Consider the following 230,686-nt stretch of genomic DNA (forward strand, 5'->3'; position numbering starts at 1 on the left):
ATGAATCGGGTGCGTAATTCGGGAAGTCCACAGGCTTACGTTTCTCCCAAGTTTCAAGGATCGGCATGATCACTTTCCAGGCTGCTTCAACCTGATCGCCACGCATGAAAAGTGTGGCATCACCTTCCATCACATCTAAAAGCAGCGTTTCGTAAGCTTCCGGTGCATGTTCGCCATTGGCGGCGTCATAGCTGAAAGTCATATCCACAGGATCCAGCGTCATGGTCTGACCTGGGCGTTTTACCTGGAAACGGATGCTGATATCCATTTCCGGCTGAATGCTGATGGTAAGCTTGTTGGACCTCCATGTATCCGCAGACTCCGTTGGAAACGCATTATGCGGCGCAGATTTAAACTGCAAAGTAATATGGGTTGCTTTCTGGTTCAGGTATTTTCCGGTACGTACATAGATCGGAACGCCTTGCCAGCGCCAGTTATCAATATAGAATTTCGCAGCGGCAAAAGTATCAATCGCCGATTCAGGATTAACTCCTTTTTCTTCACGATATCCAACAACCTCTGTACCTTTTTTCCAGCCTTTCGAATACTGACCACGCACGGCGTATTCATGTACTTTATCCGGCGTAATGCGACGGATCGCGTTCAGTACATCAACCTTTTTATTTCTGATCTCGTTGGCGTCAAAAGAAACCGGAGCTTCCATGGCCACCATACAAAGTATTTGTAAAATATGGTTTTGAACCATATCACGCAAAGCACCAGAATTTTCAAAGTAGCCTCCGCGACCCTCCAAACCAACGCTTTCCGCAGCGGTGATCTGAATATGTTCAATGTAGTTACGGTTCCAGATCGGTTCAAACAATGCATTTGCAAAACGCAAAGCAAGGATATTCTGTACCGTTTCTTTACCCAGGTAGTGGTCAATACGGAAAATCTGCTCTTCGGTAAACATGCTTGAAAGCAACGCATTTAGCTCATGTGCACTTTTCAGGTCATGACCAAAGGGCTTTTCAACCACAATCCTCGTGCAGCGCGTATCGGTGCAGATGTTAAGCGCACCAAGTTTGCTCGCAATCGAAGGCACCAGCTGAGGCGCAACGGCCAGGTAAAAAATAACGTTCGGGTGCTGTCCCCACTCCTCTTCTTTTTGCTTTACAAGATCCGTGATCTTGTGATAAGCTGCCGGATCGTCCCCGTCCATCTGAAGATACGAAACATGCTGGCTAAAATCTTTCCAGTGACCATTCTGCTCCCCTTTTCTTCTCGAAAACTTGGTAATACCGTCCAGCAAATGGCCGTGATATTCTTCATTAGTATAAGCACTGCGACCGATACCTGCGATGGCAAACTGGTCGGGCATCCATTCGTCAAGGAAAAGATTATATAGCGCTGGTGTTAATTTTCTATAATTTAAATCACCACTTCCTCCAAAAATAAAGAGTATGGAAGCAGGTGGTCTTTTATTTGTTTTCATAAAAAGTTACTCTCTGTTAGTGATTCCATTCAGTATGGAAAGTCCCGGAAATGTCTGTACGCTGGTAAGTGTGAGCACCAAAGTAGTCACGCTGTGCCTGAATAAGGTTAGTAGCCATGCGCTCGCTGCGGTATGCATCGAAGTAAGCAAGTGACGACATCAGCGATGCCGCAGGAATACCGCTAAGCGCAGCCTGTGCCACAACCGCACGCGTATTGCCCTCAGCCGCTTTTACGATCGCCGCAACACCAGCATCCAAAAGGATATTTGGCAATTCAGGTGATTGTTTGTACGCAGTCGTGAAAGTTTCCAACAAGGTCGAACGAATGATACATCCACCACGCCATACACTTACCGCATCCGGTAAAGGAATATCCATGGCAAGTTCTTTGGATGCCTGAAACAACATCGCAAGTCCCTGCGCATAACTTAATATCGTACCAAAATACAAGGCATCATGAACCTGCTTAATCCATTCGTCCGTAGAAACCGTGATGGCAGCACCAGCCTCAGCATAAATGGCAGAAGCTTTTACTCTTTCATCTTTGTAACCGGAAACGGTACGCATTGCCACGGCACTGTCTATCACAGGCACGGCAACCGGCAATTCCATGGAATCCTGAGAAGTCCACTTACCTGTTCCTTTTGAACCCGCTTTATCAGAGATTACGTCCAACAAACGCGCACTGGTTTTGTCATCATTCTGCAAGAAAATATCCGCTGTGATTTCAACCAGAAAAGACTGCAATGCACCTTCATTCCATGTTTTGAAAGTTTCATGAAGCTGATCATTGTTCAACCCCGCGTGTTTCAGCAAAGTGTAAGCCTCGCTGATAAGCTGCATAATGGCATACTCAATACCATTGTGAACCATTTTAACATAATGTCCTGCACCTTCTTTTCCAAGATAGGCCACGCAAGGTTCTCCGTTTACTTTGGCAGAAATGGCTTCAAGCAAAGGTTTCACGTGTGCATATGCTTCCAGATCCCCACCTGGCATAATGCTTGGACCCGTGCGTGCGCCTTGCTCACCGCCAGAAACACCAACACCCATGAAATGGATTTCTTTGTCGCGCAGATATTTTACGCGGCGCAAAGTGTCGGTGTAATGTGAATTTCCCCCGTCGATGATCACGTCACCTTTTTCTACCAAAGGCAACAATGATTCGATCACGTCGTCAACCGGCTTTCCGGCTGGAACCAACATCATCAGTTTACGCGGGCGTTGTAATTGCTGCACCATGTGTGCAAGATCCGGAACTCCTTTCACGGTTGTTCCTGCCGTTGCCGCAGCTTCAAGCGCAGCAGTTTTGGTTTCGTCTTTATCAAAACCAATAACAGAAAACCCGTGATCGGCGGTGTTAAGCAATAGGTTTCTCCCCATTACTCCCAACCCAATCATTCCAAAATCGAAGAGGTTACTTGACATAAATTAACGGTCTATTGAAACATGAAGCCGTAAAAATAGGCTTTTTTCACACTGGTTTTACGATTTGCAAGCCGCTTTGGTTCACAATGTGAAAAAATCGTTTATTTTAAAAAGACCTTCGTCATAAAAACAGCGGAGATATTCATTAAAATTAAATCAGCAATGTATTGATTTAGATCATTTTGACAAATATGTTAATTTGAGTTACAGGAATGTGAACCGTTTTTAGAGTCAGCTAAAAATGATTAGCAAATTTGTTGACTGGTCAGGGTCGAGGTGGCGGGTATGTCACCCTTTCAGGGTTGGGCACTTACTAGTTTTAGCCATTTTCTACAATAATTTCATCCCTCCGGGATTGTTATCGCGTAGAAGAAAGATCGATGATTACGAAACCAAATCCCAAGAGAAGAAAGATATTGCAGAAAAGTTTCGAACGTTCCGAAAACCAAAGCCCCGTAGGCATGGCAGATATTATAGAAAAAAGAGCGAAAGTCCAGAAAAACAAAATCGCGTAAGGATGACCGATATTGTAGAAAAAAGTATCGAACGTCCAGAGAAACAAATTCCGCAGGAATGACCGATATTATAGAAAAAAAGCAAACATTCAGAAAAACAAATCCCGTAGGGACGACTGATATTGTAGAAAAAAATATCGAAAGTCCAGAAAAACAAATCCCGCAGGGATGACCGATGTTGTAGAAAAAAGAACGAACGTCCAGAAAAACAAATCCCGCAGGGATGACCGATATTGTAGAAAAAAGAGCGGAAGCTAGGTCTCCCCTGACTTCCGCTCTTCTAATAGCTAAACAAAGAGACTATTTCTCTTTCAAAAATTCTTTCTGTTTCAAAATTCTTTCAAACACTTTCACATCGTGGTCCGAGGTAAAAATTGAAAATGGAAGATGCACAAATTGCCCTCTTGAAATAATCAAAATATACGAATCCTCTTCTTTATATACATCCTGAATTTGTTCCCACTTCATGATGCTGCCTTCTTTGGCATTCATTTTCATCAAAATCTGACGGCTGTCAATCTCATATGAAAACTTCTCAAACATCGGCTTATACTGTTCCAGCTGCGTAATTCCTGTAAACTGGATTACCCAGAAAAGAAGGTAGAGAATAACCCCCACCAAAATAACAACGTAAATCCAGATATTAGGATAAACGCCCGTAAGGCTTATTGCTGCATTAATGATAATCAATAGCAAAGGAATCGCTGCCCATTTAATCTGCGACTTAAAAAAATGCCGCATGGCAATGGAAATGTATTTTTTTGTTGGCAACGCATACCTCTTCGTACGAACCGCTGCCGGATTCGTAGGCATTTGATAAACAGGCTGGTGTTTGTTCACCGATACTTTGGCCATAATTCTGTTAAAAATTAATCAATTTCTTTATTTACGATAGCCTGCTGAACGGATCAGTAATTCAGCAGATATTAAATGAACCACAAAGTTAGAAAAAAGGAGTCGACTTACGAGAAAGCGGCTAAAATAAAAGTGCTTGCAGCGGTTAGCTTCCGCTGAGCAGCTTTCAGATCGGCTCTGTAATGAATAAAAAGCGAAAGTTTATCCACTGATAATTGAAAAATTTGCGTTCTTTAAGATATTAAAGTCCTTGGAGCCTAAAACCGACTGCCGATTGCCAAAAGCCAACGGCGTAAATAAACGTTCAACCTAAATGAGTTTTCTTTTTCCGTCATTCTTGTGGGGTTTGCTGGCCATATCGGTTCCGATAGCCATACATATATTCAATTTCCGTCGTACCAAACGTGTTTTCTTTACCAACGTCGCTTTTCTGAAAGCGGTAGAGACGCAAACCCGCTCGATTCGCAAAATCAAACACTGGCTGGTTATGGCTGCGCGTATCCTGGCTATCGCCTGCCTGGTTTTCGCTTTTTCTCAACCCTTTTTACCCGGAAAAAGCGATGCATCGGTTAACAGGAAGGGCATTACGAGCCTTTATCTGGACAATTCGTTTAGCATGCAAAACGAATCGAATAATAAAAGATATCTGGATATTGCCACCAATCGCCTGAACGAATTGCTGGGACTTTTCAAGAATGCGACTTCCTTGCAACTGGTTACCAATGATTTTTCAGCGCAGGAACAAGGACTTTATCCCGCAGAAAAAATTCGTGACCGTTTTACCACAATCGGACTCTCGCATACACCACGTACGTTGGAACAGGTTTATAAACGTCAGGAAAATCTGGTTTCTAAATACCAGAACGGCGGTAAAAATCAATTCTTCTGGTTTTCTGATTTTCAAAAGAGTACGACGGGAGATCTTTCCAAATTAAAGACAGATTCCCTTAACCAGCTTTTTCTGGTGCCCGTGCAGGCGGTTGCCGAAAAGAATGTATTTGTAGATTCCGTCTGGCTGAACACGCCTTTTATCCGCGAATTACAGAACAATATTCTTTTTGTGAAGGTCAGCAATTCGGGGAGCGAAGATGCTAAAAAAGTGGTGCTGAAATTGAGCCTGGATAATACACAGTCGTCCACTGCTTCTGTGAATGTGCCGGCAAACGGAAGTGCTATCGCCAAATTTAATTTTAACCTCAAAGGCAAGGGTTATAAACAGGGCAAAATCACTTTCGACGATTTCCCCGTCACCTTCGACAACGACTACTATTTCGTATTAAACGCGTCTCCGCTGATCCGTATTCTTCATATTTACGGACAAAAATATGCTGATAATTACATTGACAATGTTTATGCCAATGATAGCTTGTTTGCCCTGCAAAGTTACGCCGCACAGAATGTAGATCCCGGCCTGATAAAAAATTCAGACATGGTTTTGCTCGAAGGCGTCGAGCAGCCGTCGGGTACACTGGCTGCCGAAATTCAGGATTTTGTAAAAAAAGGAGGAACTCTTACCATTGTCCCCCCCGCAGTACCCAATGCCGGCAGTTATACCTCGCTGGTACAAAATCTGGGAGTTAATGGCCTGAATACAGAAAAATCCACCAACCGGGAGATGATCGCGATTGCCGCACCGGACAGAAACAATCCGTTTTTCAGTGATGTTTTTGAAGAATCCATCCGTCAGGAAATAAACCTGAATTTACCGGAAGCCTCCCCAGCCTGGAATTGGAGCAGCGCCGGCCAGATTCTGCTTTCGCTTCGTAGCGGACAACCTTATCTGAGCCAGATTTCCTCCGGAAAGGGCAAGATCTATTTGTTTGCAGCACCCTTTATTCCCGAATTCGGGTCCATGGCGCAGCACGCGATCTTTGTTCCGATTATGTATAAAATGGCTGCTTTGAGTGTCAGAGCGCAACGGACCGCTTTTACATTTGACGAAAACCCCATTGCTTTAACTGTCAATAACGAGAGCCAGAACAGTGTTTACAAACTTCGCCGGAACAAGGCTGAGGTGATTCCGGTTCAAAAAATCGTGGGTAACCAGCTATTGCTTGAAATTCCTCAGGGCGACCAAACCGGCAATGGCCTGGATGCAGGTTATTTTGAACTGATTAAAGACAATAAGGTTGAACAGCTGCTGGCGCTTAACCACAACAACGGAGAATCGAAACTTGATTATTACACGCCGGCTGAGCTCAGGAATATTTTTTCCGGACAAAAAAATGTCCAGATTTTTGACAAGATCGAAGATGACGCCTTTGCGCGAGAATTTCAGCAGCAGAACCTCGGAACCAGTCTTTGGAAGTATTTTCTTTACGCAGCACTTTTCTTTTTACTGGTAGAAATCGCATTAATCCGATTCATGAAATAGCACAAAATAAGGTAAGTGCCTTATCTTATCGTGATTATTGGCGGAAACAGTTTTAAGTTCGCAGTTTTTCCACCAATTTTGCAGAAATACAATCAAACGAATAAATGCTTTCATCCCGAATAGGTATTCTTGGCGGTGGTCAGTTAGGACTTATGCTTCTGCAAGCCGCCATAGACTGGAACCTTGATATTCACATTTTAGACCCCGACGCAGAAGCGCCCTGCCGTAAAATTGCCCCAAAATTCACCCAAGGTTCCTTACAGGATTACGATACTGTTTACCAGTTTGGAAAGGACCTGGATGTGATTACCATTGAAATTGAGAAGGTAAATGTAGAGGCACTCGAAGCGCTGGAAAAAGAAGGAAAGAAAATTTATCCTCAGCCTTCTGTGATCCGGAAAATACAGGACAAAAGAATCCAGAAACAGTTTTACGTAGAAAAAGGACTTCCTACGGCCGCATTCGTCCTGACAGAAAACCGTGAAGACGTACGCAATTTTGTTGATTTCCTGCCCGCTTTTCATAAACTTGGTCGCGACGGATACGATGGTCGCGGTGTACAACGCGTGACCTCCGAGGCTGATATCGAAAAAGCTTTTGACCAGCCGGGCTTGCTTGAAAAAGCAGTTCCTTTTGAAAAAGAACTTGCCGTTATCGTTGCCCGTAATCCATCGGGACAAATCATGTGTTTCCCAACCGTGGAAATGGTTTTCCATCCTGAACTTAATCTGGTTGAATATCTTTTTGCACCGGCTGAAATTACCTCTGAAATCGATCAGAAAGCCCAGGAAATCGCTAGAAAAACGGCTGAATCTTTCGGGATCGTAGGTTTACTGGCCGTCGAATTGTTTTTGACTGCCGACGGCGAAGTGCTGATCAATGAAGTAGCGCCCCGTCCACACAACAGCGGCCATCACACGATCCGCGCCAATGCCACCTCACAATACGAACAACACTGGAGAGCTATTCTGGATTTGCCTTTGGGCAGCACAGAAATCTATGCGCCTTCGGCCATGGTAAATTTGTTAGGCGAAGATGGTTATGAGGGCCCGGCGGTGTATGAGGGAATGGAAAAATTACTTGCTACGGAGCAGGTATTCCCGTTTTTATACTGGAAAGCAATCACGAAACCTTTCCGTAAAATGGGGCACATCACGATCATGGATCACAGCATCGCGTCTCTGAAACAGAAGGTGGATTTCGTCAAGAAAAATATAAGAGTAATAAGCGGAGAGCCGCAGAAAAAATAATCCCGGCTGACGTCGGATTTAAATAAAAAAGAATAAAAAATGGTAGGAATAATCATGGGAAGCCTGTCGGACCGGAAGGTAATGCAGGAAGCAGCGGACGCACTAAATGAGCTTGGAATAACGTTTGAAATGGAGATTGTGTCAGCGCACCGCACACCTGAGCGTATGCTCGAATATGCAGCGACGGCGAGAAAAAGAGGGTTGCAGGTTATCATTGCAGGAGCAGGCGGAGCGGCGCACTTGCCGGGTATGGTGGCATCACTTACGTCACTACCGGTGATTGGTGTTCCGGTACTTTCAAGCAATTCCATTGACGGCTGGGATTCGGTACTTTCCATTCTGCAAATGCCATCAGGCGTACCCGTTGCGACGGTAGCGTTGAACGGCGCGAGAAACGCGGGTATCCTTGCCGCTCAGATTATCGGAGCCAGCGATGCAGCAGTTGCCAACCGACTGGATATCTTTAAGGAAGGATTGAAAGACAAGGTGGCGACGATGAATAAGGAATTAAAAAATGAAGTTGTAAAATAGTACCGGTTTATTATTTTCGTATTAAAGTGTAATCACTCATTTAATTGAATCATCATCAGCTATGGAAGACGAGAGCCCGAAGAAAAGAAATATACGTCCGACAGAAAAATCAAACTTGCCGGTAATTACCTTATTCGTGTTAGTTCTTTTGGTCTTGGCAATGCTTTATGTGGGATATGAATATATTTCAGATGGTTCATCAAATGCTGAGGAACTGACTTCCTCCGTAGTGGATACTACCGAAGATAAGTCTGTTACGGAAACCACGACAGAAGATAACGCAGCCGCAGAGGAAGATATCGTAAAGGAAACTCCGAAACCGGCCGAAAAGAAAGAAGAGAAGAAGGAGAAAAAAGAGGAACCGAAAAAGGAAGAGTCTAAAAAAGAGGAACCGAAAAAGACAGAAGATCCGAAAGTCGTTGCGTCCAGAGTTGGCGGCAGAGAGATTACGCGGACCGTAAAAAGCGGTGAAACTTTTTCTTCACTTGCCAGTCGCTATAACCTTACTACGGAAACTTTGAAAGGTTTAAATCCATCTATTACGGAATTAAAATCCGGTGATAAACTTAAAATTCGCGTAAAGGCTGTTCATACCGTAGGACCCGGTGATATTTTAAAAGTAGTTTCCGGAAAATATGATGTGAGCAAAGAAGCCATCATGAAGGCGAACGGGAAAACAAAAGATATGGCAAGCCGTGGCGAAGAACTGGTTATCCCTTTTCCTACCAGGCGTTGATTTTATCTTTTGCTATGCGCATTGGAAATACAAAAATGTAATTTCACAGATCGCAAATCACTGCAATTAGAAACTACTAAACCGAAAAGCCGGCAGGATTGTGATCCCGCCGGCTTTTTTCATGGTGAATAAACATCTCAATTTAAAAACTTCCAGGACCACCCGGACCTCTGTCTCCGCCTCTGCCACCTCCGCCAGGGAAACCTCCGCCCATTCCGTCAAAGCCTTCACGACGTCTGTCTGAATTCTCGCGGGATGGCATTTTACCGAAATTTCTGAGTGTATAAGTAAAGGTCAGCATTGCATACTGGGTCAAAACACGGCTGGTTACGTCCTGCACATACGTTTCCGTTACGTTACGGGCGATGCTGTTGTTTTGTTTCAGGATATCAAAAACAGTCAGTTTAAGCTCTCCGGCATTGTTTTTCAGGAATTTCTTGCCAACACTCGCATTCCAGAGGGTAAAGTTCTGGTTATAACCCGCTCCCAAACCTCGGTACGACTGGTTGTTGATATCAGATGAAATCACAAATCCTTTTCCAAAAATCCAGTTTACACGTGCCGTGATTGAACTGGTGTAATAATTGTTGTTCAATGTTGGCTGAATCGAGTTACGAACCACATTATAATTACCCGAATACGAAGCAGTAAAATCAAGATTTTCGCTTACGTTGCTGCTCAAAACCAAACCCTGGCTGTATGCATAGGTATTGGAGAAGTTCGAAACATTGTTGATCATCCCCGGAGAACGGACATAGTTGAAACCGGAGGTTAAGTTTACGTTCAGTTTTATTTTTGAAACCGGCTTGCCATAAGTAATCAGCGTACGGGCGTTCCAGCTTCCATCCACGTTGATCGGCGCGGTCAGCTTTGCTCCTTTTTCAAGCACGATGCCATTAGGCAAGGTAGTTGGTTCCTGTGCTATGAAAGTCGAGTTAACGATTGCGTTGTTCGTCTGCGTCAGGAAAACCATCGCATTAAAGCTGAACGGTCTGTTGGCTCCCGCAAGCGAGTAACGCATGTTCAGCGCGTTTCTGTATTCCTGTTTCAGATCGGGATTTCCGGCTGTTAAGGAAAGTGGGTTACTGTTATCCACTACATTTTGTAACTGGGAAATGGATGGCTGATTAGTCGAGCTACGGAAAAAAGTACGGAACTGGGTTCCCGATTTTGAGCGATAAGTCAGCATCAGGTTTGGTAAAAAATTAGTAAATGTCTGATCGACCTTAGCTTTTACCGGCGACAATTGTTCGCTGTACAAGTTCGTGTTCTGAAAATCAACACCCAGGTTTGCTGACCAGTTATTCTTGCGGTAGCGATAACCCAGCCCGGCGCGATTGGTGGTATAACGGTTATCAAAACTGTTTGACAACAAAGTATCAATCTGTGTGTACTCACTGGCATCCGGACGAATGTTATTAAACGTCTCTTTATCGGAATTACTGTTGCTTACCGTCAGGCCGTAGTTAAACTGCAACTGGCCGGTGCTGCTCAAAGGCTCGGTATAAACCAGGTTTCCGCCTAAAACAACGGCATTGGAAGCGGTGTAACTACGCTGATCTATCGTGTCGCCAGGCAATTCCAGGTTCGTGAAATATCGGTTCTTCGAATATAAATTTCCACTCCCGGTTTTGTCGTTGATCTGCGTGTTGAAATTTAAAGAAACCGTACGCCCTTTTTTATCAAATGAATGACGGAACAAAATGTCGTTGTTCAGATTATAACCATTGCTCTTGCTGGATTTGTCGATATCCGTGCTGTTAAGTGCGGTACCGTCGCCCAAATTCGTTAAACCGTTTTTCAGCGTTCCCGACTGATTATTCTGGAAGCTTAACCGCGGTGTAAAAATCAACATGTTCTTTTTGTCGATCGTATATTCCACTCTGAAATTCAGGCGGTGATTCAGGTTTGTACTTCCGGAGCTGTTTGTCTCCTTATACAGCTGCTTTCCATAATAGTCCTCATTGGTTGTCTGGTAGTTGTTATTGCTCGTTCTGTTGAAGAAATAACTTCCCGTAACATCCACCTTTTCTCCAAATTTGTTGGCATAATTCAGACCGAAGGAGTTTGTGCCTGTTAAGCCGCTTTGTTGCCCGACCAGAAAATTACCTGCCGAACCTCCGCCCCCGCCTCTTCCGCTATTGCCGCCACCGGATACTCCTAAAAGATCCTGGCTTGAAAAATTTTGCTGGTTGATATTATTGGAAAGGCCGATAATGGAAATACGTTGATTTTTGTTAAAAAAGCTGACATTACCGCCCGACTGATAACGATCGTCCAGGCCATAACCTGCGAATACTTTCCCAAACTGTCCAACGCGTCGGTTTGTTTTGGTAACGATATTGATCGTTTTTTGTCCACTGCCATCATCAAAACCTGTGAATTGTGCCTGGTCGCTTAATTTGTCAAAAACTTCAATTTTATCAACAATTTCAGCTGGCAGCGATTTTAGGGTAAGTGCTGCATCATCTCCGAAAAATGGTTTTCCATCGACCAAAACTTTATTAACCGTTTCACCGTGTGCAGTTACCGTTCCGTTGGTCACAGTAATACCCGGCATTTTTTGAATCAGATCCTCGGTTGTTGCATCTGGATTTGTTTTAAACGCGGCAGCATTAAATTGTGTGGTATCACCTTTTTGCTCCGTCGGCGTCACAGCTCCCACCACCTTTACTTCCTTTAAATTGGAGACGGCTTCCGATAGAAGAAACGTTCCGGCATTTTGGACATCGTCCGTTACACGGAGTGTTCTTTCGGAATCTTTATAACTCAAATAGGAAATTTTCACCCGATAGGTGTCTTTACTGATTCCCGAAATGGCAAATTTTCCGTTTCCGTCTGTGGTGACATATTCCGGTTTTGCATCGGGCGTATTTTTGCTGACGGCCACATAGGCGCCGACAACGGGTGAACGGCTGATACTGTCCAAAACGGTTCCGGTGATCTGCGATTGCGCCTGAGCAAAGCCTGGCAAAGCCATGCAAATCAGCAGCAAAACGAAGGGTGTAATTTTCTTCATGGTTTCTAGTAAAGGTTTATGCAGGGTTAGAGCACCTTTAAGCATGAAGGTTTAACCAGCAGAAGAATAAATCACAATCAATCTGCAAAATGGCAATTTAGACCGATGGCCGGGAGGAATTTGCCGACGGAATTATAATGACCTTCTTATAAAAAAGTGGGAGCCTAACATCGTTCCAATGTAAGCTCCCAACAGTATAGGAAATTGCTATGACAATCAGTACCGCATTACTTCAACCAATCCGCCAACAACTCCTCATACCCATCCAGAAACTTACGATAAGCCCTTTCCAGTTGTGGCAGGGCTTCGGAAAGCGTACTGGTGTCGTCTGACTTCAAACGCCACTCAGCATCTTTGGCAATTTCGGCGACCTGCGAGACACCAACTGTCCCGGCGCTTCCTTTTAAAGTATGCAGGTTACTTTTTACTGTCGGGATATCGCCCTGCGCATAAGCAGCAACGGCACCGTCGACCAATTCATTGGATTCCATGACAAAATCCTCAAAAACAGAAAAGACCAGATCAGCACCGCCGATTGCCTTTAACTGATCTATAATTTCCCGGTCCAGAACAGGCAGAGAAACCTCCTGCGCAATTTCCTTTTGTTTCAGTCCCAGTTTACGGCCCTCAACATTTCCGATAAGCTCTTTCACTTTCCAGATCAAATGCTGTGCACGAATCGGTTTGGCGATGTAATCATCCATACCCTGGCTCAAAAAACGATCGCGATCCTCTTTCATCGAATAAGCCGTCATGGCAACGATCGGAGAAGTCAATCCCGGGTATCGTTTTTTAAGTTCCTGGGTCGTTTCAACACCGTCCATATCCGGCATCTGGATATCCATAAAAATGATATCATAGTTTTCGCCCAGCGCATTTATTTTATTATCGACCTTTTCAAGTGCGACAAAACCGCTGTCCGCCAGATCCACAAAACAACCCGATTTTTTCAGAATTTCATTGGCAACCTTTCTGTTTACCGCGTTATCATCAACCAAAAGGATCACCGGATGAAAATCCGAGAAAACATTTTCAATTGGAATCTCCTCCATCTGACTTCCCGAACTGGCCTGCGCAATGGAAGTGCTCTTGGTTTCAAAAGTAAACCAGAATGTACTCCCCTCACCTATCGTTGATTCAACGCCAATTTCTCCGTTCATCAGCTCGCACAGCTGCTTGGATATCGCTAATCCCAGACCGGTTCCGCCAAAGGATTTCCGCGACGAATTATCAAGCTGCGTGAATGACGTAAACAAAATCTGTTTGTCAATCGCGCTGATACCGATACCCGAATCCTGGACTTCTACCTTAATTTTGTAGGTCTTCCCATCTTTTTTAACCAAAGAAAGGAAAATCTTCACGGCACCTCGTTCCGTGAATTTCAGCGCGTTGGAAGTAAGATTGGATAAAATCTGCAATAACCGTGTCTGATCCGCAATGATAAACTGCGGAAGATCTGCCGCGATATGATAAGTTAGTTCATTCCCCTTATTTTTAGCCGTTTGCCCGAATAATGAAACGAGCTTCACCAGCAATTCATCAAGTGCAATCGGTGACTCATGCAGCACCATTTTCCCAGCCTCAATTTTGGAAAGATCCAGAATGTCGTTGAGGATATCCAGCAAAGTTTCAGAAGAGCGTTTGATCGTCAAAACGTAATCTCGCTGCTCGGGATTTAACTGCGTTTCACCCAGCAGGTCAATCATCCCGATCACTCCGTTCATCGGCGTCCTGATTTCATGGCTCATGTTAGCCAGGAAGCCTTCTTTCACTTTCAGCGAATGCTCGGCATGCTCCTTGGCTTTCAGCAGCTCCTGCTCATTACGTTTCAGCTCTGTGATGTCCCTGGCCAGTACTGCCACTTCCATCGCCTTGCCTTTGTCATTGGTAAACATCAGCATGTTCACCATAAACTGACGCTCGGTGCCATCTTTCCGGCTCAGGCTAATTTCAAAGTTTCGCAGACTCTTCGTTTTCCGAAGACGTATCAGCGCCGAATGTATCTTCTTTTTATCCTTAAAATAATCCGTAATTTGTTTTCCGATCACCTCGTCAGGCATATACCCCATGCGTTTGAACACCGACTGGCTGATCATGGAAATACGTCCCTGGCGATCAATACGGCAATAAATATCCTGCAAGTTTTCAAAAATCCCACGGAATAATTCTTCGCTGTGCCGCAGCGACAGTTCAGCTTCCTTACGTCTGGTAATATCCCTGGCAATACCCGAAACTTCCTCAATCACCCCGTTGGAATATTGAATCGGGTTCAGATAAAATTCCAGCCACATTTCGCCACCATCCCGCTTATCGATTTTAAATTCAAAATATTGCGCCTCGCCGCGTAATGCCTGGCGGTATTTGGTATCCAGCGTTCTTCTGTTTTTCTGGCCAACCAGCCGCCAGCCGAATTTTTCAGCACTTACCTGCAACGTCGGGCGGACACCCACCTGACTTTCGATCAGATCAGCATAGTTGAGATTGAATGAGGTAAGCTGCAAGCTTTTGTTAACCGACCATATCAAATGAGAACTGCTATCGAAAATCGCATTCAGACGTGCAGCATACTTACTTAATTCTTCCTCACTTTGTTTCCGGGCAATCGCAAGCGCCACCTGACCGGAAATAAATTCCAGTAATTCCAGATCACGGGCGTCAAACATATTGGCATCATCGTACGATTTTACCCCGATAATACCCGTAACCCTGTCGCCGATCCGCAACGGCACGCACAACAGCAATTTTGGCGTCACACCATAGAGGTGTAAACTGTTGGTTTTTGCCAGCCTCTCAATATCCGCGTCGTAAAGAAACAGTGGTTTATTGGATGCAATCGCGTATTCCGTAACCCCGTTACCCAGCCGCCGTTTCGTAAAACGTACGTTTCCTTTGAAATACTGATCTACATAATAGGGGAAATACAAATAACTTTTACTCTGATCGTAGAGCGCGATAAAGAAGTTTTTAACGTCAATTATTTTTCCTAATTCCTCGTGGATCGTATGGTAAAAATCATCAAGGTTCTGGGTATTTACCGTCCAGTTGGCAATGCTGTAATAAAGATTCTGCGCTTTTTCAGCCCGTATTTTTTCGGTATAATCATTTAAAATGCAACGGAACGCCGTCGGTTTCCCGTTATCAAAACGGCAGTTCACACTACCACCTACAAAGACTTTTTTGCCTTCCTTGCTCAAAAAAACCGCTTCAAAAGTAGGGTTCCCTTTTCCTTCACGAATCAGTTCAAGCTGATTAATTGCCTCTTCACGATGCTGTGGATGCAAAATATCCTGCATGGTCATCGAAGCAATTTCATCCAGACGGTACCCTAATACCTCACGCCACGCCTTGTTAACGAAAATGAACTTTCCGTCTACCGCGACTAACTGGATAAGGTCACTCGTATTATCAACCAGATCCTGAAGCTGTGCATTGGATTTGGTAATAGACGACTCCATCCTGCGTTTCCGGGTGATGTCATCCCCAACCAGCGTGATGTAAACAATCTTGTCATCATCATTTTGAATCAATACCGAATTGATAGAAAAAGTACGCAACGTTCCTTTCTGGGCAAGAAACGGCACTTCACGTTGTTCCAGTTTTCGCTTTCCTTCAATCCCCTCTTCCAGCATCTGGCTTATTTCATCTTCCTCATCTTTCGGAACCAGCCTGTTAAAAATACTTTCTCCAATTAAATCAGATTCAAGCCACCCTGTTTTCTTTAACGCATATGGACTTATCGCACGAATGATGAAATCAGGTGTGAAAGTTATCCCTATCAAATTTAAGTGCTGTAATGTGGCATGTATTGACTGCCAGTCAGTCAGCGACGATATCATTTCCATAATTTGCCGGAAACCGTATTTTTAAGATTACTTCATATTCTTTATTCGATAAATCTACGAATTAAGACGTAATTTTGATCCGTGAAAATAAATTATAAAAATCAGAACGATTCGAAAGTTCGTGCCAAAAAACATTTGGGACAACATTTCCTGAAAGACATGAATATCGCCAACAAGATCGTGGACGGTCTTACCGGTCATGGCGGATATAATAAAGTATTGGAAATTGGTCCGGGAATGGGTGTGCTCACGCAGTTTTTGCTGCAAAAATCCTCATACAGTACCTATGTTATCGAAATAGACACCGAATCGGTTGTTTATTTAAAGAAACATTATGAAGAGCTGACGCCCCGGATTATTGAAGGTGATTTTCTGAAATACAATACGGCCGAGGTATTCCCTGAGCCTTTTGCAATCATCGGAAATTTCCCTTACAATATATCTTCGCAGATTTTTTTCAAGGTTCTGGAAATGCCCGACCGGATCCCTGAGGTAGTTTGCATGCTACAAAAGGAAGTTGCGCAGCGTATTGCCTCTCCTCCGGGAAACAAGGATTACGGAATTTTGAGTGTGTTACTTCAGGCTTATTACGATATCAGCTATCTGGTTTCGGTACCTCCGGGTGCCTTTGATCCACCCCCGAAAGTACAATCCGGTGTGATCCGTTTGTCAAGAAATGATACCAAGTCGCTGCCCTGTGACGAAAAATTATTTTTCCGGGTGGTGAAAACGGCTTTTAACCAAAGGCGAAAGACACTCAGAAACGCGCTAAAACCTATTGGTGAGTTTCCGGAGCTTCCTTTACTGACCAAACGTGCGGAACAACTAAGCGTTGCCCAGTTTGTTGAACTGACAATCCTTGCGGAAGAAATAATTAAAGCAAACAGCGGGAAAATATCCTGAAAATCAGATCGTTTTTAACAGGTTCCAGCCGAATAAATACTATTGAAACTACTTTATCTCATTGTAATACCCCTTTGCCAGTAAAGATTTATGAATTTTGAGTTAACCAAAGAATACGTTGAACTTGTTCAGGAACTGATCGTCACTGAAAAGCCCCAGGCCATTCGCACTGAAATGGCTGAGCTTTTCCCTGCGGATATTACCGGCTTGTTATACGAATTGGAAACCTCAGAAGCCAGATATCTGATCAGTCAGCTGGATACGGCCCTTGGCGCGGAGATACTCGCGGCCATGGATCCGGGTGAGCGGCGGGAGTTTTTAAAGGCATTTACATCCGAAGAGATTTCAAGTTATGTTAACCTTTTTGATTCGGATGACGCCGTGGATTTGCTCAATGAGCAGCCAATACGCGTTCGAGAGGAAGTTATTGCTTTGCTCGAAGACAGGGAACAGGCGCGTTTCATCCTGGATCTGCTGCATTATGATGAAGATGTTGCAGGTGGTTTGATGCAGAAAGAATTGGTAAAAGCCAGTGTCAGCTGGACGGTAAATCAATGTATTGAAGAGCTCAGAAAACAGGCCGAAGACGTAGAAAAAGTATATTCCGTTTATGTAATCGACGATAACGGAATTTTGCTTGGGCTGCTGTCTTTGAAAAAAATCGTACTGGCCAATAAGGATACAAAAATCGAAAGGCTGTATGATAAGGACGTCATTTTTGTAGAAACCTACCGCCCCGCCGAGGAAGTCGCTGAACTCATGCAGCGTTATGACCTTGATGCACTGCCGGTTGTCAATGTACAGGGAAAACTTTTGGGCCGGATCACCATCGATGACGTTATTGACGTAATCACCGAACAAGCCAACTCCGATACCCTGGCCATGGCCGGTATTACGGGCGACGTGGAAGAAGATGATACGATCTGGCAGCAGACAAAGGCCCGTTTGCCATGGTTGCTGGTGGGTATGATGGGAGGAATTCTGGCTGCGAAATTTATCAGTTTCTTCGAAGGCGATTTGAAAATAATCCCCGCCATGGCCGCTTTTATTCCGATCATCGGGTCAACGGGCGGAAATGTCGGGATACAGACGTCTTCAATTATTCTTCAAAGTATTGCCGATAAAACCGGGCTCGATATCAATGTCTGGCAGCGGCTTATCCGCATGTTTTCAATTGCACTGATCAACGGGCTGATCATCAGCGGTATCGTTTTTGGTTTTAATCTTTTGATAGGGAATGAAGTACAGCTGGCAATGGTGGTGTCAGCGGCCCTGTTATCGGTTGTCTTCCTTGCTTCCTTTATGGGAACCGTCACACCGATTTTATTGGATAAAATAGGCATTAACCCTGCCGTTGCTTCGGGTCCGTTTATTACAACGGCCAATGACCTGATCGGTTACGGCGTATATTTTGGTCTGGCTCACCTGCTTTTAAACCTGTAAAAACGAAAGACTTTACCGGTTTAACATTCGCTTAAACTGATTGGGATATTAACCGCCAGGCCGCCTTCGGAAGTTTCCTTGTACCGGAAATTCATATCCAGGGCTGTTTCCCACATCGTTTTGACTACATTATCCAAAGAGACTTTTGCGTTTTCAGGATTACTTTGCATGGCAAGCTGGGAGGCAGTAATGGCTTTGATAGCACCCATCGTATTTCTTTCGATGCATGGGATCTGCACCAGCCCACCGACAGGATCGCATGTCATACCCAGATGATGCTCCATGGCAATTTCCGCTGCCATCATACACTGCTCCACGGTGCCGCCCGAAACCTCAGTAAGGCCAGCCGCCGCCATAGCTGACGACACCCCGATTTCTGCCTGACAACCACCCATGGCCGCAGAAATCGTCGCACCCTTTTTAAAGATGCATCCGACCTCACTGGCCGTCAGCAGAAACTTTATAATATCGTTTTCGGTGCCGTTGCAAAACAAAAGGTAGTATTGAAGAACGGCCGGAATCACACCCGCAGCGCCATTTGTCGGAGCCGTTACAACTCTGCTGAATGAAGCATTTTCTTCATTAACCGCCAATGCAAAACAGCTGAGCCAATCCAGCGTGTACTTAAAACCATTGCCACTGGACCGAATGGCTATTATCCATTCTTCATAACCATCGTAGGCTCTTCCGTTCAAAAGCTTTTGGTTTAAGGCTGCTGCGCGTCTTTTCACCTGTAATCCTCCCGCAAGAATACCTTCATTGTGACAGCCCTGAAAAATGCTTTCTTTCATAACCTCCCAAATATTGAGCAAGTCATGTCTTATCTGCGCCTCATTTCTCCATATTTTTTCATTTTCAAAAATAATATCAGAAATGACCATACCCGTTTTCCGGTGCCATTCCAGTAAATCAGATGCACGGTCAACAGGAAACGGGAGTTTTACACAGGGAATGCTGATCTCTTCCTTACTTTCCTCTCTGATCACAAAACCGCCGCCGACAGAATAATATGTTTCACTCACCGGTGCATTTCCGACAAGCTCTGCTACAAAAGTTAAGGCGTTGGGATGAAAAGGAAGGGACTCCTGCATTTGAAAGAGGATGCAGGAACGTGGATTGAAATCGATCTCCTTTTGATTATTGAGCAGCAACTTATTGGATTCTAAAATCCCGGATTTTATATTATCAATCTGCTTCGTGTCCATTGTCACGGGATCGTAACCACACAGTCCCAGCTGAACAGCCAGATCCGTCCCATGTCCCTTACCAGTTTTGGCAAGAGAACCAAACAGATACACTTTTACGGAAATAACCTGCTCGTAGCTACTTACACTTTCCAGCAGTTTCAAAAACATCTGGGCGGCCCGCCATGGACCGAGCGTATGCGAGCTGGATGGTCCCACGCCAATTTTGAAGATGTCGAAAACCGAAATCCTTTCTTCCTTCACCACTGGCTTCCCGGTATTTTGTTTATCTGACACTAGCATGGACTGAAATATTAAAAGGTTTGGTTATCGCGCTTTCACAATAATACAACCCAATGTATAACGTTTCAATACGCTCAGGATTATTTCCTGTTAATTTCGATTTTGAAATAAAATTTACTGAAATGCATTCCTGTTTAATTTATTGTTATTTTGCCGGCCGCATATTTTAATCTTTAACAGGAAAAAATTCCTGAATACTATTTCATTTCATAATTCATGATTGCAGTAATCCAGCGCGTAAGTGAAGCATCCGTTACAATAGAAGGAAAAGTTGAAGGCAAAATTGACACCGGGTTTATGGTACTGCTCGGCATAACGCACACCGATACACAGGAAGACGTTGAATGGCTGGGCCGGAAAATAATCGGGATGCGTATTTTCGGAGATGATGAAGGGAAAATGAATCTCGATATAAAATCGGTTCACGGAAATATTCTTCTGATCAGCCAGTTTACGCTGCACGCCAACACAAAAAAGGGAAACCGCCCCTCTTTTATCGAAGCAGCCAGACCGGAAATAGCCATACCTTTATATGAACAAATGATTGCGTTCCTTGGAAAGGAATTGGGCGCACCAATCCAGTGCGGCATTTTTGGCGCAGACATGAAGGTTGCGTTATTAAACGACGGCCCTGTTACGATCATCATTGACTCTAAAAACAGAATTTAACATACCTTATCATGACTATTGAAGAAGCACAGCAACAAGTTGATAGCTGGATAAAAACATACGGCGTACGCTATTTTTCAGAGCTTACCAACATGGCAATCCTGACCGAAGAAGTGGGTGAAGTGGCCAGAATCATGTCAAGAACTTATGGTGATCAGTCCTTCAAAAAAACGGATCTGGACAAAGATCTTGGCGATGAGATGGCAGACGTGCTCTGGGTACTGATCTGCCTCGCAAACCAGACAGGAATTAATCTTACCGAAGCGTTTGAAAAAAACCTGGCAAAGAAAACCGAGCGGGACAAGGACCGGCATAAAGCCAATGAAAAATTAAAATCTTAAACCCATTGAAAACCCGGTTAAGCCGGGTTTCATATAAAACCCTACATGTTTCCGTTTTTGATTCATAATCTGGTTGTAAGTCACTATCGCTTTTCTTTTTTCTTCCGAACCAAGAACTGATTTGACTATCCCAGCAACGATCAATGCACCACCACCGATAACTAAAACAAAAGTCGCGGGATTCTCCTTTTCTTCCGTTCTTGTCCCAAAAGAGTTGTTGAGAGACTCAGCTAATCCAACAATTCCTCCGACAAACAAAAATGCGCCCCCACCAGCCACCAATCCTGCACCTATTTTCTGACTTCGTCTGCCATTTTTGTACTGGCAATAGGCGCTGGAATCTGCGCGACCAAGACGATCGAGAATTTCGATTGTTTTCAAATTCCTGCCGTGAATACTGTATTTGCCAAATTGCCGTTCAATATTGGGATACAATGGCGCAATTTCATGCTCCATTTTCGGCTCATCAACCGACTGCGCTTGCACGGTACTGTATACGAGTGAAAAGGCTGTGGAACATTTGAGGAGTGTGTAGAAAATCCTGTTCATTTTTCACAAAGGAGGTTAAATTACGAGGACATAAAAAAAGGCCCATCGAAAGATGGGCCTAATATATTACATATCAAGTAATAACCTCATTGGATCTTCAAGTAATTGTTTTACCCGAACCAGGAAGCTCACTGAATCTTTTCCATCAATTGTACGGTGGTCATAAGAAAGAGCCAGGTACATAATCGGACGAACTACGATTTCACCGTTTACTACCACAGCGCGTTCAACGATATTATGCATGCCCAAAATCGCAGACTGAGGTGCATTGATAATCGGGGTTGAAAGCATAGAACCAAAAGTTCCGCCGTTGGTGATGGTGAAAGTTCCGCCAGACATTTCGTCAAGGCCTAACTTCCCGTCACGGGCACGTACCGCCAAACGAACGATTTCCTTTTCAATGGCTGAGAAAGAAAGATCTTCCGCATTTCTGATCACAGGAACTACCAAACCGCGAGGCGTAGAAACTGCGATAGAAATATCAGCGTAGTCGTTATAAACCAATTCCTCGCCGTCAATGTATGCATTCACAACCGGGAAATCTTTCAAAGCAACCGTAACGGCTTTTACAAAGAATGACATAAAGCCCAAACCAACCTCATGTTTCTCCTTGAACTTGTCTTTGAATTTATTACGAAGATCCATTACCGGCTTCATATCAACTTCATTGAAAGTTGTAAGCATAGCCGTTTCACTTTTCACAGCTACAAGACGTCTTGCGATTGTTCTGCGAAGTGAAGACATTTTTTCGCGACGCTGACCACGCTCACCAGGAGCTGCCGCTTTCGCAGGCGCTGACGGAGCCGCTGGTTTCGCTGCCGGAGCAGGAGCCGCAGCTGGTTTAGCACCGGCTTTCAATGCGTCGTCCTTCATAATTCTTCCACCTGAGCCAGAACCGTTGACATCCTTAGGATCAATTCCTTTTTCTGCCAGAATTTTAGCTGCAACCGGAGAAGTATGCTTTTCTGTATATCCTTTATCCGCCTCGGCCGCTGCCGTTGGAGCAGGAGCCGCCGCTGGTGCCGAAGCGCCAGTTGATGCACCTACCTCAATCGTACAAATTACAGCACCGATTGCCAGTGTATCACCTTCTTTACCTACAATTTTCAGCGTACCAACTGCCTCAGAAGGAAGTTCGAAAGTCGCTTTATCAGATTCAAGCTCACAAAGAATTTCATCCAGTTCAACGTGATCTCCATCTTTTTTGCTCCATGAAGCAATTGTTACCTCTGTGATTGACTCACCAACCGCAGGCACTTTCATTTCATAAATTTTGCCGGCAGCCGGAGCAGATGCAACGGGTGCAGCCGCAGGCGCTTTTTCTTCAACTTTTTCAGGAGCTGGTGCTGGTGCTGCCGCAGCAGCCGGAGCCTTAGCAGCCGAACCGTTTCCGGAAGGATCGATCGTCGCGATCAGATCTCCGATATTCAGCGTATCACCTTCCTGTGCTTTAATATGCAAAACACCTTCTGATTCCGCAGTCAGTTCAAATGTTGCTTTATCTGAATCCAATCCGCAAATTACCTCATCCAATTTCACAAAATCCCCATCATTCTTGAACCAGTTTCCTATCGTAACCTCAGTAATTGACTCGCCTACCGGCGGTACTTTTATCTCAATTTCAGCCATTTTATCAGCAATATGATGAACGAATTATGTCTTTTATAACTAGTTGAATACCTATTCAAATGCCCTGCGAATAATTTCCGCCTGCTCCTGTGCATGGATTTTGGCAAATCCTGTCGATGGCGACGCACTTGAACGACGGGCAATTACTTCCAATGGTTTGCTTCCATTGTACATACGAAGCATGAAAGTCCAGCCACCCATGTTAAAAGGCTCTTCCTGCACCCAAAATACTTTCGCATTTTCATAAAGTGCAAGATGTTCGTCTATTTGTTTTTGCGGGAAAGGATGCATTTGTTCCAAACGAATGATAGCAACATCATCTCGTTTATCCTTTTGCTGTCTTTCATACAATTCATAATACAGTTTACCTGTACACAACAACACTTTTGTCACCTTTTTAGGATCAACAAAACTGTCTCCGATCGTCTCCTTAAATGTTCCTGTCGTAAGGTCTTCAAGCGGCGATACGCAAAGCGGATGTCTTAACATCGACTTCGGTGACATCACGATCAAAGGCTTACGGAACGGGAATTTCAACTGACGACGCATCAAGTGGAAGAAGTTAGCCGGCGTGGTCACGTTTGCAACAATGATGTTGTAATCCGCTGCCAATTGCAGGTAACGTTCCGGACGCGCATTGGAGTGTTCCGGGCCCTGGCCTTCGTATCCGTGCGGAAGAAGCATCACAAGTCCGGTCCAGCGATCCCATTTCGTTTCACTTGAAGAAACAAACTGGTCAATAATTACCTGCGCACCATTGGCAAAATCACCAAACTGAGCTTCCCAGATAACCAATGCATTCGGGTTTGCCATCGAATATCCGAACTCGAAACCAAGCACGGCGTATTCCGACAATAGTGAGTTATAGATCATGAAAGGCCCTTGTCCTTCCTGAATGTGCTCTAAATTACTGTAAGAATAATTCGTTTCAACATCATGCAAAACCGCATGACGGTGAGAGAAAGTACCACGCTGAACATCCTGTCCGCTTAAACGAACAATATTTCCTTCTGTTAAAATTGAACCGTAAGCAAGCAACTCAGCAGTTGCCCAGTTTACTTCCTTCTTCTCAAAAATCATTTGCTCACGATCTTTCAGAAGTTTGTCAATTTGTTTCAGTCTCTGGAAACCTTCCGGCGTATTGATGATGGCCTTTCCAACTTTTTCAAGTACTTCAAGCGCAACACCTGTCTCAGGAGATTTTTCAAAATCTACCGGGGTAGACTTCCTGAGCGTATGCCATTCCTGTTCAAGTTTTGGCAAAACATAAGGCAATGCTTTTTGTTTTACCATGTCAAGACGCTCCTGAAGCAGGGTCTTGAACTCTTTATCCATATTGGCTGCCAGCTGGGCATCCACATCACCACGATCCGCCAGCGTTTTCTGATAGATCTCACGCGGGTTCTGGTGATTTTCAATTGATTTGTAAAGAACCGGCTGTGTAAACTTAGGTTCATCTGCTTCGTTATGGCCATGACGACGATAGCAAACCATGTCGATGAAGATATCCTTGTTGAATTTCTGACGATATTCAACTGCCAGTCGCATACAGAATACAACCGCCTCAGGATCATCACCGTTTACGTGAAGAACCGGTGCATCAACGATTTTAGCAACATCCGTACAGTAGATACTTGAACGTGCATCAACAAAATCAGTTGTAAATCCAACCTGGTTATTGATCACGAAATGGATCGTACCACCTGTGTAATATCCGTTCAGACCAGACATCTGAGTCACTTCATACACAATCCCCTGACCTGCTACCGCTGCATCTCCGTGAATAACCACAGGAAGCACACGGTCATAATCAGACTCGTACATACCGTCAGCTCGCGCGCGGATATACCCTTCAACAACCGGATTTACCGCCTCAAGGTGAGACGGGTTCGGTGCCAGTTTCAAATGAACCTGGTTCCCATTTTCAGCAGTGATCTGGCTCGCATAACCCATGTGGTATTTCACATCGCCATCCCCCCAAACCTGATCAGGCAGGTTACCTTCAAATTCATTGAAGATCTGTCCGTAGGTTTTCTGCATCACATTGGCCAACACGTTCAGACGACCGCGGTGAGCCATTCCGATCATAACCTCAACCACACCCATTTCCGCAGCTTTGTTGATCATTGCGTCAAGGGCTGGTATCGTCGTTTCTCCACCTTCCAGCGAGAAACGTTTCTGACCAAGATATTTGGTATGAAGGAAGTTTTCGAAAACAACCGCCTCATTCAACTTCGAAAGAATATGTTTTTTCTCATCGATAGAGAAAGACATGTTCAGCGCTTCTTTCTCTATTTTTTTCCGCAACCAGTTTTTTTGCTCGCGGTCACGGATATAGAGATATTCAAATCCGATATTTCCTGAATATATCGTTTTTAATGAATCTACAATTTCACGCAGCGTTGCAGGGCGTCCAAAAACTTCGGCGCCTGCTTCAAATACAGAATCCAGATCCTCAACTCCAAGATTAAAATCGCTCAGTTCCAATTGTGGCTTGCGGTCTTTTCTCTTCTGGATCGGATTGGTGGTAGCCAGTAAGTGTCCTCTTGAACGGTATCCACGAATTAAGTGAACCACCTCCATTTCCTTTCGGATCTGAGCTGCGTCCACCTTACCGGCAGATGCTACCTCCTTTCCATTACTGGTACCATTGGCATGTCCATTGCCGTTGGCAGGGTACTTTTGATAAAAATCAAACCCTTCAAAAAACTTTTGCCAACCTTCGTCTACGGAGGTTGAATCTTGCTTATAGGAATTGTATAATTCCTCTATGTAAGCGGCGTCGGAATTTGCTATATATGTGTATTTATCCATCACAAATGTGATTATTTCATTTACCCCGCAAAGTTACGAGACTTATGTAAACAAAACGCAAAAAATCTCCTTTTTACTAAACATCAAAGTAGATATTCCTGTATTGTTTGTCTCAATACTTTTGGAACCCATTCGGGTTTGGAACAAACTTCAACATTAGTTCGTGAATTCCTTTGGGTCCGGTGCCCACTGCATTAAATTGCTCGATTTGCTTCGTACTATAAAAATACCCAAGCCTGACATTCCGCCCAACCATCGCTTCGGCCGATAATTGTAAATAATTAATATTCGAACCTCCGTAAGAATACCCGCCGCCGGCATGGTAAGTTGCTCCAACTCCTACCTTTTCATTAAACCAGACACGGCCACCCACATCGAACCTTAGTTTGTAATCTTTTTCCTGTGCAAAGAGCAGATTGGGTAAAAGCTTCACATCGTCAGCAAGATCATAACTGCCGCCCACCATCAGATATAAAGGGCGGCGATAATAAAAAGAGATCTGCTGCATGCCGAAACTTTGCGACAGCAGCTCAGGCTTGGAAAGTCCGACATAAAAATTTTCAGAACGAAGCCAGGCACCGATACCTACACTTCCCAAAGCCCTGTTGTTGCTGTTCAAAGAAGAGCCTACATCAAAAACCGGAAGCAGGTTAATACCTCCCTGGCCGCCTAACCCCAGTTTCCATTTATCAGAAATGGACAGATGGTAAGCAAAAGAAGCAGAGAAACCAGTGGTCGTAAAATAACTTGTCTGGTCATTCAAGGCCTGAAAACCAACCCCGAATTTGCCGTTTCCAAAGGTACCGTCAGCTGCAAAAGTCTGGCTGGTTGGAGAATTTTGAATCGTAAACCATTTGCGGCGAAAAATAGCCGTCATGTTAAATACTTCTCTGACACCGGTGAAGGCCGGGTTGATAGCCATCGGATTTTGCAAATACTGTTCATACAAAACCTCTCTTTGCGCAAAAGTCTTACCGGTGCTGACCCCAAATAATGCAATCACGGCAATTAAGGATAAAATGCGGCTTTGGAAACTTGTCATCATTATCAATCGTAGGGAATAAGTTTGGCACTATGACAAAAAAATGGCACGAGAATAACTCTCCTGCCATTTGTAATCTATTAAATTCGTTATTTTTCAACCATTACTTAAAAATCATAACCCAAAGTTACATAAGGAATAGGTTTGTTTGTATATCCATTATCAACACCCCAGGCGTAGTCGAATTTCACATAAATACCGAAAACCGTGGTGCGCGCGCCAATTCCGTAACCCATCAGATATGGATTTTTGTAATTGGTTACCGTTGCCTTCCATGGTTCTTCTACGCTACCGATGATTTCTGTATTCAAACTACTGTTTTCGCTGAACGGTCCTTTGCCCGTCCATGCTGTACCAATGTCACCAAAGCCTACGATCTGGAAGTTGCGCAATGTACTTGATGTAATAGCGCCGCGGTACAGATATTTGATCAGCGGAATACGAAGCTCGGCATTCAACAACATATAACTCGTACCGGACATACGGTTCAGGTTAAATCCACGCAGATTGGTTGCGAAGTCGGTGAAGAAAATATCTCTGTTGTCCTTGCTGAAATCCAACGCATTTACACCCGTAGTGCGGGAATCCTTTTTGTTACCAATCCAGTTTTCCATCCCGCCCATTACACTTTGTTTGGCAGCTTTACCTCCCGAATGGCTCATAGCAACGCGTGTTGCGAAGATCAGGTCACGGTGGATTTTTTGATAATGTCTCAAATCCAGACTGATGCGATTAAAGCTTTCGTTGCTGTTGGATAAGCCCAGATAGCTGTCATAACGTATTTTGAAACGGGTTCCCTGCATCATGTTCATGCCGGTTTTGCTCGTATTGTCAAAAACAAATTCCGTTCTCAATCCGCCATAATTCGATTTCAGGTCAGGGTTTGACAGAATCAGGTCAATCATCCGGGTTGAAGTAAACATCGGCGAAACGGTAAATCTGCTCGTCGTTGAGAACGGATAAGACGCTGAAATCATCACCTGATTAAAACGGTATTTCTGAGGTGCAACTTCCGAATCGATATACAATGCCTTTCTGTCAACCCGCACACCGAAATCAATGCGGTGGACATTATTATTGTATTCGGCAAAAAGATCGCTGTTTCTGAAATTCGATGAAATAAACAATCCCGCTTTGATCACGTGATTTTCCAGCAGATCATTCATCGAAATCGACTGCGCATAGCCAAACCCCCTGATCGGGTCGATGCGCCAGTCAGAACTTGCATCGTTGGTAATAAATAACCCTTTGTAGTTATAAGGACCTTTGATGGCAATGTTTTCGCGGGTTGCCCGGGTTCTGCTCAAAGTACCAGGTGAAGAAGGGAAAGTCCCTCTTCTCTGACGCGATTCAAATGTTTTTAAAACATCTTCATCAAACTGATAATTATCTGTATCAACCTCACCCTCTTTTAAAGCCAGTTTGGGTGCTTCCGTTTTCACGGGCGCTTTCACCGAATCAGGTTTTGCAGCAGCGGCTGCAGGCTTCGCACCGTCACCACCAACAATATCACCCTTCAGCAAAGATGGCGTATCCAAAGACGCACTTCCGTCAAAACCATTTTTAAAGGCGGCCGTGTTGTAGCCATCATTAAGATAGGTGTAGGCAATAGCCCCTCCTGATTTCAGCGTGATATCTGCATTTCTGATACTCTGAATATAATTGGTTACCTGCGTGCTCGTATTGGAAGCCCTGTTGTATTTGAAAACATTGCTTACACCTTTTGCATTGGACAGGTAATAAACATCATTGTCATCTGCATAAACCGGTGCTACTTTCACCTTGGGATCCGCGGGAGTTAATCTTGCCAACGTTTCAGCACGCGGAGAACCATCATGTTCAAACACCGATAAGCCAGCAGAAAGTGTTTTGAAATTGCCTTTGTCAACGCCTAATGAATCAGTCGGGCGGTTGGAGGCAAAAACAACTTTTCTGGAAGAACCCTGAACAAACCTTGGAGACACATCATCGTACAAGTCATTGGTTAAGGCAATCAGGGAAGTACGTGATACACTGACCAGGAATAAATCATTTTGCCCGTTCTTGTCGGCACTTACCACCAGCATCGTTCCATCTGTTGAAATATCCATATCGCTGATCTGATCCAGTCCGCGGATATTCCTTTTCAATTTTATCTTGATTTTCTTGGAATCCAGATTTTCGTACAGATAAAAATTCTGACGGCCATTTTCAGAGGCCAGAATCGCGAGCGTATTATTTCTTGACCAGCCTAAAAGCGGTGGCTGCGTTTTCATTCGTCCGCCGATGATATCAAGTTTACCCTGGCGGATTATTTTTTTAGACCCTGATTCACTGTTGAAAAGATAAACCCGATAACGTCCGTTTTTGATCTCACTCACAGCAGTCCATTTTTTATCCGGAGAGATTTTAATGGCTGCGTTGGCATCATTTGCCGTCAGCTCGTTTAATTTATATTTCCAGGCTGGTTTTGGATCCGTGTAAAACTGCTCTGCTTTTTTGTTAATGTTCAGATAATAAGCGCGCCAGTCTCTCAAAAAGCGGTTATAAGAAGGAACACCCAGTGTACTGGTAATACTGGTCTGCTCGGTGCGGATGATCCGGGTCAGGTTAAGAATATCGGAAATTTTATCTTTTCCGTAGCGTTCAGCAATATAATTCCAGATCGAATGGCCAATCAGCGCTGCGTCATTTCCAGTCAGTAAAGTCGGTTTTCTTACATTTCGGTTTTTCAGAAAATCGCGCATGTAATCGTTAAGCTCGGGTGACCAGCCTTCCGAAATATAAGCTGCCGCACCTGACATAAACCATTCCGGAACTGTAAGTAAAAGCGAGCTTTGAAGCGCTTCCTTCATATTTCCACCATAGAGCATATCGTATACAAACAGTAAACTGATGTCCTTCACAAGTTTCTTTTTGAAACCGATCTGATCGCCAGTGTAAGCAACCTCTACACGAGACTGGCCCAGATCAAGTTTTTTATCTTCAAGATTCTCGAAAGTCGACAAGCCCATATTACTTTGTTCAAGTTCCTGAGGGGAATTGTACAGGAAAATTTTCACGCGGCTGTAAGGCGTCCAACCCAAAACATCTGTAATTTTATCAAACTCACTTTCAGCATATTGCGCCGTAAGCTTGGCCAATGCTGTACCTCCCTGGTAGTGATAGATCTCAAAATTGGTCGTTCTGAAAATCTTCCAGTTAAAGGTTTTGTATTGCACACGGTTTTTTCCGAATACCTCCTGAGAAGGATAACGTTGTGCAGTTGTTTCCACGCTCGCAAAAAGAAGCGCAAAAAAAGTACCTGATAGGGTTAGCTTGTGTATAATTTTTATTCTCATTTTTCTGCTGCTTACTTCAACGGAAATATAACGAAAAATACCTCTTAATATTCACTGTTTCATTCAATTCTTTATCCATTTCAAGATATTCTGTAAACTGGTTCGCAAAAAAAGGTGCAAGTGTGACGCCCTTTGTACCAAGACCATTAAAAATACCTACCCTTGGATGCTCGGGATGGATCCCCACCATTGGCCTGCGGTCGTGCGAGGAAGGCCGGATGCCAGCCAGCTGACCGGTAATGGTATACGGCACTTTCAATAAAGGTTTCAGTTTACCTTCCAGCTCCTGCGCCGCCGCTTCCGTGGTTTCCCAATCCAGGGGGTCCCATGAATAAGTTGCCCCTACCCTGCAACGCGAACCGGAAATGGGTAAAATAAAAATCCCCTGATTTACGATCTGATCCCCAGCCGCTGGAATATCCACTTCCAGAATCTGCCCTTTCACCGGCGTAAACGGAAGCCAGCTAAACCAGTCATTATCCCTTGCATTGAACCCCTGACAAAGAATAACCTTATCAAAGCCAAAATCTTTCCAGCCGACACGCTCCTCAGAAACGACCAGATCAGCGACATCGAAGGAGGATTCTATATATTGACTGATACTTTCGAAATAGTCACGGCTTTTGTCCAGTAATAAAGGAAGATCAACCCAACCCGAGCGGATTACTTCCATTCCGCCAAAGGGCGCATGGACATGTTCGGGAATATTTTGCTGCTCCGAAGTCGGCCTGATATATTTTGAGATTCCCGCATCTGCGGTTTGGGCCAAATATGAATTTTGCTCTTCAATCGAGCGGAATGGCCTGAAAATAGATGCCTGGTGCAAAACTTTTACACCGAGTTTTTCCTGCACTCTTCCATAAAATTGCTGGGCATAAGGAAACAGATCGTCTGCCAGCCAGGTTTTAACAAGCTTTTTACCCGTTAACGGATTAAAAATTCCTGCGGCAACTTTTGAAGAAGAGGGCAGGGACGAATCATTGACCAGTAACACCTTTTTACCCGCCTCATGTAAATGCCAGGCCAGCGAGGTGCCAGCGATACCTTGTCCTACAATGAGATAATCATAAAACTTATCAGAGCTTGCTGTCATGAAATGTTATTTATTTTCACGACCACGAAGTACCAAACCTATTTGTTCATCGGCCAGCCGCACAACCATTTCCACCTGCTCATCAAGCGTCATCATGGAGTTATCGATATAAACCGCATCCTCTGCTTGTCTTAACGGACTTTCGGCGCGGGTTGTATCGATATGATCACGCATTTTTAAATTTTCAGCAATTTCCGCCAGACCGATCAGCTCACCTTTTGCCAGCAGTTCTAGCTGACGGCGTTGCGCACGGATCATCGGATCGGCGGTCATAAATATTTTCAGTTCAGCCTGCGGAAAAACCACGGTACCAATATCACGGCCGTCCATGACAAGCCCCTTGCTTTTTCCCATGCGCTGCTGCTGGGCAACCAGTGCATGGCGTACGTCTCCAATGGCACTGACCGTGCTGACCTGCTCGGAAACATACATTTTACGGATTTCATCTTCCACATTAAGGCCATTCAGATAGGTATCATTGGTACCTTTCTCCTTATGGCGGCGAAATGTAATATGGATATCGCTTAACGCTTTCTGAATTTCTTTCGGATTGGAAATCGAGATATGATTTTGAAGGAAAAATAATGTCACTGCGCGATACATAGCTCCTGTATCTATGTAGGCGTAATTCAGCTGCTGGGCAACCTGCTTGGCAGTTGTGCTTTTCCCACAGCTTGAATATCCATCAATCGCAACAATTATTTTCGGCATACTTTCAAGGTTTAATATCTGGCCGGATTACCCGGCCAGGATCTAAAATGCAAAATACTAATATCTGCAAAAGTATAAGAAAGTAAGCGGGAGACGAACTTTTTTATATACTTACTTGAAAACAGCCTCGGTCACATTTTATAACTAATTCTCCACTAAAAAGATAACCATGCTCCGGGCTCCATGCGCACCAATCACCAGCGACTGCTCGATGTCGGCTGTTTTGGAAGGACCGGCGATAAAGCAGCCCCAGCCTGTTGTATCCAAAAGCCTTTTGTAGGCATCGTGCATGTTGTTGACCAATGCATTTCTCGGAATAACAAAAGCAAGATTCTGCGTAATGAAAGGCAAAACCCGATGTTGCAAGTGACGATCAGAAATCCATACCGCACCATTTTCTGCCACGCCGAACTCAGCCTGCAAAATCGCAATTTCAATCATTTCAAGCTCATGAGGATCCTGAACCTGCAAACTGAAATCAGCCCAGGAAGATAAAGCCTCAACGGTTGTCGCTTTGTTGACAACACCTGCGTACATCTCCTCTACTTTTTCTTTGAGTTCATCCAGCGAACCCACCACAATCACCTCAGTATAAATAGCCTGTAAAATCTCTTTAAATTTCACTTCCGTATTTTCATAACCGCTTTCAAAAGTATAATGCAGCGGTAACGCAGTTTCGGAAGGTTTGTTCAGCTTAACCTGCTGAAGAATTTTCTCACGTGAGCTCATGATTTTCTTATCCTAAATTATTTGCGGTTTCTGACGTACCAATCCCTGAAACTTTCTTTTGGCGGCTCGGGCATTTCGCGTTGTTTGTACCAGGGGTTCAACGAATTGTTTACCATAAATGGCAGCGTTCGCATCACAGAGCGCCCAAGCCTGCCCGACCACTGATAGAACCGTGGCTGGGAAAGCACCATCGACATGGCTTTAATCCCGATTTCCTTGGCCTGCGGAACATGCCCACCCTGCACCAAAACCTGTCTCCATTTGTAGAGCTGGTCATGAATGTCAATTTTCACAGGACAAACATTCGAGCAGCTTCCGCAAAGTGTACTGGCAAAAGGAAGATCCGCGTTTTTGGTCATATCCAGGTTTGGCGCCAGAATCGACCCGATTGGACCAGCCACTGCATTATGATAACTATGCCCTCCGCTTCTGCGGTAAACCGGACAGGTATTCATGCAGGCGCCGCAGCGGATACATTTCAGTGAATTGCGGAAATCAGCACGCCCCAGCTGGGTACTTCTGCCGTTATCGACAATAACCAAATGCATTTCCTGCCCCTGGCGCGGTGTCTTGAAATGGCTGCTATAAGTAGTGATCGGCTGCCCTGTTGCACTTCTGGCAAGCAATCTTAAAAAAACGCCCAGATGTGCCTGCAACGGAATAATTTTCTCAAAACCCATGCAGGCGATGTGTACGTCGGCCAGGTGCGCGCCCATATCGGCATTTCCTTCGTTGGTACACACAACAAATGCACCTGTTTCGGCAACCGCGAAATTCACGCCGGTAAGGGCTGCTCTTCGGGTAAGAAACTTATCCCGTAAATGCTGACGTGCGGCTTCGGTCAGATATTGCGGATCTGTCGCTCCGGCATCTGTTCCCAAATGTTCATGGAAAAGATCGCCAATATCTTTCTTCTTTAAATGTATAGCAGGCAACACGATATGACTCGGAGGCTCCTGACGGAGCTGAACAATCCTTTCTCCAAGATCGGTATCAATAACCTCGATACCATTTTGAGAAAGAAATTCATTCATATGACATTCCTCAGTAAGCATCGACTTGCTTTTAACCATCTTGTCAACCTTGCGTTGCTTCAGAATAGCCAGGACAATTTCGTTATGCTCCTTTGCATCAGCCGCCCAATGTACATGCACACCATTAGCTTTTGCGTTTTTTTCAAAAGTTTCAAGCAGATCGTCCATATGAGAAAGCACATAGTGCTTTATCTGTGAAGCAGTTTCCCGAAGCTCTTCCCATTCAGGCAGCAGTTTCGAAGAAATATCCCGCTTTTTGCGCACGAACCACAGGGTTTCGTCATGCCAGTCTACATAGGATTCGTCTTTATTGAAGGTCTCTGAGGCCTCGGCATGTTCAATTACAGCTTTCGACATGGTTTGTTAACAAATAGATAATAGTATTTTTTAAAGAATCTCAATTGCACTTTTCACATTCATTGTATTATTCCAAGTTTGATAATTGTTAAATAAACAACTTTTTACAAATCGAGAAAAAGCTATTTTACTGTATTGCAATATGTTGTAATTTTGATTCAACAAAGTTTTTTGATCGGGGCATCAGAGTCTGATCAAAGTTTTATTTAACTTTTTTTAGACGCAATTAAATTTTCACTCCTATGAAAACCAAAAACACTCTCTTTTCAGCTGCCTTGATTGGTATGCTTATATCAGGTTCAGCATTTACTTCTAATGCACAAACCGCCATCGCAACTGCGGACAAAACTGAGTCAACAAATAACAAGTTGAACGTTCTGCAAGTTAAACCTATGCAATTCCGAGTTTCCTATAATAATGCACAAGCAAACACTGTAATCGTACGTATTCTGGACACAGACAAAAATGTTCTTTTTTCAGAAAACAAACGTGCTGAGGCAAGCTATGTGAAATATTTCGATCTTTCGACGCTTTTGGACGGTACTTATACCTTCGAAATTACGGACGGAAAAGAGAAGTCTTCACAAACGTTTGATATCTTGACAAAAACGAGCCGTGTCGTTTCTTCAATCAACTAACGACTGAGGCTTCTCAGATTCTGGATTCCGTAAACTTTGTAAAATGCCGGTGCTCAATGATTGGGTACCGGTATTTGTTTTATAGCACTGTTCAGGATTTCGGCAATGTGTTTAACCTGAACCGCAGAATTTTTTCGTTTCAAAATACCTTCCAAATGAAGCAGACAGCTCATGTCTGATCCCGTAATGTATTCGGCGTTGTGACGGATATGGTCAGCAACCCTGTCTTTTCCCATTTTCACAGAAACGGCTTCTTCACTCACACAAAACGTCCCGCCAAAACCGCAGCATTCATCTTTTCTGTCAAGGTCAACCAGTTCCAGCCCGTGCACTTTCTTTAACAAATTCTCAGGTTTGTTATAAGGAGCCGCGTTCAGTTCCGACATTTGCGAAAGATGAAGTCCGCGCTGCCCATGACAGCCCTGGTGCAAACCAACACGATGCGGAAAGTCTGCCGCGATTTCTTCAATTTTCAATACATCGGTAATAAACTCAATAAGCTCATAGACTTTCCTGCGAACCTTTTGGGACTCTTCCGGGCGGTTTTCCAACTTTAAATGATCTTTGATATGCAGCACGCAACTTCCCGAAGGAGACACCACGTAGTCAAATTCTGCAAATGAATCGTAAAACAAGTTGTTGCAATCCTTGGTCAGATGCTCAAATCCGGAGTTTGCCATTGGCTGTCCGCAGCAGGTCTGATTTAATGGAAAACCGACTTTACAACCCAGTTTTTCCAATAATTCCAGCGTTGCAATGCCAACCTGCGGATAAAACTGATCTACGTAACAAGGAATAAATAATCCGATTTTCAAATGTGAATAATCCATATTTTACCAAAATTCAATCGTTGCCATAATGGGATAATGATCAGAAACTTCCGGGTGATTTTTAATAACCTTATATCTCTTCACTCTCACCTTGTTGTTCATCAATACAAAAATATAATCGAGCCTGTCGCCGGGCAGGCCTTCACTCCAGGTTTCCATCTGAGAGCCGCGGGCAGCGTCCTGCCACTTCTTCCGGAATGAAAAATAGGGTTGTTCGTTGGGGCGCGCTCCCATATCCATCCCTAAAACCACCGGCTGAATACTCGATTCCAGTAAGCGGTTTACAAAAGCAGCCTGCAAGGCCCTGTCGACCACCGACGCATATTCCAGACGTGCATTACAAAAACGAAAGGTCAGGTTCTTTGCCACGCGGATCAGTCCGCATTGCAAAACCCGGGCATCAGATCCCTTTGTCATCGGCAAATTGAACTTTTGCGTTTTTTCAAAAGGCCATTTCGACAATAGACCCACCCCTTGCGACCCATGCTCCGTGCTGTCTGCTACACCATAGGCATAATACATGCCCGTCTGAATAGCAAGCTGCCTCATCTGAAACTGTACTTTCCCGTTATTTTTTAAACTATCTACTGCCTGCAAGGCAATCAGCTGAGGTGAGTTTTCTTTTATTATTTTCAAAATCCCCATCAGATTCGACTCGTCGTTCAAATCCAGGCCATGACGGACATTGAAACTCATTACCTTGATCTCAACCGGCCGACGAGGCTGTGAGGAAAACAAGGTGATGGTTAAACATATTAAGCTGATAATCAGTACTAACTTTTTCAATCTATCAAATAGCTAAGTAAAACGCCTCCTGTCAAACCGTAATTTAAAACCATTGGATTAAAAACTACAATCTGTATTGGGTTAATTCCTAAGAAGTTTCTACCTAACTTTTGTTGAGTAACGCTGGTCTTTGCTAGTTTTAAAAGCTATTTTTCAATTGCGGCTAAAATTATTACGCTCATTTTTTGCTAAACCAAAGCAAAAATCTTGTCCATTAAAACCCATTTCTCACCTTCTTTGGCAGATGGCAGGGCTTGCTGGTATTTCCACATAAGCTGCTCCCAAACCTGAACATCCGGATTGGCCGCATCCATTGCGCTTTTTGTTTCAAAACTAAAATCATCGACTGTCTCCATGATCATAAACAGCCGGTTTTCAATCCGGTAAAGCTCCATCTGCGTAATTCCCGCATCCAGAATACTTTTCTTGATCTCCGGACGTGGCACGCGGTGATGCTCTTCATACTCAGCAATCATTTTCGCGTCGTCGACCAAATCCAGAGCAAGGCAATATCTTTTCATCTTTATATTTCTTTAATCGAGCGAATAAAACTTAGCAGCATTTTCTCCCCAGATCTTATTCTGTTCGTTTTTTGAAAGCTTTGACACATAGTTAACCAGAACATCTTTCATGGCGCCATATTCAGCCGCGACCAGACACACGGGCCAGTCCGAACCAAACATGAGCCGATTTACTCCAAAGGCTTCAAAAACAACATCCAGATAAGGCACAAAATCAGCGTTCTGCCACGAATACCAGTCTGCCTCCGTAACCATCCCGGAAATTTTGCAACTTACATTCGGAAGTTCGGCCAATTTTTTGATGTCCTTAGCCCAAGGTTCAATTTCGCCCTTTTTAATATAGGGTTTGGCAATATGATCGAGCACAAAACGTACATTGGGAAGCTGTTTTGCAAAAGTGTAACTGGCTTCAAGCTGCGTCGGATAAACAAGGATATCATAGGTAAAGTCAAATGCAACCAACTGCCCTACCCCTTTTACAAAATCGGATTGAAGCAAAAAGTCGTCTGGCTCGCCCTGTACAATATGCCTGAAACCTTTCAGCTTCTCAAACTGCGAACAAACCTCCAGGCGCTCATACAAATTCTCTGCACGAAGATCTATCCAGCCCACTACCCCCTTGATGAAATCATCCGCCTCGGCGAGCTGTAACAAAAACTCCGTTTCCGTATTGGACTGATCGGCCTGAACCGCCACGCACCCATCTACGCCATTTTGCTCCAAAACAGGTTTCAAATCAGCCGGCAGGAAATTCTGGCGGATTTTTTGCATCTCCGGCGAAATCCAGGAATCTCTTACCGGATCATAAATCCAGAAATGCTGATGGGAATCAATTACCATTTTTTACATTTTATGTTGCTCCGCTATGGACAATAAATGCCCATAGCGAAAAATATCTGTTTAAACTGCTTTGTAAGGAACTGCCTCCTGCTTCTGCTCACCCAATCCTTCGATGCCAAGCTCAACGATATCGCCTGGTTTCAGATAAAGCTGTGGTTTCATGCCCAATCCAACTCCGGCTGGCGTTCCTGTCGAAATCACATCACCCGGCAGCAGCGTCATAAACTGGCTTAGATAACTTACCAGAAAACCAACCTGGAAGATCATATCAGAAGTGTTGCTATCCTGAATTTTGTTGCCGTTCAGCGACAACCACAGATCAAGGTTATTGGCATTTGGAATATCAGAAGTAGTAACCAAATACGGCCCGATAGGCGCGAAAGTGTCATTACTTTTTCCTTTTACCCATTGGCCACCACGCTCCAGCTGATAAGCGCGTTCTGAATAATCGTTATGAACCGCATAACCAGCCACATAACTCAAAGCATCAGCTTGTTCTACATAACTTGCTTTTTTGCCGATCACAACCGCCAGCTCAACTTCCCAGTCTGTCTTTTCAGAACCACGTGGAATAACAACTTGGTCATTAGGTCCTACCAACGCCGAAGTCGATTTAAAAAATACGATTGGCTCTTTTGGCAATTCTGTTGCACCGGATTCATAAGCGTGTTTCGCATAATTCATTCCGATACACACGATTTTAGATGGACGGGCAATACAGGAACCGAAACGGAATCCCGGTTCAATGCGCGGTGCTGATGCCGAATTTGAAGTCAGCCAGTCAGCCAGACGGTTTAATCCGTCGGTCGCAAAAAATTTCTCGTTATAATCTTCACCAAAAGCAGACACATCCAGCAACTCGCCAGATGATAATACTACACCAGGTTTTTCTTGTTCGTAAGCTCCAAAGCGGAAAAGTTTCATAGGTTCTAGGTTTTGGCTGTTAGCTTCTGGCAAGTAGCCGTTTTATGGGTATTAAAATAATTTTATTATAACTTTCGAGAATGACCTGATTTCATTATCTATTGGGTGTCAACTGGCATCTAATAGCTAAACACCAATCGCTAAAAGCTAATTATTCAATTTCTCAAATCCCCCGTCAATCAAATAATCACAACCTGTGATGAACGATGCTTCGTCTGAGCATAGGTATAATGCCAATGCACCGATTTCGTCGGGTTTGGCCATTCGGCCGATTGGTTGCGTTTTCGAGAGTTTTTCAAACATCTCAGCTTCCTGTCCCGGGTAATTTTTTGAAATAAACCCGTCCACAAAAGGTGTATGCACACGCGCCGGAGAAACGCTGTTGCAGCGGATTCCGTCGGCCAGATAATCTTTGGCAACAGACAAAGTCATGGAATAAACCGCCCCCTTGGCCGTCGAATAGGCAAAACGATCTGGTATACCGACTGTCGCCGCAATGGATGCCATATTCAGGATCACGCCACCGCCCGCTTTTTTCAAATGCGGGATCGTTGCAAACAAGCAGTTATACACGCCTTTGACATTAACGTTGATCACTCTGTCAAAATCCGTTTCAGCTGTATTGTCAGCCCGGCCAACATGCGCGATTCCGGCATTGTTGACAAGAATATTAATCGTTTGCTGTGCAGCAATTCCATCAATAACATTAACAACATCAGCTTGCTTTGAAATATCAATGGCGTGTGCCTCAGCGCTTCCACCCTGTTTTTTTATATCTTCTGCAACCTGATTGGCAAGATCAATATTAAGTTCCAGAATATGAACATGCGCTCCTTGTTTCGCGAAAGTCTGCGAAATGGCCAGGCCAATTCCGCTTGCACCTCCCGTTACCAAAGCCACTTTGCCGGTTAAATCAAACATGTATTTTACAATTAAATAATAAGATCAAGAGTCTGAATAAAAAGACCGATGATTAAAAACTTTACTCCCCGGGATAAATCCCGGGGCTACAAAATGCGCTATAACCGATTAAAGCGAAACACCTCTTTTCCATGGAATAAAGTCATCCTGGCCAAGCTGCTGTGCTTTTGTCAGTTCACCACTGGCAACCCGGATTACATATTCCAATAAATGGTCGGCATTTTGCTCCAAAGACTGAGAACCATCCACTACCGGACCGCAGTCAAAATCGATCACATCCGGCATACGATTTGCCAGAATAGTATTGGTGGCCACTTTTGCGACCGGACAAATCGGGTTCCCGGTCGGAGTGCCCAACCCGGTTGTGAAAAGAATGATATTGGCACCAGCTGCTGTTTGTCCTGTTGTTGCTTCCACGTCATTGCCTGGCGTGCAAACCAACGCCAAACCCGGCTCTGTTGCTCTTTCTGTATAATTTAAAACGTCGGAAATATAAGCGTTACCACCTTTTTTAGCAGCTCCGGCCGATTTAATCGCGTCGGTGATCAGACCGTCTTTGATATTACCCGGCGATGGGTTGAAGGCAAATGCTGAACCCACGGCTTCTGCTTTCCCTGCATAGTCACGCATAAGTTTCTCAAACTTGGCAGCCTTTTCTTCGGTAACACAGCGGTTAAGCAATTCCTGTTCCACACCGTTAAGTTCTGGAAACTCCGCCAAAAGCGTTTGTCCACCCAGCCCTACCACGATATCAGACAAATGTCCAAGAACCGGATTCGCTGAAATTCCTGAAAAACCATCAGAACCTCCGCACTTCAATCCAACCGAAAGTTTTGACAACGGAGCTGGCTCGCGTTCCTGCTTGTTCATTTCCGTCAAACCAAGGAAAGTTGACTTGATCGCACCGGAAACCAGTGAATATTCAGTTCCTTTCTGATGCTCAAAAGCATAAAATGGCTTGTTAAAATTCGGATCACGCTTTTTGATTTCGTCCTCCAAAGTTTGAAGCTCCGAATTCTGACAACCCAGGCTCAAAACTGTAATCCCCGCAACGTTAGGATGCACGGCATAGGCGGCAAAAAGCGCACATAACGTGTTCGCATCTGTACGTGTACCGCCGCAGCCGCCTTCATGTGTCAGGAATTTAATTCCGTCAACATTGGGGAACGGACGATTTTTTGTCTGCTGCTCTCGGGTTGGCTCTGTAAAACCACCCAGATTTTGCATGCGTGACATATCACCTGACTGATAAGCTTTCAAAAATTCGGCTACCTGGCCGCGGTACATATCCGTTTGTGCATAACCAAGCTCACGCTCAAAAGCGTCTTTCATGATCAGCACATTGCGGTTTTCACAAAATACCAAAGGAAGAACCAGCCAGTAGTTGTAAGTCCCCACACGTCCGTCGGCACGGTGATATCCGTTAAAAGTCCGGCCCTGCCAGCGGCTTACATCGGGTTGGGTATATAAATATGGTTTACGGTTCGCCGTGCTGTAATCCTGCGAATCGTGTTTTAAATTGAAAGTCGTAATCGGCTCACCGCGTTTGATCGGCTGTTTTGCTCTTCCCACCAAAACACCGTACATAATGATCGCACCGCCCGTTTCTATATCTTCCGTTACAAACTTATGCTTGGAAGAAACGCCATAAGGCAAAAGATAACGCACACCATCCCACTCTGCCTCGGCACCTGTCGGGATATCCCTTAATGCAACGATAACATTATCAGCAGGATGAATTTTTAAAAGATTGGACGCCATAGTCTCAATAGAAATAAGTATTAATAAATGTTCATGATGTGAATCTGAAATAACTTCACGCAAAAGGAACACACTTCCCTGTTTAACAGAGACGAGTTATTCAGCTTTTACCCGGCATAGCTAAAGCATACATCTTAATTATATACTGCAAATATGCCGAAATAGTACATGTTGTTATCCAAAATAAAAATACCAATATTTCTTATTGAATTTTAACACAAATGAATAGAAATATAAAGAGGCGTTGTTTCATAATTATAGCAAATTTTTCAATAATTTTGGCATAAATATTAACCTAACTGATAAAATATTGTCATTTTAACTGTGAAACCGCAATTACTCAAGGTTCCTAAGGGATTACAGCAATCGTTTAGCATCAGAAGGGATGTAGTTTTGTATTTCTACAACCGCTGGCATTATCACCCCGAAATTGAACTGGTGCACATCGAACAGGGCTCCGGAACGCAGTTTGTCGGCGATAATATCCAGAACTTTCAAAGCGGCGATCTGCTTTTAATCGGACCAAATTTGCCACACTACTGGCGCTGTGACGAAAAATATTTCAAGGGAGATTCTAAGCTCTATGCCCAGGCGACGGTGCTGCACTTTTCGGCTGACATCTTTGGCGACACGTTCCGGAACCTCCCGGAAAACAAAGCGATCAACGAACTGCTCGACAAAGCCAAGTGGGGCATGAAGTTACTGGGAAAAGAAAATCAGCAAATCAAGATTTTGCTGCAAAACCTGCTGGACCAGACCGACGGCAATCCTGTCATTTCATTACTGCAAATTCTGGAAACACTCGCGCATAGTAAGGATATCAAGCTGCTTTCCAATAGCCATTATCAGGAAGAGTACGATCAGCACGACGAAGACCGTATCAACCAGATTTATAAATATTCACTCAGCAATTTTCAGCAAAAAATCACGATTGAAGAAATTGCAGAAATTGCCAACATCAGCCCCAACTCGTTCTGTCGTTATTTTAAAAGCCGCAGTCGGAAAACCTATTCACAGTTTTTGCTTGAACTTCGGATTGGTCATGCCTGTAAACTGCTAATCGACGGCAAACTGAGCGTGGCGCAAATCTGTTACGAAAGCGGCTTTAATAATTTTGCCAATTTCAACAGGTATTTCAAACTGCATACCGGAAAGAGTCCGCTGCAATACCAAAAAGGATATCGCGCGAGTTCTGTGATTTCCTGATCATTTTTCAGTTCCCATATCTTTTAACTTTCAGGCTATTTCTTTCTGTATTCATTACCGGTCCGACGGCTTTTTCGCCGTCGGACCGGGCGAGCCCGTCGGATGGCTTTTTCCGCCATCCGACGGGTAAAAAACACAGCCAGTAAGGTTAAAAAATGCCCTCAGACAATAAAGATTTCCTTTCCGGTTGCATTAAAATAGATTATACCAGACCTTGCGGGTCCAATACAACAGGCATTTGCCAAAATCAAATCTTCAAATGAAAGCCAACCTTATTAACATCTTTGATAAAACCATTCAGGAAGCTGAAATCATTGTTAAAGACTCGATCATTGAAAACATATATATAATAGGACAAGAAAACGTCGACCTGCCTTATATTTTACCAGGCTTCGTGGATGCGCATGTGCATATAGAAAGTTCCATGCTCACACCCGCACAGTTCGCCCGGCTGGCCGTCGTGCATGGATCGGTGGCTACTGTTTCTGACCCGCATGAAATTGCCAATGTCGTGGGCGTGGCGGGCGTGGAATACATGATCGAAGACGGAAAACGTGTCCCGTTTAAATTCTGTTTTGGCGCGCCCTCCTGTGTTCCTGCGACCGTTTTTGAAACGGCAGGCGCCGTTGTTGATCCGGAAGATGTAAAAAAAATGCTGGCAAGTGATGATATTGGTTATCTTGCCGAGGTTATGAATTTTCCGGGCGTTTTAAATGGTGATCCTGATATGGTCGCCAAAATCAACTGGGCAAAACATTTTAACAAGCCCATCGACGGCCACGCACCTGGGCTTCGCGGCGAGGCTGCCCGACAATATGCATCCAATGGGATCTCAACGGATCACGAATGTTTCACGTATGAAGAGGCCAGGGAAAAGATCGGTTACGGCGTAAAAATCCTGATTCGTGAGGGAAGTGCAGCCAGAAACTTCGATGCTTTAATTCCGCTGCTGGCCGAATTCCCGGACCATATCATGTTCTGCTCGGACGACAAGCACCCCGACAATCTGGTGGAAGGGCATATCAACGTACTCATCAAAAGAGCGATTGCCCTTGGTCATAACATCTGGCATATTTTACAGGCTGCATGCGTCAACCCGGTTGTGCATTATAACCTTCCGGTAGGGCTTTTGCGCGAAAAGGAGCCGGCTGATTTCGTCGTTATCGATAACATCACCGACTTTAACATCCTCCAAACCTATCTGGACGGCGTGCTGGTAGCCGAAAACGGAGTTTCACTTTTGCCTGATCTCCGCAGCAAACATATCAATCAGTTTAATTGCAACCCGAAAACGCCGGAAGACTTCGCCTGCCCGGTTTCGACACAAACCAGCGGAAAGCTCCGTGTGATTGAAGCCCTGGAAGGTCAGCTCATTACCAATGCACTGGTTGAAAATTATAAAACCGAAGGCGACTTAATCGTCTCTGATACGGATCAGGATATTTTAAAGATAGCCGTTGTCAATCGTTATCAAAACGCAGCGCCTGCCATTGCTTTCATCAAAAATTTTGGTTTAAAGCAGGGCGCCATCGCCTCGACAGTCGCTCATGACTCTCATAACATTATCGTCGTTGGCTGTGACGACAACAGTATTTGTGAGGCTGTCAATTTATTGATTGAAGCTAAAGGTGGCGTATCGGCTGTGGGAGTCGGTGAAAAACATATGCTGGCACTGCCCATTGCCGGGCTCATGACCGATGTTGACGGATATACAGCCGCAGAATCGTACACAAAAATTGACCAGTTTGTAAAAACGCAGCTAAAGTCCACATTAAAGTCGCCATACATGACTTTATCTTTTATGGCTTTATTGGTAATTCCTTCTATTAAACTAAGTAACAAAGGCCTTTTTGACGGTGACAAGTTCGAATTTGTACCTTTGGTGATACAATGAGTTACTTAATTGACTATAATTGCATGATTAATCTATTGGATGTAATTTTTTCTTGAAAATATTTTTTTAATACGTTTTTTTATAAATATATTTACAAGTGTAAAAATGACCCTTAATAATTATCATTCCTAACCTTAGTTAATTCCTAACCTTACAATGGCTCACTTACGCTACAAACAAGAAGAAGAACTTTGTTTTTGGGATCAGTTCAGAAAAGGAGACGAAAACGCTTATGCATGCCTTTACCGCTCATACGTTCACATCCTTTATCAATACTGCTCACAGTTTACGATTGATAAGCCGCTTATTAAGGATTGTATTCACGATTTATTTGTGGAACTCTGGAGAAACCGAACAACGCTGGGTGACACCACATCTGTTCGGTTTTATCTTATGGCCTCGATTAAGAGGAAATTAGTTCGTCATTTGAACGCTCAGCAAAAGCATACAAGCAATGAGGATATTCCGGTGGAATACTGGCACATTCACACGCCATCTCATGAAAACCATATGATTTCCGAGGAAGAATTTGACTCGACAAATCAACACTTAAACGTTGCGATCAACGGCCTGCCGCGTCGCCAGCGTGAGGCAATTTTCCTGAAATTCTATATGAACCTCAACAACCATGAAATTGCCGACCTGATGAAAATCAATATACAATCGGTTTATAACCTTGTATTTGGTGCATTGGGAAATCTAAAAAAACAAATGACCTTAGACCGACTTACATTCTGATCTGAAAATATTTTTACATTTGAGAGAAAGCGTAGCAATCCTGTTACGCTTTTTTTATTTCCGTTTGATCGAAAACACGGTCAGTTAACGCCTAAGACCTCTTTTTTAAAGAGATTGAATGCATCCGTAAGAACTGTTGTTATTTAAATACAACAAACAAAACCACATTTCTTAATTATGATATCCCCGATTGCCACACCTCTTGCCGAAAGATTACGCCCGCATGTGCTGGACGACTACATTGGACAGGAAAAATTACTTGGTAAAAACGGACCTCTAAGAAGAGCTATTTTACAAAACACCATCCCTTCCATGATTTTCTGGGGACCTCCCGGTGTTGGTAAAACCACACTGGCTCTTTTACTATCCAACGCTACGAAAAGACAATTTTATAACCTGAGTGCGATAAGCTCAGGTGTAAAAGAATTACGTGAAGTACTGGCTCGTCCGTCGGGCCTGTTTCCGCCGATTCTGTTTATTGATGAGATCCATCGTTACAACAAAAACCAGCAGGATGCTTTGCTGGGCGCGGTGGAAAAAGGCCAGGTCACGCTTATCGGCGCAACCACCGAAAATCCGTCTTTTGAAATAAATTCCGCTCTTTTATCGCGGTGTCAGGTCTACATTCTGGAAGCTTTTGGCGAAGACGAATTAAAGGCAATCATCAACCGGGCGCTGGAAAAAGACGAATGGCTCAAACAGAAAAAGATCACATTCACGTCCTACGATGCCTTGCTTCGGCTTTCGGGCGGCGATGGCAGAAAACTGCTTAACCTGCTCGAACTGGTTGTACTTGGAAAAGGTGATGTGGAAGAAATCGAGATCACCGATGAATGGGTGACCGAAGTAGCGCAGCAAAACATTGCCCGTTATGACAAATCGGGCGAGCAGCATTACGATATTATTTCAGCTTTCATTAAATCACTGCGCGGAAGCGATCCCAACGGAGCCGTTTACTGGATGGCCCGTATGATCGTGGCAGGCGAAGATCCATCTTTTATCGCCCGCAGAATGCTTATTATGGCATCCGAAGATATTGGAAACGCCAATCCGACGGCGATGATCATGGCCAATGCCTGCATGCAGGCCGTCAACGTGATCGGGTATCCCGAGTGCAGAATCATCTTATCCCAGGTCGCCATTTACCTCGCTACCTCACCCAAAAGTAATGCAAGTTACCTGGCCATAGGTGATGCGATCGAGGCAGCAAAAAATACGGCGCATTTACCCGTTCCACTCCATCTACGCAATGCGCCTACCAAACTGATGAAGCAGATTGGATACGGAAAAGAGTATAAATATTCCCACGATTACGAAGGAAATTTCGCAAAACAGAATTTCTTACCTGACGAATTGAAAGGAACAAAATTATTTGAGCCCGGAAATAACGCACGTGAAGAGGAAATACGCAGAAAGCTTCAAAATTGGTGGAGCGACTGGTATGGGTATTGATTTATTGTGGAGTACTTGCCTGATTCGCAGCCCCAGCTCAGGGTTTTGAGTCAGGCACCTTTTTAGAATCCCTGTTTTTCAGAAGCCTTTCAGCCAGCTTTGTCAGATACTGGTGATTGTTTTTTTCTTCTCCTGCTACTGACGTTAGAATCTCTGTCACTTCTTCAATGTTCAGATCGTCAACCAGCTCTACCAGATGGTCGTAGGAAACAACTTCCAGATTTTTCAAATCACTGATATCGATTCGCCGCTTTTCCATCTTCGTAGCATCAGTTTTAATTGATTGAGACTCGGTATTCACTTTTATCTTGATTTCCGCCGTGGGCTGACTTTCCGGCTGAGCTTCTTTTATTTCAACTTTCGGAAAAACTGATTCCAGATTTTTAACATTCTCGTCTGTTTGCTTCCAAATGCTTTTCAGAGCCTTTGTTAATTTTTCCATATTCGATCTGGTTTCCATCTCTCGTAATGCTTCCTCGATTTTTTTTTCACCAAAATAGCTATTTCTGAGCTCAGACAGAAACAGTTCCTGGTATTTAATTTTTTTTTGGTTCTTGTCCATAGCGTGTCATGTCAAATAAGCCACAAAATTTATTCTACAATTTTACAAACTTTATTCTATACATCCTCAAATCGTGTAACTTAATTAATTCATTTATAGTACGTAAAAAGAGTAAAAAAGTAATCCTGCCTATATCAAAATATTCCAAAAACGATTAAATATTTTTATTTCCAAATTATCTCTACAAACTGTACCGACACTGCTATCTGTTCGAATCTCGTCGTTAAGAAAAGTAAAAACAAGTGGGTAAGTATTTGACTCCGTCATACGTTTTCTTAAAACCTGATTCCTTCTTTGTCACCAATATTAATACAATGAAACCTTATTTACCGGCTATTCACCTATTAAAAAACGGCCAAAAGAAAACGAATATGTAAACGCTGAGACTTTTAAACTGTAATAAGAACGAAGCGCTGATTCTGAAACCTGATATCGCAAATCAATAACACCTAATTTGGCCAACTAAGAAATTTCCTAAATCCTTTATAAAATGCAGGAATAAACGAAGCTCATAAGTGTTTACATGTTAACACATTAATGATAGAAAAAATTTTATTTTCACAAAAAAAGTCAACCGCGTATCGATTGACTTTCTGGCTGCTATTGATTTAAGATAAACCTTGCAAGAGCGGTTCATCGGGTTCTTTTCCTGGCAGTGGCTCCGGGCTTATTTCCGGCTCATCAGGCCGTGCAGGCGGCAGTTCGGGCTCAGGGACCAGTGGTGGCGTTTCAGGTTCTTTTTCCCATGGCGGGTTCTCCTGCGGAACCTCCGGGTTTGGATATTCAGGTCGCGGCTCAAGCGGTGGTGTTTCGGGTGGGCCTAACGGGTCGGGATACTGATGCCCCTGGCTTACCACCGATTCTTCTGACGCGTCTCCCGGGCTAATTATCTTTTTCATGATCTATCTATTAAAAAAATAAGAATGCGATAATCTCTACCGCATTCTTAAAATAACCATGCCTCATTTTTAGGATTTAAGCCAGCTAATTTGCTCGGTTTTTCCTTAGTCAATTTGCCGTTTTACCACCCAGTATTCTGCTTTAGGTTGGCATTAACATCCAGCTGCGCCTGCGGAATGGGATAAATCTCAAATTTGGGATCATAAGGGGTAAGCTTCGCCCCAACAATCTGGTCGGGCGTGATCGCGGCTATTTCTTCCTTTAATGTTCCCCAGCGGCGAATATCAAAAACGGTCGTAAACTCGCCTGAAAGTTCCAGCCGGCGTTCCATACGGATGGCCGCGCGTAGCTCCGCGACCGTGCTGGCTTTGGATAATGTGGCTTTGGCTCTTGTTCGCACGCGGTTGAGTAAAGGCAATGCCTCAGCAGATTTCCCGGACTCAGTCAGCGCTTCGGCCAGACACAGGATTACATCCGAAAATCGTAACTCGATCAAATCCGCGTTATATCCCTGCGCCGGCGAACCTGGAATACGCGGCACCCTGGCAATTTTGCCATAAGCTATGCCATAACCAGTCGTGGTATCCCCCATAAAAACGCCTGTTTTTTTATTGACATAAACCCTGACTTTGGGGTCATAAACAATACTATCCCCGGCTTCTGCGGCAAAATTCGGGTTGCCTTTGTAGCGGTATCTGTCAATCAGAGTGAAGTCTCTTCTTGTATCGCCTTTGCCAAAAAGTTTGTAAAAGTCATAAGTCAGCCCATAAGTGGTCTGCTCATCCCCATTTTGAAACCCCTGAGGAAACATAAAAAAGGGGAAGAAATTACCCTGCGGATTCGACTCATTGGCATAATAACCAAAGGACAAAACGACCTCCCGGTTACGCTCATTGGTTGCCGAAAATACATCCGCAAAGTTTTCCAAAAGCTCAAAGTTGTATTTTGATTCATTGGCTCCGACGACCTCCTTTAATTTATCAGCCGCTTTTTGAAAATATTCCGTTTTACCCAATGGCTTTCCGGCCATATGCAGATACACTTTTCCCAGCATCGCCTTGGCTGTGCCGGCAGAAACCCTGCCGATATCCGCGCCCTCGTAATTTTCGGGCAGATTTGCCTCTGCAAAAAGGATATCTTCGACGATAAAAGCATACGTTTCATCAATGCTTGAAGCCGGTGCGTAAATCAGATCGGATTGTTCCAGAGAATTGATTTCCTGTTTGATCAGCGGAACCCCGCCGAAATACCGGACCAGATTAAAATAGGCATAAGCTCTCAAAAACCTGGCTTCGGCAATGTAGACGTTAGCAATCTTGGTATCCTGCACCGCCTTATTGGCATTGCCGATAACAGAATTGGCACGGAAGATAGTTTTATAAAACCTGCCCCAAACCGAGTTGAAAGCGCCGTCTTTGGGTAAATGTCCAAACCGGTAATAAGGGTCAGATCCCGGGCCAAAAATACCCGCTGTTGCATACCGGTGCCCCGACTCGCTCAGCACAAACCGGTTGACCACATCGCTGTAATCGGGCGCAGTGTAACTCTGATAAACACCGAGTGTTGCTTTTTTCAAGCCATCTTCATCGGCAAAAACCTGGTCTTTGTTAAGAGATGAATACGGGACTTCATCGAGGTTATCCTCACACGACTGCATACCGATCGCCGTCAATAGCAAGGCTGCAAAATATATTTTAAGTTTCATGTTTTCGATCAAAAAAATGGAGACTGAGATATCTTGAATGTTCGTTTAATTACCCGTACTAAAAGTTGCACGAGAATCCAATCGTGTAAGATCGTTGCGCCGGATATGCACCATAATCAATACCCTGCTGAAGAAGCGACTGATTAAACGAGCTCACTTCGGGATCAAAGCCCTTGTATTTGGTAAAAGTGGCGATGTTGGTTCCCGTCACAAACAAACGTGGATTTTGGATTACCCCGAGTTTGGGAAATGTGTACGAAAGCGTCAGCGTTTTCAGACGGATAAAACTGCCATCTTCGATCATCGTGGAATTGATATCAGGCGAGCTGAGTCCACGCTGCGTGCTCGGATACAGCGGATCATTGTGCTGATTGGATTCTGTCCAGCGTTTTTTATACCAGTCTTCTGATTGATTGAAAGCGATGCCCGAATAATTGACAATCCCGTTGTTTAGGTAAAACCGGGTAAGATTCAACACATCGTTGCCAACTGAACCCGTAAAAAATGCGTTCAGGGCAAACCCTTTCCAGGTAAAATCGTTCGTCCAGCCAAAAGTAAAATCAGGTGAAGATTTCCCCAGTACCTGACGGTCTTCGGCATCAATCCAGCCATTCCCGTTTTTATCGTCATATTTCCAGGTTCCGGGAATTTCCGTCGACAAACTTGAAATCGGATATTGCGGGACTCCTTCGGCATCAAAATCAGATTTTTGTGCCAGACCAACCACTTTATAACCAAAGAACCGACCGACTTCCTCTCCCGGCGTAAGGATTCCGGAAACACCGCCAAGCAAGTTCCCGTTGATCTGAACATAGTCAGGTGTTTTCTTATCTCCTAAATCAACCAGGGTATTGATGTTTCTGGAAATATTAAAACGTGTCGAAAACGATATATTTTTCTTTTTGATCAGATTGGCTTGCAATGTGAGCTCTACACCCCTATTTCGCATTGTCCCGTAGTTGTCAATAATGCTCGTTACACCCGACTGCGATGGCACCACACGGTATTGAAGCAGATCCATGGTGGTTTTGTTGTAATAATCAAAGCTGACGACAAGCCGGTCGTTTGCCGTATTAAAATCAAAACCGGCGTTAAACTGTCTTGTTCGCTCCCAGGAAAGGTTCGGGTTACCAATACTTGTCGGATAAAGACTGGTGGCAATGGTTCCTTCATTGCCCATTTCATAAAAGCCTGGCCAAAACTGGGCAAGTGAAGAATAAGGCCCGATCGCCTGACTTCCCGTTTCACCAAAAGAAGCCCTTAACTTGGTATTGGATATCGCCTTCACATTTTTCATGAAAGGCTCCTGATCCAGATTCCAGGCAAGGGCCACAGCTGGGAATAATCCATATTTTTTGTTTGCTGCAAAAGGCGACGCACCGTCCAGCCGGAGCGAGGTATTCAAAACATATCTTCCTTTGAAAGAGTAGTTGGCCCGGAAGAATCCGGACTGCAACCTGCGTCCTTCTTTGTAGGAACTGATGCTCTGATTATGGGCGCTTCCGATGTTATCGATACCAAAAAACGGGACATCATACCCCGAAGAAACAGTGTTCAAAAACTCAACAGTTTGGTCGTTATATTCTACACCCAGTGTGGTGTTCAGATAATGGTCTTTGTTAAGTGTTTGCTCGTAAAGGAAGTAGGCGTTTACGTTATAGCTGTACGTATTGGAAAGCGAATTACTCCCGCTTCCATTCACCACCCTGCCTTCGGCCGTGGTTGGCGGCATGAAAACATTCCGACGCGTGAGATTCTGATTGGTCCCCAGACTGACTACCAGTTGCAGCCCGTTGACGATTTCAAACCAGTTTTCGACATTGGCGATGATGTAATCGTTCTTGGAAATATCCGTTTTGGACTTTAACTCATTATATGGATTGGCAAAATACGTCCCGACAAAACCCGGAACCCCCAATGCGTTATTGCCCAGATAATTCAGATCCAGCAAAGGTGAGGCACGTAATCCATCCATCAAACCGCCCGAATTTGGCCAGGCGTGGCCGGTTGTGATCGCCCGGTTTGATTTCTGGCGCACCAGCGAAAGCTGTCCCTTCAGCGTATACCAGTTGGTAACTTCATTGTTGAGGTTAACACGCAAACTCGCCCTGTTGTTATCCGAGTTGATAATCGTTCCTTTTTCAGTTAAATAATTTCCCGAAACATAATAGGAAGATTTGGGACTGCCTCCCGATACGCTCAAAGTCACATCCTGCCGGAAACTTGGCTGGGTGATCGCATCAATCCAGTTGGTATTGGTAAAGGAGCTGTCCAGGTTTTTAAATGGCTCCGGGCGATCGGTAATCCGATAGGATTCATTGATCACTTCCGCGTACTGGCGCCCGTTCATCATTTTAATCGGTTTAGAGATCGAACCAAAGGATGTTTTATTGACCAGCTCCACCCTTCCGGCACCTCGTTTTCCTGCCTTTGTTGTGATCAAAACCACACCATTTGCACCTCTTGATCCATAGATGGCCGTCGCAGATGCATCCTTCAACACCTCCATACTTTCGATATCGTTGGGATTAATCCCGTACAACCCGTTTTGTGCATAAGCACCTGTAAAATTTGCACTCGCCTCCCGGTAAGGTGGCATCGGAAAGCCGTCAATGACGTACAAAGGCTCATTATTTCCGCTTAGCGAATTATTCCCCCGGATACGCACGACCGTCGAAGCTCCGGGCTCGCCGGAGGATTGCGTGACCTGCACACCGGTTGCACGGCCCTGTAAGGCCTGATCCAGCGTATTGACCACAGCACTTTTGATCTCCTGCGCCGCAACACGGGAGGTTGAGCTGGCAAGATCACGTTTACTTTGTGTACCGTAGCCCACCACGACAACTTCTTTCAGCGCTTTGGCCTCTGGATTAAGGGAAATATTAAAACTTGTCTGTCTTTTTACAAGGCGCTCCTGCGTTGTAAAACCCACATAACTAAACACAAGAATTGATTTTTCACCGGGGACTTTGATATCAAAAAGGCCATCCGGGCTCGTGACAGCCTGTATTTTGGTATTCTTCACCAACACACTCACGCCGGGCAGGCCCTCTCCTGCTTCATCCGTCACACGTCCTTTGACCGGACGAGCACCCGGCCCTGCCAATGAGTCGGAAGCCGTATTGACACCGGCTCTTTCAAAACCAGGATCCTTGATTTCTCCCGGAATAGAAAGGCTGTCAGACTGCTTTACCGGATTTTTCAGGGTATCTGCTTTACCGACAGACCTTGGCAGACTATCCGCCCCAGCCCCTGATTTGCCCGCGGTGTCTATTTTAGCAGCAGGCTTAACCAACGGGTCGAAATTTTGTCTTGAAGATGATACCGAGTCGGTTTTCTGAACAGGTTTGGAGAGCGTGTCCTGAACAGATTTTTTAGGGATTGAATCACTTTTAGGAGGGAGAGTCTTTGTCGAATCCTGTTTGGGGGCAGGTAAAGAATCAGGCTTGGCCGGTATTGCCTGGGCCGCCAGATATTGTGTACTGAAAACCAGAAAACAAAGGACCGGCAATACCTTTTTTAAGAATATGACCATGGGCGTAAGACCGCATGCATCATCACATCGTTGAGTTTTTTCCATAAGTAGCGGTGAGTAAATTTCTAACTGTTTGATTTATTTTTACATGCTGTCGACATTATTGAAAGTGAAAATTGATTCAGCTCATATTTCAGCTGGCTTATTAAAACTCTTTCGCTCAAATGAATTATGAAACCTGACGACTACTAAAACAAAAACCATACCGTTACCCAAACTCACGAATCGGGCACAAAAAAATGACTGTCGGGTCAACAGTCATTTTCAATAAATTTTTTAAACGAAACTAGTTAGCGCAACCCGTCATTTAATGCTGACACTATACAAGGCCGACCTTCCGGTTATGAATAGCATCTTATGGTCTCTGCCTCCAAAAGTAATGGTTGACGGCCGTTCCGTAACTTCAATTTCTCCAATTTGTTTTCCGTTTTGGTTGTAGATGTAAATCTTATGTTACAATTTTTTAATCGTATCAATTTTTATGACAATAGATATGACAAGGAAAACCTAAGGTCATAATTATGTCCAGAGCTTCCCTAGGAAATTTATTGAAAATCGCCCAGCTCTTTTGATCAAAAATAAATTTTTAATTCATTCTGCAAGCTTTATAAATGTTGTATGTTTATCAAAGTTACATATAGCTGAATTTATGCGCGCTTGGCACTGGGCCACGAGTTACAACAGATCAGTAAGGGATTAGGATTGTATACAAGTGCAATAAAAAATGGATGGCCAATAAGATAAATATGAAACTTAGCCAAAAATTTAGTAATCATTTCAAGCCATTGATTTTTCATCTCGTCGGGACTACAATAATGGTACTTTGTCTTGCATGTTTACATTTTCAAAAGGAGATGATTTTTGTTTTTGAAATTATTTGGATAATATACACTTTGCCTGTTTTGTATCTGCATTTGGAATACTACCTATGGAACTGGAATTTGCTCGTAGATATAAATGATGATTCAATCAAAATCACAAAAAATGGAAAGCAGAAAACTTATCCACTTGATAATCTGTCTAGGATATTGGTTTATAAGTCAGCTAGCTTGGATAACGGAGGAATTCAAATTTTACCACTGGAAAGCTACTTTTATGCCAAGATCCTAACCAAACATAATGAAGTAATTATCATTACGTGTTTGATCTGTCCCAATTTGGAAGATGTAATTATGAAATTAAATGGTATTCCCTACGAAAGAAAGAAAAAAATCTTTTGCTCCATTAACTCAATTTGATATTCAGGACGGCCCGGACTTTATGATGCAACTCTTATCTTTCTACACGCTTAGCTCTGGGACACGAGTGCAAATAAGGTCTATCAAACCTTTGGAGTGAAAGGGCAACTTCCACCTATAGTTCGGCATATTCTAAAGCATATGGATTTTCATCCCAGGTGAATAATAGCCGTCTTAATCTCTTTAAAGCAGGGGGATTGATACCTTATCCTTAAGGCTTGTCCATGGCGTAACTTTTCAAAACTCATACCAACATGGCTAAAATGATATTTTTCATTCTGTCTAGTATTTTTATTTATTCTTGTCGTAGTGACCCAAATAATAAAACTTATAGCGACTTTATTGCGGATGATTTCAATTTAGTCTTTGGGGAGCTCTATCTAAATGCTGAATATAATTTACGCAGTGACAGCTTAAAGGCCCGCCACACGGCGGACGTCTTTTATAAGGATACGATGTCTTTAAGTCAAATGGAAAAAGAGACAATTGCAGCCTTCTTTTACAAAAATAAAATTTACAATAACCCGATTTATGAAAATACAGAATGGATTAATATTATGGGAAGAAATTTTACTAGTCCAAATTTTGACGACGTAATCAGAATTTATCGCCAGAATAAGCTTATCGTTACTATCAATGTTAACAAGGACTATGAAAGCGAAGGTTTATTCCCAAATAAGGAAGAAATGGAAGTGGTCGAATTTCGGGATGTCGTCTGGAATATTCTAAGAAAACAAAACAAGTATAGAACTGTAATGGATTCACTTAAAGCAAAAAATAGGCAAAATCCTGTATTATTTATGTAGGGCTTCATTTCTAAGCCTAGTATTTCCTGATTCCGTAGTAGACTATTTGAGACCCTTCTGAGGCCAGGAGGTCAATTAACGAAGTTAATAATCACCCTTCCCAAGCGTTTTATCAAACAAAAACGAATTGCAAGAAGGGTGATGTATTGAAAACCGGGGCAGTCTACTTTTTCGCAGCCCAGAAAATAGCGTTTTTGAAAACCGTCTTGTACGCTTCGTTTTCAAAAAGATCCGGAGAATGTCCCATAAAAATATAGACGTTTTTGGCAGCAACCTTCGGGTTTGACCAAATTACCGGATGATCGCCCATCTTTATTTTAGAGTCAGGCTGATAGGTGGATTCGTCCACGCTGGCAATCACTTTTACATTGGGCCGCGGGTTTTTATCATAGATATACCACTCTTCGGTTTTGATGGTAAAAGCGGCTGGAACACCTTTCATAACCGGGTGTATTTTATCCTCCACGGTCACCTTTCCGGATGCAAAAGTCGGGATGTAGTTTTTATATCTGATGCCGCCCATAAACTCCGAAAACCAGTTCCACAGGGGATAACCGTCGAATTCTCCCAGTAAAGTTGCGTGGTGAAAACCGATCCAGCCACCTTTTCCCTCCTTAATGTACTTTTCAAAGGCTGCGCCCGCTGTCGGTGTCCAGGCATACGGCGGAAAGTCAAGCTGAATGAAAAGCTGGTACTGGCTTAAAAATGCGTCATTGATTTTGTCAGTGTTTTCAATGTAATCAATGGCAAAATTGTTTTCTGCCGCCAGCTTATCAAGCCATACCCTCGCAGCTTTTGAATACTGGATATGATGCCCTCCGTTTTCAGCGATGGCAATGACCTTAAAAGCTGGTTTTGTCTGCGCGAAAGCCGCCTGATTTAAAAGGATAGTCAATGCGACGACAACCGTAAAAGCCGCGGTTTTCACTAATACTTTCATGAAAAAGTCCGGTTAACTTATTTCAGCGATTTATTAATTTCATCCAGCAAATATCCTTTCGGATCCGAATTGTATTCCCAGAACATCACACCCGCCAGTTTATTAGCCAGCACATATTTACACTTTTCGTTCACCGATTTCTCGTCATCATAACCGATAAAAACTTTCGTCTTTTCATTATACAGATAAGGTGCTTTGGCTGCTTCGTCGCGGTATTCCTTGTAACCTTGCTTGTTTACCAGACTATCCTTGATATAGCCATAACCATCGATATACGCTTTGGCTACGGACACCTCCCCCAGAATGGTTTTAGAATCTTTACCCAAAGTAAACGAGCGGCCATAAAACGGAATGCCAAGCACAATCTTACTTGCCGGAACACCAGCGCCCAGATAAGCTTTCACCCCATTGTCAGCCGATTTTCTGGTTTTGAACTTATCGGTTGCATAAAGTCCGGCATGGTGCACAGTGGTGTCACCCGAGAAAAGATCGTAGGTCATCAGGTTCACAAAGTCGAGGTATTGCTGAGCCTTGCCCATTTCAGAATGCGGAATAAATTCTTCCCAACCTGCAACCGCTGTTGTCAGGAGTTTTTTCTGGCCATCTTCTTTTTCAAGAATATCCAGTTCTTTTCTGATCGCCTCAAACATCAGTGTGAAGTTTTCTTTATCCTCGGGACGGTAAACATTGCCTTCCTCACCCGGCATTGCAGGATATTCCCAGTCGATATCCACACCATCCAGTTTGTATTTTCTGATGATATCAACCGAGCTCTTCGCAAATTTAACCCGGGAACTGTCGGTCAGGACGGCGTCAGAAAAATTTTCGCTCCACGCCCATCCGCCAATCGAAATCAGAATTTTAAGATCTGGGTTAATCTTTTTAAGCAGGTTCAGTTTCCTGAAATTTGTCGAATCCGTTTTTTCATTGGTAAGAAAAGCTTTTCCGTCCTGCACATTTACAAAAGCGTAGTTGATGTGGGTAAGCTTATTGGCAGCAATTTCGTCGGTATTAACCAGACCGTGAAAACCGCCAACATAACCGATAATCACCGGCTTGGTCTCAGTCACCTCTGATTTTTCTTTCTCTTTACCGGCGCAGGAAACAAGCGATGAGCCAAGAGCGACACTCGCCAAAAGAGAAAATGCTGCCTTTTTGATTTTTGATCTTTGAAACAATGAAGTCATTTGATAAGGGTTGGTTTAGAAATTTAAACAACCGGATTTGTCAATTGCCGGTACACGCCAAATTTCTAACAAAATTCCCTTGAAATCTAATTTATCACCTGCACATGACTACTACATTGAGAGAATATCCGGGATGTAGGGAAATATTTTTTACTTCGGCGGTCAGCGGTCAATCGTCAGAATTAGCAAAAAAACAACGATCCACCCCAAACGTGTTTTTTCGAAATTAGCTCCAAGTATCCTCCACTTCGGCGATCAGCGGTCAATCGTCAGTATGGCAAAAAAACATGTTCCAGTCGCGAAATACTTTCCCGCAAGATCGATTACCGCAAAAAAAAGCCGGCTGCCGATTTCCGACAGCCGACCGCTGAAATTAATGATGTCCATAATTCTTCTCTCCGGCCGTGACTGCCAGAGCCAGCACGTTTTGTTTTGGAGGAAGCGGGCAAGTGGCGTAAGGTGTAAAAGCGCAGGGCGGGTTGATCGCTCTATTGAAATCCAGATCGGTGTAACCGTCCGCGTCGAGCTTTTTTGTATACAGGAAACGGCCTGAGCCATAGGTTTCTTTTTTGTTGGTATTATCTCCGAAAAGAATAAAAAAACCTTCGCCGGATTTAAGCGCATCCAGACGGTACTCTTTCCCTTTGATGTTGAAAACCAAAACGCCGGGTGAATCCTGATGGTCCAGTCTGCCCGTGATGTCAGTGATTGGAATTTTCCTTCCTTCTGTCGGTTCAAACTTGGCCTTCACCTTCCAGTCCTCAGAAACGGGATAGGTATCAATCCCCTTAAATTCTTTCAGATAAGGACTTTCAAGATCCTTTAAACGTACGGCAAATTTATCTCCGCGTTTGATGATAAACCATCTTAACGATTTATGTTTTAAAACGACCGGCTTCTCATTGGGAAAAATGGTCAGCTTGGTAATCAGCTGGTCATTATTGTAGATTTCAGCTTCCGGTTTTGCTTCCAGGGTGATCTGTCCGTTTTCCACAATAAAGGTTCCCAAATTCGCAGGACTTCTATCCGATGGAAATACTATTTTGTTTTTGCCGTCAGCGCCGAAAGAATTTCTGCCCTCTTCCAGCCAGAACAAACCAGCCAGGTTTAGCCAGCCATTTTCGGTCTTCAGGGATTCAACCCGTTGCTTGTGCCATTCTTTGATCTCACTTTCATAAGTACTGTCATTAACAAAACCAAGCGAGGCGACGCCAAGCAGCAACGTTCCAAAAAACCTTGCGGTACGGATTTTAAAATTAGTGTTCATAGTAAGGAGCGAAAATATTTTTTGACAATAAAACCAACAGCTACCGGCAACCGGGACTACCGAAACACCTAACGTTGCGGAATCTGCTTATAAAATTACTATATAAATTACATAGAGTATATATAGAATTTAAGCAAATCGCATACTTTACCACAAGTGATAAAGTAGATAAACTGCGAAAAAGTGGGTTACAAGCTATTGGTGTTACTTTCTGCGACCACTTCGCGTGGCGTGATCCGCAATTGGTGCGTATTGAAAACCTGTGAATAAGGCTCAATACTTTTGGTCAAAAATACGCTTCCGCCGATGATACTGTTTCTGCCGATGACCGTATCTCCACCCAAAATTGTTGTACGGGCGTAGATAATCACGTTATCTTCCACAGTCGGATGTCTTTTAATATCAGCAAGATCTTTGGCAACCTGTAAGGCGCCCAGGGTCACGCCCTGATAAATACTTACGTTTTTACCAATAACAGTTGTTTCACCGATCACGATTCCGGTGCCATGATCGATCATAAACGGAACACCGATCAAAGCATTCGGGTGAATGTCCACGCCTGTTTTTCCGTGGGCATACTCGCTGACAATTCTTGGTAAAACCGGTATTTTCAGTTGGGTAAGTTTATTGGCAATGCGGTAAACTGTGATTGCATAAAACCCAGGGTAAGAAACAATTACCTCATTCACACTGGTGGCAGCCGGATCGTATTCGTAGATTTTGCTGGCATCAAGCCGTAAATCCTGATAAATGCCTTCCAATGCATTGTAAAACTCACTGACCACGCCTACAATATCCAACCCGGATGGTTCCAGGTAACTCAGCAAAATATTTTCAAGATCAATCTGATTTTTCTTCAAAATCCCCTCATAGGATGATTTCTTGGGCAAATGATTACTTGGGAACAAAAACTGAACAAGGTCATTGAGCCATGAAATTGCGTCATGAGACGATGGCGTTGCCTCCCACTCTGCATGGTGGGTTTTGCGCAGCAGGTTAATTAACGACTGAGTGTTTGTTATTTTGTTCATCGATCATGGTGAAAAGACAACCGGCTGTCTGTTAAAATTAAGAAAAACAATGAACAGCCAGCCGGTTATCTTCGGTAATTTATCCTGAATTTTTCGATCTTTTATCTGCGTGCGCCACGAAGACGGTAAAGTGTTTCCACCAGTACGTCTACGTCCGAGCAGGTATTGTAAAACGCCAGAGAAGGACGAACCGTGGTTTCAACACCAAATCGTCTCAAAATCGGCTGTGCACAATGATGCCCGGAGCGTACGGCAATGCCCTGCTGATTTAACGCTGCACCTACCTCTTCTGTTTTATAACCTTCAAAAACAAATGAAAGAACCGATGCTTTATCGGGCGCTGTACCGATCAGGCGCAGGCCGGGAATGTCCTTCATCAGATTGGTTGCATAAACCAGAAGATAATGCTCATACTGATGGATCACATCGATGCCGATCTTGTTAACGTAATCGATCGCTGCACCCAGACCTACCGCATCTGCAATATTACCTGTTCCTGCTTCAAACCGATTAGGCGCGTCATGAAATTTGGTATGCTCAAAAGTCACATCCTGGATCATGTTTCCTCCGCCCTGCCATGGCTGGGTTTCATTTAACAGATCCTCTTTTCCATAAAGTACGCCTATACCCGTTGGCCCGAAAACCTTATGACCTGAAAAAACAAACCAGTCACAGTTCAGGGCACGAACGTCCGAACGCAAATGTGAAACAGATTGCGCACCGTCTACAAGTACCTTAGCTCCGGCTGAATGCGCCATCTCGACAATCCGTTTTGCAGGCGTTACCGTACCGAGCGCATTGGATACCTGCGTAAACGAAACGAGTTTTGTTCTTGGATTTAACAGTTTGGCGTATTCATCCAGCAAAACCTGCCCGTCGTCATCCACAGGGATAACGCGGAGTTTTAATCCTTTTTTTGCAGCAAGTTGTTGCCAGGGAACAATGTTGGCATGGTGTTCCAGATTGCTGACAATGATCTCATCTCCCGCGGTCAGGTTTTGTTCTCCCCAGGTTTTTGCCACAAGATTAATCGCCTCGGTAGCCCCGCGCACGAAAATGATCTCATTTACAGAACCCGCATTTAGAAAAACCTGAACCTTCTGGCGCGCACTTTCGTAAGCATCCGTTGCGCGGGCGGCAAGTTCATGCGCTGCACGGTGGATATTGGAATTTTCGTGCTCGTAAAAATAAGTAATCCTATCAATCACTTGTTTTGGCTTTTGCGTAGTCGCCGCATTATCCAGCCAAATCAGCGGTTTGCCATTTACTCTTTCCTGCAAAATCGGAAAATCCCTTTTAATCAGGTTCACATCAAACGGAGCGGCACCCGCACCGTTTTGGATATGTGGAAAAGATTTTCCGGCAAGCTGTGAGCCATGATTGTTATTTGAAGCAAACGGATCATTTCCCTGGAAACCTGCCCCGGATAAAAAGTAATACTGAGAACCACCCAGCCCCGGATTTGCCGGAAGCTGTGGTGTACTTTGAAAAGTATTCAGTGATGTCCAGAGATTGTGTACATCCGGCTCAAAGGCAGTTTCGGCAGAAAAAGGATAAGCATTCGTCGATCCGTTTTGAATAACAGACGGAGAAATACCGCTTCCAGCCACCGAGTGAGGCACGTGCCCCAGTCCGTTTGAGGCAGGAGCCTTGGGAACGCCTACATGCGGATCGTGAAAACTTGTCTGCGGATCGCTCAGATTTACAGCATTACCATGCTGCACAGCCGAGGGGGAAACACCGCTTCCGGCAACCGAGGGTGACGCATGTGTCAGTCCCGGCTGATCCGTTTGTGTTGTAATCTGATCGGGCCTGCCGGTTTGCAGGCTACTCAGATTTACCTCACTTACCTTTTCAGCACCCGACGGCGATACCCCAAACCCCGAAACCGGTGTGCTTTGGACAGGGAAATGCGGGTCCGGCAGACTCGTCTGCGGATCACTCACATTAAACCCGTCACCTTTGCTAAACAATGAAGGAAGTCTGTCATGAACCAGGTTCAATGATTTTTCCAACCTTGGATGGTCAGCCAGATCGGGAGAAAAATTGGCTTTCGGAACCTCATTGGGCATCAACGAGAAAAGCTCATTAGCGAGTTTTTCAAGTTCTGCCACATCAGGCAATCCCGAAATATTTCCGTCAGCGGGAAATTGATTAATATTTATACTCATGATAGTTTCCTATTTCTACGTCTTCAAGTACCGCAATCGCATCATCCACCAATACCGCCAGTGAGCAATACAGCGATACAAGATAAGATGCAATGGCTTTGTCATTAATACCCATGAAACGTACTGATAAGCCCGGAGACTGCTCTCCCGGCAAGCCTGGCTGATACAGACCTACCACGCCCTGACGGCTTTCGCCGGTACGCAGAAGTAAGATCTTGGTCTTGCCATTTTCAATCGGCAATTTATCAGAAGGGAAAAGCGGAATACCTCTCCATGTGATGAACTGCGATCCGAAAAGTGAAACTGTTGGAGGTGGTACACCTTTGCGCGTACACTCACGGCCGAAAGCAGCAATGGCCTTAGGATGCAATAAAAAGAAACCAGGTTCTTTCCACACTTTGGCGATCAACTCATCAAGATCGTCAGGAGTCGGTGCTCCGTTGCGTGTAGAAATACGCTGTGACGGAGCTATGCTCGCCAAAAGACCGTATTCTTCGTTATTGATAAGCTCACTTTCCTGGCGCTCTTTAATACTTTCGATCGTCAGACGAAGCTGCTCACTAATCTGGTTGTAAGGTTTGCTGTAAAGATCAGAAACGCGGGTATGCACATCTAAAACCGTATTGACCGCATTCAGATTGTACTCACGCGGGTTTTCAACGTAATCGATAAAAGTATGCGGAAGCTCACGCTCATCACGGCCCGAACAGTCAACTTCGGCCACGCTGCCTTCTTTTACTTTATTGAGACGGTAAACGCCGGACTCAACAGGAATCCAGTTTAATAAATGAGTCAGCCAACGCGGGGTAATGGACACCATCTGAGGGACGGTACGCGTTGCGATGGCTAACTGCCTGGCCGCTACGTCACCAAGTGCAGTCTGCTTTTCGTTTAATTTTGGCATTTGCTTATTTGTTAATTTAACAGATTATAAACTCCATAATTCGAAACGGCTGTAATCTAAGTTGTTAGAAACCGTAATGCAAACATACAGGAATCCATTTTTAGCTATCGGCTAAAACAGGGAGTCTACCACAGCGTGTCTTCAGGCACTTGGCCCGAAAAGGCTGCAATCCAAATAATTCTGACACTCAGCGACAGAGGTTTACTAAAACAGAAATTTTATTTTGTAATTTAACATAAATAAGAGAGAAAATTCTTCGCAAAGTCCTATGGTTTTAATAGATTTTATGGATTTGTCAATCGGATACTGTACCACAAAAATTATTTATATACTAATTCGATAGACTTTATATTTTTATTAAAATAAGTATGTAAATTTGGCACATAGTGGAATTCAGAACTTATAAATTATGCTTTCAAAAGACCTTATCGATGCTTATAAGAATGAAGATTTAGCCGCCGAAGCGTTTAAAGAATATCGCCTTAGAAAGGGTATCGCCTGCAAAAAGTGTGGCTGTAATGACCATTACTGGTTATCGTCCAAGCAGCAGTTTCAGTGTAAGAAATGCAGGTTTCGCACCACGCTGCAAAGCGGCACGCTATTGGAAGGAAGCAAATTACCGGTTTCCTATTTTTTTATTGCCCTGCATTTATTGATAAAAAAGGGAAACGATCTTAAAATCGAAGAATTCCAGGAGCAAACCGGGCATAAATACAGCGAACCGCTTTATGACTTTCTGAGAAAAATAAAATTTTACCTGAAAAACAATGATCAAAACTCTATACTAATTGACTTCCTGGAAGTAGTGAACGGAAATTTTATTGTGAAGGAACATTAACATGGCGGTCGGTTATCGGTGGTCGGCTTTCAGACTTTTTTCGCAATCAATCGTTTTGAAAATATAAAGAGCCGTCATCCTGATTTGGTTGACGGCTCTTTGGGATACCTTAAATTCCTGTATGATTGTCAATCCTTTTTAGCAGGTTCTTCCAATACCTTTCGCTCTTTCAGATCATATTTTTGTCCCTGCTTCAAAAAGAAAAATGGTCCCTGATAATTTGTTTCCGGGCCGTTGCCATCAGAAAAACGTCTTTCTCTTTTCGAGACGATTGTATTGTGATCATAAACGGCGACATAAGATCTGCCAATAACCTCAAATACATCTTTTTGTACGACAATTGCTGTGGCTTCATCCAGCCCGATACCGATAAGCTCGGGCGACTGACGGATAAACTCAATCAGATCAAACTGACGGTTTCGGCGGAGCAGGTGCTGATCAATGGCCGAGTTTTTAAGAAATCCCAGTCCCTGGGTATGATCGCCCACCAGGATATGCGCGCCTTTCGTGTCGCCTCTCCATAAAAACGAGCCCTGAATACTGGCTCCTGCAGAGGTTCCCGATATCACGCCTCCCCTTTCCAGCACCTGCTGAAAAGCCTTGTGCGTTAAGGTGTTCAGATATGAGTCGGCAATTCTCCACTGCCTTCCTCCTACAAAATAAATCCCGGTAGCCTCCTTGATCGGTGCTGCAAATTTCTCGCTATTGGCTTCGGTCAGACTATTGGTATGCAGCATGGTAACGTTTTTGATGCCTGTTTCCCGCTTAACAAGCTCTACACCATCGGTTTTGTAAGCAGCAGAATCACCCGCAGCAGCCGTGATGACCACAATCCTTGCTTTTTCTTTTCCGCCAGCCAGTTCAACAAACTTATTCCAGATTTCCGGCGTGGCACCACCGCCTCCAATAATAATCAACGATCCTTTATCAGGTCCATGCCTGGTCGGGGTTTCACTGATGGTGATCGGTGTCTGGGAAAAAGCCCTGACCCCAAACAAAAACAACGATGCGGCAAAAATTGCAGTGAGTTTAAGACATGACCCGTCAACACACGCGAAAACAAGAATCCTGATACTTTTCATTTGAAGCAAATTGAGTATAAAACATGTATTGCATGGTGGTCTCACAGTGAAAATACATCATGAATACTTGTTTACTCAATATCCGCAGCGATTCTTTTTTATTTTATATTATTTCCTATTTAACTGAAATAAAACTAATTATCGACGATAAGTTCCTGATAATAACCCACCCCTTTACCTATATACGCACTCTTAATCTGATGTAGATAGCGGCATAAAAAATCCAACCGACTTACTGCCTGTTTCCAATTGAAACACCAAACGTTAACCTTGAATCATCTCTTTTTCTGGATGCTTCCACAACGCTCTCGTAGGAATTTTCATAACTCGTTCTTAAAACAACCCATTTGTTGACCGGAAATTCCAGCGATATGACTGTATTCCAGCGGAAGTTTGAAAAATCAGTAATGGCAGGCTGCACAAAAGTAATGTGATTGATCCGGAACCGGTCTTTTGCGAAGGAGTGTTTTCCCTTTACCCGGAATGAATTTCGCTGAACGCTTTTTGTGGGCAGCTCTCTGAAATTGGTCGATTCATGAACAATGGCATTGGTAAGCAGCAAACGGTTTTTACTGGTACTGACAACCCGGTAACCGATCCCGGCACCCGCCATGGCCCGAAGGGTAATACCTCTCAAATTGCTTGTCTCCAAAGTCCCCAGACCAAAAACATAGGTTTTTCTTTTCTTGAAAACATCGATAAATAAATCCACATAAGAATCCCGCTCTGCCAGAATCCCGTTTTGCTTTCCATAGGTAAATCTCGGATTGGTCGCAATGGAGATCACCGGGCCTGTCAGGATGACTTCCGCGCGCAGAACCATCAGACTGCGGTTCACATTACCGCGGGTAAAATTTCCATCCCCGATAAATCGGTAACTCAGCGTATCAAGTTTGAAAACCGAAGGCGTTACCAGCGTATCAGGCGGAAAAGTGGTGATCGAATCTGCCGCAGGAACCGAAGAACTATCAATTTGCTGAGCATAAGTATGCTGACAAAGAGCAAAAAATATAAATGTTAACGACTTAAAAAAGAGCTTAAAAAATGATTTCTTCATAACAAGTTTTACTGTAATACCACGCCAAAAACTCAGCTTCATCCCCTATTTAACAATTTTAGAAGTTGTTTATTGTCGTGACTCCAACTGAAAATTTCGCAGGACTGCAAGCGGCAACCATGCTGATAATTCCTTCAAATAAACTTAATTTCACATATTGGAACCAAGCTTCCAGACATATTTAATCCCAGGAATATCTATAAGAATGCTGAAAAAACCAGGTATTAGCGAGCGGATCAGCGAGTTAAAATTTCACCGAAACGATTATATTTTTGAAAACTTTAACGTTTCAGCGTTAAATCACGCCTTCATTTTAAATTACACTTCCTCGCTGACTGAAACCAGCAGACGGGGATTTTTTGATATTCAACCCAAGGTTATCGAGGTCAATTTCGGCACCTTCACAATCCCATCCGTAGCGATGGACCTGGTGGTGTCCGTCAAACAAAGTGAACACTCCCTGACGCTGTCGTGTCCGTGCAGCGCCGAAAAAAAAACACCGTGTGAACATCAGGTTCAGGTTTTGTATAATGTCATGGACAGAAAAGACCTGCGGGTTTTCTTCGATGACAAACTCCGTTTTTCGCAGATAAAACTCGTTGCCATTGATTATGGTCTTGACAATGAAAGTGATCTGGACGATTACTTCTATCTTGAACATACCAACAACAAGGCCTTTGAAATCAAACCGAAGTTAAAGCACCTTTTTGCCGTCAATGACGCGACCAAGACTTATTTAAAGGAAAATCTGGTTCCGAAGCAAAATCCGCTTTTACCAAAAACTGCTGCTTCAAAGGATGTTTCGAAAATGATCATCGTTTTCGGGCAGCATAAATATTATGATCATTTTTACGTCGAGCTTTTTGATGCACAAACCACCCGCGATGGAAAAATAAAAAACCCGCTGAGCTCCGTTAATCCACTGGATTTTATCTGGAAACTCGACAACGCGGAAGAGCTTAAATTTTATACGGGTATCTCAAAATTCCAGAATCAGTACCGGTCAGGAAAGTCGGATTCCGATATTGATGGCTTGAAATCACTCGTAAAAAATCCGCTCAAACTCGATGTGTTTTACCACGACACCAAGGTTGCCGAAAGCATTTCAGCCGCCTCGCTGGTGCCCGTCATTATCCGGACCTTGCCCATTGATCTGACTTTACTTGTTGATGTAAAAGACAAATTCCATGAAGTTTCCGGTCAGCTTATTGTCGATGGAAAGCCATTTGCACTTGAAATCCTGAACATCAGATACAATTATTTTGTGATGATCAATGATACCATGCACCTGATCGAAAATCCGGACGTGCTGCGTGTGATTGATTTTTTCAAACAAAACAATAACAAAATTCTGGTTCATGGCAGCAAGTTTGAAGAATTTCAACGGACAATTCTTTCAAAGGTTGAAGACAAGATTCGTGTTACTTATGCATATCTGAGGCCTGCAACACAGGTTCAACTGAAAGAAAATGGCTTTGAAAGAGAAAATGCGCAGATCATTTACCTTTCGGATCTGGACAATTATATTTTGATAACGCCGGTGATGCGTTACGGAAACATCGAAATTCCGGTGCTATCCAAAAAGCAGATTTATTCCACGGACAGCAAGGGAAGGCCTTTCACTGTCAAGCGTGACGATGATCTGGAAGTACAGTTCACGGCAACTTTGCTCAGGCAGCATCCCGATTTTTATGACCAGCTCGGTACGGATCATTTTTATCTGAGCAAGGAAAGATTTCTGGACGAAGGCTGGTTTCTGGATGCCTTTGAAGAGTGGCGCAATCAGAACATTACCGTACTTGGCTTCAATGAATTAACAAACAATAAGTTAAACCCCAATAAAGCAACGGTTTCGGTCACAATCAATAGCGGAACCGACTGGTTTAATACCAGTATCCAGGTCAAGTTTGGTAAGGAAACTGTTACGCTAAAGCATCTTCATAAATCGATCCGAAATAAAAGCAAGTTTGTACAGCTGGGCGATGGCACTGAGGGAATTTTACCGGAAGAATGGATTGTAAAATTTGCCAAATATTTTGAGTCCGGAGAAATAGCCGGAGAGCAGATCAGAATACCCAAGGTTAATTTCTCGGGCGTTCTGGAATTATATGAGGATGAGCTGCTTAGTCAGCCCGTCAAAAATGAGTTATTACTTTACAAATCAAAATTCGAAGATTTCGAGTCCATTAAACCAGTTGAAGTTCCCCAGGCACTGAACGCTTCGCTTCGCGGCTATCAGAAGGAAGGTCTGAACTGGCTTAATTTTCTGGACGAATTTGGTTTCGGAGGCTGCCTGGCCGACGATATGGGTCTTGGAAAAACGATCCAGGTGATTGCCTTTATTCTCTCGCAAAGAGACAAGGGCCATCAAAACACCAACCTGATTATCGTACCTACATCACTGATTTTCAACTGGCAGGCCGAGGTGGAAAAATTTGCGCCATCCATTAAAATCCATACGGTTTACGGGTCAAACCGGGTTAAGGATCATAACGAATTTGATCAGTATGAGGTCATCCTTACTTCTTATGGCACGCTGCTATCGGATGTGAAATTTTTGAAGGAATACCGTTTCAACTACATTTTCCTGGACGAATCCCAGGCTATAAAAAATCCGGAATCACAGCGGTACAAAGCCGCCCGTTTGCTTCATTCCAGAAACAAAATTGTACTGACGGGTACGCCGATTGAAAACAATACCTTCGATCTGTACGGTCAACTCTCGTTTGCCTGTCCGGGTCTGCTGGGAAGTAAAATCCAGTTTAAAAACCATTACGCGATCCCTATTGACCGCTTTGAAGACAGCAAACGGGCAAGGGAATTACAGAAAAAGGTGAATCCGTTTATCCTTAGAAGAACCAAACAGCAGGTCGCTACCGAGCTGCCGGATAAAACGGAAATGGTCCTGTATTGTGAAATGGGTGCCGAGCAGCGCAAAGTATACGATTCCTATTCAAACGAATTCAGGAATTTCCTGCTTACCAAAAAAGAAGGAGATCTGGCGCGCGACAGCATGAATATTCTGGCTGGCCTTACCAAGCTGCGGCAGATCTGCAACTCGCCCTCGCTAATCAACGATCAGGAATATTATGGAGATTCTTCGGCTAAAATCGAAGTATTGATCGAACAGATTGAAACCAAGGCACCGCAGCACAAAATCCTTGTTTTCTCACAGTTTGTAACGATGCTCGATCTGGTCAAGAAAGAATTACTTGCAAGAAATATCCCCTTCGAATACCTGACCGGACAAACAAGAAACCGCGCAGAAAAAGTAGAATCGTTTCAAAACAATGCCGATATCCGTGTCTTTTTGATCAGTTTGAAAGCAGGAGGTGTAGGGCTTAACCTGACCGAAGCAGACTACGTTTACTTAATTGATCCGTGGTGGAATCCGGCCGTTGAAAACCAGGCTATTGACAGAAGTTACCGGATCGGGCAGAAGAAAAATGTGGTTGCGGTGCGTTTGATCTGTCCGGATACGATTGAGGAAAAGATCATGAAAATGCAGGATTTGAAAAGAGATTTGGCGGCAGATCTGGTAAAAACAGATACTTCGATTTTAAAATCACTTTCAAAAGGTGATTTGATTGGATTACTCTAAGAATGTAGCTCTCACATAACTTTCAATAGAAAATAAACCGGCATTCAGGCCGGCCTAACCAAAAATTTATTGGTTCATAGATATTCTGGCTTAACCCACACTCCCGATAATTTCCTTTCGGTGTTGAATCCCCCAATCAGTCAGGTTGTTGATGATGGTCTGCAGCGTTTTGCCATGTTTGGTCAGCTCATACTGAACAGTCACAGGATGCGTATCTAAAACTGTCCGTTTGACCAGTTTATTTATTTCCAGTTCCTTTAATTCCTTGCTCAGCATTTTATTGGAAATACCGACTACATCATTCAAAATGTCAGAAAATCTTCTCTTGTTATAATGACAGATCGATGAGATGATATAGATTTTCCATTTTCCGCTCAGCACATCCATCGCATCATGGATAGCCATCATTTCCTTTTTGCGGTCTACCTGAAAGTCTTTTTTGCACTCCATAAGTTACTTTGTTACCCCGATGTTACTGTTACTTTTAGATACAAAGTTACTAAAACATACAAACATAATCTAACTTTGCAGCTCAATATTAATTAGTCGAAAGATGAGCAAATTAGAGAATAAAGTAGCCATAGTTACAGGTGCATCAAAGGGAATAGGCGCAGCTATTGCTAAATATTTTGCGGCGGAAGGTGCAAAAGTCGTTGTGAATTATGCGTCAAGTAAACAAGACGCGGACAAAGTGGTACAGGCCATAACCGATAAAGGTGGCACAGCAATTTCAGTGCAGGGTGATGTATCCAAAGAAGCCGACGTAAACAGACTGTTTGAAGAGACAAAAAATGCGTTTGGCACTCTGGATATTATGGTAAACAATGCAGGCATTTATCAGTACGAACCAATTGAACAGGTCTCGGCGGAGTCTTTTCACCGGCAATTCAACATCAACGTTTTGGGGTCTTTGCTCACCATCCGGGCATCTGTAAAGCTGTTTGGCGATAGGGGTGGCAATATCATCAACATTAGTTCAGGCGCAAGTAATACACCGTTGCCGACCGGCTCTGTATACTCTGCAACCAAGGCAGCCTTAGATGCCATCACGATTTCTTTATCCAAGGAATTTAGTGGAAGAAATATCCGTATCAATTCTATTTTGCCAGGCGTAGTCGAAACGGAAGGCTCGCATAGTGCGGGTTTTATCGGCAGTGATTTTGAAGCAAAATTAGTTGCTAATACACCGCTTGGCCGTACCGGACAACCCGAAGATATTGCAAAAGTAGCCGTATTTCTGGCCTCCCAAGAGGCGGCCTGGATTACGGGAGAAAAAATTTCCGTGTCGGGAGGCATTTACGGTATTTAAATTTTCATGAATTTAAGATTAACAAAATGAGTAAGCTAAAAAATAAGGTGGCCGTCATTACAGGAGGTAATAGCGGTATTGGATTCGGCATTGCCGAAGCATTCAGAAACGAAGGGGCAGTCGGCACGATTACCGGAAGAAATAAGGCAACCCTGGACCGTTCTGTAAACGCGCTGGGTAATGCTTTCATCGGCATTGAAGGTGATGTTACAAATATTGATGATCTGGAAAATGTGTTCAGAAAAACCGCCGATCAATTTGGAAAAATTGACATATTGGTCGTAAATGCCGGCGGTATTGTGGACGGAGTTCCAATGGCTGACATAGACAATGTTACAGAGGAAAATTATGACCGCTATATGAATCTGAATTTGAAAAGTGCGTATTTCACTGTACAAAAATCACTTCCACATTTAAATGATGGCGCTTCCATCATACTTATCGGATCGAGCGCGGCACACCGTGCTGCACCGGGAATGGCCATTTATGCAGCAGCCAAAGCGGCTATCATATCCCTGGCCAAGGGCTTGTCGCTGGATTTGTTGCCAAGAAAAATTAGGGTTAATGCACTTTCCCCAGGTTCTATTGACACCCCTGTTTTTGAAAAAATTGTACCACAGCAGCAATTGGAACAGGTCAAACAACTCTGGATCGATATTACACCCGTGGGTAGACAAGGACTCCCGTCTGACATCGGAAATGCTGCTGTATTTTTAGCGTCGGATGATTCAGCTTTTATCGTTGGCACCGAAATTCTTTCCGACGGCGGTATGACCAATATCAGCCTGATGAAATAAATTTCATCAATAAATACATTTTCAATCAAGCAGGTACGGACGTTTGAAGAAATCAGCGAAGGTTTGTATCCTGCTTGACTACCCAGATAAAATAAGACATTTGATTTGAATTCGAAGTCGCTATTGTATCTGACGACTCTTACAATTTTAACAAAGATGTCGTAGAATCAATATCTGAAAGACTGAATTAGTGTTAAGATCTTACAGTAATATATCAGTAATAAGTCGTGAATTTCTGCCATTTCCATTAGAAAAAAATGAATTAGCACAAGATGGTGATGAAGTCTAGCAATTTCATCAGATGTATAAGTATTATTAACAATCCAAAAATTTACATCATCAAGGATGATTTCGTAGTTCAATACCTATATACATCCATCAGTCTGCAAGGCAACAAAAAAAACACCACAAATCATTCACTTACAGCATTTTACCGATAGCTTCGTAACCTTGAAATGATATACTTATTGGCAAAAACGACCGTTTAAAGTATGCTTTAAACGAAAAAAGCGCACCTGAGTGCGCTTCCAGTGATTCCAGCGGATAATGATCGCTTTTTGTTAATCGTACTCGACAAAAGATTCATCCTCGTAACACCACAACCAATTTTCACCGCGTTCAGCCGAGCTTACAACCGGATGCCCTGTGGCGTTATAATGTTTGGTCATGTGGGTTGACGGGGAAGAGTCACAGCAAAGTGTTACGCCGCAAGTCTGGCAGGTACGAAGATGTACCCATCTGCCTCCTGTTTTCACACATTCTTCGCACTCGTGTTTTTCAGCCGTCTTTACGTCAGTAATTGCACTGATGTGACTGCAAATCTGCTCTGCCATTATATTTCGCTTAAATATTGATGAACCAAACTGATTGACATAGAACCCTCTCCAACGGCAGAAGTAACCCTGTTCATCGCCCCGGCACGCACGTCACCTGCCGCAAAAATCCCCGGTGAACTTGTCTCCAAAAGATACGGGTCACGATCCACTTTCCAAACCTGTTTGAACTGGCTGTAACTGTTCATGTCACGCCCTGTTTCAATAAAGCCCTTACTGTTTTTAATGATTTCCAACCCAACCCAATCGGTATAAGGTTTGGCTCCGATAAAAATAAACAATGCGTCGGCCGGAACAGCACGCTGCTCGCTGGTATTTAAATCAACCAGTTTCAGCCCTTGCAAATGTTTGTCGCCACAGGCTTCCACAATTTCAGTACATCCCAGAATCTGCACATTTTCAGTCGCCGCAAGCTGGTCTATCAGATAGGACGACATCGAAGAAGTCAAATCATTTTTACGTATCACAATGTAGACATGCTTAGCAAATTTGGAAAGATACATAGCCGCCTGCCCGGCAGAATTTCCTCCTCCCAAAACATAAACCTCCTTATTACCACAAGAGGTCGCTTCCGTATTGGCAGCGCCATAATAAACGCCCTTGCCGGTAAATTCCTCGATGCCGTTCGTTTCCAGTTTACGATAATCCACGCCCGTGGTAATCACCACAGCCTTGGCATTTATTTCTGTATTGTCTTCCAGAACGATCGTTTTATACTTATCCTTAATTTTTATTTCCTTAACAGACTGAGGAGACAGAATTTCCGTCCCAAAACGGGTTGCCTGCGTCACCGCCCTTCGGGCCAGGTCTGCACCGCTCAAACCGGAAGGAAAGCCAAGATAATTCTCAATACGCGAGCTCGTACCGGCCTGTCCGCCCGGCGCTCTTCTTTCGATCAGCAGTGTGCTTAACCCTTCCGAAGCACCATACACCGAAGCCGCAAGTCCTGCCGGCCCTGCTCCGATGATGATCACATCATAAACCTGCTGTTTTACCGCAGCATTTAAGCCGATTTTAGTGGCAATATCAAGCACAGACGGGTTTTTAGCCAGCGATCCGTCTTCGAAAATAACAACAGGAAAATCGGCTGTTTCAAAATTATTGGTCGAGCAAATCTGTTTTCCCTGTTCACTGGACTCGATATCCATCCAGTTATAAGGGATCAGGTTTCCATATAAAAAGTCCTTGATCTGATGCGATTTCGGTGAAAACTGATAACCCAGGACTTTAATCCCTTTAAAATCCGGACGGTAGCCAGCCTGCCAGTCATTAAGCAAATCATCGATTGCCGGGTAGAGTTTTTCTTCCGGCGGATCCCATGGTTTCATCAGATAATAATCCAGACGAACGTCATTAATTGCCTTGATGGCCGCATCCGTATCCGAGTATGCTGTCAGTAAAACGCGCTTCGCGTCCGGAAAAAGTTCTCTGGCCTTTTGCAGAAAGTCCACGCCCTGCATTTCGGGCATCCGCTGGTCAGATATAAAAATGGCTACTTCTTCTCCTTTATTTTGAAGATCCAGCAAACTTTCCAGCGCTTCCTTCACAGAAGAAGTACTGAGAACGCGGTAATGATCCCTATACTTCGATTTAAGGTCGCGGGTGATGGCCCTCAATACCTGCGCATCATCATCAATTGAAAAAATAATTGGCAACCCCATGATTGTTTTTTTAGTTAACTATTCAAATACAACTTACCCCTTGATTGGAAAGCAAACCACGAACTCGGTCCTGCCCGGCTCCGAATTAACGCTTATTGTTCCCTTATGCTGTTTTACGATGCGGGAAACCACATCCAGCCCCAAACCGGTCCCCTCCCCGATTTTTTTTGTGGTGAAAAAAGGATCAAATATTTTTTTACGGATCTCATCGGGAATACCCACGCCGTTATCAATCACGGAAACACAAACGAATTCTCTGTCGCGCCTTGTTTTTAGCGTCAGCTCCGGGTTTTCGCGGCCTTCCAAAGCATCCGTAGCATTATCGATCAGATTGGTCCATACCTGATTGAGCTCGCCGATCATCGCTTTCACAGGCGGCAGCGTTTCATCATAATCTTCAACGACGGTAATATTTCCTTTTTTGATCTTGTGATTGAGCATGATCATCGTATTCCTGATCCCGATGCGGATGTCAGCAAAGATCTTGTCGCCGCCGCCATCCATGTGGGTAAAGGTTTTTACCGAATTGACCAGCTCGGAGATTCTTTTAGAGGCCAGTCCGATTTCAGAAACCATCCGCTCCGTTGTAAAACTGTTGTTGATCCAGATCAGCAGCGGAGACAATTTCCCTGCCGGTATATAGCTTTTTATTTCTTCCAGATCCTCAATCGAAAGACCGAATTCCACAAAATTTTCGGCCATATCATATACATTTTTGATTCCTTCCTGAGCGTCCAGCCAGTCGGTGATTTCATCTTCCTTGTCAGCACGCTCCATCATGGTCAGCGCCGGGCGCTCCTTATTTTCAAGGGCCTTATGGATTTTTGCATTTACACTCTCGACGTCAGCGGTATCAAGTCTGATTGATATAAGCTGTTTGAAGGCATCCGGCAGACACTGCAAATGCTTTTCCAGCGAAACAGAACCTCTGACAATAGCTGCCGCGGGATTATTAAGCTCATGGGCAAGTCCGGCTGAAAGCTTTCCCAGTGCCATCATTTTTTCGCTCTGCTGCTCTCTTTCCGTAAATTCCCTGATCCGCGAAGCCATGACGTGAACAAAAACCTGCGTCAGTTCATAGTTAAGCTGAATCAGATTTCTCAACTTTTCTCTGGGCAAAGAAATCACCTCGGTTTCTTCCCGGCACATCGCATTGGCCAAAATGGTTTTAGCCCTCGAAAAGGGTAAAAGTCCCGTAATGCCGCCTGCCTCCAAATCGGCTATCAACAGTTTTTCATTATTCTGAAGCCGGTAAAACTCCACCCTGCCGCGAATGATGATGTGCGTGTGGACGATCGGATCGTTGGCTTTTGCAAAAAAATCGCCCTCGGCAAAAATCCTGTGCTCGCTTTCATCAATAAACCATTGCAGCTGTTCTTCCGGTACTTCCTTTAAAACTTCAATGTTTTTCAAATCTTCAACCGTAACCGGTTTTATGGCGACTTCCCTCATGACAATCGTTTTTTAGGATCTGGTTTATCGGATGTTCTCAATAAAACGCCGGACGGCAATTCCTCAGACGTAGTTATTATAAGCTAAATTAGTGAAAATTCGCGGGCTATTGTTGCAGACGTGCTGGCCAAATCAATAAGTCAGTCCTTGACCCACAAACTGTCCGTGAAATAATGCTTGCAATCCATGAAATTCTCGATCAGCCTGAATCCGCTTACTTTGGCAAGCATTTCAATTTCCGAAAACGTGTATTTTTTGGATAATTCAGTCCAGATCAATTCATTCTGCCGAAACGAGTAACATTTATCAGTGGCATTCAAATGCACGTCCTGCTGTTTCAAACTGACCAGATAACTGCGCACTTCCCCGTTGACCGGGTTGTAATGCGAGTAAAAATCAAAAAACTCTTTCTTAAAATTGCCGCCAAGTTCGCGGTTGATCCTTTGGAGCAAATTCATGTTGAAAGCTTTGGTAATGCCCTGGCTGTCGTCATAGGCGTTACGGATCGTGGCGGGGTTCTTCTGCAAATCAAAACCGATCAGCAACTTATCTCCCTTGCGCATGTGGCTGTTAAACTGCCCCAGCAACTCATTGGCTTCGGGATCGGTGTAATTGCCGATATTACTTCCCAGAAATAAAAACAAACCCGGCTTTTTAAACATCGCCAGTTCCTCGACCATTGAAAAATAATTTCCCACCAGCGATTTTATTTTCAGGCCTGGCAGGTGGCTGATCATGTTCGCTTCGAGCTCATCAATGGCTTTTTGCGAAATATCAATCGGCACATAGGTAAAATCAACCTTTTTCTCGATCAGCTTTTTTAATAACTGACGCGTTTTCATGCCGTCTCCCGCGCCAAATTCGATGATATTAAACGGCTCATGAAAATCAAGTTTTTGAATAATATCCTCCCTGTGAACCGATAAAATTTCAAACTCGCAGGGCGTCGGGTAATATTCAGGCATTTTCATAATATCCTGAAAGATCACGCTGCCGATGTCATCGTAAAAATATTTGGACGAAATATGTTTAAAGGGAGCCCGAAGCCCCTGATCTATATCCTTTGCAAAAGTCTCGTTAGTCATTGGGTAGTAAGTTTAAAGGACTGCCGATAGCCGGCTTTCAGCTGTCGGCAATCAGACATCAGGTTTCACAGTTGATAGCCGATAGCTATTTCACCAACCTGATTCCGGTGTATTGCCAGCGTTCGTTGGTGTGGAAAAAATTACGGTAAGTATGTCTGCTGTGCTCGGGTGATGTAGCTACGGAAGCACCTCTGAGCACCATGGTGTTAATCATAAACTTGCCATTGTACTCCCCTACCGCGCCTTTCGCTTTTGTAAAATTGGGGTACGGCAGATAGGCGCTATTGGTCCATTCCCAGCGTTTTCCCCAGGAAAAATGATAAGAGGCAATCTCCCATTCAAATTCCGTTGGCAGGCGCATTTCCTTCCATTGTGCATAAGCGGCCGCTTCAAAAAAGCTGATATGGCTCAAAATTGCCTTCGGATTCACTTTTTGCAAACCTGCCAGGGTAAAATAGTGCCATTGACCGTCAATCTTGTGCCAGTACATCGGCCCCTTCAGGTTGTTTTCATTCACCCAGGACCAGCCTTCATCCAGCCAAAGATTAAAATCCTGATAACCGCCCGCCTCCATGAACGCCATATATTCCTCATTGGTAACAAGCGCCTTGCTGATTTCAAAATCCTGTGCATAAACCTTGTGACGCCCCAATTCATTATCAAAGCAGAAGCCCTCACCCTGATGCCCTATTTCGTAAACTCCCTCGGAAATCTGTACAAAACCGGTTTCATCGTTGAGGTCATCAACCAGATTATGGTCTGGCTCGTAAACCGGAAACGCAGGGTTATGCCCCAGAATATACTTGATATCTGTGATCAGCAATTCCTGATGCTGCTGCTCGTGATGCAGTCCCAGCTCAATCATCAACAGCGCCTTTTCATCTGATAAGGTCGCCAGCAAAATGTTCATATGCTCATCCACATATTGGCGGTAAGCATACACATAACTAACCTTGGGGCGCGTAATATTTCCCCTGTCGGTGCGCAAAACGCGGTCGCCGACATTGTTGTAATAACTGTTGAACAAGTAGTTGAAACTCTGGTCAAAAACCTGGTAATCCGTCAGGTAATTTTTTAAAATAAAGGTTTCAAAAAACCATGTAGAATGGGCCAGATGCCATTTGGGCGGACTTACAAACGGGACCGGCTGCGGCACATAATCTTCCGTTTCGAGAGGTTGACAAATCTGTTCAGTATACTTTCTGACAAGGTTATATCTTTCTCTAATGTTGGTGGTTTTCATTAGACAAATAACTTTTTAAATCTGAAATAGTCTTAATACTCAATGACTGTGCCTGAGCCCGGCGCATCATCAAGGCATATGCGTTATTAAAGCCAATGGGTTTTAGCCAGCTTAATTGATACTGATCAGAAAACCGCTTTTGAACAAAATCAAACACTTTATTGCGGTCCGAAATAATCGGATCAAGCGTTTTTTTGTCCGGTTTTAAGATCACCAGAAGGCCGGTACCAGTGTATTCGGGGTACATGTCAATCTCGTTATTGGTTAATGCATCAAAACAGATTTTTGTTCCGCCGAGCCCTGTCCTTGTCACAACTTTTAAATTCGTATTGCCTTCGATCAGCATTTTATAGATATTGATCAGGATATACTGTTCTGCAAAAATCTTCGATCCCAATCGGATTATGCCTTCTGACGCCCCACTTTGCGGCTTTTTGTAAAGCCCTTTTGCCATCATAAAATCCAGCGCAACTTTTTCGGGAAGCTGTTTTTCATAATCGACGCGGTAATTAAGCTCAGTCATTACAGAGTCGTTGATCAGGTCCGAAAGCAGTTCAAGTGTTGGCTTTAACTGCGGATATTTAGCCAGCACATCTTGCCTGACCAGCGGCGCGGCGTAATAGGGGGGAAAAATCGTCTTGTCATCTTCAAGCGTCACCAGATCATAAGCTTTCAGGCGCCCGTCGGTACTATAACCGCTGATGACATCCAGCTTTTGTTCAAATGCAGCCTTATACATGACCGCATCGCTGATCACAACCGTGGGGATATTGAGCCTGTATTTTGACTTCAATCCCAGATAACCGTCCTGACGTCCCATAAACTCGGGGGTAAAACCGGCCAGTATTTTCTCCTGCGTGTAGGGAATAATATAGAATGAAGATAACAATAACAGCAAAACAGGCAGAATAACCGCCACTTTCCGCATACGTTTTAACCTGGCTTTCTGAAATAGGGAAAGCAAAAAATCCAGCAGAATCGCCAATAACGCAGCCGGAATGGCTCCTGCCAGAATCATGTTCGTGTTGTTCAGCGCGATACCGCCGAAGATAAATTCACCCAGCCCGCCCGCCGCAATGTAGGCAGCCAGCGTTGCCACACCAACGTTAATGACCGTCGCCGTTCTGATACCCGCCAGAATGACAGGCATGGCCAGCGGCAGCTGAACGCTCAGCAAAATCTGCCATTTATTCATCCCCATCGCTACGGCAGACTCTGTCACGGCAGGATCCACCCCGGTAATTCCGGTGTAAGTATTTCGGATCACGGGCAGCAGTGCATAAAGAAAAAGCGCTGCAATTGCCGGCAAAGCACCTATCCCCAGAAGCGGGATCATGAAACCCAGCAAAGCAATGCTCGGAATCGTCTGCAAAACGCCCGCAATACCCAATACCACCCAGGCAGCCCGTTTTCTTTCCGCAATCCAGATGCCAAGCGGAAGACCTATGGCTACGGCAATCACCAGCGATATACAGGTCAGACCAATATGCGCGATGGTTTGGTCCAGCAGTTTATCCGACTGCTGGACCATAAACTGCCATAAACTCTGCTGCTCGCTCATGGATTTCTTTTCATTTCAAGATAAACAGACTGAATGGTCTGTATGGTAATTTCCTTAACAGCACTATTATCTGCATGGCCAACCAGCAGCTTTTCCTGCTTTTTCTCCGAGAGCAGCTCCATCCCTTCCCACAGACTCTGAATACTGTTTAAGTCAGCTTCCAGTCCGGATGGTGCGTCTGGCAACCGGTGCCAGATATCTTCAAATTTAAGCGAACTCAATTCCAGTTGCAGACGCTGATGACTAAGAAAATTTCTTACAAAATCGCTTGCCGGACGAAAGATCAGATCCTTTGGCGTGCCTGTCTGAATAATTTTTCCCTGATCCATCAGACAAATCTGGTCGCCGAGCTCAAATGCTTCCTGCACATCATGCGTCACAAGCACAATCGTTTTACTTTTTAACTCAGGCAGTTCCAAAAATTCTTTTCGCACGCCCGCTCTGGTGATTGGATCCAGCGCCCCGAAAGGTTCATCCATCAGCAGAACCGGCGGATCTGCGGCCAAAGCGCGCGCCAGTGCAACGCGCTGCTTTTGTCCTCCGCTTAATTCGTCAGGATATTTACCGGCGTACTCCCCCGCAGGAAGTTTAAGCTGCTTTAACAAGTCATGAGATCTTTGCGAGATTTTGTTTTTGTCCCAGCCTGTTAATTTGGGAACAATGGCAATATTTTCAGCCACCGTGTAATGCGGAAAAAGTCCGTTATTTTGAGATACGTACCCGATACTGCGCCTGAGTATTTCCGGTTTTAAGGAAAAAATATCTTCTCCATTGATGTGCACAGAACCCGATGAAGGCTGAATTAACCGGTTTAACATTTTCAGGGTAGTGGTTTTGCCACATCCGCTCGTGCCAAGTAATACCAGCGTCTGCCCTTCGTTCACCTGAAAGCAAACGTCTTTTACTGCCTGAATTCCATTAAAATCTTTACTGATATTGTTGGCAATGATCATCGGGGTCCGTCTGGGTTATTATCATGTTAAGCAAAACAAATCATCGCCTCAACCCCTTCGCACCTTGTAAATTTACTTGTCGAGTGTCATAAACAAATTATTGAGCGATTCTGCATAGGTCGGGTGCGCAAATACACCTTCCTTGATTTGCTGATAAGTAATACCACCCATCATCGCCATTTGCAAAATCGTCACGATTTCTCCTCCCTGCTCGGCCAGTACCGTAGCGCCGAGAATCTTCCCTGTCTTTTTATCAATAACCGCCTTCATCATCCCGCGCGTATCTGCGGTTTCGATGGATCTGGCCACACTGGTATTGGATATTTTGGCAACGATAACATCCAGGCCCTCTTCCTTTGCCTGTTGCTCGGTCATTCCAACACGGCCCAGTTGCGGGTCAATAAACATGCAATAGGGAACAATCCGGTTGGTGATCGAGGCTTTACCTTTTTCCAAAAGGTTGGTTCGGATCACACGGTAGTCATCGTATGCAATATGCGTGAAAGCCGGTCCGCCTTTTACATCACCAAGTGCATAAATGCCTTCAACAGAAGTTTCCAGCCTTCCGTTCACCCGGATATACCCCTTTTCGTCCATCTTCACGCCTGCCACACCCAGTCGCAGGTCGTCCGTCTGAGGTATTCTGCCAGCCGCAACGAGCACATGAGAGCCGGAAATCGTTTTTGATTTGCCTTTAACTTGCAGCGAAACGGTTATTCCCTTATCTGTTTTCTTAAAGGCCTGCACCTCACAACCGGTGATAATCTCGATGTTTTCTTCCGAAAAAATATCCATAACCTGCTCTGCAATATCCTCATCTTCCTTATGCAGAATACGCTCCGAGCGTTCCAGAATCGTGACTTTACTACCGAACCTGCGAAACATCTGCCCGAATTCCAGGGCAATGTAACCACTACCCAACACCAGCAAGTGTTCGGGAATTTCTTCCAGTTCCATGATGGTGGTTGATGTCAGATAACCTGTTTCGCGGATCCCGTCAATATCGGGAATCGCCGTTTTTCTCCTGTGTTCAGAAAAAACTTGTCGGCCTGAAGAACCTGTTCTCCGCCATCATTAAGCTTCACAGTGATCTGCTTTTCCGCTGAAAAATAGGCCGATCCGTAAATAAGATCCAGGTTGTCTGTTTCCAAAATTCCCTTCTCGGAATTTCCGCGCATTCTTTGAACAATGGCTTCCTTCCGCGCAAGGATCTCGTCCAGATCAACGGTATAACTCCCGACATGAATACCAAGTTTATCGCTGTTGGCTACCGACCAGGCAAGTTTTGCAGAAGCCACCATCGCTTTTGTTGGTGAGCAGCCATCATTAACACAGGTACCACCCACCCATCTTTTTTCGATAAGCGCTGTTTTGTAGCCTGCTTTGGCAAGTCTTTTTGACAGCGGTGTGCCTGCCTGGCCGGAGCCAATTACAATAGCGTCGTACTTTTTCATATCGGGATCGTTAATCAGGACTGTATCTGAACGCCTTTCCAGAAGGCAACATAATTTTTAATATTTTCGGCAGCTTCCTTGGGTTGAGGATAATACCATGCCGCATCCGCATTCGAGCTACCGTCTACTTCCAATGTGTAATAGGAAGCCTCGCCTTTCCAGGGACATGTTGTAGACTTGCTCGAAGGAATAAGATAGGCCTCGTTTACAGATTCGAGGGGAAAATAATGGTTGTTTTCTACCACAACGGTGTTACTGCTTTCGGCGATCACCTGATCGTTCCAGATTGCTTTCATAAAATTGGTTTAGATAAGTATTAAAATCAGGTAACAACAATTCTTTCGATAACATTAAAATTGTGCCCGATAAAATAAAAGCCGGCGAGTTCATAAAACTCACCGGCGGTAGTAATAATTTATCAGAAGACTTCGGCAGTCGGCTTTCGGCGATCGGTTTAGCGCGGAATTTCTGCTTTGTGCTTACTATTTCTGGTAGCTGCCAAAGAGGCGGATCATGCGGTCGGGCTGGTTGGTGATGATCCCGTCCACGCCATAAGCGGCCAGCTGTTTCATATCCTTTTCTTCATCTACCGTCCAGGGTAAAACCTGCACGCCGTTGTCATGTGCCTGCTTAACCAACTCCTCATTGACAAGCGTATAATATGGACTGTATATATCAGGCTTGAAGCCCAGTTTTTTAAGGTTGTCATCAAAACTGTCCTTATTCATGATCAGTAACGCCAACTTCACCTTTGCTTTTTCCTTATGTAAAACCTGCAACGTGCGGATGTCAAACGACTGGATTGTAGTCCTGTCGGTCACTTTTTTCTTTTTGATTACCTCCGTCACCAGAGAAACAAAAACATCAGGCGCGGGGTTGAAAATGCCGTCTCCCTGTGGAGATATTTTCGTTTCCATGTTGTAAAACACCGGTTTCAGCTTATTTTTTCTGACATAAGTTTCCACACTGTCAATCAGATCTGCCAGCAATGGTTTGTAGGTTTTCATTTTTTTCTGCTCGGCAAAACGCGGATGCGGCTTGCTTCCCCCATCAAATTTCCGAATGCTGTCGTAGGGCATTTTATATAAGGCAAAACTTTTCTCCTGATCTTTGGCAATCACCGACCCGTCCGGTCTGAGCATAAATTCCGATGACATGTAAGCGTCATGAGAAACGACCACTTTCCCGTCTGCCGAGATCACGCAGTCAAGTTCCAAAGTCCTCGCGCCAAGTTTTACAGCATTGATCATCGCGGCCACGGTATTTTCAGGATAAAGCGCCATGCCTCCCCGGTGCGCCTGAACTTCGGGTTTCTGCTGGGCAAAACCCTTAGCGGCCAAAATTAAACTGCCGGCCAAAACGGCCAGAAAAATAGATTTCATAAGCTTGTAATTGAAATTAGCCGGCAATTTTTGATTTTAAATTGACAATCGTGATTTTTGAACCGTTATCAAATTGTTAGCAAATAATGGCTTTTGGCATTTCTGACATAAAAGCGGTTATTTGTCCTGAACCCCGTATAAAACCATCGAAATATATGTATTTACCGAAAATTCTTACGTTCGTACTGATCTTGTCAACGGCTTTAATGGCATGTAATAAAACGGCGAAAGATCCCGTGGAAGCGTCAGAGAAACTAACAGGCAATCCCAAATGGTTTATTGATGAGATTTACGCCAACGATGCACCGGTTTTCAAGGATGGAAAACTGATCGAACAGTTTGGCGGCATCAGCTTTGAGCGCTATATGGAAACCGTGAGTTTTACCAAAGACGGATCATTCTCTGGTTATTTCATTGGCGATTCCAAACCAATGCTCCTGAAATGGCGGGTAAATCCGAAGAATATCACCGTATTCTCGGCTGATACTGCCGCGGCAAAAGGCGGAGAATGGAACATTGATCCAAAAGATGTTTCAGACGAATCTTTCAGCATGAAAACGCAGAGCACCGCCTACAACTATCCGCAGATGACAAAAGTGGAGCTAAAATTCAAAAAGCAGAAATAGCGTAAAATTACAATTCCTGTAAAACAATATCTTTGTAGGCAACCTGCGCCTTTCCACCGCCATGGATCTGCAACCCGATCAACCCTTTTTGAGGAATCGACTGATCGGATTCAGTATAATCTACGGTCTGCCGGCCATTAAGCGAAATACGAATGCGGCGGTTTTCGCATCTGACCTCGTAATCATTCCAGTCTCCGGTTTTCAGTATTTTTTTGATCAGCATAGAATCCGGACTCACCAAGGTTTTGTTTCTTCTGGATTCGTCATAAAGGCTCGCCCAGTAACCATCTCCCAGGTCTGCCTGGTAGCCAATCATCTCGTAATCAGGTTTTGCAGCCCTCACGCTTCTGAACTGCACACCGGTGTTAATAAAACCTTCCGTACCCGAAAGTTTGAATTTTAATCGGATTACAAAATTGTCGTAGGTTTTTGTAGTGCACAAAAAATAGTTATGATCTACCTTTTCCCGTAGCGATCCGCCTGTAATGGCTCCGTCTTCAATGCGCCAGGTTTTGACGGTGTCCCCTTCCCAACCGTGAAAGTTTTTACCATTAAAAAGAACTTCCTCCCTTTTTACGGACAAAGAAATACAGGCAGACAGGATTGAAAAGCAGAGAACAGAAAGGACAGGCAGTTTTTTGCGCATGGCTTTGAAGTGTTAGGTACTTCATTTTAAAAGCCATGAGAACTTTAATTTTACCGCACAAAAAGTAAAAATGTACGTGCGCTTCGCTATTGGGCATAAAACAAAAAAAGGAAGATACGATCCCCCTTTTTTCACCCCGCCAATAAAAGCCTCCTTCTCCGGAGGCCCCCGCTTAATTCAAATTATTTCTTAGAATCACTTTTCAATTTTAGCTCTACAATGCTTGCTTTTTGAGGAGCAGTGTAATTCTGAGTTTTTGTAACGGTTGCTTTTTGAGGAGCAGGTGTTTCCAAAACTGTTACTGAAACAGGAAGAGATTTGTTGATTGAAGAAACGATTGCTTTATCTTCTGTATTAGCAGTTGCGTAAGTAGAAATGGTCATTGCAATCATAGCACCGGCCAAAATGTTCATTGTATTTTTCATTGTTGTGTTTGTTTTTGTTTTTGTATTGTTTCAACTCTTATTTCGAGTACAAATATAATACAATATTCCGAATACAAACGTTCAGCGCACATTAAAACAAAATTATATTCCGGGAAAACCGTCAATTTAAGCCTCAAAACCAAAGCATTAGAATTATACATAATTGTATTATACCAATAAATTGACTTATTTTTAGTTAATAAATCTTGATTTTTTCATATCATCATATTTCGTCTTTAATTCGTTTGCATATCAGTTACATTTCGTCACCGGTAATAACCAATGAACATTTTAGTTTTGAACTGATTTTCAGAATTTTCTATGGCGTGTGGATTTTCAGAATTTCAAATCCAAAATTATTTTTAAAAAATTTTAAAAATAATTGAAAATAAATGGCGCGGACTTATTTAACGGCTATAAAAAAGCATGTTAACACCTGATTTCTCATAATACATAGGCAAATATCTTTGGTTGAAAAGCGGTGAATGAGGAGAAAATCCAGACTTATCTACCCTGTTAACCGGCTGTTTTCTTTTCAACGTATTAATTTTTTCTTATCCCGCCACGGAACTTTTCAGAATATTAGCCATGTTCATTGGAATATCGAGAAGTCTCGATATTCCAATATTCAGCAATATGGACCAGATTGAAATTTTCAAGGCCCTTTCCAATAAGTCCAGGTTGCAGATCCTGAACTGGCTTAAAAATCCTGAACTGCATTTCGCGGCAGAGCACCGTAACGAGGCGGGTGTTTGCGTGGGCATGATCCAGGAAAAAGCAGGACTGACTCAGTCGACAGTTTCCGAGTATTTAACCATACTGAAAAAAGCCGGACTGATCGAAGCCACCCGCATTGGACAGTGGACCTATTACAAAAGGAACGACGAGGCATTTGCTGCACTCAGCAAAATGATCGAAACCGAAATCTAGTATTATTATTAACCTTACATATATGAGTTCTGAACAATTATTCAAGCCGTTTAGCTTGAAATCACTTAATATTAAAAACAGGATCGTTATGGCCCCCATGACGCGGTCATTTTCACCAGATGGCGTTCCGACAGAAGAAGTAGCGTCGTATTATAGTCGCAGGGCAGCCGGGCAGGTTGGTTTGATCTTATCCGAAGGAACTGTCATTGACAGGCCTTCATCCTCCAATGATGCCAATGTTCCGCATTTTCATGGTGAAAAAGCGCTGGAAGGCTGGAAAAAAGTAATTGACGATGTTCACGCAGAAGGCGGTAGCATGGGCCCGCAGATCTGGCATATGGGTGTGATGTACAACCACCACAGCGGATGGACACCAGCGGTTCCTTTCGAGGGACCTTCTGAATACAACAATCCTAACCTGGCTAATGGGCGGGCTATGACCGAAACGGATATACAGGATACAATTCTTGCTTTTGGACGCGCCGCAGCAGATGCGAAACGTCTGGGTTTTGATTGCGTTGAAATTCACGGGGCGCATGGTTATCTGATCGACCAGTTCTTCTGGGAAGCGACTAACAATCGTACCGATCAGTATGGTGGCAAAACGATAGCTGAGCGCAGCCGTTTTGCGATTGAAGTGATCAAAGAAGTAAGAAAACAAGTGGGTGAAGACTTCACCATCATCATGCGTTTGTCTCAATGGAAACCGGCCGACTATGATTTCAAACTAACCAAAACGCCCGAAGAAATGGCCTCATGGCTGGTTCCTATGGCAGAAGCGGGCGTGGATATTTTCCACTGTTCACAGCGCCGTTTCTGGGAGCCGGAATTCGAAGGCTCAGACCTTAACTTTGCCGGCTGGGCTAAAAAACTAACGGGTAAAGCAACAATCACCGTTGGCTCGGTGGGTTTGAACGGAGAATTCCTGGCCGCTTTTGCAGGAGAAAGCTCTCAGCCAAGCTCGCTAGACGAACTAATACGCCGCTTCGACCGTGGTGACTTCGACCTTGTAGCTGTGGGTCGCCCAATCCTGGCCGATCCTAACTGGGTTAAAAAAATCCATGACAATAAAACCGAAGAACTTGTTGGTTTCTCCAAAGAAGCACTCGGCGCATTGCTCTAATATAAATCCCTCAACGGTTTTGGTGGCTCAGCGAGCTGCCAAAACCGTTTTTATTTAAAGTCTGGGATACCCCATGTACTGATTGGTAAAAGAGCCGTCAGAAAACAAATCAATAACAGCATAACCGGGTTTGGTCTGCTGATTTTTACCAAACCAGTAATCTCCGCAAACCGCTCCGTTGCAACAATAAGTAATGCCGTTGTACACCACCTGATCAAGCAAATGAATATGCCCGCTGATAGCCAGCTTTATATTTTTGTGCTTATGAAACAGCCTGACCAGATCGCCGCAGTCGGTGTGCATCCAGCCGCCAGGCACATGCCAGTCGCCTGATTTAACATTTTGCCCGTCTAAAAACACGCAGGCGGAAAGGATCGGAATGTGTGAGACGATCATAACGGGTGTTGCCGATGCGGTTTTCTCCAAATCCTTTTGCAGCCAATCCATTTGCTGCTCGTCGAGTTTGGCGATATAACCTGCCCCCTCATCTTTGACATGCACACTGTCAAGCACGATAAAATGCCAGCCGCTCTGATCAAAACTGTAATAGGCCTGTGCTAATCCCAGATGATCTTTCGCGCGGCTTTTACCATCTGAAAATGAGGTTACGGAATGATCTTTACACAAGATATCGTGATTTCCGACACAGGTAAAAACAGGGAGTGAATTCTCATTTTTAAATACCTTGTGGTATAGTGCCCACTCTTTTTCAGATTTTTCCTGGGTCACATTCCGCGAACCCATCACTACATCCCCACCGTTGAAAATAAGATCAGGCTTTATATCCAGCGATTGCAAATGATGGAGACATTTACCCAAACCATGTGCGGCCATCAAATGAGGCTGAATATGAATATCGGTCAAATGTGCTATGCGCAGGGCACGCGTGGGAGCCACAAGCGGTTGCCGCGCCTCCGAGATTACAGGAAGCGACAAGCCACCTGCTATCAAACCAATGTTTTTCAATAAGCTTCTTCGCTGCATTTGATTTTTGAATTGGTTGTTCAAAAATCAAAATTTCGTTTCACCTCAAAGTTTTGCCTGGGTTATGATATTGTTATCATCACCATACTGCCTCGGGAATATAAATCTGAAAAAACCGCATGTAGTCCCCTCACCTGGACAGCCTATTAAAAATCAGCGTTAACGATTATCTGTTTTTATGCTTTTAAATATTTTATACTGTGTATCCAATACATATTTATTGAAACCGTGTGCGGTCTTTGGCAGCAGATAATATTTCTTTTGAGGAGCCTTAATATGACTGAAATACTTTTCCGATGCCTCTTTGGGCGTTAAAATATCCTCGTTTCCCTGAATCAAGTACACCGGAACTTTAAACTCCGCATTGTCCCGCATCAGATCAATGCCAGCACTCATCGAAGCTACTCCCAACTTACTGTCCCCTGTATAATTCACGAACGAATAATCATCGCCGTCAGCCCGGTTTTGGCTGTCTTTTTCGTTGTTGTAAGCAGGAGACTCCACAAACCAATCCTCAGGAGCCGGTTCAGAAGCAGCCTTTTCATACTTTTTCACGATCCTTAGCAGCTGACCTGTCTTTTTCGCTCTATCGTATGGCGGTTTTCCGATCGCATTCAGAACATCCAGCGCATCCTTGTCACTTTTACTTTCCGCTATTTTATAAAGCTTATCATACAAAACCGGATCGATACCCGGCGTGACGATTTGTGAATGTCCAACATAGGCGTAAAAAAGATCCGGTTGTTTACAGACTATCTTCACCCCGAGCGCAGATCCCCAGGATGTGCCAAAAAGAATAAGTTTGCGCTTGCCAAGATGTTTCAGAAGATATTGAGTTAAAACGACCCCGTCATTTGCCATCTGATCCAGCGTCAGTGGATTGGCCTGTAAGTATTCCGGTGTCAGTTCTGGTGGCGCACTCCTTCCGAAAGTTCTTCCACTACCGCGCTGATCCCATTGTACGATGATAAAATCCTTTTCAAATTCTTTGTAAAGGTTATCCGAGTAAGGGCTTATGGGACTACCAGGACCACCGTGAATAAACAGTATCGCAGGCTTTGACCGGTCTCCTTTGATTGTAACCCACTGCTCAATTCCATTGATTTCGATGAATTTTTCTTCCTGAATGATCTGATTTGGGTCTTTACTCTTTTCAGCGGTTTTACTTTGAGCACTAGCGGATAATGGAGATAATAATAAAATCAGGGCCAGTGTTTTGAATGAAAATATGGCGATTCGGTTGTTAAAGTTACCTTTCATGAGATGGAGTTAGCGTTCTTTCCGCAAGTAATAAATTAGTTTGTTACTTCGTACATCTACATTCGTTTTTACGTCAAACGGGTGAAGAATTTTCCGGATAACTATGCTAATTTTCCGGATTCTGCTCTGTCACCTCTTCGAGGTTTTGACTCGTGAATCTTACAACGTTTGCTATAATACTTTCAACCCTTCGGGTTTGTGAATTTGCACAATTGGTGAAATGCGATCAAACCTATGTACAACGAGACGATTGCGAATAAATAATAACCAACCCATTGCTCTGGTAAATTTTATCAAATCTATACGTAAGATACTATTTGTAAATTTGGGAAATAGCCTTAATCAAAGCTATCTACCACAGCGTATTTGGAATAAACAAAACTCATAGATAGCTCTGTCAAAAAAACACGCAAACCAAATCTCCCAATCCCGAAGGGATGACAGTATTATAGAAAAGATACGCACGCCACGACGTGGAAACCCCGTAGGGGTGACCGATTTTGTAAAGCCAAATTGTCAAAATCAATCCGAAATCCGCGTTGCAAACGCTGAACCGAAAAAACCTGATTACAAATCAGGTTTAGCGAAATTTGACTTAACAAAAAAACTCACTCCGGATCTTCACTTTTAAATGCGATGTCGGGATCACGGAACCAAACAGACCCAAAGGCGGAGCCAAACTTTTGGATTCGCGGACCCGACTGTCCATCCGCTAACCATTTAAAAAACAGCTTTTCTTTGTATAATAATATGAACGCTTCGCCATCTAAAACGTCATCTTTTTCCGAACGCTTATACCATTCAAATTCCTTGGTGACATCACCCTCCGATTCATTACGGGTCAAAATTCCTACTTTTTTATTCTTGTAATAATATGCATCAATCAAATTCCCGAATATATCCTCAGTAATCTCCACCCGGTTAAAAGAATAATCAAGATTTTCATCCGCTGATTCTTCATCAATAAACTGGCTGAATACTTCAAAGTGATACTCTTCGTCAATTCTGGAAACAATCAGTGCGGTGCAGACATGATACTCGCAAAAAGTACCTTCAATTTTAAGATAGAGCTCCTCTTCCAAACTAAACGGAATGCTGGTTTGGAAAAGATCAATACCTGTCTGCATCGTGCGAATTTCACTCCATCTCAATTTTCTACTGTTTGTTTTTTCGCTTTTTGCCGCCGCCCCAGGTTTTGTGTTACCTTTTGCAAGTAATTTTCCATAAGCTACTTTGGCCGCTTCTACGGAAAAATTCTGATCCATTTTCTCGGGTTTAAACGAAACATTTATTCAAAATACAAAATCAGTTACAAATTTCAGATGCCGAGTGGCTACTATTTTAGGTCTTATGAATTGAAATGCGTCATAAACGCTGAGCCAGAAAATCCCATGCGAGCCGAACAGATGGCAAATAGGGTTAGACGCTGAAAAACTTTACCTTGAAACATGTAATTTTTTTCCTCTTCCTGCGACTAACCTTACAAACACGACCGAATTGATAATGGAAAAAGAATTTATCAACCTGCTGAATCTGAATCGAGGGATTCTCTACAAAATATGCAGGGTGTATTGCAAGGAAGCCGCCGACCGGCAGGATCTGTTTCAGGAAATTGTGCTTCAATTATGGAAGGCTTACCCCTCTTTCAAACACCAGTCCAATATGAGCACCTGGATGTATAGGATCGGGATGAATACGGCCATTTCCAACTACCGAAAAGAGAAAAAAAGACAACCTTCTGTCGCCTTTTCCCATCTTGAAGCTGCCCTACCCGACTTATCGGACACTGATGACATGCCCCCTGAAACGACCGTGCTTTACAAAGCCATCGACCAGTTAACGCAGATCGAAAAAGCAGTTGTGCTGCTGTATCTGGAAGAAAAAAGCTATGAAGAAATGGCGATCATCCTGGGTATCGGCAAGTCGAACGTTGGCGTAAAGCTCAACCGGATCAAAGCAAAACTTGAAAAAATAATGAAATCTACCACCTTTTAAATACTACAACAATGAACCTTGACGAACTTAAAGCGGGCTGGAAATCACTGGATGAAAAAGTGGCCGCAACGCATCAATTGAGTGAACAAATGGCGCTTTCCATGATGAAAGAGCATTCCAAAAGCACTGTATCCAAAATCCAGGACAAGCTAAAAAAATTGGCTTTTTACTTTGCCGGATTACTCACACTTTTTATCGCTATTGTAGCCGGCAATCCTTTTGATTATCATAACTGGTACGAATATGTCCCGGCAATAGCTTACGCGATGCTGGTAGTAGCGGGACTTGAAATTATAGTCCGTGAAATTATTTCCATCAGCAAAGTGCGCCTTACAAAAAGTAATCTTCGCGAAAGTTTGCAAAGGATTATTCAGCTGCATGAAACCTATCAGTCTGTCATGGATACGGTTTGGAAAATCAGCATGGTGATCGGTTTTCTTTTAGGTGTTTCTCTGATGGTCCGTAATTTCGAAACTTATGGCTGGACAAAATCAGTATTGATCGTTATCGCAAACGCCATCTTTGTGGGCGCTATTTATCTGATTGCGAGAATAATCTTCAAAGAACTACCCGATTCAAATCTGGCCGAACTGAAAACAAATCTGGCTGAATTGGAACAATAACAATCCATCGTATGGGCGGTGTAGGGGCGGGTCTTGTACCCGCCCCATCCCACGCGCAGCCATCACCCGATAAAATGAAAACCATATTTTCCCGAAATTTTCCTGACCTTTGCATTCCCAAAATGATTGAAGCATAAACTGAATTTTTCAGACTGCCAAGGTTGTTTGACCAAAGTAATCTGACACAACGAATATGAAAGTTTGCATAGCTGAAAAGCCAAGTGTAGCGAAAGATATAGCCGAAGTGCTCGGAGCAAAACAGCGTAAGGATGGTTATTATGAAGGAAACGGTTACCAGGTAACGTGGACATTCGGGCACTTTTGTACCCTGAAAGAGCCGCACGATTATCACGAGCGTTGGAAATCATGGCGACTGGAAGATCTGCCGATGATCCCTGCAAACTTTGGCATTAAACTTATTGACAATCCCGGCGCGCTCAAACAGTTTGGGGTGATCGAAAACCTTGTTAAAAACTCAGAAGAGGTTATCAACTGCGGTGATGCGGGCCAGGAAGGAGAGCTGATTCAGCGCTGGGTTTTACTGAAAGCCAAATGTGCTGTGCCCGTCAAACGTTTGTGGATTTCGTCACTGACCGAACAGGCGATCCGCGAGGGTTTTGAGAAACTTAAAGAAAGCGAACAATACAATAATCTTTATGCCGCCGGCAGCGCCAGGGCCATTGGCGACTGGCTGTTGGGCATGAACGCGACCAGGCTTTTCACCAAAAAATTTGGTCAGGGAAAAGTGGTGTTATCGATCGGACGGGTGCAAACTCCGACGCTGGCCGTGATCGTACAGCGGCAGAAAGAAATCAACGCTTTTGTATCTGAAGAGTATTGGGAGTTAAAAACAATATACCGGGAAACGGAATTTACTGCAACCATTGACAGGATCAAAAAAGCAGAAAAGGCTGAAAAAGGGTTGATATATTTAAAAGAACATCCTTTTGAAATTACCTCCTTCGAAAGAAAAGAAGGAAAAGAAGGTAATCCGAGGATATTTGATTTGACTTCCCTGCAAGTTGAATCAAATAAAAAATACGGATATTCTGCCGAGGATACGCTCAAACATATTCAGAATTTATACGAGAAAAAGTTTGTCACCTATCCAAGGGTTGATACCACTTATCTTTCCGAAGATTTGCATCCGAAAATTGCCGGTATTTTACAGGACCTGAAACCATACAGCAACCTGACAGCACCGCTTCTGGAAAAGCCGATTCCGATGTCAAAGACGGTATTTGATGATAAAAAGGTAACAGATCACCACGCCATCATACCTACGGGCGTTTTCCCAAATCATATCAGTATTGATGAAAAACGGATTTATGATCTGATCGTAAGGCGTTTTATCGCTGCATTTTATCCTGAATGTAAAGTATCCAATACAACGGTTCTGGGAAAAGTGGGACAGGTCGAATTTAAAGCAACCGGAAAGCAGATTCTTGAACCGGGGTGGCGTGAGGTTTATGCCAATGATGCCAGCGCAAAAAAAGAAGCGGCGGAAGAAGAAAAGTTAATGCCTGAGTTTGTCGTGGGCGAGAGCGGCCCGCACGAACCACGTATACACCAGGGAAAAACCTCGCCGCCTAAGGCTTTCACAGAAGCAACATTACTTCGCGCAATGGAAACGGCCGGAAAAATGGTTGAGGATGAGGAAATGCGGGAGCTTTTGAAAGATAACGGAATTGGCCGTCCGTCCACCCGCGCCAATATCATCGAAACGCTTTTCAAACGAAAATATATTGAAAAGAAAAAGAAGAACCTTTTTGCCACTCAAACAGGAATTGACCTGATCGACACCATTCAGAACGAACTGCTAAAAAGCGCAGAGCTGACCGGAAACTGGGAAAGAAAACTGCGGTTGATCGAAAAAGGCGAATACTCGATGGAAACCTTCAAACAGGAGCTTATCCAGATGGTGGTGGACCTGACCAAAGAAGTTTTATCGAACCGTGGCGGCATGATCAGCATTTCACAGGAAGTTCCGGCAGTGATCGAAAAAGAAGAAAAGGTCAAAAAGGAACCCAAACCCAAAGAACCTAAGGAGGAAATATCGATTGAAACCCTGAAATGCCCCAAGTGTAAGGAACATTTATTAAAAAAGGGTAAAACGGCCTATGGATGTGGAAATTTTCAGGTTTGCGGCTTTAAAATCCCTTTCGAGTTGATGGGTAAAAAACTGACTGACAAACATGTTTACGATTTATTAAGCAAAGGGAAAACTGGCAAAATCAAAGGATTACTCATCCCCGGAAGCGAAGCACCGATCGATGCCAGGCTGGTGATGGGCGGAGATTTTAATATTGGGGTTGAATAGTTCTTTTCTATGAAGAAATTACCGTGTCAAAAATCAGTTTACACAAAATAACAAGGTGTCAGCTTTTTCATCGCGGCCAAATTAATACGATTCAACCCAAAAGTAATTTAAAGGCTTCGATAAAATTTCTTTTGTTTAATATAGTATTAATCCTATTTAACCTAAGTACTTACTACCATTCACTAAGTTTTCTTCATTTTTCTTCGTCGCAGTTCCAACCTTTTGCGGTCGTTAGCAGTCTTTGTATTAGATTTGCACATGTTTACTATTGTAAATTAAAATTTAGCTATGAAATCCTTTTCTACGTTTGCGATTGCTGTTACGCTTTTTGTGCTTTGTCTGATTGAGAAAGAGGCCAAACAACGTGATCTTGAAGCACAGAAGAGCAACAAATATCTGGCCGACAGCCTTAACATCAATACACCTGCAATAGATGCTCCGGCCTATGCAGATCTTCAAAACGAAGAGACTAATCTTTCTTTGGAAAAGCTTCCATTCAACGAAATTGCCCTCTCTGATTCATCTGCGAAGTCATTGGAGCCTACTCCTTTTCTTGGTAAATTACCATTACTAAGCAGCTTCTAAGTTCAGATAAAACAGGATAATGGGAATGGTACGGTGTTAGCCAGGGTTTAGGTTATAACAACCGGTACGCGGATCACGAGAAAAGTAAGCAGTTTTAGACTTTTCCAAGGCTAATGATATCCTTTCCATCAATGATCGATTTCCCGGATCCCGACACGGCCAAATGAATCATGGCCTGACCCAGTTCTTTCAAGGTACAGAATCCAGCGGGATAAAGCGCGCGCCCAACGGGAAACAACCAGCCGATGTAACTGTAAAATCTCAACGTATTTTTCAGTCCTTTTGTTGGCTTGATAAAACCCGGGCGGAAAGCGTAAACCTTTTTAAAAGGCAGTTTCATCAGGTCATTTTCGGTTTTCCCTTTTACTCTCGCCCAGGCGGAACTACCCTTCTCCGAGCTATCGGTCCCGGCGCCGGAAACATAACAAAAAGTCATAACATGGTTCAAACGACTTAATGTTTCCGCCATATGCATGGTGAGCGTGTAAGTCATTTTGAAATAATCATCTTTGCTTACTCCAACAGAAGAAATGCCCAGACAGAAAAAGCAGGCATTAAAGCCGTCTAACTCGTCTTCAATAGCCGATAAATCAAAAAAATCAGCGTGAATAATCTCTTTCAGTTTGGGATGCGAAACGCCGCAAGGTTTTCTGTTGATCACCAAAACGTGTTCTACCTGATCAGAAAGAAGACATTCATGCAGCACACCTTCTCCAACCATCCCGGTTGCACCCGTGATGACTGCACGTACTTTTACCCCGCTATTGATGCTCATATTTTATTTGGTTAACATATCCCAGAGCAGCTCAAATGTCTGCCCGATAATCTCATCCTGTTTTTGCTGCGTCAGCTCCGTGTTTAGCAAATATTGATACACGCCATACACATGACCTCCCAGAGTTGAGCTGATCAGCTGCTCGGGAAACGGTTTGAAAATTTCACCTGTAACCCCTTCCCGCAAAAGCTGTAAATGGAGCCGTGTTTGTCTTTCGATATCCTCAGGCGAAACCTTGGCCAAATGCGGCGAGAAATGAAATTGCTGTATAAAATAAAACTCAGGTTTATGCACCAATCCCCATTGGAGGGATGCTGTATAAAGATTTTTCATCTTGTCTTTCAGCGAGTCCTTTTCCTTTTGTGTCTCGGAAAGATGCCGGTTGAGGTCGTCTTTGATGTGGTTATACAGGCCGACAATTAAATCTTCTTTGGTTTTGAAATAGTGAAACAAAGTTCCGTTGGCCACACCCGCTTCCTTGGCGATTTTACTCGTTGGCGTGCCGTGAAAACCAAATTCCACAAAAAGTTTTAAAGCCGCAGCTAGTATTTCCTGTTCCTTATTCATTTATAGATTGACTGATCACTCCATAAAATTAACCTAATATTTCTAAGCGGCAAAATTTTTGATATGCTAAATGCACTGAAAAATTTAAAGACCTGAACCAGTCTTTGTCAAACCGGTTCGGGTGCTATTGTCAATTGAATATCAAGAAGCCGCGCCCAGCCAGGCTATCGTTTTCCGATACAGCAATGCCCTTTCTGCCGGATCATAAACCTTTTTTGTAAACTGACTTTTGTCTTTCATATGAAAAAACTGTCCTGTCTCCCTGGTTAAAGCTTCATCCGTCGCCAGCTGGTAAGGCGCTTCTCCCGCGATGGCGAGCGACATTTCACGCAACATGATTATTTTCATGATCAGCCGCATAAAAATACTGTTAAGCTTTTGGGTGCTATTTTTGGTCTTATACAACCCCGGATACAATGCGTTAACCGTAATTCCGGAATCCAGCAATTGCTCAGCCAAAGTGACCGTCATCATCGCGTTAGCGAGTTTCGTATTGTTATAGGTCCATCCGGGTTTGAAATCACTCCCGAAAGGTGTGGTTTCGATGTTTAATTTACCCATCCCCTGCATTCTGGCGGAGGTGTTTACATTGATTATTCTGCCGTTATTATTTTGTTTTAAAAGCGGCGTCAGGCCCGTAGAAAGTATGTAAGGAGCCAGATAGTTAACCATAAAAGTCAGCTCAAAACCATCTTCATTGATTACTTTTTCCATCATGGTAACACCCGCGTTGTTAATCAGCACTTGCAATGAACTTATCTCCGATTTCACTTTTTCAACCAGCGCATAACATCCTTTAATACTGGAAAGATCACCCTGAATACAGCTTACATTTTTATTTTTCGTGGCGTCAATAATCTCCCTAGCTGCATCCTCCCCGTTGCTGGCATCTCTTGATGTAATGATAACGTGAAAGTTATTTTTGGCAAAGGTCAGTGCGATTTGTTTGCCAATACCTGTGTTTCCGCCGGTAATAAGCACTGTTTTCTGATTTGTCATAATCTGTGAATTTTAATACTTCACCTGACAGACGTAACCTTCTCAGAAAAGACGCAGCTTTTTCAATTTATTTCTCTCGGCCTGATAAAATCGACCACATTTCCATAAGAATCGGTAGTCAGAAAACAATTTCCGGTGATCTGTTCTTTCAGTTTTTGTCTCGCCCGCTGCACGCGGGATTTCACTGTGCTGATATGTAGTTTCTTCTCATTTGCATACACGGTCTGGCTCATGCCATGCAACTCAACCGCTTCCAGCAATTCCCTCTGCTCGTCGGGCAACAACTTCAATAACATGGCAATACATTCCATCATGGACTCATTCCCTTCATTCACAGGCTCGGCCGTATGCGGCTGTACTAAGAACTGCTTCTGGCTTTTTCTGTGATGATCTACCAGCGTGGTATAGGCAATGCGTTTGAGCCAGGAGGTTAACTTTTCGCTGTCTTTAAGTGTACTCAGTGATTCATGTACCTTGATAACAACCTCTTGCGTGACTTCTTCGATCAGGTAAGGATCGGATGTTAACCTTCTCACATAATCACTGACAGACTTGTAAATTTCCCGATACAAAACCAGTGTGTGCTCCTCTCTCATCTTCAAATAGTCATTTTTTTAGCACTAATTTTTTATAAAAATTTTGATCTTACTATAAATTGCCTGTAAACGGTGCTGAATAAAAAACAGCAGCGCATTTCGACTTTCGGTTACTTATTAAATCTATAAAAAAATTATAAACCAAAAGTTAACAGGATTGGAAATAATGTTGCTTATTGCCTGATGAAGTTCATGAAGAGCAGCCCTGTCATTAACAAGTATTTTACGCTGGCGTTTTTTGGTACTGTCGCGATCCGTAAGCACATTTCTGTGAGCGGGTACACTCAAAATTTGTCACTAAATAATAAATAACGGTTAATTAATTTTACATTTTAAATAAATAATTCAGTATTTTTGTTAATTAACACCCCCACTCAATCAGCTTTATGAAAATACTTATTGTTGAAGATCATCCACTTATACGGTCTGGTCTTAAACATTTGCTGCTCGAAGCAACTCCTGACGCCACCGTAACACAAGCAACAACTTTTCCACTGGGATTAACGATGCTTGACAAAGAAAAATTCGACCTCCTGATTCTGGATATCGATATCCCCGGCGGAGAAAATATCAGGATGATGGAAATTGTGCGGCAAAAGCAACCTGACATTATGATCCTGATAAACTCCGGATACGACGAGCAGGTTTATGCGCTCCCATACATGCAGGCAGGCGCAGACGGATTCCTTTCCAAACAGGCAACAGAAGACGAATTTTATGCCGCTTACCGCTCCCTGTTAAGCAAAGGGAAGTATGTCAGTCACCGTGTGCAGCAGACGTTATTGACCAGTCTGGGCAGCAATGGCATCAAAAAAACAAAAAATCCACTGACAACATTATCTCAAAGAGAAATGGCTGTGATGCAGCTGCTCACCGAGGGAAAATGGACAAAAGAAATTGCCTCGATTCTGAACGTAAAAGAGAATACGATAAGCACCTATAAAAGAAGGATATATGATAAACTCGAAGTATCCGACGAGATTGAATTATCTAAAAAAGTATCACTTCTTAGAAATTACTAACCTCAATCGAAAAGCAGATGAAAATGGGTTCTGTCGGTTTGGCTCACTTTTAAAGTGATGCCAATCAACGCACCCACTTCCTTAACGATCAATAACCCCATTCCGGTTTTTCTGTGGATTTTCTCAGAAGATCCGGATATGTTTTCGTCACTTTCTTTATTATTAATAATTTCAAACAAATCATCGGGGACGCCCGTTCCGGTATTGGAAATGATCAGTTCTACATTACCATTCTGGTGTATTTCAGTTTGAATACAGATATCCCCGTCATGCGTAAATTTAGCCGCGTTATCAATCAGGTTATGGATCATAATTGATAACATCTGATAATCGGAAAATACCAGCAAACCGCCAGGCACCTGATTAGAAAACGCTGACCCATTGTGGATAATCACATTTTTAAGAATTCCCAGTTTGTTATCAATCAGTGTTTTGAGTTCAATTTCCTCAAATTTCATCCGGTTGCCATATACCTGAATTTTGATATAATCCAGCAAATCCCCAAGCATACCACTCATCCGTTTCGAGGAATCCGAGATCAGCGAGCCTAACACAGAAACATCATTAAATTTGCCCTGATTGATCAATTTAGGAATTCCGCCGGATGTAAGCGTTATGAAATTGAGAGGTGACTGCACATCATGGGTCATAGAGGTAAGCAGCCTGGACAACAAATGTACCTGCCTGCTCATATCATTTTTGGAGTCTTCCAAATCAACCAACGCCTTGTTGAGACTTTCGGTACGTTTTTCAACAACCTTTTCCAGTATGGCTTTTTCCCGTTTTATCTGCCTTACTTTAAACTTATTGTAAAAGTAAACCGCGGCCAGCAGCACAAGACCCAGCAAAAGTTTTGCCCACCAGGTCTCATACCAAAAGAGTGGGACAATAAAACAGACCTTTTTGATTGTATAGTTATCCAGACCGAAACCATTCAGTTTCCGGATCATTAACGTGTAATTTCCGGAGTTAAGGCTGGAAAACCGGATGTCAGACTCTTTGCTGTTGATTGGAATCCATTTGTTTTCCAAAGATTCTTTGCCTTTTTCTACCAACGCGTAAGAAAGGTTCAGGTTGTAATCGTTACCAAAATACGGTGTCGAAAAACTTAACCTGACCTGCTCGGGATTTAAAGGAAAACGAATCGTGTCACCCGAGAATGATAAAGATTTCTGGTTCATTTCCACCTTATCAATGATGATCTTTCCGTCCGGGCCGTTGTTATTAATGTCCTGCGGTTTAAACCATACCAACCCGTTTAATGACGGCAACGAGAAATAACCATTATCAAGTTTTACCGCGCAAGGCTCGCATCCACCGTTAAATTCATTGGTATTAAACCCTTCATCCTTGGCATGATACATGTAAAACAACTTGCCCGGACCATTTCCGCCAGTTCGCTTATCTTTCAAATCAGCATATTTCAACAGGTCTTTGATTGCCATTTGGAAAAGACCTCGATTAGTCGGAATCCATAAAAAGCCATGACCATCATTGACCACACAATGCGGACTGGCCAGATACCGATCCTTATCCAGCGGATAAGTTATAACGTCCCCATTTTCCGTCAATAACATAATTCCCTTATCAACCGCTGTAATCCAGGCTGCCTGATTCCCGAAAACATGAATACTTTTGATGTGAAGTCCCTCGGTCCCCTTAATTAATTGTACCTTTTTCGAAACAATGTCAAGGGTGTACATACCCTTATACGTACCAATCAGCAGTCTCGTTGGGCTAAGCGAACGAATGCTGGAAAAATTCAAAAGCGGTCCCTTAATGACAAATCTGGGAGCGGCTGTTACATCATTTTCACCTATTTGGAATAACCCTTTGTTGGCTACACCAATCCATATCATGCCTGCTTGGTCGCTATGAATAAAGTTTATTATATCGGGTAGACGCCACTGTCCTGTTATCCGTTCATTTTTTTGATCCAAATGATAAAGGATTGGATCCTGCTTCGTCCAAATCGTATTGTTTCTATCTTTTATCAGCCCCCAGCGATCGAAAGGATTTGCTTTTGCAATCGCTGGAATAACTGTATTAAAGGTCTTACCTGACACAGAGTCTCTACCAAAAATCTGACCTCTCGATGTCAAAACTGCATTTCGGCGATACGGAATTTGTGAATAAAAAACATTATCCATATGACTCCCTTTAACCGTCACACTCGAAAACCGATGTTTTTTCAGTATAAAGAGTCCTTCCGTAAAAGTTCCCAAATACACATGTTGATTAACACTGTCGTAATGTATTTTCTCTATGCCCTTTCCAATCAAATCAAAATCTTCGACCAATAGTTTTGTAACCAGGCTCCCATCAGCTTTTTGATCTAAAACGTATAAATTCTTACCTAAATACAAAAAGGTTTGGTCCGAAACATTATTCCAGAAAATTTTAATATCCTGTTTAAAGCTCGCAAAATCACGGTGTTTTATGATGTCTCCGATTAGTGGAAATTTTATGATTTCTTTGTCAAAAATAGCAGTGAATGATTTATCATCATTGAAGTTATAAAGCCATTTACCAACTATAAAGAAGTTCCAAGGAGACACGGCAGGAAAACTTATTTCATATTCTTTCTTCCAGTCTCGATAAAAACTAACTCTCCTATTCTTCCAGAAATAGAAATCACTATTTTTATCAGCAGTATTTAGCAGATAACCGGAAGGGATGAACACAGTGGAATAATAAGTTGGAAGGCCTACCGACTCAACTACATCCCCGTCCAGGGTTAATAGCTTCTTTTTTCTTGTTTCATAGTACAGAGTATCCCACGTCGCAAAACCGTTCTTAATTCTAACACAATCGCGATCAAAATAAGCATAATTAACCTCGCTCCGTTCGACACCTTGTTCTATTTTGTCAAAAAAACGTGCCCTTTTTCTAACGCCACGTAAATAGGATACCCGATTGCCCGATGTACCAAGACTGCCCTTATTAAAAACAAAAAACTTGTTCCCGTCAAACCGAACGAGTCCCTCCTCGGTTCCAAACCAAATGAACCCCTCGGAATCTCCAGTTATATCTTTGATGCTGTTTTGCGGTAATCCATTTTCGGCCGTGTAGTGCGTAATGGTATAACCCTTCTGAGCCAGGACCTGCCCGGACGAAAGAATTTTCAGACCAATAAGCAAGACGAGTAAACTTCTCTTCATATAAGCCGGTGATGTTTGTTGCAGCGCTATATCAGCAGAATTGATTGAGCTGTCGAGGCAGCAATTTTCACTCAAAAAATAAATGAAAACGCGTCATTTCAGTTTGCGTCACCTTTAAATTCACACCGATCAGGGCGGCCACTTCTTTGACAATGAGTAAACCCATTCCTGCCTTTTTCCGTGGTTTTCCGGAAAACTCAGAGACGTGTTCTTCTTCGGTGCTGTTGATCATTTCCATCAATTCCTCCGGAACACCTGTTGCCGTGTTCGAGATAGTCAGTTCTATTTTGTTATCAGAATGTATAACGGCCTGAATACAAATCTTTCCGTCATGTGTAAATTTGGCTGCATTGTCGATCAGGTTGTGAATCATGATTGATAACATCTGATAATCTGAAAACACCATCAAACCAGCCGGAACGTCATTTGAAAATACAGACCTGTTGAGCGTGATCACATTTTTCAGGATTTCCAGTTTATTTTCTACCAGGGGTCTGAGCTCAATCTCTTCAAACTTCATCCGGTTGCCATAAACCTGAATTTTAATGTAATCCAACAGATCCCGAAGCATGATGCTCATACGTTTGGAGGAATCGGAAATCAGGTCTCCGACATCGGACACATCATCCAGTTTCCCCAGATCAACCATTTTCCTTATTCCTCCCGAAGTCAGTGAAATATAATTGAGAGGCGACTGCACATCATGCGTCATGGAAGTAAGCAACCGCGACAGCATATGAATTTGCCGGCTCATTTCAGTTTTTGACTCTTCCAGATCCACCAGCGCTACATTAAGCCGCTCGGTACGCTTCTCAACAACTTCTTCCAGTCTGGCATTTTCCCGTTTGATCTTTCTTATTTTAAACTTATTGTAAAAATAAACCGCAGCCAACAGAACCAGACCAAGTAAAACCTTCGTCCACCAGGTTTCATACCAAAAGAGCGGTACAATGAAATAGACCTTTTTTATGGTGTAATTTTTAATACCAAAACCATTAAGTTTTCTGATCAACAAGGTATAATTCCCGGAATTAAGGCTGGAAAAGCGGATATCGGATTCTTTACGGTTCATTGGAATCCAGTCAGACGGCAAAACCTCAGCATTTTGCGCTATCAATGCATATGAAACATTCAGGTTATAATCGTTCCCAAAATAAGCTGTCGAGAAATAAAGCCTGACTTGCTGAGGATTTAAGGGAAAACGAACCGTATCACCCGAAATCGGCAACGATTTTCTACCTACCTCCACCTTATCCAGAATGATACCTCCATCAGGTCCCTGGTTGCTTAGATTTTCCGGCTTAAACCACACAAAACCACTTAGAGACGGTAGGGAAATGTAACCATTGCCAAGTTTGGCACTGCATGGCTCACAACTGCCATTAAATTCGTTGGTATTAAGCCCTTCATCTTTGGCAAAATACATATAAAAAAGTTCGGCAGATGGAGCTGTTGAGCTCTCAGACGATACTGCATCAGATTTTTTTAACGCGGCATATTGAACGAGATCTTTTGCGGACATTTTAAACAATCCGTTGTTGGTAGGAATCCACAAATACCCCCGTCCGTCATTTACTACACAATGAGCACTCGATAGATATTTTTGTTTGTCCAATGGAAAAGTAGTCAACTTATCCTTTATCAACAGCATTAACCCTTTTTCGTGTGCGGTAATCCACGCATGGTCCTTATCAAAAACATGCACGCTTTTGATATTCACCTCGTTGGTACCCTTTACCAGATATACTTTTTTAGCCTTTAAGTCAATCGTGAATAATCCATTACTTGTTGCTGCCAATAACCGGTCCGACGACAGAGATTCTATATCCTGTACTGTCAAAACGGGGGCTTTAACATATCTATAAGCAATATTATCCTTCTTGCTCCGATCAATATAGTACAAACCTCCACCATTTAAACCCACCCAGATATCCCCCTTTTTATCCTGATGTATGGATTCTATAAGAAATTTAAAGGTCCATTTTTTTACGACTTTCTGCGTCTCATTATCTATATGAAAAAGATCCTCGCCCAATTTCGTCCATATCGTATTATCCCGATCTCTGATGATGGTAAGTTTGTCGGTCGGGTTAACTTTCTCTATATGCTTAAGTACTTTGGTAAAGACCCGTCCTGTCACGGAATCTCGACCAATAATTCTACCCATTGAGGTTAAAACTGAATTGTCTGAATAAGGTATCTGGCCGTAAAAAACATTATCCCTACTATTACCGTCGATTGTAAGTGCCTGGAACCGTTGTTTGCTTAAAATAAAAAGCCCCTCAGTTGCACTACCCAGATATACTTTTTGATTAATTCGATCATAGTGCACCTTTTCTATCCCGCGTGCTATCAGATCAAAATCCTCGACCAGAAGTTTAGTCGTAAGCTCTCCACCCTTATTCTGATTCAGGATATACAGATTCTTTTCCAGATAAATATAAGCCTGATTAGAAATATGATTCCAAAAAAGCCTAATGTCCTTTTTGTGATTCCTGAAATTAGGGTCATTGAGAATATCACCGGCAGGAGCCATTTCCATTATTCTTTTATCCAGAAATCCAGTAAGACTCAGATCTGGATTCAGATAATAAAGCCAGTCTCCAATTGTAAAAAAACTCCATAAATCTGCATTTGATCTGTTGATTTCATGCCTGTTCTTCCACTTCGAATAATAACTGATCCTATTTTTTGAACAAATGTAAAAGTTGCTATCATCCTCTCCGGCAATCAACATGTAATATGGAAAAAATGGCTTGCCACTGTACGTGCTCGGAACCCCTTCTGCGTGAAAAAGCAGATTATAATCAACAATTTTGCTAATTTTTTTAGCCCTAGAATAATAGTATCCAGTGTCAGGTGTCGCACGCCCCTTTTCAATCCTAATACCGCAGACATTAAAAAAAGCATAATTTACAGCATTACGCTCCATTCCTGGTTTATCGGCCGACCAGTTTCCGGTCCGCTTCACACGTCGTAGGGAAGTTATCCTTGTAAATATACTTGGAAGATGCAGGTTAAAACGGTTGAAGAGGTAGAACTTGGTACCATCGTACCGGACCAGCCCGTCTTCAGTGCCAATCCAGATAAAACCTTCGGTATCTGCGGCGATACCTTTAACACTATTCTGCGGTAAACCGTTATCACCCGTATAGTGGGCAACGGTGTAATGTTTTTGTGCCGGCAAAATACCAGGCCACAGAAATCCCAGGAAAATTAACAGGGTTAATAATCTACGTCGCATACTGACAATTTTCTTTTTCTGGAGGGTGTAAATTGAGCGCCGCATGTTTACGGAAGTCGGCTGTAAATGTAGTAAAGTCCCAAGATATTCTACATATCAAATAGTAATGTCTATACACATATAGAACAATTTCAAATAATGACTCACCTGTCACAAACACCTCCGTTTCTGCGTTTTTATTCGAAAAACAAATGAAAACGGATCATATCGGTCTGAGTTACTTTCAGCGTAACACCTACCAGAGCGGCAACTTCCTTTACAATCAATAAACCCATCCCAACTTTTTTACGGTATTTCACCGAGACGTCCGTAGAACTAATTTCCTCATTGTTGTTGATCATTTCCAAAAATTCATCCGGAAGACCAATCGTACTGTTCGCGATAACAAGTTCAATCCTTTGCGTTTTGTTTCTTTTTGCACTGATCTGAATACTACCGTTCTGGGTAAATTTGGCGGCGTTATCAATCAGGTTGTGGACCAGGATTGACAACATCTGATAATCCGAATAAACAGAAAGATCTTCGGGCACCTCATTCACATAACCCGATTCGTGGTGAAGAATTACGTTTTTAAATATAGCCAGCTTATTATCTATCAGCGCTTTAAGATTTATCTCTTCAAACTTCATCCGGTTTCCATACACCTGGATTTTCACATAGTCCAGCAAATCCCTCAGCATCATACTCATACGCTTGGAAGAATCCGATATCAGTGTACCCAGATGTGACACGTCTTTAAGATTTCCCTCATCGATCATTTTGGGAATCCCCCCGGATGTCAGCGCTATAAAATTCAGTGGGGACTGCACGTCATGCGTCATCGAGGTCAGCAGCATGGACAACATCTGGATCTGCCTGCTCATGTCTTTTTTTGAAGTTTCAAGATCCAGCAACGCATTGTTAAGCCGCTCGGTACGTCCGCCTACGAGTGCTTCGAGACGTGCATTTTCCCTTTTCATATTTTTGACTTTGATTACATAAAACAGATAGACGCCGGCAATCATCACCAGCACAAATAACACAGTAGCCCACCAGGTCTGATACCAGAGCAGCGGCACAACGAAGTATATTTTTTTTATCGTATAATTACTGATTCCAAAACCATTGAGTTTCCGTACCAGCAGCGTATATTCTCCCGAATTCAGGCTTGAAAAACTAATATCCGGATTGTCATTGTCGACAGCGATCCAGTCGCCGGGACGCACGGCAACATTTTTTTTGACCAGCGCATAAGACAAATTCAGATTGTACTTGTGGCCGAAATATGCAGATGAAAAACGCAGCTTAATATACTGCGGGTCCAGCGGGAAATGCAGCGTATCTCCCGAGAAGGTCAAAACTTTATTGTTAACCTCCACCCTGTCCAGAATAATACTGGCTTCCGGCCCGGAACCCCGGACTTCATCGGGTTTAAACCAAACCAGACCGCTCAAAGAAGGCAGTGATATAAACCCGTTTTGCAATTTCAGTCCGCAAGGCTGACAGGAACCATTAAACTCGTTGGTATTAAAACCCTCTTCACGGCTGTGATACAGATAAAACAGCTCCGTCGGTAAGGATTTATTTGCAGTACCCTTACTTTCACCGGCCGATTTCAATTGTGCATAATGCAGCAAATCCCGTTTGGCAATCTGAAAAAGTCCCTTATTGGTTGGCACCCATAAATACCCCTTTCCGTCATCCACGATGCAATGCGGACTGGCCAGAAACCGGTTTTTATCCAATGGGAAGTTCACTACTTTATGATCACTTCCGATGAACATAACCCCCTTCTCCTGCGCCGTAAACCACAGCTCTTTCGGTCCGGCAGCGTAAATACTTTTAATGAACAAACCTTCTGTCCCAGGCAATAATGAACATTTCCCCGAGCTTACCTGCAGGTTATACAAGCCGCTTTCCGTACCAATCAACAGATTTCCGGGGCTCGCTGAGGCCAGGTAATTTACTTTAAGATTCCTTAGAAACCGTTTTAGCCGCGCATCAAAGTCCGACGGATCGATACCATATAAACCCGACTTGGTCATTCCGATCCAGATATAACCCGTATCGTCCTTATAAATCACTTTAATTTCACTCCCTAGTTTCCATACCCGATTCACCGACAGATCCTTTCTGTTTAAACGAAGCAGACTTTGCCCTTCCTTGATCCAGATAAAACCCTGGTCATCACTGAGCATACTTCGTTTATCTTCTGCGTTGGTCAGGTGCATCGCAGTAATTTTGGCAGATATTACTGAATCAGAGGCCGCCTCTTTACGGATCATAATACCGTTTGGCGTCAAAACAGTATTGTTTTCGTAGTCCAACTGGCCGTAGAAGACATTTTCCATATCGTCTCCTTTTGTTAACAGCGTTTGAAATCTCTGGCGCGTCAGCACATAAAGCCCCTGCGTGATACTCCCCAAAAACAACCGCTGATTTTTCTCATCAAAAAAGACCGACTGAATATTGGCAGATTTCAGGTCAAAACCCTGCATGATTAACTGCGTGACAAGCTTTCCATTCTGCTGACTGAGTTGATAAATATTTTTGTCCAGATAAATAAAAGCCTGAGCCGAAGAGATATTCCAGTATATTTTACAATTGCTTTTTTGCGTTTTGTCAGCCGGGTTCTCTGTGATATCACCGGCAAGCGGCTGCGCGACATCTCCCCATTTAGAGATCAACGTGATGGTACCATCCCCGTTAAAATGATAGAGCCTCCGGTCCAGTGTAAACAAATTCCAGACTGAGCGCCCCGCAGTATTCACCTCTGAACTGATCTTCCCTTTTTCAAAATACCTGATACGGCTGCTGTCGCACAGATAATAGTTATTGTCACCACAACCAGTCGGGATCAGATAGTTTTCCGGGACAAATTGTGTACTCAAATAGTGCGGTATCCCGGCAGCAAGCACGGTTTTATCAAGACCACTGTTGGCGGGGAACTTTGGTTTTAATTGCGATTTATAATAAAGTGTGTCTAAAACGGCTTTCCCTTTTTCGATCCGGATAAATTCGTCGTCAGGTACGGCTGTATAAATAACCTTCGTTTTTCCAGCGTCCGCCGCCTTCGGGTTAACAAGGGACGGCATCATGACAAAAAACCTGTTATTGGATATCTTTAAATTTGATTTATTGAAAACAGAAAAACGCTGACCATCGAAACGAATCAAACCATCTTCGCTGATCATCCAGACAAAACCTTCCGAATCCGCTGCTATACTTTTGATACTGTTTTGTGGCAGGCCATTGTCTCCCGTATAGTGAGAGACCGTATAATGTTTCTGAGCCGTGAGGTATCCATGTGACAAAAAACACAGAAAAAACACGATATGAAACAGCAAAGTCCTGTTGTTAAAAATATTCATATCACAAAAGAAAGATTAACCGGGTTTAGCTCTTATCCAGGCAGATGAACCGCAGGAAAACAAATTATTGCTTTTCTGTTTTACGGTAGATTTTAAAAAAGTCACGATTATTCGTCGAATTTTTTCGAATATTTATTTCTTCCGGGCATATATCATGGCTGCTGTCGGCTTTTGGCAGTCAGCAACCGGCTTTGATACTCCGGATTAGCATGTTTCTCGAATAAATTCTATCGCGGAAGGCTCCGTCAAAATTTGATATCATGCACTCCATTTTGGGGTCATCTTTTTCACTCCTGATCACCGAGCAAGGGCTTCCCATTTAACTTATTTAATAAGACGTAGAACTACTACGAATATCCTACGTGAGGTTAAAAGGTTACAACAAGAGATGATTCTATGGATAAAAACCTGACGGTCTACAAATTTTCAAATTACGCTTTCTGAACTTTGTATTGCCCGAAACTACAATACAAACAAGTGATCAGGCAAACACAACCCTAAATAATAACACACACGTTTTATGAATCATTTATATTTCAGAAATCAATGGCTGGCTATCAGCAGCCCGATTTACCCCATTCAGCCGACAGATCCTTTGGTACTCAACACACTTAGAAGGAAACTGCTCTCCCTGCACGTGTCTATCATATACGTTTGAATTTGCGTTCTCCGCTAAAAACGTATAAGATATAGCGTTTTACTCTGCTTTTGAAAAAAAAGTTATCTACCGGTTTGTGCACGTCTGCCGTCGGGACGGATATTATGTGACCGAAATTACGAAATAATATACAAATAAATCATCTCAAATTAACCTCTACAAATCAAAGGAACTATTTCTACAAAACGGAATTCCGACATCTACAAGTAAAACTTCTGGTAATTGCCAGATTTGAACCGTAATCAGATTTGGAATAAAACTTAGTTTTTCTTAACCATTTTACACCACAACACACATGAAAAAACTCTACGCTCCTATTTCAGGTAAGAACGTCTGGCCTAAGTTACTGGCATTGTTCGTATTACTGGTACTCACAGCCATGGCCCGAAGGTAAAGGGCAGCCGTTTACCTCATCTCGTTATCCTTATTGAACCTTAACCATCACGCATTACCGGACTTTCCCGTAAAGCGGGGAAGTCTGTTTTTAACCTGTTATAACCTATCGAACTTATTACTGTAACCCAACTTAAACGATCACACACATGAAAATCACTAAAACACGCATACAAAACATTCTACATCGGGGCTGTTTTACAACCGTAGAAATCGTTCCGAATTATTAACAACTATTTCATTTTTCCATTTTATACACACAGAAACAAAGTAAAATCAAATGAAAACAAATCCACTCTCTTCAAAAACAATTCGCGTCGTGATGTTTGCCGCAGCGCTGACGATGAGTATTTCTTCCGCTTTCGCACAGGTAAAAATCGGAACAGCGCCAACCGTGATCGGAGCGAATTCAAATCTGGAAGTCGAAGCTAACAACAATAAAAAAATTATTGCCGACAAGGTGTCCGGTACATTGAAGGTTGAAAATAAACCATCTTCACCCGTGACCGACAGTCTCGTAACAAGAGATGCTAACGGAGAGCTGCATCAGATGTCGCCAAGCCGGCTGATAACCCAGCAAAAAGTCCCAACGATGGTTTTCTCAGGAATCATGACAGCCAGTTATGTCATACCGGTGCTGACAACCAACAACGCACCGGGTCAGCAGATCCCGCTAGTGCCCAGACCCGGGTTTACAACCGGATGGGACGCCACTGCAAGAGTATTCACCATTCAAAAAGACGGCTACTATCAGATAGAAGCGGGACTAAGTTGCGCAGGAACCGGAGCAGGCGGTGGAACGAATCAGGTAACCCGAATATGGATCAGCAATTTTTATAGCGGCCTGCCAGGAGGACCTTTTGTATACGGAACGGCCCCTATTTCCACTTCTTACGGAGATACACAATCACTGGTCTGGTCGGGAGCATTTTCGGCCGGAACAACTGTAAATCTGAATGGGTACACTGTACCCCTTGGAAACGGCCCCGCAACAACAGGCAATTGTGTGATCGGGTATCTGAACATTACCAAGCTGGATTAGAAGTTCCCTGTTATCGATGAATAATCATAAACATACTTTTAGAATTTCAAAAAAACAATTCGAACACAAACACACTAATCAAATGAAAGCAAACCCACTCTCTTCAAAAACAATTCGCGTCGTGATGTTTGCCACAGCGATGACGATGAGTATTTCTTCCGCTTTCGCACAAGTGAAAATTGGCACAGCACCAACCGTGATCGGAGCGAATTCAAATCTGGAAGTACAAGGGACCAACAATAAAAAGGTTATCGTCGATAAGGCAACCAGTACATTGAAAGTTGAGAATAAACCGCTTGCCGCCGCAGAAGATAGTGTTGTGACGCGTGGGACGGATGGAGAATTGCATCAGATTTCAAGCAAACGACTACTGGAACAACAAAACATTCCCATTACCATTTTCGAAGGAACACTGAACAACAATCAGGCTATACCAGTCATCGTAACCAATAATTCACTTGACCAACGCATTGACCTTACACCGCGTCCAGGATATGCAGGTGTATGGAATGCCTCAACCAAACAGGTTACACTTCCATCTGACGGATATTATCACTTCGAGGCCGGAATCAGTTGCCTTGGAACAGGGCCTGGCGGATCGTCAGTATTGGTTACCAGGATATTTATCGAAGGATATGTGGCACCATACGACTATAACTATGCACCGATCGCCAGTGATTTCGGAGTTTCAGGCTCGCAAGTCTGGTCTGGAATGTACACGGCCGGAACAACTGTTAGCATGAATGGCTATATCAGCAAGAGAACCATAGACCCCGCTTACCCTGCCAACTGTACATCGGGTTATTTTAATGTTACAAAAGTTAAATAATTGATTTAGTGCAGACTGTGTATGCTTGGTCTTTAAAGCGTTTGCAATGCGATTTTGAAAGGTTAATGACAATTCCGCAGACTATAAAAAACATACTTAAAAGTAAAATCAAATGAAAACAACCCAAGTCTACACAAAAGCAATTGGTGCCGCGATGATCGCCGCCACCACGCTTTTTGGTTCGTCAGCCTCATTTGCACAAATCAAAGCCGGAGATAACCCGACAACCATTAACCCAGGATCTGTTTTAGAACTGGAAAGTACAAACAAAGGTCTTTTGATGCCTCGCATATCATTGACCAATACAACTACCTGGGGATTGGCCGGGACAGCCGTGGCAGGAATGCACGTATATAACACCAATTTAAGCATAACATCAACCAATCCCGCTTATCCGACGATTGCTGCTAAAAAAGGTGAATACTACTGGGATGGTACAGGATGGGTAGCTATTTCAAGACCAGAAAAGTCTACTGGTATAACAACGTTTACCCAAACATCCCCTGCTACCATAGACATGCCTACTTCTGCTATGCCTACGGGTGGCACGTATTGCCCGCTTCAAACACTGGGTTCTGCTCCGCCAGCGTGTGCAACGGATTTAAACCGTAATGGTTCATTTACCATATTCAATACGGTCAACGACGTGATTCTTGATATGTCAGGTTTATACTCCGTTGGTTTCACGGCAGCACCCGTTGGACAAATTCAATTTTGGGTGCTGATGTATGTTGACAAAACGACGCCGGGAGTATATGAACTTGTAGATTCATTTTTCATTGACACAGGAAATGCTTCATGCAGTGCTGGCAGTATGAATTTCAAAAGTGTTTTAAAGAATCTCCCTGCCAGGTCTTATGATGTTAAGGTATACGAAATGCACTGGTACAATGCCGGCGCGCCCGCCAAAATTGGTATCGGAGGCCTCGCCCTAGGTGCTTGCGGTCAGGCAGATTTTGCACAACAAAGATTGATCGTTTCTGTAAGTCAATAACCGAATCACCGGGCGCGGTTACCGGCTGCGCCCGGCACTCAGTACACCACTTTTTATCTTCAACAAAAAAACTTAAGACCAATGAAAACCAAACCAGGCTTATCAAAAACGCATATTTTAACGATGGCGGCCTCTGCAATGTTTACCGGGCTATCGCTTTTAGGTTCAACTGCCGCTTTCGCGCAAGTGAAAATAGGAACAAACCCGACGACGATTAATCCAGCCAATAATCTGGAAGTGGAAAGCTCTACCACAGGTAGAAAGGTTACAATCGATAAAACCACCAGCAAAGTAACTATTGCAGACGGAACACAGGGAGACGGCTATATTTTAACCTCTGATCCCTCCGGAGAAGCTTCATGGAAAAAACAAAAGATCACATCAACTTATACTTTTCAGCAGCCAGCCGGAATTTTATTAAATCTGCCCAATGGAGCGGGCTGCAATATGCTCTCCTGCGCCACGGACCTGAACAGGAACGGCAGCTTTACAATTACCAATGCCGTCAACGATATTGTCTTTGATATAGCAGGCTTCTATTCGGTTGGCAATAACAGCGTTGCACTTCTATTCAACTTTTATCTGGCCGTTGACCTCGTGACACCAGGTGTTTTTGTAGCAGTAGATGGTTTTGGCGTGTCGCATTCCGGCATTAGTTGTAGCGCAGGTACGGCCAATTTCAAATCAATTTTAAAGAATCTCCCCCCGAGAACATACAATGTAAAAGTGTATGCATCGGCATTTACCAATACAGGTACGGCTGCAAAACTAGGGATTGGAAGCGAAGCCTATGCGGGCTGCGGAATTAACGACTATAACAAACAGAATCTGATCATATCTGTTAGCCAATAATTGTAAAAGACGGCCATTTCAAAGTCACTTTTCCAAATCCTGTAAATCTTAAACTATGTACTTGAACGACATATCTCTGACAACAAAAGTAAAACAATCGATAAGCGTATTTACTTTAATCATTACTGCGACTTTTGTTTTTACTTCATCCGCTTTCGCGCAAGTGAAGATTGGCACGAACCCGACCACTATTAACGCGGCCAATAACCTGGAAGTGGAGGCGTCAACAGCCGGACGTAAAACGAGCATAGACAAAACAACCGGCAAGGTAACCATCGCTGACGGCTCGGAAGGAACAGCCAAGATATTAACCTCCAACGCGACCGGTTTGGCTACATGGACAACACCGGCAGCGCAGGATGCGGAAGTCATGTTTAGCGGGAGATTAAACGTTAACCAGATCCTCCCGGTAGCTACAATTACCAAGATCAATTTCAACCTGGAATTTTTCGACAAAGGCAACAATTTCGATCTGACAACCGATCAATTGACCGCCCCTACCTCCGGTTATTACACGATCAATTGTGGTTTTACCAGAAGCGGAACACAGCAAAACTCCATTGCAGCATTTCTCTATGTGAACAATGTCGAGGGCGGAGAGGGCAACTTATGGGATGATTTTATCGGTGCGGGAAATGGCTATACCATTAGCACGACACGATTGATCCACTTAAATGTGGGTGACGTCCTGGATCTTCGACTAAGGCCGAATTTCGTGGCTGATGGTGTGGGATCAGCCTTTTTCCAGATCGCGAAGGTTTCAAATTAAAAGAAAACATATACAAAACATTTTACCCTCCTCTTTCAACTTAACCGACAAGCACATGGGCATTTACCTTTTACCAAAAACAGTTCTCCGGGCGATGTTCGCTGTGGCAATGCTTTGCGGTCCTTCTTCGCTTTTCGCGCAAGTGAAAGTTGGGGACAATCCTACCATAATCAATGCGGGATCAGTGCTGGAAATTGAAAGTACCAACAAAGGATTGCAATTACCTCGTATTGCATTAACCAACACGACCACTTGGGGGTTGTTGGGAACACCTTCAGCTGGTATGCATGTATACAATACCAATTTGAGTATAACCTCGACCAATGTCAATTATCCAACGCTGGCGGCAAAAAAAGGACAGTATTATTGGGATGGTAGCGGGTGGGTGGCTCTGGCCCCACTTATCAAATCCACGTCGGTAACGTCGTCAACACAAACTCTCGGCCATGTCATAAATTTTCCGACTACTGCGTCGCCACTATGTGACGTCTACACCGAGGGTTCACCACCTCCTGCTTGCGCTACTTTCCTGGACATGCAGGGAACATTCAATATTACTCAAAGTTCCAATGATGTTATTTTTGACCTTGCTGTCGGCTATGTAACTTCCAATAATTCGATTCCGGTTAATTTCTCATATGTTCTTTACCTGGACAAAACAACTCCGGGCGTATTTGAGCAGGTAGGCGTTTTTTACACAACAAGTGGCGGAGACTGTTATGGTCAAAGTGTGCTGGCAAAGTTTGCGGCAAAGGATCTGCCCATTCGTTCATATACGGCCAAAGTCTACCTTGCCCCATGGGTTAATTTTGGCACTCCCTGTACCATAGGCGTCGGAGCAGAATCTTCACCTGGCTGTGGTAGAAATGTGACAACGGGTAATAAGTTAATTCTCTCGGTCAGTCAGTAACGTCATCCAAGTTAGCCTCTGTGACATTCAGCAACAGATTTACCCTCCTCAACACATTAACCAATACACAAATGAGCCATTTCCCTTTAATCAAAATAATTTCCCCGATCGTCTTAACTGTGACGATGCTTTGCGGTGCCGCACCGCTTTTCGCCCAGGTGAAAATCGGAACAAACCCAACTACGATTAATGCCGCTAACAATCTGGAAATTGAAGCTTCCACCGCAGGAAGAAAAACAAGTGTAGACAAAACAACCGGACAGGTAACGATTGCAGACGGCACACAGGGACTGAATAAAATACTGACTTCTGATGCAAATGGTGCCGCCAGCTGGCAAAGTCCGGCTGCACAGGATGCACCCGCCATATTTTCAGTAACCAGTACCGCCAATCAAACATCGTTTTACGGCGCGAACGACAAGGTTGACTTTGGAGTCAAAAATCTGGACAAGAACAACAATTTCGACCTGGCCACAGACACGTTTACAGTGCCTGCAAACGGGACAGGGATTTATCAATTTGGAACTATTTTCTCTACGCTGAACCAGGCTTATCTGCAAGGCGTGTATGTATACATCTATGTAAACGGTGTCGTGAGCAGGTCCATTGGTATCGCCAATTGCGCGCCTGGCGCAGGTATTGGCGGAAGTGGTTTCATAGTAACCTCACTCAATGCCGGAGATCTGGTCACGATAAGGGTTACACCGTCTTTAAGCACCCCTGGTACCAGTATCACCTTTTATCATTTCAGCCTGAGTGTGGCGATGATATCTAAATAAAGACATAACAAACGAAAAACTCTCTTCAACGATAAACTTTTATTTAAGCATGACCAATCAGCTAACCTCCAAAACACTTTTCCCGGCATTGTTTGCTGCGGTCATGCTGTTCAACTCTTCTTCGCTTTTTGCCCAGGTAAAAATCGGAACAAACCCGACGACTATTAACGCGGCCAGCAACCTGGAAGTAGAAGCTTCGACAACCGGGCGCAAGACGAGCATAGACAAAACAACCGGACAGGTAACCATTAAAGACGGGACGGAAGGCAACAAAAAAATTCTGACTTCGGATGCCAATGGCGCATCAAGCTGGCAATACAGAAAAATAACCAGTTCGAGTATTTTTTCTCAGGGCACAGGTGTAGGTATTTTCCTGCCGGTTTCTACGACCGGTTATTGCAACTCCATCAACTGTGCTACCGCACTGAATTTGACAGGGTCGTTTGTCATTACCGAAACCACGAACGACATCGTCATGGAAGTAAGCGGCAACTATTCGGTATCAAATAATACGCAGCCGATTACCTGGGCATACTGGGTCAGTGTTACCGGACCGGGTGGATTTAACCAGGTATCGGGCCCCTTATGGACTACGGAAAGTGGCAGCAATTGTTCTTCCGGCCTGATCAATTTCAAAAACCTGCTTAAAAACGTCGCAGTGGGCACCTACAACGTCGCGGTATATGCGGGTCCGTGGAAAAACCCGAGTGCGGCATCCTGGTTGGGTATCGGCACTTACTCAAATCCGGGCGTTTGTGGTGACACAACACCGGCCAGTCTGATTATCAGTGTATCGGAATAGTCAAACATTGTCCAGCATTTGCAACGCTGTTAAACACGAAACAAAATACATATCAACAGATTTAAAAAATTCATTTCAACGAAAAACTTATACAACATGACCCATCAGGCATACACCAAAACACTTTTCCCGGCAATGTTTGCTGCGGTCATGTTGTTCAGTTCTTCCTCGCTTTTTGCTCAGGTGAAAATAGGAACCAATCCTACAACAATCAATCCGGCTAATAATCTGGAAGTGGAGGCTTCTACGACTGGAAGGAAAACTAGTGTAAACAAAACAACCGGGCAGGTTACTGTAAAAGATGGCACAGAAGGGACAGATAAAGTATTTACTTCTGATGCAAATGGTGGGGCAAGCTGGCAAACAAAGGAATTACCCAAGGGAAAACTCATAGGAGGTGTAACCACATGGCTTGTACCCGGTATTGATACAGATGTCACGTTTCCTTCCCTGCAATATTCAGTAGGAGGAATTACTAAAGTCGGAAATGGGATTAGAGTTTCTGTTAGTGGATATTATTTGGTCCAAAGCACAGCTGTGATTAGAAGTGCAACCGGAAATCCTGGGGTTACCGCTTGCAATGGAACCTCAACTGCGGCCACTTATATCAATTTGCTTGTGGATGGGACAGCCTATTTTGCGGCTAATGATAAGGTCAGTGCCCGATGGGATTCAAATACAACCTTGGTCATTTCAACCTTGGCTTATATAAATGCCAATAGCGTATTTACCCTACAGGTTCGTAACAATGTTTATAATAATTCTGATGGGCTTTGCGGAACATATCTTGCTGACGCGAATATCTCTTTAACACTTCAGCCATAAGCGCACTGTACAAGTTAATCCCGATTCGCAATCAGCGTTGTATTGTCCATCGCTAACACAGCTGTTAAAAACTGAAACAAAATACATATCAACAAATTTTAAAATTTCATTCAACGAAAAACATACACATGACCAATCAATCATTACCCAAAACATTTTTCCCGGCATTGTTTGCTGCGGTCATGTTGTGCAGTGCTTCTTCAACTTTTGCACAGGTGAAAATCGGAACGAATCCTACAACGATCAATCCGGCTAATAACCTGGAAGTGGAAGCCGCTACTGCCGGACGAAAAACCAGCATTGATAAAACGACGGGGCAAATGACCATTAAAGACGGCACGGAAGGCAGTATGAAAGTTTTGACTTCTGATGCAAACGGTGCTGCGAGCTGGCAAACACTGAGGACAACAGCGATCACTTCGTTCCCACAGGTTTTACCGGGCATTTCGATGGACTTCCCTTTTTATGCCGGGACCTGTGCATATAGTCTGGGTAACCCTCCTCCGGCTTGTGCGATTGATATAAACCAAGACGGATCATTTGCCATTGCACGTCCGGTTAACGATGTCATTATTGATATGGTCGACATTGTTTCGGTAACTAATAATACATCGACAATCTATTTCAGCCTGGCAGTTTTCATGGACAAAACCACACCCGGCGTATTTGAATACATCGGTGGTGATTTCATTACCTATGCGAATATCGGTTGCGGAACAGCAACAGCCAACGGAAAAATTGCTCTAAAAAACCTTCCGGTCAGAGCCAATTACAACTTAAAAACATACATGATACCCTGGGTTAATTTCGGTGCGGTCGCCCGCATAGGTATTGGAGCCGAATCCCTGCCTGGCTGCGGCACAAACAGTTCCGCAGGAAATCTGATTGTATCGGTAAGTCAATAACGCCATTAATACAGGCCACGAGTCGGTACTGATCGAGGCGTTAGAAAACTGAGTTCAAAAATAAATAAAATAATAATGCGACTGATGGCTACACCATAGTCGAATAGAGACACAACAACTGAAAATCAGACCATTACACAATTATTATTAATCCATCCAATTTAAACCAAATACACACATGACCAAACACAAACTTTCCAAAACATTATTCTCTGCGATCGTCGCAACCGGCGTGCTATTGGGTTCCACTTCACTTTTTGCTCAGGTGAAAATCGGGACTAATCCCACAGTGATTAATCCGGGTTCTGCACTTGAAATTGAAAGTGCAACCAAAGCGTTCTTGATGCCTCGCATATCCTTAACAAATACAACAACCTGGGGTTTGGATGGAACAGCGGCGGCTGGTATGCACGTATTTAATACCAATACGGCTATTACATCTTCCAACCCAAACTATCCAACACTTATTTCGAAAATAGGTGAATACTATTGGGATGGTACTGGCTGGGTAGCAATAGCTCCGCTTACTAAGTCCACCTCAATAACATCTTTTCCACAAGTTACACCGGGTGTCGTTGTAACGATTCCGGCAGGTACCGCAGGTACTTGTGGCTTACCATTTGGACCTATTCCTGCGTGCGCCGTTGATCTTAATCGAAATGCCAGTTTTGACGTCACAAAAGCAGTAAATGATGTTTTAATTGATATGAGTGGTGCTTATTCCGTGGCATCAAATACAACTCAGGTATCTTTTTATATAGCACTTGCGATAGACAAAACCACTCCGGGAGTATTTGAATTGGTAGACTATTATTTTATAACCAATTCAACTACGGGATGTTCAGGGCAATATCTCAATTTAAAAGGTGCTCTTAAAAACCTGCCTGTAAGATCATACAATGTAAAAGTTTACCTGGCACCATGGCAGAATTCAGGCGCAGCGGCAACAGTTGGCTTTGGGAAACAAGCTCTGGCTGGTGCTTGTGGAAATAATGACTTCGATCAACAGAAGGTAATTGTTTCTGTAAGTCAATAGATGAACGTCATCCTGCTGCAACGCAAACCAAGCACTTCGTCGCGAAGGCGAATAAAACCATTTACCGATCAAACAGTAAAAATACTTAACAAAGACAAAACATATTTTTCCATCACGCTCTCCAATTAAAACAAATACACACATGATCAAACACAAATTCTCCAAAACACTATTCTCAGCGATAGTCGTCGGCTCCGCGCTTTTGGGTTCCACTTCACTTTTTGCCCAGGTGAAAATCGGGACCAATCCTACAACAATTAATCCAGCTAATAACCTGGAAGTGGAATCTTCTACGGTCGGGAATAAGGTCAGTGTAGATAAAACGACGGGCAAGGTCACGATTGCGGATGGCTCGCAGGGAAACGGCAAGGTTTTAACTTCTGATGCCAACGGCGTTGCTACCTGGCAAACCAAAGAGGTTTTATGCAGCTCTTTTGATGTATACCACAATGCACAGCAGATTATACCCATAAACGACCCAAACGATTTTACATACACCACGCTTATTCCCAATACGGAAACATACGATGCAAATAATTCGTACAATCAGGCAACGGGTGAGTTCACTGTCCCGGAATCCGGTTTTTACAATTTCAAAGGGAGTTGCGGAGATTTTATAGCCGGTGTTACAGGATCTACACGAAACACCACCATAGGTATTTTCTCCGCTGCAAGAGGAAACCTGGCATTCTCAGTTGTACAGGCGCAAGCTTATACCAATGGATCCTATAACAATGTGTTTACGATGAATTATTTACAGGCCGGAGATAAAATCACCTTCAAGGCCGTTGTCGTCCATGCCACTGGTCCAAAACCTGCTGCGACAATTCCGGTTGTAAATATCCAGTTTTCAGGTTCACGGGTTGACTGCAATAAAAACAACTAGTTAGTAACGGCTCCTGATTCAGCTGAAAATAAACAATAATCCAATACACACATTTTTCACATTTAACCAAACACACACATGACCAAACACAAATTCCCCAAAACACTATTCTCAGCAATCGTCGTCGGCTGTATGTTTTTGGGTTCGACTTCACTTTTCGCACAGGTGAAAATCGGAACGAACCCCACGACGATTAATGCGGCCAATAACCTGGAGGTGGAAGCCACTGCGGCTGGACGGATAACAAGTGTTGACAAAACAACCGGACAAGTGACGATTAAGGACGGTACCGAAGGAATGGGGAAATTACTTAGTTCGGATGCAAATGGCGGTGCCAGTTGGAAAAATGCATCTACGCTTAACATTCCAATAACTGCCTTCACCGGCTACAATACAACAGATGTATTGATAACCACCGCTACAACAGGTCCGGTCCCAATTCCATTTGCCGTCACAAATCCGTCTTCCGATTGGAGTGCTGCAACCAATGAATATACAATTCCCTCAGCCGGAGTTTACCGTCTTGAATTTAACGCTCTGGTGGATAATTTAAATTCAAGCCCCGGAAAGACTTATTGGAATCAGTTTGTAGCAATAATAGCCGGGCCTAAAATTGCCTCTTATCAATTGAACGGCGGTAGTTACACTTGGGGTCCCAACATGTTTGTCACTTCTTATTTCTCAGGAGGAGAAAAAGTCAGAGTTCAGGTTGCCTCTTACAATCCAGCAACCGCATTAATTGTAGACAATCTGATTTTTAAAGGAGCAAATATCACTGTTACCAAAGTAAACTAAACACATTAAAAACTCAAAACTTTTTAATCATCCTTTCAACTAAAACCAAACACACACATGACCAAACACAAATTCCCCAAAACACTATTCTCAGCGATTGTAGTCGGCTGCATGTTTTTGGGCTCGACTTCACTTTTCGCACAGGTGAAAATCGGAACAAATCCGACGACGATTAATCCGGCTAATAACCTGGAAGTAGAAGCAGCGACCACAGGCAGAAAAACGAGTGTAAACAAAACTACCGGGCAGGTTACCATCGCCGACGGAACAGAAGGAAATGGTAGAATGCTGACTTCGGATGCGGTCGGTGGTGCGAGCTGGAAGGAGCCTCTGACAGGAACAATGCTTAACGGTACAACGGCGCCTGCTGTAAATTTACCTGGCTTTTCACAAACACAGATGGTTTATTCGGGAGCATCGATAACCTTCCCTAAGCCAGGAACCTATATCGTATATGCTAAGTGGACCATATTTAATCCCGCCACTAACTATTCCGCCAGCGATCCGGGCCACTGTTTTATCAACACCTGCTTGTCTACCAGTACTTCTACCAATACGCAAACCTCGATTTCTGCTCAATGGGTATACGTAAGCCATGGTACAACAAATTCAGTTCCAAGTTTTCGGGTGACTGCAACGGCCGGACAAACCTTTTACTTCTGGTACTACACCGGATTTGTGACGGGACAGGTGAGTATGGATGATACCTATGCTTTGGGGCCGTTCTGACAACGTATAAACCAGACAGAATTTACATGCAAATCAATAATCATTTCAATCAATTTTTCAACTAAAACCAATACACACATGACTAAACACCGATTGACAAAAATGCTGATGGCTACGGAGGTCGGGCTTTCATTCACTTAAAATCTTCCGGTTGGTAACCGGTACCTGTTTAACCCGCGAGAGAAACGCGCTCTATCAATTAAAAAAATTATTACACACAAGTTAACATATTTTAAAAAATGGAAAAACCATACATCAATCCTTTCCGTATGCAGGGCTGGATCAAATTAATGTCTTCGGCAGCATTGGTGGCATCGATCGTTACCGCTCCGTTTAGCAACGCACAGGCCCAGGAAGGATCTCAGGGCAACACCACTATTTTCGGCAGCGCCGAGATGACGTTTTTCGGTAATCATGATTTCGTAACCGGCGGTGCAGGCACCCAGCCTGGCGTGATCCTTACCGAGCGTGCGACAGCGTCGATCAGTTATCTTAACTTCTTCGGAAACGGGCTTACAAGCACCGGCGCTTCTGATGCAGGTTATGTCGATGGTTATGTAAGAAAGTACGGAACGGGGCAGTTTATTTTCCCAACGGGAGATAACGGATTTTTAGGACAGTTTGCTGCTTCGGCCAATGGGACGAATGGAGCCTATTTCCACGCAGATCCTACAAGTGCTGTAACCAACAATCTTTTTACCGGCACCAACTATCCTGTCCTGCCTGCTGGCGGTCCTTTTGCCACAACAGCCAAAGCTTCTACCGTAGGAGCTGTAAGCACGATTGAATACTGGGATATCAACGGGGCTACCACCACGCCGATCACCTTAACATGGGATACCGGAAGTGATGTTACTACCCTGACTGGCGGTACACTTTCAAAACTGATCATCGTTGGCTGGAACACCGCGTTATCGCAATGGGTAAAAATCCCGGCTACGGTAAACGTAACTTCCGTATTGGGAGGAGCGAGTACTTTAACGGCAGGTTCCATCACGACCAATGCAAGTATTGTCCCGAACACATACAGCGTATATACACTGGGGACACAGGTGCCAGACCTTACGCCAACAACGGATATCGACGGTTTCAGTTTCCCAACTGCGGGTACCAGCAAAGATTTCATCATCAATCTGTATGAGATCAATGACGTACTTGCCACAGGTCTGATTAGATTCCGTATCACAAAGTTGTCAGCTTTTAACATTACCTACCCGACTACCAGTGGTACATCTGCCGTTTTCGGCGGCACTGCAAATGAAAACGGCAACTGGGATTTCACGGAAAATGCAAGTTTCATTACCATCACGGCAAAAGCAGGGGTAACCATACCGGCCAACGGCCAGGCAGCCCTCGGTTTTAACATTACACGAAAACCAGGTGTAGCCAGCGGAACGGCACAGAATATTACTGCAACCATTATCAGCGGATCAGGCGGAGAAGTATTCTTCGGAAATAACCAGGTAATTACCACAGTAACAGCGAACTAAAATTGTCATTCACTACTATAAAGATTTTATCATGAAAAAGATCATTAGCTATTTCACATTAGTCTTGGGAATCCTGGCTTTCCAGTTCAGCTATGCACAGGATGTCAGTATCAATATTCAAACACAAGATCCATCGATTCCGATAGGTACTTCTACGACTGTTTTGGTTACCATCTGTAACGAAGATCCAAGTCCAATCGACGCGCCAACAAACAAATTGCGCCCGCAGATTTCTGTTTCACCCAACGCAACCATTACGGGAGCAACCAACGTGGATGGGTCTCCGCTTACGGGCTGGAATGTTGTAAGTACAACAACGGGAAATGCCAACTCAATCAGATTGGTTAATACTACCGTACTTCTTAATGGTGACTGCCAGCAATTCCGTGTAACAATTTTAGGAACTGTAATCAGTGGTCCTACAAACTTTAACGGTAGTCTTGGATTTGTAGGGCCTCAAACACCTGGGAATAACCCTGCCAATGACAATAGTTCTACCAGCGTAGCTGTTACAGCTGCTCCTCCGGTAGCGACTAACGACTTAATATCAACACCAAATAATACTCCGATTCTTATTCCAGTACCTGGCAACGATATACCGGGTGGTGCCGCGTTAGTACCAGGATCTGTTTTGATCACTGACCCTGCTGACGGTACACCTAAAACTACCGTAACCATACCAGGAGAAGGAACTTATGTGGTGAATACATCGACTGGTGAGGTTACCTTCACTCCGGTGTCAACATTTACGGGGCTGACAACACCGGTTCTTTACACGATCACAGATGCAAACGGTTTAACTTCAAACACTGCAACGATTACAGTTGACGTTGGCGTGTTACCGGTAACACTTGTTTCATTCAACGTAGTAAAAGAAGGCAAAGTTGCCATACTTAACTGGGCAACAACGGCTGAAACAAACAGCGATCATTTCGAAATTCAACACAGCGTTTCCGGAAAAGAGTGGAATAAGATCGGGACGGTTGCATCAAATGGCGAGAGTTCAGTTAGACAGAACTACAACTTTACAGACAAAAATCCTGTGAACGGAGAAAACCTGTACCGTTTGAAAATGATCGATAAAGACCAGACTTATGCGTACAGCCGTATTCAGAGTGTGAAATTTGATGGCTTGAAAATTCAGTCGGTTAGCATTTACCCTAACCCATCTGCTGACAGATTGTTCATCAAAGACGCGGATCTTGCACAGCTGAAACAAGCTTCTATTCTGGATATGACAGGACGTGCAATATTCAGTACCAACAAAGTTGACGCGGACGGAATCAACGTAAGCAAACTTCCTTTGGGAACTTACGTTCTTCACATTACCAACTTAAATGGAACATCAAGCAGCCACAAAATTGTGATTGTAAGATAACAGAGCGATCGTCTTTCGGCGGTCGGTTATCAACGACTACTGGAAGCCGAAAAGCTAACTAAATTGTGGAATTCTGAATATCCTCCTGCCTTGCGGGGGGATATTTTTTTGTTGCCTGACCAGGTTTTTATGCTCAAAACGATTGCCGTATGAAAAGTTTGCATAAGATGTGACCGCTGTATTATATACCCGTATTCAGAGCAACATGAGTGTAAATTTTATCTTTTTAACCTTAATCCATTTTAATAATCAATGATTAGTAAAACAATGAAAAGCCAGTCTGTGTACTCATCAAATGGAAAACAATTCATGAAATATTCCACTCTAAAACCCAAACAAGATCATGAATTCAGACAAATTTACCCGCGCGATACTGCTTGCAGTATTGATGATGGCATCCTTCCGTTTCGCTATGGGACAGTGCACTGCCCCAAACGATCCAACGTCAGCCAAGGTCAACAGTACAAACTGTTCGACGCCTAACGGCAGTATTACTTTTTCGGCTCCCAATCCTGCCACGCATGTATTCAGCATTGATGGCGGTGCCACTTTCGCTGCTGCCGGAGTCGTCACTTTTTCAGGACTTGATGCTGGCACTTATCCTACCGTCGCCAAACTTGTTTCTACCGGATGTGTTTCCGCCGTTGTAAACAAAACGATTACAAAACCAACATTTGCCGCAGGTTCCGACCAGAACATCTGTAAAAATCAGACAATCAACACGGCCGCTACGGCCAGCTCAGGTGCCAGCTGGACGGCCGACCCGGGCAACCCCGCCGTTGCCATCATTAGTAATGCCTCAGACCCTACCACGTTAATCAAAGGTTTTACGACCACTGGTACTTACAACTTTCATTGGGGTAACGCCACCTGTTCAGATATGCTGGTAGTAACCGTCAGCAATTGCGACAGTCCGATCGGATGCGTTAACTCGGCTTTTTTAATTCAGCAAACCACATCGTTTTCCTCTCCCATCGACCTGCTTACGGTTGATATCAATACCGGAGCGCAAAGTACAATTCACTCGGATATCACCAATCCCAATCGCTCCATAAACCTCAACGCCATGGGTTATAATGTTACGGATGGTGAGCTATGGGGCAGTCAGCAGCATGATAATTTCCCGCCAAATGTAGTTGGCACCGGAACCATTTTCAGACTGGGGGCAGATGGGATTCCTCATTATTTCAGGATTCCGGGGTTGTACAACGCAGGCTATAACTCGGGGACAATCGACAATAACGGCATCTTATACCTGTATGATAAAGACGGGGATCTTTTCAGGGTTGATGTGAACCCGGCATCCCCTACCTATCTGACATTATTGTCCAAATCCAATACCGCTGCCATGAACATTTCGGATTTTGCCTATAATCCGGTGGATGGATTCATATACGCTGTGTCCAACACATCTGCACATCAGTTGTATAAAATCAATCCGGCCACCGGTGCAGTCACTACGATTGGAAATGTTTCAGGCGGATCAGGTTTTGGATCCGGTTCCATAGGTGCGGCTTACTTTGATGCACAGGGGAATTTGTATGTGGGAGATAACCAGTCCGGGGGAATTTACAAGATCAACACGGTACAAAATGTGACGGGCAATGTGACTGCCGTGCTGCGTTCTCAGGGACAACCATCAAGTGGCAATGACGGCGCGCTTTGCCATAATGCCTGTGTAAAACCGGATGCCGGGCCTGACATCCCCAAAATTTGCATGACCGGCTCCGCAACCATGGCGGCAACACAGGTTTCGGGAATTCAATGGCTGGCACAGGCCGGCAATCCCGGAACAGCCACGATAGCCGATCCGATGAATGCCCATACGACAATCAGCGGATTCACCGCACCGGGGGTTTATTATTTCATATGGAGTAATGGAGGCAGCTGTAATGATATTGCCACGGTAACGGTTGTCGACAATTGTGTAATAGATACGAAAGTGGTGAATTTATGCTGTCCGCTTTTTCCGGTTATTATTTGTAACACCGTCGGCGCTGCCGGGCATGATGCCAGCACAACATACACCGTAGGTACACTGTCCGCAACAGATATGCTTCAGGGGGCTATTTCAATTGATGCGAACGGTTGCGCGGTTTGGTCACCTGCCACCAAACCAACAGCTGTGGTGCATACCTTCATCGCTGCCTGTAACGGTGCGGTTTGCGATACTACTTTCATCACGATCAATCCACCGTTCGACCCATGTCCGATGCCCGTGACCTTAATCAGTTTCACAGCTACAAAAATGGATAATGCAGCCGTGAATCTTGACTGGATCACTTCCAGCGAAGTAAACAGCCGGGAATTTCAGGTAGAAAAAAGTGTGGACGCAAAAAACTGGGCAATCTTACAAACGGTGCCTGCAGCCAATGAGAGCAAAACCAATCGCAATTATAGAGGTTTGGATCAAACCCCCTTTTCAGGTATGAATTATTACCGTCTGAAAATGATTGACCTGGATGATAGCTTTGCTTACAGCCGTATCCAGAGCATCGATGCAGGAGAAACGATAACGACCAGTCTGTTTCCGAACCCGGTGTCGGGCACACTCAATATCCGTGCTTCACAATGGGATAAAGTACAGCGTGTGGATCTTATTAATCTGGCTGGTGTTTCTGTTTATCAGTCTGGCGGCGGGAGCCCTTCCGTTATCAATGTAAAAGGATTCCCGGCAGGGTTATATCTGGTTCGCCTGACTTATACTGACGGCTCTTTGCGTATTAATAAAGTAACGATTACCAGATAGAAAAACTTTAACGGCTGGAATTTCGTAAATTGTTTCGGTTGAGACAAATCCTCTTTCTGTGTGAAGGAGGATTTGTTTTGTATGAAACCAGGCTGTTATAAAGCAGTATCACCATTCAGATTTCAGGCGTCCTCTTTAATTTCATTCACGTCTTCCCATTTCTCTACATACAATAATTAGTTTAAATCATCACATAGATATCTTTCTACAAATCAGACATTCAACCCTCTACAATCTACTACATAATTCGTCCCTAGCTTTGCCTTACAGTAAGGTCTTACCCTGTTTCACCCTCAATAATCTGCTATACACGACATTATATATTTTTCCCACAACAATCATCCAAATTTTATTAATCAATCAAATGAAGAAAAAACTACAATTCTCAACGAAACTTTTTGCAGCTGCTTTTGCATCAGCCCTTCTTTTAACTTCTTCCTCACTCTTTGCACAGGTAAAAATCGGATCCAATTCGGAAACGATCGGAACCAATAACAACCTGGAAGTAGAGGCTGCCAACGGGAAGAAAACCGTTGTAACGAAAGATCTGGGGAAACTGATCGTTGACGGCAATGCACAGGTAAAAACATTACCGGCCGCGGCCCTGACAGACCAAAGTGTTGCCGCTGATGCAAACGGAAATTTGACTGCAAGACCTAACGTTACCGTAGCCCCACTTACGCTACTTGCCGGGCGCTTTGATGATACGCAGGTTGGCATCACTGGTGTAAACGCAGTTAGAACAGGCAATGTGGTATGTCTGGAAGGTAACATTTTTGCAAAGGCAACATTGGCTCCCAATGAGAATACCAACGAATACCGTATAGCACTAATCCCGGCGGGTTTCAGACCTCGGGTTCCAACACAGCTGACAGGTGGTAACCTTGGAGCGGTGCATGCCGATGCCTGGGAACAATATACTGCTGTAATTTACACCAATGGCGCGGTGGGTTTTTATATCGTTGATGGCGAGTTTACAATTAATCGTTTGGTTACCGTAAACGGTATATGTTATGTAGTTGATTAATGCTTTCAGCCTCTGATCAAAGTGAAAAGAGGAAAAACATTACAGCCTTATAACTTCTATCTCGATGAATAATATATATATAAAACCATTCAAAGCTTTATTCAGGCTTAGGTTATCCGCTATTGTACTCCCACTGATGGGAACGGCAATCCTGGCCAATGCCCAGCAAGGCAGCCAGGGAAACACGAAGATTTTCAATGGTGCTGAAATGACCGTTTTCGGCGCTCATAATTTTGTTACCGGAGGCGGAGGTTTGCAACCGGGTATTATCAAGACGGCACGTACACTTCCTCTTGGTATTCTTAAATTCGGCGATGTTGCAACCCAAACCGGTGCAAATGACGCAAACCACGTGGATGGATATGTTTCAAGAATAGGTGCTACTGCTTTTGAATTTCCTGTTGGGAGCGGGACTGATTTCCGATCACTTCATTCCGGCGGGTCGTCTGATCCGACTTCAAAGGTATCTGTGGCCTGGTTTCAAGGAAGTCCCGCGGCTGTAACAGATCCTACTGATGCAACAACCCACCCGTTGACTGCACTATCCGGGGGCCTTATGTCAGTTAGCCCGATCGGTTTCTGGGACTGGGCACCTTCTTCCGGCACCTATGAAGAAACAATCCTTACAGCTTCGATGCCCGACATGAGCGCTTATGCCACGCAGGCAAATTTAAGGCTGGTAGGCTGGAATGGTACTGCATGGCTGCCTCTCGCTGCCATGTCAACGGCTTCCGGAACAACGGAAGGAAGCACAATCAAAGGAAAAATACCAACAGGCTCCACAATTACTGCCCTGGCAATCGGCAGCATGGACATACCGCTCGACGAAATCCCAACACCTTTCCCTTGCAGCACAAGTTCATATCAGGTGGCATCCACCAGCAATGGTGCGCCATCAAAGCTTTATGAATATGATATTGCCACGGGTATCCGCACCTCTGTTGCTGTGCTGGACCGTTATGTAAACGCCATTGGTTTCAATAACGTAGATAACCTGATCTGGGGTTACTCACCGAACACCAGCGAAGTGATACGAATTGATTTGACGGGTAAAGTAACTGCCTATACCATACCAAACCTGCCTGGCCTGCAATACAACGTTGCTGATGTGTTAGATGATGGTTATCTGTTTCTTTATTGGGGAAACAGCACAGCATACTTTGTCGTAGACATTAATCCGGCGCGTCCCGCAACATACCTTCAGTTGGTTGACCCGACCAACGGTTATGCACTGGAAACAACGGCATTCGGTACGTCGATCACAGCACTGCCTGTAAGCGACTGGAGTTATAATCCAATCGACGGTTTATTTTATACATTGGGCAATACTACTGCACAAATAACCACACTTAACCCGACAACCGGCGTTTTAACAACCATACCAACAGCAGTAACCGGCAGCACGATTCAGGCAGACGCGCCTGGTGGCTTTGGTGCCACGTTCCTTGATAACGTAGGCAATCTGTACGTTTTCGCCAATGGCTCAGGTAAATTTTACAAGATTAATTTAACTACGAACACGGCGATTTTGATGTCCGGCTCTGTTCCGTCCTCATTTAACGACGGAGCACGATGCAGTCTTTCGGGTATTAATGCGGTGCCATTCTCGTGTAATGAAAGCTCCTATCAGGTTGCTGCAACGAGTTTGGGGGCGCCATCGAGTTTGTATGAATACGACATCACCACGGGTGTGAGAACAACGATGGCCACACTGGACCGTTATGCCAATGCTATTGGTTACAATAATGTCGATAATCTGATCTGGGGATACGCGCCCAATACAAATGAAGTAATACGGATTGATGCAACGGGCGGAGTAACACCTTTTACGATTCCTAATCTGCCTGCAACACCGTTCAATACAGGGGACGTACTTAACGGCGGCTATTTGTTCCTTTACTGGGGAGGTAACGGTAACTATTATGTAGTGGATATCAATCCGGCACGCCCTGCCACTTACCTTCAGTTGGTTGACCCTTCCAATGGTTATGTACTGGCAACTGCGCCGTATAGCAAGACGGCCGCACTGAATGTAAGCGACTGGAGTTACAATCCACAGGATGGTTTGTTCTATGGCTTGCTTAATACGGCAGCACGAATTGTAACCCTTAACCCGGTAACCAATGCAGTTGTCATTGGCTCGGCAACCATCGGCGGGACCAGCCCTATTGTGGCTGATGCAGCCATAGGTTATGGAGCAACTTTCCTTGACAATGCCGGTAATCTCTACGTTTTTGGTAACAATAGCGGAAATTTCTACCGTATTACCATTGCCACGAATACGGCTATTTTAATGTCCGGTTCCACGGCCTCTAATTTTAATGATGGCGCACGCTGTAACATGTCAAATCCTTCTCCACTTCCTGTGACGCTGATCAGTTTCTCAGTGAAGAAGAAAACAGAAGGGCGTTCGGCAGCTTTGAGCTGGATAACATCGTCTGAAACCAATTCAGACCGCTTTGAAATTGAGCGCAGTCAATCTGGTAAGAGCTGGAACAAGATTGGCGATGTGGAATCAAGTGGTGAAAGTGCGGTACAGATCAACTATTCCTTTGATGACATTCAGCCTTTGTCCGGTGAAAACCTGTATCGTCTGCGTATGGTGGACAAAGACGGCACATTTGCATACAGCAGAATTCAGAGTGTGAAGTTTGAAGGTATCGGAACCGATCTTTCAGTTTATCCTAATCCATCAACGGACAAGTTGATTGTTCCGGATCATAAAACAGTTACCGAAATCGTGATGAGCAGCCTAAACGGTAATACGGTATACAAATCAACATCTTTTGCGACCGGCGGCGGCTTTATTGACGTGAAAAGCCTGGCAAAAGGTCTTTACATCGTAAAAGTGACGCATCAGGACGGAACGATAACTACATCGAAAGTTGTGATTGAACACTAGGAAAGTCTGATCAGCTTTCAAACCAATACAAATCCCCCTGTGTCCATCAGGGGGATTTTGTTTAAAATACGGATAAGAAATATCCTTGCCATGTTTTCTTTTCAAACATGCGGATACTACAACAAATCTCTTCTCTGGCAAGGCTGACGTTTACATCAATCTTATCGAGATAATTCTACAAAACACAGGTCTAAGTTCTATAAATGAATTCGCCGGTATCCCCTAATTTTGAAATAAGGAAAGAGATTAAAATTTTAGCGATGATATTATCAGTATTACACTCTGCACACACTAGTTAGGCATTTACGTAAGATTCCTCCTCTGATAATTGACACACACACTATAATGTAACGTTTTAAGGCCAGTGGTGTTTTCTGCGGACTGAATTTTTCATCAAGGCAGATTTATTTCATACGAACAGACACGCCTCCTCTTATCATAATGTTATGAAAAAACTCCTTGTCTTTGACCGTAAACGTAACAACCGTGAACAGCTCGTTGATATGCTTCAGATGCATAAGCCGGCTGTTGGTATTGAAGAAGCCGGAAGTATCAGTGAAGTGCTGAAAAAGTTGACTTTTGGCAAAAAAACACCCGTCGAGCGAAACCACGACAATCTGCTGATTGTCGGGCTAAGTGTACCAGACCCTGAAATACTGGACTTTGTAGTTTATCTTGGAAAGAATAAACCGGACCTCAAAGTACTGCTGTACGCTTCGGACAATCATGTGTGGCTGGAAAAGCTGAACGCCATTACCTGCGGTAACCTCGCTCCATCGTTTTGCACTGTTACGGCCAAACTCAATGAATCGGTCGTCAGGATTCTTGACAAACAGCAAGCCAGCAAAGAAGCTGTCATTGAAAGCTGACAACAATATTTAGTAATTTAATTATCAGATCAACACATTTTTAAATTGAAAATGACAAGGATACTATTGGTTATCAAAAATGATTTGTTCAGGATGGGAATTGCTTCATCTATCACCGAATATGATGAAAACGTTCATATCGAAAATGCCGGGGACTGGACAACCATGCAATCAAACTTAAACCAAGCCGATTTTGATGTCCTGATCGTTGATACCAATTTGTCGAGTTATTCGAATCTTGTCACGCTTGAAAAAATACGCAGCAAGCAGCCGGATATAAAAATTATTGTCCTTGGTGAAGAAACAGAAAAAGAGTGGGCGCTCCCCTATCTGCGCAAAGGTGTCGATGGAGTTTGTATCAAAACAATCACAAAGGCTGAGTTTCAAACGGCTTTTAAAACGGTTTTGATGGGTAAAAAATATCTTGATGATGAACTTACCGATTTTCTACTGATGGAAATTTCGAATCCAAACCTGATCAGTTTACTGACGGCAAGGGAATCAGAGATCATGCAGTTTTTACTGAAAGGCCACCGGACAGTTGAAATTGCCAAAGAGCTCAAACTGGCTGTTTCCACGATCAGCACGATGAAAAATAACATCTATCGTAAAATGAAAGTAAGCAACATTGTTGATCTGGTAGGCAAAGTAAATTTACTGCAACACCGAGCCTGAAAAACCGATACTACCCACTACTCATCTAAATAATCTGACGGATGCGGAACAACGTGCAATGTAAATCACCAGATTTGACTGCACGTTGTTACTTAAACGTTCCCGAAAAATTACTTCGCTTCAATTTCAGCCAAAGAAATCTGTCGCGGATAATTCACGTATACTTCGTTATCCTCATTCATTTTGTAGCCCTGCTGACAGTATTGTTTTGCCTTATTAAAATAGGCTTCTGCATCCGGATTTCCGGTTGCCTTCAAAGTCATCGCTAAATAATAGTTTGCCTCGGGAAGCTGGGCGTAATAACTGATGCAGGCTCTAAGATCCTTTTCTGCCATTTCAAACTTTTTCATTTCCAACCGGACAATTCCCAAATACAGTAATGAATTAAAGTGAACATCGTTGCCTGTACCTTTTCGCTGCTGTTCAATGTCCCGGATAAATGACTGTTCAGCCATTGGCAGGTTTGATAAACCTAAATACGACAGCCCTTTAAAGAACGAATAGGTGTGGTCCATCACACTCGCACCCGGCGTTAGATTTTCTGCCGCATCGAAGTCGGCCAATGCCTTTTCATAATTCTTGGTAAAAATACAATGTAGAAAACCTCTGTACGGCAACCAGCTTTTCGGATCAAGCTCGACAGCCTTATCTTCAAGTTCGAAAGCATTTGCATATGCACCACTTTTCAAAAAAGGAATCGCTTTCTCCCGGTAAGCCTCAGCAATATTGGGACAAATGGCGATCAGACTGTCCCAACTTGCGATCCAGGATGGATGATTATAGCCAAATTTCCATGCCTTTTGAGAATACATTTCCAAAAGACTGTCGCGAACCGTTTGGGATTCACAGTCAATTGTAGCCTGCGAATATCCAGTCAACGGAACAAAAATCAGACTAAGGTATAATATTAACGACTTCCCCATTTTTTATTTTAAAAGAGATGTAGGCCATGTAATTGGCGTTTTTAATATTCTGGACATCAATATTCTTTTTCCACTGATCCATCGTTTTCAGATACTGATATAAATCATTTACAAATGCCTTTTCAAAGTGGATGGTCTTATAATTTTCATCCGTCTGCATAACCCGGATTCTGCTCATGATTCCTTCACAATCAATAAAAAAACGAAAAGTCACATATCCGGTTCCGGTATATTTACCTCCCTTTTGTTTTAAAAAGGCTTTGGAATCGGCAAGCAAAATGGCCGACGAAACAGGATACTTCCCCTTAATCTGATAGTAAAATATATTGTAGGGAGGCGCGCAATGCGCGCTGATATTTAAGGTGGTATCCATATATTCTCCCTGGGGAGTTATGATATTCTGCCCAAACAAAGATCCTGACACCAGCGTGAAAAATAGAATAAAACCTGCTCTCATCTCAAATAGCCAATTAACTACAACATTTGATGTCATCAAATTAGAAAAATAAAATCAGGATTGATACCTATTTTACTCTTGACGAAGGTTTTATAAATTGGTCACCTTACCGGTTTATGAAAATAGCGTAATAATCTCAGAAGTAGGTTCATCCATTTCTATTCCCGCAAGCATGTGGCTCAGAATCGGCGCACATTTCTCTTTGCAGGCAGGGTAAAACTGTCCGTGTTTCCAGTAATCTGATTTAGGAGATAATCCCCACCAAAATTCGGCCATCGCAATCGGTTTCATATTTTGCTGAAAAGCATATTGAAGGAGTTTAGGGGCAGCACATTCGCCGGCTCCGGCAGGAGGATTTTTATAGGATGCATCTTCAAAAATACCGCAAAGACTTTTTTCTTCACCGGCCTGATTCAGAAAATGATATTGGTCAAAAATCTCTTTCTGCAAAGCATTGGAATTGTTCTTTCTTAATGTTTTCAAGAAAGAAACCTGTTCTTCATAGCCAGCAGGTTCTTCTTCTTCCAGAGTCTTAATTTCCTCGTTAATTCTGGTAAGCTCCGTCATACCGCTGTTCAAAAAGCCGCCCTCAGCCATTCCGTCAAAAATAGGTGGAACAAATTTGGCGTGATGATTACCTCCCGCCAGCTTCCCGGAAAATGCTGAAAGATAACCGACTTCATTCTGCTCCGTTTGCACGACCAACACACCAAACATCTTACCAATAGCACCTTCCTGATGATCCGTTAACCCGAAATTGTGATCCCAATCCTGCTGACTTGCCAGGTGCGACTGCAATTTTCCCGCAGCCAAAAGACTAATTGGATGGGGCTCGTAATCGAAAGGAAAAGTAAATTTTTCCGGCAGTGCATCGGCAGCTATAACTTCGTCAAAAGGACTGAACACATCGTCGTTTTGCGGTGCAAGATTTGTCAAGAAATAAAATTATTAAGGCGTAATTGGTATTAACGATTGAAAAAAAATTCAGAAGAAAGGAAAATATAGTTTAGCAGTATCGCCCAAAAACTCTTGCAGCGTTATCAATCAATTCCATTTTGATCAAAGAAGTTCAAATACCCCTCATTTTTCTTAGCCGACAGTAGGTGACCATTAATGAAAAACTACGCACGATAACTGTACATTTCTCAAACAGTCCGGAAAGGCGAAGAAAGATAATGGTGCCACAAAAGCATCGTCGCCACTGTTCGATAGGGTTTCCATTGCTCAGCTATTTCCAGCAAATTCTCGCGGGAGGTTTCCCTTGGTAATCTTTTTGTTCGTTTAAGCGAATTCACCGCTGCCAGATCACCAATCGGAAATATATCTGTTCTTTGCAGCACAAACATCAGATAAATATCTGCCGTCCAATTGCCGATACCTTTCAATTTTACCAGTCTCGCCCGAACTTCTTCATCCGGCATCAATTCAAAATCATCCAGATTTAGCCGTTGCTCACTAAGCTCCGAGGCAAGGTTTCTGATGTAAACCGTTTTCTGCCGGCTTACATAACATTCCCGCAGTTCCTGATCATTTAATTTAAGGATATTTTCGGGTGTCAGGTTTGTTGTTTTTTCCTGCAATTTTTTCAGCGCGGCAAGAGCAGAAGCCAGTGAGACCTGCTGTTCAAGTATAATATGGACCAGGGTTTCAAAAGTGTTTGGTCTTGTCCACATGGGCGGATAACCGTGCCTGCTAATGATATCAGACAAATCCGCATCTATCTCGGCGAGTTTATCGCAAATGTTCTGAAAATTATCTTCTGAAAAAGTACTGAACATCATGATAATCTTATTCCCATAACGAAGTTTGTTTGTAAGGACGCTCAATGTCCAGCAAAAGTGCCTTGTTGGCCAGCCCACCGCCAAAACCAACTAATTTCCCTGTCGCTCCTATCACCCGATGGCAGGGAGCAATAATGGAGATCGGATTGCTGTTAGCCGCGCCGCCAATGGCACGTACCGCCTTTGGACTGCCGATCTGTTCTGCGATTTGGCCATAAGTTCTTGTCTCTCCAAAGGGAATCGTAAGTAATGCCTCCCAAACTTTCTTTTGAAAATCCGTTCCCACAAAATCCAGATCAAGAGAAAAAGCCCTGCGTTTTTTCTGAAAATATTCATTCAACTGTTTTTCAGCTTCTACAAGAACCGGGTGATTTTCATTTTCAATACCGGGGCTGGCTCCGGTGCGGCCCGGATCATCCCGCTCCCAAAGAACCGCACAAAGCCCTTTATCGCTGGCGATCAATGTTAACCTGCCAACCGGCGAATCCATGGTCTTAAAATAATGTTCCATTTGCCTGTTTTCTGATCAACCGAAATTTTCGTGAATTTAAGAAAAATGGTTATTGAAATGGTAATACGATAAAACACCCCTTTGGTTTCCACAACCTTATTTCATATTTCGGTTTACAGATTGTTTCTATCTCGTCAACTAAAAAATATAATCACCTCCTCCCGGGTAATATTTTCAGCAGAAATCCCTATCCCCTCAAATACCGAAACAGCATCGTCGATTATGGCTCATTACTGGTTTTATACCGACAAAATAGAATACAACACCCTAAATACCAATCAAATGTGTTTGATGAATAATAGAACAACCTACTACAATCAGGGTAGAAAAATCCTTATTTTGAATGATTGCCAGGATCTTAGAAACGCCGGACATTTGTGACATCAAATTATTCGTTGCTCACGCAAACGACTTGAACAATTTTACAGAGACTATTGATAAACGTCCCATCGCCCGGTCAGGTTTGGATGCCTTCATCAATGACCTAGAATTCAACCCGGTCGACTCAGCCACTAATCGAAATTCTGTTATGGCCTTCGGTCCCGCTACCGGAATATTCAAAGCGGCAATGCGTTTTCGAAAACTATTCTAAAATGAGATCGTTTATTCCGGCTGGATCCTGTCAAGTCAGCTATGATTCATCCAAATACCGCTTAAAGCCAAGCTCTGAATCATATTATGCACACATTAAAATAAGGCACAAAGCCCGATTTATCCAAAACCTGATTAGCGAAAGTGCGCAAGCCCTAAATTATTGATTAACCTATCGATAATTTAGGGCTTGTGTACTTCTATGAACGGGCTAGTCTTCTACCATCATTAACTGAAAAGATATCGGAACCTAAGATTGAACTTCCTGCCGAGCGATAAACCAATTTCATAAAAAATCCGTCTCCCGAAAATCAGGGGACGGATCTGGATTATCTACACTATTATCTATTTACTGCAATTATTTAGCAATCAAAACCTTTTGTACATACTGACCGCCATCTTTCGAAGTTATTTTTATCAGATATAAACCCTCCGGAAGCTGGCTTACATTGATACCGGAAGAGGGCACACTTGTTCCTTTATAAACCGTATTTCCGTTTGCGTTGATAATTTCCACGGATTTAACTGTTTTGGACAGACTGGCATTAAACATCAGGAAATCAGATGTCGGATTAGGATAAATGCTGGAAGCGTTTCCATCAAAACTCAGGCTTCTGACACGGCTGTATGCATAACTTGCATCATTGTCAACCATTTTCAACCGGTAATACTGAACACCAGACAAGATTTCCTTATCCACAAAAGTATATTTTCCGCCTGCGTTACCATCGACATGCCCAATGGAATGGAATGAATTTGCAGTACTGCTCCGCTCAATTTCAAAATGGCTGAAATTCTTTTCATTAACCGTTTTCCAGGTTAACAACGCCTTGTTTTCAGCGATTGAAGCTTCGAAACTTATCAAATTGACAGGTAGTGGTTCGTTACACTTTGTGCTGCTGAGCTGTACCGTAGTGACACGTGTTACACAACCGCCAAGTATATTGATCGTGCAAACATATGTCCCGTCATCTGACGCCTGATAAGGATTGAAGTTAAGCGAACGCTGATTGGATATCGTAACCCCGTTTTTTGTCCAGGTGTAGGTAGCATCCACCATGTCGGGCACGCTCAAAACATAGGAAGATCCAGCGCATGGCTGCAATGCAGTCTCGGTTTTAACAGGATCCAGTTTGCCGATCGTTACCTGCGTAACCGTAGAATTTCCGCAATTATCAGTCACCCTGGTCGTATAAGAGGTATAGGGTGTCAGTCCTGAAATCGTTTCGGTACCATCCGAATCGTCAGTCAGTGTGGTATAATCGGCATCGGTTCCCGAAGTAAGACGGTATTCAAATTTCAACGGTTTGGCACCATTAAAAGCAAGCAGCGCATTTCCTGTACTGGTCAGATCGCCGTTCGCGTCCTCACAGATGATGCCAATCTTTTTCGTAATCACAGGCCCCTGACCAGCGGGAAGTATCTGAACCGTGCTGCTATAATCGTACGGTCCGCAACCGATCATATGGCTGTTAACTGTGTACGTATCCGGAGGCAGGTTGCTGATCGTTATACCAGGCACTGTCCCGGTTCCAACCGTTACGTTAGCACTATTCTTTACATCAAAACTGAAAGTACCGTAGCCATTGTTGGTCGCTACAATAGCAATGTTGCCCGTTCCTCCGCATAGCTGCTCCACAGTGGCCGTGGTATGCTGATCCAGCACCCCTACCGACAATGGCAATGGTGCAGTCACCTGCTCAGTCTGACCGCAACCGTTCTTAACCTCTATGGTATAGGTTGCCCCTGGTATTGCATTTGCCCATTCCCAAACTCCCCAACCGCGATTCATACCGGCCACACCAACAAGATTAGGTCCGGCAACAATTGTAGCTGTCGCATTTCCGAAGTTAGCCATCTCCCCGCTAATATATACCGACATGGTAGTGCGGCCTTCAATCGTTGAACACCCCGCGTAGCCTCCGATGCTTCCAAGCGCTAACGGAACAGGGGTTCCGGAGCCTGAATTTAACACCGCCGAAAAAGGAGCACCGCAGGCATCCGTTCCATCCACAGTATAGGTATCGGGAAGTAGATTTGGAAATTCATGCCACAAATCAGCATTCGTTGTCGCCAGGTATGGAGAGCCCGTGATATCAACTCCCAGACTGTTTTTGATTGTAAAGGTTACCGGGAAAATATAATTGATACCACCTGAGATATTAATACTGTAAGGGATAGGATCGCTTGCTGATGCGGCGCAACCCCTTGCCTGGAGACTAAAATTGATACTCACAGCCTGGAACGAAGTACCATAGTCATAACAATAGGTACATACGTCACCACAGGGTGTCTTGGTAACGATCAACAGATTTTTAAAATTGGGTACAATGACCTGTGGATTATATGGAGAAGTGTTATCAAAAGTTTCCGTTTGCAGCAAAGCTCCCTGAACCGGAGAAGCACAGGTCCCTGTATTTTCATAAAACTCTACACTAACACTTTTGCCTGCGGGCAGCGACGGCAGAGCAGAAGAAAATGCAAGTTCCAATTTTATGCTCGTCAAAAGCTCTGCACAGGTCAATCCATCCCTGCGAGGCTGCGCATTTGTTACGCACAGATTTTGTGGAATGTCTCTTGTCACGGTAACCTCTCTCGTGATAAAAACGCCACAGGCATCTTTTACCCGCACATTGTAATTACCAAATGCCGGAACTGCATGGGCATCGGTAAGACTGGTTGTATTTATAACCTGATAGGTTAAGGTCTGGTCACTCTCAGCCGGGTCGCCCACCCAGTATGCGTAAGAATAAGTAGGAGAACTCCCTGCAGTGATAGTCGTATTAATGACTCCGCCCGCACCGACACCGATACAAATATCAGCAGCCACAGAAGCAGCGGCAATTTGCACATAGGTAGTTGGCACTTCAACGGTGGTGGTAGTAAATACATTGGGATCATCGGCACAGGCTACTTTTACGGTGTACGTACCGGGTAACAATGCTTCAAACGTACTTGAACTCTGCGCTCCGTTGGGAAAACCTACGGGGCCGGAAGTAATCTGATAAGTAGCACCGGTTCCGACTGTTGCATTGACGGTAAAGGCACCATTCGAAGGGCAGGTCGCCGTAGTGATATTCGTAGATGTTACGCTGATACTCGCCGGGCATTGGCTGTACGCTTTGGAAGCGCTCAGAAGCATTCCTAAAAATAGGAACAGCAGATAATACTCTCGTGCTTTTAGTGTGCTAAACAGGTGTTTCATTTGCTCTGGGTTTGAAGTTAATTATTGGTTTGTAGAGAATTAAATTGTTTGTTGATGAAGGAGAATTAATCTTTCGGATTTAGCCGACCTGCTTATGCATGGATTTTTGCAGTGAATCTTTTAAATCGACCAGTGTCGTAATTTTTAATTTCCGGAACAGATTTTTCTTGATGGTGCTGATGGTAGATGCCTTGCGCTGCAACTTTTTGGAAATCTGTGAGACACTGCTTCCATTCATAAGAAAATTTGCTATTTCAAATTCGCGGTGTGTCAGTATGATTTCATTTTTTCGGGCAGAATCGGTGGCAGGTGATACCCACTTGGGAAGCAGCACTTCCAGGACGTCATTACTTGTGTAATTTTTCCCATTCTGAACGTCCCGGATACATTTCAACAGCTCTTCCATGCTTGACTGCTTCGTCAGATATCCTCTGACTCCGGACTTAAAGTATAGGGACACTTTAAAAAAATCGGGATCTTCATCGTAGATTATCACTTTGGTCAGCTGGTTTTTCACCAGTAGCTCCATAATAAATTTACACTGGCGGCTTGGCAGTTCAACCGTATTACCCACAATGAACAAATCCGGGTAATCATCAAAACTGGCATTATTGAAATGAAGAAAACTATCAAACTCCAGAATAGATACCTTTTTGAAATTGTTCTTAATGAATACATCCAAACCTGCCCGGACGATGGGATGCTTATCGATAATGGCAATGGTTTTCATTAACTGAGTTGTTTAAAAAGTAAAAGCCAGCTATTGCTTTATGCAGTACCTATTCATTGCAGCAGACTGCGATGCCAGTGAATAAATTTTGCTCAAAGGTGCCGCCTTTCACATGATCTCACAATCATCCAATACTGGTATTTTTCTACTATGAATTATTATTAATCTACCACGATTGTGGTATTTCGTTTGATTTTGTAATCGTATAACACATTGGCTAAAAGATATTTTTATCTGTTCAAAACCATAGATGTGTTAACAACAGGCCCATTCTAATAAATAAGGAGTTTTAGGCGCATAGAGGATTTAAGCGGTCAATAAACTCGGTGAGGAAATCAAAATGCAGCCAGTGGAGATAGTTTACTAAGCAAAAATGGTCTAACGGGATATTCAGTACGAATATTGACCTCCTGTCAATTTGAATTGGGAATTGAAATACGTCCTGACCAATATACAGCCAGCATTTGATTTTGAGTTTATTTGCAATCCCACTTGATCATTTCAGGAGACTTTCCTATTACATTACGGTGGTCATCATAGGTGAGATTGAAGTCAATCACCTGCCCGGGATACTCGACCCGGATTGGATTGTTCGTAGAAAATATCTTATGCGCTTCGATATAATCAAAGTCTATAAAATTTAACACCTTGGTCGTATTGGGATAATCATCATAATAATATTTTATCGGAAGGGTTGATTCGACTTTCCCGTCTATTATTGATTCACTTATTTCGTTCGATAGATTGCCTTTACTATCGTACTCAAATGTGCGTTTACCCCTAACCCGTAAATAATCGACCTCCCTGCTATAATATGCATAGGTAAGTAATTCAACAGGTTTGCGAGAGTTATTGTATTTAAATTCATGGCGACTAGTCTCGATACGTGCAATTTTTCCATTGCGCATACCTTCATATCCAAATTTACGAATTGTTGTTACACCGTACTGGCCATATTCATATTCTACTTCCGTCCAGGCTTCCCTCCGTTCCTGAATTACCTCTTTTGGTTCAAACTTAGGCACAATAATCCTTTTGAGCTCTCCATTTTCATACTCAAGGGTTCTGTATAATTCGGTAGCGGGAGTTGCTGGAAAATAGAAGACATTGTTGTATATTTCGGTGAGGCGATTATCCGAATCGTACTTTGAAAAAAACATTCCCCAAGATGCCAGTCTGCACCCGGTCGTTAGATATCCGAAATTTTCAGGATTGGGTGCTTCTTCCTTTTTACAACCTACAACAGCAATACAAATTATAACAATCGGCAGCAAGCGAAAAAAATACTTATTCAAATTTTGATCAGGGATAAGACGTAGAACTAGTTGCAAATATATAAATTTATTTATCTCAGAAGCGGCCGAGGTAAATCAGGTTCTTAACTGCTTTGTTCTGACCTATGGGCTAATCTACTCAAACGTACAATTTTCCCCGCGAGCCACCTCAAACATCTGTCCGGAAGCTAGAAATCATTATGGATTAGTTACAAATATTGAATATGGGTCCGCAGATATCTCAGTCCCTGAAAGTAGGATCGGTGTGTTATTCTTAAGGTAAGTAGGATTGCAATTTAAGCAAGGCGTAGTAACAGTGGTTACATAGACATTGTTATTAAGCGTTGCGACGCTCGTTGCATCGCTACCGATCAGATAGTTTTTGACCCCATTTTTCCATATCACTGCTTTGCGGACTTGATTTACGTACTCAATCCCAACAATGTAAACGTCTTTGCCAGCAACGGCGATATCTCTTGCCAACGCACTATTTCCACTGTCGTCAAGATTATTCTCGATGCCGTTTTTCCAATATTTTGGAGTAAATCGACTGGTAACACGATCAAATTCAAAGCCGACTACGTGCACATCGTTGCCCGAAGCAGCTATGGCAACGGCATTTGTAACATTTTTGCTGTTCGAAAGATTTACCTCGATGCCATTTCGCCAGTATTTGGCCACCGGTCCAATCTGATTTTGCGTAAACCCACAAGTGTATACCTCGCTTCCGGATATGGAAATCCCGGTCATAGTCCCAAGAGCATTTCCGTTACCGATTATAGGAACTCCATTTTTCCAATAAGATGGTAAGTGTATGTTGAAAGGGTCATAAACTGATCCTGCAATATAAACATCATTTCCAGCTACCGTAATGTCGTCAAAAGAGGTAGGAATTTTGGTAGGTGAAACGCTCGATATTACTCCATTCTTCCAATAAGTACCGAAACTTCCGATACGTGTATTTAGATAGCCCCCTCCAATCACGTGCACATCTCCACCAGACACAGCGATGCCTGTCGCTCTGATGTTAGCAAATTCGTGGGAAGGACTTGGTAGAATAAAGGATTGTCCATTTTTCCAGTACATTATCCTTGAGATGCTATTTCCCCACTCAGTGCCAGTCACATAGACATCTGGCTCAGGTTCTGCTGGCGAAATACGTTTAGAAGTACAGCATGATAAGAAAAGACAAAGTAAAATAGAGGGTAGGTAACTGTAAAAATTTTGCATTAGGAAGATATGGGAATTTAACTAGGTCTACTGAAGTTAGAAGTAACCGAGTAGCAATTTAATTAAAATTCTCACTCTTGCATTGCTCCTAAGAGCGATTTTTTAATATTATTGCAGGACAATTAAAAAGTGGCGTAAGATTTAATCTGGATTATCAACCGAAACTGCTAAGTTTTTCCAGGACGATACATCCCAAATCACAGGCAAGACCACGCGGTTATAGTAATTATTACTAATACACGCGTTTGTAACACTTTTGATGAATTATCTGCACTTACCAACTCGGGGTATGGTTAATAAGACTATTATGGATAACGAAGAAATCGAAGCAATAAAATTACACGTCGCAGGTGCGACGGTTCGACATGTTCCACCTTTTGACGACTTAAAGCCGTTTACCAATGACTTTGAGTTAACGCAAGACTTCATTGACAAATGGGTAATTCCATTTTACAGGAATATTGGTCATACTGACCATAAATGGGTTAACAAATTGACTTCCGTTAAACAGGGAATTACTCCCGACATCATACAAAAGAATCTCGGCGACTTTAACTGGCGCACAAGACAGACAGGGGCCTTCTTCTCTGCTATTACAAATCAGACACAGTTCATTGACATAATTGGGACGCATTTATTGAAAAGTGAAGTTTGTTATGCTGGAAGAGTTTACTGCCAGGTATTAGCTTCATTTAATTTATCAAAATGTGTTGACTATTTAAACTTGTATCTTGACTATTACTTACTACAACCTAACCTATGGTTCGATCAAAGAGATGCAATGGAAGGAATTCTGTATCTGGACAAATTGAACTCAACAAGTTATTATGACAAGCACATCAACAATTGGACAGAATTTATAAAAAATAAACCATATGGGGATAAAGAGGTTACTACTGACAACTTAGAGAAACAATTGGCAATCATTGAAACCGTAAAAAAATATGCCTCATAATATGGTTTGGATGAAGGTCAGTATGCTAGATTGTCGGGAATCATTTGACCTTTAACAAATTCAATCCAAGAGTCATAATAAACAACCTTTGGCCAAGCCTTATCTCCTTTACCAGCCCAAGTCAAATGTACAACCGCATATTTACCATTATTAAACTGAACTAAAATATCGTCCGCGGCCAAACTTCTTCCTATCGGTCTCATTTGTAACCCAAATAAGGAATGAGAATAAGAAATTTCCTTCAACAACTCTATCTGAAAGAAATCGACTTGATCTCCTGCAATCTCATTCCAGGGTTCTAACCATTGATATTTCATTTTTCCTTTCGAGCTATTTATTTTTCAATCGGTTTTTTGAAACTTTTCGTAAACACTTTCAGAGAGAATTATCCTGTGGCAACTTCATCACGAAAGGGACCAAATCCAAAAGGATTGACTTTATCAATAGTTAAAAATATCAAAATTAGAAAAAGATAGTTGATAGAATATCAAGTATTTTATGTTTTCTTGACGTTAAAAAAACACAATAAATACAATGCGGATGAATATAGCTATCTCCAAAATGTTCAATACTTTTAAGCTTTGTGGAACATTAAAGAAGCCAGTCTTTGCTCCACAAATAAAAATACATATCCAATAATCCCAAGAAGAATAAATAAAGTATGTTTCATCTTAACGTCAAATACCTTTTTCTTTATTGAATTTAAAAACAGAAAAAAATCTAATCTAGTTGGCCATCGGCATAATGATAATGTTCCTGAGTTGCTGAAGTAAAGTGCTGAATAAAGTTAGATGTGTAATGTTCGGCTTTTGTTGGTAGGAAGTCCTTGTTTTTAATACACCAATCGTATATGCCTGTATCCATAGGATATGAAGTAAGAACCCCAGAAAGTTTGTTAATTTCAATCCATTCTTCCGCTTTAAGCCTCGAGCTGAAAGCCCCGCTAGAAAAGCGACCTCCCTCACCATGAAATATCCAAATCTCAGTTACTGTCATCATTTTTCGTTTATTAGATATCATCTCGTTTTTTGAGACAATAAGTACTGTTAATACCAGTGATTTTCAGACAAACAGGATTCTGCATAGTCTATAATGCCTTTCTTTTGTAAGTCTGAAAGCCTACTCTTTATTGGCAAATAGTTGATTTCTGCTGGAACGTTAACCACAAAGTAACCTTCTTTAAATTTTTCAGACTCGCAACCTAGTGTGGCAAATATATCCCTAATACCATTTGTATCTGTGTTTTCCGTCATAATAGCCACTTGAATTGTTGAATTTCCAGAATATTCGACGGTTTCTTTGTAAATTAATCTTTCTTGGGCGTCATCATACTCTGCGTGTACTACATCATCAAGAGCTGCTGAAGCGTAAAAGGGTATATTATCGATTTTGTAAAATCCTTTCTTTGTATCCACGATTTGTGCCCAAATCGTTTCGACCGTCCACTCTTCTAAAACGTTACTGTGAAAACTAAAAGCAATTTTGACAGAATCTATATTGCAGGGATTTATAATACTCATGGCTTTGATGAGAATGATCTAGTATGTTATTATGAAATTAAGTTATAGGACACAAAAATCATTGTTTGATATACTCTTTTCATTTCGATACACCGAACAAGCGAGCTACTTGACTTTTGCGAATGTCTTGGTTTTGTACAAGGAGACCTCACTTTTCCCATCGGTTCGCGATTAGCAGTTGCATCAGGTAAGACGGTCAATTGGTGCATGCATAAAAAACGGCTTCAATGCGACATTTAATTATTATATTTTTATTGATATATTTATAAAACATAGTAATTTTATTTAACACACCACTCTGATTGTATGTCAAATAATATCAGATCAAACTTCTGTATTTAAACCATATCACCTTCTTATGAACAAATTTATTACAAAGACAAATCACTTCCATAAGCCTCATATATGGATCTTACGATCAATACAGGCTATTCTAGCTTTGCTCATTTTATATGTCGTAGACTTGCAAAAATTAGGAAACGATTTTCTTTGGATTGGTTATTCTCTTGCGATTCTCCTGGTACTTGCATTTTTCACACTACCTGTCGATGAACTTACTCTGGATACGGACCATCTTTACTTTGAAAAGAAATCGATAGTACCCTTTTTTAACAAGACAATAAAACACCAAATTTCTAGAATACAACAGGTTGGAGTTGGTGCGAATTCTGCAAGAATTGGAACATATGCACTTCTTGATCCCAGAATTCGCAGAAGCAGAATGGAAATAACTTTTAAAGATAATTCCTCTAAAATTTACGATTTATCTATTTCAAAAAGAGAGTCAAAAGAAATAGCAAGTAAGATAAGACAATTACTAAGCTAATTATGTACAAAAAATCAACTGCTTTTGCATCTCATTGACGCAAAAGCAGTTGATCAGCTAATTGTTAACATAATAATAACTATATCCAAAAACCTCCTTTTCCTTAGACTTAAAACAGACGTTTGAACAGACAATAATATACATCAATTCTGATCCTTTTTCTTTTTAAAGTCGGTAATGGTATTTCCATCATACCGATACACGCCACCGGAGCCGAACCAAATACTGCCATCATTCGCTTCTGACATCCCGAAAATCATTCCTGATTTTGGCCTCACTTCGGTTACCGTGGGCTTTTTAGTTGACAACGACTTTTCATCATAACGGGAAAGTACCCAACTTCCGTCCTTACCACTTTGTGAACTGGTCCAGATGTTTCCTTTTTTGTCTTCGATGATATAGCCAACAAAATCCTGTGTCAAATTGGTAAATGTGCTGCCATCATAGCGCCAAAGCCCATCTTTACCACCCAGCCAAACGGTCCCTTTTTTATCTTCGATGATCGAACGAACATTTGTAAAAGGTTTACCTTCATGGGTTATAACGGTAAATGTTTTTCCATCATACGTGCACGCATGCCCCTTGGTGCCAAACCAGAATTTTCCTGTTTTGTCTTCAATAATCGAATTAACTTCATTATGGTCTTCTGGGCGGAATCCTTCAAAACTTTCATTCATCAGATAGTTTTGAAAGGATTCCCCGTCGTACCGGCTTGCTCCGCTTACAGTGCTAAACCAAATGGTACCCGTTTTATCTTCATAAATATTAGTAACCTGATTACTGGCAAGCCCCTCCCTGGTTGTAAAATTTTGAAACGATTTCCCAACTCCCCTTCTGGGATCGTAATAAAAAACCCCTGATCCAACCGAACTAAACCAAAAGTTTCCTTTTCGATCTTCTAAAACAGAGAAGAACGGGGCCGAGCTCACCTGACTGGTAATATTGGTAAACAATTTTCCATCGTATCGAAAAACACCACCAAATGTGGCAATCCACATGTTGCCCTTTCGATCTTGTTTGATCGTACGAGTGACGCTGCTAAATTCGGGGGAAGTGATATCGGTTTCTGACTTACTATTATCTTTTGGCAGGTCAGTTTTGTTTTGTCCTTTACTGGAATTGCAAAAAACTACCATCACCAACAACACAGAGACGAGTGCGTACTTCATTATTTTTCCGTTTTAGCATCAATCAGTTACCCCAAACTTACCGGTTTTTGTACAGAGTATTAGTTAATAGTCTGTTAATGAATTGACGACATAAAACCGCTTCTACGAACTACTGGAATTTTTGCATTTAAGTAGTTGGAAATACTTTAAAAATGTTGCCTATACAACTGTCCCACATCCCCTACGAACGTGAGACGTTATACCCTCGCCTCCCCGATTTTCGAACTGCCGCAATTTAGCAACCGCCTTTGCGAGGGGCACGTTTATAAATTATTTTACTCTCTTGTTCTACATAGTCGCCCGATATTATTGGATATGAATACTTGGGCGCGTGCGATACATTATGGCTTCTTATAACTATTTCGTCGTTAACTTTCAGGCCACGCAATTGCTGAAATTCATTTTTAAAGTTCAAAGAATTCTTGTCAGACTTTTCCGGCCCAAAACTAAGAATATAATCGTCACCATTAATCCTGACCATCACTCCGAAACCTAATCGTGAACCTGGCGGAAGAGAAAGAGAGGTTACAACAGCCTCCATATTGGTAAAAGCTCTTAGATGCTTCCTTATTTTAGCTTCGCCGGCATACACTTTTTTACCTTCGGGAGACGCTTCCCATTTTTTGTAGTTTATACCATCAGGGGTAGCCTCCCATTTTTTCAATGCAGCCTTCCTTTCAGCAGCTGAGAGTGGCTTTGAGGCTGACTTTTTAGAAGTTTCATTTTTAATTTCACGGTTAGCAAATACTAGTCCGCTTACCACAACCAACGGTAACATTACCGCATAAATGATCTTTTTCATTTTTTTGTAAGTTTAATTAAAATAAATCCATACCCTGATAATCAGATCCGTTTAAGGTATTCTTTTTATTTTCAAGGCGTTTCATCAAATCTAAATGTTTTTGTGCTGAGCTTTGGTTAAGGCCTTGTAAAAGAATGTCAACGAAACGTAAAACCAACTTTTACTGACTGCTAGGGATTTTCACCCCCTAACCAGATGGAATTATTTTAAAAATGTTGCCTATACAACAGTTCCGCAAAAACGTTGAATTCGAGAGAATCTAGGCCTATTGATGTCCACTCAAAAACCACCATTTTTTCAGAAGTTTGGTGATGCGCGGTTTCTAATAAGTTTTGTACTTTCTGATCTCAATCAATTTCTTACGCTATGTTGTTTGATCAGAGAATACCTGCGATATCCGGGATAGTCACGACATTATTGAACCCGTACAAACTTTACGCCCAACACCGGACGACCGTCAGCTGTAATACCTTGAATTACGACGCGTATCGTTCGTACGACATCCGACAGCGGAAAACGTAGCTGGCTGTTTCCCTGATTATCGGTTTGTATCATGGGTTTCCAGTAAAGCACATCCCTGTCATCAACCGGGCCGGAAATGGTGCTGGCGGTTACCTCCGTGTCGTAGCGGGGCACATAAAATTCACGCTGCACTCTTGGATAACCAATGAATTGAATCGGTGCCATCCCCTCATTCGCTTTGGCATTAACCTGCATTGAACGTGCGCCTTTTGAGTAAAATGCAATGACGCCGTTGCCTCCCCGAACCCCGTAAATACCAGCTGTGCCAGCGTTTTTCAGCACTTCGATACGTTCAATGTCTCTTGGATTAAAACTCATCAAAGCGTTTCCGTCGGGATCTTGAACAGGGACGCCATCCATCAAAAATAGCGGCTGTGTACCACTTTTATAACTACCCATACCCCGAACTGAAACCTGATATCCAGGGGGTGATGGCGGGCCTCCTGGCGATGGCGTAGTTCGTACTACCGTCACGCCTGCAAATCGCCCCTGAATCATTTCATACAGATTTGAGTAGATTGGCGATTTGTCACTGAACGTGATCACCGCATCAGCGTCATTGTGCAGACTCCGCATTTGAATATCATCAGGCCTTTCATTGTATTTCTTCGCTCGAACGGTCACTTCGTTTAGCAATTCGACCGTTTTATCGCGGTAAAGATCAGTATTTGCCTCTTGCCGGATTCGGGCAGCTTCGAGTTGAGCTTGCATCACCGGCCAGTGTGGCATAGCAGTCATTTTGCCAGATTCCCATAATTTGCCGGGCCCTTCCTGAACCAGAAAGGCTTCCTTAGCAGACATTTTTCTTGCGTTACGCCCTGCGATTTGCAGCATTAATTTTACAGTATCGGCAATGGCCATTCCGCCTAGCCGAAAGCGCCCCTGTTCGTCTGCACCTGCCGATTTTACGAACGATTGCCCAGGCCCTGTGGACACCACAATAATCTGAGCGCCAGATATAGGTTTATTTTCTGAATTCAAAATGCGACCGCTCAGCGATACCCCACCGAGCGAATCAGCTTCCGGCGTGCCACTAACCCGTCGCCAGCCCTGCGTCAGCAATAGGTCGTCCAAAGCTCTACGAGTCTCTGCTGAGTGGCTCGTGACATATTGGTTGGGGTTTTCAATATGTCCCCGCAGCTCTCCCGTTAGCAGCAGGTGAGCAGGCAGCGTAGCGTTGGCCGTATCCTCAGGTACTTTGCTGACATCGGTAATCGACGCTGATAAAGCTGCCGACGCAGGTGATCCGTTATCATTCAGATTGACGCTTAGGATAACTTGTTCACGGGGTTGATAATTGGTCTTATTGAGTTTCAATGTCACACGGACCGGCGAAATGAATTCCGGCACAAAAAACAATCGCTCGCATTGCGGCTTAGCTTTTGCATCGTAAAGGGTGACTTGCGTAAGGCCCGGCAACCAGCCCATCATCGGCAAGCTTATCTTCGCCACCCCATTTTGCAGGAAAACTTTTCGTTGGTCGACTATTACACCACGTTGCTGGACTAGAATATATACGGAATCGGCAGCGGCACGGTGAGAACTCATGATTGTCAATGCCAGACGGGTTGTATCGCTAATTGCATCGGCTGAAAGCAACAGCCCTTCCTTTTCGGGTTTAGGCAAAGGCACGTGTTGCAGTTGGTTATTATAGGATACATCTGCATAATAAGTCCGCTGCGCCTTAGGCTCCATCACCACGCTGGTCATCCCCTGCTGATTGGTTTTAAAACGAACTATTTCAGCTCCCAGGTCGTCTACAATACGGCCTTCTATGGAAAAGCCATGGCTATTGGGCGCTACAATTTTAACACCCAGACGTGCTGGCAATCCTGAAATCCAACGACCACCTTCCGGCAAAATCTGAACATCCAGTGGCTGAGCAACAGAATCACTATGCGTTGCAATGTCGCTGCGAAACAAATTATGAATAGCCACAGACCGCTCGAAAGCGGGGCGTCGCTGTGCATCATCTTCATCGGTATAGGCGCGTAGGCGATATATTCCTGTCATAAGGGTATCAGACAAACGAAAATTGCCCTGGCCACATCCGTCTACAATGCGTACCCACTGGTGCTGAACCAGCTTCCCTGTTGACGTAAGCAGGTCGACGTGCATAGCTGTTTCGCCAGCGACCCGCTGGTGACTGGTAGCATCGAGTAAGTACGTGCTCATCCAGAGCCGGTCCCCGGTGGCATAAAAAGGTTTATCAATATTCACAAACAGTGTTGGAGCCAGCAACTTAAACCGCTCATTGAAAGCCGCACTGATACTTCCAAGGCAGGTGTCTGGTGGCGCAAGTTTTCCCTGCGTGGCCAATGGGCCCGTTGTAAGTGGTTCCATATCGGTCCCTCCGGGTTTCCAGTCAGCGGGTAACATCGTCGATAGCCTGTCATCACCCATTGAGCCATCCGCTTCCATACCCTCAGGCATCGTAATAACCCCATCGACAGTCATTTGCATTTGCCCGCTCGGCAGTTTCATTTCCGTATAAGCGTAGCGCGCATCCGGATAAGGTGAGAAACCCGAGGATGCTTTCGTATAAAATACGATCAGTTTCATGGGCGAAACCAATCTGCGTTCGGTCGATAACCGACCGGGTTGAATCAATTTAGCAATCTGAATTGGAACCAAACGTTTATATTCGCCTATTGCAGCGGCAAGCGTGATGGTCCGACCTTCCGCGGAGATTGGCTTTGTGAGATCTTCCTGATAAACCATAAAGCCAGCCTGCTCGAAAGTGCCGTCTATTAAGCTGGCCATTAAATGTCGGGTCGATCCTCGATAGGCATTCAGCCGGTTGCGCCGAAATCGGTCAGCCTGTCGTTCGTTTTCAGGTTTGAGTTCTTCGAACCGGGCAGTACCAGCCGAATAAACCTTTCCTGACGGCGTAGCATTGAAGTGTTGCAGATCATAAATTAACCTATAACCCAAGGCCTGATTATCAATAATTAACGGCTCATTGGCCTTCGCATACAGATTATTTTTATCTTCCTTAAAGTTGAGAACTTCGGGATTGACAAGCAGGCACTGTCCGCCAAACGGCTCGCCAAAGAGTTGCTTTTTAAACTGGCGTAAATGTTTTTCTGACCGCTTCGAATTGCCACGTACGGTTACGGCATCCAGCATTTGTTCACTTGCTTTGAGCCGGAAATCCGCTCTTTGCGGAGACATATTTTCAAATCGTATTTTTTGAGTAGCAGGCTGATAGCCAACGAATGAAGCGGCTATTTCGACCGTACCCAATGGCACGCCTGTCAACTTATAATAGCCCTTTTCGTCGGTGACTGCACCTTGCATTGATCCATTTACGTAAACGTGGGCAAACGGCATGGGTTCTCCCGTCGTGGCATCTGTTACGTTTCCGGTAAGTACAGCCGTCGTTTGTCCATAAGCCAGCAGGCAGGATCCCAGAAGTGAAACGAATATTATCCAGCTGATGAAGAACGAGTAACGCATAGAAATTAATTTACTCTTAAAAGAACTGCCTTAGGCATATTTTACTTGGCTTAGGGGGCCTGACTGATTTATCGGCGATCCATTAATCCTCCATAAACGCTCGTTCGTGAGACAGCCTCCTAATATTAATGATCCAAGTCTCTTATAAATCACCGATTATGACAATTAGAATAATCCGCAACATTACAATTGGCTGAAGAATTTTCCCTGTTTGCTTATGACGAAGAAAATTCGGTGTCATTTCTCCGAAAAGTAAACTGAAAATAACTTAGCATGTATTATTAGAAAAAAAGGACAAGAAACGATTCAGTTTCTTGTCCTTTCCCCGACACTTCAGGTTCTAGTAAACCCTATAAAAATTCTCGTGGTATATGTCGAGTATTAACGGAAACGCGCTTTTCACCACAACCAAACGAAACTTACCCAAGCTTGTTTTATATGCGATAACCGTCCCTACCGGCATGTAGTTTGTCCATGTGGGCGTATAACCTGGTGCAGCGCCCGGTGCCCAGGCAACTTGCCCGCTTACGAATGTAAGCGTCTTCAGATAATCCGGCGTCACCGTTTGAACATCCACAATTGCAAGAATCGCCCGGGTGACCTTCCAGCATCTAATCGCCGAATAGCAGCCTCCATCCGAACCCCAGCTGATATCGCCGGCGGTTTCACTGACGATGTCAAACGGACTTGTGAGGTTGAGGCCTTTGTTCATTGGCAGTTGTACCGTTTTCATTAGCTTCCATTCAAATTTATCCGGAATGGGCTGTTTGTCAGGTATAGGATTTCCCCCTTTCAATGTGACGGGCGGTGTACTGGCGGACTGGTAACCAGCCATTGTTAGTTTCCCTCCGTCATCCGGCGTTAACTCGGCGGATTTTTCGCAGCTAAAAATAGAAAACGAAAGTAAAAGGATTGCGGTACTCATAAAGACATTTTTCATGGCATTTACATTCATGTTTAATTGATTGAATTGTTTGATTTTAGTCAAGTCAGCGGCAGATCCACAGATGCAGATGTGATTGAATTTGACTGATGCAAACGTAGGTACGGCAGTGGCAGGCGTCCTAATTGAAGAGGTATGCAAAAAGTAACCTAATCAAAAAATTGGGTATACAAAAGGTGTACAAAGCTAAAATTGACTGAGGATTGACATTTTTTAGCGAAATATTGCCCGTAGCGCTTGCCGTCGATCGGCATTACCTGAATAAGGCTTGGGTTGTTATTAACAAAGGATGAAAGTGTTGGATACGTCTTTAACAGGTTTTATGAATGCTCTCTAATGAACGATGTAACTATCGGTTAGGTTAAAAGCTTGCAAACACTCACTAGCCTGTTAAAAATATACATGAGCCGGTATGAGCGTCGATCTAGTTAGAATCTCAATATATTCAGACAACTTACATTAATAATTTGAAGGGATTAGCACTAGCCTCTGGGGTATCAAAGCATACCGGTATAAGTCAAGAAACTCTTGATTCCGTTCGTACATTATTAACAGAGTTAGGTTTTGAACATTTTGGTGATCTAAAACGCAAAAAAAATCCAGTCAAAATTGAATTTAACAGAATTCCTTAAATTTTGTATTAAAAAACGACGTCCCTTGATGGAACCCGATATAATATATTTGACTCCAAACGAGTCCTCCTCCCCTGTTAAAAATTACATATTATCTGGTAGAACTTTCAATCAGACCCCTATATTCCGCAATAGTAGCGTTCCGATCTTGCAGTAATTGGAGTGAATCTGTTGAATCATTACTAATTTTTCACAAAATCAGTAATGGCTTCCGCTAAGTGAGGAAGAATTTTGCTGGAATAATAGGAGCTTATTCCATCCTCCGATATGGTTATTGTCTGCCTATCCATACGTTGCCTACTTTCCTGGAATACATTATGTCCTCTTTTCCTCTGACAACTACCTTTTCCTCCTGAAAACCAGAATGCAACAGTTCGGTAACTTCGTACTCTTCAAGATAGCTCAGCTTTTTAAATTGAATATCCTCATCATCAAACACTTCCCATCTAAAATGGTTAAGAATATCATTGTTTGCTACGAATTCTTTGGGTAAGCCTTTTTCGATGTCACTTCTACGGTAAGAATCCTCTCTCCTTTCACCAACCGCGTTTACTTTTGCACACACCACTTCACTTCTTATTGTATTTGGAAAGTTCAGCCACAGTTGTAAATCATATGGAGTCGTCTGATTTCCATAGAATGCCTTCCATTGGTTGTGAATGATAACTATTTTTTGCAAAATCAACCGGAAATACCAATTTGGTGGAATTCGCTCACATAACCGATTCCAGGGATCTATCCTAACTTTAACATAATCCTCTCCCTTTGAATGAAATTTATCAAGATCAGGAACTTTGTTGGCATTGAACCAGATATTGATTTGTTTTTTGCGTCTTTTCCAGCCTCGAATTTTTTTTCTATTTGTTTGTAACATATATGTATTAAAGCGCTATCAATGAAACGGGGATTAATTCAACCAAAATTAGCTGATAGATTATCATTTTTTGAGATAAGCTCTTCATCGACTAACTGGTACCTCTGAGTTATCAACGCCAAAGCGTCAAACGGATTTTTGAGATAATCTGACCAATATTGAAGTAGTAATTTCCTTCTATTTTGTGACTTCTCACATTCTGGATTTGGAAAAAAGTCGCTTATGATCACCCCCTGGCCGTTTATTTGCTAAACACCCTTAATGTTTGCAGGTAGTACATTTTCACTATCGGCATATTTTTCATCAATAACGTAAACATAACCATTCTGGAAGCTCCTAGTCTCCTTAATTGCTACTTCCGGAGGTAAATATTACATTGATTTTAGGACTAGCGTCATAGTTGGAGCAGTATAATATTTGCCCTTTGTCTATTCTTCGTTTTTCGAAAAGGTCACTGTATTAAGAAGAACATGGATAAAAGACCATTTGTAAGTGCTCAGCACAAAATAAAAAAGTCATGAGACACCTCACAACTATTCTAGTCGTTCTTCGATATCATCAGGAAGTAATCCATCAAATGTTTTTATATAAATATGATTCATTACTGCATACATGCCCGTTTTTCTATTTCCAAGATATTTTTCTACCTCTTTTATTGAAGGATAATGCATTGGATTATGAAAAAATCTTCTCCAATCCTCAATTCCTTTGTAAACCAACAAAAGTTGCTTAAGATTAACTTCGATTGTTTCCGTATCAGAAATTGAATTTAGGTCTTGCTCAATCTCTTTTATTGATTTTGCTTTCAAATTATTTTGGTAAGTGAGTTTAATATAATTCCTTCTTAATACTGTATCTACTATTCAAACTGAGACCATTTGAAGTAGAAAAACCATCTACCACATGTATGGATTTCTGAAATTAATCACCAAAGTTTAGCAGGTTTGCATTGGGTGACTTTTCGACGCAAATATTCATTCAAAGAGTCCAATTTTATATAGTACAATTGTGTGCAGAGCACCGAATACGCCTATGATAATGTGCTGTTATTGACCTGTTGCCCAGTCGAAACATAAATTTAAAAGTCGGTGGTTCGTACTTGTTTGTCTGATTACCAATTGCAGGTTAATTTCTTTCACTTCTTAATTGTCTCGCAGCCTCTAATGCCTCTGCAACGTATTTCTTTTCAGTAAAAATTTCATCCAGTTCTTCGCTTGAATAATTCTTGTACCGCTCTTTAAATTTATTAACCGAATCTGACCAAGACGCTTTTGCATTTTTCTCCTCGTCGTCAGGGGAAGATCTAAATAGATCAATGATCAATTTGTTTACTTTTTCGCCATTGACTACGTAAGCGACAAGCCCTGCAAAAAAAGCAGAGGGCTGAAAACCAAATCTCAAACCACCAATATTAAAACTCCTTGTCGTCTCTAAAGCAGAGAAAGTAATATAGTTAAATATACCAAGTACGATTGTCGCCAATAAAAGATATTTATAAGAGCGTCTAAAGGTAAAGAAGCCAATGACATTTACTATCACAGCTGCTAAAGCTAAATAATGCCTTATGGTTAGCGAATAATCGTATGACTCACCAGCTATGACAACGGTTCCTTGAATGGCCGTCATAACTGCCAAAATGGAATAGATTGCCAATACCAAAACTGGTAACAGTTGTTTGTATCGTTCAAAATATAATTTAAGTATCCGCATTTATCGGTGGTTTAACTCGATGTCAAGGCACAAAGGTTGAATTTACAGGATCGTCAAAGGTTGTTGCTTCCTGTCTAAGTGGCAATTTAGAAAAAAAATCCTTCCTTAAAAGCCGCTAAACTATTCGTTTTTGAGACTTGAAATGATATCGCAAATTCCTAGGTTCTGCCAAAAAGCGTAGCGGTACCTTCTTCTTTCATGGCAAGTTGCATCAACTCTTGTTGGAAGTTATCGATAGCACTGGATTCCACAATGATTTCCAGTTTTACTCTATCTTTCTCCGCTTGCCTGCTATTGTATTCACTTTTATTTTCTTCTAGATTAACTTCTACCCCTACATGCCCTGAATTGTTAATTAGATAAATTTTCACTCCGAAGTAAGAATAGCCGTTTTTTTGTCCTGCTTCAAAAAATAATACTTTTTCCTTGCCTGGATACCCCACAAGAGATTTTGCAAAATCTTCCAATGACTGACTTACGTCATAAACCTCTGTTGTGCCAAGATAACGCCCGTTTGTAGCCGTCACGCTTAATTCAACCATATGATCATCCTTCCAGATGATCTTTAATTGTAAGAAGGACTTGTTATCATAAGTATACATTAACTAATTTTTAGCAGATAGAAGTGAAATTAAATTCATTAGGTGCCCCTTTAATAAACAAAGCCAACTTTACATTAACAACAAGAAGCCGTTTGCGTGATGGAATAGCCTCTTGTTGTCTAATATCAAAGAAAATTTCCTAAAACTCAATTGCCGTTCAGCAATACCAATGCTTTTTCCGGCGGAGCAAGCGTAACATGATATACACCTTCCATTACAACACTCCTGACAGAGCTTTGCTGCGGAGGTAAGGCCAGATCTTATTTCGCTATAACTATTTTCTTCGATAGTTCGCCATGCTTGATGATGTAGGTACCGGCTGGCCAGTTCATTGTTGAGACCGTTTGGGAGTTCAAAACTGGTTTCTCAAAGATCTTCGTGCCTTTCAAGTCATATATGTCAATCGATTTGCCGCTTCCTGTACTCTCGATGGTGAAAACATCCTTTGCAGGGTTTGGATAAAGTTTAAATACCTGCTCAGCTGAGCTTACTTGTACGATACGTGTATAGGTGGATTTCCCATCAATATCAATCTGCTTTAATCGATAGTAACTTACTAAAAGTGGGTTTTCATCTACAAACTGATAGGTTTCTAGATTTTTCGACACCCCTTTCCCATTCCTGAAGCCAATCTTTTCAAAGTTTCTGGCATCAACGCTACGCTCAATTTCAAACCCCGAATTGTTGACTTCCATGGTGGTTGACCAGCGTAATAAATTAGTTACACCGGATTTCTTTGCGGTAAAGTTTACAAGTCTGACGGGTAGGGCATTATTATAGGTATGCCTCAAACTTATCAGTGTTAGTGAAGGAACCAGGCTATTTGAAACTAGAACCCAATATTCTCCGGATTCAGTCATGGTGTAAGTATTTATACCTGAATTGGTGGCAACTAAAAAATTGTTTCTATACCAACTGTATGTGTTGTTAGCGATCGTCCCTCCTGCATTCACGGATAAAGTTGCACCGTTTACCGTTATCGGAATATTAGCCTGAGAGAAATATTGGTCAATTTTAGAGATGTTTGGTTCGAGCGCACCAAATGTAAGAAAGTTGTTGTTGAAATTAACCTCGGCTGACATAGGGACACTGGATAGAGATACAATACCATCAAATCGGTTATGATTAGCTCTTAAAATTGTAATCTTATTCCAATTTTCAGCCCCCCCGGGAAATACTCCGGTAAAATTGTTGTGATCCAAAAAAACTTGTTCCAGATTTGCAAAATTCCCAAGTGAAGAGGGCAAAGAGCCATCAAGTTGATTACCTGCCATTGCTAAAACTCGCATTTTTGTCAAATTACCAATATTAGAAGGGATAGAGCCAATTAACGAATTGTACCCGACACTAAAAATTTCGAGTTTAGTTGCATTGATTAACGAGGTAGGGATGGAACCGGAAAGCTGGTTAAGATTTAGGTTAAAGACTTGCAATTGGGTTAGGTTGCCGAGTTCGACAGGGATATGGCCAGTTAGTTGATTTACGGATAAATCGAAAAAATATAATTTCGAAAGATTTCCTAGTTGGGAAGGTATTTGTCCTGTGACTAGGTTGTCATACAGACTCAAAAAAGTTAAGTTTGTAAGTCCACCAATCTCCAGAGGAATATTTCCCCCGAACTCATTTTGCGCTAAGGCGAGTACTTCAAGGGCTCCTAAATTTCCAATATTAGAAGGAATGGCCCCCCCAAGGTGGTTGCTGGAAAGGTCTAGCCATCGTAATTTCAAAAGATTACCTAATGTGGTTGGAATTGTTCCGGTTAAACTATTACTTTGAATTATCACACTTTCCAGTTCGCTGATTTCTCCCAAGGAAGAAGGTATTTCTCCCCGCAACGAGCTGTTCGAGCTTAGGCCGAGAATCTTAAGTTTTTTGAGATTTTTAATATTAGGGGTTATTGTACCATTCAAATTGTTGGCACTCATGCTTAAACCTGTCACTCTACCAGCGGTACATGAAACGCCAAACCATCCGCAAGGAGAATCGCCAACATTTCCAGGATAATTCCAACCAGATCGGTTAGTCCATCCGCTCCCGTTTGTTTCAAGATAAAAGGCCAATAAAGCTTGTCTGTCACTTTCTAAATTATCGGGACCTATAATGTAGTCTTCGCTCACCATTGTCAGAGAAGGTGCTACACTATTAGAAACTTGTGCCCTATACGTGCCTTCACCAGTGGGCGAATACAGGTCAGTTATATTGTTTGTAGCGACAAGGATGCCATTTTTGTACCAACGGTATACATTATTAGCAGCCGTTCCTCCGACATTTGCTCTTAATATACCTCCTTCGTTAGTCAATGAAAATGTCTTTTGAGGGGAGTAATAATCCAGCTTGGCAATATTAGGTTCAATTCCTTCGAATGTGAAACGATTGAAAGTTATGTTTATAAAACATGAGCTTGATATTCCACTCAAACCGGACAAGGGACCTGAGAGGTCATTAGATTCAAGATAGAGAATTCCTAAATTTGTTAAATTTCCAATCGAAGATGGAATGGGACCGATAAGCTGATTATATCCTAAACCTAAAGAAGTAAGCGAGGTTGCATTTCCCAGTTCATTTGGTATTTCCCCTGAGAGTTGATTTCGATCAAGGAAAAGTGCACCTAATTGAGATAAGTTACCCAGATTACTCGGAATCGGCCCGAATAATTGATTGGAGCTTAGCCCAATCGTTTTTAACTTGGTAAGTGTTCCCAACCCGAAGGGAATATTCCCGCCGATTTTAGTGTCGTTTATGCTAAGCAATTCCAGAAGCTGTAGGTTGCCAATGGATGCTGGAATTTCTCCTTTCAATTCGGCATTACTACTCATTTCCAAATGCCTCAAATTCGTCAGGTTGCCAATGGAAGAGGGAATATTGCCTGAAATAGAATTACTTGCAACATAAAAGTATTTTAGCGCGTCCATGGTAGTTACAGATTCAGGAATTGTCCCTACCAGGTTATTGCCAGACAATGCTATTGACGTTACTCTACCTGCCTCGCATGAAATACCGGACCAACCGCATGGATTATCTCCCGGATTACCAGGAACCGACCATCCTGATCGATTATTCCAATAGTTTCCATTTGTAGCATTATACAAATTTACCAACACGAGGCGGTCTGATTCAAGCGTTTGAGAAAAGGATCTGAGGGAAGTTAAAAGGAGAAAACAAAGTAAAATCTTTTTCATTTTGGAAGGGTTATGTAATCTTAAGGGTTTGTTTGGGGGTGAAGAAAATATGAGAACCGTACCATCCTTGCAGTGACTAAAATTTGATCAAGCACAAGTAACCGATAGTATTGGGCCGCAATATATCAGTTTTTTTAGATCCAAAATGTTTGGGATATAAAGATTTTGTAAACCGAGCTTTTACCTAAAATATGCTTTTAGGCTATTTAATACTTTAATAGTACAGAAATACCACCGATTAAATTTTCACGCTTCCTATAACTAGAAGTATACTTGACGCATCAGCATGCCGCCACACAGAGCATGAGTTCATGGACTAGTCTTTATTCCAATAAGCAGAAGTATAGCCGCAACGACTAGTTTAAACTTCGATATTCATTTGGTGTAACCCCGGCTTTCTGTTTAAAAAGACGGGTAAAATGTTGTTGATATTTAAATCCTAGTTGATAGGCGATCTCGCCGAATGACGTATTAGCTTCGAATATCTTCACTTTCGCTTCTTCAATCAATCTTGATTGAATGAAATCCAAAGCTGTGTTGCCAGTTTCTTTTTTAATGAGGTCGCCAAAATAGTTGGGGGATAAATTGAGGTTTTCAGCACAATAAGCTACACTTGGCAGGCCCAATGTCTGCGACTTTCCGGATTTGAAATAATCATTAAGCAATTCTTCAAACCGTACCAGAATGTCCTTGTTGGCAATGCTACGCGTAATGAACTGTCGGTCGTAAAACCGCATGCAATAATTGAGAAACAATTCGATATTGGAAACAATGAGCGTTTTACTATGCTTGTCGATGTTTTGATGGATCTCAGCGCGGATCTTTTCAAAACAATCAATAATGGTCTCTCTTTCCTTTTTTGATAAGTGCAGCGCTTCATTAACCTCATAAGAAAAGAAGGAATATTCCTTGATCATTTTTCCTAAATGAGTCCCTGCAAGTAGATCAGGATGAAAAACCAATGCATAACCGGACGGTTTTATTGATTTTCCTTTGCTGTCAATCCCATAAACCTGCCCCGGTGCCACGAAAACCAATGTTCCGTCTTCGTAGTCGTAAGGCTGGCAGCCATAGATCATATCACCGCATTTGATATTTTTAAGAAATACGGCATAGACACCCATATAGCGCCTGAAATGCTGTACAGTTGGTATTTCATTGAAGTTGACCACACTCACCAAAGGGTGTAACGTATCAGTTCCCACCCAATTGTTGTACTGCTTTACAGTGTCTATCCTTTCTACCTGTTCCATATACCAATGATTTACAGCTCAAATATAGTAACGTCATCACGTAGAAAATAAAGTAAATCCCCAGATCAGTAAAACTGGTAAATAAACCAGTAACCTGTATAAAAATTGGCGGGGTCTTACTACCGACCTTTGCTATACAAATTGAAAAACAAATTCGTGTGGCAATGAAACATATCACTAAATCAAGCATTTGCACATTACTGATCGGAGCCATGCTGCCGTTCACAGTATGTGGCCAAACTAAAACTCCCATAAAAATGCCAGACAACAGCGACGCTCCTCTTTTTAAGAAAGGGGCCAAATTAACAAACGGATATTTCACAGGGGACGCATACCTGTTGCCACTTCTGGCAAGAGATAAAAACAATGATTTTGTGATTGGCAACGTAAGTTTCGAGACTGGGGCAAGGACCAATTGGCATACGCACCCCAAAGGGCAAGTACTGATTGTCAACGAGGGGGTGGGATTTTATCAGGAAAAAGGCAAACCGGCCCAATCCATCAAAAAAGGTGATGTAATTAATATTCCCGAAAACGTCGAACATTGGCACGGAGCAGCTGCAACTTCCCAGATGGCACATATCGCGATAACCAATTTCCTGGGCGATACCAATGTAGTTTGGCTTAAACCGGTTTCAGAAGAAGAATATAATACCGTTAATAAGCAGTAAACATGGCAAAAATAAACCTAAACAAGCTGCTCTCACCAGTATCCATTATTGTGTTCCTGCTGAGCATCACTGTCATGAAAGCACAAACTAACACAACTAAAACACAGACGCTGAGCGGGCGGCAGCAAAGTATCGTAGCCATTTCCGGATTAACCGCTACCGGTGATCTTGGAAGGCTATCAATTGAGCTCGCCAATGGCTTGGACGCCGGTTTAACAATTGAAGAAACGAAGGAGATCCTGGTGCAGCTGTACGCCTACTGCGGTTTCCCAAGAAGCCTGAATGCGATCAGCACATTAATGAGCGTCATTGAGAAAAGAAAGTCTAATGGCATCAATGACAGGCAAGGAGACCCAACCGTCTCAAAGGACGGTGTTCAGGATAAGTACGAACAAGGCCGGAAAGTTTTAGAAGCTTTAACAAAAATGCCTCAGTCAAAGCCTGCACCTGGTTTTGGAGAATTTGCTCCACGGATCGATGCATTTTTGAAAGAGCATCTATTTGCCGACATTTTCGAAAGCAAAGTGCTCACCTTTCAAGAGCGGGAGCTTGTGACGATTTCAGCCCTTGCAGCCATGCCTGGCGTCAGTTCGCAATTACAATCCCATGTAAAAATGGGTATCAATACCGGTATTACTGACGATCAACTTGTAGAAGTTGCACAACTGACTGAAAAATTTGTCAGTATGGCTCAGGCAAATTCATTAAGAGAGCTTATGGCGAAGCCGGTGGCTCCTGTTATTAAACAGGACATGATGGTGCGGATCTCCGAAATCGAAATCCTGCCAGAGTTCCTGAATGAATATAACACTATCCTGAAAGAAGAAGCGGCAGCTTCGGTAGAAAAGGAACCGGGCGTAATTGCCATTTTTCCAATGAGCATTAAAGCGCAGCCAACGCAGATCCGGATTATAGAAATATATGCTGACAGCGCGGTCTACCAGGCGCATTTAAAAACGCCACACTTCCAGCACTACAAAACAACGACGCTTAAAATGGTGAAGGCATTGAAGCTGGTGGATATGAACAGACTTGACGAGCAAACCATGTTAGAAATTTTCAAAAAACTGAAATAATGAAAAAGGCATCGAGAAGAAAATTCATTCAGCAATCGGCGATGACAACAACAGGTCTGTTGCTGACATACCCTACCCGGCTTTTTTCGCAAACCACCGAAACAAATATGAGTAGCAATATTAAATCAAAAGGGTATGCCGGAAAGGACAAACTGGGTAACCTACAACTTTGGAATTTTGAGCGGCGGCCATTCGGAGACAATGACGTTCTGATCGATATTAAATATTCGGGCATCTGTCATTCGGACATTCACACCATTAAAGGCCATTGGGGGCCGCAGCATTACCCGCAGGTTCCTGGTCATGAAATTGCTGGTATCGTAACTGCCGTTGGAAAAAACGTCACCAAGTTCAAAGTGGGCGATAAAGCCGGTGTAGGTTGTATGGTCAACAGCTGTATGCAGTGCGACAGTTGTAAAAAAGGAGAAGAACATCACTGTGAAACCACGGGCATGACCGGTACATACGGTAGTCCTGAAAAATCATCGCCAAGTGGGATTACACAGGGCGGCTATTCCAATAACATCGTTGTAAACGAGCACTTTGCTATCAAAATCCCTGCATCGATGGAGCTAAAATTTGCAGCTCCCCTGCTTTGTGCCGGCATTACAACCTACTCTCCATTAATGCGGGTCGGGATGAAAAAAGGCGATAAGATAGGTGTGGTGGGCATCGGCGGTTTAGGACATCTGGCTATCAAACTGGCTGTTTCAAAAGGTGCCGAAGTTTATGCCTTTACGACATCAGAAAGTAAGCTTGATGATATCCGCTCATTCGGAGCCAAAGAAGCAATTGTAGTGAAAGGTGCCGATGATCTCAAACCCTGGTTTGGAAAGCTGGACTTTATGATTTCCACCGTTCCCTATTCCTATGATATGTCGAATTACATTTCCTGCGTGAAACCCTACGGTTATTTTACCCAGGTTGGCCAGCCGGTAAATGGTGAATTGACGATCAATAATTTCAATATGATTTTTAACAGGGTGAATTTCAACGGCTCCCTCATTGGAGGTATTCCCGAAACTCAGGAGGTAATAGACTATTGTGCGAAGAACAAAATCTACCCACAAGTACAAATCATCAAAGCCGAAGAGATCAATGACGCCTGGCAGCAGGTCGTGGATAAAAAAGCCCGGTACCGGTTTGTGATCGACACCACTACCATTTAAACTGATTTTTAATGAAGGAAATGAAAAATTCCCTGATTGTCCTCTCTGGACTCGTCATGCTGTTAACAGGAAGTTTGGCCTGTAAAACAAACGAAGTGACAATTGCCAATACGAATATGGAAACTACCGACAGCAATCATACTGATACGACAAGCAGTCGGCTTAAAATCAGGATCGGCTCTAAAACCTTCACTGCGACGCTGCTTAACAATGTTACGGCGACTGCCTTTAAGTCCAGATTGCCCATGACCGTTTCAATGAGTGAGTTAAACGGCAATGAAAAGCTGTACCGATTCCCGGATAACTTACCAACCAATGCGTCAAATCCCCGAAATATCAATTCAGGCGACCTGATGATCTATGGATCTAATACGCTGGTGCTTTTCTATCAATCATTTCCGACATCTTACAATTACACAAAACTCGGCCGTATCGATGATGCGACTGGACTTGCGGCCGCAGTGGGTTCCCGAAGCGTGACGGTCACCTTTGAGTTAGAGTAAATATTGATGAAAATAAACAATCATATGGAAGTAAAAGATATTTTTGACAGAATGAGAGCCGGTGAAGCTATCCGGAAAGATGATCCTGAATACAGTCAATTGCAGCAGGCCGTGGCCAGAACGATCCGGTTATCCCCTGCCCTGAATGCTTCCACTGACACCGACCAGGTCCGCGCGCGATTGAGTGAAATAACCGGAACAAACATCGACGGTTCCACTACCATCTTCCCTCCTTTCTACACCAACTTTGGTAAGTTTATAACCCTCGGTAAAAACGTATTTATAAACCACGCCTGCTCCTTTTTGGATATGGGCGGAATAACAATTGAAGACGATGTCATGATTGGTCCCAAGGTTAATTTGACATCTGAAACCCACCCTCTGGATCCTAACGAGCGCGAGACCGTTATCCCTAAGCCAATTGTCATCCGGCGAAACGCCTGGATTGGAGCGGCGGCGACGATACTACCTGGTGTCACAATTGGTGAAAATGCCATTGTCGCAGCTGGCGCAATAGTCAACAGGGACGTTCCAGCCAATGCGATAGTCGCCGGTATCCCTGCAAAAGTTGTGAAAATAGTCTAGGTATTGCATTACTTCCGCGATTTGATAAGCCCTCTTGTTTTCCAACCTTACATAATATCCGTGTTGCGTAGTGTTCCGAAGGGACACTGCGTACCTAAAATAAAATACCGTCTGCGACGGTAAGTTCAAGTATCCATAATCTTCGAAAAAATTCATCGATCAAAACCGTCACAGACAGTTTTTTATTACAAATTCGTAGTTTAAACTACGGATAACGGGGGGACGTTCCAGCCAATGCGATAGTCACCGGTATCCCTGCAAAAGTTTTGAAATTGGCCTAGGCATTTAATTACTTCCGCGATTTGATAAGCCCTCTTGTTTTCCAACCTTACATAATATCGTGTTGTGCGTAGTGTTCCGAAGGGACACTGCGTACCTAAAATAAAATACCGTCTGTGACGGTAAGTTCAAGTATCCATAATCTTCGAAAAAATTCATCGATCAAAACCGTCACAGACGGTTCTTTATTACAAATTCGTAGTTTAAACTACGAATAACGGTCAACAGGGACGTTCCAGCCAATACGATAGTCGCCGGTATCCCTGCAAAAGTTGTGAAATGGTCTAGGCATTTAATTACTTCCGCGATTTGATAAGCCCTCTTGTTTTCCAACCTTACATAATATCCGTGTTGTGCGTAGTGTTCCGAAGGGACACTGCGTACCTAAAATAAAATACCGTCTGTGACGGTGAGTTCAAGTATCCATAATCTTCGAAAAAATTCATCGATCAAAACCGTCAAAGACGGTATTTTATTACAAATTCGTAGTTTAAACTACGAATAACGGGGGGAGGGACGTTCCAGCCAATGCAATAGTCGCCGGTATCCCTGCAAAAGTTGTGAAAATAGTCTAGGTATTGCATTACTTCCGCGATTTGATAAGCCCTCTTGTTTTCCAACCTTACATAATATCCGTGTTGTGCGTAGTGTTCCGAAGGGACACTGCGTACCTAAAATAAAAAACCGTCTTTGACAGTAAGTTCAAGTATCCATAATCTTCGAAAAGATTCATCGATCAAGACCGTCAAAGACGGTTTTTTATTACAAATTCGTAGTTTAAACTACGAATAACGGGGGGATAATGGGGGCGGGCGTCATTAACCGCTGTTGCAAAAAATTATAAGCCTTAAAAAAGTTGTTTCATATATTATTGCTATACTAATTATTTTTTAATTAGCTTGCAAAATGAATTCCGACTGGAATAACGAATTAACTATCAGTGTCCTTTCAAGGCTTATGACCACCGAAACATTACTTATTAAGAAAAAGCAAACGGAGAAATCACGTCTGCACGAGGTTGACTTTAACAATCTTGGCTTTGGCAGGATCATGTCCGACCACATGTTTATTGCCGACTATCGCGATGGTCAATGGCAAAATTTACGCATTGTCCCCTATGGCGACCTTTCCTTAAGCCCGGCAACCGCTGCGCTGCATTATGGACAGGCTATTTTCGAGGGAATGAAAGCCTACAAAAATAATGAAGGCGATACACTTCTCTTTCGGGCGACAGATAACTGGAAACGACTTAACAAATCGGCGGAACGTTTGTGTATGCCTGCGGTTCCCGAAGAAGTTTTTATGAACGGCTTGACCGAGCTGGTTCGCCTGGATTCCGCATGGGTGCCGTCTCAGGATGGATCGGCGCTTTACATCCGTCCTTTTATGTTTTCAACTGATCCTTACGTTGGTGTAAAACCATCGGATACCTATACCTTCATCATTTTTACCGGCCCTGTGGGTGCTTACTTTGCAAAACCGCCAAGAGTGAAAATTGAAACGCAGTTTATCCGCTCCGCAGAAGGCGGGGTTGGCGGAGCAAAATGTGCCGGTAACTACGCCGGTTCGCTTTACCCAGCGAAACTTGCGCAGGAGGAAGGATATGATCAGCTGATCTGGACAGATGCACATGAACATGCCTACATCGAAGAGTCAGGAGCGATGAATGTGATGTTCGTGTTGGACGACGGTACACTTTTAACCCCTGCCGTTTCGGATACGACGTTGGATGGCATTACACGCAAAACAATTCTTGCCATCGCAAGGCATTGGGGTATCCCTGTCGAAGAGCGTAGAATTTCAGTGCAGGAAATTATCAGCGCGTTAAAAGAAGGACGCCTCGAATCTGCCTTCGGCGCAGGTACAGCGGCGGTTGTTTCTCATATTTCGACCATCGGATACGAGCGCTTAGATTATACACTTCCCGATGTAAAGGAAGATTCTTTTGCAAAAAAAGTGAAGGAATACCTGATTGAAATCTACACCGGAAAAACGGAAGATCTTTTTGGATGGACTTTAAAAGTATAGCTCTTGAACAAGAGATCAAGCAGTGCCCCATGCAACGGGTTATTGAAAAAACAAAAAAAGCTCAGATTTCTCTGAGCTTTTTGCGGTCTGGACGGGACTCGAACCCGCGACCCCATGCGTGACAGGCATGTATTCTAACCAACTGAACTACCAAACCAATAGCTTCAATCTTTCAATAAACTTGGCGGTCTGGACGGGACTCGAACCCGCGACCCCATGCGTGACAGGCATGTATTCTAACCAACTGAACTACCAAACCAAGTTACTTTCGCCCGTCGTTCCGGGTTATTGTGGTGCAAAACTAGTATTTTTATTCTTCATTGCAATACCTTACACAAATAAAATCTTGTTTAATTTGTAAATAATTTTTCAAAAAACCAAATTTATTCTGGCTATCAAATAGTTGGAAGGCAAAAAAAAATGACAAAAATTAAGCAGATCACTCAACAACTGGAAAAACTTGCCCCTGCACCTTATCAGGAAAGTTATGATAATGCAGGATTACTGGTGGGAGATCCGCAAACAACAGTGACTGGTGTACTGTTTTCTTTGGATGTTACCGAAGAAGTCGTGGAAGAGGCCGTAGCCAAAAACTGCAACCTGATCGTCGCGCACCATCCGATTGTATTTAAAGGGCTGAAAAAACTTAATGGCAATAACTACGTCGAGCGCACGGTGATCAAAGCCATCAAACATGATGTGGCTATTTATGCCATTCACACAAATCTCGATCACGTCACCAACGGCGTAAACTGGAAAATTGCTGAAAGACTGGGCCTGACAAACGTAAAAGTCCTGACTCCCAAAAAACAGCTGCTCTTCAAACTTACTTTTTTTGTCCCGACAGACCATTCACAGAAAGTTCTGGATGCTTTATTTGAAGCGGGAGCAGGTACGATCGGGCAGTATAAAAATTGCAGCTTCCGCACAGAAGGAACCGGCACTTTCCAGCCCGGCGATCTGGCCAACCCCGTGATTGGAACCAGAGGTGTAAACGAGGAGGTAAACGAGCACCGGATCGAGCTCATGTTTCCGGCCCACCTTGAATTATCTATCCTAAGGACTTTAAAGGACAATCATCCTTATGAAGAGGTTGCCTATTATTTACAGGCTCTTGAAAATGAAAACCAGGAAGTAGGCGCCGGCGCGGTTGGTGAGCTGGCCGAAGCCCTGGATTCAGATCAATTCTTGCACTTTGTAAAAAATCAGATGCAGACACCTCTGATCAAACATACAGTCCCTTTAAATAAAAAAATAAAACGCGTGGCAGTTTGCGGAGGCGCTGGAAGTTTTTTATTACCGAATGCAATAAGGGCTCAGGCCGACGTTTTTATCACGGCAGACTATAAATACCACGAATTTTTTGACGCAGATAATCGCATTATGATCTGCGATATCGGCCATTTTGAAAGTGAAGTATTTACGAAAGATTTATTATACAACTATTTATCAGGAATTTTTAGTAATTTCGCACTCTGTTTGTCAGAAGTCAATACTAATCCGGTACGATATTTCGCTTAGAAACAAGTTTCTGAGCTGGTTAGTACTCTAAATAGTGAGAAGAAGAGATTCAGCTTTAAGTCCCACTCATATAATACGCATTGAAACAAGTCCATTAAAGACATACATGGAAAACACAATCGCACAAAAATTAGACGCTCTCCTGAAACTTCAGGAAATTGATTCAAGCCTGGACGAAATCAGAAAAACCCGTGGCGATCTTCCCGAAGAAGTTAGAGATCTGGAAGACGAAATCATCGGTTTTGAAACGAGAATAGGAAAATTCAAAAGCGAAATCGCTGCCTTAAATGCCGAAATTGATAACTTCAAAGGTGCACAGAAGGATGGTGAAAAGCTGATCAAAAAATACAAAGATCAGCAGATGAATGTTCGCAATAACCGCGAATACGACGCGATCACCAAAGAAATTGAATTGCAGGAACTTGATATGCAATTGGCTGACAAAAAAATCAACGAAGCCAAAGCGCGTATCAGATTGATCGAAGATGATGCTAATCGTGCAGAATCTACTTTGAATGAAAGAAACGAAGATTTAAAAGCGAAAAAAGGCGAACTTTCTTTGATCACCAGCGAAAGCGAAGCAGAAGAAAAATCACTTTTAGGCGAGCGTGAAAAGCATACAAAAAAAATCGAAGAGCGTTTGTTGAAATCTTATCAGAAAATTCGTGATAACTCAATGAATGGTCTGGCGGTTGTACACGTATCGCGCGGAGCCTGCGGAGGATGTTTCAGCATCGTTCCTCCACAAAGACAAGCGGATATCCGTGAACGTAAAAAACTTATCGTTTGCGAGCATTGCGGAAGAATTCTTGCTGACGTAGAAAGCGTTGAACCAGTTCACCAACGTCGCTAGGTTTTAGCATTTTATATTCAAAAAAGGTTGTCTTTTTCAAGGCAACCTTTTTTGCTTTCCGCTGTACTTTTTCTGTCGCCCCCATTTCGTACCTCTGTTTTCAGCTCCCAAGCTAACAATGCACTTCAAAACATATCTGATTTAACAGATAATTACCTATTCCTGAATTTCTGTGCTTAAATTTGCAGGGCCGGGTTGAAAAATATCGGGCAAAATCTGATCAAAATTACTAATCATCGGCAATCATCAATTGAAAATATCACGCTTCCTTATAGTACTTTTTTTTCTGCTGTTCAGCAGTACGCTGAAAGCAGAAGAAGCCACAAATGACGTAATCTTCACCCCGAAACTCCAACGTGCTTATTTCGAAATTCAAAAATTAAGGATCGAATCAGCGCGTGATTTGATCAATGAAGAACGAAAAATAAATCCATCTAACGGACTTATTCAGTATCTGGACAATTATGCGGATTTACATTATCTTTTGATCTCCGAGGATAAAAGTGCTTTTAAAGCATGGAGTAAAAATGAGGATTTGAGGCTTGCTGCATTGGCAAAACTTCCCAACTCCTCTCCCTACAAACGCTTTTTCCAGGCTGAAATCCGTTTGCACTGGGCTTTTGCCAAAATGAAGTTTGGCAATGAAGCCAGCGCGTCATGGGATGTGATCAAGGCTTACCGGATTGCAGAAGAAAACCAGAAGAGATTTCCAAATTTTCGTCCGAATCTAAAAACATTAGGACTGTTGCACGTTCTGATCGGATCAGTCCCGGACAACTACATCTGGGTAACAAAAATTCTTGGTTTGAAAGGCGATGTTAAATTGGGAATCAGGGAAATACAAATTGTTGAACGTGAAGAACCCTTCTTTCAGCAGGAAACTCAGCTCATTAACCTTTTGCTGCATGCCTATACTTTGCAGCTCAGTGAAGAGCAAAAGACGCTGCTGAAACAGCTGCCCAAAAACCAGCCAGACAATTTACTGCTGCATTTTTTCGCAACCACCATTTTAATGAAGGAAGGAAAAAGTGAAGAGGCGCTTCATTATCTTAATCATGCACCCAATGGCGACGATTACATTGCATTTCCATTTCTTGATTACCTGCGGGGAGAAATTGCGCTTCAAAAAGGTAAATACGATATCGCTTTCTTTTTTTATAACAAATTCCAAAAACGTTACAAGGGATTTAATTACATCAAAGACAGCAATTTAAAAATGTTTATGAGCCGCTGGCTGGCCAATCGCGATACGGCAGCCGCGCAATATATCAGGCTGGCTGGAAGTACCGGAAGCACGATCATTGAAGGGGATAAATTTGCGCAGAGACTTTCGGAAGAATATGAGGACGGCAAACTTTTACCCGAACAAAAAATACTTTACAAAGCCCGTTACGCCACCGACGGCGGCTATCTGACCGAAGCCTGGGATTTCGTCGATAATTACACCGAAAAAACATTTAATACGCCAACTGACAAGGCCGAGCTGAATTACCGCAAAGGCAGGATATTGCAGAAAATGAATCAGATCGAACGCGCGATGCCATATTATGACCGCGCCATTTATCTGACGCAAAATACTTCATTTACTTTCGGCCCGTCTGCTGCACTGCAAATGGGTTATATCATGCGGGATAAAAACCAGAATGCCCAAGCTGTAAACTATTTCAAAAAGGCTATGGCTTTTAAGAAACATGAATATAAAAACAGCATTGATAATAAAGCAAAAGCAGCATTGACCGAGCTCGGCCAGTAACATTTCCGAGCCATCTTCATGACCTGGCCACACGTTTTCCGTCATAGGACTAAAACAACCATGTTATGTCCGAAGACAACAACTACAATCCCAGAAAAATACTCAGCTGGGCAGAAGAAGACCGTCCGCGCGAAAAACTGATGCTCAAAGGACGCGCCGCACTTTCGGATGCGGAGCTTATCGCCATTCTGATTGGCTCCGGAACGGTTTCGTTATCGGCAGTGGATGTGGCCAAAGGCGTTATGAATTCGGTCAGCAATAACATTAACCAACTGGCCCGGCAGGGCATCAAGGACCTGACCAAAAACAAAGGCATTGGAGAAGCCAAAGCCATTACGATTATGGCTGCGCTGGAACTCGGGCGCAGGCGTACAGACCTTCTGCAAAACGAGCGCCGTCAGGTTAAGTCTTCCGTAGATATTTACAATGAAATGAAACCTCACCTGATGGATAAATTGCATGAAGAATTCTGGATTGTAATGTTAAACCGTGCTAATGAGGTTATCAAGTCCGTCGTGGTAAGTGTGGGCGGAGTATCCGGGACAATTTGTGACCCAAAAATTATCTTCAAACATGCGTTGGAAAACACGGCGAGCGGGATTGTTCTGGTCCATAATCATCCGTCCGGTCAGCTGAAAGCAAGCAAGGCTGATATCAATCTTACCATACAACTAAAACAGGCAGGCCAAATCCTTGACCTGCCTGTGCTTGACCATGTCATTTTTACTGACAAAGGTTTTCTGAGCTTTGTTGACGATGGAATATTCTGACTAAAAGATAAGTTCCTTTTTCACAATGCCTTCCAGCTGTGCATATGGAATTGTAAATGTGACAGGCCCGCGTGCATAGGCCGCAATTTCGTAAGGGTTGTAATAAAAGAACACTCCTTCTTTCGTAAAGGCATAATTGGCCGGAAGGAAAAATTTATGATCAGCAAGGAAATACCCGGCGTCTTCCAGGTTTGTGGTATCCGCTATTTTTTCCAGCTTACGAAATGCTGTTTCCACCTTCTTTAACAAGGCAACCGAGTCAGCAACGAAAGTTTTTACATTCTTTTCTTCACCTGTTTTTACATCAAACAGATAATAGGAACGGAAACTATTGGGATGCGCCCCGCCTGTGAATGCGAAATGATCCAGCTGATACTGAACAATCTTATCAGAGACCATAACCGTATCGCCTTTTACCTCGATAAACCAGCATCCGGGAGCGTCCGGAAACTCAGCTTTCAGTTTTTTATAGTTAGCTGCAAACACTTCGTAGGCCGCTTTTACATTTTTATCCGCGCCGGGCGTAGCCGCTATACTGGCAGAATCCGCCTGCTCATTGATTCTTTCAATGACCTTTCCTGATAAAAAAGTACGAATTTGCGATGAAGCAGAATCGGTTCCGGCTGGCTCCCATAAGTCGATTTTTACGGTAGCACCGTTGTTTCCTGTTGTATCACATTTTCCAAATTCTGTTTTCGTAAATTTGGCCTGTTTGATAGCCGTATTGGTTTCTTCCTTTTTTGAAGAATTACATGCCGAAAAACAAATAATGCCGCTGAGAATTAGAAGGCCTGATAAGAACCGCATAAAGAAAAGTAGTTGATGAAGTGTTATATTTTTGATTGAAACCGGTTTCGGTTTATTACCGGTCGGACGGAAAAAAGCCGTCCGACCGGCGTCTGACCGGATTTCCTGCCGAATGGCTTTTTCTTTTTAAGTTGAGGAATTTTACAAACTCATAAGTTCTTTAAAACGTATCGCCTGGCGACGGGAGATTTCAATTTTATCACCGCCCTGTAAGGTCACCAAAAGGCCGCCGCTAAACCAGGGCTCAATTTTTTCGATCCAGTGCAGGTTAATGATGTGCTTACGGTTCGCCCTGAAATACGTTCCGGGATCAAGACGTTCTTCCAGGTTGTTCAGTGATTTTAAAACCAACGGCTTCTGGTCGTCAAAATGCAGACGAACATAGTTACCCATCGATTCGAACAAACGGATCTTGCCCAGTTTTACAAACCAGCATTTTTCCCCGTCTTTAACAAACACCTGGTCATTTTCACCAAGAATTTTTTCGACACGTTCGTGATTTGAAATCGAAATTTCGGGCATCGCCTGATTTTCTTCGATCCGGTGTATTGTTTCCTTTAAACGCTCCGTGTCAATGGGTTTTAACAGATAATCCAGTGCATTGTATTCAAAGGCCTTGATGGCGTATTCATCATAAGCCGTCGTAAAAATAACCTCGGGACTCTTTCCTTCAATAGAAGATAAAAGCTCAAAACCGTTTTTACCTGGCATCTGAATATCCAGAAACAGCAGCTCCGGCTGGAGGTCATCAATCATCACAAGCGCTTCTTCGGCATTGGCGGCCTCCCCTACGATCTCAATTTTGGTATATGGTTCCAGTAATCTTTTCAGTTCATTTCTTGCTAGGCGTTCGTCATCAACAATAAGGGTTCTCATGGCGGTTTCGGGATTGTTTTATTAAATAAAAATCTTGAATTGTTATTTAAACTTAGTAATCGGTGACTTGTAAAGATAATCGATCTTCCTGTTGAAACTCAAATTTTAGTCAGCATGCAAAAGCTGCATCTGATCCGATAAGGTAGGAATGCGCACTTCAGAGCAAACTACGCCTTCTTTCTCCTGAAATATTTTGAAAGAAGCACCTTTTCCATATAAAATTGAAAGACGTTCTGCTGTGTTTTTCAAACCTACCCCGCCCGAATCCGTACCTCCCAAATTCCCTGTATTCCGGATTTTGATGATCAGAATATCTTCATCAATATCTGAGCTCACGTCTAAAAAACCACCATGCATTTCTTTTGAAACACCGTGTTTGATACCATTTTCCACAAGTGTCTGCAACATCATGGGCGGAACCTGCCAGTAAACAGCCTGCGGATTCGACTCGATGGTATATTTCAAACGGTCCTCATAACGGACTTTTTCCAATTCGAGATAATCCTCAACCGTTTTAAGTTCTTCCTGTAAATCGACCGTTTTACGGCGGTCGGCCAGCAGCGAATTTCGTAAAATATTGGATAATTGAGTAATGCTGATCTGTGCCTTGGAAGGGTCCTCGTACACCAGTGCCCGGATGCTGTTCAACGCATTAAATGTAAAATGCGGATTAAGCTGGGAACGAAGCACTTTTGCCTCTGCTTCGCGCATCGAAGTTTTCAGCATGATCTTTTCAAAATCCGTTAACCGGTTTTGTTCCACATAATGATAAACCGTGTAGGATAATATCCAGGCCAGCAAATTTTTACACCATCCTGCATAATAATTCCAGAACACAAAAGGCTGGTTCATCAGATTTTCTTCCAGGATCCGTTTGTCAAGCGGCAGGTTAACAATCGTCATGATTAGCCCTAAAAGCAAAACCGAAAACCCAACCCGAAGGGCAAGCCTGGGCAAAGGCAAAGTGGACCAGTTCCAGCGACGGATAACCAGACGATACAGATGCGTCAGGGTTATACCCAGCAGAATATTGGCAAGACTGCTGTATAAATTACTACGGTCAAATCCATATTCGAGTGTATACAGTACAAACTCATACATGATGAGTGTTGTCCAGCCTACAATTTGCAGGGTCCAGTATATCTTCCTTTTGGACATGTTTAAAAGTTTACAGCCGGTTTATTCACAACGATGCCACAAAAGTATAGAACCACTGGCAGCTTTCCGTTATAAATACATCAAAGGAATTGCACTCTTACAAACGGTTTTTAAAAGGTTTGAGGTATTTCCAGCGAAAGCAGGTGGGTTGTGTCGTTCTTCACTTCAAGCTCAAATTGCTGGGTATCGTAGGAATAATTGATCCGGTACAGACAAAGATTGCTGTGCTCGTAATCGTCCATGTGAATCAGCGACTGGTTGAAAAGTGTCGTCAGCAGCACACGCATGGCGCGGCCGTGCATGGCAATCAGGATATTTCTTTCGTGTGGACGGGATAAAATGGTTTCGATTACCGGAATCTGGCGTGCACGGACTTGTACAGGGCTTTCTCCTTCTTCGGCAGCACGGTCAAAATCACCGACTTTCCAGGCTAAGACCAGGTCACGGTAATAGGTTGTATCGCCGCTGTTTGGTTCCTTGCCTTCACGAAGTCCCCAGGAGATTTCATTCAGCCCCTCATAACTTTCATAAGGGATACCCTGGTTGATGAACCCGCGGACAGATTGCTGTGTTCGCTGTAAATTGGAAGTATATATTTTATCAAAAGGAACATGTTGATACGCATTAAAAAAAGCAGCGGCCTGCGCCTCTCCCCATTCGTTGAGCATAGAATCTACGCCGCTTCCCTGTACAACTCCTTTACGATTCAGATCAGTTTCACCGTGGCGAATGAGATATATAGACTTTCTTTTCAAAATAATTGTATTATTTAAATATTATTTTTGCAAATACCTTGTTTTTGACTAATATAGCAGGTACAAATTTATATAATTTTTAGATATGTTCACAACATCCATTTCACTTGATGCCATTCATTCTTTTAGTAAGAATACAATTGCCAGTCATTTAGGGATCGAATTCACTGAAATCGGAGCAGATTATATTGTAGCAAAAATGCCTGTGGACCATCGTACACATCAGCCTTTCGGCATTTTGCACGGCGGTGCTTCTGTGGTGCTGGCAGAAACTTTGGGGAGCATTGCTTCGTTCTTATGTCTGAAAGATCCCGACAATCAACATGCCGTTGGCCTTGAAATTAACGCAAACCATTTACGGTCTGCAAAAGATGGATTTGTATACGGACGCGTGACCCCTATCCATGTGGGCAGGACCACACATATCTGGGACATTAAAATTACCAATGAACAAAATAAACTGGTTTGCGTAAGCAGGCTCACAGTAGCAATTGTCAATGCAAACCGCTAACTTGATTTTCGGTAATGCCCTATTGAGATTGCAAGGCGGGTGGCAACCTGTTAAAGATTAACTGAATGATTTCAACACATATAAAAACTGCCCAGTCAATTTTAGAACAATTTGAGGCAGAGCAACTTTGGGAAGCAGCGAAAGAATTGGGATTTCCCTGTGCATTATGGAAGCTTCCGCATACCAACGAAATAAAATTGCTAATCTCGGTCAGGGAAGGCATCCGAAACTGCCAGCCTGATCTGGAAAAACTTTCTCCCGGATTTGTGATCAGTCCGTTTCACTGGAAAGAACAGGAAAATGTTCTTTTTATGGAAGGTGACATCATCGCCGTATACGCAGAAAACGGGCTTTTGCAGCAAATCGAAAATCTGCCTGGCGAAGAGCACCCGGAAGTGATCAGACTTGTCAATAAAGCCGGTGAGCTTAAAACAGAACGGACTGGCAAATCCGCCGGCGATACGTCACTGCTTTTATCTTCACTGCCCGACCACGATACCAAAGCCCGGTTTGAAAGAACGGTGGAGCTGGCCGTATCCGCCATCCGGCAGAAACAATTCCATAAAGTTGTACTTTCAAGAACCAAAGAGCTAACCTATACCGATCAGTTTCAGCCTGCCAAAGCTTTCCAGAAGCTGGCTAAGGCTTATCCGCATGCCTTTGTCTCGCTGGTAAATTTGCCGGATCAAAAAGAGCTCTGGCTTGGCGCAAGTCCCGAAGCACTGGTTCAGCAAAAATCAGACGGCATTTTTAAAACCATGTCGCTTGCCGGTACACAAAAGGCAAAGGATGAAGAAGGAAATCTTATCGCAAAATATGATATCCGCTGGGGACAAAAAGAAATTGAGGAGCAGGCACTTGTAAGCAGATACATTGTCGAATGCTTCAAGAAAATACGATTAAGAGAATACCTGGAAACCGGGCCAAAAACCGTGCTGGCAGGTAACCTCTATCACCTGCGTACTGATTTTGAAGTTGATACCAATGCACTGAATTTCCCGGAGCTATCCTCGGTCATGCTCCGGCTGCTTCACCCGACTTCTGCGGTGTGTGGTGTGCCTAAAATTCCAAGCCTTCAGTTCCTTTCCGAAATAGAGGGTTATGACCGCTCGTTTTACAGCGGTTTTCTGGGACCGGTGCAGGTTGAAGGTGACTCAAACCTGTTTGTAAACCTTCGCACCGTCCGTTTGAAAGACGGAATCGCTACTTTTTATGCAGGGGCCGGCATCACCGAAGACTCTATCCCTGAACGAGAATGGGAAGAGACCGAACTTAAATGTGACACCCTTCTAAAGGTTATCGGAAAAGATTTTTAAAAATTTTTACGATCTGCCATTAAACTTTTATAGTAGAAAACTATCTAAGGCGTATTACCTTTACATAACAGTGCTGAAACCTCACATTTTCTGGCTGTTATCTATTCCTAACGAAATAATAATTCAAAAAGACCCTGAAATAGTACTAATTTATGAATCGTAACCTCCTTTGGCCAAATTATTTATGCCGGTCTTTTTTAGTTAACACAGTTTATTCTCCTCTGATTCTGGCTTTTTCCTGCACTTTTATTTTGTCGTGTGGCGAAAAAAAAGACAATTTTAAACAAGATAAAAGTAAATCCGACCCTACGGTTGTAGACGTTATTATTGCATCACGTGAAAGCGTAAGCGATAAAGTGGAAGTTAACGGAACGGTGGTTGCAAATGAATACGCCGAGCTTCGCCCGGAAGTGAGCGGACTTTTGACATTCCTTGATGTGCCCGAAGGGAAAACGATTCAAAAAGGTACGATTATTGCACGCATCAACAATGCGGATCTGGCAGCTCAGCTCGAAAAATCAAAAGTACAGCTGGAACTGGCAGTTAAAACCGAAGAAAGATTAAAAAAATTAATAGCCATCAGTGGTGTTAACCAGGCTGACTATGACGTAGCCCTAAATCAGGTTAACTCTTTGAAAGCGGATATGGTTTATACGCAGGCATTGATCGATAAAACGATTATCCGTGCGCCATTTACCGGCATTGTAGGTTTGCGTAAGGTAAGTGCAGGAACCTATGTTTCGCCTACGACGGTGATTGCCAGCATGCAGCAGCTCAACAACCTTCGTATTGATTTTACGGTTCCCGAAGTTTATCAGTCGTTTGTCAACAAAGGCAGCACGGTGGATGTGGTTATCGATCAAAAAGGAACGGTTCAGAAAGCAACCATTATTGCAACAGAACCGCAGATCAATCAGAGTACAAGAAATATTACCGTAAGAGCTACTTTGAGCGGAGCGACTTTCAATCCTGGCTCTTTTGCCAAGGTTTATTTGAACGCAGGCGCTCAAAAAAGCAGTATTTTAATTCCGACCAACTGTATCATTCCTGAATCCCGAAATAAGAAGGCTGTTATAGTGAAGGATGGAAAGGCCGTTTTCGTTACCATCGAAACCGGAGTCCGTAAAGCGGACTTTGTGGAAGTTACCAAAGGTATTAATGTAGGAGATTCCGTAGTTGTTTCCGGGGTATTGTTCGCCCGTCCCGATGCGCCAGTGAAAGTGAGAGCAGTAAAAAACCTGAACACATCTGCCGAATAACGGTTAGAAGGTGCCCATTCTTTTGACATCCATCCTATGAATATTTCGGAATTATCACTGAACCGGCCAGTACTTGCCGTGGTTATGAACCTGCTTATCATCCTTTTCGGTGTGGTTGGCTATAACTTTCTGTCACTGAGGGACTACCCCGCCATTGACCCTCCTATCGTGAACGTACGTACAAGTTATACGGGTGCGAATGCGGACATCATCGAAAGCCAGATTACCGAACCTCTTGAAAAAAGTATCAACGGTATTCCGGGGATTAAAACCATCAGCTCATCGAGCCAGATCGGTACGAGTAATATCACCGTTGAATTTAACCTGGAAATTGACCTTGAAGCTGCTGCCAACGACGTTCGCGACAAAGTAAGCCAGGCCCAAAGAAACCTTCCCCAGGATATTGATGCGCCTCCGGTTGTTGCCAAAGCGGATGCCAATAGTGACTTTATTCTTCTGCTCGCAGTACAGAGTCCTTCCAAAGGTCTTCTGGAATTAAGCGAATATGCCGAGAACGTTTTACAGCAAAGTCTTCAGACCATTGACGGGGTAAGTGCTATCAACATTTTTGGACAAAAAAGATATGCGATGCGTATCTGGATTGATCCTGACAAGCTGAACGCCTACAATATTTCATTTAATGACATCAATACCACATTAAGTGCGGAGAATGTTGAGCTCCCTGCCGGTAAAATTTACGGTAATCAGACCGAACTTACCATCCGCACCATGGGAAGGCTCACCACAGAAAAAGAGTTCAACGACCTGATCATCAAAAATGATAGCACAGGCATTGTTCGTCTGGGCAATGTGGCCAAAGTGGAGCTTGGACCCGAGAACGAAGAGCAAAGCTGGAAATACAACGGCGTGTATGCGGTAGGTCTGGCGGTTATCCCGCAGCCTGGTGCCAATTATGTGAAAATCTCCGACGAGTTTAACAAACGTCTTCAGGAAATTCAAAAATCCAATAAATCTGATATTACGTTCAATGTGCTGATCGATAATACCCGTTTGGTGCGTCAGTCTGTGGAAGAGGTGGAAGAGACGCTGATTATCTCTTTCGGACTCGTGGTTATTGTTATTCTGTTCTTCTTTAGAAACTTCCTTGTAGCGGTTCGCCCCTTGATCGATATTCCAATTTCGCTCGTGGCGACGTTTTTCGTCATGTACATCTGTGGTTTCTCTATCAATATTCTGACACTTCTGGGTATTGTTCTTGCAACCGGCCTTGTGGTGGATGATGGTATTGTTGTCACCGAAAATATTTTCCGAAAGTTGGAAGAAGGCCTTCCTATCAGGCAGGCTGCGCTCGAAGGTAGCAAGGAAATTTTCTTCGCGGTTATTTCTACCTCGCTGACACTTGCGGTTGTATTCTTACCGGTGATTTTCCTTGAAGGTTTCGTCGGAAGTCTTTTCCGTGAATTCGGGATTGTGGTTGCTTCGGCCGTTTTAATTTCCGCATTTGTTTCGTTGACGATCACACCGGTACTGAACGTATTTTTGAACAGAAAAAATGCAAGTCATGGCTGGTTTTATAACAAAACCGAACCATTTTTTACAGGCATGGAAGATGGTTATAACAGGTCCTTAAGAGGTTTTATGAAAGCGCGGTGGGCTGCATGGGTTTTGGTTGTTGCCTGTTTGGGCATTATCTACTACACCTACACTCATTTGCAAAGTGAGCTGGCGCCTATGGAAGACCGCAATAGTGTGCGTTTGAATATGTCCGCGCCGGAAGGTACCAGCTTCGACCAGATGCAGAGCATTTCTGACGAAGTGGTTAATTATTTGAACGATTCCATTCCGGAGCGCCAGTTTGTATTTTCATCTACACCTGGTTTTGGTGGAGCTGGGGTAAATGCATCCTCGGGTCGTATCGGATTGGTACCGGCTCAGGACAGAAAAAGAAGCCAGAACGATATCGCAATGGCGATTAACAAAAGACTTCCAAAATTCAATAACGCCAGAATATTTGCCGTTCAGGAGCAAACCATTGCGGTGGGTATCGGTTCACGCGGGGCGCTTCCGGTTCAGTTTATTCTTCAAAATCTTGATTTTGCGAAGCTTACCGAGGTAATGCCTAAATTCCTGGAAGAAGCGAGAAAAGATCCTGTTTTTCAGAATGTTGACGTAAACTTAAAGTTTAATAAACCGGAAGTATTATTGACAATAGACCGCCTGAAAGCACGCGATCTGGGACTTTCTACAACAGATGTGGCCGCAACGATCCAGGCTGCATTCAGCGGAAGACGTCTGGCCTATTTCATCCGGAATGGACAGCAGTATCAGGTAATCGGACAAGTTGAGCGGTCGGACCGCGACAAGCCAGCCGATATTGAAAAATTATATGTGCGTAATGATCGCGGCCAGAATATTCCTTTGAGCGCTGTCGTGAAAATGGAAGAACAAAGTGGTCCGCCAACAATTTATCACTACAACCGTTACAAAAGCGCGACAATTTCCGCTTCTCTTGTAGAAGGAAAAACGGTTGGCGATGGTGTGGTAGCCATGCGTAAAATTGCAAGCAAACTTCTGGATGAATCCTTCCAGACTTCGCTAAGCGGCCCATCACGTGATTTTGAAGAAAGTTCTTCGAACACCAGCTTTGCATTCGGACTGGCATTGTTGCTTGTCTATCTTGTACTGGCGGGTCAGTTCGAGAGTTTTACGGATCCTTTTATCATCATGATCACCGTACCGCTGGCACTTGCGGGAGCACTTTTGAGTCTGTATATCTTCAATCTGACGATCAACATTTTCTCTCAGATCGGTATGATCATGCTGATCGGACTTGTGACGAAAAATGGTATTCTTATTGTAGAATTTGCCAACCAGAAACGGGAACATGGCATGGCCAGGCTTCCGGCGGTTATAGAATCGGCAACCCAACGTTTACGTCCGATCCTGATGACCAGTCTCGCCACCGCTTTCGGCGCATTACCGATTGCGTTGAGTCTTGGTGCAGCAGCTACCAGTCGTGTACCGCTGGGTGTGGTTATCGTGGGTGGTCTTACCTTTTCGTTGATTCTGACCTTGTTTGTAATTCCTGCGATTTACACTTTTATATCGCCTAAACATAACAAACACAGAGAACAAACCGCCGCGGCCGAGGAAGCAGCTGCCGCCGCCGTTGTTTAGATCCTAAATCATTTAATAATCATAAGTCAATATTGGTTTTGCATGAACCCGCTAACAAACCTGAATATCAGTATAAAAATCGCTTGTCTTCTTTTGCTGACCGGTGCGCCGGCCATTTGCAGCAACAGTGCCGACTCTCTTCAGATCACGCTGGACGAGGCGATTTCTATTGCTTTGAAAAACAGTCTTGAAATACAGATCGCCAAAAATGATGTGGAAGCCAATACCTTGTTGAATAACTATGGAGTAGCCGGCGGATTACCAACAGTCAATGCCAATGCTTCCAATACCGAACAGATTCAGAATATCACCCAGGAACTTCAAACCGGTGCGGGGACAAAACGCCGCGGGGCAGAAGGAAATAATACCAGTGCAGGTATTACGGCCAGCCTTCTTTTATATAACGGAAAGAGAGTTGTAGCTACTAAAAAACGTCTGGCCGAGTTGCAGTATCAGAGCAGTGAGGTCTTGAATTCTCAGATTCAGAATACGATCGCTGCCGTCATGACGAGTTATTATGACGTTGTTCGCCAGCTGAGTTACATCAATACAGTTAAATTTTCAATCGCGGCTTCACAAAAGAGGCTTGAAATTATCGAAGTCCGCAAAACGGCCGGAATGGCCAATAACGCGGATTTGTTTCAGGCACAAATTGATCTGAACACGCTGAATCAGACGCTGATCACGCAGCAGTTGGCTGTGGACGTGGCTAAGTCTGAGTTATTGAGATTGCTTGCCCTTGATCCAAAATCGCCCGTCGCCATAAAAGACACGATTCTGGTTGAACAAGGTTTGCAAATAGACAATGTCCTTGATAAACTTGCAGCCAACGCAGACATCAAGGCGGCAGAGAATCAAATCCGTATTTCGGAATTGATCGTCAAAGAAACGGCTGCATTGCGTTACCCTACTGTAAGACTGAACCTTGGTTATAACTATACCCGAAATCAGAGTACAGCGGGTTTTACGCTGTTAAACAAAGTTACTGCCCCTAGTGCGGGTGTTACCCTTGCCGTCCCGATTTATAACGGCGGCGCTTTTAAACGTCAGCAGCAAGCAGCTCAGATCAACTCGTCATCAGCCAAAACGCAAAAGCAGATTCTGGTCCGGGATTATTCCGCGCAGGCTGTAAAAATGTTCCAGACTTATCAAAGTTCTCTGGAACAACTCGAATCTCAGAAAGCAAATTACAAGTTAAGCCAACAGCTTTTGGATCTTACTTTGCAGCGCTTTCAGCTTATTCAGGCTACGATTATTGATGTAAGAGAGGCTCAGCGAAGTTTCGAGGAGGCTGGCTATCGCCTGATTAACCTAAACTACGCAGCTAAATCATCCGAAATCGAATTAAAAAGATTAACCAATACGCTGATGTAAGCCGTTAAGGTTTTTCTCAGTAAACATCGCAGGTATTCATTTAAACCATCTAAGACACCAGAGTTTTACCTTAGGACATAAAAACTAAGGTTCTCTCAGGTTTCTCAGATGGTTTAATTATTTCAGATCGGTCAACATTACGATGGGAGGATCTTTTATCGAAGTAAACATTAACAACCATTTAAGATCCCGAGTTTTCACCTTGGCATAAAAAACTAAGGTTCTCTCAGGGTTCTCAGATGGTTTAATTATTTCAGGTCGGTCAACTTTACGATGGGAGGATCTTTTATCGAAGTAAACATTAACAACCATTTAAGATCCCGAGTTTTCACCTTGGCATAAAAAACTAAGGTTCTCTCAGGGTTCTCAGATGGTTTAATTATTTCAGGTCGGTCAACTTTACGATGGGAGGATCTTTTATCGAAGTAAACATTAACAACCATTTAAGATCCCGAGTTTTCACCTTGGCATAAAAAACTAAGGTTCTCTCAGGTTTCTCAGATGGTTTAATTATTTCAGGTCGGTCAACTTTACGATGGGAGGATCTTTTATCGAAATAAACGTTAACAACCATTTAAGATCCCGAGTTTTCACCTTGGCATAAAAAACTAAGGTTCTCTCAGGTTTCTCAGATGGTTTAATTATTTCAGGTCAATCAACTTTACGATGTGAGGATCTTTTATCGAAATAAACGTTAACAACCATTTAAGATCCCGAGTTTTCACCTTGGCATAAAAAACTAAGGTTCTCTCAGGTTTCTCAGATGGTTTAATTATTTCCGGGGAGATTACATCTTCGGTGGTGACGCGAGAATAAGGTGGTAAATACCGGTTTATAGCGTTACCTTTGCAGCAAACTTAGAGACAGAGAATGCTTTTTATAGGAAAATATAACAACCTGACCATCCTGCGTGATACCAGCGTTGGTTTCTTTTTGGGGGATGTAGAAGGTGAAGAAGTGCTTCTTCCCAACAAATACAAAACAGATGACATGCAGATTGATGATGTTATCAGGGTTTTTGTATACAACGATTCGGAAGACAGGCCGGTAGCAACCACGGAAACACCAAAAATTGTACGTAACGAATTCGCTAACCTGGAAGTAAAGGATGTCTCGGAACACGGGGCATTTTTGAACTGGGGATTAGAAAAAGACCTTTTTGTTCCGTTTAGAGAACAAACTACGCCGATGGAAATTGGTGAGTGGCACGTTGTTTTTTTATACCTGGACCAGAAAACGTCGCGTTTGATTGCTACCACAAAGCTGGATAGATATCTGGAAAACGAACGTCTGCTTGTTAAAGAGGGCGATGAGGTCGATTTGCTGGTTTGGAAAAAAACAGATCTTGGCTATAATGTGGTGGTAAACCAGTTTCATAAGGGACTTATTTATGCGAACGAGGTCTTCAAAACCATTAATATTGGAGATTCTCTGAAAGGTTATGTAAAAAAGATCAGAGACGAAAACAGGCTCGATATCAGTCTTGAAAAACAAGGATATGAAAATGTGGTGGAACCAACTGCCCAGCGTATTCTTGACGAACTTAAAAAGAACAACGGGTTTCTGAATCTGTCAGATAACAGCGCTCCCGAAGACATTAACAGGCAACTTGGAATCAGCAAAAAGGTTTTCAAAAAAGCCATTGGAGGTTTGTACAAACAGGGTTTGATCCGTATCGCCAGCGATGGAATTTATTCGCTGACAGAAGATTAATTTGTTTGGTCACCAGGTTACGCAGAGTTTAAGAGCAAAAAAGAGAGCCACAGAGATTTGTTTTCTCTGTGGCTCTCTTACTTTTACCTCTGTGGTTCTCTATGCAACCTAAGTTACTTTTGCCCGTATTTTTCTTTATACTTTTCGTAAAGACGTTTTTGTTTGTCATCCAGGTTAACTTTTCCTCCTTTGATGAAAACCATCTGGACAGCGTTTCCGCGCATGTCAAGCATATCGCCCGTTGTTACGACTAGAGATGCCTGTTTGCCTTTTTCCAAAGTTCCCACATACTGCTCTACACCAAGTATTTCAGCAGGATTTTTTGTGATAAATTGCAGCGCCTGCTCAGGAGTAACATCACTGAAACCAGCTGACGTTCCAGCCAAAAACGCAAGGTTACGTGTTCTCCACCACTCGTCAGCATAAGTGATTGCAACTTTCACGCCGGCCTTTGCCAGTATTCCCGGAAGCTCATAAGGAAGATAAACATCGTCGTCAGTTCCATTGGGCAGACGATGCAAAGGATTCAAAATCACAGGAATCTGATTATCTTTCAAAAATGCCGTCACCTTATTGGATTGGTCGCCACCTACAATTACGATCTTTTTCAATCCAAATTCCTGAGCAAATTTCACCGATTCAATAATATCCTTGGCATAATCCGCACGGATATACAGATTAGTCGTTCCTTTGAAAAGATCTCTCATGGCTTCCAAACGCACATTTACCGGACTTGGCTTCGCCGTCTCTGCATAAGCTTTGGCCTGGGAAAAGGTACTGCGGAATACGTCGATGATTTCCTGACGTTTCTCGTTTCTCTTTACAGAAACAGAAAAATCCTCATAGTTAAAGCTACTGGACAAAAACGGAGGCCAGTTGATCCAGATACCATCATCTTTTTTCAACACAGCATCTTCCCAGTTCCATCCATCCGAGTAAAATACCGAAGACGATCCTGAAATAATTCCACCCTGCGGAACGGCCTGAGAAAGCAGAATTCCCGTGTTACGCAGGGTAGGAATAACTTCCGAGTCGGTGTTGTAAGCAACCAGTGCCCGTACGTGCGGATTAATTTCTCCGACTTCGTTGTAGTCCAGTGTCGCGCGCACCGATGCGATTTCCTGAATACCAACCGTGGTGTTCATGGAAATAATACCCGGGAAAATATGTTTCCCTTTCACGTCAATCACTTCTGAGTTGCTGCGATCGAGCGTCGCACCGGAAGCGGCCACCTGCGTAATTATTCCTTTGTCAAAAGAAATGATCCCGTTTTCGATAACCTGCCCGTTGCCCAAGTGGATTGTTCCGCCAGTCAGAATAATAGGTTTTGTCTGCGGCTTGGCTGGGGCCGGGTTCTGCGCATAGCCGGCAAAATTAAGACAGAAAATCGCCGCCATGCTGAGCAGACCAGATGTCGCCTTTATATATTTTTTTGTTTTCATAAGACAGTTAAAAAATGAGTAAATGATGGAAGGTCAGACAAAAAATTCCCTTTATTTTCCTTCCTCATGTTCTGCATGAACACCGATGATATCCTCGCAATGCCACATACGAGGCTGAGCCGCCTGTGGTTTTTGTGTCGGTTTTCCATCGGCTTTGTCGCTTAGCATTTTTTGGATGATACGCTCACGCTCCAACGTTATTTTAGCCTGTTTTGCAACATCTTCTTTCCGGTCAAAATAAACCGTTCCTTCAATCATGGTGAACTCTGGACGGGCGTAAATTGACAGTGGGTGCGCATTCCAAAGTACCAGGTCAGCATCCTTGCCAGCCTTAATGCTGCCCATTCGATTGTCAACATGCAAAAGTTTTGCAGGATTTAAGGTCACCATTTTCCATGCCTCCTCTTCCGGAACACCTCCAAAAGTTACCGTTTTGGCTGCTTCCTGATTTAATCTTCTGGCCATTTCCGCATCATCAGAGTTGATTGCCACGGTAATTCCTTCGTGATACATCAGCGCCGCATTGTAAGGGATAGCTTCTTTAACCTCCATCTTGTAAGCCCACCAGTCTGCAAAAGTAGAACCGCCGATATTACGGTTTTTCATTTTGTCGGCCATCTTGTAACCTTCCAGAATATGCGTAAAAGTATTGATCTTAAAGTTCAGTGAATCCGCTACGTGCATCAGCATATTGATCTCCGACTGCACGTAAGAGTGACAAGTGATAAAACGCTGGCTATCCAGAATTTCAGCCAGTGCTTCCAGCTCCAGATCCTTACGCGGAACTTCAAGACCTGTTTTTTTGGCAGCGCTGTTGTAATCCTTCCAGGTTTTGGCATACTCTTTCGCTCTGATAAAATGATCAAAGTAAACCTGTTCAACCCCCATTCTCGTTTGTGGGAAACGCACGCGTGCTACATCGCCCCAGTTCGACTGTTTTACGTTTTCACCCAAAGCGAACTTTATCGTTTTAGCTTCGGGAATAAGCATTTCTGACTGGGTGGCTCCCCATTTCAGTTTTACCAGAGCACTTTGCCCGCCAATCGCATTGGCAGACCCATGAAGCAAATGTGAAGTAGTAACACCACCGGCAAGCTGGCGATAAATATTGACATCATCCGGGTTAATCACGTCACTCATACGCACTTCTGCGGTGCTCGACTGCGAACCCTCATTGATCGCAAATAACGCAATGTGCGAATGCTCATCGATTATTCCGTTTGTCAAATGTTTTCCGGTGCCATCCACGGTACGCGCACCCGCTGGTGCTGATAATCCCTTACCCACTTTTGCAATTTTTCCGTTCTGGATAATCACATCAGCATTTTGCAAAATACCATCCTTCTCGTTGGTCCAGACTGTCGCATTTTTTACAAATATGGTTTCAGATTTTGGCAATTGTTCATTTCCCAAACCAACAAAAGGATAAACAATCACTCCTGTCTCCTTCACTTTAAGTGAGGCTGTATCCTTTTTGGCAACTTCCTTATAACTTTCGGTCAGAGTTGCGTTCCAGATCACCGGCGCACCATTGGGTAAAACACCTTCTCCGGATAATCCTTTTCCTGCGATCCAGCCCGTAAGTCTCACCGTTCCCGGATTTTTCTTTTCGGGTTGGTAGGTCATCGTCAGCAGCTCATTGGCAAGAATCACCTTTGGCGTGATCTTAACTGTATCTTTTAAGATAATCTTGTATTCAGGTTTTTCAACGGAACCTGATATTTCAAGCTTGCCCGTTGCTTCCCTGTTGACCGAAAAAGAATAATTACCCCGAAAATCAGGAGCGTTTAACGGTGCCACAATGAATTTTTTCCCCTGAATCCAGTTTTCATAAATCACGTTTTCCTTGCTGAACAGATCATCCGACGTAATCAAAAAATTCGCGAGTAATCCGGCCTTTAAACTTCCAACTTGTCCGTCGGCTTTTATAAGTTTGGCAGGGGTGCTTGTCAAAGCTTCCAGTGCCTTTTCTTTCGGTAAACCATACTCGATAGCTGTCCGTATTTTCGCCCAGAAGTCAGCCTTATTTTTTAAATCCGCAGCGGTTAGTGCAAAAGAAACACCTCCTTTTGAAAGGATTGAAGCATTGGCAGGCGCCATTTCCCAGTGTTTAAGCTGCGCAACGGTAATAACATCGGCATCCCATGGGTCACTCACATCGTAAGCAGCAGGAAAATCGAGCGGCAAAATCAACGTAGCCTTAGTGCCTTTAATCTCATCCAGCCGCTGATATTCATCTCCTCCACCTTTGATGATATACTGAAACCCAAATTCATCCCCGATCTTGTCTGCCCGAAGAACGCTGTATTTGTCTTTGGTTTCGAAAAAAGAAGGCAGCCCTTTGATCTGATTAAATGCATCCAGAGAAAGGTTTGTTTCCTTCACCTTACCACCCTTTGCATACCAGTCTGCATCATAATAATTCTGACGTAACAACGCAACGGCACCCATTCCGGATGAAGGATAATTCTGTGTTGAACTTCCTTTGCTAAAAGAAAAATGCGCCGAAGCCTTCCCGTTTAACAAAGCCTTGTTTGCAGACTCGTCAGTAAGCGTTACCACCGCGCCATTCCCGCGCACAATCCCGTCATGCTGATGCGTAAGTACTGTCCCAAAGCCAATTTTTCGCAGGTCGGCTGCTTTTTTGTTATCCGTGGTAAAAATATTGCTGGCATCTGTTTCAGGCTGAATAGACTGGTTCCAGCCAAATGCACCTTTTTTATTGGATTCTAACTGAGGTGTCTGACGACCACCGCCGCGCTGATCGCGTTTCACTTCCGGCATCCCATAGTCAGAATCCAGGTCGATAAGCGATGGATAAATATATTTACCTTTCAGATCCACAACAACGGCACCCGCAGGAATTTTAACCTGCTTGCTTACTTCGCGGATCACTCCGTTTTCGATCAGTAATGTCCCGTTTGGAATGGTTGTTTTGGAATCCACCACGATTGTGGCATTGGTAAAAGCAAATTGCCCTTTTCTTTCATCATAGGCACCATTACGTGGAAACGTTTCCTGCGCATGGCACAATGAGGTCAAGGTTAGTCCAAATACTAACGTTGATAATTGTTTAATCATAGATTTAAGTGATTTTAAAAATTAGTTAAGGAATTTTTGTCAATCCAACTGTTGATAAGACAATATACAATGAAAACACGTAATACAGCGCTTAGAGCCCCGTATTACAATATCTGTACAATCTGTACTTGGAATTTCAATATTGGTTCGTTTTTTTGTGTTCAGAATTACTTTTAAATCCATATGACATACGATCAATTCATTTCAAGTCTTACCCAGCCCCAACCGCCCAAAGAATTACCCGTTTTACTAAAAGCACTTTGGTATGATGCCAACGATAACTGGGAAGCCGCTCACGATATCGCCCAAAGCAGCGAGGGAACAAAATCCTATGACCGCCTGCACGCGTACCTACACCGGGTTGAAGGCGATACCTGGAATGCAGGGTATTGGTACCGGCGTGCTGGTGCCGATGTCTTTAAGGGCTCGTTGAAAGAAGAATGGCAGTTTCTGGTTGAATCTTTAATTTAATATACATAAGTCAAAAACCTTATATGTAATAAATATAAGCCAAAATACTTATATTTGAGTATTATAAGATATATAACTTATGTCAGAACAAGCAGGATATCGGGCAGTAATTACCGCAGACATGGTGAATTCAACCCATTTTTCTAATGAAGATACTGGAAAGTGGCTGAAAGGATTAACAACTGTTTTGAGTAAAAGCCATCATTTCCAATGGTTATTAGCACCTGAAATTTACCGTGGCGATAGCTTTCAAGGTGTTTTAAAGGATCCCAGAGACGCATTGCATGTTGCTGTTTTATCCAGAGCTATCATGAAATCTTTCGCAGTACAAAGTGACCTGAGGGTTGCGATCGGAATAGGGAAAACCGACCTGATAACAGACCGTGCCGGCACCTCTGATGGAGAAGCATTTAGGCTATCCGGACATCTGGCAGATCATATCCGTCAGCAAAAAGCGAGGATTGGCATTGCATTACCCTACGATTCAGAGCCTTTAAATGCAGTTTTAGGCCTACTGGAGATATTAATTGAAAACTGGACAGTTGCCCAAAGTGAGGTTGTTGCTGCTTTAATCCAAAAACAGACTATCAAACAGATCGCAGAAAGCTTCTTCATCAGCCAGCCTGCTGTAAGCCAGCGTGTGGCAGCAGCTAACTGGTGGGCACTTGAAAATTTCCTAAGCTCTTTCCCTGAATATCTCACACACTATACAAACCTGAAAAATAATGCTTGAATTTCTGTTATTATTGCTTGCCCACGTTCTCTCTGATTTTTACTGGCAACCAACAAAATGGGTTGAAAGCAAGAGACAAAAATCTTTTCGGTCAAAATACCTTTACGCGCATGTAAGCGTGGTGATACTAACCTCTTACATTTTCCTTGGCCACTGGACTAATCCCCTCCCGGCAATTTTACTTGGGATCGCGCACGGCCTGATTGATATTGCAAAACTGGAATGGGATAAAAAAGAAACCGCCGGCTGGTTTATCGGCGATCAAATAGCGCATTTAATAACGATTTCAATAACTGCCGTTATTCTTACCAGCAGCATTCCGGCAGAAGTGATTAACCTCAAGGAATTAATTCATAATAAAAAATTCGTCGCCATACTGACCGGTGCATTTCTCGGCCTTTCACCCGTCTCATTTCTGGTAGGTATATTAACCAAGCCATGGCGTGACGAACTCGATAAACTATTGCCAAACGCGGATGACAATCTTGCGAATGCAGGCCGCTGGATAGGCATGTCTGAAAGATTATTAATTTTCGTCTTCGTGCTTTTAAGCCAATATCCTGCAATCGGATTTCTGATTGCTTCAAAATCGCTTTTGCGCTACAATGACAAAACCGTAGTCGGCGAGGTTCCTCCTACTTACATCAGCAAGAAATCAGAGTACATTCTGGTTGGAACGCTGTTAAGTTATACCGCCGCCATCAGCATAGCACTCGCGACAAGATTATTTTATTAAATAAACTCGTCGCGATTAAACCTTCTTCATAAATCCCTCTCTAAGACTGGTATCTAAACTTTAAAACCATGAGAAAAGGAATAATCGCCATGATGCTGGCGTTCGCAAGTATCTCCGCTTATGCGCAACGGGACAATGCCAAATTGACCCCGGAAGCAAGAGCAGAAAACCAAACCAAGTCACTGACCGAAAGTCTGGGCCTTACAGAAGAGCAGCAAAAACAGGTTTATACCCTGAATTTAACGCGTGCCCAGAAAATGGAAGAAATGAGAAATTCGCAGGATGTGGACAGATCGAAAATGAGAGAGTCTATGGAAGCGTTTAACACAGAACTTCAAAAGGTATTGACACCTGAACAACAGGAAAAATACAAAACCGTGATGGAAGAACGCAGGAAAAACGGGGGAGCAGGCAGAGGTCCGAGAAACTAGATTCCGGCCAGTCATTACAAAAAAGGAGTTCTGATTAAATTAAAACTTAGTCAGAACTCCTTTTTTACGTTTGTATCACCCTTTCAGGGTTATGGCAAAAACTCGAAAGCTTATTTTGCTATGATATTATCAACCCTTCGGGTTTATCTCAAAAAGCATAAACCCGAAGGGTTGATAATAGTGTAGCCATCAGGAAACAGCTGGCAAACGTCAACCCGGAACGGGTGACAGAATAATGCTGACCAATGCTTTTCTGTCAAATATTTAAACATCTACAACGCCACTTCCGTCTTAAACTCCGACGTAAAATGGAAATGTATTTTCGGGTTATTCTCGCGGTTCATACGGATCATCCAGTCTGATTCTGCGAAAAATACCGGGTTACGGTCTTTATCAAATGCAATCTGGTTTCCTTTCAAACGGATAAATTCGTCCATTGCTGGTTTTTCATCGGCTGTTAACCAGCAAGCGCGTGTTACGTTCATAGGCACCCAGCGGCATTTTGCACCATATTCATGTTCCAGACGATACTGGATTACGTCAAATTGAAGCTCTCCTACCGTTCCAACGACCTTGCGATTTCCCAGGTCAAGATTGAATAACTGGGCCACACCTTCGTCCGTCAGCTGCTGAATACCTTTTTCCAATTGTTTTGATTTCATTGGATCCAGGTTGATCAACTCCTTGAAAATCTCGGGAGAGAAACTTGGGATACCGGCAAAATTGAAATTTTCACCTTCTGTTAAGGTATCGCCAATTTTAAAATTCCCCGTATCGTACAAGCCGACAACATCTCCCGGGAAACCTTCGTCCATCACACTTTTATCCGACGCCATGAAAGTAAACGGACTGGCAAAACGCACATCCTTGTTTAGCCTTACGTGGTGATAAAAAGTTCTCCGCTCAAATTTACCCGAACAAATCCGCAGGAAAGCGATACGGTCGCGGTGGCGAGGATCAAGGTTTGCGTGAATTTTAAAGATAAAACCACTGAATTTTTTCTCCGTCGGTTCAATCTCACGAACATCCGTAGCACGTGGCTGTGGAAGCGGAGAAATTTCACAGAAGGTATCCAGAAGCTCCTTGATACCAAAGTTATTGATCGCACTACCAAAGAAAACCGGAGCCAGTTCTCCTTTTTCATAAGCTTCTTTTGAAAACTGGTCATAAACACCTTCTACCAACTCCACATCCTCGGTCAACTGCACAGCGTCTTTCAGCCCAACAAGTTCTTCCAGTCTGTCGTCGCCCAGGTTGATTTCAACAACGTTACTTTCAATTTTGGTTTTATTGATCTTAAAGAAATACAGTTTCTGCTCAAACAGACTGTAAACTCCTTTAAAATCGGCGCCCATGTTAATCGGCCAGGTAAGCGGACGCACACGAATTCCCAACTTCGTTTCAAGCTCATCAAGAAGCTCAAACGGATTCTGGCCTTCCCTATCGAGTTTGTTTACAAAAACAATCACAGGGGTATTCCGCATCCGGCAAACCTCCATAAGCCTTTCCGTCTGCTCTTCAACACCTTTTACGCAGTCAATAACCAGAATAACGCTATCCACAGCTGTCAGCGTACGATAGGTATCTTCGGCAAAGTCCTTGTGACCCGGTGTATCCAGAATATTGATCAGCAGATCACGGTATTCAAAAGTCATTACCGATGTTGCAACCGAAATACCACGCTGCTTCTCGATTTCCATGAAATCGGAAGTGGCCGTTTTCTTGATTTTATTCGATTTTACCGCACCAGCCGTTTGAATGGCACCTCCAAAAAGCAGAAGCTTTTCTGTCAGAGTCGTTTTCCCGGCATCCGGGTGACTGATGATCGCGAATGTCCGCCTTTTCTTAATTTCCTCTATGTTACTCATTATGTTATTTTATATCCTGCCGCTACCGTGGGAGTTGATTTTCAGATTGAAATATAAAACCGCAAAGCCTGGCGACAGGCACGAAAGATTCCCTTTTTTCAAAATTTTGCACAAAGATACAAATAAACATAGCCGCTCCGTATCCGGAGCGGCTATATTATTAACTGTCAGTATGCTTGATCCAAGCTAAACACCAACTTTCATAAGTACCTGGGGTAATTCAGGTATTCAGTAGAAAGAATCTTTGTAATCTTCAACGGATGTAAGAATTACCTCATGCGCTTCCTCACGACCATAAACATTGGTAATTTCGATGTGTGCCTTTTCACCCGGAAGGTTTTTATAAGTAAGGAAGTAGTGCTTCAAACGCTCAACAATTCCTTGTGGCAACTCGCTCAGATCAGCATATCCGCCATAAACTTCGTCACCTTTCAAAACCGCGATAATTTTATCATCAGCCTCTCCGCCATCGATCAAACGGATACCTCCGATTGGTTTTGCCTCACACATTACATCACCGTGTGTAATGATTTTTTCGCACAACACCAGGATATCCAACGCATCGCCATCACCTTCTGTTACGTCTCTTCCTGATCTTTCACGGGCAAGAGCGGCAATTTTGTCAGCGCAATAAGTTTTAGGAATAAATCCGTAAAGCGCAGGAACAATATTGGAATATTTTTGAGGACGGTCAATTTTCAAATAACCTGTCTGCTTGTCAATTTCGTATTTTACAGTATCCGTAGGAACGATTTCAATAAATGCGTTTACCAATTCAGGTGCATTTTCCCCCATCGGAATTCCATGCCAGGGGTGGGCTTTGTGTACGTTTGCGTTCATTATTTGGTAATATGTATATGATCTTTTTAATTCTTTATTTTAGTTATTCTCCGGCCTTTTCAGAAATCAGATAATCGCCTGTTTTGGAAATGGACTGTTTCACAAATAATTCTCCCAGAAATCCGGCGAGAAATAACTGCGAGCCGACCATGATCGCTACAAGCGCCAGAAAGAACAGCGGATTTTCTGTAACGTTACGATACTGTTCGTGAGAAATGTAAATTTTATAAATTTTCGTTCCTAACAACCAGAAGGCAATGACCGTTCCAAGAAAAAACATAAGTGTTCCAAGACTACCGAACAAATGCATCGGGCGACGACCAAATTTATTGACGAACGCAATCGAAAGCAAGTCCAGGAACCCAAAAACGAACCTTTCAAGGCCAAATTTTGTGTAACCGTATTTTCTTGCCTGGTGCTGAACAACTTTTTCGCCGATCTTTCCAAAGCCATTCCATTTGGCAATAACAGGAATATAACGGTGCATTTCACCATAAATCGTGACATTTTTAACCACGTCTTTACGATAAGCTTTCAGCCCGCAGTTAAAATCATGCAGCGACACGCCGGAAATACCCCGGGTAGCCGCATTGAAAATCTTGGTTGGAATTGTCTTGGTGATCGGATCGTATCTTTTCTTTTTCCAGCCCGAAACCAGATCATACCGATCCTCTTTAATCATCCGGTACAGCTCAGGAATTTCGTCAGGACTATCCTGCAAATCAGCATCCATGGTAATGACAACATCGCCGCGCACCGCCTGAAAGCCAGTTTGCAGGGCAGCTGTTTTTCCATAATTGCGCACAAACCGTTTACCCCGGATATTGGGATTTTTCAATGAAAGCTCACATATTACTTCCCATGACCGGTCTTTGCTTCCGTCATCGATAAACAGGATTTCATATGTAAAATTATTTTCAGTCATCACGCGCGCAATCCACTCACTAAGCTCTGGCAAAGACTCCTCTTCATTGAAAAGGGGGATAACAACGGAAATCTGAATAGCTGAATTGGTCATGAATAAAGTACAAGGGTGATACCTACACACCCGTATTAACGTGCAAAGTTCGTGTTTTTCCTGATCAAAATATCAAATAATAGTCTTTCATTAATTTCTGAAACTCCGGATGATAGGTTCTGCCATCTTCGTCGTATATCAACAAATCCTGGTTAACTACCCTATTATCAACGAGTTCAAGTTTAGAAAAAACCATTACCAGACGAAATGGCTTCTTATCTTTTTGATGGAACAAAGTTAGTTTTCGCTGTAAAAACCATCCCGCTTTCCCGGCAAGCTCCTGAAAAATAATGCCTTCATCCACCGGGAGCAGGATATTCCATTTTCCATTTGCGGTCAGTAACCTGTCCACCGATTCCAGCAAATCATCAAAAGTGAGCGATTCTGAATGATGGGCCTGGTTTATTTTCAGATCCGGCGAACGCAGATCCGACTGAAAAAATGGCGGATTGGTAACGATGCAATCATATCGCTCATCCGAAGAAAATTCCTGAATGGCCGCATTGAGAACCGCTATCCCGCTTTTGAAAGGACTGTTTGCAATATTCTCCTGAGCCTGCGCATAGGCGTCAGTATCCAGTTCTACGGCCTCAATCCTGGCAGCAGCGCTTCGTTGCGCGATCATCAGCGACAGCAAACCCGTACCCGCACCAATATCCAGAATTCGTTCTGCGTTTTCAACATCAGCCCAGGCTCCCAATACGCAGGCATCCGTGCAGACTTTCATCGCACACTGATCCTGATTGATCGTAAATTGTTTGAACTTAAAAAAGGAATTTCTGGCCATGGATGTTTATTTTCTTCCAAAGTCGGCAGGATTCTCCCCCCAATATTCCGTTTCCCATTTCAGGATTTTGTTCGGATAGGTATTGGTGGCAAGCCAGCGCTCGGCCCTTTGCAGCATTTCAAAAACGGGTTTATTCCTTGGCGTCAGCTGCAATTTTGTATTGGCGTGCTTCTTTTTAATCCAGCTGATAGCCGTTCTTGAATCTGAATATATCGGAATTTCGCTATTATTTTTTTGTAAATAGGCCAATCCGTGGACGATCGCTAAAAACTCGCCAATATTATTGGTGGCATCTTTAAAAGGTCCCTGAAGAAAAATTCTTTCTCCCGTTTGCAGATAAGTGCCCTGATATTCCATGTCGCCGGAGGCTGTATTCCAGGCCGCATCCACAGCAATACTATTCTTAATGGGCTGACCAATATTGGCCGGTGCAATTTTGGCAATTGCCTTTGCAGCGTTCTCCTTTTTTTGGACATATTCCCAATAATTCCGCTGAATGGCTGTTTCCGCTTCCTGTATTGAATCAAAAGATTTATACCGGGCATCTTCAAAACCCTTGATTTGCGCCTCACATTCTTTCCAGTCGGTAAACACACCTGTTTGTCTACCTTGCCACACTACATAAAATTTCGTCTTTTTTGCCATTAATTCTAAACTAACTTCTTTCTTCCCAAACCTGCGTCAGGCTTACGATAACCTCCACCGCTTTTTCCATATCCTGCACAGAAACCCATTCCAAACGTGAGTGAAATGCATGTTCTCCGGCAAAAATATTCGGACACGGCAACCCCATAAATGACAGCCGGGAACCGTCTGTTCCTCCGCGAATACTTCTGGTAATGGGATTTAAACCGGAACGCTTCATGGCCTCCACGGCATTATCGATAATCTGCGGGTGCAGATTAAGAATCTCTTTCATGTTGCGGTATTGCTGTGTGACTTTAAATTCGCTCTTCGAGTTGGGATATCCGGCCAGAACCTTATCGACGATTTCTTGAAGAAAAGCTTCTTTTTCATGCAAACCCGCTTCGGTAAAATCCCGGATGATAAAATCCAGAACCGCCTTTTCCTGAATTCCTTCCATGTGAACAGGGTGAATAAATCCCTGCTTATCTTCCGTTGTTTCCGGAGAAAGGCTGTCTTTCGGTAAGGCCGCAAGAATATCGCCGGCAATTTTCAGCGCGTTTTCCAGTTTACCAATCGCATATCCGGGGTGCGTGCTTACGCCGTGGATGGTAACCTTTACGCCATCGGCAGAAAACGTTTCATCCTCCATCGTACCCACTGCCTCCCCGTCCACGGTATAACCATAATCAGCCCCGAGTTTCACCAAATCCACTTTTTCTGTACCCCGGCCCACTTCTTCATCCGGCGTAAAAAGTATTTTGATATCCCCATGTTTTATTCTGGAATCCGTCACCAAGATTTCAGCAGCGGCCATAATCTCCGCAACACCGGCTTTGTTATCGGCTCCCAAAAGCGTACTTCCGCTTGCCGTTACAATGTCATGTCCAATCTGGTTTTTCAGATCTGGATGCTCGGAAAGTCTGATTACCTGTGTAGGATCATCAGGTAAAACTATGTCTGTGCCGTTCCATTTCTGATGCACAATTGGCGCTACGTTTGCTCCACTTACATCCGGAGAAGTATCTACATGTGAGCAAAAACAGATCACAGGAATATTTTTCTTATCCGAATTTCCCGGAATCGTTGCATAAACGTAACCATGTTCATCCAGATGCGCATCTTCAATACCTAATTCCTGCAACTCGATCACGAGCTGATTACTCAGGTCCCGCTGTTTTTCCGTACTTGGAAAACTGGTTGATTGTGGATCAGATTGCGTGTCGATCTGAACATAGCTAAGAAATCTGTTGAGTACGGAAGACATTTTACTTCAAATTAAAATGAAACAACGACTGATTTTTATTCGTTACGAGGCGATAATGCCTGAAAGATCCGCAGGTGAATAATTGATATTTTTCAATGTCTTGTCATCAGCCGTGCGGTAAACAAGATACTTGCCGTTGTCTTCTTTGTAATAACATTCCGTGCCCTTGGCATTGTAATGGGCCACAGTTGCCTCGGCTTCTTCGATACTTACACAGGCCTTTGACATATTGGAGCGCTGCACTTCATCAAACAAGGCTCTGAATTTTTCTCCCAAACCAAATTCAAGCACTGCGCCTGAAAGTACATACTGCAAATCACAAAGCGCGTCAGCCACCTCCACAAGATCTTTTTCCAGAATGGCCACTTCCAGTTCTTTTAATTCCTCTGCCAAAAGAGCAACACGCAAACGACTGCGATCCTCGGAAGGAATAGTCGGCGTTTCAAGGATTGGGTGTTTAAAAGTTTTATGAAATTCAGCGACCTGGTTAAGACTATCTAATTGTTGCATTGTATTACAGAAATTTGAGATTTATTATGAATGATCCGTTTCGGTCCGGGAATTCATGGCAATTACGCACTGCAAATACCCCGGCTTTAACGTTACAATATAAGGTTTGTTTTAAAAAGTTTTATAGAAATGGCCAGCAGAATAATCCCGAAAACCTTCCGGAGAATATCAGTCCCGCCTTTGCCAAGTTTGTTTTCAATCCAGTTTGACGACCTGAGCACGAGATAAATAAAAAACAGATTGAGCAGTACGCCCACCAGAATGTTATTGATTTCGTAGGTTGTCCGCAAGGCGAGCAGTGTGGTCATCGTTCCCGCGCCAGCGATGATCGGGAAAGCAATCGGCACGATCGACGCTGCGCTGACGCTTATGTTATCATGCTTGAAAATGCTTACCCCCAAAACCATTTCCAGTCCGAGAAGAAACAAAATGATGGCACCGGCAATGGCAAACGAGGCAACATCCACGCCAAAAAGGCTTAAAAGCCTTTCTCCCAAAAATAAAAAAACGATCATGATTCCCCCTGCGGCGAGCGTCGCTTTTTCAGATTCGATCTTGCCCAGTTTCTTACGAAAATCAACAATGATGGGTATTGAGCCCAATACGTCGATTACTGAAAACAGAATCAGCGTTACGGAAAGTATTTCTTTGAGGTTAAACATTGCGACACCAATTCAAGGATTATGCCGCAAAGTTGAACAAAACCCGTTGCTTACACAACCTTTTATTGTTAAGCTAACGATTTAAATCGTCCTAGGCGTTTCCGTTGGGCAAAAAGTTCAGGAAAGTATTAAACTGCTTTTTGTACTTTTCTTCGTCGATCTTGTAGTAAAAAGCGCCTTTTTTTGAAAAACCTTTCTGCTTTTCTTCCAGTTTTATCAACAGGTGTGTCGACAATAATTTCCGGCTGAAATTTCTTTTGTCCAGCTCAGTGCCAAAAATCGCCTCGTACAGCTTTTGAAGCTGCGGGATGGTGAATTTTTCAGGAAGAAGCTCAAAACCAATAGGATGCTGTGAAGCCTTATAGCGTAAATGCTCAATCGCCATTTGAACCATCGCGCTGTGATCGAAGAGCAGCTGGGGCAGCTCCTGCATGGAAAACCACTGCGCTTCGAAATTTTTGGAAATCTTATTATCGTAATCGTCCACATTAATCAGTGCAAAATAAGCCACTGATACCGTACGTTCCACCGGGTCACGTTTTGGATTTCCGAAAGTATGGAGTTGTTCCAGATAAATATCACTCAGACTCGTCAGCTCAAAAAGAATACGCGTAGAAGCCTCTTCCAGACTTTCGTCCGGCTGCACCCATCCGCCCATCAACGACCAGGTATGATGCTCGTCTTCAATGCCACGTTTTACCAATAATAATTTCAATTCCTGACCGTCGAATCCGAAAATAATGGAATCGAGCGCTACCAGACATTTCGTTTGTGTCTGGTATTGATGCAACATATCTATTAACACAATGAGCTCTCCTGTATGAGTAAACTACTTTTTAACTATAAATACAATTCAATGACATTACTACTCATTCCCGGGAATAGGAATTGTCTTTCAGACATTTTTTAAGCAAATCTATCTCCTGCTGAGTAATGGCCGGAAAATTGGCGATACGGAACGTTGTTTCCTTCCACGCACCATAACCATTGCCAAGCATAATGCCATTTTCTTTCGCTGCCTTTTTTAAGAATGCAACCCGCTCCCTCGTACCTGTAACCGCGATTACCGTATCCGAGCGAACTTCCGGGTTTTCAACCAAAACGGTATAGCCGTTTTCTTCCAGGAAAGTATACCATGCTGAGGCCCGCAACCTGGTTTGATCCGACACTTCTGCTAACGGCGGCACTTGCTCCATTACGCGACCAACCAGATAAATGCCCAACGCATTGGGTGTATAGGGCGTCTGATATTTAAGGAAGTTATCCCGAACGAAAAGAAAGCTATTGTAGTAATCACGATCAGCAATCCGTTCCGCCAGCCTGACTGCCCTTGGCGACGCAATAAAAACACTTAATCCGGCCGGCAGACCAAAACATTTCTGCACGGAAGCATACCACACATCGGCATCTTCCCATGGAAATTCCACACCAGCCATGGACGAAGTCGCGTCAACCGCAATGACCTGTTCCGTTTGTTTTCTCAACTCAGCAAAAACTTCAAACGGCAAGGCAGTTCCGTTTGAAGTTTCATTATGCGTCAGGCATATCACTTCATTTTCCCTATCGGAAATAATATCGGCAATTGCAGGAAGTGCATTGGAGTCAAAAGATAAACCCGACGCAGCAGGTTTCAGTTTCTGGGTATATTCCAGCCATTTTTCACCGAATGCTCCGTTATAAATATGAAGACTTTTGGACGCAACAAGCGACTGGGCGATAATTTCCCAACATTCCGTTGCAGACGAACAAAAATAAACTTCGTAGTCTGCCGGGATGTCAAGCTTGGCCTTCATCAAATCAATCGTCTTTTTGAGCAGCGCCATGAATGGTTCGCTGCGATGATTGACGCTGAGAATCCCACTTTGATAAGCATCAGATAAATATTTTTCTACCTGTGGATAAACTTTTGACGGGCCGGGATAGAAGGTAATCATAAATTTTTATTTTAATCAAACCAAAAAGTTTAAGGATATATCAGCCAATTGCGGCTGAAATAAAACAGGTTCTTTATCAAAGGGAAGGAATTGATTTGCACCGTTTCCACGCAATTGATAAAGAACCCTTTTAACCCGGAACGGGTGACAGAATATTCGCTATTAACCCTCCGAAAAACGTCCGGATATATTAAATAAACCCTTCTCTTTTCATAGCTATTTCCAGCTTTTCACCCAGCTGCGCCGTTGCTTTCAACAATGGTAAACGCACCTCAGAGCTACAAACACCTTTTATTTCAAGGCATTTCTTAATACCAACCGGGTTTGACTCAATATATAACAAGGTATCAAATTCAAGGAAAGCCAGCTGCAATGCCGCGGCTTCTTTGAAATTGCCTTCCAGGGCATGCCATGTCAAATCTGTAAATTCGCGGGGGAAGCCATTGGCAATCACAGAAATAACGCCGTGCCAGCCCACACTTAGCATGGTTGTTACCAAATTATCATCGCCTGAAAGCAACAGAAAATCTTTCGGCGCGTGCGCCGCCAGCTCCATGCTCTGCTCAATACTTCCACCGGCATCTTTAATCCCGATAATATTAGGATGTTCGGCCAGTTTCAGGATTGTATCGGCTTTCATGTTGATAACCGTACGACCAGGAACATTATATAGAAAAACCGGCACTGGTGACGCATCCGCAATCGCTGTGAAATGCGCGATAATTCCTTCCTGTGTTGGTTTATTATAATATGGACAAACGGATAAAATTGCATCAACGCCTTCAAAGTCGGTCTTTCGGATTGTTTCCAGCACTGCTCTGGTGTCATTTCCGCCCAAACCATACATAATTGGCAATTCCTTTATGTTATGCTTCTTTGAAAATGCCAGAATTTCGTCCTTCTCTGTCGATGAAATTGTTGGAGATTCTCCGGTTGTGCCCTGCACGACAAGATAATCCACTCCTCCTTCAGACACGAATTCGATTAACCTTTTTAAACCAGCGTAGTCAATTTCCTGATGCTCATCAAAGGGGGTAATCAGCGCTGCTCCGACTCCTTTGAAACGTTCGTCCAATGGCATTATTTTCTTATATAATTGTTGATTTTAAAACACAAAGTTAGTTACCTGACTCAATTTCCTTCATCATTTTTCAATCATTCCTAAAAATTCTTCTTCTGACAGGATGGTCACGCCCAGTTTTCGGGCCTTTTCAAGCTTGGATGGCCCCATGTTGTCGCCCGCCAGCAGGTAATTTAATTTCCCGGAAACTCCGCTCAGCACACGTCCTCCGTTGGATTCAATCTTGTGTTTAAGGTCATCCCGTTCAAAATTGACAAACACGCCGGAAATGACAAACGTCTTGCCTTCCAGCATGGTACTTTCCATTTCAACAGGTTTGTCATCCGTGGACATTTGCAGACCTGCCTTTTCCAGACGCTCCATCACCTGCTGATTTTCCTCAACTGAAAAATAGGCAATAACACTCTGGGCGATCCGGCCGCCGATTTCGGGAACGGCCACAAGTTCTTCCAGGGTTGCAGCACGAAGTGCGGTAATATTTTTAAAATAAGCCGCAAGTTTTTCAGCAACCGTTGCACCAACGAAACGGATGCCTAACCCAAACAGCACATTTTTGAAAGGTGCGGTCTTCGAAGTTTCCAGCCCTTTTAAAATGTTCTCGACAGTCTTTTCACGGAAACTTATCTTCTTGGTTTTGCCCGTTTCCTCATTAACGATATTTTTTTCAAGTCCAAGCAGCTTTTCATAAGTCAGATCATAAAGATCCGCTGGCGTTCTTAACAGCTGGTTATCAAAAAGCACCTCAATTTTCCCTTCTCCCAAACTGTCGATATTCATCGCTTTCCGGTGAATAAAGTGTTCGATCCGGCCTTTCAACTGAGGCGGACAAGCGCTGTCATTTGGACAATAATAAGCTACTTCTCCTTCATTTCTTGCCAGAAGGGAGCCACATTCCGGACAATTGGTCGGAAACACAATGGGTTCGGTCACAAAAAGCTCTCTCTTTGTAACATCAACACCCGTAATTTTGGGAATGATTTCTCCGCTTTTTTCAACAAAAACAGTGTCGCCAAGTTGCACATTCAGGCGTTCAAGCTCATTGGCGTTATGCAGCGTAGCTCTTTTCACATACGTGCCTGACAAATGCACCCCTTTCACTTTATTGTAAGGGACCATCCGTTCGCTCTCCGCACAAAGATTTGCCACCGGCGTAACGTTTCCGGTTCTACCTACCTGAAAATTAACATATCTTAAAACAGCCGGTTTATTTTCGGCTTTGTATTTAAATGAAATTGCCCAACGCGGACTCTTAGCCGTAAATCCTAACTCGCGCTGCTGCTCAAAGGAATTGATTTTGATCACAATTCCGTCGGTGGCTAGCGGAAGCGTTGCCCGTTTTTCCTCCCACTCATGGATGTAAGCAATCACATCATCGATATTGTCCACCTTTCTCCAACCCGGAGACGTATTGAACCCCCATGATTTGAGTGCAAGCAAACTTTCTTCATGACTGGCAAAGACGGTCTCATCGCTTAAAAATGAGTAAATGTAACAGTCAAGCGCCCGGCGTGCAGTCTCGGCGGAATCCTGTAATTTAAAAGATCCTGAAGCCGCGTTACGCGGATTGGCATATGCATTCACGCCAAGCGCTTCCATATCTTCATTCAGTTTTTGAAACGACTGGAACGGCATAAAACCTTCTCCGCGTATTTCAAAAACAGGCGGAATTTCGGTCGATTTAACCCTTAGCGGAAGCGACTTAATGGTTTTGACGTTATTGGTAATTTCATCCCCCCGCGTTCCGTCTCCACGGGTCACCCCGCGGACCAGGACTCCATTCTCATATGTAAAGCTCAGCGAAATCCCGTCAAACTTTAATTCACAGATATACTCATAAGCTTCTCCATCGAGGCCTTTCCGCACGCGCTCGTCAAAATCCCGAAGTTCCTGCTCGTTATAGGTATTGTCCAGCGACAACATCGGATAACGGTGCGTAACGGTATTGAAATTTTTGGTGATCGTCCCCCCGACTCTTTGCGTAGGCGAATCGCTGCGTTTGAATTCAGGATATTCATTTTCAAGCTTCGCCAGCTCTTTTAATAACTGATCAAAATCAAAATCCGATATTTCAGAAATGCTTTCCTGATAATACTGAAAATTATAGTGGTCAATCTTTTGTATAAGTTCGTTGATGCGTTCTTCCGGGTTCATGGTATGCAATATTGGCGGCTGGAAATTATCTTGATTCTACAATTTTGCGGAATGAGCATGTCTGAATTCTCATTCCGCCACAAATTTACAGAAAGATCGAAAGTTAGCCGCTATGTGTAATTAATTATGTATTTTCGTAAAAAACGCTGACTAAGATGATCCATAAAGAAGAAGCCATACTTCAAGACTGGGATTTGACACAAATCATTAACGGCAAAGAAATTATGTCTCCTAGTCCCAAATCTTCCCACCAGAAAATATCCAAAAAACTTCAACGGATAATGGACGGATATGTGGAAAATGAGAAACTGGGTGAAGTTTTTAACGCACCTTTAGATGTAATTTTTGAAGAAAATATTAATCGCGTCCAACCAGACCTGATTTTTATAAGTCGGGATAATCTGGGAATAGTTAAGGACTGGATCAGAGGTGTTCCTGACTTACTCGTTGAAATCATTTCAAAAAGCTCCTTTCACTTGGACACCATCGAAAAAAGAGAGCTTTATGAACGATATGGTGTCAAAGAGTATTGGATTGTTTGGCCTGAATATGCCGCCATTGAAGTTTATGTCCTGGAAAACAACCGATACAAATTATTTTCCACGGCAACCGATGATCAGGTTATACAATCAAAACTGTTAGACGGATTAGCTTTTTCTGCCGGACAATTGTTCGAGTAATGTCTTCAAAATCACGCATTGAATAGCCTATGCTATCGACACATTTTATCAACATAAAATTGGTTCCGGCGTTGTCGCAAAACGTTGGAATCAGAATATCCGGTCTTGTAGTCGGGTGACTATCTCTCCTGCCAACACTCCTGTTACCGCCGGAATTCTCTGCCCTATTTTTGTCCCGATTCTTCTGAATTTACTTCTTGTACAGAAATTCCTTAAATTCGCCCGGATTTAAACATTATTACTTGTCATAATGGCTGCAGTTGCCCCTTCCATTCTTGCCGCAGACTTTGCAAATCTGCAACGCGACGTTGAAATGCTCAATAATAGTGAAGCTGATTACATTCATGTAGATATCATGGATGGCATGTTTGTTCCCAATATCTCTTTCGGTTTGCCGGTTTGTGAAGCGATCAACCGCCATGCGAAAAAGCCTCTGGACGTCCATCTGATGATTGAACAACCAGACCGTTATCTGGAGAATTTCCGTGATGCCGGCGCCTCTATTCTGACGGTCCATTATGAAGCCTGCACACATCTTCACCGTACCATTCAGCTGATCAAAGAGTTAGGTGTAAAACCGGGTGTTGCCTTAAATCCGCACACACCCGTGGAAGTGCTTTCAGAAATTCTTCCTGATTTATCGCTGGTCTTGATCATGTCGGTTAATCCGGGTTTTGGAGGACAGAAATTTATTGAGAATACTTACCGCAAAATTTACAAACTGAATTACATGCGCGAAGAACTGGGATGTGATTTCAAAATTGAAGTTGACGGCGGTGTGAACAATACCAACGCCAAACTTCTCGTTGAAAACGGTGCAGATATACTGGTAGCAGGCAGTTTTGTGTTCAATTCTGCAAACCCGTTTGAAACCATTGCCGAATTAAGAAAAAACTAAAATTTAACCCTTACCCCGCTCTACATGAATAGTTATCGTTTAAATTTCCGTTTTCGCCGAAGGCATAAACTTTCGTGCGCCTTATGATCGCGCGCCCTTTTTTAGTGATCTGCCTGCTTTTAGCGCTCCACATTTCAGCAAACGCATCAACCCCTCCGTTGCCAGCCATTGACTATATGTATCCCCTGAAAGTTAGTGCAGACGGCAAACATCTATCCGATCAAAATGATGCCCCTTTTCTGGTTGTCGCCGATGTAGCCTGGCAGCTGCTCAGGAAACTCGACTATCCCAACGCAATAGAATACCTGGACACCCGCAAAGCGCAGTCCTTCAACACCATATTGCTGCATGTTTTACCCTCACTACCCACACAAAAGAATTTCCATAAAGTAGCTCCTTTTCAGGCTAATAACGATATTACCAACCCCGACAAAGCCTATTTTGATTACCTTGAAAAGGTGGTTACAGCAGCAAAAGAAAGAGACCTGCTGATAGGTCTGGTTATTTCACGCCAAAGCTGGAACACGCTTTTTGAGTCACAGGGAGAAGAGGCCTGCCGGAGTTATGGTACCTATGTCGGGAAAAGGTTTTCCAAATTCGCCAACATCTTTTGGATTGTCAGCGAAGAAGAAAATCAAAAGGCCTTTGTGTCCAGAACACTTACGGAAAGTCTCAGGGCGACATCGGAAAACAGGATGGTCGCATCACTGTCGACCTGCTCCCCTCCGGATTCGCTTGACCAAAACCGGACTGATCTCAAAGTATTTATTCCTGACTCTACCGTAACGGATTCGGAATATGCCGCGCTGGCAACCTGGCAGAAAACAATCGGCCAGTCTATCAAAAGCCCGTTCCTGATCGCTAATTCCGAGTTTCCGATTAAGGATCAGTCTGCTCTGATCCGCAAACAGGCTTATGAATCTCTACTGAGCTCGGCTGCCGGTTTTTGCCATATGAGCACGATCAAAAACTTTAATCCGACCTGGAAAGGAAATATCAGTCGTGATGGCGGCGAATACATGGTGCGTTTTTCCAAAATCATTCAGGGTATTCCCTGGGATCTGATACAGCCCGACCCGGGCCTTAAACTCGTGCAGGATACGACCCAGACCAGTGAAATCACGGTAGCAACCATATCCAACCACCGAATGGCCATCCTGTATATTCCCACGGCCAGAGAATTCCAGCTTGACCTGAATCAGCTGACCGGATCAGAATTCAGAGCCGTATGGTACAGTCCGCGTACCGGACGCCGATGGACTGGCGGGGAATTCAAACGCGGAGAACCGGCACTGATCATTCCACCTGATAAACAAGCCGATTGGGACTGGATACTGTTAGTCGGAGCCAAAAACTAGACACGTTTTTTGAATTCATTCTAATCAGTATTAAATCTTTGGGATTACCTTTTATTATTACAATATTCACCACACTATTTAACTTTGAAATAATATCATCACTGGTAAAGTAACCGTTTGTTAACCCGAACAAGTTTTGCCTGTGAAAACGAATGACAAAAAGCAAGTGCGCCCCGAATGAGCCTAGTGAGAAGAAAAATTTTTATTTGCAGCAGCCTGATTTTATTGGTTGCAGGAAAAATAATTGCCCAGCCTGTTCTTTGGGCCGATAAAATCCTGGGATATTCCTCTGAATATAGGAACGAAAATGCGGGGCAGGGCTTTCGGTCAAAACAAATTCTGGGAGAACCCAATAAGTTGCCTGACTTTGGCAATAGCCCCTGCGCATGGTCGCCGGCTACACCCGATGGCAGAAACGAAGAATGGATAAAAGTAGGCTTTGAAAAATCAATTGCGCTTAAACAGGTGGCGATCGCGGAAAGCTTCAATCCCGGCTCCGTAACCCGGGTATATGCCTACAACGAAGCAGGAAAAGAATTTTTGCTGTATGATGAAAAAGCAGGACCGCTTTCCACAAAAGGCAGGATGCTTCATATCTTTACCAATCAGGCCAATCTGATCACCAATGCAATAAAAATAATTCTGGATCCCTCAAAAGTTGCCGGATTCAACCAAATTGACGCGATCGGAATTTCTTCCACCTCCGATCCTATTGAGGCCGTGATCAACGTGGCTCCCTTGGCTCTAAAAGAAGAGAAAAAGGAAAATCTTGGCAAAGCAATCAATAGCAAAGGCCAGGAAATCAACCCGATTATTTCTGCTGATGGAAAAACCCTGTATTTTACAAGAGCTGAATTTGAAGGTAATATAGGATCTCCCGGCAAACAGGATGCCTGGGTTTCCACACTCGATAAAAACAACAACTGGACCGACGCTGTCAATCTGGGCGGCCCTGTCAACAATGCCGGAGATAACGCCATCATCGGTGTTTCTGCCGACGGAAAAACCATTTACCTGATCAACGTTTATCTTCCCGGAGGCGGCCTGGTTTACGGTTTGTCAAAATCGTTTTATACAAAAAACGGATGGAGTTTTCCCAAAGAAATCAAAATTCAGAATTTGTACAACGATCATGATTTTTCTGAATTTGCCATATCACCGCACGGCAATGTGCTGATTATGTCTGTTCAGCGGAAAGACACCGAAGGCCGGAAAGATCTGTATGTTTCTTTTATTCAGAAAGATGATACATGGTCAGAACCTAAACATATGGGTCCCGTTTTAAACAGCGCCAGTGATGAGAACTCTCCTTTCCTTGGACTGGATAATAAAACGCTCTATTTCACGTCATCCGGGCGAAGCGGCTACGGCGGCGGTGATGTGTTTTTGTCACGTCGTTTGGACGACACCTGGCTTAACTGGTCAAAACCGGAAAACCTAGGACCTAACATCAACACGGCCAAACACGATTCCTACTTCAATATCCCGGCCTCGGGAGAATTCGGATATTTCAGCTCCGCGGACAACACCATTGGCCGGGAAGATATTTTCCGGATCAGACTTACGCCAGCTATCAAGCCGGATCCTATTGCCACGATTACAGGATCGGTTTTTGAATTTGAGACCACGACACCGGTTAAAGCCGAAATTTCTGCCCGGATTTTAAAAACCGGTGCAATATTCAGCAAAACAACCTACGAAGGCGATGGCGGTGAATTTAAACTCATCCTGCCGCTGAAAGAATCCTATGTGATTACCGCTGACGAAAAAGCATATTTTTCATCCACTGAAGAAGTCGATCTGACGGACGAAAGCGGGTTCAGGACCATTCGCAAAAACCTTTTTTTACAGCCGATCAAACCCGGCCAGCAGATAAGACTGGCCAATAATATGTTCTCGCAAAGCAGCGCAGACATAACCGAAGCGTCCTTTCAGGAACTGGATCGGATTATCGGCGTCATGAACGAATATCCGGAAATGGAAATCCTGCTGGAAGGACACACTGACAATCAGGGAGATACAAAAAAGAACATCAAACTTTCGGAAGACAGGGTTTTGGAAGTGAAAAAATATCTGGTTTTAAAAGGTATCAGTGCTTTCAGGATTCAAACCAAAGCGTGGGGCCCGGCCAAACCGATTGCCAATAACCTCACCGAAGCTAGCCGGCAGAAAAACCGGCGCGTAGAGTTTACCATCCTTAAAATGTAAAAGTGCCTAATCATAGGAAATTTCCTTAATTTCGCGGCTTTAACTTCCCACAATAAAACATGGTGCACACATACAAGAAGGAAACCTTACAATCCTGGTTAACACTTGCGGTCATACTTATCATTGGTATTTCTCTGCGGCTCTACCACCTGGACTCTTACAGTATCTTTTTTGATGAAAAAAGCACCATGGTTGTCAGCCAGGGCATTGTGCTTGAAGGAGCCAACCAAAAGGAGGCGTTTTCAACCAGGAAAGTAACCATTCCCGAGTTCTGGAAAACACCGCCGTTCAGCCTGAAACCTCAGGACGGTCTGATCTTTTCGTTCACCTATCAGGAAACTTTTTACCCACGCACTTTCACACCCGCGGAATTCTGGGCTCCTAAAACTTTGGCCGATTATTATGAGGCAATGACGCGGAGTGATATCGGCAACGGCTCGTTTTACTATCTGCTATTACACTTCTGGATGGACGTTTTCGGTCTTTCCGACTTCTCTGCCAGGCTGTTTTCGGTTGTTTTCAGTGTGCTTATTATCGGGCTTACCTACCTTTTCGGGAAACGTTTTTTCTCAATCAATACCGGGTTGATTGCTTCTGGTATTGTTGCCATCGAGCCGTTTTTTATTGCATACAGCCATCAGGCCAGAAACTATTCACTGACTTTTTTCCTGACATTCCTGGCTACCTATCTGTTTTTACAGATCATCGAAATCAAGTCTGCGAAACGGAAGGATATCTGGCTTTATATCGGTTATATTCTCGCTGCCGGGCTTGGCATATTATCCAATTTCCTGTCTGTGGTGGTGCTTTTGGTTCACGGATTGTACGCCGTTTTCTTCCTGAGATCCATCAGCGGGTGGATCAAAATGGCTTTTTCAGCCGTAGGAGCGTTGTCGGGTGTCACCTGGTGGCTCTTGTATGGTGGCGGTAAATACACATTGTATTCGCTCAATCATCAGGCGGCCGAGTACAAAAGGTTCGCCGAGTCAAGTCCGGGGAATAATCCTTTTGGCGTCTATCCTGCCACGCTTGTCAATGTCTACAATAAGTCGCTTCCAATGTTCACGGATCTGCTGATCTTTACAAACGGGATGAGCGATTCTCTTGTAGGAAAACGCAATGCCATGGTTTCGATACTTGTCGGAATTTTCCTGATCGTCTGGTATCGGTTGAAAGACCGCATTAAGCTGCACGAATTTATCATGCCGCGGGTTCCATACGTGGTGGTGCTACTGAGCGCGTTGATTTACACCAGCAACAAAATCCAGTTTTGCATCTTGTCCGTCGTTATTTTTGCGCTGTCATTTTTATATGATGTACATAAAAACGCCGACAAATTGCAGCGTAAAAGGCTGACAATGCTTTACATGATGGCCCTGGTTCCGACCTTGTTCCTGATTGTGATGGCATTTAAAGGCGGACATACCAGCAGTCTTACCCAACGTTATTCCGGCTTTTCCTTTCCTTACGTAATCATTCTGGTCAGTATATTATTGCAGTACTATTCCAATCTGGCCACCGAATTCAGGATACTGATCTTTTTCTTCCTGGCTATTCAGTTCTATTTTGTAGGCCAGCGCTTGCAGGAGTTTTATGAAGACCGCTCGGTGAAATACGGCTATTTTGCAAAACCACGTGTACCGAACCCTTATTACGAAGCGGCTCAGAAAATAAAAGCCGTTTATCAGCCAGGTGACACGATTTTGTATCCGGCTTTTAAACTTCAGGTTTTATCGGTGATGGACCGGACCTATTTACCTTATTCCATCCAGGATGCCCAGCTTACCAATCTGTACCTGCCAAAAAGTTTAAATTATATTCAGCGTATGGACACAACGCAGGTCGACAGAATATTAATTAAACGTAATATTCAAAAAGATACACTGGAAATCATCAACTTAAAGGGAAAACGATACGGCTCAGAGTAGCAGAAGTGACATCTTTGCGCAAAACCGTCAAATAAGATTTCGTATATTGCGCACTTAATAATACAATTTTGCTTGTTACTTTGTACCCAATTTTACAGCAACATCAACATTCAAATTGGCCATGACCGCAAATGAAGTAATAAATGAACCCAGACAAATCAGCGGTGAATTACGGCTGAAAATACTGGGGCTTTACAATAAGGCTAATGCAGGGCATATCGGCTGTTCATTAAGCTGTATTGACTTGATGATTGCCATTCTATTTTTGAATAAATCAGAAGAAGATACCTTTATTTTGTCCAAAGGACATGCAGCAGCGGCACTTTACGCCTGTCTGAATGTGCTCGGAGAAATTTCTGACGAAGACCTGGCCACGTATTACCTGGATGGCACAACACTGCCTGCCCACCCGGCTCCGGGCCAATACAAAGGAATTCCTTTTGCGACGGGCTCTCTGGGGCACGGTTTACCCATTGCCACGGGTATTGCTCATGCAGCCAAGATCAGCGATGAAGAAAGTTACTCTTTCGCGCTGCTTTCGGACGGTGAAACCAACGAAGGCACAACCTGGGAGGCTGCGCATTATGCCATTCAAAACCAGCTGGATAATCTTTTTATGTTTATTGACAAAAATGGATTGCAGGGTTTTGGAGCAACAGACCAGGTATTGGGCGAAACGGCTTCACCTGAAAAATGGAGAGCCATCGGATTTGAAACAGTGGAGATAGACGGTCACGATATACTCACTATACACCAGACAATTACTGAATTAAAAACCCATAAAAACGGACTTCCAAAAGCCATTATCGCCCATACGGTGAAAGGCAAGGGAGTTTCCTATATGGAAAATAAGCTTGAATGGCACTATCTGCCGATGAATGCTGACCTATATCAGCAGGCCACTCAGGAAGTAACGGAACGCTATCTTAATGAACTTACGAATGCTTGATAATTTACCGCATTACCGCGATAAAATAGAACAACTTAAAGGACCGATTTTTGTATTTGGAGCCAGTGGTTTTATCGGTGCCAATCTTTTCAACGATATCTACAAAATCAGAAAGGATTGTTACGCCCTTACCCACGATGCAACAAAAGCCTGGCGGTTAAAATTATTGAATGTTCCGTTTGAAAATATTATCCACTGCGATATCCTTTCTGACAATTCCGTTCGTGAAGTTTTTGAACGATATAAACCTCAGACGCTTTTTAATCTGGCGGCTTATGGTGCTTACAGCAAGCAAAGCAGTGTAAACCTGACTTACGAAACCAACGTTATCGGGACTGCCAATATCCTGCAAAACTGTTCGAAGGAAACGGTTTATATCCATGCAGGAAGCAGCTCGGAATATGGTTTTAATTGTACCGCGCCAAAGGAAACTGACCGTGTCGAGCCTAACAGCCACTATGCGGTTTCCAAAGTTTCGGCGGCCTATCTGCTGGAATATTACGCGCGGGTTTTTGATCTAAAAACGCTGAATCTTCGTCTGTACTCCATTTATGGTTATTGGGAAGAGCCCGACCGGCTTATTCCAAAACTGGTTGAAAGTGTCAGACAGGGTGCACTTCCTTCGCTGGTTTCTCCGGATATCAGCCGCGATTTTGTTTTTATTGAAGATTGTGTCGAAGCATTTCTGGATGCGGCTTTGAAAATTACAAGCGCCACAGCAGGAAGATCTTATAACATTGCGACGGGCCGTAAAACCACGATTGGTGATCTGGTTGAAACTTCTCGTCAGACTTTTGGCATCAAACAGGAACCCAAATGGGGAAGCATGTCAAACCGGAAGTGGGATCTGGCAGAATGGTTTGGTGATCCGGAAGCTTTTGAAACGGATTTTGGCTGGAAAGCAAAAACGTCGCTGGAAGACGGTTTGTCCAAAACAAAAGCATGGCAGGATCAGCTTCAATATGAAGACACCATCCTTCCGGCCTTCCTAAATCCGAAATTGAATCCGGTAATCACTGCGATTATTGCATGTTATAAAGATGCGCAGGCGATTCCTTTCATGTATGAAAGAATCGTAAAAACCTGCAATGAGCTTAAAGTACGGTATGAAATTATTTTTGTTAACGACAATTCTCCCGACAACCAGGAGGAGGTGATTAACAAAATCTGTGATAAAGACCCGAATGTGGTAGGCATCAGCCATTCCCGGAATTTTGGTTCCCAGTCTGCATTTTTGAGCGGCATGGAAATTGCGACCGGTGACTGTGTGGTGCTTATGGACGGCGATTTGCAGGATCCACCGGAAATTATCCCGGCATTTTATGAAAAATGGATGGAAGGTTATGACGTGGTTTACGGTGTGCGCGTGCAGCGGGAAATGAAGCCACATATCCACTTTTTCTATAAATCGTTTTACAAGATTTTCCAGGGACTGAGTTATATTCCGATCCCGCGCGACGCCGGCGATTTCTCGATGATCGACAGGAAAGTGGTTAAAGAGCTGGTTGATCTGCCTGAAACAGAACAATTCCTTCGCGGGTTACGTGCCTGGGTCGGTTTCAAGCAAACGGGCGTTCCCTATGTGAGACCTGAACGTATGTTTGGCGTATCAACCAATAACTGGACCAAAAACATCTGGTGGGCCAAGAAAGCGATTTTCTCTTTCAGCTTTGCCCCACTGGAATTAATGAGTTATGCCGGATTTACCCTGACAGGATTATCGATCCTTGGGATTATCTGGCAGATTCTTGCGAAATTGTTTTTCTTCCCGGATACGCCGCAGGGCATCAGTACAGTTATTGTATTGATCGTTTTCTTCGGCGGTTTGACCATCCTGGGCATTTCATTTTTGGGAGAATACATTACCAAGATTTTTGAAGAGACTAAAAAACGACCAAAATACATTCGTACGCGCATCAGAAGGGGTACCAAATCCTACAAAACGGCGGACGAAATACGGACCTTGGTTAAACAGTTAAGAAAATGAGAAAAGAATTTTCAGCGGCTTTAGAGCAGCTTGTGACGGAAGACGAGTCCATTATTTTCATTACGGGAGATCTTGGTTATGCTGCCCTGGAAGGTTTGCAGGCCAAGCTTGGTAAAAGATTTATAAACGCCGGTGTGGCCGAACAGAATATGGTCGGTGTCGCTGCGGGTTTTGCACATAAAGGTTATAAGGTTTTTTGTTACAGCATTGCTCCTTTCATCGTTTACCGCTGCCTGGAACAATTCCGTAACGACGTTTGCTTCCACGATCTTCCCGTTTTTATCGTGGGTAATGGCGGCGGTTATGGGTATGGCATCATGGGAAGTTCGCACCATACGCTGGAAGATCTGGCGTGTCTAAGTGGTTTGCAAAACGCCAATGTCTGGGTTCCGGCCTTTTCGGATGAAGTGGAACCAGTCATCAAACAAATTGTAGCTGACGGAAAACCAGCTTATCTGCGCTTAGGTTTTGGAAAAAATACGCCTGAAAACAGTTATGCCTCAGGTTCGTTTAAAGTTGTCCATCAGGGTGAAGATGCCGAGATCACGATCTTCGCTTTGGGGCCTATCTCCAACAATGTATTGTCGGCTATTTCCCAGTCCGGCGAGCTGGCTGCGAAAGTGAACGTGATTAACGCGCTTCATTTCCCGTTAACATTAACCGATGATATTATTCAGCTGATTGAAAAAGCTCCGGCTGTTTTGGTTGCGGAAGAGCATGTCAGCACAGGAGGATTGGCTCAACAGCTTTCCGTTCAGCTCCTCGAAAGAGGTGTTAAGATCAGTTCATTCAAGAGCCTGAAAGCCGAAGGTTATCCAAACAGAAAATACGGTAGCCAGGCTTATCACCAGAAAATTTCAGAACTTGACCCTGTCTCGCTAACGGCGCATATCAATCAATTAATCATTCCTGCATGAGCAAGGGGGTCTTAACACTGTTTGTAAGCCTGATTATCCTGATCCCCATTTTTGTTTATTTCGGGGTGTGGGATTACTATGCGATCAATATACCCAAGTGGGACGACCATGCCTTAAAAGCTTTTATCGTCGAATATGCCCAGGCCGGAACCTGGCAGCAGAAACTGAAAGCGATTTTCAAGCAGCACAACGAACACCGGATCGCGCTTGACCGTGTTTTCACCTGGCTGGATTTTTCCATTTTCGGCACGCTGAATTACAGGCACTTAATGGTTGTTGGAAACCTGCTGCTGCTTGGTGTCATCCCGCTTTGGTATGTGCTCTTAAAGAATAACAAAAAGCCCTTATTCGCGCTCGTTCCGGTTGCCTTCATCTGGCCAACACTGGCCTTTTGGGAAAATATGTATTGGGGAATGGCCTCGATGCAGAATTTCGGAGTCGTTACGCTTGCACTTTGGACTATCTACCTTTGTGTTCAGCCCAAACCACTTTTATTTGCCTTATCTATTTTGGTGGGTGGCCTGACGGTCTCGACCAGCGGGAACGGGCTTTTGATCCTGCCGATCTGCGCTGTTCTGCTTTTCATTTCGGGAGATCGCAAACGGTTGGCAATCTGGTTAACGCTAAGTTTGGCGGCCATCTTTGGCTATTTCTGGACCTATACAAAACCGGAAACAAACCCTGATTCCAAAGCCTCGCTTTTCCAGCTGGCAAAAGGATATATGGCTTTTCTGGGCTCGTTTGCAGAATCCATTCCGTTAAAAGATCATTTTGGTGCCTGTGTTTTCATGGGTGTAATATTGTTTCTGGTTGCCATTTCCATCGCCTCCACGATCCTTTTCAGAATTTCCAGAAAAAAGTACACCGTCAAATTCGAGCGGATAACCGATCTTTTTTGCCTGGGAACCATCATGCTGATTTTAGCAACCGGTCTTATCGTTGTGTACGGACGTGCTGGATTCGGTCTGGAAGGATTGATCACGAGTCGTTTTAAAATTTATTCGGTTTTACTTTTAATGGTGGCGTACCTGTACGTCGTCATTCCTATACGGGGCAGTTTTTTGTCTCCGTACATTACGGCGATCGTTTTTCTTGCAATCACTTTTAATGTGTTTAGCTATCATTACCATTTGGTCGATGCCTATAACCTGCGCAAGATGTTAACGACCAGTCAGTTTAACTGGACTTATACCGATAAGAGCCTGAAAGCACCAGCGGACACGACTTTTGCTTCGCGGATTGTCGAAAAAACACCTGTCTTTTATGAGAAATGGCTGCCATTAATCGCAATCGCTGACAGACAATCGTATGCCGGGAATTCACGTGCGCTGACAGAATTGTATGCGTCAACTAATTTTGATAAGAAACAAAACACTTTGATTGTCAATAATACAACCTATAAAAGCCAGCGCCTTCAGGATAGCGGGATTTATATCCTGTTAAGTTCGGACAAGCACTTTTACGTTTTTCCGACATTACGCAGCCGTAATACGAACAGGAAAGAATTATTTTTAAAACAATACTATTTCGCTCCCGGCTTCCATGCTGAAATCCCGTTTGCTGAACTGGAAAAAGGAGAATATAAGGTGGCGATGATTCGTCAGCAGGGCGATGAAACCGGCATTTTGTTTCAACAGGACAAAATTTCCGTCAATTCATCCAGCCAAAATAAAGTAAAAGTAAACTGGTAACTATGCACGCAACTGCAAAAGGACATATTATACAACTTGACGGGATCCGTTTCATTGCGGTTGCCCTCGTACTGATTGATCATTTTTACACCGGTGTTAATGTTATCCCTTATGGTAAATTAGGCGTAACAATATTCTTTGTTTTAAGTGGTTTTCTGATCAGCCGGATATTACTGAAAAGCAAAGAAAATTATGTCTCGGAGCCTGCTGGATTTAAAAAATATATCCGTAAATTCCTGATCAGAAGAACGATACGGATATTTCCCATCTACTATCTTTTGCTCGCGATCTTATTTGTCCTGAATGTTCCGCCTGTTCGTGAGAAGTTCGCCTGGCTGGCCCTGTATGGCACCAACATTTACATCGCCGTTTATCAAACCTGGCTGGGTTCATCAGACCATTTATGGTCGCTGGCCGTGGAAGAGCAGGTTTATCTGTTTTTCCCTTTTCTGATATTTTTTGTTTCAAGAAAAAATCTGATTCCATGTCTTGCGGTGATGGGCGTTTTAAGCGTGCTGCTGCGTTTTTACTTTTATTTTTCAGGAAAAGACTGGAGTGTATCCTACGTAACGATGCCGGCCTGTCTTGACTCATTTGCCCTTGGCGGACTGATGGCCTGGCTTCAACTTTACAAAAAAGAAGTTTTCCTTAAACTCTTCGATAAAAGCTGGCCCGTTTTAGTAGCGCTTCTGGGTTGGGTTGCGATGCAATACTGGAATAAATCATACGACAACATCCACAATGTCGTTGACGTGGTTATTGACCGTCTTGTTTCCTCTGTTTTCAGTTTTTTCCTGATTGGCAGAGCCGTTACGGGATATAATGGCGCCACGAAATATTTCCTTGAAAATCCTGTGAGCGTGTATCTGGGCAAGATCAGTTATGGTATTTATCTGTATCACAACTTCATTTACAACCACTACCACAGCGGCCCAAATCATCCGACGGTGCGGTTGCTGCACAAGATATACAGGAATTTTCCGGTGCTGGAAGGATCGCTTACTTTTGAGGCATGTCTCTTTTCTCTGCTGACAATTCTTGTCGCTTCTTTGTCATGGCATTTCTTCGAAAAACCAATTAATTCTTTAAAAGATCGTTACGCTTAGTAAATAAAAAATATCCAATTTTAGGATACAGGCTTTTTTCCTTAATTTCGCATCAACATACCAAATAATTCTCTGCATGACGTTCCTTCTTAGTATAGTAATGCCGGCATACAATGAACAAGATTGTATCGAAAAAGTAGTACATAACTGGACAAGTTTCCTAAAAAATAAATTTCCAAACGACAATACCACACTTATCGTTATCAACGATGGTTCCAAAGACAACACAAAAGTGCTCTTGGACAAGCTGGAAAAGGAAGTAACGAATCTGACAGTTGTTAACCAGAAAAATGGCGGCCATGGCAATGCTGTGGTAAATGGTTACCGTAAAGCGCTGGAACTGAAATCACAATATGTGTTTCAAACCGACAGCGACGACCAGTTTATTTCAGATGATTTTGATAAACTCTGGGCAAAACGTAACCAGTCAGAATTTATCCTGGGGTATCGCGAGGTGCGCCATGATGCAGGTGTCCGCCTGTTTATTACCAAATTTTTGAGAGGAACGATCTCATTTGTTTATGGTACTTATATCCTGGACAGCAACATTCCTTTCAGATTAATTAAAGGTACGTTTCTTCAAAAATTGATGAATCAGCTTCCGAATCCGGAGCCTTTTGCACCTAACATTTTCCTTTCTGTTATGGCAAAAAAATCAGGTCAGGAGCTTTTTGATATACCGATTACCCATAAAGACCGCGAAACAGGCGAAGTGTCCATCGTTAAATGGAACCTTTGGAAAGTTTGTATCCGCAGCTTTAAAGAATTGCTACGCTTCCGTCTGGAACTGAACCAGCACGTGAAAGCGATCCGTGCTTAACGAAAGAGAAAACAGCTCATACTGAGTATTTTTTATATCGATAAATTAATACAGTTTCCTGTAATTTCTGTTACTGAAACTGTTTACTCATTAAGCCCGTGTCGAAAAAACTCATCATTACTATCCTGCTGGCGGCCCTTCTGGTTCCAGCAGGATATTTTCTATTCAAATGGTCGCGCGGTTCTTCGGCTGCATGGAAATATATTCCTTCAAACGCCGTTGTGGTGATCACCAGCGAGCACTTGCAGGACTCTGCCTACACGGCTCTAGAAGCCAATCTGGACCTGAAACGGCTGCCTTTGCTGGACATTGCGAGCGATAACCTTTCGCTGCTGAACCTTCTTTCACCGGATCAGAAAAAATTACAGGCATTTCTGAAAGGAAAGGATATATCCTACTCCTATCACCCACGCACCAATACGGAATGGGGGGTGATTATGTACATTCCGGTCGAAGGCGAGAAGGATTCCAAATGGCTGGCGAGTCCGCATCACAGTGCCATCCGCGTGCTGCACCACACGTTTCAGGATCATAAGATCACCGATATTAATGATACCAAATCTCACCCCTTATTTTCGTACGTAATCAAAGACAATTATCTCATTGTCAGCTACTATGGAGAATTAGTCGAGGACGTGATCCGTGCCACTTCATTACACATACCCACATTTGACCTGCAATCCAAATTTGAAAAAAGCGACGACTCCAATTACGGAACCAGCTTGTATATCAAAAATGAGGCATGGAAATCGATTATTCCTTCGTCCACAACCCAGGGAAGCAATTTCGCACAATTCGCCCAGGCATTTCCGGGTTATCAGGATTATCATGCAGAAAGTTCAGAAGCTGAAAACAAGCTCAAATTCGTCTCAAACGGAACGGATTCTCCTGACTATTACATTACAAACTGGCTAAAAAATAGCTCAGGATCGGCCTTTAAGGGTCATAAACATATCTCGCAGCAAACCTCATACTTTTATCGTTTCGCTGTACAGGATAAGACAGACTTCCAGAAACAGTTTTTGAAATGGCATAAAAAGTTAAAATCAGAAGCCTGGGAAAAACTGGTTTATCATGTCGGGAAGGAAAGCACACTGCTGCTGGAAAACCTGGGCTCGGAACTTATTCTTTGCCAGCTCGAAGAAAATAACAGCATCAGCGACGGAAAAATATTGCTCGCAGAGTTTTCAAATTACGATAAACTGAGACCGGTTTTAAAGAAACTGGCCAGGCTTTCCACGCCTGAATCCAATGTTTCGACCGACCAGTTTCAGGGTTATGATATCTATTCGATCGCTATTCCCGAATTTCCGACTGGGATTTACGGTCCGATGTTCTCAGGCTTTCCAAGAACTTACATCACGTATGTAGCGCCGTACCTGGTGATGAGCAACAACTCACAGGTTTTGCAAAACTACATCGTCGATTATGAGAACCAACTGACCTGGAAACAGTCTCCCGAGTATGACAGCGTACTTACCAACGCAAAATCGAACGCTCAGCTTTCACTGGTGGTTAACCAGAGAAAAGCACAATCGCGAGGCGAAGGTTCATACACGAAATCTTATTCCGACCTGACCGCTAAAATTGAATCTGTGATACTGCAATGCCGTTACGATGGTAGCGACGCATATCCCGAGATTACACTAAATCCCAAGAAAAGACAAACGGCAAATAAGGTACTCAACCGCACCTTCCTGAACATCGATATCGAATGGCCGGTTTTGTACGATACCGAACTGACGGCACTTCAAAATCCGATCGACGGCAGTTCCGAAGTATTACTGACGGATCAGGATAACAATCTGCTGCGGGTGAATAACCTGAAAACGGGTAAAACGGAGACCATCACCAAGCTGAATGGACCGATCGTCACGTCAGCATACAAAGTTGATTTCCTAAACATAGGGCGTCAGCAGCGTATTTTTGCCACCTCCACGTCCGTTTATGCCATTGATGAAGATGATTCGACACACGTCATTTCCAGTTTTTCCAAAACGATCCCGTCCGGCAGCCCCATCACGGCGCTGTACATGATCGACGGTGGCGAGGATGGCAGTAACCGTTTTGTCGTCAACGATGCAGAGGGTGAGCTTTACATCTGGGAAAGTGTTACCAAAGATATCCGTAAACTAAACCGGATCAATCACTTTGACAATATTCAGAGCCCGGTTGTGGCCCTGAACCAGATTGGCAACAGAAATTATATCGTCACACAGAAAAACGGAAAAATATTTCTGCTGAAAACAACAGGTGCGGTTAAAGAAGGGTTCCCGGTTGATATTCTGGCAAGAACTGAAAGTCCTTTCACCTGGACGCAAAATGCCGCCACAGGACAGCCCGAGCTTGTCGGCGTCAGTGTTTATGGCGCACTTACCCGGATTAGTCTGGATGGTAAAATTACGTCGCAGACGCAGCTGTTGAGACCGGAACCTTCCTGCCAGTTCAGAACCGTTTTTGACAGAAACTCACTCGACTGGATTTTGGTCAGAACGTCTACCAACAAAGCGGCCTTCCTGACAAAAGACGGAAAAGAGCTTTTTGAAATCAAGAACCTGTTGCCCAATTCGATTATCCAATACCACTTTTTTGGTGTCGATAACCGCTTTATCACGATCCGTTCAGGAAATTATACCACGATTTTTGACATGACCGGCAAGCGATTGGGTGACAAACCAATCCCGTCCGAATTGAAAGTACAGTTAACCTACCTGCCATCTTATTACAAACTACTGATTTTCAGTCGTTCTGAAAAGAAGGTACAGGTATGGTCGATTAAGTTACGTTAGTATATGAAATATTTGAAATACATATTTTTAATCATTTTTTCCCTGGTCTGGCTGGTGGGGTTAAGCCCTTCGCTGAGTGCTAAAATTGGGGAATGGAAACTGATCAAAGACAGCTACCGGTTTGGGGATTTGTACCGTTTGTCCAATTTGCCGCAATTTAAAGATCCGGCCAAAGAATGCCCCAAACAGATCTTTGTTGAAAAAATACCGGGTAAGAAAAAAATTCACCTGTACATCGTCGGCGATAGCTTCACCGAAAAAGAGCGCGTTGGAAAGGAAGATTTCGCAGTGGATGAATATCAGTATGTACACTGGGATAATATCCTGCATTTAAAGACAGATACTTCGGAAATCAATATTCTGCTTATGGAGTGTGTAGAAAGACATTTCAGGGAGAAAATGACTTCGCCGATCCATAACCTGATCCCCGACTCTGCGACATTTGTATTAAAAGGCCCGGAGCCTTCTTTTATGCATAAACTGGATAAGGCATTTGCTTCTGACGGCACCGAAGGACGTCTGGATGCAGCGTTTTTCCAAAACGATATGTTATTGAAACTGAAAGAAATGAAAGCAGCTTTTACCTATCATTTTTTTCATCGGGTCAACAAGGAGGTTACTTTAGTCAATAACGACAGGAACCTTGTTTATTACATGGATACCGACACGCCTAAAATAACGTCTTCCTTTACCGACCTTCGTGAAGGAGAGCTGGACACGATGATGACGAATCTTGCACAAAGCAACACCCTAGCCAGGCAACTGGGTTTTGACCATGTTATTCTTTCGGTCATCCCCAACAAGGTTTCGGTGTTAATGCCGGAATACGGTCGTTATAATAATCTTATCAGCCGTGTTTACAACCATCCCAAAATAACACTTCCCTATATCGATGTTTTATCGGATTTCAGAAGGATGAAAGATAAGGCTTATCTAAAAGGGGATTCGCACTGGACTTGCCAGGCGCAGGATATATGGCTGCATAAGGCAAATCGTCTCATTCTGGAAGTAAGCCATAAAAAATAACAGGATTTTATTGGTTCCTAAATCACGAAACGTTCCTCCGGAACGATATAAACCTTGCATCATTCCGTTTTCTACCAACGAGACGTCCGTATCGGACGATAGTACCAATGAATTGAAAATTTTGGATATTCAATTCATTGATTACTCGTTCCAAAGGAACGTTTGGTTGGTAGAAAGATATAACGCCCCCTCCATCCATTCCACAGGAACGTTGGTTGGTAAAAGAGATAACGCCCCTCCATCCATCATTCCACAGGAACGTTTCGTTGGTAGAAAGCAGATAACATTCCTACATCCATCGTTCCACAGGAACGTTGGATGGTAAAAGAGATAACGCCCCTCCATCTATCATTCCGCAGGAACGTTGGTTGGTAAAAGAGATAACGCCCCTCTATCCATCATGCCACAGGAACGTTGGTTGGTAGAAAGAGATCATGCCCCTCCATCTATCATTCCGCAGGAACGTTTCGTTGGTAAAAAAGATAACGCCCCTCCATCCATCATTCCACAGGAACGTTGGTTGGTAAAAGAGGTAACACCCCCTCCATCCATCATGCCACAGGAACGTTGGTTGGTAAAAGAGGTCCCCCCCCTCCATCCATCATGCCACAGGAACGTTGGTTGGTAAAAGAGATAACGCCCCTCTATCCATCATGCCACAGGAACGTTGGTTGGTAGAAAGCAGATAACATTCCTACATCCATCGTTCCACAGGAACGTTTCGTTGGTAGAAAAGAGATGACGTTCCTCAATCCATCGTTCCACAGGAACGTTTCGTTGGTAGAAAGCAGATAACATTCCTACATCCATCGTTCTATAGGAGCGTTTCGTTGGTAGAAAAGAGATGACGTTCCTCCATCCATCGTTCCACAGGAACGTTTCGTTGGTAGAAAACAGATGACGTTCCTCCATCCATCGTTCCACAGGAACGTTTCGTTGGTAGAAAAGAGATGACGTTCCTCAATCCGTCGTTCCATAGGAACGTTTCGTTGGTAGAAAGAGAAAACGTTCCTCAATCCATCGTTCCATAGGAACGTTTCGTGACGAATGGCACTACCTAAATAATAGCATCTTCTGTATTTTCAATTTTCCCGGTTAGTTTCCCCACCGTAAGCCCCTGCACAATAATCGAGAACAATACAACGAAATACGTAATTGCCAACAGCAGGTTTTTGTTGAGATCATTGTCGATCGACAAAGCGAGGGCGATAGAGACGCCACCACGTAATCCACCCCAAACCAGAATGACTATTGATTGCCTTCCAAATTTCTTACGGAACGGAATTATTTTTACCGGAATATAAATCGAAATAAAACGGGCAAACAGAACTACTACGATCGTGATCATACCAATCCAGCCATACTGCCGGAGATCCGGTATAAGCAACAATTCGAACCCGATAATCAGGAATAAAAGTGCATTCAAAATCTCATCAATAAGCTCCCAGAACTTATCCAGATAGTCTTGCTCAGTTTCGGTGATATTACCAAGATTTTTACCATAATTCCCGATCATCAAACCAGCGGCAACCATCGCAAGCGGGCCCGACATATGCATGGCTTCGGCGGCTAAATGCCCGCCCATCACAATCGCCAGCGTAATTAACACGTGTACATTGTAGCCGTCCACTTTGTTATTGGCATGGGAACCAATAAACCCAAGCACGACGCCCAATAAAATCCCACCCAATGCTTCTTTGGCAAGCAGTGTTGAAATACCGACAAACGAAGTATTCACCTCTTCGCCCCTTGCCAAAGCCAGCATGATGATAAAAACCACAACGGCCATTCCATCATTAAAAAGCGATTCACCAGCGATTTTGGTTTCCAGAGATTTTGGTACGCCAGCCTGTTTCAAGATCCCAAGCACAGCAATCGGATCCGTCGGCGAGATAAGAGCTCCAAAAACCAGACACTGAATAAAGGGTATGCCAAGCCCCAGCCAGGGCAAAATATGATACATTAATCCTCCGATCACGAAAGTGGATATGACCACACTTACCGTCGAAAACACCATAACCGGAATTCGCTGTTCGCGCAGATCTTCCAGGTGAATGTGAATCGCTCCCGCAAAAAGCAGGAAATTAAGCATAGCTCCCATTAAAATTTCGGTCAGATCAATCGTGCTGAGCAGCGTAGTGATCTTGTCGAAGGTATGCGGGAACACATTATCGGTAGCTAATAAACCAAGAGAAACCATCAGTGCAATCACCATAACGCCTATGGACGCAGGCAATTTTAAGAAACGCGCATTGAGGTAGGCAAAGACGGCGGATATGACAATTAAGACAGAAAACGAATAGTATAACTCCATGAAAATATTTTTTAGACTGGCTAAAATAAAAAATTAATAGCAGCCATAAAAATGAAAAGACCGGATCGGATAAACTCTAAGGGTATTCTAATAATTGGAAAAAGTATAGTCAAACATGGTTTTAGACTAATAATTTACTAAAAAATCGGCCGTACAGTAGAAACAAGTACACTTTGAGCAACATAAATTTCTATATTTACTACAACTTCAACTATCGCTATGATCACACTTCTTCCATCTCAAAAAACTCGGAATCAATTTTCCCGACTGCTGTTTTCAGTAATTCTTCTACTATTTTGCCACGGACTGAGTAACGCCCAGACGCATGTATTGAAACCTGGTTTCGACAAACAGGAATACACTGAGCTTCTTAAAATGCACGCCAGACTTTATGATACTACCAAAAACAAGGTCCCCTATCCTGTCCATTTCAAAAGCATCTACCGCTCGCCCGTGGTTGGTATGGATAACCGCTGGGATCTGTGGAGCAATGGCAAGGGTGTCGCGGTGATCAACCTGAGAGGTACCACGACGAATCCTGTCAGCTGGCTTCAAAATTTCTATGCGGCCATGGTACCTGCGCAGGGCGAACTCAAACTTTCAAATAGTTTTACTTTCAAGTATAATCTGGCCACTCATCCACGGGCGGCCGTTCATGTCGGCTGGTTGATCGGCGTTGCCTATCTTGCCAAGGACATAGTCCCTAAAATTGATTCCTGTTACAAAAAAGGGATCAAGGATATTATCGTCATGGGACATAGCCAGGGTGGAGCGCTCACGTATCTGATGACTTCGCATTTATACAGTCTTCAAAACCAAAATGTAATTCCAAAAGATGTCCGTTTCAAGACCTATTGCAGCGCCGCTCCAAAAGCCGGAAACACGTATTATGCTTATGAATACGAAGCGTTGATCGACGGAGGCTGGGGCTTTAATGTAATCAACGGTGCCGACTGGGTTCCGCAAACGCCTTTCTCCGTGCAAAAACTGGATGATTTCAACGACACAAATCCGTTCAGGGATATTGATGGTGTGGTCAAAAAACAGAAGTTTTTTACACGGATCGCTTTACGGCATGCCTACAAAAAAATGAAAAACCCAAGTGAAAAGGCACAGCGGAATTATGAAAAATATCTGGGTGGTTTTGTTTCTAAAATGGTGAAGAAAACATTGCCTGAATTTACACCGCCGGTCTATGTTCACACCGCTGATTTTGTGAGAATTGGCCCGACAATCATGCTGTTGGGCGATGATGCTTACTTCAAACAATTCCCCGATTCAAGGGAAAATGTATTCATTCATCACTTAATGGAGCCTTATTTGTATTTAATAGACAAATATAACCGTTAGATTTGCTGTCAAATTTCGACTAATGGCAAAATCTCAAATCAATAAAAAACCTGCATCCAAATCAGGACTTGCAAAAACTGACAAAATTCTGGATACTGCGGGTTGGTTCGCCCTGGTTAGTCTGGGCCTGGTAACGGTGTTCACTTATTTCCACGTACAGGATATCATTCCGATCCATTTCAATTTCATGGGCCGGCCAGACCGCTTTGGAAGTAAAATTATGGTTTTCCCGGTGTTTGCCGTCGCCTGTTTTATTTTTTTCGCGATCACGCTTTCTGTTAAGTACATATTCAATCCGGCAAAAGCAGCAGCAATTCCAAACAAAAACTTTGATTTCGCGATCAGGATCGTCAGGTTTCTGAAACTGGTTGTCATGATAGGTTTTATTTATATTCTGGTTATAACCAACCTTGTCGCGGATCACCTTGTAAGCGGACTTGGCTCCTTCTTTTTACCGGCGGTAGTAATCACGCTGTTATTCCCGGTTATCTATTTTTTCAAAAAAACAATGAGAGAAAAAATGATAAAAAAGTAAGCGGTTATTTTTGCTGGCATAGTTTTCCCTATACCAATTGCATGATTACTTAATGCCAAACTCCACGTCTTATCCATGTTCACAATGGATTTGCTTAAAAGCAGGATTGACGGTGAAGCTCAGACCCATGTAATCATTCAATTGAAAATATTTTTAAAGATTTATGGAAAACGAAAATAAATTTGCCGTAGAAGTTTTGTCATTTGCCACCATTCAAGAGCTTCCTGGCTCCTGGACCAATGAGGATTACAAGGCATTGTTGATCAAAATGGACTATGAGAATCCGGATGAAATCGCTCAGGCAGAATTGAAAGAGATGTGCCTGATGTCTATCACCGATTTTGAACCTGCGGAAGCGGCCAAACTGGTTTTGGAATACCTTGATCAGGATCTGCTTACAGACGGACAGATTGAGAATCTTTCTCATCAGATGCTTACTGAAAAATTATGGGAGGAAAATCCAAAGCTTGATCTTCATATAAGTTTTTTCAAAGCCACGCAACTGCTTTATGAAGCTTATAGAGGAAAATTCCCGAGAGCAGAAGCGGTACAGTTTCAACTAAAAATTACCACTCAAAATCCGGATAACCTGTCAATTTTCGACCAAAATCCGCAAGCACCGATATTGAGAATACTCGCGCAGGGCATGTCCGACAGGAGCCTTGTTAACCGGCTTTTCGAAGATCAGCTGCAAGAAGCCAGCTTTCCGGAAGCAGAAAACATTATCTGGAAACTCGATGTCCTCGAAAAAGATGCAAATGCAATGGTCGTTGATATTGTAAGCTCTGCTTATTGGCTCGACGATATTAAATATGCAAATAATTATGAAGCAACTTCGCATGCAGATATTGTTGTCGAAAATGAGGAATAGAACGTCAATTAAGTGACGGGGAAATTGCATATCGACATGCTTATCAGTAAAATTGTCTTTATGCAATTTTTTTAATAACCATGCAAAAACTCCTGTCGGCCCTTTTACTATTTATTTCCACGCTCGCAAATGCTCAGTATCAAACGGTTTTCGAAAGAAGCGGAGGAAAAGAGACACCAACTTATCAGGAAGGGATAGCCTATTATAAACTTCTGGCTAAAAATTTCCCTCAAATCCAGTTTACTACAAAAGGGCCTACCGACAGCGGAGAGCCACTTAGTCTGGTACTTTATTCCAGAAACAAAACTTTTGATATCAAAAAGTTAAAGGCGCAGGGCAAGGCGGTTTATTTAATCAACAATGCCATCCACCCCGGCGAACCCGATGGCGTGGATGCATCCATGTTACTGCTGCGCGACATTGCACTTCACCCTGAAAAATTCCCTGAACTGGACAGCGTAGTTCTGGCCATCATTCCGTTTTACAACATCGGCGGGGCATTAAACCGCAACAGTACCACCCGGACCAATCAGGATGGTCCGCTGGAATATGGCTTCCGCGGCAATGCACGAAACTTCGATCTGAACCGTGATTTCATTAAAAGTGATACCCGAAATGCAAGAAGTTTTGCCGCGATTTTCCACGAGCTTGACCCGGACCTGTTCGCAGACACCCATGTAAGCAACGGTGCGGATTACCAGTATGTGATGACGCTCGATTATGCTCAACAAGACAAGTTGGGTGGTTCTCTGGGAAAATTCCACAAGGAAACCTTTCTTCCTTTCATGTATGACTATCTGAAAGAAGCCGGATTCGAGGCCACGCCCTATGTGAATTCGTGGGGACAAACACCTGACAAGGGATTTGTTCAGTTTCCTGACTGGCCGAGATACTCAACAGGTTATGCGGCACTTTTTCATACCATTGGTGTGATGACCGAAACGCATATGCTGAAACCGTATGACCAACGTGTAAAGGCAACCTATGCATATTTGCACGGAAACTTGAAAGTCCTGGCGCAGCACCGCAAATCCTTGCTTCAAATGAGAAAGGAAACAAAAGAAGCTGTTAAAACGCAGGAGAAATTCGCGGTTACCTGGCAGAACAACAAGGAAAAATTTACCGAAATTGATTTCAAGGGTTTTGAGCCGGAATATTTTCCCAGCAAGGTCAGCGGTAAGGATCGTCTGCATTACAACCGCGCAAAACCACTTAATAAAAAGATTCCCTTTTACGATACTTATGAACCGCTGGATGTGGTCACAAGGCCTAAGGCTTACATGATTCCGCAGGGCTGGTTCAATGTCATTGAGCTTCTGAAACTAAATCAGGTTCAGATGACGCAAATTGAAAAAGATGAAGAACGTGAAGTAGAAGTATATTACATCGAAAGTTATGATGCACCTAAACAACCTTTCGAAGGACATTACTGGCATACCAACACGACGTTGCGAAGTGAAATAAAAAAGGCGAAATTCAGAAAAGGTGACTGGTATGTTCCGGTTAACCAGTGGACAAACCGTTACATCATTGAAACCCTGGAACCGAAGGCCGTGGATTCCTTTTTCAAATGGAATTTCTTTGATACAATTCTTCAGGCAAAAGAAGGGTATTCGGCTTATGTATTTGAAGATCTGGCTGCCGACCTGTTGAGCAAATCGCC

185 protein-coding genes, 2 tRNA genes and 1 pseudogene (2 of these 188 cut by a window edge) are annotated in these 230,686 nt (G+C 43.3%); 87 read left to right on the top strand and 101 right to left on the bottom strand.

What is annotated here, in order from left to right:
- The 3 genes from zwf to M1L62_RS00720 all read right to left on the bottom strand — a co-directional run.
- Positions 1-1,435, bottom strand: partial view of a glucose-6-phosphate dehydrogenase gene (gene zwf / locus M1L62_RS00710; protein ID WP_254411081.1) — the 5' portion only. Its footprint begins 71 nt before the window's first position; only the first 1,435 of its 1,506 coding nucleotides appear in the window; the start codon lies at positions 1,433-1,435; its stop codon lies off the left edge, out of view.
- Between the two features lie 16 nt (positions 1,436-1,451).
- A complete protein-coding gene (gene gnd, locus M1L62_RS00715) occupies positions 1,452-2,864 on the bottom strand; it encodes an NADP-dependent phosphogluconate dehydrogenase (protein WP_254411082.1) in 1,413 nt (470 codons plus the stop codon).
- An 815-nt stretch (positions 2,865-3,679) separates the two neighbouring features.
- Positions 3,680-4,234, bottom strand: coding sequence for a YcxB family protein (locus M1L62_RS00720; protein WP_254411083.1), 555 nt, complete (start codon positions 4,232-4,234; stop codon positions 3,680-3,682).
- Between the two features lie 313 nt (positions 4,235-4,547).
- Between M1L62_RS00720 and M1L62_RS00725 the strand changes: the two genes are divergently transcribed.
- From M1L62_RS00725 to M1L62_RS00740, 4 genes are all read left to right on the top strand, one after another.
- Positions 4,548-6,608 carry a BatA domain-containing protein gene (locus tag M1L62_RS00725; protein ID WP_254411084.1) on the top strand — a complete coding sequence of 687 codons (2,061 nt, stop codon included), beginning with the start codon at positions 4,548-4,550 and terminating at the stop codon, positions 6,606-6,608.
- Between the two features lie 104 nt (positions 6,609-6,712).
- The gene (gene purK / locus M1L62_RS00730) at positions 6,713-7,858 is read left to right on the top strand and encodes a 5-(carboxyamino)imidazole ribonucleotide synthase (protein ID WP_254411085.1); all 1,146 of its coding nucleotides are present in this window, start codon (positions 6,713-6,715) and stop codon (positions 7,856-7,858) included.
- A 39-nt stretch (positions 7,859-7,897) separates the two neighbouring features.
- On the top strand, positions 7,898-8,389 hold the full coding sequence (purE, locus tag M1L62_RS00735; RefSeq protein ID WP_254411086.1) for a 5-(carboxyamino)imidazole ribonucleotide mutase: 492 nt from the start codon (positions 7,898-7,900) through the stop codon (positions 8,387-8,389).
- A gap of 61 nt (positions 8,390-8,450) precedes the next feature.
- Complete coding sequence (locus tag M1L62_RS00740) at positions 8,451-9,125, top strand: LysM peptidoglycan-binding domain-containing protein (protein WP_254411087.1); 675 nt, start codon at positions 8,451-8,453, stop codon at positions 9,123-9,125.
- Positions 9,126-9,267: 142 nt separating this feature from the next.
- On the opposite strand, the gene M1L62_RS00745 is transcribed toward M1L62_RS00740, so the two are convergent.
- Positions 9,268-12,144, bottom strand: a complete 2,877-nt coding sequence (locus M1L62_RS00745) for a TonB-dependent receptor (RefSeq protein WP_254411088.1) — start codon at positions 12,142-12,144, stop codon at positions 9,268-9,270.
- 227 nt (positions 12,145-12,371) lie between these two features.
- Complete coding sequence (locus M1L62_RS00750; protein WP_254411089.1) at positions 12,372-15,986, bottom strand: PAS domain S-box protein; 3,615 nt, start codon at positions 15,984-15,986, stop codon at positions 12,372-12,374.
- 87 nt (positions 15,987-16,073) lie between these two features.
- Between M1L62_RS00750 and rsmA the strand changes: the two genes are divergently transcribed.
- Together rsmA and mgtE are read left to right on the top strand one after the other, a co-directional pair.
- A complete protein-coding gene (gene rsmA, locus M1L62_RS00755; protein ID WP_254412048.1) occupies positions 16,074-16,889 on the top strand; it encodes a 16S rRNA (adenine(1518)-N(6)/adenine(1519)-N(6))-dimethyltransferase RsmA in 816 nt (271 codons plus the stop codon).
- A 90-nt stretch (positions 16,890-16,979) separates the two neighbouring features.
- On the top strand, positions 16,980-18,332 hold the full coding sequence (gene mgtE / locus M1L62_RS00760; protein WP_254411090.1) for a magnesium transporter: 1,353 nt from the start codon (positions 16,980-16,982) through the stop codon (positions 18,330-18,332).
- A 20-nt stretch (positions 18,333-18,352) separates the two neighbouring features.
- Here mgtE and M1L62_RS00765 read toward each other — a convergent pair whose 3' ends face one another.
- Complete coding sequence (locus tag M1L62_RS00765) at positions 18,353-19,819, bottom strand: L-serine ammonia-lyase (RefSeq protein WP_254411091.1); 1,467 nt, start codon at positions 19,817-19,819, stop codon at positions 18,353-18,355.
- Positions 19,820-20,035: 216 nt separating this feature from the next.
- Here M1L62_RS00765 and dtd point away from each other — a divergent pair, with 216 nt between their 5' ends.
- The gene (gene dtd / locus M1L62_RS00770) at positions 20,036-20,488 is read left to right on the top strand and encodes a D-aminoacyl-tRNA deacylase (protein ID WP_254411092.1); all 453 of its coding nucleotides are present in this window, start codon (positions 20,036-20,038) and stop codon (positions 20,486-20,488) included.
- Positions 20,489-20,499: 11 nt separating this feature from the next.
- Complete coding sequence (locus M1L62_RS00775) at positions 20,500-20,829, top strand: nucleotide pyrophosphohydrolase (RefSeq protein ID WP_254411093.1); 330 nt, start codon at positions 20,500-20,502, stop codon at positions 20,827-20,829.
- Here the strand turns inward: M1L62_RS00775 and M1L62_RS00780 are convergent.
- The 9 genes from M1L62_RS00780 to M1L62_RS00820 form a co-directional block, all read right to left on the bottom strand.
- Entirely contained in the window at positions 20,818-21,378 is a 561-nt protein-coding gene (locus M1L62_RS00780; protein WP_254411094.1) for a hypothetical protein, read from the bottom strand. The two genes, M1L62_RS00775 and M1L62_RS00780, sit on opposite strands and share 12 nt — an antisense overlap.
- A gap of 66 nt (positions 21,379-21,444) precedes the next feature.
- A complete protein-coding gene (gene odhB, locus M1L62_RS00785) occupies positions 21,445-23,007 on the bottom strand; it encodes a 2-oxoglutarate dehydrogenase complex dihydrolipoyllysine-residue succinyltransferase (protein ID WP_254411095.1) in 1,563 nt (520 codons plus the stop codon).
- Positions 23,008-23,058: 51 nt separating this feature from the next.
- A complete protein-coding gene (locus M1L62_RS00790) occupies positions 23,059-25,821 on the bottom strand; it encodes a 2-oxoglutarate dehydrogenase E1 component (protein ID WP_254411096.1) in 2,763 nt (920 codons plus the stop codon).
- A gap of 112 nt (positions 25,822-25,933) precedes the next feature.
- Complete coding sequence (locus M1L62_RS00795) at positions 25,934-26,824, bottom strand: PorP/SprF family type IX secretion system membrane protein (RefSeq protein WP_254411097.1); 891 nt, start codon at positions 26,822-26,824, stop codon at positions 25,934-25,936.
- Positions 26,825-26,970: 146 nt separating this feature from the next.
- Entirely contained in the window at positions 26,971-30,183 is a 3,213-nt protein-coding gene (locus tag M1L62_RS00800) for a hypothetical protein (protein WP_254411098.1), read from the bottom strand.
- 16 nt (positions 30,184-30,199) lie between these two features.
- Positions 30,200-31,276 (bottom strand): NAD(P)/FAD-dependent oxidoreductase, encoded by a 1,077-nt coding sequence (locus M1L62_RS00805; RefSeq protein WP_254411099.1) that lies wholly within the window; start codon positions 31,274-31,276, stop codon positions 30,200-30,202.
- A 6-nt stretch (positions 31,277-31,282) separates the two neighbouring features.
- Positions 31,283-31,987 carry a (d)CMP kinase gene (gene cmk, locus M1L62_RS00810; protein WP_254411100.1) on the bottom strand — a complete coding sequence of 235 codons (705 nt, stop codon included), beginning with the start codon at positions 31,985-31,987 and terminating at the stop codon, positions 31,283-31,285.
- Between the two features lie 144 nt (positions 31,988-32,131).
- Complete coding sequence (locus tag M1L62_RS00815) at positions 32,132-32,716, bottom strand: LutC/YkgG family protein (protein ID WP_254411101.1); 585 nt, start codon at positions 32,714-32,716, stop codon at positions 32,132-32,134.
- A gap of 17 nt (positions 32,717-32,733) precedes the next feature.
- Positions 32,734-34,107, bottom strand: a complete 1,374-nt coding sequence (locus tag M1L62_RS00820; protein WP_254411102.1) for a lactate utilization protein B — start codon at positions 34,105-34,107, stop codon at positions 32,734-32,736.
- 242 nt (positions 34,108-34,349) lie between these two features.
- On the opposite strand from M1L62_RS00820, the gene M1L62_RS00825 reads away from it, so the two are divergent.
- Positions 34,350-34,745, top strand: coding sequence for a hypothetical protein (locus M1L62_RS00825; protein WP_254411103.1), 396 nt, complete (start codon positions 34,350-34,352; stop codon positions 34,743-34,745).
- 53 nt (positions 34,746-34,798) lie between these two features.
- Here M1L62_RS00825 and M1L62_RS00830 read toward each other — a convergent pair whose 3' ends face one another.
- From M1L62_RS00830 to M1L62_RS00860, 7 genes are all read right to left on the bottom strand, one after another.
- Positions 34,799-35,575, bottom strand: a complete 777-nt coding sequence (locus tag M1L62_RS00830; RefSeq protein ID WP_254411104.1) for a (Fe-S)-binding protein — start codon at positions 35,573-35,575, stop codon at positions 34,799-34,801.
- A 3-nt stretch (positions 35,576-35,578) separates the two neighbouring features.
- Positions 35,579-36,361 carry an endonuclease/exonuclease/phosphatase family protein gene (locus M1L62_RS00835; RefSeq protein ID WP_254411105.1) on the bottom strand — a complete coding sequence of 261 codons (783 nt, stop codon included), beginning with the start codon at positions 36,359-36,361 and terminating at the stop codon, positions 35,579-35,581.
- 188 nt (positions 36,362-36,549) lie between these two features.
- Entirely contained in the window at positions 36,550-36,882 is a 333-nt protein-coding gene (locus M1L62_RS00840) for an L-rhamnose mutarotase (protein ID WP_254411106.1), read from the bottom strand.
- 12 nt (positions 36,883-36,894) lie between these two features.
- Positions 36,895-37,722, bottom strand: a complete 828-nt coding sequence (locus M1L62_RS00845; RefSeq protein WP_254411107.1) for an amidohydrolase family protein — start codon at positions 37,720-37,722, stop codon at positions 36,895-36,897.
- A gap of 60 nt (positions 37,723-37,782) precedes the next feature.
- Positions 37,783-38,646 (bottom strand): fumarylacetoacetate hydrolase family protein, encoded by an 864-nt coding sequence (locus M1L62_RS00850; RefSeq protein WP_254411108.1) that lies wholly within the window; start codon positions 38,644-38,646, stop codon positions 37,783-37,785.
- Positions 38,647-38,793: 147 nt separating this feature from the next.
- Positions 38,794-39,567 (bottom strand): SDR family NAD(P)-dependent oxidoreductase, encoded by a 774-nt coding sequence (locus tag M1L62_RS00855; protein ID WP_254411109.1) that lies wholly within the window; start codon positions 39,565-39,567, stop codon positions 38,794-38,796.
- 108 nt (positions 39,568-39,675) lie between these two features.
- A complete protein-coding gene (locus tag M1L62_RS00860) occupies positions 39,676-41,328 on the bottom strand; it encodes a UxaA family hydrolase (protein ID WP_254411110.1) in 1,653 nt (550 codons plus the stop codon).
- A 324-nt stretch (positions 41,329-41,652) separates the two neighbouring features.
- On the opposite strand from M1L62_RS00860, the gene M1L62_RS00865 reads away from it, so the two are divergent.
- The 4 genes from M1L62_RS00865 (at position 41,653) to M1L62_RS00880 (ending at position 46,618) form a co-directional block, all read left to right on the top strand.
- Positions 41,653-42,534 carry an AraC family transcriptional regulator gene (locus tag M1L62_RS00865; protein WP_254411111.1) on the top strand — a complete coding sequence of 294 codons (882 nt, stop codon included), beginning with the start codon at positions 41,653-41,655 and terminating at the stop codon, positions 42,532-42,534.
- Between the two features lie 259 nt (positions 42,535-42,793).
- Positions 42,794-44,428 (top strand): adenine deaminase, encoded by a 1,635-nt coding sequence (ade, locus tag M1L62_RS00870; protein WP_254411112.1) that lies wholly within the window; start codon positions 42,794-42,796, stop codon positions 44,426-44,428.
- Between the two features lie 156 nt (positions 44,429-44,584).
- Positions 44,585-45,166 (top strand): RNA polymerase sigma factor, encoded by a 582-nt coding sequence (locus tag M1L62_RS00875; RefSeq protein ID WP_090341629.1) that lies wholly within the window; start codon positions 44,585-44,587, stop codon positions 45,164-45,166.
- Positions 45,167-45,343: 177 nt separating this feature from the next.
- On the top strand, positions 45,344-46,618 hold the full coding sequence (locus M1L62_RS00880) for a replication-associated recombination protein A (protein WP_256527617.1): 1,275 nt from the start codon (positions 45,344-45,346) through the stop codon (positions 46,616-46,618).
- Between the two features lie 37 nt (positions 46,619-46,655).
- Here the strand turns inward: M1L62_RS00880 and M1L62_RS00885 are convergent, their stop codons facing one another.
- From M1L62_RS00885 to M1L62_RS00900, 4 genes are all read right to left on the bottom strand, one after another.
- Positions 46,656-47,180 (bottom strand): DUF892 family protein, encoded by a 525-nt coding sequence (locus M1L62_RS00885; RefSeq protein WP_254411113.1) that lies wholly within the window; start codon positions 47,178-47,180, stop codon positions 46,656-46,658.
- Positions 47,181-47,788: 608 nt separating this feature from the next.
- Positions 47,789-48,079, bottom strand: coding sequence for a hypothetical protein (locus M1L62_RS00890; protein ID WP_254411114.1), 291 nt, complete (start codon positions 48,077-48,079; stop codon positions 47,789-47,791).
- Between the two features lie 122 nt (positions 48,080-48,201).
- Positions 48,202-49,785, bottom strand: a complete 1,584-nt coding sequence (locus tag M1L62_RS00895) for a RagB/SusD family nutrient uptake outer membrane protein (protein ID WP_254411115.1) — start codon at positions 49,783-49,785, stop codon at positions 48,202-48,204.
- 58 nt (positions 49,786-49,843) lie between these two features.
- Positions 49,844-53,365: a SusC/RagA family TonB-linked outer membrane protein gene (locus M1L62_RS00900; protein ID WP_254411116.1), complete on the bottom strand. Its 3,522-nt coding sequence runs from the start codon at positions 53,363-53,365 to the stop codon at positions 49,844-49,846.
- A gap of 701 nt (positions 53,366-54,066) precedes the next feature.
- Here M1L62_RS00900 and M1L62_RS29830 point away from each other — a divergent pair.
- Both M1L62_RS29830 and M1L62_RS00905 read left to right on the top strand, forming a co-directional pair.
- Positions 54,067-54,558, top strand: coding sequence for a PH domain-containing protein (locus M1L62_RS29830; RefSeq protein WP_510185839.1), 492 nt, complete (start codon positions 54,067-54,069; stop codon positions 54,556-54,558).
- A gap of 254 nt (positions 54,559-54,812) precedes the next feature.
- Entirely contained in the window at positions 54,813-55,364 is a 552-nt protein-coding gene (locus tag M1L62_RS00905; RefSeq protein ID WP_254411117.1) for a hypothetical protein, read from the top strand.
- A gap of 163 nt (positions 55,365-55,527) precedes the next feature.
- On the opposite strand, the gene M1L62_RS00910 is transcribed toward M1L62_RS00905, so the two are convergent.
- The 6 genes from M1L62_RS00910 to M1L62_RS00935 all read right to left on the bottom strand — a co-directional run bounded on the left by M1L62_RS00910 (position 55,528) and on the right by M1L62_RS00935 (position 62,864).
- Complete coding sequence (locus M1L62_RS00910; RefSeq protein WP_254411118.1) at positions 55,528-56,304, bottom strand: ThuA domain-containing protein; 777 nt, start codon at positions 56,302-56,304, stop codon at positions 55,528-55,530.
- 17 nt (positions 56,305-56,321) lie between these two features.
- Positions 56,322-57,491, bottom strand: a complete 1,170-nt coding sequence (locus M1L62_RS00915; RefSeq protein WP_254411119.1) for a glycoside hydrolase family 18 protein — start codon at positions 57,489-57,491, stop codon at positions 56,322-56,324.
- 373 nt (positions 57,492-57,864) lie between these two features.
- Positions 57,865-58,758 carry a DUF1684 domain-containing protein gene (locus tag M1L62_RS00920; RefSeq protein ID WP_254411120.1) on the bottom strand — a complete coding sequence of 298 codons (894 nt, stop codon included), beginning with the start codon at positions 58,756-58,758 and terminating at the stop codon, positions 57,865-57,867.
- A gap of 188 nt (positions 58,759-58,946) precedes the next feature.
- The gene (locus tag M1L62_RS00925) at positions 58,947-59,789 is read right to left on the bottom strand and encodes a serine O-acetyltransferase (RefSeq protein ID WP_254411121.1); all 843 of its coding nucleotides are present in this window, start codon (positions 59,787-59,789) and stop codon (positions 58,947-58,949) included.
- Positions 59,790-59,890: 101 nt separating this feature from the next.
- Positions 59,891-61,960, bottom strand: coding sequence for a family 2A encapsulin nanocompartment cargo protein cysteine desulfurase (locus M1L62_RS00930; protein WP_254411122.1), 2,070 nt, complete (start codon positions 61,958-61,960; stop codon positions 59,891-59,893).
- Entirely contained in the window at positions 61,944-62,864 is a 921-nt protein-coding gene (locus M1L62_RS00935; protein WP_254411123.1) for a family 2A encapsulin nanocompartment shell protein, read from the bottom strand. Before M1L62_RS00935 ends, M1L62_RS00930 begins: the two co-directional genes overlap by 17 nt.
- Before the next feature lie 409 nt (positions 62,865-63,273).
- Here M1L62_RS00935 and M1L62_RS00940 point away from each other — a divergent pair, with 409 nt between their 5' ends.
- Positions 63,274-63,702, top strand: coding sequence for a transposase (locus M1L62_RS00940; protein WP_254411124.1), 429 nt, complete (start codon positions 63,274-63,276; stop codon positions 63,700-63,702).
- A 128-nt stretch (positions 63,703-63,830) separates the two neighbouring features.
- Here M1L62_RS00940 and M1L62_RS00945 read toward each other — a convergent pair whose 3' ends face one another.
- Both M1L62_RS00945 and M1L62_RS00950 read right to left on the bottom strand, forming a co-directional pair.
- Positions 63,831-64,784 (bottom strand): cyanophycinase, encoded by a 954-nt coding sequence (locus M1L62_RS00945; RefSeq protein WP_254411125.1) that lies wholly within the window; start codon positions 64,782-64,784, stop codon positions 63,831-63,833.
- Between the two features lie 232 nt (positions 64,785-65,016).
- Entirely contained in the window at positions 65,017-65,841 is an 825-nt protein-coding gene (locus M1L62_RS00950; RefSeq protein ID WP_254411126.1) for a DUF481 domain-containing protein, read from the bottom strand.
- 205 nt (positions 65,842-66,046) lie between these two features.
- Here M1L62_RS00950 and M1L62_RS00955 point away from each other — a divergent pair, with 205 nt between their 5' ends.
- On the top strand, positions 66,047-69,442 hold the full coding sequence (locus M1L62_RS00955) for a DEAD/DEAH box helicase (protein WP_254411127.1): 3,396 nt from the start codon (positions 66,047-66,049) through the stop codon (positions 69,440-69,442).
- 90 nt (positions 69,443-69,532) lie between these two features.
- On the opposite strand, the gene M1L62_RS00960 is transcribed toward M1L62_RS00955, so the two are convergent.
- On the bottom strand, positions 69,533-69,892 hold the full coding sequence (locus tag M1L62_RS00960) for a winged helix-turn-helix transcriptional regulator (protein WP_254411128.1): 360 nt from the start codon (positions 69,890-69,892) through the stop codon (positions 69,533-69,535).
- A 103-nt stretch (positions 69,893-69,995) separates the two neighbouring features.
- On the opposite strand from M1L62_RS00960, the gene M1L62_RS00965 reads away from it, so the two are divergent.
- Both M1L62_RS00965 and M1L62_RS00970 read left to right on the top strand, forming a co-directional pair.
- Positions 69,996-70,751, top strand: a complete 756-nt coding sequence (locus tag M1L62_RS00965; RefSeq protein WP_254411129.1) for an SDR family NAD(P)-dependent oxidoreductase — start codon at positions 69,996-69,998, stop codon at positions 70,749-70,751.
- Between the two features lie 26 nt (positions 70,752-70,777).
- Positions 70,778-71,548: an SDR family oxidoreductase gene (locus M1L62_RS00970; RefSeq protein ID WP_254411130.1), complete on the top strand. Its 771-nt coding sequence runs from the start codon at positions 70,778-70,780 to the stop codon at positions 71,546-71,548.
- Between the two features lie 560 nt (positions 71,549-72,108).
- Here the strand turns inward: M1L62_RS00970 and M1L62_RS00975 are convergent.
- From M1L62_RS00975 to M1L62_RS01025, 11 genes and pseudogenes are all read right to left on the bottom strand, one after another.
- On the bottom strand, positions 72,109-72,381 hold the full coding sequence (locus M1L62_RS00975) for a UBP-type zinc finger domain-containing protein (RefSeq protein WP_254411131.1): 273 nt from the start codon (positions 72,379-72,381) through the stop codon (positions 72,109-72,111).
- Complete coding sequence (locus tag M1L62_RS00980) at positions 72,381-74,042, bottom strand: response regulator (protein WP_254411132.1); 1,662 nt, start codon at positions 74,040-74,042, stop codon at positions 72,381-72,383. Before M1L62_RS00980 ends, M1L62_RS00975 begins: the two co-directional genes overlap by 1 nt.
- A 33-nt stretch (positions 74,043-74,075) precedes the next feature.
- Positions 74,076-75,494, bottom strand: coding sequence for a sensor histidine kinase (locus M1L62_RS00985; protein WP_254411133.1), 1,419 nt, complete (start codon positions 75,492-75,494; stop codon positions 74,076-74,078).
- A 140-nt stretch (positions 75,495-75,634) separates the two neighbouring features.
- Positions 75,635-76,579 (bottom strand): L-histidine N(alpha)-methyltransferase, encoded by a 945-nt coding sequence (locus M1L62_RS00990; RefSeq protein WP_254411134.1) that lies wholly within the window; start codon positions 76,577-76,579, stop codon positions 75,635-75,637.
- An 85-nt stretch (positions 76,580-76,664) separates the two neighbouring features.
- Positions 76,665-77,822: an ergothioneine biosynthesis protein EgtB gene (gene egtB, locus M1L62_RS00995; protein ID WP_254411135.1), complete on the bottom strand. Its 1,158-nt coding sequence runs from the start codon at positions 77,820-77,822 to the stop codon at positions 76,665-76,667.
- Positions 77,803-79,383 carry an ABC transporter permease/substrate-binding protein gene (locus M1L62_RS01000; protein ID WP_254411136.1) on the bottom strand — a complete coding sequence of 527 codons (1,581 nt, stop codon included), beginning with the start codon at positions 79,381-79,383 and terminating at the stop codon, positions 77,803-77,805. Before M1L62_RS01000 ends, egtB begins: the two co-directional genes overlap by 20 nt.
- Positions 79,380-80,336 (bottom strand): ABC transporter ATP-binding protein, encoded by a 957-nt coding sequence (locus M1L62_RS01005; protein ID WP_310589955.1) that lies wholly within the window; start codon positions 80,334-80,336, stop codon positions 79,380-79,382. The genes M1L62_RS01000 and M1L62_RS01005 overlap by 4 nt, the downstream gene beginning before the upstream one ends.
- 72 nt (positions 80,337-80,408) lie before the next feature.
- On the bottom strand, positions 80,409-80,744 hold the full coding sequence (locus M1L62_RS29680) for an oxidoreductase dimerization domain-containing protein (RefSeq protein ID WP_374760292.1): 336 nt from the start codon (positions 80,742-80,744) through the stop codon (positions 80,409-80,411).
- Positions 80,745-80,879: 135 nt separating this feature from the next.
- Positions 80,880-81,790: pseudogene (locus M1L62_RS29685) on the bottom strand (FAD-dependent oxidoreductase); the annotation flags it as partial.
- Between the two features lie 14 nt (positions 81,791-81,804).
- Positions 81,805-82,086: a DUF427 domain-containing protein gene (locus M1L62_RS01020; protein ID WP_254411139.1), complete on the bottom strand. Its 282-nt coding sequence runs from the start codon at positions 82,084-82,086 to the stop codon at positions 81,805-81,807.
- A gap of 186 nt (positions 82,087-82,272) precedes the next feature.
- Positions 82,273-83,172, bottom strand: coding sequence for a glycerophosphodiester phosphodiesterase family protein (locus M1L62_RS01025; RefSeq protein ID WP_254411140.1), 900 nt, complete (start codon positions 83,170-83,172; stop codon positions 82,273-82,275).
- 155 nt (positions 83,173-83,327) lie between these two features.
- Between M1L62_RS01025 and M1L62_RS01030 the strand changes: the two genes are divergently transcribed.
- Entirely contained in the window at positions 83,328-83,798 is a 471-nt protein-coding gene (locus M1L62_RS01030; RefSeq protein ID WP_254411141.1) for a hypothetical protein, read from the top strand.
- 7 nt (positions 83,799-83,805) lie between these two features.
- Here M1L62_RS01030 and M1L62_RS01035 read toward each other — a convergent pair whose 3' ends face one another.
- Together M1L62_RS01035 and M1L62_RS01040 are read right to left on the bottom strand one after the other, a co-directional pair.
- Entirely contained in the window at positions 83,806-84,444 is a 639-nt protein-coding gene (locus M1L62_RS01035; RefSeq protein WP_254411142.1) for a 3-keto-disaccharide hydrolase, read from the bottom strand.
- Positions 84,445-84,626: 182 nt separating this feature from the next.
- Positions 84,627-84,869: a hypothetical protein gene (locus M1L62_RS01040; protein ID WP_254411143.1), complete on the bottom strand. Its 243-nt coding sequence runs from the start codon at positions 84,867-84,869 to the stop codon at positions 84,627-84,629.
- A gap of 636 nt (positions 84,870-85,505) precedes the next feature.
- On the opposite strand from M1L62_RS01040, the gene M1L62_RS01045 reads away from it, so the two are divergent.
- Both M1L62_RS01045 and M1L62_RS01050 read left to right on the top strand, forming a co-directional pair.
- On the top strand, positions 85,506-85,799 hold the full coding sequence (locus tag M1L62_RS01045) for an ArsR/SmtB family transcription factor (RefSeq protein WP_254411144.1): 294 nt from the start codon (positions 85,506-85,508) through the stop codon (positions 85,797-85,799).
- A 22-nt stretch (positions 85,800-85,821) separates the two neighbouring features.
- Positions 85,822-86,922, top strand: coding sequence for an NADH:flavin oxidoreductase (locus M1L62_RS01050; RefSeq protein ID WP_254411145.1), 1,101 nt, complete (start codon positions 85,822-85,824; stop codon positions 86,920-86,922).
- Between the two features lie 54 nt (positions 86,923-86,976).
- Here the strand turns inward: M1L62_RS01050 and M1L62_RS01055 are convergent, their stop codons facing one another.
- The 3 genes from M1L62_RS01055 to M1L62_RS01065 form a co-directional block, all read right to left on the bottom strand.
- Entirely contained in the window at positions 86,977-87,906 is a 930-nt protein-coding gene (locus M1L62_RS01055) for a metallophosphoesterase family protein (RefSeq protein ID WP_254411146.1), read from the bottom strand.
- Positions 87,907-88,065: 159 nt separating this feature from the next.
- Positions 88,066-89,166, bottom strand: coding sequence for an alpha/beta hydrolase (locus M1L62_RS01060; protein WP_254411147.1), 1,101 nt, complete (start codon positions 89,164-89,166; stop codon positions 88,066-88,068).
- 608 nt (positions 89,167-89,774) lie between these two features.
- Complete coding sequence (locus M1L62_RS01065) at positions 89,775-90,431, bottom strand: hypothetical protein (RefSeq protein ID WP_254411148.1); 657 nt, start codon at positions 90,429-90,431, stop codon at positions 89,775-89,777.
- Between the two features lie 238 nt (positions 90,432-90,669).
- On the opposite strand from M1L62_RS01065, the gene M1L62_RS01070 reads away from it, so the two are divergent.
- From M1L62_RS01070 to M1L62_RS01085, 4 genes are all read left to right on the top strand, one after another.
- On the top strand, positions 90,670-91,161 hold the full coding sequence (locus M1L62_RS01070; RefSeq protein WP_254411149.1) for an RNA polymerase sigma factor: 492 nt from the start codon (positions 90,670-90,672) through the stop codon (positions 91,159-91,161).
- Between the two features lie 11 nt (positions 91,162-91,172).
- Positions 91,173-91,784: a hypothetical protein gene (locus M1L62_RS01075; RefSeq protein WP_254411150.1), complete on the top strand. Its 612-nt coding sequence runs from the start codon at positions 91,173-91,175 to the stop codon at positions 91,782-91,784.
- Between the two features lie 193 nt (positions 91,785-91,977).
- Positions 91,978-94,104 (top strand): type IA DNA topoisomerase, encoded by a 2,127-nt coding sequence (locus M1L62_RS01080; protein WP_254411151.1) that lies wholly within the window; start codon positions 91,978-91,980, stop codon positions 94,102-94,104.
- A gap of 288 nt (positions 94,105-94,392) precedes the next feature.
- On the top strand, positions 94,393-94,689 hold the full coding sequence (locus M1L62_RS01085; RefSeq protein ID WP_254411152.1) for a hypothetical protein: 297 nt from the start codon (positions 94,393-94,395) through the stop codon (positions 94,687-94,689).
- A gap of 94 nt (positions 94,690-94,783) precedes the next feature.
- Here M1L62_RS01085 and M1L62_RS01090 read toward each other — a convergent pair whose 3' ends face one another.
- The 4 genes from M1L62_RS01090 to M1L62_RS01105 all read right to left on the bottom strand — a co-directional run bounded on the left by M1L62_RS01090 (position 94,784) and on the right by M1L62_RS01105 (position 97,626).
- Entirely contained in the window at positions 94,784-95,464 is a 681-nt protein-coding gene (locus M1L62_RS01090; protein WP_254411153.1) for an NAD-dependent epimerase/dehydratase family protein, read from the bottom strand.
- A gap of 3 nt (positions 95,465-95,467) precedes the next feature.
- Positions 95,468-96,031 carry a TetR/AcrR family transcriptional regulator gene (locus M1L62_RS01095; protein ID WP_254411154.1) on the bottom strand — a complete coding sequence of 188 codons (564 nt, stop codon included), beginning with the start codon at positions 96,029-96,031 and terminating at the stop codon, positions 95,468-95,470.
- Between the two features lie 141 nt (positions 96,032-96,172).
- Positions 96,173-97,030 (bottom strand): SDR family NAD(P)-dependent oxidoreductase, encoded by an 858-nt coding sequence (locus M1L62_RS01100; RefSeq protein WP_254411155.1) that lies wholly within the window; start codon positions 97,028-97,030, stop codon positions 96,173-96,175.
- A 62-nt stretch (positions 97,031-97,092) separates the two neighbouring features.
- Positions 97,093-97,626: a sigma-70 family RNA polymerase sigma factor gene (locus M1L62_RS01105; protein ID WP_254411156.1), complete on the bottom strand. Its 534-nt coding sequence runs from the start codon at positions 97,624-97,626 to the stop codon at positions 97,093-97,095.
- 386 nt (positions 97,627-98,012) lie between these two features.
- Here M1L62_RS01105 and M1L62_RS01110 point away from each other — a divergent pair, with 386 nt between their 5' ends.
- Positions 98,013-98,648, top strand: coding sequence for a response regulator (locus M1L62_RS01110; RefSeq protein WP_254411157.1), 636 nt, complete (start codon positions 98,013-98,015; stop codon positions 98,646-98,648).
- Positions 98,649-98,650: 2 nt separating this feature from the next.
- Here the strand turns inward: M1L62_RS01110 and M1L62_RS01115 are convergent, their stop codons facing one another.
- The 3 genes from M1L62_RS01115 to M1L62_RS01125 form a co-directional block, all read right to left on the bottom strand.
- Positions 98,651-101,809: a sensor histidine kinase gene (locus M1L62_RS01115; RefSeq protein ID WP_254411158.1), complete on the bottom strand. Its 3,159-nt coding sequence runs from the start codon at positions 101,807-101,809 to the stop codon at positions 98,651-98,653.
- Positions 101,810-101,876: 67 nt separating this feature from the next.
- Positions 101,877-105,053 carry a sensor histidine kinase gene (locus M1L62_RS01120; RefSeq protein WP_254411159.1) on the bottom strand — a complete coding sequence of 1,059 codons (3,177 nt, stop codon included), beginning with the start codon at positions 105,051-105,053 and terminating at the stop codon, positions 101,877-101,879.
- A 176-nt stretch (positions 105,054-105,229) separates the two neighbouring features.
- On the bottom strand, positions 105,230-108,403 hold the full coding sequence (locus M1L62_RS01125; protein WP_254411160.1) for a sensor histidine kinase: 3,174 nt from the start codon (positions 108,401-108,403) through the stop codon (positions 105,230-105,232).
- A gap of 1,331 nt (positions 108,404-109,734) precedes the next feature.
- Between M1L62_RS01125 and M1L62_RS01130 the strand changes: the two genes are divergently transcribed.
- From M1L62_RS01130 to M1L62_RS01230, 21 genes are all read left to right on the top strand, one after another.
- Positions 109,735-110,496: a hypothetical protein gene (locus M1L62_RS01130; RefSeq protein ID WP_254411161.1), complete on the top strand. Its 762-nt coding sequence runs from the start codon at positions 109,735-109,737 to the stop codon at positions 110,494-110,496.
- 82 nt (positions 110,497-110,578) lie between these two features.
- A complete protein-coding gene (locus M1L62_RS01135; RefSeq protein WP_254411162.1) occupies positions 110,579-111,325 on the top strand; it encodes a hypothetical protein in 747 nt (248 codons plus the stop codon).
- A 112-nt stretch (positions 111,326-111,437) separates the two neighbouring features.
- Positions 111,438-112,319 (top strand): phage tail-like protein, encoded by an 882-nt coding sequence (locus tag M1L62_RS01140; protein WP_254411163.1) that lies wholly within the window; start codon positions 111,438-111,440, stop codon positions 112,317-112,319.
- Between the two features lie 81 nt (positions 112,320-112,400).
- On the top strand, positions 112,401-113,171 hold the full coding sequence (locus M1L62_RS01145) for a hypothetical protein (protein ID WP_254411164.1): 771 nt from the start codon (positions 112,401-112,403) through the stop codon (positions 113,169-113,171).
- Between the two features lie 61 nt (positions 113,172-113,232).
- Positions 113,233-113,940, top strand: a complete 708-nt coding sequence (locus M1L62_RS01150) for a hypothetical protein (protein WP_254411165.1) — start codon at positions 113,233-113,235, stop codon at positions 113,938-113,940.
- A gap of 55 nt (positions 113,941-113,995) precedes the next feature.
- A complete protein-coding gene (locus M1L62_RS01155) occupies positions 113,996-114,850 on the top strand; it encodes a phage tail-like protein (protein ID WP_254411166.1) in 855 nt (284 codons plus the stop codon).
- A 71-nt stretch (positions 114,851-114,921) separates the two neighbouring features.
- Complete coding sequence (locus M1L62_RS01160; protein WP_254411167.1) at positions 114,922-115,629, top strand: complement C1q domain-containing protein; 708 nt, start codon at positions 114,922-114,924, stop codon at positions 115,627-115,629.
- Positions 115,630-115,678: 49 nt separating this feature from the next.
- On the top strand, positions 115,679-116,431 hold the full coding sequence (locus tag M1L62_RS01165) for a hypothetical protein (RefSeq protein ID WP_254411168.1): 753 nt from the start codon (positions 115,679-115,681) through the stop codon (positions 116,429-116,431).
- Between the two features lie 96 nt (positions 116,432-116,527).
- Entirely contained in the window at positions 116,528-117,256 is a 729-nt protein-coding gene (locus tag M1L62_RS01170; protein WP_254411169.1) for a hypothetical protein, read from the top strand.
- Between the two features lie 128 nt (positions 117,257-117,384).
- Positions 117,385-118,161 (top strand): hypothetical protein, encoded by a 777-nt coding sequence (locus M1L62_RS01175; RefSeq protein ID WP_254411170.1) that lies wholly within the window; start codon positions 117,385-117,387, stop codon positions 118,159-118,161.
- Positions 118,162-118,339: 178 nt separating this feature from the next.
- The gene (locus M1L62_RS01180) at positions 118,340-119,197 is read left to right on the top strand and encodes a phage tail-like protein (RefSeq protein WP_254411171.1); all 858 of its coding nucleotides are present in this window, start codon (positions 118,340-118,342) and stop codon (positions 119,195-119,197) included.
- A 142-nt stretch (positions 119,198-119,339) separates the two neighbouring features.
- A complete protein-coding gene (locus M1L62_RS01185) occupies positions 119,340-120,083 on the top strand; it encodes a C1q-like domain-containing protein (RefSeq protein ID WP_254411172.1) in 744 nt (247 codons plus the stop codon).
- Positions 120,084-120,161: 78 nt separating this feature from the next.
- The gene (locus M1L62_RS01190; RefSeq protein ID WP_254411173.1) at positions 120,162-120,878 is read left to right on the top strand and encodes a hypothetical protein; all 717 of its coding nucleotides are present in this window, start codon (positions 120,162-120,164) and stop codon (positions 120,876-120,878) included.
- 57 nt (positions 120,879-120,935) lie between these two features.
- Complete coding sequence (locus tag M1L62_RS01195) at positions 120,936-121,607, top strand: hypothetical protein (protein ID WP_254411174.1); 672 nt, start codon at positions 120,936-120,938, stop codon at positions 121,605-121,607.
- 239 nt (positions 121,608-121,846) lie between these two features.
- Complete coding sequence (locus M1L62_RS01200) at positions 121,847-123,097, top strand: hypothetical protein (RefSeq protein ID WP_254411175.1); 1,251 nt, start codon at positions 121,847-121,849, stop codon at positions 123,095-123,097.
- Positions 123,098-123,128: 31 nt separating this feature from the next.
- Positions 123,129-124,475, top strand: coding sequence for a T9SS type A sorting domain-containing protein (locus M1L62_RS01205; RefSeq protein ID WP_254411176.1), 1,347 nt, complete (start codon positions 123,129-123,131; stop codon positions 124,473-124,475).
- A gap of 343 nt (positions 124,476-124,818) precedes the next feature.
- Positions 124,819-127,224: a T9SS type A sorting domain-containing protein gene (locus tag M1L62_RS01210; RefSeq protein WP_254411177.1), complete on the top strand. Its 2,406-nt coding sequence runs from the start codon at positions 124,819-124,821 to the stop codon at positions 127,222-127,224.
- Positions 127,225-127,588: 364 nt separating this feature from the next.
- The gene (locus M1L62_RS01215; protein ID WP_254411178.1) at positions 127,589-128,251 is read left to right on the top strand and encodes a hypothetical protein; all 663 of its coding nucleotides are present in this window, start codon (positions 127,589-127,591) and stop codon (positions 128,249-128,251) included.
- 64 nt (positions 128,252-128,315) lie between these two features.
- Positions 128,316-131,153, top strand: coding sequence for a T9SS type A sorting domain-containing protein (locus M1L62_RS01220; RefSeq protein WP_254411179.1), 2,838 nt, complete (start codon positions 128,316-128,318; stop codon positions 131,151-131,153).
- Positions 131,154-131,599: 446 nt separating this feature from the next.
- Complete coding sequence (locus M1L62_RS01225) at positions 131,600-132,022, top strand: hypothetical protein (RefSeq protein WP_254411180.1); 423 nt, start codon at positions 131,600-131,602, stop codon at positions 132,020-132,022.
- 51 nt (positions 132,023-132,073) lie between these two features.
- Positions 132,074-132,697, top strand: a complete 624-nt coding sequence (locus M1L62_RS01230; RefSeq protein WP_254411181.1) for a LuxR C-terminal-related transcriptional regulator — start codon at positions 132,074-132,076, stop codon at positions 132,695-132,697.
- A 110-nt stretch (positions 132,698-132,807) separates the two neighbouring features.
- Here the strand turns inward: M1L62_RS01230 and M1L62_RS01235 are convergent, their stop codons facing one another.
- The 9 genes from M1L62_RS01235 to M1L62_RS01275 all read right to left on the bottom strand — a co-directional run bounded on the left by M1L62_RS01235 (position 132,808) and on the right by M1L62_RS01275 (position 143,399).
- Positions 132,808-133,620 (bottom strand): tetratricopeptide repeat protein, encoded by an 813-nt coding sequence (locus M1L62_RS01235; protein ID WP_254411182.1) that lies wholly within the window; start codon positions 133,618-133,620, stop codon positions 132,808-132,810.
- Positions 133,592-134,077 (bottom strand): hypothetical protein, encoded by a 486-nt coding sequence (locus tag M1L62_RS01240; RefSeq protein ID WP_254411183.1) that lies wholly within the window; start codon positions 134,075-134,077, stop codon positions 133,592-133,594. The genes M1L62_RS01235 and M1L62_RS01240 overlap by 29 nt, the downstream gene beginning before the upstream one ends.
- A gap of 114 nt (positions 134,078-134,191) precedes the next feature.
- A complete protein-coding gene (locus tag M1L62_RS01245; protein WP_254411184.1) occupies positions 134,192-135,013 on the bottom strand; it encodes a pseudouridylate synthase in 822 nt (273 codons plus the stop codon).
- A gap of 209 nt (positions 135,014-135,222) precedes the next feature.
- The gene (locus tag M1L62_RS01250) at positions 135,223-135,903 is read right to left on the bottom strand and encodes a DNA-3-methyladenine glycosylase family protein (RefSeq protein WP_254411185.1); all 681 of its coding nucleotides are present in this window, start codon (positions 135,901-135,903) and stop codon (positions 135,223-135,225) included.
- A complete protein-coding gene (locus M1L62_RS01255) occupies positions 135,866-136,369 on the bottom strand; it encodes a methylated-DNA--[protein]-cysteine S-methyltransferase (protein WP_254411186.1) in 504 nt (167 codons plus the stop codon). Before M1L62_RS01255 ends, M1L62_RS01250 begins: the two co-directional genes overlap by 38 nt.
- A gap of 949 nt (positions 136,370-137,318) precedes the next feature.
- On the bottom strand, positions 137,319-140,165 hold the full coding sequence (locus tag M1L62_RS01260; RefSeq protein WP_254411187.1) for a T9SS type A sorting domain-containing protein: 2,847 nt from the start codon (positions 140,163-140,165) through the stop codon (positions 137,319-137,321).
- A gap of 79 nt (positions 140,166-140,244) precedes the next feature.
- Positions 140,245-140,895: a response regulator transcription factor gene (locus tag M1L62_RS01265; protein ID WP_254411188.1), complete on the bottom strand. Its 651-nt coding sequence runs from the start codon at positions 140,893-140,895 to the stop codon at positions 140,245-140,247.
- A gap of 476 nt (positions 140,896-141,371) precedes the next feature.
- On the bottom strand, positions 141,372-142,190 hold the full coding sequence (locus M1L62_RS01270; RefSeq protein ID WP_254411189.1) for a hypothetical protein: 819 nt from the start codon (positions 142,188-142,190) through the stop codon (positions 141,372-141,374).
- A gap of 177 nt (positions 142,191-142,367) precedes the next feature.
- Entirely contained in the window at positions 142,368-143,399 is a 1,032-nt protein-coding gene (locus tag M1L62_RS01275) for a hypothetical protein (protein WP_254411190.1), read from the bottom strand.
- Positions 143,400-143,706: 307 nt separating this feature from the next.
- Between M1L62_RS01275 and M1L62_RS01280 the strand changes: the two genes are divergently transcribed.
- Positions 143,707-144,354, top strand: a complete 648-nt coding sequence (locus M1L62_RS01280; protein ID WP_254411191.1) for a DUF6000 family protein — start codon at positions 143,707-143,709, stop codon at positions 144,352-144,354.
- Positions 144,355-144,371: 17 nt separating this feature from the next.
- On the opposite strand, the gene M1L62_RS01285 is transcribed toward M1L62_RS01280, so the two are convergent.
- From M1L62_RS01285 to M1L62_RS01295, 3 genes are all read right to left on the bottom strand, one after another.
- Positions 144,372-144,671 carry a hypothetical protein gene (locus M1L62_RS01285; protein ID WP_254411192.1) on the bottom strand — a complete coding sequence of 100 codons (300 nt, stop codon included), beginning with the start codon at positions 144,669-144,671 and terminating at the stop codon, positions 144,372-144,374.
- Positions 144,672-145,074: 403 nt separating this feature from the next.
- Positions 145,075-145,353 (bottom strand): DUF7710 domain-containing protein, encoded by a 279-nt coding sequence (locus M1L62_RS01290; protein WP_254411193.1) that lies wholly within the window; start codon positions 145,351-145,353, stop codon positions 145,075-145,077.
- A gap of 47 nt (positions 145,354-145,400) precedes the next feature.
- Entirely contained in the window at positions 145,401-145,874 is a 474-nt protein-coding gene (locus M1L62_RS01295; RefSeq protein WP_254411194.1) for a DUF4265 domain-containing protein, read from the bottom strand.
- Between the two features lie 358 nt (positions 145,875-146,232).
- Between M1L62_RS01295 and M1L62_RS01300 the strand changes: the two genes are divergently transcribed.
- Complete coding sequence (locus M1L62_RS01300; RefSeq protein ID WP_254411195.1) at positions 146,233-146,700, top strand: hypothetical protein; 468 nt, start codon at positions 146,233-146,235, stop codon at positions 146,698-146,700.
- Between the two features lie 143 nt (positions 146,701-146,843).
- Here the strand turns inward: M1L62_RS01300 and M1L62_RS01305 are convergent, their stop codons facing one another.
- The 10 genes from M1L62_RS01305 to M1L62_RS01350 all read right to left on the bottom strand — a co-directional run bounded on the left by M1L62_RS01305 (position 146,844) and on the right by M1L62_RS01350 (position 161,845).
- Positions 146,844-147,869 (bottom strand): ligand-binding sensor domain-containing protein, encoded by a 1,026-nt coding sequence (locus M1L62_RS01305; protein ID WP_254411196.1) that lies wholly within the window; start codon positions 147,867-147,869, stop codon positions 146,844-146,846.
- A 235-nt stretch (positions 147,870-148,104) separates the two neighbouring features.
- Entirely contained in the window at positions 148,105-148,671 is a 567-nt protein-coding gene (locus M1L62_RS01310) for a hypothetical protein (protein ID WP_254411197.1), read from the bottom strand.
- Between the two features lie 414 nt (positions 148,672-149,085).
- The gene (locus M1L62_RS01315) at positions 149,086-152,652 is read right to left on the bottom strand and encodes a carboxypeptidase-like regulatory domain-containing protein (RefSeq protein ID WP_254411198.1); all 3,567 of its coding nucleotides are present in this window, start codon (positions 152,650-152,652) and stop codon (positions 149,086-149,088) included.
- Between the two features lie 340 nt (positions 152,653-152,992).
- Positions 152,993-153,577 (bottom strand): hypothetical protein, encoded by a 585-nt coding sequence (locus M1L62_RS01320; RefSeq protein WP_254411199.1) that lies wholly within the window; start codon positions 153,575-153,577, stop codon positions 152,993-152,995.
- 921 nt (positions 153,578-154,498) lie between these two features.
- On the bottom strand, positions 154,499-155,101 hold the full coding sequence (locus tag M1L62_RS01325; protein WP_254411200.1) for a hypothetical protein: 603 nt from the start codon (positions 155,099-155,101) through the stop codon (positions 154,499-154,501).
- Between the two features lie 533 nt (positions 155,102-155,634).
- Positions 155,635-155,910 (bottom strand): hypothetical protein, encoded by a 276-nt coding sequence (locus tag M1L62_RS01330; protein WP_254411201.1) that lies wholly within the window; start codon positions 155,908-155,910, stop codon positions 155,635-155,637.
- 316 nt (positions 155,911-156,226) lie between these two features.
- A complete protein-coding gene (locus M1L62_RS01335) occupies positions 156,227-156,811 on the bottom strand; it encodes a hypothetical protein (RefSeq protein ID WP_254411202.1) in 585 nt (194 codons plus the stop codon).
- A 158-nt stretch (positions 156,812-156,969) separates the two neighbouring features.
- Entirely contained in the window at positions 156,970-157,413 is a 444-nt protein-coding gene (locus tag M1L62_RS01340; RefSeq protein WP_254411203.1) for a hypothetical protein, read from the bottom strand.
- 260 nt (positions 157,414-157,673) lie between these two features.
- On the bottom strand, positions 157,674-160,592 hold the full coding sequence (locus M1L62_RS01345; RefSeq protein WP_254411204.1) for a leucine-rich repeat domain-containing protein: 2,919 nt from the start codon (positions 160,590-160,592) through the stop codon (positions 157,674-157,676).
- A 356-nt stretch (positions 160,593-160,948) separates the two neighbouring features.
- A complete protein-coding gene (locus M1L62_RS01350; protein WP_254411205.1) occupies positions 160,949-161,845 on the bottom strand; it encodes a helix-turn-helix domain-containing protein in 897 nt (298 codons plus the stop codon).
- A 257-nt stretch (positions 161,846-162,102) separates the two neighbouring features.
- On the opposite strand from M1L62_RS01350, the gene M1L62_RS01355 reads away from it, so the two are divergent.
- From M1L62_RS01355 to M1L62_RS01380, 6 genes are all read left to right on the top strand, one after another.
- Complete coding sequence (locus M1L62_RS01355) at positions 162,103-162,516, top strand: (R)-mandelonitrile lyase (protein ID WP_254411206.1); 414 nt, start codon at positions 162,103-162,105, stop codon at positions 162,514-162,516.
- 2 nt (positions 162,517-162,518) lie between these two features.
- Positions 162,519-163,592 carry a carboxymuconolactone decarboxylase family protein gene (locus tag M1L62_RS01360; RefSeq protein ID WP_254411207.1) on the top strand — a complete coding sequence of 358 codons (1,074 nt, stop codon included), beginning with the start codon at positions 162,519-162,521 and terminating at the stop codon, positions 163,590-163,592.
- Positions 163,592-164,761: an NAD(P)-dependent alcohol dehydrogenase gene (locus M1L62_RS01365; protein ID WP_254411208.1), complete on the top strand. Its 1,170-nt coding sequence runs from the start codon at positions 163,592-163,594 to the stop codon at positions 164,759-164,761. Before M1L62_RS01360 ends, M1L62_RS01365 begins: the two co-directional genes overlap by 1 nt.
- Before the next feature lie 11 nt (positions 164,762-164,772).
- Entirely contained in the window at positions 164,773-165,264 is a 492-nt protein-coding gene (locus M1L62_RS01370) for a cyclophilin-like fold protein (protein ID WP_254411209.1), read from the top strand.
- A 24-nt stretch (positions 165,265-165,288) separates the two neighbouring features.
- Positions 165,289-165,849: a sugar O-acetyltransferase gene (locus M1L62_RS01375; protein WP_254411210.1), complete on the top strand. Its 561-nt coding sequence runs from the start codon at positions 165,289-165,291 to the stop codon at positions 165,847-165,849.
- A 1,236-nt stretch (positions 165,850-167,085) separates the two neighbouring features.
- Complete coding sequence (locus tag M1L62_RS01380) at positions 167,086-168,156, top strand: branched-chain amino acid aminotransferase (protein WP_254412050.1); 1,071 nt, start codon at positions 167,086-167,088, stop codon at positions 168,154-168,156.
- Positions 168,157-168,239: 83 nt separating this feature from the next.
- Here the strand turns inward: M1L62_RS01380 and M1L62_RS01385 are convergent.
- Positions 168,240-168,313: transfer RNA gene (locus M1L62_RS01385), tRNA-Asp, on the bottom strand.
- 25 nt (positions 168,314-168,338) lie between these two features.
- Positions 168,339-168,415, bottom strand: a tRNA-Asp gene (locus tag M1L62_RS01390).
- A 161-nt stretch (positions 168,416-168,576) separates the two neighbouring features.
- Between M1L62_RS01390 and M1L62_RS01395 the strand changes: the two genes are divergently transcribed.
- The 4 genes from M1L62_RS01395 (at position 168,577) to radC (ending at position 173,053) form a co-directional block, all read left to right on the top strand.
- The gene (locus tag M1L62_RS01395; RefSeq protein ID WP_254411211.1) at positions 168,577-169,677 is read left to right on the top strand and encodes a Nif3-like dinuclear metal center hexameric protein; all 1,101 of its coding nucleotides are present in this window, start codon (positions 168,577-168,579) and stop codon (positions 169,675-169,677) included.
- A gap of 106 nt (positions 169,678-169,783) precedes the next feature.
- On the top strand, positions 169,784-170,530 hold the full coding sequence (locus tag M1L62_RS01400; RefSeq protein WP_254411212.1) for a zinc ribbon domain-containing protein: 747 nt from the start codon (positions 169,784-169,786) through the stop codon (positions 170,528-170,530).
- Between the two features lie 250 nt (positions 170,531-170,780).
- A complete protein-coding gene (locus M1L62_RS01405) occupies positions 170,781-172,283 on the top strand; it encodes a hypothetical protein (protein WP_254411213.1) in 1,503 nt (500 codons plus the stop codon).
- Positions 172,284-172,348: 65 nt separating this feature from the next.
- Positions 172,349-173,053: a RadC family protein gene (radC, locus tag M1L62_RS01410; protein ID WP_254411214.1), complete on the top strand. Its 705-nt coding sequence runs from the start codon at positions 172,349-172,351 to the stop codon at positions 173,051-173,053.
- On the opposite strand, the gene M1L62_RS01415 is transcribed toward radC, so the two are convergent.
- The 4 genes from M1L62_RS01415 to M1L62_RS01430 form a co-directional block, all read right to left on the bottom strand.
- The gene (locus M1L62_RS01415) at positions 173,054-173,860 is read right to left on the bottom strand and encodes a PdaC/RsiV family protein (RefSeq protein WP_254411215.1); all 807 of its coding nucleotides are present in this window, start codon (positions 173,858-173,860) and stop codon (positions 173,054-173,056) included. It lies immediately after the preceding gene.
- A gap of 141 nt (positions 173,861-174,001) precedes the next feature.
- Positions 174,002-174,736 (bottom strand): LytR/AlgR family response regulator transcription factor, encoded by a 735-nt coding sequence (locus M1L62_RS01420; protein WP_254411216.1) that lies wholly within the window; start codon positions 174,734-174,736, stop codon positions 174,002-174,004.
- Between the two features lie 105 nt (positions 174,737-174,841).
- Positions 174,842-175,894 carry a sensor histidine kinase gene (locus M1L62_RS01425; RefSeq protein ID WP_254411217.1) on the bottom strand — a complete coding sequence of 351 codons (1,053 nt, stop codon included), beginning with the start codon at positions 175,892-175,894 and terminating at the stop codon, positions 174,842-174,844.
- A 110-nt stretch (positions 175,895-176,004) separates the two neighbouring features.
- The gene (locus M1L62_RS01430; RefSeq protein WP_254411218.1) at positions 176,005-176,649 is read right to left on the bottom strand and encodes a histidine phosphatase family protein; all 645 of its coding nucleotides are present in this window, start codon (positions 176,647-176,649) and stop codon (positions 176,005-176,007) included.
- Between the two features lie 85 nt (positions 176,650-176,734).
- Between M1L62_RS01430 and M1L62_RS01435 the strand changes: the two genes are divergently transcribed.
- The 6 genes from M1L62_RS01435 (at position 176,735) to M1L62_RS01460 (ending at position 185,960) form a co-directional block, all read left to right on the top strand.
- Entirely contained in the window at positions 176,735-177,160 is a 426-nt protein-coding gene (locus M1L62_RS01435) for a hotdog fold thioesterase (protein ID WP_254411219.1), read from the top strand.
- A gap of 65 nt (positions 177,161-177,225) precedes the next feature.
- Positions 177,226-178,476 carry a chorismate-binding protein gene (locus M1L62_RS01440; protein WP_254411220.1) on the top strand — a complete coding sequence of 417 codons (1,251 nt, stop codon included), beginning with the start codon at positions 177,226-177,228 and terminating at the stop codon, positions 178,474-178,476.
- A gap of 152 nt (positions 178,477-178,628) precedes the next feature.
- On the top strand, positions 178,629-179,735 hold the full coding sequence (locus tag M1L62_RS01445; protein ID WP_254411221.1) for an efflux RND transporter periplasmic adaptor subunit: 1,107 nt from the start codon (positions 178,629-178,631) through the stop codon (positions 179,733-179,735).
- A 36-nt stretch (positions 179,736-179,771) separates the two neighbouring features.
- Positions 179,772-182,873 (top strand): efflux RND transporter permease subunit, encoded by a 3,102-nt coding sequence (locus M1L62_RS01450; RefSeq protein ID WP_254411222.1) that lies wholly within the window; start codon positions 179,772-179,774, stop codon positions 182,871-182,873.
- A gap of 42 nt (positions 182,874-182,915) precedes the next feature.
- The gene (locus M1L62_RS01455; RefSeq protein WP_254411223.1) at positions 182,916-184,247 is read left to right on the top strand and encodes a TolC family protein; all 1,332 of its coding nucleotides are present in this window, start codon (positions 182,916-182,918) and stop codon (positions 184,245-184,247) included.
- A gap of 870 nt (positions 184,248-185,117) precedes the next feature.
- Positions 185,118-185,960, top strand: coding sequence for a CvfB family protein (locus M1L62_RS01460; protein ID WP_254411224.1), 843 nt, complete (start codon positions 185,118-185,120; stop codon positions 185,958-185,960).
- 113 nt (positions 185,961-186,073) lie between these two features.
- On the opposite strand, the gene M1L62_RS01465 is transcribed toward M1L62_RS01460, so the two are convergent.
- Together M1L62_RS01465 and M1L62_RS01470 are read right to left on the bottom strand one after the other, a co-directional pair.
- Entirely contained in the window at positions 186,074-187,402 is a 1,329-nt protein-coding gene (locus tag M1L62_RS01465; protein WP_374760283.1) for an amidohydrolase family protein, read from the bottom strand.
- A 51-nt stretch (positions 187,403-187,453) separates the two neighbouring features.
- Positions 187,454-190,483, bottom strand: coding sequence for an amidohydrolase family protein (locus tag M1L62_RS01470; protein ID WP_254411225.1), 3,030 nt, complete (start codon positions 190,481-190,483; stop codon positions 187,454-187,456).
- Positions 190,484-190,666: 183 nt separating this feature from the next.
- Here M1L62_RS01470 and M1L62_RS01475 point away from each other — a divergent pair, with 183 nt between their 5' ends.
- The 4 genes from M1L62_RS01475 to M1L62_RS01490 all read left to right on the top strand — a co-directional run bounded on the left by M1L62_RS01475 (position 190,667) and on the right by M1L62_RS01490 (position 192,854).
- Positions 190,667-190,954 (top strand): hypothetical protein, encoded by a 288-nt coding sequence (locus tag M1L62_RS01475; RefSeq protein WP_254411226.1) that lies wholly within the window; start codon positions 190,667-190,669, stop codon positions 190,952-190,954.
- Between the two features lie 79 nt (positions 190,955-191,033).
- Positions 191,034-191,687: a SatD family protein gene (locus M1L62_RS01480; protein ID WP_254411227.1), complete on the top strand. Its 654-nt coding sequence runs from the start codon at positions 191,034-191,036 to the stop codon at positions 191,685-191,687.
- The gene (locus M1L62_RS01485) at positions 191,680-192,423 is read left to right on the top strand and encodes a DUF3307 domain-containing protein (RefSeq protein WP_254411228.1); all 744 of its coding nucleotides are present in this window, start codon (positions 191,680-191,682) and stop codon (positions 192,421-192,423) included. The genes M1L62_RS01480 and M1L62_RS01485 overlap by 8 nt, the downstream gene beginning before the upstream one ends.
- 68 nt (positions 192,424-192,491) lie before the next feature.
- The gene (locus M1L62_RS01490) at positions 192,492-192,854 is read left to right on the top strand and encodes a DUF4890 domain-containing protein (RefSeq protein ID WP_254411229.1); all 363 of its coding nucleotides are present in this window, start codon (positions 192,492-192,494) and stop codon (positions 192,852-192,854) included.
- 272 nt (positions 192,855-193,126) lie between these two features.
- Here M1L62_RS01490 and M1L62_RS01495 read toward each other — a convergent pair whose 3' ends face one another.
- The 12 genes from M1L62_RS01495 to ligA form a co-directional block, all read right to left on the bottom strand.
- Positions 193,127-194,722 carry a peptide chain release factor 3 gene (locus tag M1L62_RS01495; RefSeq protein ID WP_254411230.1) on the bottom strand — a complete coding sequence of 532 codons (1,596 nt, stop codon included), beginning with the start codon at positions 194,720-194,722 and terminating at the stop codon, positions 193,127-193,129.
- Positions 194,723-194,950: 228 nt separating this feature from the next.
- Positions 194,951-195,562, bottom strand: a complete 612-nt coding sequence (locus tag M1L62_RS01500) for an inorganic pyrophosphatase (RefSeq protein ID WP_254411231.1) — start codon at positions 195,560-195,562, stop codon at positions 194,951-194,953.
- 43 nt (positions 195,563-195,605) lie between these two features.
- On the bottom strand, positions 195,606-196,580 hold the full coding sequence (locus M1L62_RS01505; protein WP_254411232.1) for a glycosyltransferase family 2 protein: 975 nt from the start codon (positions 196,578-196,580) through the stop codon (positions 195,606-195,608).
- Between the two features lie 64 nt (positions 196,581-196,644).
- Positions 196,645-197,367, bottom strand: a complete 723-nt coding sequence (locus tag M1L62_RS01510; RefSeq protein ID WP_254411233.1) for a tRNA1(Val) (adenine(37)-N6)-methyltransferase — start codon at positions 197,365-197,367, stop codon at positions 196,645-196,647.
- A gap of 6 nt (positions 197,368-197,373) precedes the next feature.
- The gene (locus M1L62_RS01515) at positions 197,374-198,012 is read right to left on the bottom strand and encodes a ribonuclease H1 domain-containing protein (RefSeq protein ID WP_254411234.1); all 639 of its coding nucleotides are present in this window, start codon (positions 198,010-198,012) and stop codon (positions 197,374-197,376) included.
- Positions 198,013-198,022: 10 nt separating this feature from the next.
- Positions 198,023-199,258 carry a peptidase T gene (pepT, locus tag M1L62_RS01520; protein WP_254411235.1) on the bottom strand — a complete coding sequence of 412 codons (1,236 nt, stop codon included), beginning with the start codon at positions 199,256-199,258 and terminating at the stop codon, positions 198,023-198,025.
- A gap of 42 nt (positions 199,259-199,300) precedes the next feature.
- On the bottom strand, positions 199,301-199,768 hold the full coding sequence (locus M1L62_RS01525) for a pyrophosphohydrolase domain-containing protein (protein ID WP_254411236.1): 468 nt from the start codon (positions 199,766-199,768) through the stop codon (positions 199,301-199,303).
- Between the two features lie 92 nt (positions 199,769-199,860).
- On the bottom strand, positions 199,861-200,430 hold the full coding sequence (locus tag M1L62_RS01530; protein ID WP_254411237.1) for a MarC family protein: 570 nt from the start codon (positions 200,428-200,430) through the stop codon (positions 199,861-199,863).
- Positions 200,431-200,521: 91 nt separating this feature from the next.
- Positions 200,522-201,223, bottom strand: a complete 702-nt coding sequence (locus M1L62_RS01535) for an NUDIX hydrolase (protein WP_254411238.1) — start codon at positions 201,221-201,223, stop codon at positions 200,522-200,524.
- A gap of 76 nt (positions 201,224-201,299) precedes the next feature.
- A complete protein-coding gene (locus tag M1L62_RS01540; RefSeq protein ID WP_254411239.1) occupies positions 201,300-202,364 on the bottom strand; it encodes an aminotransferase class V-fold PLP-dependent enzyme in 1,065 nt (354 codons plus the stop codon).
- 190 nt (positions 202,365-202,554) lie between these two features.
- Positions 202,555-203,445 (bottom strand): 4-hydroxy-tetrahydrodipicolinate synthase, encoded by an 891-nt coding sequence (gene dapA / locus M1L62_RS01545; RefSeq protein WP_254411240.1) that lies wholly within the window; start codon positions 203,443-203,445, stop codon positions 202,555-202,557.
- 63 nt (positions 203,446-203,508) lie between these two features.
- Entirely contained in the window at positions 203,509-205,596 is a 2,088-nt protein-coding gene (gene ligA / locus M1L62_RS01550) for an NAD-dependent DNA ligase LigA (protein WP_254411241.1), read from the bottom strand.
- A 155-nt stretch (positions 205,597-205,751) separates the two neighbouring features.
- On the opposite strand from ligA, the gene M1L62_RS01555 reads away from it, so the two are divergent.
- From M1L62_RS01555 to M1L62_RS01615, 13 genes are all read left to right on the top strand, one after another.
- Positions 205,752-206,276 (top strand): Uma2 family endonuclease, encoded by a 525-nt coding sequence (locus tag M1L62_RS01555; protein WP_254411242.1) that lies wholly within the window; start codon positions 205,752-205,754, stop codon positions 206,274-206,276.
- A gap of 250 nt (positions 206,277-206,526) precedes the next feature.
- Positions 206,527-207,174: a ribulose-phosphate 3-epimerase gene (gene rpe / locus M1L62_RS01560; protein WP_254411243.1), complete on the top strand. Its 648-nt coding sequence runs from the start codon at positions 206,527-206,529 to the stop codon at positions 207,172-207,174.
- An 83-nt stretch (positions 207,175-207,257) separates the two neighbouring features.
- On the top strand, positions 207,258-208,532 hold the full coding sequence (locus tag M1L62_RS01565; protein ID WP_254411244.1) for an apiosidase-like domain-containing protein: 1,275 nt from the start codon (positions 207,258-207,260) through the stop codon (positions 208,530-208,532).
- Positions 208,533-208,709: 177 nt separating this feature from the next.
- Positions 208,710-210,740 (top strand): OmpA family protein, encoded by a 2,031-nt coding sequence (locus M1L62_RS01570; protein WP_254411245.1) that lies wholly within the window; start codon positions 208,710-208,712, stop codon positions 210,738-210,740.
- A 59-nt stretch (positions 210,741-210,799) separates the two neighbouring features.
- Positions 210,800-212,668 (top strand): glycosyltransferase family 39 protein, encoded by a 1,869-nt coding sequence (locus M1L62_RS01575; protein WP_254411246.1) that lies wholly within the window; start codon positions 210,800-210,802, stop codon positions 212,666-212,668.
- A gap of 121 nt (positions 212,669-212,789) precedes the next feature.
- A complete protein-coding gene (locus tag M1L62_RS01580) occupies positions 212,790-213,617 on the top strand; it encodes a transketolase (RefSeq protein ID WP_254411247.1) in 828 nt (275 codons plus the stop codon).
- A complete protein-coding gene (locus tag M1L62_RS01585; RefSeq protein ID WP_254411248.1) occupies positions 213,610-215,604 on the top strand; it encodes an NAD-dependent epimerase/dehydratase family protein in 1,995 nt (664 codons plus the stop codon). Before M1L62_RS01580 ends, M1L62_RS01585 begins: the two co-directional genes overlap by 8 nt.
- Positions 215,601-216,521 carry a transketolase family protein gene (locus M1L62_RS01590; protein WP_254411249.1) on the top strand — a complete coding sequence of 307 codons (921 nt, stop codon included), beginning with the start codon at positions 215,601-215,603 and terminating at the stop codon, positions 216,519-216,521. Before M1L62_RS01585 ends, M1L62_RS01590 begins: the two co-directional genes overlap by 4 nt.
- A complete protein-coding gene (locus M1L62_RS01595; RefSeq protein ID WP_254411250.1) occupies positions 216,518-218,212 on the top strand; it encodes a hypothetical protein in 1,695 nt (564 codons plus the stop codon). The genes M1L62_RS01590 and M1L62_RS01595 overlap by 4 nt, the downstream gene beginning before the upstream one ends.
- A 2-nt stretch (positions 218,213-218,214) precedes the next feature.
- A complete protein-coding gene (locus M1L62_RS01600) occupies positions 218,215-219,318 on the top strand; it encodes an acyltransferase family protein (RefSeq protein ID WP_254411251.1) in 1,104 nt (367 codons plus the stop codon).
- Between the two features lie 76 nt (positions 219,319-219,394).
- Positions 219,395-220,138 (top strand): glycosyltransferase family 2 protein, encoded by a 744-nt coding sequence (locus tag M1L62_RS01605; RefSeq protein ID WP_254411252.1) that lies wholly within the window; start codon positions 219,395-219,397, stop codon positions 220,136-220,138.
- 98 nt (positions 220,139-220,236) lie between these two features.
- The gene (locus M1L62_RS01610) at positions 220,237-222,927 is read left to right on the top strand and encodes a hypothetical protein (protein ID WP_254411253.1); all 2,691 of its coding nucleotides are present in this window, start codon (positions 220,237-220,239) and stop codon (positions 222,925-222,927) included.
- Positions 222,928-222,930: 3 nt separating this feature from the next.
- Complete coding sequence (locus M1L62_RS01615; protein ID WP_254411254.1) at positions 222,931-223,953, top strand: hypothetical protein; 1,023 nt, start codon at positions 222,931-222,933, stop codon at positions 223,951-223,953.
- Between the two features lie 1,057 nt (positions 223,954-225,010).
- Here M1L62_RS01615 and M1L62_RS01620 read toward each other — a convergent pair.
- Positions 225,011-226,267, bottom strand: coding sequence for a cation:proton antiporter (locus M1L62_RS01620; protein ID WP_254411255.1), 1,257 nt, complete (start codon positions 226,265-226,267; stop codon positions 225,011-225,013).
- Between the two features lie 219 nt (positions 226,268-226,486).
- On the opposite strand from M1L62_RS01620, the gene M1L62_RS01625 reads away from it, so the two are divergent.
- The 4 genes from M1L62_RS01625 to M1L62_RS01640 all read left to right on the top strand — a co-directional run.
- Positions 226,487-227,617, top strand: coding sequence for a lipase family protein (locus tag M1L62_RS01625; protein WP_254411256.1), 1,131 nt, complete (start codon positions 226,487-226,489; stop codon positions 227,615-227,617).
- Between the two features lie 22 nt (positions 227,618-227,639).
- On the top strand, positions 227,640-228,152 hold the full coding sequence (locus M1L62_RS01630) for a DUF1648 domain-containing protein (protein WP_254411257.1): 513 nt from the start codon (positions 227,640-227,642) through the stop codon (positions 228,150-228,152).
- 163 nt (positions 228,153-228,315) lie between these two features.
- Positions 228,316-229,023: a hypothetical protein gene (locus M1L62_RS01635; protein ID WP_254411258.1), complete on the top strand. Its 708-nt coding sequence runs from the start codon at positions 228,316-228,318 to the stop codon at positions 229,021-229,023.
- An 80-nt stretch (positions 229,024-229,103) separates the two neighbouring features.
- Positions 229,104-230,686 carry the 5' portion of a M14 family metallopeptidase gene (locus tag M1L62_RS01640; protein ID WP_254411259.1) on the top strand. It continues 151 nt past the right edge of the window, so only the first 1,583 of its 1,734 coding nucleotides appear in the window; the start codon lies at positions 229,104-229,106; the stop codon falls past the right edge of the window.

This window comes from Dyadobacter diqingensis, from assembly GCF_024220585.1.
Lineage (GTDB): Bacteria > Bacteroidota > Bacteroidia > Cytophagales > Spirosomataceae > Dyadobacter > Dyadobacter diqingensis.

Excerpts from the sequence above, each read along its gene's own strand:
- gnd (WP_254411082.1), bottom strand. The coding sequence starts at position 2,864 with ATGTCAAGTAACCTCTTCGATTTTGGAATGATTGGGTTGGGAGTAATG.
- M1L62_RS00720 (WP_254411083.1), bottom strand. The coding sequence starts at position 4,234 with ATGGCCAAAGTATCGGTGAACAAACACCAGCCTGTTTATCAAATGCCT.
- M1L62_RS00725 (WP_254411084.1), top strand. The coding sequence starts at position 4,548 with ATGAGTTTTCTTTTTCCGTCATTCTTGTGGGGTTTGCTGGCCATATCG.
- purK (WP_254411085.1), top strand. The coding sequence starts at position 6,713 with ATGCTTTCATCCCGAATAGGTATTCTTGGCGGTGGTCAGTTAGGACTT.
- purE (WP_254411086.1), top strand. The coding sequence starts at position 7,898 with ATGGTAGGAATAATCATGGGAAGCCTGTCGGACCGGAAGGTAATGCAG.
- M1L62_RS00740 (WP_254411087.1), top strand. The coding sequence starts at position 8,451 with ATGGAAGACGAGAGCCCGAAGAAAAGAAATATACGTCCGACAGAAAAA.
- M1L62_RS00745 (WP_254411088.1), bottom strand. The coding sequence starts at position 12,144 with ATGAAGAAAATTACACCCTTCGTTTTGCTGCTGATTTGCATGGCTTTG.
- M1L62_RS00750 (WP_254411089.1), bottom strand. The coding sequence starts at position 15,986 with ATGGAAATGATATCGTCGCTGACTGACTGGCAGTCAATACATGCCACA.
- mgtE (WP_254411090.1), top strand. The coding sequence starts at position 16,980 with ATGAATTTTGAGTTAACCAAAGAATACGTTGAACTTGTTCAGGAACTG.
- M1L62_RS00765 (WP_254411091.1), bottom strand. The coding sequence starts at position 19,819 with ATGCTAGTGTCAGATAAACAAAATACCGGGAAGCCAGTGGTGAAGGAA.
- dtd (WP_254411092.1), top strand. The coding sequence starts at position 20,036 with ATGATTGCAGTAATCCAGCGCGTAAGTGAAGCATCCGTTACAATAGAA.
- M1L62_RS00775 (WP_254411093.1), top strand. The coding sequence starts at position 20,500 with ATGACTATTGAAGAAGCACAGCAACAAGTTGATAGCTGGATAAAAACA.
- M1L62_RS00780 (WP_254411094.1), bottom strand. The coding sequence starts at position 21,378 with ATGAACAGGATTTTCTACACACTCCTCAAATGTTCCACAGCCTTTTCA.
- odhB (WP_254411095.1), bottom strand. The coding sequence starts at position 23,007 with ATGGCTGAAATTGAGATAAAAGTACCGCCGGTAGGCGAGTCAATTACT.
- M1L62_RS00790 (WP_254411096.1), bottom strand. The coding sequence starts at position 25,821 with ATGGATAAATACACATATATAGCAAATTCCGACGCCGCTTACATAGAG.
- M1L62_RS00800 (WP_254411098.1), bottom strand. The coding sequence starts at position 30,183 with ATGAGAATAAAAATTATACACAAGCTAACCCTATCAGGTACTTTTTTT.
- M1L62_RS00805 (WP_254411099.1), bottom strand. The coding sequence starts at position 31,276 with ATGACAGCAAGCTCTGATAAGTTTTATGATTATCTCATTGTAGGACAA.
- cmk (WP_254411100.1), bottom strand. The coding sequence starts at position 31,987 with ATGCCGAAAATAATTGTTGCGATTGATGGATATTCAAGCTGTGGGAAA.
- M1L62_RS00815 (WP_254411101.1), bottom strand. The coding sequence starts at position 32,716 with ATGAGCTCACGTGAGAAAATTCTTCAGCAGGTTAAGCTGAACAAACCT.
- M1L62_RS00820 (WP_254411102.1), bottom strand. The coding sequence starts at position 34,107 with ATGTCGAAAGCTGTAATTGAACATGCCGAGGCCTCAGAGACCTTCAAT.
- M1L62_RS00825 (WP_254411103.1), top strand. The coding sequence starts at position 34,350 with ATGAAAACCAAAAACACTCTCTTTTCAGCTGCCTTGATTGGTATGCTT.
- M1L62_RS00830 (WP_254411104.1), bottom strand. The coding sequence starts at position 35,575 with ATGGATTATTCACATTTGAAAATCGGATTATTTATTCCTTGTTACGTA.
- M1L62_RS00840 (WP_254411106.1), bottom strand. The coding sequence starts at position 36,882 with ATGAAAAGATATTGCCTTGCTCTGGATTTGGTCGACGACGCGAAAATG.
- M1L62_RS00845 (WP_254411107.1), bottom strand. The coding sequence starts at position 37,722 with ATGGTAATTGATTCCCATCAGCATTTCTGGATTTATGATCCGGTAAGA.
- M1L62_RS00850 (WP_254411108.1), bottom strand. The coding sequence starts at position 38,646 with ATGAAACTTTTCCGCTTTGGAGCTTACGAACAAGAAAAACCTGGTGTA.
- M1L62_RS00855 (WP_254411109.1), bottom strand. The coding sequence starts at position 39,567 with ATGTTTGATTTAACCGGCAAAGTGGCTTTGGTAACGGGAGGTGCAAGC.
- M1L62_RS00860 (WP_254411110.1), bottom strand. The coding sequence starts at position 41,328 with ATGGCGTCCAATCTTTTAAAAATTCATCCTGCTGATAATGTTATCGTT.
- ade (WP_254411112.1), top strand. The coding sequence starts at position 42,794 with ATGAAAGCCAACCTTATTAACATCTTTGATAAAACCATTCAGGAAGCT.
- M1L62_RS00875 (WP_090341629.1), top strand. The coding sequence starts at position 44,585 with ATGGCTCACTTACGCTACAAACAAGAAGAAGAACTTTGTTTTTGGGAT.
- M1L62_RS00880 (WP_256527617.1), top strand. The coding sequence starts at position 45,344 with ATGATATCCCCGATTGCCACACCTCTTGCCGAAAGATTACGCCCGCAT.
- M1L62_RS00885 (WP_254411113.1), bottom strand. The coding sequence starts at position 47,180 with ATGGACAAGAACCAAAAAAAAATTAAATACCAGGAACTGTTTCTGTCT.
- M1L62_RS00890 (WP_254411114.1), bottom strand. The coding sequence starts at position 48,079 with ATGAAAAAGATAATTAGCCCGGGAGACGCGTCAGAAGAATCGGTGGTA.
- M1L62_RS00895 (WP_254411115.1), bottom strand. The coding sequence starts at position 49,785 with ATGAAACTTAAAATATATTTTGCAGCCTTGCTATTGACGGCGATCGGT.
- M1L62_RS00900 (WP_254411116.1), bottom strand. The coding sequence starts at position 53,365 with ATGGAAAAAACTCAACGATGTGATGATGCATGCGGTCTTACGCCCATG.
- M1L62_RS29830 (WP_510185839.1), top strand. The coding sequence starts at position 54,067 with ATGAAACTTAGCCAAAAATTTAGTAATCATTTCAAGCCATTGATTTTT.
- M1L62_RS00905 (WP_254411117.1), top strand. The coding sequence starts at position 54,813 with ATGGCTAAAATGATATTTTTCATTCTGTCTAGTATTTTTATTTATTCT.
- M1L62_RS00910 (WP_254411118.1), bottom strand. The coding sequence starts at position 56,304 with ATGAAAGTATTAGTGAAAACCGCGGCTTTTACGGTTGTCGTCGCATTG.
- M1L62_RS00915 (WP_254411119.1), bottom strand. The coding sequence starts at position 57,491 with ATGACTTCATTGTTTCAAAGATCAAAAATCAAAAAGGCAGCATTTTCT.
- M1L62_RS00920 (WP_254411120.1), bottom strand. The coding sequence starts at position 58,758 with ATGAACACTAATTTTAAAATCCGTACCGCAAGGTTTTTTGGAACGTTG.
- M1L62_RS00925 (WP_254411121.1), bottom strand. The coding sequence starts at position 59,789 with ATGAACAAAATAACAAACACTCAGTCGTTAATTAACCTGCTGCGCAAA.
- M1L62_RS00930 (WP_254411122.1), bottom strand. The coding sequence starts at position 61,960 with ATGAGTATAAATATTAATCAATTTCCCGCTGACGGAAATATTTCGGGA.
- M1L62_RS00935 (WP_254411123.1), bottom strand. The coding sequence starts at position 62,864 with ATGCCAAAATTAAACGAAAAGCAGACTGCACTTGGTGACGTAGCGGCC.
- M1L62_RS00940 (WP_254411124.1), top strand. The coding sequence starts at position 63,274 with ATGCTTTCAAAAGACCTTATCGATGCTTATAAGAATGAAGATTTAGCC.
- M1L62_RS00945 (WP_254411125.1), bottom strand. The coding sequence starts at position 64,784 with ATGAAAAGTATCAGGATTCTTGTTTTCGCGTGTGTTGACGGGTCATGT.
- M1L62_RS00950 (WP_254411126.1), bottom strand. The coding sequence starts at position 65,841 with ATGAAGAAATCATTTTTTAAGCTCTTTTTTAAGTCGTTAACATTTATA.
- M1L62_RS00955 (WP_254411127.1), top strand. The coding sequence starts at position 66,047 with ATGCTGAAAAAACCAGGTATTAGCGAGCGGATCAGCGAGTTAAAATTT.
- M1L62_RS00960 (WP_254411128.1), bottom strand. The coding sequence starts at position 69,892 with ATGGAGTGCAAAAAAGACTTTCAGGTAGACCGCAAAAAGGAAATGATG.
- M1L62_RS00965 (WP_254411129.1), top strand. The coding sequence starts at position 69,996 with ATGAGCAAATTAGAGAATAAAGTAGCCATAGTTACAGGTGCATCAAAG.
- M1L62_RS00970 (WP_254411130.1), top strand. The coding sequence starts at position 70,778 with ATGAGTAAGCTAAAAAATAAGGTGGCCGTCATTACAGGAGGTAATAGC.
- M1L62_RS00975 (WP_254411131.1), bottom strand. The coding sequence starts at position 72,381 with ATGGCAGAGCAGATTTGCAGTCACATCAGTGCAATTACTGACGTAAAG.
- M1L62_RS00980 (WP_254411132.1), bottom strand. The coding sequence starts at position 74,042 with ATGGGGTTGCCAATTATTTTTTCAATTGATGATGATGCGCAGGTATTG.
- M1L62_RS00985 (WP_254411133.1), bottom strand. The coding sequence starts at position 75,494 with ATGAGGGAAGTCGCCATAAAACCGGTTACGGTTGAAGATTTGAAAAAC.
- M1L62_RS00990 (WP_254411134.1), bottom strand. The coding sequence starts at position 76,579 with ATGACTAACGAGACTTTTGCAAAGGATATAGATCAGGGGCTTCGGGCT.
- egtB (WP_254411135.1), bottom strand. The coding sequence starts at position 77,822 with ATGAAAACCACCAACATTAGAGAAAGATATAACCTTGTCAGAAAGTAT.
- M1L62_RS01000 (WP_254411136.1), bottom strand. The coding sequence starts at position 79,383 with ATGAGCGAGCAGCAGAGTTTATGGCAGTTTATGGTCCAGCAGTCGGAT.
- M1L62_RS01005 (WP_310589955.1), bottom strand. The coding sequence starts at position 80,336 with ATGATCATTGCCAACAATATCAGTAAAGATTTTAATGGAATTCAGGCA.
- M1L62_RS29680 (WP_374760292.1), bottom strand. The coding sequence starts at position 80,744 with ATGTTTATTGACCCGCAACTGGGCCGTGTTGGAATGACCGAGCAACAG.
- M1L62_RS01020 (WP_254411139.1), bottom strand. The coding sequence starts at position 82,086 with ATGAAAGCAATCTGGAACGATCAGGTGATCGCCGAAAGCAGTAACACC.
- M1L62_RS01025 (WP_254411140.1), bottom strand. The coding sequence starts at position 83,172 with ATGAAATCTATTTTTCTGGCCGTTTTGGCCGGCAGTTTAATTTTGGCC.
- M1L62_RS01030 (WP_254411141.1), top strand. The coding sequence starts at position 83,328 with ATGTATTTACCGAAAATTCTTACGTTCGTACTGATCTTGTCAACGGCT.
- M1L62_RS01035 (WP_254411142.1), bottom strand. The coding sequence starts at position 84,444 with ATGCGCAAAAAACTGCCTGTCCTTTCTGTTCTCTGCTTTTCAATCCTG.
- M1L62_RS01040 (WP_254411143.1), bottom strand. The coding sequence starts at position 84,869 with ATGAAAAATACAATGAACATTTTGGCCGGTGCTATGATTGCAATGACC.
- M1L62_RS01045 (WP_254411144.1), top strand. The coding sequence starts at position 85,506 with ATGGACCAGATTGAAATTTTCAAGGCCCTTTCCAATAAGTCCAGGTTG.
- M1L62_RS01050 (WP_254411145.1), top strand. The coding sequence starts at position 85,822 with ATGAGTTCTGAACAATTATTCAAGCCGTTTAGCTTGAAATCACTTAAT.
- M1L62_RS01055 (WP_254411146.1), bottom strand. The coding sequence starts at position 87,906 with ATGCAGCGAAGAAGCTTATTGAAAAACATTGGTTTGATAGCAGGTGGC.
- M1L62_RS01060 (WP_254411147.1), bottom strand. The coding sequence starts at position 89,166 with ATGAAAGGTAACTTTAACAACCGAATCGCCATATTTTCATTCAAAACA.
- M1L62_RS01065 (WP_254411148.1), bottom strand. The coding sequence starts at position 90,431 with ATGGATCAGAATTTTTCCGTAGAAGCGGCCAAAGTAGCTTATGGAAAA.
- M1L62_RS01070 (WP_254411149.1), top strand. The coding sequence starts at position 90,670 with ATGGAAAAAGAATTTATCAACCTGCTGAATCTGAATCGAGGGATTCTC.
- M1L62_RS01075 (WP_254411150.1), top strand. The coding sequence starts at position 91,173 with ATGAACCTTGACGAACTTAAAGCGGGCTGGAAATCACTGGATGAAAAA.
- M1L62_RS01080 (WP_254411151.1), top strand. The coding sequence starts at position 91,978 with ATGAAAGTTTGCATAGCTGAAAAGCCAAGTGTAGCGAAAGATATAGCC.
- M1L62_RS01085 (WP_254411152.1), top strand. The coding sequence starts at position 94,393 with ATGAAATCCTTTTCTACGTTTGCGATTGCTGTTACGCTTTTTGTGCTT.
- M1L62_RS01090 (WP_254411153.1), bottom strand. The coding sequence starts at position 95,464 with ATGAGCATCAATAGCGGGGTAAAAGTACGTGCAGTCATCACGGGTGCA.
- M1L62_RS01095 (WP_254411154.1), bottom strand. The coding sequence starts at position 96,031 with ATGAATAAGGAACAGGAAATACTAGCTGCGGCTTTAAAACTTTTTGTG.
- M1L62_RS01100 (WP_254411155.1), bottom strand. The coding sequence starts at position 97,030 with ATGACAAATCAGAAAACAGTGCTTATTACCGGCGGAAACACAGGTATT.
- M1L62_RS01105 (WP_254411156.1), bottom strand. The coding sequence starts at position 97,626 with ATGAGAGAGGAGCACACACTGGTTTTGTATCGGGAAATTTACAAGTCT.
- M1L62_RS01110 (WP_254411157.1), top strand. The coding sequence starts at position 98,013 with ATGAAAATACTTATTGTTGAAGATCATCCACTTATACGGTCTGGTCTT.
- M1L62_RS01115 (WP_254411158.1), bottom strand. The coding sequence starts at position 101,809 with ATGAAGAGAAGTTTACTCGTCTTGCTTATTGGTCTGAAAATTCTTTCG.
- M1L62_RS01120 (WP_254411159.1), bottom strand. The coding sequence starts at position 105,053 with ATGCGACGTAGATTATTAACCCTGTTAATTTTCCTGGGATTTCTGTGG.
- M1L62_RS01125 (WP_254411160.1), bottom strand. The coding sequence starts at position 108,403 with ATGAATATTTTTAACAACAGGACTTTGCTGTTTCATATCGTGTTTTTT.
- M1L62_RS01130 (WP_254411161.1), top strand. The coding sequence starts at position 109,735 with ATGAAAACAAATCCACTCTCTTCAAAAACAATTCGCGTCGTGATGTTT.
- M1L62_RS01135 (WP_254411162.1), top strand. The coding sequence starts at position 110,579 with ATGAAAGCAAACCCACTCTCTTCAAAAACAATTCGCGTCGTGATGTTT.
- M1L62_RS01140 (WP_254411163.1), top strand. The coding sequence starts at position 111,438 with ATGAAAACAACCCAAGTCTACACAAAAGCAATTGGTGCCGCGATGATC.
- M1L62_RS01145 (WP_254411164.1), top strand. The coding sequence starts at position 112,401 with ATGAAAACCAAACCAGGCTTATCAAAAACGCATATTTTAACGATGGCG.
- M1L62_RS01155 (WP_254411166.1), top strand. The coding sequence starts at position 113,996 with ATGGGCATTTACCTTTTACCAAAAACAGTTCTCCGGGCGATGTTCGCT.
- M1L62_RS01160 (WP_254411167.1), top strand. The coding sequence starts at position 114,922 with ATGAGCCATTTCCCTTTAATCAAAATAATTTCCCCGATCGTCTTAACT.
- M1L62_RS01165 (WP_254411168.1), top strand. The coding sequence starts at position 115,679 with ATGACCAATCAGCTAACCTCCAAAACACTTTTCCCGGCATTGTTTGCT.
- M1L62_RS01170 (WP_254411169.1), top strand. The coding sequence starts at position 116,528 with ATGACCCATCAGGCATACACCAAAACACTTTTCCCGGCAATGTTTGCT.
- M1L62_RS01175 (WP_254411170.1), top strand. The coding sequence starts at position 117,385 with ATGACCAATCAATCATTACCCAAAACATTTTTCCCGGCATTGTTTGCT.
- M1L62_RS01180 (WP_254411171.1), top strand. The coding sequence starts at position 118,340 with ATGACCAAACACAAACTTTCCAAAACATTATTCTCTGCGATCGTCGCA.
- M1L62_RS01185 (WP_254411172.1), top strand. The coding sequence starts at position 119,340 with ATGATCAAACACAAATTCTCCAAAACACTATTCTCAGCGATAGTCGTC.
- M1L62_RS01190 (WP_254411173.1), top strand. The coding sequence starts at position 120,162 with ATGACCAAACACAAATTCCCCAAAACACTATTCTCAGCAATCGTCGTC.
- M1L62_RS01195 (WP_254411174.1), top strand. The coding sequence starts at position 120,936 with ATGACCAAACACAAATTCCCCAAAACACTATTCTCAGCGATTGTAGTC.
- M1L62_RS01200 (WP_254411175.1), top strand. The coding sequence starts at position 121,847 with ATGGAAAAACCATACATCAATCCTTTCCGTATGCAGGGCTGGATCAAA.
- M1L62_RS01205 (WP_254411176.1), top strand. The coding sequence starts at position 123,129 with ATGAAAAAGATCATTAGCTATTTCACATTAGTCTTGGGAATCCTGGCT.
- M1L62_RS01210 (WP_254411177.1), top strand. The coding sequence starts at position 124,819 with ATGAATTCAGACAAATTTACCCGCGCGATACTGCTTGCAGTATTGATG.
- M1L62_RS01215 (WP_254411178.1), top strand. The coding sequence starts at position 127,589 with ATGAAGAAAAAACTACAATTCTCAACGAAACTTTTTGCAGCTGCTTTT.
- M1L62_RS01220 (WP_254411179.1), top strand. The coding sequence starts at position 128,316 with ATGAATAATATATATATAAAACCATTCAAAGCTTTATTCAGGCTTAGG.
- M1L62_RS01225 (WP_254411180.1), top strand. The coding sequence starts at position 131,600 with ATGAAAAAACTCCTTGTCTTTGACCGTAAACGTAACAACCGTGAACAG.
- M1L62_RS01230 (WP_254411181.1), top strand. The coding sequence starts at position 132,074 with ATGACAAGGATACTATTGGTTATCAAAAATGATTTGTTCAGGATGGGA.
- M1L62_RS01235 (WP_254411182.1), bottom strand. The coding sequence starts at position 133,620 with ATGGGGAAGTCGTTAATATTATACCTTAGTCTGATTTTTGTTCCGTTG.
- M1L62_RS01240 (WP_254411183.1), bottom strand. The coding sequence starts at position 134,077 with ATGAGAGCAGGTTTTATTCTATTTTTCACGCTGGTGTCAGGATCTTTG.
- M1L62_RS01255 (WP_254411186.1), bottom strand. The coding sequence starts at position 136,369 with ATGGAACATTATTTTAAGACCATGGATTCGCCGGTTGGCAGGTTAACA.
- M1L62_RS01260 (WP_254411187.1), bottom strand. The coding sequence starts at position 140,165 with ATGAAACACCTGTTTAGCACACTAAAAGCACGAGAGTATTATCTGCTG.
- M1L62_RS01265 (WP_254411188.1), bottom strand. The coding sequence starts at position 140,895 with ATGAAAACCATTGCCATTATCGATAAGCATCCCATCGTCCGGGCAGGT.
- M1L62_RS01275 (WP_254411190.1), bottom strand. The coding sequence starts at position 143,399 with ATGCAAAATTTTTACAGTTACCTACCCTCTATTTTACTTTGTCTTTTC.
- M1L62_RS01280 (WP_254411191.1), top strand. The coding sequence starts at position 143,707 with ATGGATAACGAAGAAATCGAAGCAATAAAATTACACGTCGCAGGTGCG.
- M1L62_RS01285 (WP_254411192.1), bottom strand. The coding sequence starts at position 144,671 with ATGAAATATCAATGGTTAGAACCCTGGAATGAGATTGCAGGAGATCAA.
- M1L62_RS01290 (WP_254411193.1), bottom strand. The coding sequence starts at position 145,353 with ATGATGACAGTAACTGAGATTTGGATATTTCATGGTGAGGGAGGTCGC.
- M1L62_RS01295 (WP_254411194.1), bottom strand. The coding sequence starts at position 145,874 with ATGAGTATTATAAATCCCTGCAATATAGATTCTGTCAAAATTGCTTTT.
- M1L62_RS01300 (WP_254411195.1), top strand. The coding sequence starts at position 146,233 with ATGAACAAATTTATTACAAAGACAAATCACTTCCATAAGCCTCATATA.
- M1L62_RS01305 (WP_254411196.1), bottom strand. The coding sequence starts at position 147,869 with ATGAAGTACGCACTCGTCTCTGTGTTGTTGGTGATGGTAGTTTTTTGC.
- M1L62_RS01310 (WP_254411197.1), bottom strand. The coding sequence starts at position 148,671 with ATGAAAAAGATCATTTATGCGGTAATGTTACCGTTGGTTGTGGTAAGC.
- M1L62_RS01315 (WP_254411198.1), bottom strand. The coding sequence starts at position 152,652 with ATGCGTTACTCGTTCTTCATCAGCTGGATAATATTCGTTTCACTTCTG.
- M1L62_RS01320 (WP_254411199.1), bottom strand. The coding sequence starts at position 153,577 with ATGAGTACCGCAATCCTTTTACTTTCGTTTTCTATTTTTAGCTGCGAA.
- M1L62_RS01325 (WP_254411200.1), bottom strand. The coding sequence starts at position 155,101 with ATGTTACAAACAAATAGAAAAAAAATTCGAGGCTGGAAAAGACGCAAA.
- M1L62_RS01335 (WP_254411202.1), bottom strand. The coding sequence starts at position 156,811 with ATGCGGATACTTAAATTATATTTTGAACGATACAAACAACTGTTACCA.
- M1L62_RS01340 (WP_254411203.1), bottom strand. The coding sequence starts at position 157,413 with ATGTATACTTATGATAACAAGTCCTTCTTACAATTAAAGATCATCTGG.
- M1L62_RS01345 (WP_254411204.1), bottom strand. The coding sequence starts at position 160,592 with ATGAAAAAGATTTTACTTTGTTTTCTCCTTTTAACTTCCCTCAGATCC.
- M1L62_RS01350 (WP_254411205.1), bottom strand. The coding sequence starts at position 161,845 with ATGGAACAGGTAGAAAGGATAGACACTGTAAAGCAGTACAACAATTGG.
- M1L62_RS01355 (WP_254411206.1), top strand. The coding sequence starts at position 162,103 with ATGCCAGACAACAGCGACGCTCCTCTTTTTAAGAAAGGGGCCAAATTA.
- M1L62_RS01360 (WP_254411207.1), top strand. The coding sequence starts at position 162,519 with ATGGCAAAAATAAACCTAAACAAGCTGCTCTCACCAGTATCCATTATT.
- M1L62_RS01365 (WP_254411208.1), top strand. The coding sequence starts at position 163,592 with ATGAAAAAGGCATCGAGAAGAAAATTCATTCAGCAATCGGCGATGACA.
- M1L62_RS01370 (WP_254411209.1), top strand. The coding sequence starts at position 164,773 with ATGAAGGAAATGAAAAATTCCCTGATTGTCCTCTCTGGACTCGTCATG.
- M1L62_RS01375 (WP_254411210.1), top strand. The coding sequence starts at position 165,289 with ATGGAAGTAAAAGATATTTTTGACAGAATGAGAGCCGGTGAAGCTATC.
- M1L62_RS01380 (WP_254412050.1), top strand. The coding sequence starts at position 167,086 with ATGACCACCGAAACATTACTTATTAAGAAAAAGCAAACGGAGAAATCA.
- M1L62_RS01395 (WP_254411211.1), top strand. The coding sequence starts at position 168,577 with ATGACAAAAATTAAGCAGATCACTCAACAACTGGAAAAACTTGCCCCT.
- M1L62_RS01400 (WP_254411212.1), top strand. The coding sequence starts at position 169,784 with ATGGAAAACACAATCGCACAAAAATTAGACGCTCTCCTGAAACTTCAG.
- radC (WP_254411214.1), top strand. The coding sequence starts at position 172,349 with ATGTCCGAAGACAACAACTACAATCCCAGAAAAATACTCAGCTGGGCA.
- M1L62_RS01415 (WP_254411215.1), bottom strand. The coding sequence starts at position 173,860 with ATGCGGTTCTTATCAGGCCTTCTAATTCTCAGCGGCATTATTTGTTTT.
- M1L62_RS01420 (WP_254411216.1), bottom strand. The coding sequence starts at position 174,736 with ATGAGAACCCTTATTGTTGATGACGAACGCCTAGCAAGAAATGAACTG.
- M1L62_RS01425 (WP_254411217.1), bottom strand. The coding sequence starts at position 175,894 with ATGTCCAAAAGGAAGATATACTGGACCCTGCAAATTGTAGGCTGGACA.
- M1L62_RS01435 (WP_254411219.1), top strand. The coding sequence starts at position 176,735 with ATGTTCACAACATCCATTTCACTTGATGCCATTCATTCTTTTAGTAAG.
- M1L62_RS01440 (WP_254411220.1), top strand. The coding sequence starts at position 177,226 with ATGATTTCAACACATATAAAAACTGCCCAGTCAATTTTAGAACAATTT.
- M1L62_RS01445 (WP_254411221.1), top strand. The coding sequence starts at position 178,629 with ATGAATCGTAACCTCCTTTGGCCAAATTATTTATGCCGGTCTTTTTTA.
- M1L62_RS01450 (WP_254411222.1), top strand. The coding sequence starts at position 179,772 with ATGAATATTTCGGAATTATCACTGAACCGGCCAGTACTTGCCGTGGTT.
- M1L62_RS01455 (WP_254411223.1), top strand. The coding sequence starts at position 182,916 with ATGAACCCGCTAACAAACCTGAATATCAGTATAAAAATCGCTTGTCTT.
- M1L62_RS01460 (WP_254411224.1), top strand. The coding sequence starts at position 185,118 with ATGCTTTTTATAGGAAAATATAACAACCTGACCATCCTGCGTGATACC.
- M1L62_RS01465 (WP_374760283.1), bottom strand. The coding sequence starts at position 187,402 with ATGAAAACAAAAAAATATATAAAGGCGACATCTGGTCTGCTCAGCATG.
- M1L62_RS01470 (WP_254411225.1), bottom strand. The coding sequence starts at position 190,483 with ATGATTAAACAATTATCAACGTTAGTATTTGGACTAACCTTGACCTCA.
- M1L62_RS01475 (WP_254411226.1), top strand. The coding sequence starts at position 190,667 with ATGACATACGATCAATTCATTTCAAGTCTTACCCAGCCCCAACCGCCC.
- M1L62_RS01480 (WP_254411227.1), top strand. The coding sequence starts at position 191,034 with ATGTCAGAACAAGCAGGATATCGGGCAGTAATTACCGCAGACATGGTG.
- M1L62_RS01485 (WP_254411228.1), top strand. The coding sequence starts at position 191,680 with ATGCTTGAATTTCTGTTATTATTGCTTGCCCACGTTCTCTCTGATTTT.
- M1L62_RS01490 (WP_254411229.1), top strand. The coding sequence starts at position 192,492 with ATGAGAAAAGGAATAATCGCCATGATGCTGGCGTTCGCAAGTATCTCC.
- M1L62_RS01495 (WP_254411230.1), bottom strand. The coding sequence starts at position 194,722 with ATGAGTAACATAGAGGAAATTAAGAAAAGGCGGACATTCGCGATCATC.
- M1L62_RS01500 (WP_254411231.1), bottom strand. The coding sequence starts at position 195,562 with ATGAACGCAAACGTACACAAAGCCCACCCCTGGCATGGAATTCCGATG.
- M1L62_RS01505 (WP_254411232.1), bottom strand. The coding sequence starts at position 196,580 with ATGACCAATTCAGCTATTCAGATTTCCGTTGTTATCCCCCTTTTCAAT.
- M1L62_RS01510 (WP_254411233.1), bottom strand. The coding sequence starts at position 197,367 with ATGGCCAGAAATTCCTTTTTTAAGTTCAAACAATTTACGATCAATCAG.
- M1L62_RS01515 (WP_254411234.1), bottom strand. The coding sequence starts at position 198,012 with ATGGCAAAAAAGACGAAATTTTATGTAGTGTGGCAAGGTAGACAAACA.
- pepT (WP_254411235.1), bottom strand. The coding sequence starts at position 199,258 with ATGTCTTCCGTACTCAACAGATTTCTTAGCTATGTTCAGATCGACACG.
- M1L62_RS01525 (WP_254411236.1), bottom strand. The coding sequence starts at position 199,768 with ATGCAACAATTAGATAGTCTTAACCAGGTCGCTGAATTTCATAAAACT.
- M1L62_RS01530 (WP_254411237.1), bottom strand. The coding sequence starts at position 200,430 with ATGTTTAACCTCAAAGAAATACTTTCCGTAACGCTGATTCTGTTTTCA.
- M1L62_RS01535 (WP_254411238.1), bottom strand. The coding sequence starts at position 201,223 with ATGTTGCATCAATACCAGACACAAACGAAATGTCTGGTAGCGCTCGAT.
- M1L62_RS01540 (WP_254411239.1), bottom strand. The coding sequence starts at position 202,364 with ATGATTACCTTCTATCCCGGCCCGTCAAAAGTTTATCCACAGGTAGAA.
- dapA (WP_254411240.1), bottom strand. The coding sequence starts at position 203,445 with ATGCCATTGGACGAACGTTTCAAAGGAGTCGGAGCAGCGCTGATTACC.
- ligA (WP_254411241.1), bottom strand. The coding sequence starts at position 205,596 with ATGAACCCGGAAGAACGCATCAACGAACTTATACAAAAGATTGACCAC.
- M1L62_RS01555 (WP_254411242.1), top strand. The coding sequence starts at position 205,752 with ATGATCCATAAAGAAGAAGCCATACTTCAAGACTGGGATTTGACACAA.
- rpe (WP_254411243.1), top strand. The coding sequence starts at position 206,527 with ATGGCTGCAGTTGCCCCTTCCATTCTTGCCGCAGACTTTGCAAATCTG.
- M1L62_RS01565 (WP_254411244.1), top strand. The coding sequence starts at position 207,258 with ATGATCGCGCGCCCTTTTTTAGTGATCTGCCTGCTTTTAGCGCTCCAC.
- M1L62_RS01570 (WP_254411245.1), top strand. The coding sequence starts at position 208,710 with ATGAGCCTAGTGAGAAGAAAAATTTTTATTTGCAGCAGCCTGATTTTA.
- M1L62_RS01575 (WP_254411246.1), top strand. The coding sequence starts at position 210,800 with ATGGTGCACACATACAAGAAGGAAACCTTACAATCCTGGTTAACACTT.
- M1L62_RS01580 (WP_254411247.1), top strand. The coding sequence starts at position 212,790 with ATGACCGCAAATGAAGTAATAAATGAACCCAGACAAATCAGCGGTGAA.
- M1L62_RS01585 (WP_254411248.1), top strand. The coding sequence starts at position 213,610 with ATGCTTGATAATTTACCGCATTACCGCGATAAAATAGAACAACTTAAA.
- M1L62_RS01590 (WP_254411249.1), top strand. The coding sequence starts at position 215,601 with ATGAGAAAAGAATTTTCAGCGGCTTTAGAGCAGCTTGTGACGGAAGAC.
- M1L62_RS01595 (WP_254411250.1), top strand. The coding sequence starts at position 216,518 with ATGAGCAAGGGGGTCTTAACACTGTTTGTAAGCCTGATTATCCTGATC.
- M1L62_RS01600 (WP_254411251.1), top strand. The coding sequence starts at position 218,215 with ATGCACGCAACTGCAAAAGGACATATTATACAACTTGACGGGATCCGT.
- M1L62_RS01605 (WP_254411252.1), top strand. The coding sequence starts at position 219,395 with ATGACGTTCCTTCTTAGTATAGTAATGCCGGCATACAATGAACAAGAT.
- M1L62_RS01615 (WP_254411254.1), top strand. The coding sequence starts at position 222,931 with ATGAAATATTTGAAATACATATTTTTAATCATTTTTTCCCTGGTCTGG.
- M1L62_RS01620 (WP_254411255.1), bottom strand. The coding sequence starts at position 226,267 with ATGGAGTTATACTATTCGTTTTCTGTCTTAATTGTCATATCCGCCGTC.
- M1L62_RS01625 (WP_254411256.1), top strand. The coding sequence starts at position 226,487 with ATGATCACACTTCTTCCATCTCAAAAAACTCGGAATCAATTTTCCCGA.
- M1L62_RS01630 (WP_254411257.1), top strand. The coding sequence starts at position 227,640 with ATGGCAAAATCTCAAATCAATAAAAAACCTGCATCCAAATCAGGACTT.
- M1L62_RS01635 (WP_254411258.1), top strand. The coding sequence starts at position 228,316 with ATGGAAAACGAAAATAAATTTGCCGTAGAAGTTTTGTCATTTGCCACC.